Source organism: Chryseobacterium capnotolerans, assembly GCF_021278965.1.
GTDB lineage: Bacteria > Bacteroidota > Bacteroidia > Flavobacteriales > Weeksellaceae > Chryseobacterium > Chryseobacterium capnotolerans.
In genome coordinates this window covers 4,095,676-4,326,361 of record NZ_CP065589.1, presented here as the reverse complement: position 1 = coordinate 4,326,361, position 230,686 = coordinate 4,095,676, and the positions used below count along the sequence as shown (strand labels likewise).

The 230,686-nt window shown below is 36.0% G+C and carries 197 protein-coding genes, 8 tRNA genes, 10 rRNA genes, 8 pseudogenes and 1 riboswitch (2 of these 224 running past the window's edge); of the genes and pseudogenes, 159 read left to right on the top strand and 64 right to left on the bottom strand.

The annotated features are described in order from the left end of the window. The 13 genes and pseudogenes from rplF to rplQ form a co-directional block, all read left to right on the top strand. A protein-coding gene (rplF, locus tag H5J24_RS20800; protein ID WP_068940273.1) for a 50S ribosomal protein L6 crosses the window boundary here: on the top strand, positions 1-367 show its 3' portion. 179 nt of this gene lie to the left of the window's left edge; 367 of the gene's 546 nt are visible here — the last part of the coding sequence; the start codon falls outside the window, past its left edge; it ends in the stop codon at positions 365-367. A gap of 15 nt (positions 368-382) precedes the next feature. Further along, positions 383-736, top strand: a complete 354-nt coding sequence (rplR, locus tag H5J24_RS20795) for a 50S ribosomal protein L18 (protein WP_034694689.1) — start codon at positions 383-385, stop codon at positions 734-736. Between the two features lie 19 nt (positions 737-755). After that, the gene (gene rpsE / locus H5J24_RS20790) at positions 756-1,277 is read left to right on the top strand and encodes a 30S ribosomal protein S5 (RefSeq protein ID WP_042721505.1); all 522 of its coding nucleotides are present in this window, start codon (positions 756-758) and stop codon (positions 1,275-1,277) included. A gap of 11 nt (positions 1,278-1,288) precedes the next feature. After that, positions 1,289-1,465, top strand: coding sequence for a 50S ribosomal protein L30 (gene rpmD, locus H5J24_RS20785; RefSeq protein ID WP_027371710.1), 177 nt, complete (start codon positions 1,289-1,291; stop codon positions 1,463-1,465). 21 nt (positions 1,466-1,486) lie between these two features. Continuing rightward, a complete protein-coding gene (rplO, locus tag H5J24_RS20780) occupies positions 1,487-1,936 on the top strand; it encodes a 50S ribosomal protein L15 (RefSeq protein ID WP_047096813.1) in 450 nt (149 codons plus the stop codon). A gap of 9 nt (positions 1,937-1,945) precedes the next feature. After that, entirely contained in the window at positions 1,946-3,325 is a 1,380-nt protein-coding gene (gene secY / locus H5J24_RS20775; protein WP_045491124.1) for a preprotein translocase subunit SecY, read from the top strand. Positions 3,326-3,328: 3 nt separating this feature from the next. Next, a complete protein-coding gene (infA, locus tag H5J24_RS20770; RefSeq protein WP_034684855.1) occupies positions 3,329-3,544 on the top strand; it encodes a translation initiation factor IF-1 in 216 nt (71 codons plus the stop codon). A 63-nt stretch (positions 3,545-3,607) separates the two neighbouring features. Then, a pseudogene (rpmJ, locus tag H5J24_RS20765) lies at positions 3,608-3,723 on the top strand (50S ribosomal protein L36). 7 nt (positions 3,724-3,730) lie between these two features. Then, the gene (gene rpsM, locus H5J24_RS20760) at positions 3,731-4,108 is read left to right on the top strand and encodes a 30S ribosomal protein S13 (protein WP_068940272.1); all 378 of its coding nucleotides are present in this window, start codon (positions 3,731-3,733) and stop codon (positions 4,106-4,108) included. 12 nt (positions 4,109-4,120) lie between these two features. Further along, on the top strand, positions 4,121-4,510 hold the full coding sequence (gene rpsK / locus H5J24_RS20755) for a 30S ribosomal protein S11 (protein WP_034694697.1): 390 nt from the start codon (positions 4,121-4,123) through the stop codon (positions 4,508-4,510). Positions 4,511-4,529: 19 nt separating this feature from the next. Beyond that, positions 4,530-5,138, top strand: coding sequence for a 30S ribosomal protein S4 (gene rpsD, locus H5J24_RS20750; protein ID WP_068940270.1), 609 nt, complete (start codon positions 4,530-4,532; stop codon positions 5,136-5,138). Positions 5,139-5,171: 33 nt separating this feature from the next. Next, positions 5,172-6,167 carry a DNA-directed RNA polymerase subunit alpha gene (locus tag H5J24_RS20745; RefSeq protein WP_065400328.1) on the top strand — a complete coding sequence of 332 codons (996 nt, stop codon included), beginning with the start codon at positions 5,172-5,174 and terminating at the stop codon, positions 6,165-6,167. A 6-nt stretch (positions 6,168-6,173) separates the two neighbouring features. Continuing rightward, entirely contained in the window at positions 6,174-6,695 is a 522-nt protein-coding gene (gene rplQ, locus H5J24_RS20740) for a 50S ribosomal protein L17 (RefSeq protein ID WP_068940268.1), read from the top strand. Positions 6,696-6,808: 113 nt separating this feature from the next. On the opposite strand, the gene H5J24_RS20735 is transcribed toward rplQ, so the two are convergent. Beyond that, positions 6,809-7,243 carry a hypothetical protein gene (locus tag H5J24_RS20735; RefSeq protein ID WP_068940266.1) on the bottom strand — a complete coding sequence of 145 codons (435 nt, stop codon included), beginning with the start codon at positions 7,241-7,243 and terminating at the stop codon, positions 6,809-6,811. Positions 7,244-7,585: 342 nt separating this feature from the next. Between H5J24_RS20735 and H5J24_RS20730 the strand changes: the two genes are divergently transcribed. The 4 genes from H5J24_RS20730 to H5J24_RS20715 all read left to right on the top strand — a co-directional run bounded on the left by H5J24_RS20730 (position 7,586) and on the right by H5J24_RS20715 (position 8,954). Further along, entirely contained in the window at positions 7,586-7,870 is a 285-nt protein-coding gene (locus tag H5J24_RS20730) for a response regulator (RefSeq protein ID WP_232815829.1), read from the top strand. Further along, on the top strand, positions 7,825-8,217 hold the full coding sequence (locus tag H5J24_RS20725) for a response regulator transcription factor (protein WP_232815828.1): 393 nt from the start codon (positions 7,825-7,827) through the stop codon (positions 8,215-8,217). Before H5J24_RS20730 ends, H5J24_RS20725 begins: the two co-directional genes overlap by 46 nt. A 6-nt stretch (positions 8,218-8,223) precedes the next feature. Next, positions 8,224-8,367 carry a hypothetical protein gene (locus H5J24_RS20720; RefSeq protein WP_232815827.1) on the top strand — a complete coding sequence of 48 codons (144 nt, stop codon included), beginning with the start codon at positions 8,224-8,226 and terminating at the stop codon, positions 8,365-8,367. Positions 8,368-8,642: 275 nt separating this feature from the next. Next, positions 8,643-8,954 (top strand): hypothetical protein, encoded by a 312-nt coding sequence (locus tag H5J24_RS20715; RefSeq protein ID WP_232815826.1) that lies wholly within the window; start codon positions 8,643-8,645, stop codon positions 8,952-8,954. A gap of 22 nt (positions 8,955-8,976) precedes the next feature. On the opposite strand, the gene H5J24_RS20710 is transcribed toward H5J24_RS20715, so the two are convergent. After that, positions 8,977-9,144 carry a hypothetical protein gene (locus H5J24_RS20710; protein ID WP_167386954.1) on the bottom strand — a complete coding sequence of 56 codons (168 nt, stop codon included), beginning with the start codon at positions 9,142-9,144 and terminating at the stop codon, positions 8,977-8,979. A gap of 543 nt (positions 9,145-9,687) precedes the next feature. On the opposite strand from H5J24_RS20710, the gene H5J24_RS20705 reads away from it, so the two are divergent. The 6 genes from H5J24_RS20705 to H5J24_RS20680 all read left to right on the top strand — a co-directional run bounded on the left by H5J24_RS20705 (position 9,688) and on the right by H5J24_RS20680 (position 16,194). Then, a complete protein-coding gene (locus tag H5J24_RS20705; protein ID WP_232815825.1) occupies positions 9,688-10,383 on the top strand; it encodes a sensor histidine kinase in 696 nt (231 codons plus the stop codon). A 127-nt stretch (positions 10,384-10,510) separates the two neighbouring features. Beyond that, a complete protein-coding gene (locus tag H5J24_RS20700; RefSeq protein ID WP_068940259.1) occupies positions 10,511-10,933 on the top strand; it encodes a hypothetical protein in 423 nt (140 codons plus the stop codon). Positions 10,934-10,935: 2 nt separating this feature from the next. Further along, a complete protein-coding gene (locus H5J24_RS20695) occupies positions 10,936-12,246 on the top strand; it encodes a hypothetical protein (protein ID WP_068940257.1) in 1,311 nt (436 codons plus the stop codon). 18 nt (positions 12,247-12,264) lie between these two features. Next, positions 12,265-13,302, top strand: coding sequence for a YEATS-associated helix-containing protein (locus H5J24_RS20690; protein ID WP_167386953.1), 1,038 nt, complete (start codon positions 12,265-12,267; stop codon positions 13,300-13,302). Between the two features lie 228 nt (positions 13,303-13,530). Beyond that, a complete protein-coding gene (gene eno / locus H5J24_RS20685; protein ID WP_047096803.1) occupies positions 13,531-14,823 on the top strand; it encodes a phosphopyruvate hydratase in 1,293 nt (430 codons plus the stop codon). A gap of 84 nt (positions 14,824-14,907) precedes the next feature. Next, the gene (locus H5J24_RS20680) at positions 14,908-16,194 is read left to right on the top strand and encodes a citrate synthase (RefSeq protein ID WP_034694713.1); all 1,287 of its coding nucleotides are present in this window, start codon (positions 14,908-14,910) and stop codon (positions 16,192-16,194) included. A 269-nt stretch (positions 16,195-16,463) separates the two neighbouring features. On the opposite strand, the gene H5J24_RS20675 is transcribed toward H5J24_RS20680, so the two are convergent. Together H5J24_RS20675 and H5J24_RS20670 are read right to left on the bottom strand one after the other, a co-directional pair. Further along, positions 16,464-16,826 (bottom strand): transposase, encoded by a 363-nt coding sequence (locus H5J24_RS20675; RefSeq protein ID WP_232815824.1) that lies wholly within the window; start codon positions 16,824-16,826, stop codon positions 16,464-16,466. Beyond that, entirely contained in the window at positions 16,817-17,683 is an 867-nt protein-coding gene (locus H5J24_RS20670; RefSeq protein ID WP_232815823.1) for a transposase, read from the bottom strand. Before H5J24_RS20670 ends, H5J24_RS20675 begins: the two co-directional genes overlap by 10 nt. 299 nt (positions 17,684-17,982) lie before the next feature. Here H5J24_RS20670 and H5J24_RS20665 point away from each other — a divergent pair, with 299 nt between their 5' ends. Continuing rightward, a complete protein-coding gene (locus tag H5J24_RS20665) occupies positions 17,983-19,047 on the top strand; it encodes a helix-turn-helix domain-containing protein (protein WP_068940253.1) in 1,065 nt (354 codons plus the stop codon). 80 nt (positions 19,048-19,127) lie between these two features. Continuing rightward, complete coding sequence (locus tag H5J24_RS20660) at positions 19,128-21,302, top strand: TonB-dependent receptor domain-containing protein (RefSeq protein WP_068940249.1); 2,175 nt, start codon at positions 19,128-19,130, stop codon at positions 21,300-21,302. 38 nt (positions 21,303-21,340) lie between these two features. On the opposite strand, the gene H5J24_RS20655 is transcribed toward H5J24_RS20660, so the two are convergent. Together H5J24_RS20655 and H5J24_RS20650 are read right to left on the bottom strand one after the other, a co-directional pair. Continuing rightward, entirely contained in the window at positions 21,341-21,502 is a 162-nt protein-coding gene (locus H5J24_RS20655) for a hypothetical protein (RefSeq protein ID WP_167386952.1), read from the bottom strand. Between the two features lie 46 nt (positions 21,503-21,548). Further along, positions 21,549-21,713, bottom strand: a complete 165-nt coding sequence (locus H5J24_RS20650) for a hypothetical protein (protein ID WP_167386951.1) — start codon at positions 21,711-21,713, stop codon at positions 21,549-21,551. Between the two features lie 748 nt (positions 21,714-22,461). Here H5J24_RS20650 and H5J24_RS20645 point away from each other — a divergent pair. From H5J24_RS20645 to H5J24_RS20590, 13 genes are all read left to right on the top strand, one after another. Continuing rightward, positions 22,462-23,376, top strand: a complete 915-nt coding sequence (locus H5J24_RS20645; protein ID WP_068940248.1) for a dimethylarginine dimethylaminohydrolase family protein — start codon at positions 22,462-22,464, stop codon at positions 23,374-23,376. A gap of 80 nt (positions 23,377-23,456) precedes the next feature. Then, positions 23,457-23,861, top strand: coding sequence for a four helix bundle protein (locus tag H5J24_RS20640; protein ID WP_068940247.1), 405 nt, complete (start codon positions 23,457-23,459; stop codon positions 23,859-23,861). 58 nt (positions 23,862-23,919) lie between these two features. Further along, positions 23,920-24,843 carry a citrulline utilization hydrolase CtlX gene (ctlX, locus tag H5J24_RS20635; protein ID WP_068940245.1) on the top strand — a complete coding sequence of 308 codons (924 nt, stop codon included), beginning with the start codon at positions 23,920-23,922 and terminating at the stop codon, positions 24,841-24,843. A 20-nt stretch (positions 24,844-24,863) separates the two neighbouring features. After that, the gene (locus H5J24_RS20630) at positions 24,864-25,223 is read left to right on the top strand and encodes an S-adenosylmethionine decarboxylase family protein (protein WP_068940243.1); all 360 of its coding nucleotides are present in this window, start codon (positions 24,864-24,866) and stop codon (positions 25,221-25,223) included. A 2-nt stretch (positions 25,224-25,225) separates the two neighbouring features. Next, positions 25,226-25,384 (top strand): hypothetical protein, encoded by a 159-nt coding sequence (locus tag H5J24_RS20625; RefSeq protein WP_232815822.1) that lies wholly within the window; start codon positions 25,226-25,228, stop codon positions 25,382-25,384. Then, the gene (locus H5J24_RS20620; protein WP_232815821.1) at positions 25,366-26,688 is read left to right on the top strand and encodes a DUF4178 domain-containing protein; all 1,323 of its coding nucleotides are present in this window, start codon (positions 25,366-25,368) and stop codon (positions 26,686-26,688) included. The genes H5J24_RS20625 and H5J24_RS20620 overlap by 19 nt, the downstream gene beginning before the upstream one ends. A gap of 3 nt (positions 26,689-26,691) precedes the next feature. After that, the gene (locus H5J24_RS20615; RefSeq protein ID WP_228407572.1) at positions 26,692-26,883 is read left to right on the top strand and encodes a hypothetical protein; all 192 of its coding nucleotides are present in this window, start codon (positions 26,692-26,694) and stop codon (positions 26,881-26,883) included. 12 nt (positions 26,884-26,895) lie between these two features. Continuing rightward, the gene (locus tag H5J24_RS20610) at positions 26,896-27,111 is read left to right on the top strand and encodes a DUF350 domain-containing protein (protein WP_068940239.1); all 216 of its coding nucleotides are present in this window, start codon (positions 26,896-26,898) and stop codon (positions 27,109-27,111) included. Next, the gene (locus H5J24_RS20605; RefSeq protein ID WP_068940237.1) at positions 27,104-28,618 is read left to right on the top strand and encodes a polyamine aminopropyltransferase; all 1,515 of its coding nucleotides are present in this window, start codon (positions 27,104-27,106) and stop codon (positions 28,616-28,618) included. Before H5J24_RS20610 ends, H5J24_RS20605 begins: the two co-directional genes overlap by 8 nt. After that, a complete protein-coding gene (locus H5J24_RS20600) occupies positions 28,593-30,182 on the top strand; it encodes an NAD(P)/FAD-dependent oxidoreductase (RefSeq protein ID WP_082810999.1) in 1,590 nt (529 codons plus the stop codon). The genes H5J24_RS20605 and H5J24_RS20600 overlap by 26 nt, the downstream gene beginning before the upstream one ends. 9 nt (positions 30,183-30,191) lie before the next feature. Beyond that, positions 30,192-31,217, top strand: a complete 1,026-nt coding sequence (locus H5J24_RS20595) for a hypothetical protein (RefSeq protein WP_068940235.1) — start codon at positions 30,192-30,194, stop codon at positions 31,215-31,217. Positions 31,218-31,245: 28 nt separating this feature from the next. Further along, the gene (locus tag H5J24_RS26265) at positions 31,246-31,491 is read left to right on the top strand and encodes a hypothetical protein (RefSeq protein ID WP_429831808.1); all 246 of its coding nucleotides are present in this window, start codon (positions 31,246-31,248) and stop codon (positions 31,489-31,491) included. After that, on the top strand, positions 31,470-32,999 hold the full coding sequence (locus tag H5J24_RS20590; RefSeq protein ID WP_429831806.1) for a discoidin domain-containing protein: 1,530 nt from the start codon (positions 31,470-31,472) through the stop codon (positions 32,997-32,999). Before H5J24_RS26265 ends, H5J24_RS20590 begins: the two co-directional genes overlap by 22 nt. Before the next feature lie 49 nt (positions 33,000-33,048). Here H5J24_RS20590 and H5J24_RS20585 read toward each other — a convergent pair whose 3' ends face one another. The 6 genes from H5J24_RS20585 to recJ all read right to left on the bottom strand — a co-directional run bounded on the left by H5J24_RS20585 (position 33,049) and on the right by recJ (position 41,570). After that, complete coding sequence (locus tag H5J24_RS20585; protein ID WP_068940228.1) at positions 33,049-33,903, bottom strand: alpha/beta hydrolase; 855 nt, start codon at positions 33,901-33,903, stop codon at positions 33,049-33,051. 81 nt (positions 33,904-33,984) lie between these two features. After that, positions 33,985-36,243 (bottom strand): TonB-dependent receptor domain-containing protein, encoded by a 2,259-nt coding sequence (locus H5J24_RS20580; protein ID WP_232815820.1) that lies wholly within the window; start codon positions 36,241-36,243, stop codon positions 33,985-33,987. A 44-nt stretch (positions 36,244-36,287) separates the two neighbouring features. Beyond that, positions 36,288-38,564 carry an outer membrane beta-barrel family protein gene (locus H5J24_RS20575; RefSeq protein ID WP_068940223.1) on the bottom strand — a complete coding sequence of 759 codons (2,277 nt, stop codon included), beginning with the start codon at positions 38,562-38,564 and terminating at the stop codon, positions 36,288-36,290. Between the two features lie 243 nt (positions 38,565-38,807). Continuing rightward, the gene (locus tag H5J24_RS20570; protein WP_068940221.1) at positions 38,808-39,146 is read right to left on the bottom strand and encodes a DUF3817 domain-containing protein; all 339 of its coding nucleotides are present in this window, start codon (positions 39,144-39,146) and stop codon (positions 38,808-38,810) included. 86 nt (positions 39,147-39,232) lie between these two features. Continuing rightward, positions 39,233-39,817, bottom strand: a complete 585-nt coding sequence (gene nadD, locus H5J24_RS20565) for a nicotinate (nicotinamide) nucleotide adenylyltransferase (protein WP_068940220.1) — start codon at positions 39,815-39,817, stop codon at positions 39,233-39,235. Between the two features lie 40 nt (positions 39,818-39,857). Beyond that, positions 39,858-41,570, bottom strand: coding sequence for a single-stranded-DNA-specific exonuclease RecJ (recJ, locus tag H5J24_RS20560; protein ID WP_068940218.1), 1,713 nt, complete (start codon positions 41,568-41,570; stop codon positions 39,858-39,860). A gap of 109 nt (positions 41,571-41,679) precedes the next feature. Here recJ and H5J24_RS20555 point away from each other — a divergent pair, with 109 nt between their 5' ends. Next, positions 41,680-42,489 carry a M48 family metallopeptidase gene (locus H5J24_RS20555; RefSeq protein WP_068940887.1) on the top strand — a complete coding sequence of 270 codons (810 nt, stop codon included), beginning with the start codon at positions 41,680-41,682 and terminating at the stop codon, positions 42,487-42,489. 77 nt (positions 42,490-42,566) lie between these two features. On the opposite strand, the gene H5J24_RS20550 is transcribed toward H5J24_RS20555, so the two are convergent. Then, the gene (locus tag H5J24_RS20550) at positions 42,567-44,189 is read right to left on the bottom strand and encodes an ABC-F family ATP-binding cassette domain-containing protein (protein ID WP_065395941.1); all 1,623 of its coding nucleotides are present in this window, start codon (positions 44,187-44,189) and stop codon (positions 42,567-42,569) included. A 121-nt stretch (positions 44,190-44,310) separates the two neighbouring features. Here H5J24_RS20550 and smpB point away from each other — a divergent pair, with 121 nt between their 5' ends. The 6 genes from smpB to H5J24_RS25730 all read left to right on the top strand — a co-directional run bounded on the left by smpB (position 44,311) and on the right by H5J24_RS25730 (position 49,116). Continuing rightward, complete coding sequence (gene smpB / locus H5J24_RS20545) at positions 44,311-44,769, top strand: SsrA-binding protein SmpB (RefSeq protein WP_068940217.1); 459 nt, start codon at positions 44,311-44,313, stop codon at positions 44,767-44,769. Positions 44,770-44,846: 77 nt separating this feature from the next. Continuing rightward, positions 44,847-46,349 carry an OmpA family protein gene (locus H5J24_RS20540; RefSeq protein WP_068940216.1) on the top strand — a complete coding sequence of 501 codons (1,503 nt, stop codon included), beginning with the start codon at positions 44,847-44,849 and terminating at the stop codon, positions 46,347-46,349. A gap of 95 nt (positions 46,350-46,444) precedes the next feature. Beyond that, positions 46,445-47,185, top strand: coding sequence for a YebC/PmpR family DNA-binding transcriptional regulator (locus tag H5J24_RS20535; RefSeq protein WP_068940215.1), 741 nt, complete (start codon positions 46,445-46,447; stop codon positions 47,183-47,185). A gap of 136 nt (positions 47,186-47,321) precedes the next feature. Beyond that, positions 47,322-48,146 (top strand): UDP-2,3-diacylglucosamine diphosphatase, encoded by an 825-nt coding sequence (locus tag H5J24_RS20530; RefSeq protein WP_068940214.1) that lies wholly within the window; start codon positions 47,322-47,324, stop codon positions 48,144-48,146. Further along, positions 48,146-48,739, top strand: a complete 594-nt coding sequence (locus tag H5J24_RS25735; protein ID WP_283250736.1) for a glycosyltransferase family protein — start codon at positions 48,146-48,148, stop codon at positions 48,737-48,739. The genes H5J24_RS20530 and H5J24_RS25735 overlap by 1 nt, the downstream gene beginning before the upstream one ends. Then, a complete protein-coding gene (locus H5J24_RS25730) occupies positions 48,691-49,116 on the top strand; it encodes a glycosyltransferase family protein (RefSeq protein ID WP_283250735.1) in 426 nt (141 codons plus the stop codon). The genes H5J24_RS25735 and H5J24_RS25730 overlap by 49 nt, the downstream gene beginning before the upstream one ends. Here H5J24_RS25730 and H5J24_RS20520 read toward each other — a convergent pair. Both H5J24_RS20520 and H5J24_RS20515 read right to left on the bottom strand, forming a co-directional pair. After that, the gene (locus tag H5J24_RS20520; protein ID WP_068940209.1) at positions 49,105-49,395 is read right to left on the bottom strand and encodes a GNAT family N-acetyltransferase; all 291 of its coding nucleotides are present in this window, start codon (positions 49,393-49,395) and stop codon (positions 49,105-49,107) included. The genes H5J24_RS25730 and H5J24_RS20520 overlap by 12 nt on opposite strands. A gap of 122 nt (positions 49,396-49,517) precedes the next feature. Beyond that, positions 49,518-50,267, bottom strand: a complete 750-nt coding sequence (locus H5J24_RS20515) for an RDD family protein (RefSeq protein ID WP_068940207.1) — start codon at positions 50,265-50,267, stop codon at positions 49,518-49,520. 27 nt (positions 50,268-50,294) lie between these two features. On the opposite strand from H5J24_RS20515, the pseudogene H5J24_RS20510 reads away from it, so the two are divergent. The 8 genes and pseudogenes from H5J24_RS20510 to H5J24_RS20475 all read left to right on the top strand — a co-directional run bounded on the left by H5J24_RS20510 (position 50,295) and on the right by H5J24_RS20475 (position 57,139). Beyond that, positions 50,295-51,277, top strand: a pseudogene (locus H5J24_RS20510) (stage II sporulation protein M). Further along, positions 51,261-52,133, top strand: a complete 873-nt coding sequence (locus H5J24_RS20505) for a DUF4013 domain-containing protein (protein WP_232815819.1) — start codon at positions 51,261-51,263, stop codon at positions 52,131-52,133. The pseudogene H5J24_RS20510 and the gene H5J24_RS20505 overlap by 17 nt, the downstream one beginning before the upstream one ends. Before the next feature lie 81 nt (positions 52,134-52,214). Beyond that, positions 52,215-52,376, top strand: coding sequence for a hypothetical protein (locus H5J24_RS20500; protein ID WP_232815818.1), 162 nt, complete (start codon positions 52,215-52,217; stop codon positions 52,374-52,376). Positions 52,377-52,479: 103 nt separating this feature from the next. Further along, complete coding sequence (locus tag H5J24_RS20495) at positions 52,480-52,995, top strand: DUF4129 domain-containing protein (RefSeq protein WP_232815817.1); 516 nt, start codon at positions 52,480-52,482, stop codon at positions 52,993-52,995. 11 nt (positions 52,996-53,006) lie between these two features. Beyond that, positions 53,007-54,164, top strand: a complete 1,158-nt coding sequence (locus H5J24_RS20490; protein WP_068940200.1) for a hypothetical protein — start codon at positions 53,007-53,009, stop codon at positions 54,162-54,164. 65 nt (positions 54,165-54,229) lie between these two features. Next, positions 54,230-55,261 (top strand): AAA family ATPase, encoded by a 1,032-nt coding sequence (locus H5J24_RS20485; protein ID WP_068940198.1) that lies wholly within the window; start codon positions 54,230-54,232, stop codon positions 55,259-55,261. 55 nt (positions 55,262-55,316) lie between these two features. Continuing rightward, positions 55,317-56,639, top strand: a complete 1,323-nt coding sequence (locus H5J24_RS20480) for a DUF58 domain-containing protein (protein WP_068940196.1) — start codon at positions 55,317-55,319, stop codon at positions 56,637-56,639. A gap of 80 nt (positions 56,640-56,719) precedes the next feature. Then, positions 56,720-57,139 carry an OsmC family protein gene (locus H5J24_RS20475; protein ID WP_068940194.1) on the top strand — a complete coding sequence of 140 codons (420 nt, stop codon included), beginning with the start codon at positions 56,720-56,722 and terminating at the stop codon, positions 57,137-57,139. A gap of 215 nt (positions 57,140-57,354) precedes the next feature. Here the strand turns inward: H5J24_RS20475 and H5J24_RS20470 are convergent. Next, positions 57,355-59,969, bottom strand: a pseudogene (locus H5J24_RS20470) (MGH1-like glycoside hydrolase domain-containing protein). 188 nt (positions 59,970-60,157) lie between these two features. Further along, a riboswitch (SAM riboswitch) is annotated at positions 60,158-60,265 on the top strand. 62 nt (positions 60,266-60,327) lie between these two features. Here H5J24_RS20470 and H5J24_RS20465 point away from each other — a divergent pair. The 8 genes from H5J24_RS20465 (at position 60,328) to H5J24_RS20430 (ending at position 71,406) form a co-directional block, all read left to right on the top strand. Further along, positions 60,328-61,266, top strand: a complete 939-nt coding sequence (locus H5J24_RS20465) for an alpha/beta fold hydrolase (RefSeq protein WP_068940885.1) — start codon at positions 60,328-60,330, stop codon at positions 61,264-61,266. Between the two features lie 4 nt (positions 61,267-61,270). After that, the gene (locus H5J24_RS20460; protein WP_068940190.1) at positions 61,271-62,809 is read left to right on the top strand and encodes an ACT domain-containing protein; all 1,539 of its coding nucleotides are present in this window, start codon (positions 61,271-61,273) and stop codon (positions 62,807-62,809) included. A gap of 194 nt (positions 62,810-63,003) precedes the next feature. Further along, positions 63,004-64,164, top strand: a complete 1,161-nt coding sequence (locus H5J24_RS20455) for an O-succinylhomoserine sulfhydrylase (RefSeq protein WP_068940188.1) — start codon at positions 63,004-63,006, stop codon at positions 64,162-64,164. Positions 64,165-64,235: 71 nt separating this feature from the next. Further along, positions 64,236-65,246 (top strand): homocysteine S-methyltransferase family protein, encoded by a 1,011-nt coding sequence (locus H5J24_RS20450; protein ID WP_068940187.1) that lies wholly within the window; start codon positions 64,236-64,238, stop codon positions 65,244-65,246. Between the two features lie 83 nt (positions 65,247-65,329). Continuing rightward, positions 65,330-66,421, top strand: a complete 1,092-nt coding sequence (locus tag H5J24_RS20445) for a fatty acid desaturase family protein (protein WP_068940185.1) — start codon at positions 65,330-65,332, stop codon at positions 66,419-66,421. A gap of 1 nt (position 66,422) precedes the next feature. Beyond that, positions 66,423-69,083, top strand: coding sequence for a methionine synthase (gene metH / locus H5J24_RS20440; protein WP_068940183.1), 2,661 nt, complete (start codon positions 66,423-66,425; stop codon positions 69,081-69,083). Between the two features lie 7 nt (positions 69,084-69,090). Further along, positions 69,091-70,050 (top strand): methylenetetrahydrofolate reductase [NAD(P)H], encoded by a 960-nt coding sequence (gene metF / locus H5J24_RS20435; protein WP_068940181.1) that lies wholly within the window; start codon positions 69,091-69,093, stop codon positions 70,048-70,050. A 183-nt stretch (positions 70,051-70,233) separates the two neighbouring features. After that, entirely contained in the window at positions 70,234-71,406 is a 1,173-nt protein-coding gene (locus H5J24_RS20430) for a hypothetical protein (protein WP_068940178.1), read from the top strand. A 120-nt stretch (positions 71,407-71,526) separates the two neighbouring features. On the opposite strand, the gene H5J24_RS20425 is transcribed toward H5J24_RS20430, so the two are convergent. Then, entirely contained in the window at positions 71,527-72,678 is a 1,152-nt protein-coding gene (locus tag H5J24_RS20425) for a hypothetical protein (protein WP_068940176.1), read from the bottom strand. A gap of 100 nt (positions 72,679-72,778) precedes the next feature. Between H5J24_RS20425 and folE the strand changes: the two genes are divergently transcribed. From folE to H5J24_RS20300, 25 genes are all read left to right on the top strand, one after another. Then, positions 72,779-73,444, top strand: coding sequence for a GTP cyclohydrolase I FolE (folE, locus tag H5J24_RS20420; RefSeq protein ID WP_045490962.1), 666 nt, complete (start codon positions 72,779-72,781; stop codon positions 73,442-73,444). A 101-nt stretch (positions 73,445-73,545) separates the two neighbouring features. Continuing rightward, positions 73,546-73,878 (top strand): DinB family protein, encoded by a 333-nt coding sequence (locus H5J24_RS20415; RefSeq protein WP_232815816.1) that lies wholly within the window; start codon positions 73,546-73,548, stop codon positions 73,876-73,878. 123 nt (positions 73,879-74,001) lie between these two features. Next, a complete protein-coding gene (gene cysS / locus H5J24_RS20410; protein WP_068940171.1) occupies positions 74,002-75,468 on the top strand; it encodes a cysteine--tRNA ligase in 1,467 nt (488 codons plus the stop codon). A gap of 1,353 nt (positions 75,469-76,821) precedes the next feature. Further along, positions 76,822-78,338, top strand: a 16S ribosomal RNA gene (locus tag H5J24_RS20405). A 208-nt stretch (positions 78,339-78,546) separates the two neighbouring features. Beyond that, positions 78,547-78,620: transfer RNA gene (locus H5J24_RS20400), tRNA-Ile, on the top strand. 87 nt (positions 78,621-78,707) lie between these two features. Beyond that, positions 78,708-78,781 (top strand) — tRNA-Ala (locus H5J24_RS20395). A 158-nt stretch (positions 78,782-78,939) separates the two neighbouring features. Then, positions 78,940-81,695, top strand: a 23S ribosomal RNA gene (locus H5J24_RS20390). A gap of 179 nt (positions 81,696-81,874) precedes the next feature. Continuing rightward, positions 81,875-81,982, top strand: a 5S ribosomal RNA gene (rrf, locus tag H5J24_RS20385). A gap of 1,336 nt (positions 81,983-83,318) precedes the next feature. Beyond that, positions 83,319-84,835: ribosomal RNA gene (locus H5J24_RS20380) — 16S ribosomal RNA — on the top strand. Positions 84,836-85,043: 208 nt separating this feature from the next. Then, a tRNA-Ile gene (locus H5J24_RS20375) sits at positions 85,044-85,117 on the top strand. Between the two features lie 87 nt (positions 85,118-85,204). Next, positions 85,205-85,278: transfer RNA gene (locus H5J24_RS20370), tRNA-Ala, on the top strand. Positions 85,279-85,436: 158 nt separating this feature from the next. Continuing rightward, positions 85,437-88,193 (top strand): 23S ribosomal RNA (locus H5J24_RS20365). Between the two features lie 179 nt (positions 88,194-88,372). After that, positions 88,373-88,480 (top strand): 5S ribosomal RNA (rrf, locus tag H5J24_RS20360). 1,338 nt (positions 88,481-89,818) lie between these two features. Beyond that, positions 89,819-91,335: ribosomal RNA gene (locus H5J24_RS20355) — 16S ribosomal RNA — on the top strand. A gap of 208 nt (positions 91,336-91,543) precedes the next feature. Next, positions 91,544-91,617: transfer RNA gene (locus tag H5J24_RS20350), tRNA-Ile, on the top strand. Positions 91,618-91,704: 87 nt separating this feature from the next. Further along, a tRNA-Ala gene (locus H5J24_RS20345) sits at positions 91,705-91,778 on the top strand. Positions 91,779-91,936: 158 nt separating this feature from the next. Continuing rightward, positions 91,937-94,693 (top strand): 23S ribosomal RNA (locus tag H5J24_RS20340). A gap of 179 nt (positions 94,694-94,872) precedes the next feature. Beyond that, positions 94,873-94,980: ribosomal RNA gene (gene rrf, locus H5J24_RS20335) — 5S ribosomal RNA — on the top strand. Together the 16S, 23S and 5S rRNA genes with 6 tRNA genes alongside form the textbook arrangement of a ribosomal RNA operon. A 587-nt stretch (positions 94,981-95,567) precedes the next feature. Further along, positions 95,568-96,734, top strand: coding sequence for a T9SS type A sorting domain-containing protein (locus H5J24_RS20330; protein WP_068938783.1), 1,167 nt, complete (start codon positions 95,568-95,570; stop codon positions 96,732-96,734). Positions 96,735-96,873: 139 nt separating this feature from the next. Continuing rightward, positions 96,874-97,917, top strand: coding sequence for a 4-alpha-glucanotransferase (locus H5J24_RS20325; RefSeq protein WP_232815815.1), 1,044 nt, complete (start codon positions 96,874-96,876; stop codon positions 97,915-97,917). After that, positions 97,880-98,674, top strand: a complete 795-nt coding sequence (locus tag H5J24_RS20320) for a 4-alpha-glucanotransferase (protein WP_232815814.1) — start codon at positions 97,880-97,882, stop codon at positions 98,672-98,674. The genes H5J24_RS20325 and H5J24_RS20320 overlap by 38 nt, the downstream gene beginning before the upstream one ends. After that, a complete protein-coding gene (locus tag H5J24_RS20315; protein WP_232815813.1) occupies positions 98,610-99,527 on the top strand; it encodes a 4-alpha-glucanotransferase in 918 nt (305 codons plus the stop codon). Before H5J24_RS20320 ends, H5J24_RS20315 begins: the two co-directional genes overlap by 65 nt. A gap of 139 nt (positions 99,528-99,666) precedes the next feature. Next, the gene (locus tag H5J24_RS20310; protein WP_068938786.1) at positions 99,667-100,752 is read left to right on the top strand and encodes a dermokine domain-containing protein; all 1,086 of its coding nucleotides are present in this window, start codon (positions 99,667-99,669) and stop codon (positions 100,750-100,752) included. A 179-nt stretch (positions 100,753-100,931) separates the two neighbouring features. After that, positions 100,932-101,378 (top strand): DUF4890 domain-containing protein, encoded by a 447-nt coding sequence (locus H5J24_RS20305; protein ID WP_068938788.1) that lies wholly within the window; start codon positions 100,932-100,934, stop codon positions 101,376-101,378. Positions 101,379-101,505: 127 nt separating this feature from the next. Next, entirely contained in the window at positions 101,506-102,015 is a 510-nt protein-coding gene (locus H5J24_RS20300) for a ferritin (protein WP_068938790.1), read from the top strand. Positions 102,016-103,007: 992 nt separating this feature from the next. Here H5J24_RS20300 and H5J24_RS26260 read toward each other — a convergent pair. Continuing rightward, a pseudogene (locus tag H5J24_RS26260) lies at positions 103,008-106,147 on the bottom strand (UvrD-helicase domain-containing protein). A gap of 183 nt (positions 106,148-106,330) precedes the next feature. Between H5J24_RS26260 and H5J24_RS20290 the strand changes: the two are divergent. The 4 genes from H5J24_RS20290 (at position 106,331) to H5J24_RS20275 (ending at position 109,600) form a co-directional block, all read left to right on the top strand. Beyond that, positions 106,331-107,077, top strand: a complete 747-nt coding sequence (locus H5J24_RS20290) for a carboxypeptidase-like regulatory domain-containing protein (protein WP_068938795.1) — start codon at positions 106,331-106,333, stop codon at positions 107,075-107,077. 3 nt (positions 107,078-107,080) lie between these two features. Next, positions 107,081-107,890 carry a peptidase associated/transthyretin-like domain-containing protein gene (locus H5J24_RS20285; RefSeq protein ID WP_068938796.1) on the top strand — a complete coding sequence of 270 codons (810 nt, stop codon included), beginning with the start codon at positions 107,081-107,083 and terminating at the stop codon, positions 107,888-107,890. A gap of 111 nt (positions 107,891-108,001) precedes the next feature. After that, positions 108,002-108,733, top strand: a complete 732-nt coding sequence (locus H5J24_RS20280) for a carboxypeptidase-like regulatory domain-containing protein (protein ID WP_228407542.1) — start codon at positions 108,002-108,004, stop codon at positions 108,731-108,733. 132 nt (positions 108,734-108,865) lie between these two features. Continuing rightward, complete coding sequence (locus H5J24_RS20275; protein WP_068938797.1) at positions 108,866-109,600, top strand: SIMPL domain-containing protein; 735 nt, start codon at positions 108,866-108,868, stop codon at positions 109,598-109,600. Positions 109,601-109,729: 129 nt separating this feature from the next. On the opposite strand, the gene H5J24_RS20270 is transcribed toward H5J24_RS20275, so the two are convergent. Genes H5J24_RS20270 through H5J24_RS20250 form a run of 5 tightly spaced genes read right to left on the bottom strand, consistent with a single transcriptional unit; the run spans position 109,730 to position 114,632 of the window. Next, positions 109,730-110,242, bottom strand: coding sequence for a GNAT family N-acetyltransferase (locus H5J24_RS20270; protein WP_068938798.1), 513 nt, complete (start codon positions 110,240-110,242; stop codon positions 109,730-109,732). 2 nt (positions 110,243-110,244) lie between these two features. Beyond that, the gene (locus H5J24_RS20265; RefSeq protein ID WP_047494723.1) at positions 110,245-110,466 is read right to left on the bottom strand and encodes a PspC family transcriptional regulator; all 222 of its coding nucleotides are present in this window, start codon (positions 110,464-110,466) and stop codon (positions 110,245-110,247) included. Position 110,467: 1 nt separating this feature from the next. After that, the gene (locus H5J24_RS20260) at positions 110,468-111,727 is read right to left on the bottom strand and encodes a DUF2851 family protein (RefSeq protein WP_068938800.1); all 1,260 of its coding nucleotides are present in this window, start codon (positions 111,725-111,727) and stop codon (positions 110,468-110,470) included. A 27-nt stretch (positions 111,728-111,754) separates the two neighbouring features. Then, on the bottom strand, positions 111,755-112,903 hold the full coding sequence (bshA, locus tag H5J24_RS20255) for an N-acetyl-alpha-D-glucosaminyl L-malate synthase BshA (protein WP_068938803.1): 1,149 nt from the start codon (positions 112,901-112,903) through the stop codon (positions 111,755-111,757). A 25-nt stretch (positions 112,904-112,928) separates the two neighbouring features. Further along, the gene (locus tag H5J24_RS20250; RefSeq protein WP_068938805.1) at positions 112,929-114,632 is read right to left on the bottom strand and encodes a glycoside hydrolase family 3 protein; all 1,704 of its coding nucleotides are present in this window, start codon (positions 114,630-114,632) and stop codon (positions 112,929-112,931) included. A gap of 116 nt (positions 114,633-114,748) precedes the next feature. Here H5J24_RS20250 and H5J24_RS20245 point away from each other — a divergent pair, with 116 nt between their 5' ends. Then, positions 114,749-115,300, top strand: coding sequence for a hypothetical protein (locus tag H5J24_RS20245; protein WP_068938808.1), 552 nt, complete (start codon positions 114,749-114,751; stop codon positions 115,298-115,300). Between the two features lie 293 nt (positions 115,301-115,593). Here the strand turns inward: H5J24_RS20245 and ribA are convergent, their stop codons facing one another. The 8 genes and pseudogenes from ribA to H5J24_RS20205 all read right to left on the bottom strand — a co-directional run bounded on the left by ribA (position 115,594) and on the right by H5J24_RS20205 (position 122,670). Then, positions 115,594-116,190 carry a GTP cyclohydrolase II gene (gene ribA / locus H5J24_RS20240; protein WP_068938810.1) on the bottom strand — a complete coding sequence of 199 codons (597 nt, stop codon included), beginning with the start codon at positions 116,188-116,190 and terminating at the stop codon, positions 115,594-115,596. Between the two features lie 17 nt (positions 116,191-116,207). Next, the gene (locus tag H5J24_RS20235) at positions 116,208-116,666 is read right to left on the bottom strand and encodes a hypothetical protein (RefSeq protein WP_068938813.1); all 459 of its coding nucleotides are present in this window, start codon (positions 116,664-116,666) and stop codon (positions 116,208-116,210) included. Continuing rightward, positions 116,663-117,277: a DUF4254 domain-containing protein gene (locus H5J24_RS20230; protein ID WP_068938815.1), complete on the bottom strand. Its 615-nt coding sequence runs from the start codon at positions 117,275-117,277 to the stop codon at positions 116,663-116,665. The genes H5J24_RS20235 and H5J24_RS20230 overlap by 4 nt, the downstream gene beginning before the upstream one ends. A 15-nt stretch (positions 117,278-117,292) precedes the next feature. Beyond that, on the bottom strand, positions 117,293-117,502 hold the full coding sequence (locus tag H5J24_RS20225; RefSeq protein ID WP_068938817.1) for a twin-arginine translocase TatA/TatE family subunit: 210 nt from the start codon (positions 117,500-117,502) through the stop codon (positions 117,293-117,295). Between the two features lie 31 nt (positions 117,503-117,533). Further along, positions 117,534-119,095: pseudogene (locus H5J24_RS20220) on the bottom strand (murein hydrolase activator EnvC family protein). Further along, on the bottom strand, positions 119,092-119,937 hold the full coding sequence (lolB1, locus tag H5J24_RS20215) for a lipoprotein insertase outer membrane protein LolB1 (RefSeq protein WP_068938821.1): 846 nt from the start codon (positions 119,935-119,937) through the stop codon (positions 119,092-119,094). The pseudogene H5J24_RS20220 and the gene lolB1 overlap by 4 nt, the downstream one beginning before the upstream one ends. A 112-nt stretch (positions 119,938-120,049) precedes the next feature. Further along, positions 120,050-121,066: a sugar phosphate nucleotidyltransferase gene (locus H5J24_RS20210; RefSeq protein WP_068938822.1), complete on the bottom strand. Its 1,017-nt coding sequence runs from the start codon at positions 121,064-121,066 to the stop codon at positions 120,050-120,052. Between the two features lie 149 nt (positions 121,067-121,215). Continuing rightward, on the bottom strand, positions 121,216-122,670 hold the full coding sequence (locus H5J24_RS20205; protein WP_068938824.1) for a lipopolysaccharide biosynthesis protein: 1,455 nt from the start codon (positions 122,668-122,670) through the stop codon (positions 121,216-121,218). 209 nt (positions 122,671-122,879) lie between these two features. Here H5J24_RS20205 and H5J24_RS20200 point away from each other — a divergent pair, with 209 nt between their 5' ends. Then, complete coding sequence (locus H5J24_RS20200; protein ID WP_068938826.1) at positions 122,880-124,217, top strand: dihydroorotase; 1,338 nt, start codon at positions 122,880-122,882, stop codon at positions 124,215-124,217. Between the two features lie 220 nt (positions 124,218-124,437). Here the strand turns inward: H5J24_RS20200 and H5J24_RS20195 are convergent, their stop codons facing one another. From H5J24_RS20195 to H5J24_RS20185, 3 genes are all read right to left on the bottom strand, one after another. Continuing rightward, complete coding sequence (locus H5J24_RS20195; RefSeq protein ID WP_082810948.1) at positions 124,438-126,735, bottom strand: GH92 family glycosyl hydrolase; 2,298 nt, start codon at positions 126,733-126,735, stop codon at positions 124,438-124,440. A 76-nt stretch (positions 126,736-126,811) separates the two neighbouring features. Then, positions 126,812-127,495 (bottom strand): response regulator transcription factor, encoded by a 684-nt coding sequence (locus H5J24_RS20190; RefSeq protein ID WP_068938828.1) that lies wholly within the window; start codon positions 127,493-127,495, stop codon positions 126,812-126,814. A 12-nt stretch (positions 127,496-127,507) separates the two neighbouring features. Further along, on the bottom strand, positions 127,508-128,761 hold the full coding sequence (locus H5J24_RS20185; RefSeq protein WP_068938829.1) for a sensor histidine kinase: 1,254 nt from the start codon (positions 128,759-128,761) through the stop codon (positions 127,508-127,510). Positions 128,762-128,919: 158 nt separating this feature from the next. Between H5J24_RS20185 and H5J24_RS20180 the strand changes: the two genes are divergently transcribed. The 4 genes from H5J24_RS20180 (at position 128,920) to H5J24_RS20165 (ending at position 133,338) form a co-directional block, all read left to right on the top strand. Continuing rightward, the gene (locus tag H5J24_RS20180) at positions 128,920-129,330 is read left to right on the top strand and encodes a DUF1573 domain-containing protein (protein ID WP_062672251.1); all 411 of its coding nucleotides are present in this window, start codon (positions 128,920-128,922) and stop codon (positions 129,328-129,330) included. 175 nt (positions 129,331-129,505) lie between these two features. After that, on the top strand, positions 129,506-130,387 hold the full coding sequence (locus tag H5J24_RS20175) for an SDR family oxidoreductase (protein WP_068938831.1): 882 nt from the start codon (positions 129,506-129,508) through the stop codon (positions 130,385-130,387). Between the two features lie 87 nt (positions 130,388-130,474). Continuing rightward, positions 130,475-132,409 carry a M1 family metallopeptidase gene (locus tag H5J24_RS20170; RefSeq protein ID WP_068938833.1) on the top strand — a complete coding sequence of 645 codons (1,935 nt, stop codon included), beginning with the start codon at positions 130,475-130,477 and terminating at the stop codon, positions 132,407-132,409. 101 nt (positions 132,410-132,510) lie between these two features. Next, entirely contained in the window at positions 132,511-133,338 is an 828-nt protein-coding gene (locus H5J24_RS20165) for an endonuclease/exonuclease/phosphatase family protein (protein WP_068938834.1), read from the top strand. Positions 133,339-133,341: 3 nt separating this feature from the next. On the opposite strand, the gene H5J24_RS20160 is transcribed toward H5J24_RS20165, so the two are convergent. Further along, positions 133,342-134,028, bottom strand: a complete 687-nt coding sequence (locus H5J24_RS20160; protein WP_068938837.1) for a response regulator transcription factor — start codon at positions 134,026-134,028, stop codon at positions 133,342-133,344. Further along, complete coding sequence (locus H5J24_RS20155) at positions 134,018-135,262, bottom strand: sensor histidine kinase (RefSeq protein ID WP_167386940.1); 1,245 nt, start codon at positions 135,260-135,262, stop codon at positions 134,018-134,020. Before H5J24_RS20155 ends, H5J24_RS20160 begins: the two co-directional genes overlap by 11 nt. 277 nt (positions 135,263-135,539) lie before the next feature. Here H5J24_RS20155 and H5J24_RS20150 point away from each other — a divergent pair, with 277 nt between their 5' ends. Together H5J24_RS20150 and H5J24_RS20145 are read left to right on the top strand one after the other, a co-directional pair. Continuing rightward, on the top strand, positions 135,540-137,909 hold the full coding sequence (locus tag H5J24_RS20150) for an outer membrane beta-barrel family protein (RefSeq protein ID WP_068938839.1): 2,370 nt from the start codon (positions 135,540-135,542) through the stop codon (positions 137,907-137,909). 236 nt (positions 137,910-138,145) lie between these two features. Further along, positions 138,146-140,011, top strand: a complete 1,866-nt coding sequence (locus H5J24_RS20145; RefSeq protein WP_068938841.1) for a M1 family metallopeptidase — start codon at positions 138,146-138,148, stop codon at positions 140,009-140,011. 35 nt (positions 140,012-140,046) lie between these two features. On the opposite strand, the gene H5J24_RS20140 is transcribed toward H5J24_RS20145, so the two are convergent. The 11 genes and pseudogenes from H5J24_RS20140 to clpB all read right to left on the bottom strand — a co-directional run bounded on the left by H5J24_RS20140 (position 140,047) and on the right by clpB (position 149,950). Continuing rightward, positions 140,047-141,126 carry a phosphatase PAP2 family protein gene (locus H5J24_RS20140; protein WP_232815812.1) on the bottom strand — a complete coding sequence of 360 codons (1,080 nt, stop codon included), beginning with the start codon at positions 141,124-141,126 and terminating at the stop codon, positions 140,047-140,049. A gap of 146 nt (positions 141,127-141,272) precedes the next feature. After that, a complete protein-coding gene (locus H5J24_RS20135) occupies positions 141,273-141,431 on the bottom strand; it encodes a hypothetical protein (protein WP_232815811.1) in 159 nt (52 codons plus the stop codon). Positions 141,432-141,539: 108 nt separating this feature from the next. After that, positions 141,540-142,559: a zinc metalloprotease gene (locus tag H5J24_RS20130; RefSeq protein ID WP_068938844.1), complete on the bottom strand. Its 1,020-nt coding sequence runs from the start codon at positions 142,557-142,559 to the stop codon at positions 141,540-141,542. Between the two features lie 400 nt (positions 142,560-142,959). Beyond that, on the bottom strand, positions 142,960-143,739 hold the full coding sequence (locus H5J24_RS20125; RefSeq protein ID WP_232815810.1) for a zinc metalloprotease: 780 nt from the start codon (positions 143,737-143,739) through the stop codon (positions 142,960-142,962). Then, on the bottom strand, positions 143,708-143,983 hold the full coding sequence (locus tag H5J24_RS20120) for a hypothetical protein (RefSeq protein ID WP_232815809.1): 276 nt from the start codon (positions 143,981-143,983) through the stop codon (positions 143,708-143,710). The genes H5J24_RS20125 and H5J24_RS20120 overlap by 32 nt, the downstream gene beginning before the upstream one ends. Positions 143,984-144,227: 244 nt before the next feature. After that, positions 144,228-144,869 (bottom strand): response regulator transcription factor, encoded by a 642-nt coding sequence (locus H5J24_RS20115; protein ID WP_068938848.1) that lies wholly within the window; start codon positions 144,867-144,869, stop codon positions 144,228-144,230. Beyond that, positions 144,866-145,651 (bottom strand): sensor histidine kinase, encoded by a 786-nt coding sequence (locus H5J24_RS20110; RefSeq protein ID WP_068938850.1) that lies wholly within the window; start codon positions 145,649-145,651, stop codon positions 144,866-144,868. The genes H5J24_RS20115 and H5J24_RS20110 overlap by 4 nt, the downstream gene beginning before the upstream one ends. Then, positions 145,633-146,277, bottom strand: coding sequence for a hypothetical protein (locus H5J24_RS20105; protein ID WP_068938852.1), 645 nt, complete (start codon positions 146,275-146,277; stop codon positions 145,633-145,635). The genes H5J24_RS20110 and H5J24_RS20105 overlap by 19 nt, the downstream gene beginning before the upstream one ends. A 28-nt stretch (positions 146,278-146,305) precedes the next feature. Beyond that, positions 146,306-146,833 carry a hypothetical protein gene (locus tag H5J24_RS20100; protein WP_068938854.1) on the bottom strand — a complete coding sequence of 176 codons (528 nt, stop codon included), beginning with the start codon at positions 146,831-146,833 and terminating at the stop codon, positions 146,306-146,308. A gap of 196 nt (positions 146,834-147,029) precedes the next feature. Then, entirely contained in the window at positions 147,030-147,182 is a 153-nt protein-coding gene (locus H5J24_RS20095) for a hypothetical protein (protein WP_167386941.1), read from the bottom strand. 174 nt (positions 147,183-147,356) lie between these two features. Next, positions 147,357-149,950, bottom strand: a pseudogene (clpB, locus tag H5J24_RS20090) (ATP-dependent chaperone ClpB). Between the two features lie 361 nt (positions 149,951-150,311). On the opposite strand from clpB, the gene H5J24_RS20085 reads away from it, so the two are divergent. The 21 genes from H5J24_RS20085 to H5J24_RS19985 all read left to right on the top strand — a co-directional run bounded on the left by H5J24_RS20085 (position 150,312) and on the right by H5J24_RS19985 (position 168,541). After that, complete coding sequence (locus H5J24_RS20085; protein ID WP_068938860.1) at positions 150,312-150,890, top strand: TetR/AcrR family transcriptional regulator; 579 nt, start codon at positions 150,312-150,314, stop codon at positions 150,888-150,890. Positions 150,891-151,164: 274 nt separating this feature from the next. Further along, positions 151,165-152,481: a phenylacetate--CoA ligase family protein gene (locus H5J24_RS20080; protein WP_068938862.1), complete on the top strand. Its 1,317-nt coding sequence runs from the start codon at positions 151,165-151,167 to the stop codon at positions 152,479-152,481. After that, complete coding sequence (locus tag H5J24_RS20075; protein WP_068938864.1) at positions 152,481-153,566, top strand: 2Fe-2S iron-sulfur cluster-binding protein; 1,086 nt, start codon at positions 152,481-152,483, stop codon at positions 153,564-153,566. Before H5J24_RS20080 ends, H5J24_RS20075 begins: the two co-directional genes overlap by 1 nt. Positions 153,567-153,679: 113 nt before the next feature. Continuing rightward, complete coding sequence (gene paaA, locus H5J24_RS20070) at positions 153,680-154,618, top strand: 1,2-phenylacetyl-CoA epoxidase subunit PaaA (RefSeq protein WP_045501831.1); 939 nt, start codon at positions 153,680-153,682, stop codon at positions 154,616-154,618. A 123-nt stretch (positions 154,619-154,741) separates the two neighbouring features. Continuing rightward, on the top strand, positions 154,742-155,023 hold the full coding sequence (gene paaB, locus H5J24_RS20065; RefSeq protein WP_002981782.1) for a 1,2-phenylacetyl-CoA epoxidase subunit PaaB: 282 nt from the start codon (positions 154,742-154,744) through the stop codon (positions 155,021-155,023). 104 nt (positions 155,024-155,127) lie between these two features. Beyond that, complete coding sequence (gene paaC, locus H5J24_RS20060) at positions 155,128-155,877, top strand: 1,2-phenylacetyl-CoA epoxidase subunit PaaC (protein WP_068938866.1); 750 nt, start codon at positions 155,128-155,130, stop codon at positions 155,875-155,877. Between the two features lie 31 nt (positions 155,878-155,908). Next, positions 155,909-156,694 carry an alpha/beta hydrolase gene (locus tag H5J24_RS20055; RefSeq protein WP_232815808.1) on the top strand — a complete coding sequence of 262 codons (786 nt, stop codon included), beginning with the start codon at positions 155,909-155,911 and terminating at the stop codon, positions 156,692-156,694. Positions 156,695-156,697: 3 nt separating this feature from the next. Continuing rightward, entirely contained in the window at positions 156,698-157,162 is a 465-nt protein-coding gene (paaD, locus tag H5J24_RS20050) for a 1,2-phenylacetyl-CoA epoxidase subunit PaaD (RefSeq protein WP_068938869.1), read from the top strand. 155 nt (positions 157,163-157,317) lie between these two features. Continuing rightward, positions 157,318-158,118 (top strand): enoyl-CoA hydratase/isomerase family protein, encoded by an 801-nt coding sequence (locus H5J24_RS20045; protein ID WP_068938871.1) that lies wholly within the window; start codon positions 157,318-157,320, stop codon positions 158,116-158,118. A gap of 36 nt (positions 158,119-158,154) precedes the next feature. Further along, positions 158,155-158,508, top strand: coding sequence for a four helix bundle protein (locus H5J24_RS20040; RefSeq protein ID WP_068938874.1), 354 nt, complete (start codon positions 158,155-158,157; stop codon positions 158,506-158,508). 40 nt (positions 158,509-158,548) lie between these two features. Next, positions 158,549-159,682 carry a 3-hydroxyacyl-CoA dehydrogenase NAD-binding domain-containing protein gene (locus H5J24_RS20035; protein WP_068938876.1) on the top strand — a complete coding sequence of 378 codons (1,134 nt, stop codon included), beginning with the start codon at positions 158,549-158,551 and terminating at the stop codon, positions 159,680-159,682. A gap of 89 nt (positions 159,683-159,771) precedes the next feature. Continuing rightward, positions 159,772-160,089, top strand: coding sequence for a hypothetical protein (locus H5J24_RS20030; RefSeq protein WP_068938878.1), 318 nt, complete (start codon positions 159,772-159,774; stop codon positions 160,087-160,089). Positions 160,090-160,091: 2 nt separating this feature from the next. Next, positions 160,092-160,505 (top strand): PaaI family thioesterase, encoded by a 414-nt coding sequence (locus H5J24_RS20025; RefSeq protein ID WP_068938880.1) that lies wholly within the window; start codon positions 160,092-160,094, stop codon positions 160,503-160,505. A gap of 109 nt (positions 160,506-160,614) precedes the next feature. Beyond that, a complete protein-coding gene (pcaF, locus tag H5J24_RS20020; RefSeq protein ID WP_068938881.1) occupies positions 160,615-161,820 on the top strand; it encodes a 3-oxoadipyl-CoA thiolase in 1,206 nt (401 codons plus the stop codon). Between the two features lie 98 nt (positions 161,821-161,918). After that, on the top strand, positions 161,919-162,512 hold the full coding sequence (locus H5J24_RS20015) for an acyltransferase (protein ID WP_068938883.1): 594 nt from the start codon (positions 161,919-161,921) through the stop codon (positions 162,510-162,512). Positions 162,513-162,595: 83 nt separating this feature from the next. Then, positions 162,596-163,165, top strand: coding sequence for a transposase (locus tag H5J24_RS20010; protein ID WP_068938886.1), 570 nt, complete (start codon positions 162,596-162,598; stop codon positions 163,163-163,165). A gap of 37 nt (positions 163,166-163,202) precedes the next feature. After that, complete coding sequence (locus H5J24_RS20005; RefSeq protein WP_068938888.1) at positions 163,203-164,030, top strand: alpha/beta hydrolase; 828 nt, start codon at positions 163,203-163,205, stop codon at positions 164,028-164,030. 26 nt (positions 164,031-164,056) lie between these two features. Further along, a complete protein-coding gene (paaZ, locus tag H5J24_RS20000) occupies positions 164,057-166,552 on the top strand; it encodes a phenylacetic acid degradation bifunctional protein PaaZ (RefSeq protein ID WP_068938890.1) in 2,496 nt (831 codons plus the stop codon). A gap of 180 nt (positions 166,553-166,732) precedes the next feature. Next, the gene (locus H5J24_RS19995) at positions 166,733-166,894 is read left to right on the top strand and encodes a bacteriocin-like protein (protein WP_167386942.1); all 162 of its coding nucleotides are present in this window, start codon (positions 166,733-166,735) and stop codon (positions 166,892-166,894) included. Positions 166,895-167,050: 156 nt separating this feature from the next. Then, on the top strand, positions 167,051-167,830 hold the full coding sequence (locus H5J24_RS19990) for a DUF4241 domain-containing protein (RefSeq protein ID WP_068938892.1): 780 nt from the start codon (positions 167,051-167,053) through the stop codon (positions 167,828-167,830). A 9-nt stretch (positions 167,831-167,839) separates the two neighbouring features. Continuing rightward, the gene (locus H5J24_RS19985; protein ID WP_068938894.1) at positions 167,840-168,541 is read left to right on the top strand and encodes an SMUG2 DNA glycosylase family protein; all 702 of its coding nucleotides are present in this window, start codon (positions 167,840-167,842) and stop codon (positions 168,539-168,541) included. A gap of 71 nt (positions 168,542-168,612) precedes the next feature. Here H5J24_RS19985 and H5J24_RS19980 read toward each other — a convergent pair whose 3' ends face one another. Beyond that, positions 168,613-169,440, bottom strand: a complete 828-nt coding sequence (locus H5J24_RS19980) for a T9SS type A sorting domain-containing protein (protein ID WP_068938896.1) — start codon at positions 169,438-169,440, stop codon at positions 168,613-168,615. 34 nt (positions 169,441-169,474) lie between these two features. Further along, positions 169,475-170,023, bottom strand: coding sequence for a phage tail protein (locus H5J24_RS19975; protein WP_068938898.1), 549 nt, complete (start codon positions 170,021-170,023; stop codon positions 169,475-169,477). 347 nt (positions 170,024-170,370) lie between these two features. Between H5J24_RS19975 and H5J24_RS19970 the strand changes: the two genes are divergently transcribed. From H5J24_RS19970 to H5J24_RS19910, 13 genes are all read left to right on the top strand, one after another. Further along, a complete protein-coding gene (locus H5J24_RS19970) occupies positions 170,371-171,135 on the top strand; it encodes an enoyl-CoA hydratase/isomerase family protein (protein ID WP_068938900.1) in 765 nt (254 codons plus the stop codon). Positions 171,136-171,393: 258 nt separating this feature from the next. Further along, positions 171,394-172,011, top strand: a complete 618-nt coding sequence (locus tag H5J24_RS19965; RefSeq protein WP_068938902.1) for a hypothetical protein — start codon at positions 171,394-171,396, stop codon at positions 172,009-172,011. Between the two features lie 2 nt (positions 172,012-172,013). Further along, positions 172,014-172,535 (top strand): hypothetical protein, encoded by a 522-nt coding sequence (locus H5J24_RS19960; protein WP_232815807.1) that lies wholly within the window; start codon positions 172,014-172,016, stop codon positions 172,533-172,535. A 98-nt stretch (positions 172,536-172,633) separates the two neighbouring features. Beyond that, on the top strand, positions 172,634-172,924 hold the full coding sequence (locus tag H5J24_RS19955; RefSeq protein WP_045492574.1) for a winged helix-turn-helix domain-containing protein: 291 nt from the start codon (positions 172,634-172,636) through the stop codon (positions 172,922-172,924). Between the two features lie 60 nt (positions 172,925-172,984). Then, positions 172,985-173,824 carry a metallophosphoesterase gene (locus H5J24_RS19950; RefSeq protein WP_068938906.1) on the top strand — a complete coding sequence of 280 codons (840 nt, stop codon included), beginning with the start codon at positions 172,985-172,987 and terminating at the stop codon, positions 173,822-173,824. A 12-nt stretch (positions 173,825-173,836) separates the two neighbouring features. Continuing rightward, positions 173,837-174,133, top strand: coding sequence for a hypothetical protein (locus tag H5J24_RS19945; RefSeq protein ID WP_068938908.1), 297 nt, complete (start codon positions 173,837-173,839; stop codon positions 174,131-174,133). Positions 174,134-174,142: 9 nt separating this feature from the next. Next, positions 174,143-174,442: a hypothetical protein gene (locus tag H5J24_RS19940; RefSeq protein WP_228407544.1), complete on the top strand. Its 300-nt coding sequence runs from the start codon at positions 174,143-174,145 to the stop codon at positions 174,440-174,442. 12 nt (positions 174,443-174,454) lie between these two features. After that, entirely contained in the window at positions 174,455-174,940 is a 486-nt protein-coding gene (locus tag H5J24_RS19935; protein WP_068938912.1) for a Coq4 family protein, read from the top strand. Between the two features lie 11 nt (positions 174,941-174,951). Next, positions 174,952-175,245: a hypothetical protein gene (locus H5J24_RS19930; RefSeq protein WP_068938914.1), complete on the top strand. Its 294-nt coding sequence runs from the start codon at positions 174,952-174,954 to the stop codon at positions 175,243-175,245. A gap of 24 nt (positions 175,246-175,269) precedes the next feature. Further along, positions 175,270-176,640, top strand: a complete 1,371-nt coding sequence (locus H5J24_RS19925) for a DUF4153 domain-containing protein (protein WP_068938916.1) — start codon at positions 175,270-175,272, stop codon at positions 176,638-176,640. 12 nt (positions 176,641-176,652) lie between these two features. Further along, positions 176,653-177,339 (top strand): DUF1361 domain-containing protein, encoded by a 687-nt coding sequence (locus H5J24_RS19920; RefSeq protein WP_068938918.1) that lies wholly within the window; start codon positions 176,653-176,655, stop codon positions 177,337-177,339. Between the two features lie 376 nt (positions 177,340-177,715). After that, the gene (locus tag H5J24_RS19915; protein WP_232815806.1) at positions 177,716-178,051 is read left to right on the top strand and encodes a hypothetical protein; all 336 of its coding nucleotides are present in this window, start codon (positions 177,716-177,718) and stop codon (positions 178,049-178,051) included. Between the two features lie 59 nt (positions 178,052-178,110). Further along, positions 178,111-178,623: a hypothetical protein gene (locus H5J24_RS19910; protein ID WP_068938922.1), complete on the top strand. Its 513-nt coding sequence runs from the start codon at positions 178,111-178,113 to the stop codon at positions 178,621-178,623. A 203-nt stretch (positions 178,624-178,826) separates the two neighbouring features. Here the strand turns inward: H5J24_RS19910 and H5J24_RS19905 are convergent, their stop codons facing one another. The 4 genes from H5J24_RS19905 to H5J24_RS19890 all read right to left on the bottom strand — a co-directional run bounded on the left by H5J24_RS19905 (position 178,827) and on the right by H5J24_RS19890 (position 182,254). Next, on the bottom strand, positions 178,827-180,482 hold the full coding sequence (locus tag H5J24_RS19905) for a S8/S53 family peptidase (RefSeq protein ID WP_068938924.1): 1,656 nt from the start codon (positions 180,480-180,482) through the stop codon (positions 178,827-178,829). Between the two features lie 252 nt (positions 180,483-180,734). Then, positions 180,735-181,331, bottom strand: coding sequence for a hypothetical protein (locus H5J24_RS19900; RefSeq protein WP_068938926.1), 597 nt, complete (start codon positions 181,329-181,331; stop codon positions 180,735-180,737). A gap of 6 nt (positions 181,332-181,337) precedes the next feature. Continuing rightward, positions 181,338-181,787, bottom strand: coding sequence for a D-aminoacyl-tRNA deacylase (dtd, locus tag H5J24_RS19895; protein WP_068938928.1), 450 nt, complete (start codon positions 181,785-181,787; stop codon positions 181,338-181,340). A gap of 8 nt (positions 181,788-181,795) precedes the next feature. Next, the gene (locus tag H5J24_RS19890; protein WP_068938930.1) at positions 181,796-182,254 is read right to left on the bottom strand and encodes a hypothetical protein; all 459 of its coding nucleotides are present in this window, start codon (positions 182,252-182,254) and stop codon (positions 181,796-181,798) included. Between the two features lie 110 nt (positions 182,255-182,364). Here H5J24_RS19890 and greA point away from each other — a divergent pair, with 110 nt between their 5' ends. The 7 genes and pseudogenes from greA (at position 182,365) to H5J24_RS19855 (ending at position 188,609) form a co-directional block, all read left to right on the top strand. Then, complete coding sequence (gene greA / locus H5J24_RS19885; protein ID WP_068938932.1) at positions 182,365-182,835, top strand: transcription elongation factor GreA; 471 nt, start codon at positions 182,365-182,367, stop codon at positions 182,833-182,835. A gap of 57 nt (positions 182,836-182,892) precedes the next feature. Next, positions 182,893-183,281, top strand: a pseudogene (locus H5J24_RS19880) (HIT family protein). A gap of 66 nt (positions 183,282-183,347) precedes the next feature. After that, entirely contained in the window at positions 183,348-184,535 is a 1,188-nt protein-coding gene (gene clpX, locus H5J24_RS19875) for an ATP-dependent Clp protease ATP-binding subunit ClpX (RefSeq protein ID WP_068938934.1), read from the top strand. 74 nt (positions 184,536-184,609) lie between these two features. Continuing rightward, positions 184,610-186,574 carry a T9SS type A sorting domain-containing protein gene (locus tag H5J24_RS19870; protein ID WP_082810949.1) on the top strand — a complete coding sequence of 655 codons (1,965 nt, stop codon included), beginning with the start codon at positions 184,610-184,612 and terminating at the stop codon, positions 186,572-186,574. Positions 186,575-186,884: 310 nt separating this feature from the next. Then, a complete protein-coding gene (locus H5J24_RS19865; protein ID WP_068938939.1) occupies positions 186,885-188,177 on the top strand; it encodes a TlpA family protein disulfide reductase in 1,293 nt (430 codons plus the stop codon). A gap of 44 nt (positions 188,178-188,221) precedes the next feature. Next, positions 188,222-188,295 (top strand) — tRNA-Met (locus H5J24_RS19860). Between the two features lie 240 nt (positions 188,296-188,535). Further along, positions 188,536-188,609: transfer RNA gene (locus H5J24_RS19855), tRNA-Met, on the top strand. A gap of 185 nt (positions 188,610-188,794) precedes the next feature. Here H5J24_RS19855 and H5J24_RS19850 read toward each other — a convergent pair. From H5J24_RS19850 to H5J24_RS19825, 7 genes are all read right to left on the bottom strand, one after another. Beyond that, positions 188,795-190,093 (bottom strand): HlyD family secretion protein, encoded by a 1,299-nt coding sequence (locus tag H5J24_RS19850; RefSeq protein WP_068938989.1) that lies wholly within the window; start codon positions 190,091-190,093, stop codon positions 188,795-188,797. 45 nt (positions 190,094-190,138) lie between these two features. Then, the gene (locus tag H5J24_RS26255) at positions 190,139-190,333 is read right to left on the bottom strand and encodes a bacteriocin-like protein (protein ID WP_407918883.1); all 195 of its coding nucleotides are present in this window, start codon (positions 190,331-190,333) and stop codon (positions 190,139-190,141) included. Positions 190,334-190,404: 71 nt separating this feature from the next. Then, the gene (locus tag H5J24_RS19845; RefSeq protein ID WP_068938940.1) at positions 190,405-192,597 is read right to left on the bottom strand and encodes a peptidase domain-containing ABC transporter; all 2,193 of its coding nucleotides are present in this window, start codon (positions 192,595-192,597) and stop codon (positions 190,405-190,407) included. 82 nt (positions 192,598-192,679) lie between these two features. Continuing rightward, positions 192,680-192,844 carry a bacteriocin-like protein gene (locus H5J24_RS19840; protein ID WP_167386943.1) on the bottom strand — a complete coding sequence of 55 codons (165 nt, stop codon included), beginning with the start codon at positions 192,842-192,844 and terminating at the stop codon, positions 192,680-192,682. 94 nt (positions 192,845-192,938) lie between these two features. Continuing rightward, positions 192,939-193,403: a thioredoxin domain-containing protein gene (locus H5J24_RS19835; protein WP_232815805.1), complete on the bottom strand. Its 465-nt coding sequence runs from the start codon at positions 193,401-193,403 to the stop codon at positions 192,939-192,941. Positions 193,404-193,444: 41 nt separating this feature from the next. Next, entirely contained in the window at positions 193,445-194,446 is a 1,002-nt protein-coding gene (locus H5J24_RS19830; RefSeq protein ID WP_232815804.1) for a vitamin K epoxide reductase family protein, read from the bottom strand. An 861-nt stretch (positions 194,447-195,307) separates the two neighbouring features. Continuing rightward, positions 195,308-197,062, bottom strand: coding sequence for a helix-turn-helix domain-containing protein (locus H5J24_RS19825; RefSeq protein WP_068938944.1), 1,755 nt, complete (start codon positions 197,060-197,062; stop codon positions 195,308-195,310). Positions 197,063-197,323: 261 nt separating this feature from the next. On the opposite strand from H5J24_RS19825, the gene H5J24_RS25725 reads away from it, so the two are divergent. The 7 genes from H5J24_RS25725 to H5J24_RS19795 all read left to right on the top strand — a co-directional run bounded on the left by H5J24_RS25725 (position 197,324) and on the right by H5J24_RS19795 (position 204,960). Continuing rightward, on the top strand, positions 197,324-197,446 hold the full coding sequence (locus H5J24_RS25725; protein WP_262495828.1) for a hypothetical protein: 123 nt from the start codon (positions 197,324-197,326) through the stop codon (positions 197,444-197,446). Continuing rightward, complete coding sequence (locus H5J24_RS25720) at positions 197,443-197,814, top strand: hypothetical protein (RefSeq protein ID WP_283250734.1); 372 nt, start codon at positions 197,443-197,445, stop codon at positions 197,812-197,814. The genes H5J24_RS25725 and H5J24_RS25720 overlap by 4 nt, the downstream gene beginning before the upstream one ends. Before the next feature lie 113 nt (positions 197,815-197,927). Beyond that, entirely contained in the window at positions 197,928-199,607 is a 1,680-nt protein-coding gene (locus H5J24_RS25715) for a prolyl oligopeptidase family serine peptidase (RefSeq protein ID WP_346729927.1), read from the top strand. A gap of 116 nt (positions 199,608-199,723) precedes the next feature. Beyond that, the gene (locus H5J24_RS19810) at positions 199,724-201,262 is read left to right on the top strand and encodes a prolyl oligopeptidase family protein (protein ID WP_232815803.1); all 1,539 of its coding nucleotides are present in this window, start codon (positions 199,724-199,726) and stop codon (positions 201,260-201,262) included. After that, the gene (locus H5J24_RS19805; protein WP_346730005.1) at positions 201,187-201,906 is read left to right on the top strand and encodes a prolyl oligopeptidase family serine peptidase; all 720 of its coding nucleotides are present in this window, start codon (positions 201,187-201,189) and stop codon (positions 201,904-201,906) included. Before H5J24_RS19810 ends, H5J24_RS19805 begins: the two co-directional genes overlap by 76 nt. Then, positions 201,907-204,114, top strand: coding sequence for a lantibiotic dehydratase family protein (locus H5J24_RS19800; protein WP_068938951.1), 2,208 nt, complete (start codon positions 201,907-201,909; stop codon positions 204,112-204,114). It abuts the gene before it with no gap. Positions 204,115-204,120: 6 nt separating this feature from the next. After that, positions 204,121-204,960 (top strand): thiopeptide-type bacteriocin biosynthesis protein, encoded by an 840-nt coding sequence (locus tag H5J24_RS19795; RefSeq protein WP_228407545.1) that lies wholly within the window; start codon positions 204,121-204,123, stop codon positions 204,958-204,960. 503 nt (positions 204,961-205,463) lie between these two features. On the opposite strand, the gene H5J24_RS19790 is transcribed toward H5J24_RS19795, so the two are convergent. The 4 genes and pseudogenes from H5J24_RS19790 to H5J24_RS19775 all read right to left on the bottom strand — a co-directional run bounded on the left by H5J24_RS19790 (position 205,464) and on the right by H5J24_RS19775 (position 209,516). Further along, positions 205,464-206,525: a DUF3810 domain-containing protein gene (locus H5J24_RS19790; RefSeq protein WP_068938956.1), complete on the bottom strand. Its 1,062-nt coding sequence runs from the start codon at positions 206,523-206,525 to the stop codon at positions 205,464-205,466. Next, a pseudogene (locus tag H5J24_RS19785) lies at positions 206,515-208,285 on the bottom strand (MFS transporter). The gene H5J24_RS19790 and the pseudogene H5J24_RS19785 overlap by 11 nt, the downstream one beginning before the upstream one ends. A 40-nt stretch (positions 208,286-208,325) precedes the next feature. Then, positions 208,326-209,054 (bottom strand): lysophospholipid acyltransferase family protein, encoded by a 729-nt coding sequence (locus H5J24_RS19780; protein WP_082810950.1) that lies wholly within the window; start codon positions 209,052-209,054, stop codon positions 208,326-208,328. 3 nt (positions 209,055-209,057) lie between these two features. Further along, positions 209,058-209,516 carry a GtrA family protein gene (locus H5J24_RS19775; RefSeq protein ID WP_068938960.1) on the bottom strand — a complete coding sequence of 153 codons (459 nt, stop codon included), beginning with the start codon at positions 209,514-209,516 and terminating at the stop codon, positions 209,058-209,060. Between the two features lie 364 nt (positions 209,517-209,880). Between H5J24_RS19775 and H5J24_RS19770 the strand changes: the two genes are divergently transcribed. The 13 genes from H5J24_RS19770 to H5J24_RS19710 form a co-directional block, all read left to right on the top strand. Further along, positions 209,881-210,144, top strand: coding sequence for a hypothetical protein (locus H5J24_RS19770; RefSeq protein ID WP_047098616.1), 264 nt, complete (start codon positions 209,881-209,883; stop codon positions 210,142-210,144). An 84-nt stretch (positions 210,145-210,228) separates the two neighbouring features. Further along, positions 210,229-211,080, top strand: a complete 852-nt coding sequence (locus tag H5J24_RS19765; protein ID WP_068938962.1) for a BadF/BadG/BcrA/BcrD ATPase family protein — start codon at positions 210,229-210,231, stop codon at positions 211,078-211,080. Positions 211,081-211,095: 15 nt separating this feature from the next. Then, positions 211,096-213,381 carry an NADP-dependent malic enzyme gene (locus tag H5J24_RS19760; protein WP_068938964.1) on the top strand — a complete coding sequence of 762 codons (2,286 nt, stop codon included), beginning with the start codon at positions 211,096-211,098 and terminating at the stop codon, positions 213,379-213,381. A gap of 184 nt (positions 213,382-213,565) precedes the next feature. Then, a complete protein-coding gene (locus H5J24_RS19755) occupies positions 213,566-214,369 on the top strand; it encodes a GLPGLI family protein (protein ID WP_068938967.1) in 804 nt (267 codons plus the stop codon). 82 nt (positions 214,370-214,451) lie between these two features. Further along, positions 214,452-215,036, top strand: a complete 585-nt coding sequence (gene ruvA, locus H5J24_RS19750) for a Holliday junction branch migration protein RuvA (protein ID WP_068938969.1) — start codon at positions 214,452-214,454, stop codon at positions 215,034-215,036. Positions 215,037-215,042: 6 nt separating this feature from the next. After that, complete coding sequence (sov, locus tag H5J24_RS19745; RefSeq protein ID WP_068938971.1) at positions 215,043-222,140, top strand: T9SS outer membrane translocon Sov/SprA; 7,098 nt, start codon at positions 215,043-215,045, stop codon at positions 222,138-222,140. Between the two features lie 116 nt (positions 222,141-222,256). Next, positions 222,257-223,081, top strand: coding sequence for a hypothetical protein (locus H5J24_RS19740; RefSeq protein WP_068938973.1), 825 nt, complete (start codon positions 222,257-222,259; stop codon positions 223,079-223,081). Between the two features lie 40 nt (positions 223,082-223,121). Then, positions 223,122-223,415, top strand: a complete 294-nt coding sequence (locus H5J24_RS19735) for a hypothetical protein (RefSeq protein WP_232815802.1) — start codon at positions 223,122-223,124, stop codon at positions 223,413-223,415. A gap of 65 nt (positions 223,416-223,480) precedes the next feature. After that, positions 223,481-224,098 carry a hypothetical protein gene (locus H5J24_RS19730; protein WP_232815801.1) on the top strand — a complete coding sequence of 206 codons (618 nt, stop codon included), beginning with the start codon at positions 223,481-223,483 and terminating at the stop codon, positions 224,096-224,098. Positions 224,099-224,105: 7 nt separating this feature from the next. Then, entirely contained in the window at positions 224,106-227,741 is a 3,636-nt protein-coding gene (locus tag H5J24_RS19725) for a trypsin-like serine peptidase (protein ID WP_232815800.1), read from the top strand. Between the two features lie 128 nt (positions 227,742-227,869). After that, positions 227,870-228,247, top strand: a complete 378-nt coding sequence (gene gcvH, locus H5J24_RS19720) for a glycine cleavage system protein GcvH (protein ID WP_068938980.1) — start codon at positions 227,870-227,872, stop codon at positions 228,245-228,247. Between the two features lie 55 nt (positions 228,248-228,302). Next, positions 228,303-228,599, top strand: a complete 297-nt coding sequence (locus tag H5J24_RS19715) for a VanZ family protein (RefSeq protein WP_346729926.1) — start codon at positions 228,303-228,305, stop codon at positions 228,597-228,599. A gap of 1,314 nt (positions 228,600-229,913) precedes the next feature. Further along, positions 229,914-230,686, top strand: a 16S ribosomal RNA gene (locus H5J24_RS19710) (it continues 744 nt past the right edge of the window).

Here is a 230,686-nt window from a genome sequence, read left to right as displayed (position 1 = left end):
ACACAAAGCGCTTCACGGTTTATACAGAGCGTTAATCAACAACATGATTGTTGGTGTTTCAAATGGTTTCGAAAAGAAACTAGAACTAGTAGGGGTAGGATATAGAGCTTCACACGCAGGTCAAAAACTTGAGTTAGCTTTAGGATTCTCTCACGGTATTGTACTAGAACTTCCAAGCGAAGTAAAAGTTGATACATTGACTGAAAAAGGTAAAAACCCAATTATTACTTTAACGTCTCACGATAACCAACTTCTAGGAATGGTTGCTGCAAAGATCAGATCTTTCAGAAAGCCTGAGCCATACAAAGGAAAAGGTGTAAGATTCGTAGGAGAAATTGTTAGACGTAAAGCTGGTAAATCTGCTTAATAAATTATAAGTATTATGGCATTAAGTAAATTAGAAAAAAGAATAAGAATCAAAAGAAGAGTAAGAGGGAAAATCTCTGGATCTTCTGAATTGCCAAGATTATCTGTATACAAAAGTAATAAGGAAATTTACGCTCAGTTAATCGACGATAAAAATGGTAAAACTTTAGCATCAGCTTCTTCAAGAGAGAAAGGTGTAGACGCTAAAGGTACTAAGACTGAAGTTTCTGCTGCTGTTGGTAAAGCTATCGCTGCTAAAGCTATCGCTGCAGGAATCGAAAGTATTGTATTTGACAGAAACGGTTTCGTATACCACGGTAGAGTAAAAGCTCTAGCTGATGGTGCGAGAGAAGGTGGACTTAAATTCTAATCATTAAATTTCGGAAAATATGTTAGGACTAGATAATATAGAAAGAGTAAAACCGGGAGGATTAGAATTAAAAGATCGTCTCGTAGCTGTTAACAGAGTAACAAAAGTAACTAAAGGAGGTAGAGCTTTCGGATTTTCTGCTATTGTTGTAGTAGGTAATGAAGAAGGTGTTATCGGTTTTGGTTTAGGAAAATCTAAAGAGGTTGCTTCTGCAATTGCTAAAGCAGTTGAAGACGCTAAGAAAAACCTTGTTAAAGTTCCAGTAATGAACCACACTATTCCTCACCAAACTACTGCTAGATACGGTGGTGCAGATATCTTCTTAAGACCTGCTTCTCACGGTACAGGACTTATTGCAGGTGGTGCGGTAAGAGCGGTATTGGAATCAGCTGGTATTCACGATATCCTTTCAAAATCTAAAGGATCTTCTAACCCTCACAACGTGGTGAAAGCTACTTTCAAAGCGTTATTAGACATCAGAAGACCTGAAGAGATTGCTAGAATGAGAGGAGTTTCTCTAAGTAAAGTGTTTAACGGTTAATAAATAAAACAATGGCAACAATTAAAGTAAAGCAAGTAAGAAGCGCTATTGGTAGAACAAAAACCCAAAAGAGAACGCTTGAAGCATTAGGATTAAAAAAACTTCACCAAGTTGTAGAGCACGAAGCTACTCCTTCTATCTTAGGAATGATCGCTGCTGTAGGCCACTTACTAGAAGTTCAAAAATAATTTTATAAAAGAGAAATTAAAATGAATTTAAATAATATACAACCTGCTGCAGGATCTACTTTCAACTCAAAAAGAATTGGTAGAGGTCAAGGTAGTGGAAAAGGAGGTACTTCAACAAAAGGACACAAAGGTCAGAAAGCTAGAGCTGGTTATTCTCAGAAAATCGGTTTCGAAGGTGGACAGATGCCTTTACAAAGAAGATTACCTAAATTCGGATTCAAAAACGTAAACAGAAAAGAGTTTAGAGGTGTGAACCTTGATACTATCCAGACTTTAATCGAGAACAAATCCATCACTGGAGAGATCACGAAAGAAGTTTTAGTAGCAAATGGTATCGTTTCTAAAAACGAATTAGTGAAAATTATGGGTAGAGGAGAATTGAAATCTGCGGTTTCAATCTCTGCTGATAAATTCACGAAATCTGCTGAAGAGCTTATTGCTAAGGCAGGTGGAAAAGCAATTACCTTATAATACTTACTAATGAAAGAATTTATACAAACACTTAAAAATATTTGGAGTCTTAAAGAATTAAGAGATAAAATTCTCTTCACTTTAGGGATTATCCTTGTGTATAGATTCGCATCTTATATCTCACTTCCGGCAATTAACCTTGCAGAGGTGGGAGATCTCTTAGAGCATTATAAAAATCAAGGCGGTAACAAGCAAGGAGCAGGTCTCCTTGGCTTGCTTTCGTCGTTTACGGGGGGAGCTTTCAGCCACGCTTCCGTAATGGCGTTGGGAATCATGCCTTATATTTCTGCTTCTATTATTGTTCAGTTGATGGGGATGGCTATTCCTTATCTTCAGAAGCTTCAGAAAGATGGAGAGTCAGGTAGAAATACATTGAACCAAATTACAAGATGGTTAACGATCGGGGTTTGTCTGGTACAGGCACCTTCTTACTTAACTTCTATTACTCAATTATTCTTACCATATGCTCAATTCCAATCTGCATATTTTGTAGAACCAAATTCAATCATGTTCTGGTTGCCAAGTATTGTAATCTTGGTAGGTGGTTCAGTGTTTGCAATGTGGTTAGGTGAAAAGATTACCGATAAGGGAATCGGAAATGGTATCTCTATCCTTATTATGGTGGGGATCCTTTCAAGATTGCCTGAGGCATTCGTACAGGAGATGGCCGTGCAGAACGGAAAAGGAGGAATGGGATCTATCATGATCCTTATCGAAGTATTATTCTGGATGTTGGTAGTTCTTTTAGCAGTGATTTTATCAGTTGCTGTTAGAAAAATTCCTATTCAGTATGTAAGCAGAGCTCAAGCAAGAGGAGGTGTAAACAAGAATCTTATGCAGGGCGCAAGACAATGGATTCCATTGAAAGTAAATGCTGCTGGTGTAATGCCAATTATCTTTGCTCAGGCATTGATGTTCGTACCAGGATTATTAACAAAATTCGATGAGTCCAACACTTTTCTTGCAGGTTTCAAGAATGTTTTTAGCTGGCAGTACAATGTATTGTTTGCGCTATTAATTATTATCTTCTCGTTTTTCTATACTGCAATTACAATTCCGGTAAACCAAATGGCTGATGATCTAAAGAGAAATGGAGGTTTAGTACCGAAAGTAAGACCCGGAAAAGAGACAGCAGATTACTTAGATGATATTTTATCAAAAATTACCTTGCCAGGTGCGATTTTTTTATCTATCTTTGCAGTTCTTCCAGCAATTGTGCATGGAAGCTTTGTTCAGACAGATGCGTTTGCCCTATTTTTCGGGGGAACGTCACTATTAATTATGGTAGGTGTAATTTTAGATACAGTTCAACAGATTAATACATATCTGCTGAATCATCATTATGATGGCTTAATGCAGTCTAAACTGTCTAGAACGACTGGATATTAATTTATGGCAAAACAAAAACATATTGAACAAGACGGCGTTATAACGGAAGCACTTTCGAACGCTCAGTTCCGCGTAGAACTTGAAAATGGGCATATTCTTATTGCTCATATTTCTGGTAAAATGCGAATGCACTATATTAAACTTTTACCTGGTGATAAGGTGAAACTAGAAATGTCTCCCTATGATTTAACGAAAGGGAGAATCACATTTAGATATTAAAAACATTTAGCCAAATGGAATTCTCATTCCATTTGGCATTTGTAAAAAATAAATACTATCAAAATGAAAGTAAGAGCATCAATTAAAAAAGAAGCGCTGATTGCAAAATCGTACGCAGAAAAGGTGTACTGTTCGTAATCAACAAGAAGAACCCAAAATTTAAACAAAGACAAGGTTAATTAAATTATGGCGAGAATTGCAGGTATTGATTTACCAAAAAACAAAAGAGGAGTTATCGGTTTAACTTACATCTACGGAGTTGGAAGAAGTACTTCTTCTGAAATCCTTAAAGCTGCCGGTATCAGCGAAGACAAAAAAGTCAACGAATGGAATGACGATGAATTGGCTGCCATCAGAACTTATATCTTAGACAACGTAAAAGTTGAAGGAGAATTAAGATCTGAAGTGCAATTGAACATCAAGAGATTGATGGACATAGGATGCCAACGAGGAATACGTCACAGACTTGGATTACCTTTAAGAGGCCAGAGAACGAAAAACAACTCTAGAACCCGAAAAGGAAAGAGAAAAACTGTTGCTAACAAGAAAAAAGCTAGTAAATAATCGTTAGGAATTATGGCAAAACAAACTAAAGTAGTTAAGAAAAGAAAAGTAAAAGTTGAAGCTATTGGTGAAGCACATATTCAAGCTTCTTTCAATAACATCATCATTTCTTTAACAAATAAAAACGGAGAGGTTATCTCTTGGGCTTCTGCCGGTAAAATGGGTTTCAGAGGTTCTAAAAAGAATACTCCATTTGCTGCTCAGATGGCAGCTGAAAATTGCTCTGCTGTAGCTCACGAAGCTGGTTTAAGAAGAGTAAAGGTGTTTGTGAAAGGTCCAGGTGCAGGTAGAGAATCTGCTATCAGATCTATCCACAATTCAGGAATTGAAGTTTCAGAAATCGTTGACGTGACGCCTATGCCACACAACGGATGTAGACCACCAAAAAGAAGAAGAGTTTAATTTTTAGAATTTACCCATTATGGCAAGATATATTGGACCTAAAACTAAGATTGCTAGAAAGTTTGGTGCTGCAATCTACGGAGATGATAAGAACTTCGAAAAAAGAAAAAACCAACCGCCAGGACAACACGGTCCTAACAAAAGAAGAGGTGCTAAGAAATCAGAATACGCAGTTCAGTTAGCTGAAAAACAAAAAGCTAAATATACTTACGGTATCTTAGAAAGACAGTTTGCTAACTTATTTGAAAAAGCACACAGAAGCAAAGGAGTAACAGGTGAAGTTCTATTACAACTTTGTGAATCAAGATTGGATAACGTTGTTTTCAGATTAGGTTTTGCTAAAACTAGATCTGGAGCAAGACAATTAGTTTCTCACAGACACATCACTGTGAACGGAGAAATTCTTAATATTCCTTCTTACTTGGTAAAAGCTGGTGATGTAATCGCTGTAAGAGAAAAGTCTAAGTCTCTTGAAGTTGTTACCAATGCATTGGCTTCTAAGTCAAACTATGAGTGGTTACAATTCAACGATGAGAAGAAAGAAGGTACCTTCATTTCTGCTCCTGAAAGAATCCAAATTCCGGAGGACATTAAGGAGAACCTTATCGTCGAACTTTACTCTAAATAATTTTTTAATCAAATTTTTGCTCAACCCAATAATATGGCAATTTTACAATTCATAAAACCCGATAAAGTAATTTTACTTAACTCTGATGAATTTAAAGGTCAATTTGAATTCAGACCTTTAGAACCAGGTTTCGGGCTTACAATCGGTAATGCTTTGAGAAGAGTGTTGCTTTCTTCTCTGGAAGGATATGCTATTTCATCTATCAAAATAGAAGGTGTAGAGCACGAATTTTCAACTATTCCAGGAGTAATCGAAGACGTTACCGAAATTATTCTTAACCTAAAGCAGGTTAGATTAAAAGCTGCAGCAGAAGGCCAGGCTAACGAGCAGGTTGTTGCTAAAGTTTCAGGTCAAACGATTATTACTGCTGGTGATTTAGGAAAATCGATCAACGGATTCGAGGTTTTAAACCCGGATTTAGTGATTTGTAACCTAAATACTGATGTAACTTTCGAAATTACTTTCAATATTGAAAAAGGAAGAGGATATGTTCCTTCTGAACAAAATAAGTCAAACAATGCACCTGTAGGTACTATTGCAATTGACTCTATTTTCACGCCGATCAAGAAAGTACAGTATAGCATTGAAAATTATCGTGTAGAGCAAAAAACAGACTACGAAAAACTTGTATTAGATATAGAAACTGATGGGTCTATCAGCCCTCAGAATGCTTTAACAGAAGCTTCTAAGATATTAATTTATCATTTCATGCTATTCTCTGATGAGAGAATCACGCTTGAAACTGAAGCTGTAAAAGCATCTATCCAATATGACGAAGAGACGCTTCATACAAGACAACTACTTAAGTCTAAATTAGCAGATATGGATCTTTCTGTAAGAGCCCTTAACTGTCTGAAAGCAGCTGAAGTAGAAACTCTTGGAGAACTTGTTTCTTACAGTAAGTCTGATTTGATGAAATTCAGAAATTTTGGTAAAAAATCTTTGACAGAACTAGAAGAATTAGTGCATTCAAAAGGTCTTAACTTCGGTTTCGACGTTGCAAAATATAAGTTAGACGCTGATAAATAATTAATAATGAGACACGGTAAAAAATTCAATCACTTAGGAAGAACAGCTTCTCACAGAAGCGCTTTACTTTCTAATATGGCTTGTTCTCTAATTGAGCATAAAAGAATCAACACTACTGTAGCTAAAGCTAAAGCTTTAAGAGTATATGTTGAGCCTCTATTAACAAAAGCAAAAGAAGATACTACACATAACAGAAGAGTAGTATTCTCTTACCTTCAAAATAAATTTGCGGTTGCTGAATTATTCAGAACTGTAGCTCCTAAAATCGCTGAAAGAAACGGTGGTTATACAAGAATCATTAAGACAGGTTTCAGACCAGGTGATGCTGCTGATATGGCTCTTATCGAATTGGTAGATTTCAACGAGCTTTACAACCCGAATGCTGAGGAGAAAAAAGCTACAAGAAGAAGCAGAAGATCAACTGCTGCACCTAAAAAAGCTGAAGCTGTAGTAGCTGATGCTCCTGCAGTAGAAGAGAAAGTAGAAGAAGCTAAAGCTGACACTACTGAAGAAAAAACTGAAGAATAATATTCATTCAGATATAAATGAAAGCCATCCGGATACGGGTGGCTTTTTTTATTACTTAAAAGTGGAGATTAGGTGAAATGAAAAACCCTCATTCAAGATGAGGGTTTTATGTTTTAGATTTTAGTTCTTTTGAGCGGAATGATATTATTTCCTTGTTCCAGGTGAAGGCTGTCACCTTTTACTTTTGCAGTCATATCATCTTTTTTATAGACAGTTTCATCTCCTTTGGTCTCTGCCTTAGTAAGAACAAATGTTTTTTTATTGCTGGTAATGGTTAGAGTATTTTCTTTCGGATCGTTTTTGAATACTACTTTTACCAATGTTCCATCCATTGCTTTATAGACGAAATCTGTTTTTTCAGTTTTCTGCCCATTAACGTCAACCGTTGATGAACTCTGGCTTACAGAATCAATCTTTCCGTTGTGATCAGTAACTACTGTTTCTGTGCTGTCTGTTTTAATGACACTTTTGTTTCCGCTTTCACTTTTTTTGCAGCTGATTACCGTTAATGTAAGGACAGCACCAAGTGCTAAAAGACTTTTTTTCATGATTATATTATTTGATATTCAATATGATTTTTTACTTTTTAATTTTACAAAAATCATGCCTTGCAATATGATGAATTTTTGTTGCTTTTTACAAAATTAAAGCCCATTTCTCATTTAATAATACAGAAATTATTTCCGGTTATTAGTAAAGGAATCATTACCAATGTACTGCCTGCTTAGATTTGTTAAAATTTATTAAAAAAATAAGGTTTTGAAGTAGAAAAATAATTAATTTTAATAGGACTAAAAAACTAACTTCTAAATTCAAACTTTTAATATTACACAAAGGTGTAATTGATTCTCATTTGTTTTCTGTTGAAATTTGTTTCAAATAAAAAAGACATGAGCATTTCCATCGCCATAGTAGAAGACGAAAAGAACTACAACAATGCGTTGAAGAAGGTGATCAATTATCAGCAGGATATGAAAGTTGTTGCCCAGTTCTTTGATGGTAATGATGCCTTAAAAAACCTTCCAGATATTTCTCCCAATGTTGTCATGATGGATATTCAGCTCCAGAATATGCTTGGCATTGAAATCATTGAAAAACTCAAAAAGATATGCCCGAAACCCAGTTCATCATGTGTACCAGTTTTGAAGATGATGAGAAGATCTTTAATTCTTTAAAAGCCGGTGCAATGGGATATCTTGTGAAAGGAGAAAGCATGGATAAAATACTTTCTTCTATCAGGGATGTGTATAACGGTGGTGCTCCTATGAGTTTTTCTATTGCCCGAAAAGTCTTGCAGCATTTTGAAAAAAAACTTCCTGAGATTAAAGGTTTCGATGAACTTACAGACCGGGAAAAGGAAATTCTTGAGCTTCTTTCACAGGGACTTCTATACAAAGAAATTGCTGATAAAAGCTGCATCAGTATGGATACTGTGAAAAAACATGTCGGAAATATTTATCGAAAACTCCACGTCAATAATAAAGTGGAGGCTATTAATAAATTTAACCATTTTAAAAACTAAGAAATCATGGGAAAACAAGCATCCGCAACAACTTTGGCTTGCGAAGAAACTAAAAAGAGGCTAATTGCAAAAATTGAAAGTATGGATTGTAATGATCTGTTAATTTTTGAAAAAGAAAAAAAATTTTTATCAATGAAGTTTTCATCTTAGATCCTTTAGGTGATCATCCAATATCACCTGAGAGTAAAAATGGACAGGTTACTGCCGCCGGAGAAATATTCAGTCTTTTTCCTGAAAAGTTTATCATTAAAAAAATCGGGAGTATCATTGACCAATATCGTAAGAGTATAAAATATTTATATGTTTATTTTCTCTTTGAAAATGGGGATGTTAATATCGCTTTTCTTTTTAAGAATGATTTTTATACAGGAAACTTATTTAGTATTTCCGAGGGAGAAGCTTTATATGTTCTCAGAAATAATGAATTGACCTTACAATCAGAAGCTGAATATCCTAAAATTAGAAATGCCGTTATAGATTTTGAATCCTTCTTTCAACAAGAATATGGGACGAGTAAACTCACCAAATACATCATTTATACTATGGACTTAATCAATAGAAACTTTAATAGCTTTGAAGATATAACGGAAATTTTGGTTGGTGCTCTACCATATGGTAAAAATATTAATAGACCCAATTTGATACTCAAAATTCAGGAAAAATGTGTTGATATAGTTGTGTTTGATCCTTCAGAAAATGGATATTACTTTTTTAATATGGGACATCTTTATCCATAAGCATGGAAACCTTAGCAATTATTTACCAGATAGAAATAATAGTACTATTTTTATACAGCTTATTTTTGGGTGGCATCTCTAAGAATGCCATCCAAAAATCTATTTTTATATACCTGTTGGTGACCAATACCATTGAATTAGTATCTTTAATGGGAAGTTCATATCTGGACTTATCAACTAATGGGGTCATTTATAATTGTTATTCCCTGTTTTGTCTTTGTTTTTTCTACTTTTTTTATCGCGGGTCTTTTGTCCAAAAAAGTAAATATATCTTTCTGGGAGCCTTTTGTCTGGCACTGGGATATATCATCATATTTACAAATCTTTTGGAACTTAAATATGACTATAAAATAGGAATTGTACTTTCTTTATTTTATATATGTACAGCTTTGTTCTGGATGGGTAATAGAATTGTAAATGTTGACAACAGAAAAATAACAGAACATCCTAAGTTTTGGATATCAGTAGGGCTGATAGTATGGAGCTCTTTTTTATCCTGAGATCAATTCCTATGTATCTTTTTGAAACCATTGATGAAGAATTTCAAAAAATGCTTCGTGCCCTGTTTTATATCGTAAATATTGTATTTTACATTTTATTTTTTGTAGCGCTTTTGAAATCAAAAAAAACATTTGATGAAAATGAAAAATCTACCCTATGAAGTTAAACTAACTTATACCATCTTTTTTGTATTCTGATCTTAATCATTCTGTTCGTTATTTTTGTAGTAATAGTGTATAATCGTAAACAGCTTCTATATTTAAAAGAGCAACAACTCAAAGAAGCGGAATACCAGAACCAGCTTCTCCAGAAAGAACTAGAACAACAAAAGTCTATTGAGAAGGAAAGAGAGCGGATCTCCCATGATATGCACGATGATCTTGGTGCAGGGATTTCTGCATTAAAACTTCAGGCTGAGTTTTTAAAATATAAAATTGAAGACAGTGGACTTCAGAATGACATAGATGAATTGCTGAAAACCTCTGAAGAAATGAATATCTCTATGCGGGAAATGCTTTGGAGCTTAAATTCAGGAAATGATACACTAGGAAGCTTTGTTGATTATGCGATATTATATACTGGAAATTTTTTAAAGAAAACAAAAGTAAAACTTCATTCAGAATGTGAAGATATTATTTCTGATACTCCTATTTCTACAGAGCTGAGACGTAATCTGTTTTTATGCTTAAAAGAAGCAGTTAATAACGTGTATAAACATAGCCAGGCAGATAATTTAAAACTTTCATTTTCTCAAAATCAGAATGATTTTTTTATGAAAATTCAGGATAATGGAATCGGTATTCCGGATGGACAATCCGAAGGAAACGGACTCCGGAATATGAAACGAAGGATGAATGAAGCAGAAGGAGCGTGTAAGATCCTATACAAAAGCTCAGGAACTTGCCTGACTTTTGAAGTAAGACTTTAATGATTATCTAAATTTTATGAGCAGCACCATTAGAAATGGTGCTGCCTTTTATAATCACCCTTTTGTGTAATTGACAAGTGTTTCTTTTAGTGGGACCTTTGAAGTATAAACTTTAAAAATTACAGCCATGAATAGAATTAAAAATATTTCAGCAAAGTTAGGAACCAAAAACTTTGTGAATATACGCTTAAACACATTTAAAGCAAGTGATATCCCAGGAAATGTTTTGGATACAAAATATGTCTGTGCGGATAATAATAATGATGTAACGGTTTCTGTTACCGTTATGGGTAATGTTATATCTGGTGATACATTTGCTGAGATCAATGGTACTACAATAAATTTAGATCAAACCAATGTTATTGGTAATAACCCAAGTATTAAAGGGAGAAAACTTATAATTACAAAATCGGTTAGCGGAAGTGCAGATGAACCTTGCGTAGTAACAGTCTATATAAAGGGAGGATATAAAAATATTCCTTTTCATTTAACTACTAAAATTGGTAGTTCGGGAACGTTAGATTTTTTAGGAACAATAGAATTTATATAACCATGTACTCAAATAGAACATCTTTTTTGATATTGTGTTGTGTTCATTTTTTTATTTTTTCATACTCACAAAATTCATTAGAAAATAAAAAAGAAGATCCAGCACTTAGTGTTGATACTGATATTTTAAAAGCACCAGCATCACCAGCATCGAACCTTATAAGTATTGCTAATAGTGATATTAATAAGCCAACAGACTTGTCTAGTTTAATGATTAATGTTATGAACCTGCCGTTAAATTTTGCTAATGAGGGTGGATATGCTATAGACATTGCCCCCTATTGGCTATTTCCAAGCAAAAAAAGAGATAAATCAGTTAATCAAATGTTGAATGATAATATAAAATATACACTTCCACAAACACTGGTATTTTCATTCGCTGTAAGAAATACTGATTCAAAAGAAGAAAAGATACCAGCAAATTCCTTTTTTACCGCAGTAGGATTTAAATTCTCGATAAACAGGGGAAAACCAGATAGTACTACAATAGCTAAATTTGATGCCATTAAAAAGCTATTAAATGACCGTAAGAAACCATTAGATGAGATCAGACGTGAAGTTGAGAATAGTGAAGAATACAAAAAGTTATCTAATCAACGAAATCAGGTATTTTCAGAAATAGCTAAGGATAAATATCCTAATAAAAAAGAGCCTGAACTTACAGCTGAAGAAAAGTATAGCATCTTAAATGCTCCAATGTATCTGTTGGCAGAAAACCAATTAACCATTTGGAAGACTCAAAAGATAAACATTTTGGTTTATGAAAATAATGAAACTCTTAAAGCTAATGCAGAAAAAATAAAAAATGTAGCTTTTAAGATCAATAGGATTGGTTTCCTATGGGATTTTGCAGGAGGTACAAGCATTCAGTTTAAAGACAAACAATTTAATAACTCAAGAATATACAATGCAGGTTTGTGGACTGTTCTAGGATATGCATCCCAAAAATTGGGAACTCCGCTTCTTCTTTTGCGCTATATGTATAACCCTAAAAGTGATTGGATGACGGTTGAAGATTTCAAACCCCAAGGCAATTTCTCAACATTTGATGCAGGGATAAAATATGAATTCTCTCCAAAAGACTCAAAGTTCACAGCAAGCTTGGAAGGGCTATATAGAAGTTTTATCTCAGGATCAGATTTAAAGCCTACCTGGAAATGTGTTTTGAATTTAGATTATGCTCTATTTCCTAACCAACACCTCACATTGTCATTAGGGAAAGACTTTGATAACAGCTTTATGAAAAGTGGCAATGTTATAGCGGGATTATCCTTTTTGAGTGGAATTGGATCAAGGAGGACTGTTCGAAAGTAAATATAAAAACTAATAACCATGTATTTAATAGATATTTTAAAGATCATGTTCGTTACGGGCATTTTAGGAGGGATTGTTAATTATTATTCCGATACCAATAAAGTAACCGAAACCCAAGTGAAAAAAAGGCCTGTTCTGGAATGTTTATTATTGGGTATTGCTGCAACCCTTATTGTTCCTTTATTTTTAAAAATTGCAGATAGTAAACTCATTGAAAACATTCAGATTCCTGCTGAAAATTTAATTAAAAAAAATAAAGCGGAAATTCACTTGTATAATGTATATAATAAAATAGATAGCACCGGAAAGACAATAAAAGTAGATACTATAAAAAATAGCAGTCCAATTGCTAACCAAAAGGGATCTGTAAAGCAGAATGAGAAACTGTATACAGAAACTGCAGCAAGAGATTATCTTTTATGGATTGCCTATTGTATGCTGGCAGCAGCAGCAGGAATGAGATTTATAGACCTGCTAATTAATAAATTTTTGACACAGGAATATATCAACAAAGTAGAAGAAGCCAAAAATGTTGCAGTGCATGAGAAAGAAAATCTGGAAGGTGAAATCGCAAAAAAAGATGAAAAGAAAATTCAACACATTATAGCGAATGAGAGATTAGAGTTTGAAACCGTATCAGAAGGGTCTAAAACCGATGGAAAGATAATGTCAGACATCATTCTACCAAAGCTTCCTCCTATAACTAATCCCGATGATCCTCAAAAAGGGAGATTTGGTGGGAGAAATCATATGAATGGGCGTACTCTTTCTGTTAGCTATCGGGACTCCAATATCCCAGGGTTTCTTGACTTGATTATTCGGGTTACTGCGGACCATCAGGAAAATAAACTGAAAGGATATCTATATCTTTTTCTGCATGATTCATTTCCTAAATCTTTAATTAAAATTGAAGCTGAAGGGAAAACAGAAGTTTCTTATGATGTAGTTTCGTATGGAGCCTTTACAATAGGGGCAATTGTAGATAACGGAACTACCTATCTGGAATGTGATATCACAGAATTAAAACATTTTCCGGACGATTTTAGAAACAGATAGTTTATTTAAAAGGTAAAACACAAATAGCTCTCCAGTATGATAAGATCTGGGGAGTTTTTTAGTGTAAATCGTACTCATTCATTTTCTGATGTAAGGCAAAGAATTTTCCCCGGTTATCATAATATAAATTAACTAAAATTTAACTCCGAATTATTTCAAAAAGATTCCCCGAAGTACCCCCAAAAGTTAAATTTTGATTAAATTTGTCTAAACTAAAAAAAATAAAAAATGAGTGCAATTTCTTACATAGAAGCAAGACAAATTTTAGATTCCAGAGGTAATCCTACCATTGAAGTGGATGTATTTACAGAAAACGGTGCTATGGGTCGTGCAGCTGTTCCTTCAGGAGCATCTACAGGAGAACATGAGGCTGTAGAATTACGTGACGGAGGTTCAGAATACCAGGGAAAGGGAGTTTTGAAAGCTGTTGAAAATGTAAAAGAAGTAATTGCAGAGAATTTAGTTGGTCAGCCGGTTTTTGAACAAAACTATATCGATCAGATTATGCGTGACCTTGACGGAACGCCTAACAAAGGAAATCTTGGTGCTAATGCAATTCTAGGAGTTTCTTTAGCTGTAGCAAGAGCTGCTGCTGCTGAGCTTGGAATGCCTTTATACAAATATGTAGGTGGGGTAAACGCAAATACACTTCCTGTTCCAATGATGAATGTAATTAACGGTGGATCTCACTCTGATGCACCTATCGCATTCCAGGAATTTATGATTATGCCAGTAAAAGCTGATTCTTTCTCTCACGCATTGAGAAAAGGAACAGAAATTTTCCACAACCTGAAATCTATCCTTAAAGGAAGAGGTCTTTCTACAGCAGTAGGAGACGAAGGAGGTTTTGCTCCAACGTTCAACGGAACTGAAGATGCTTTGGATACTTTACTTCAGGCAATCGAAAAAGCAGGTTATAAGCCTGGTGACGACATTATGTTGGCATTAGACTGTGCTGCTTCAGAATTCTATAAAGACGGAACTTACGATTACAGAAAATTCGAAGGAGATAAAGGAGCTCATAGATCAAGAGAAGAACAGGTTTCTTACCTTGCAGAATTAGCAGCTAAATATCCAATCATCTCTATCGAAGACGGTATGCAGGAAGATGACTGGGAAGGATGGAAAATGTTAACTGATAAAATCGGTGACAGAGTACAGTTAGTAGGAGATGATTTATTTGTAACCAACGTTGACAGATTATCAAGAGGAGTAAAAGAAGGAATTGCAAACTCAATCCTTGTAAAAGTAAACCAGATTGGTTCTCTTTCTGAAACAATGGCAGCAGTACAGATGGCTCAGAACAACAAATTCACATCAGTAATGTCTCACAGATCAGGAGAAACTGAAGATTCTACCATTGCTGATTTAGCAGTTGCCATGAACTGTGGTCAAATCAAAACAGGTTCAGCTTCAAGATCAGACAGAATGGCAAAATACAACCAATTGTTGAGAATTGAAGAAGCTCTTGGTGAAACTGCAATTTTCCCAGGATTAGAAGCATTCAAAATAAAAAGATAATTGAATTTATAAATAACGGCAAGCGATAATTTTTGTTTGCCGTATTTTATGGAAAGTGGTATATTTAAAAAAAATAAATAAATAATGTCAGACAACAAAGTAATATTGAATTACGACGGTAATTCATATGAATATCCAATCGTGGATAGTACTATCGGAGACAGAGGGATTGATATTTCGAAATTAAGAGACCAGACAGGTTTGATCACTCTGGATTTAGGTTACAAAAATACTGGAGCTACTATTAGCGACATCACTTACTTAGACGGAGATAAAGGAGAATTATTCTACAGAGGTTATCCAATCGAGCAAATTGCTGAGAAATCTAACTTCACAGAAGTAATGTATCTTTTATTACATGGAGAATTACCTACTCAGGATCAATTTACTTCTTTCGACAACAACATTAAAAAATATAACTTCATCGCAGATGAGATGAAAAAGATCATCGATGTTTTTCCTCGTTCTGCTCACCCTATGGGAGTTCTTTCTTCTATGACTTCTGCTTTAACAGCGTTCAACCCGAAGGCAGTTAACGTAAACTCTAAAGAAGAAATGGATCACGCTGCTGAGCTTATGATCGCTAAGTTCTCTCACCTTTGTGCTTGGACGTACAGAAAAACTCAAGGTTTACCATTAAATCACGGTGATAACAACCTAAACTATGTAGAGAACTTCTACAAAATGGCATTCAGATTACCAAACGCAGATTTCGAAATCGATCCGGTAGTAGTAAATGCATTAGATAAATTATTAATCCTTCACGCTGACCACGAGCAAAACTGTTCTACTTCTACAGTAAGAATGGTAGGTTCTGCTCACACAGGTCTTTTCGCTTCTATCTCTGCTGGAGTATCAGCTCTTTGGGGACCACTTCACGGTGGTGCTAACCAGGCTGTAATCGAAATGCTTGAGCTTATCGAAAAAGATGGTGGTGACGTATCTAAATATGTTGCTAAAGCTAAAGATAAAGGAGATAGCTTCCGTCTAATGGGATTCGGACACAGAGTTTACAAAAACTTCGACCCAAGAGCAAAAATCATCAAGAAAGCTGCTGACGATATCCTTAAAGCATTAGGTATCCAGGATAAAGCTCTTGATATTGCAATGCAGTTAGAAAGAGTAGCACTTGAGGATGAGTACTTCGTAGAAAGAAAACTATATCCAAACGTAGATTTCTATTCAGGAATCATCTACAGAGCGTTAGGAATTCCTACAGAAATGTTTACAGTAATGTTTGCATTAGGAAGACTACCAGGATGGATCTCTCAATGGAAAGAAATGAGATTGAAAGGAGACCCAATCGGAAGACCAAGACAGGTTTACCAAGGTGCTCAGGAAAGAAACTATATCGATATCGCAAGCAGATAATATTTGCTTATACCATATCAAAATCCCAAGGCTTGCTTTGGGATTTTTTGTTTTTTGTGATGAGGAGCTATTTCCCGCTATCCACTTTTACTCCTCGCGCCTATGCTTCTCCAGCCACTCTGCGGGGTAACCGTTTCTATCGGGGCTAGGGATATCGGGTATTATAATTACCCGAACAACGTTATCCACAATATTTCCACAACGCTTATTATTCAATAGAAACGGGCATTAGCCTAGTGGTGGTCGGAAGAATATCCGACCATTTTATTTTAAGTTTTAAAAACTTTATCAGGATTTCCCCCTGCCCCTATTATTAATATAGATATGGCAAGGTTCCTTATCTCCATAGCAAATCTTCTTTTGGCTGTTTTATATCCTATATTATTTGCTTTTTTATAGATGAGAATGAGCATAGCTGTAATAAGAGTCATGTAAATCATTACTTCTATACCATTTTTATTGAGTGAAAGAAGATGACTAGCATGAAGTTCCTGTTTTAGAAATCTAAAAAACACTTCAATGTCCCATCTTTTCCGATAATAATCCGCAATATCTTTTGCAGAGATTTGAAAGTCATTGGTTAGAAACCAAAATTCTTTTTCAGGTTGCTGTTTGCTGCTTACTACAACCAATCTGAAATGTGTTTCAATTTGCTCCTCCTTATTATAAGTTTTCCCTTTTGAGTTGGGACAGGTTTTGACGAATATAACTTTACTAAACTATCTTTTATGAGTACAATTTCTCCTAAGTCGATATTCTGATCTTTTTCAATAAAAGACTTTATTTCTTCATGTTTTCTATTTTCTTTAGATCTTATAACAAAAAACACCCCTTTATCATCAAATTCTTTCATTCTTTGGGCAGAACCCAATCCTTTATCTATAATATAAATATTGGCATGTTCTTTTTCTCTTTTCACATGTTGCAATACAGCTTCAGAAAGAGCATTATCTTCTGCACAGTATTTAGGAGTATTGTAAATTTCAACTCCGCAAGGAAGCAGCCCATCAAATAAGACACTATACTTAATAAATTTCTTACCTCCGTTTTGAGCAATGCCTTCCTTTAATTTTCCAGCTGCTTCACCAATAACAGTGCTATCTGTTCTGATTAGATCATATTTTTCTCTTTCTGCCGGGTTATAGGAATCACAGAACATATTATAGATACAATCGTAGATTTCTTTAAAGTATCTTGAATCGATTTTTGAAAGCCTCTCAGAAATAGAACTGCGTCTTACAGTTTCAGTTTCATCAAGATTGAATAAAGCCTTAAATACAGGATCTTTAAATGTGTCTTCCAGTGTTCGCTGGCTTAATTTTTCATTGCTGGTAATGGCAAATAACAGAAGATAAAACATCTTTCTGCCTTGAAGTACTTTAGAATAATGATCTACTTTGGTATTGGCTGAAAGATGAGATAAGAGGGCTTCAGGAATAAAGCTTAACAACTGGGAAACTGAAATTTTGTGCTCGCTAAAAATGGACATATTAATAAGTATACTTATCAAAGATAAAACTTAAGTAACCCAAAATGAAAATCGGAAGAAAAAATCTTCCGACCATCACTAGGCTTTAGCCCGTTTAGAAATAAAAGAAATCCATTGGCTTTAGCCAAAACCTAAAAAAACATTCCAGCTGTCTGAAATTCAATTCAATAATTTATTAAATTTACTCTTGTAAAAAGATAAGTTTCGGCTAAAGCCAAATGAATGATATTTATCGATTAAACGGACTTTAGTCCGTTTCTATTGATAGAACAATTGATATTAGAAAAAATAAATAAGCCATGACCTTCGGAGAACAGATGCTATTTTTCTTCAGTACAGTAGGAGCCTTTAATGGGTTGTTGCTAGGTATTTATTTGCTGTTTTTTAAAAAACTGAAATATCTGCCCAACTTTTTCCTCGGACTTCTTCTACTTATGCTAAGTACAAGAGTAGGGATCTCGGTATGTATTTACTTTTATCCGGAATTGCCAAGGATCATTCCACATTTGGGATTGTCTGCATTGTTTTTTGCAGGTCCCGCTTTATATTATTACATTAAATCTTCATTTCAGCAGGAAAATTTTGATTTTAAAAATTGCCGTAAATTATTTGGAATCCTTACATTGATATTAGGGGGTGTTGGCCTATTGTACCTATTCTTTCCGTTGACCTGGGATCATTATTTTGGAACCTTTATTTATGCTATCTGGTCTATATTTGTATTTCTTACCATATACCAGTTTTATTTATATACAAAACATCGTATCAGGAGTCCTAACAAATTTGTTCTTCCGGTTCTCATCAGTAATGTAATTATCTTTTTAACCTATCAATTGGTTTCTACAGGTTGGTTACCGATCTATTGTGCAGGAGGAAGTTTGGTTTTTTCATTCGTTCTGTATGCTAACTTTTTAATTGTATTCAATAAAAAAGATCAGCAGGTCCCGGTAAAAGGTCCGAACAACAGATATTCCAATAAAAAGATTTCCGAAGAGCGAGCAGATAATTTTGTTTCCAGATTAGAAAAACTGATGAATGCGGAAGAGCTTTATAAAAATCCGAATCTTAAATTAAGTGATCTAGCTTCCAGCATGAATATTTCAACCCATCAGCTTTCTCAGCTGCTGAATGATAACTTAGGTAAAAGTTTTTCCACATATATCAATGAATACAGAATTGGTGAAGCCTGTGGAAAAATAGAAAATGGCACTTATTTAAAAATTGAAGAGATCGGTTATGAGGTAGGATTTAACTCAAAATCAACTTTCTTTTCAACATTCAAGAAAATAAAGAATACAACACCCCTTTTATATAAGCAGTCGCAAACCGTTACTGATACTGGGTTTCAAAGTTCAAATTTATAATTTCGTACTGCGGAATTTTAATTTCAAAACCTCATTTTTGCAACAAGACAATACTTTTGATCTCATAAAATTAAAAAATTATGATGATCAAATTATGGGTATTTCTGTTACTGCTATGTATGTCAGTTTTTGGAAAAGCACAGGAAGCCACAAGAAAGAATGGATCTGATTCTTTAACTCAACAAAAATCTCCAACGACAAATATTTCGGAAGTTGTTATCCAATCTGCTCCACGAAATGTTAAATTGAATGACGGAAATTTGACGATGGCTGTTTCCGGAAATAAGGATTTTAAAACTTCTACCCATTTGCTTGATGTTTTAAGAAAAACACCTGGAGTGACTATCGATCAGGAAGACGGAATCTTTATTGGAGGAAGAGTGACTCCTGCCATATTTATTGATGGCAAACCCATTGTAATGAGTAATCAGGAATTACAGGCTTATTTACGGTCTTTATCACCGGAAATGGTAGAATCTCTCGAAGTAAATACCAATCCGTCTTCAAAATATGATGCAGAGTTTAAAGGAATTATCGACATTAAGCTGAAAAAGAATACCAATCTGGGCTGGAAAGGAAGTTATAACGGAAATCTGTATGTATATAAATTCAATTCCCGGGAGAATACTGTGAACCTTACGTATAACACAGAAAAAGTAGCATACAGTTTACAGGCAGGATATAACGATGGAATTTCAGTTTACCGATACAATGCCTTACAACGGCTGGCGAATACCAATGTAATGAGGACCAGAACCTATCAGGAAGATCAGATCAATGTATACAACATTCAGACAGGATTCGATTTCAGATTGAATGATAAAAACAGACTAAGATTGAACCTAAGGGGGAGTTCCAGGGAGATTGACCGGATGCGCTCAGGCTCATTATATACTACTAATGAAAATGAAACACAAGTTGTTTTTAATACGGAAAATGAAAATCCAATGCACTATTCCCAGGACAATTACGGGATTACCACTGACTATTCTTTTCAAAATAAAGGATTTAAAATTAATTTTTTAGGCAACTTTCTTTCTGTGAAAAACAAACAGCAAGACAATTTTATTAATAGAGATAAGCCTTCCTCCGAATTATTGTCCTATTGGAAATCTGATCTTGTTAATAAGATTGATATTTATACAGGACAGATTGATGCCTCTCAAAAAATAGGAGATGCAGAAGTAGAGGCAGGGCTTAAATATAGCCAGTCCAATACCAATAATAATATCAGGTATGATACGCTATCTGTGAATAACCAGTTTGTATTCGATCCCGATAGAAGTAATCTGTTTTCCTACAAAGAGAAAATATTGGCAGGTTATCTGTCGTATAAACAAAAATTTGGAAAACTTCAGATCAATGCAGGGCTAAGACTTGAAAATACAAATAGTGTTTCTGATGCGGTTACTTTAGATTCTATTGTTTCAAGAAATTATCTGGAGTGGTTACCATCTTTCAGTGCAAGCTATGCATTCAATAAATCTAATGAGTTTTCGCTTTCTTATAGCAGAAAAATAACAAGGCCTGTTTTTTCACAGCTTAATCCATTTCGCTATTACTTCAGTCCTTTGAATTACTCGATAGGAAACCCTTATCTGCAGCCTTCTTTTACAAGCCAGATCAAAGCAACCTATCGATACAAAAATTGGATCACAAGTTTTACGATAGGAAAAGAAAAAGATGTTATGGCCCGCTATCCTATATATAATCCGAAAACCAATGTATTGGAATATCTGGGAAGCAATCTTCCGTACCGTAAATTTGCAGTTCTGGAAACAAGTTTTCCTGTGAAAATTACAAAATGGTGGAATATGACAAGCCAGATTGCAGGATATTACAATTATGAGTTCAGACCTTATCTTGATCAGGTTTTTGCACTGGATATTTATAACTATGAAATCAGGCTAAACCAGGTATTTACTTTACCCAAAGGATATACGGCTAATCTGTTTGCTAATTATGAATCCAGAACCGGAAACAGTCTTTATATTATTAAACCACGTTACAGTGTAGACCTATCTCTTCAAAAATCGTGGCTGGATAATAAACTTAGCACAAAGATTGGGTATAATAATATTTTTGATTCTTATGACTTGAGTTTAGAGTTCAGACATAAACAAATTATGGACAATCGCTTTAGACATTGGTGGGATAACAGCCGGTTCTATTTTTCACTGAGCTATAGTTTTGGTAGCTCAAAATATCAGGCAAAAGAATCTCAGAGAACAGAGGAAGAAAACAGGACAAGATAAAAGAAAACCTGCTTAGGAAAGCAGGTTTATTATTTTTATTAAGGGCAAACGCAGTTACCACATGTCCAGATTCTGCAGCTTCCGTCGTCATTCCACTCACAGCAGTATTTTGGTCTTGTAATAATTCCTCCGATTACTGATTTTTGCTGCTCTCTTCCTAGTTTTTGTGCGTTTTTAAGCACCGGGTTTTTCTTGTTCATGATTTTGTTGTTTTTGATGTTAATAGATAGTTAAGTTCTGATTTTTTTATGGACATTGACATCTATCACAAGTATAGAGCGTGCATTTTCCTGACGGATCCCATTCACAGCATCTTTTGCCTGTTGAGATTCCTATTCCACCTACTACTAATTTTTGTTGCTCTCTTCCTAATTTTTGTGCATTTTTTAGCACAGGATTTTTCTTGTTCATGATTTTGATTTTTTGATGTTGATAGTTAAGTTTTAAACAATATAATTTCATGGAAATTATATCACTAATATAGGAATTTATTTTATTCTAAAAAGAATTTTTTATCATTATGTGTATGAAATATAATAAGTTGTGCTAAAATCCATAAAGACATATGAATGTTTTTAAGTGAAATATGAAGATTCCATCATGGTTCTGTAGTATAAAATGAAAATTTTTAAACTGAATGTAATTCGTGACCGTATAATAAAAAAGCCATTTCAAAATTTATGAAACGGCTTTCTTACTACTTTATGGGCAGCCACATTTATTACATACCCAAAGGAAGCATGACCCGCTTACATCGTCCCACTCACAGCATTTTCTAGGTCCTGTAAATTCACCTCCAATAATAGTTTTTTGTTGGTCTCTTTCTAATTTTCGTGCATTTTTCAGCACAGGATTTTTCTTGTTCATGACTTTGATTTTTGATGTTAATAATAAAGTTTTCAGCCTATATAATTCCGCGAAAATTATATCACTAATGTAGGATGTTAAATTGTAAAAAAAATCTATTTTTCCGTTCTTATGTAGATGAAATGTAGTAGGTTGTAGACGTTTTTGTATGCTTTATACTACGGTTTGTTGGATAGGGGGAGAATTTCGCTAAAAGGAGGTGTTTAAGAAGGTCAAATTTCAGACATAAAATAATCCAAAAATTTTCTAGATAGAGACCTTTACTTATATTTGTAGTATTGCATAAATCTTTATGAGACTAAACATTAAAAACGAAACGGGTAGGCTGAGATCAGTAGTTCTGGGCCAGCCTAATTCATTGGGAGCCGTTCCCACGCTAGAGGAAAGTTATGACGCTAAGTCATATTACTCAATCGAACACAACATTTATCCTAAAGAAGAGGATATTATTAATGAAATGAACGCTTTTGAAGCGGTATTAAAAAAGTATGACGTTGAAGTCCTGCGCCCAAGCATCATTGAAGATTACAATCAAGTCTTTTCAAGAGACGTTGCTTTTGTGATTGATGATAAAATGATTATTTCCAACGTAATTGCAGACAGAGCAGATGAGCAGGAAGCATACAAAAGCGTATTTGAAAAAGTAGCCTGGAGAAAAATTATTAATCTTCCGGAAACAGCACATATTGAAGGAGGGGATGTAATCGTATGGAATGACTTCATATTCATTGGGACCTGCTTCAGCGAAGATTACAGAAACTATAAAACGGCAAGAACCAACGAGTATGCCATTGAAATTTTAAAAGAATACTTTCCTAAGAAAAGAATCATTGATCTTGAACTGAAGAAAAATGATAAAGTACCTTTTGAAGGAATTTTACACCTGGACTGTACTTTCAATCCTGTAGGTGAAGACAAATGTATCATCTACAAAAACGGATTTGTAGACGAGAGCGACTATCGTCTTATCATCGATATTTTTGGAGAGGAAAACTGTTTCCACATCAATGATGAAGAAATGTTTGAAATGTTCCCGAATATTTTCTCTATTTCTCCTGATGTTGTAGTTTCAGACAAAGCATTTACCAGAATGAACAACCACCTAAGAGATGTGTGGGGAATGACAGTAGAAGAAATTCCTTACAGAGAAATCTCTAAAATGGGAGGTCTGCTGAGATGCTCTACCATGCCACTTGTAAGAGACTAGTTGAGTATTAGAGTTATAGGGTAGGAGAGTTTTAGAGTGAGAAAGTCTTAGTGCAATTTTTTAATCTTAAATAAGTAATTATGCCAACGATTAAATTCCATCAGGATCTAAAAGTATATCAAAAGTCTTTTGAGACGGCTCAACAGATCTACGAATTATCGAAAGCTTTTCCAAAAGAAAAACTCTATTCTCTTACTGATCAAATACGAAGATCATCAAGATCTGTAACAGCTAATGTAAGTGAAGCTTGGGGAAAAAGAAGATATGAAAAATCTTTTATCGCTAAACTTACAGACTCTGAAGGCGAGGCTAGGGAAACCCAAACATGGAGCCAGTTTGCCTATGCCTGCAACTATATCAATGAAGAGCAATTTAACAATTTGCAGCATCAGTATAATCAAATAATAGGGATGTTAATTAATATGATTAACCAGTCAGAAAAATGGTGCTCATTTTCTTCTTTTGATACAGAACAGAAGGATTGATCAACCAGGCTGACAACTCTCCAACTCTCATACACTAACACCCTCAAACTTAAAAAACATGCAAACAACAGATACGGTATTAATGATAGAGCCGATTGCATTCGGCTACAACGCAGAAACTGCGAAAAACAATTACTTTCAGGTAGAACAAACAGGTTCCGATATTCAGTCAAAAGCTTTGGCGGAGTTCAATACCTTTGTTGGGAAGCTGAGAGAAAAAGGAATCAATGTCATTACTATAAAAGATACATTAGATCCTCATACCCCGGATTCCATTTTTCCTAATAACTGGGTAAGTTTCCATAAAGACGGAAAAGTGGTTTTATATCCGATGTTCGCTTCCAACAGAAGAGTAGAAAGAAGAGATGATATTCTTGAAAGCATCAAAGATCAAGGTTTCGAAATTACTGAAATCGACGATTGGTCTTTTCCGGAAACACAAGGTCATTTTCTGGAAGGAACAGGAAGTATGATCTTCGATCACGATAATAAGATTGCATATGGTTCTGTTTCTTTGAGGTTAGATGAAAACTTATTCAGAGAATTCTGTGAAAAATATGGTTTTACACCAGTGGTTTTCCATTCTTATCAGACTGTAGGTACGGAAAGACTCCCAATTTATCACACCAATGTTATGATGTGTGTAGCAGATAAATTTGTAGTAATCTGCCTTGATTGTATTGATGATGGGCTGGAAAGAGAAAAGGTAATTGAAGCCATCAAGAATTCAGGAAAAGAAATTGTTGAAATTTCAGAAGAGCAAATGCAGCAGTTTGCAGGAAATATGCTTCAGGTTCAGAATAAACAAGGTGAAAAATTCCTTGTAATGAGCCAAACGGCTTACCAGTCTTTAAATCAGGAGCAGGTAGCAGCTATTGAAAAATACTGTGAAATTATTTATTCCGATTTAAATACCATTGAAGTAAATGGAGGCGGAAGTGCAAGATGTATGCTTGCAGAAGTTTTTCTTCCAAAAAAATAATATATTTACGAAAAAATTAATTGAACCCATTATCAAATAAAGGTTTACATATTCTTCTGACTTTGGAAACAGAGTCAGAAGATTTGTTATTAGACAGCAAGGGTTTTCTTGCTTTTACAGAACGTATTCTGGAAACCAAAGACGTAGAGATTGTAGGAATTACCAATCATATTTTTGAAAATCAAAGCTTTACTTCGGCAGTATGTCTTAAAGAGTCACATCTCTGTATTCATACGTGGCCGGAATTTAAGCAGCTTACCTTTGATGTTTTCCTTTGTAATTATACTCAGGACAATACAGAAAAAGTAGAACAGATTGCAGATGAGGTTGTTCAATATTTTAAAGCTAATACCATTCAAAAACACAAAATTTACAGATAAAAATGGATCACATTTGTCCCATTTGCCAAACCCATAATAACGAGCTGGCAATAGATTTTGCCATTGAAGAATTTATCTGCAGCCACTGCGATAGCCTTGTTAAAGTAGGAGAGTCTACAAAAAGAGGATTGTTAAAAAACCTGTGGAAAACGTTGTTGTAGCAGTAGGTCAGAAAGGTTTACTCTATGGTACAGAGTACTGGGTGATTAATATTGTTATTAAAAAATATGGCTCGGATACCTTTTGGCGAGAATATACTCTGAAAGACCGTACCGGAAACAATGTATATCTGAGTGAAAGTGACGGACATTGGGTATTTCTTCGTCAGGTTGATTTTGCCTTTAAAGAATTCCAATATTATGTTGAAGCAGATGGTAAGAAATACAGATGGTATGAAACCACACCTTGTAACGTTCATGCTGCCGCCGGGTTTTTTGAAGAGAAATTACAATCTGGGTTAGCTCACTATAAAGAATATGTAAATGGTACTGAAATGATTTCTCGTGAAGAATATGGAAAATCAGTACAGTTTTTCAAAGGTAATCATATTTCAAGAGGTGAAATCAAAAAAGCATTCGGTATAACAGATATGCCTTACCGCTCTGGAACAGGGATTGTTCAGCCGTTTTTCTTTAATGTTAAACAATGTACCAATATTATGGCCATTACAGCCTTATTGATATGTATTCTGCAGTTATATGTGGTGACTTCAAGGAGTAATCAGACGGTCTTTGAACAGAGCATCAATTTTGCAGATGTTGCGGATAAGGAAGTGGTGAGTAAAAGCTTTACCCTTTCAGGTGGATCTGCACCGTTAAAAGTACGTGCATTTTCTGCTGTGAATAACTCCTGGGCAAATGTAGGGCTTAGTCTTGTGAATGAAAAAACCAACGAAGTAGTGTATGCTTCTAAAGATATTGAGCAATATTCCGGATATGAAGGGGGAGAAAGCTGGAGTGAAGGAAGCCAGACGGAAGATTTTAATTTGTGTGGTATTCCCGGAGGAACTTACCATTTCCTGATTTCAGCTGAGAAAGAAGGCGGTGCAAAAGATCCGTTTAAATCTGGCTATAGACCACAGAATGCAGACTTTTCAATTCTTAAAAATAATGAAGGAGGTTTTTCTCTCAAAAATGATAAAGACCAAACAGTAAGTACCTATAATGATATAGAAATTTTGAAGAATGAGATCATCCTGAGAACTGGTCTTCAGAATACGATACAAGAAACAGGAAAATTAGATTCTATACTTCTCAATATGCCTCAGGAGTATAGCTATCCCAGAGGTTATGAGAATAACCCAGCCGTAAATATTACAGCAACCTGGCTGCCGGTTTCCTTCTGGAACTTCGGAATTGTTCTGGTTTGTCTCATCATATTTGCTGTAGTAACCCATTGGATGAAACGCGTTTTCGAATCAGGAAAATGGAACAATAGCTCCAATTCACCTTACGCTAATAACTAAATTATGGAAAGTATAATCAATTATATCAAAAGCAACTGGCTGTTATTAGCTATCGGGGTATTTTTTATGGGGTGGTTCGCTTATCTTACGTTTACAGGAAACCAATTCTGTGACTGTGTGAAAACAGAAAAATATCGCGACGGAACTACAAAGAGCCACTCCAGAACTGGATTTTACAGATACTATCATAAATAAAAATTAAAAACTATGGACAATATCAATTTATTACCAATATTAAATTCGGTTCTTTACTCATTCTTAGGAATCGCTATTCTGCTTATTTGCTATTTTATTATTGAAAAGCTTACCCCGGAAAAAACATGGCATGAGATTGCTCAAAATAAAAATATAGCGCTGGCTATTGTTTTCGGGGCTTTTATCATCGGAATTTCAATGATTATAAGCGCAGCAATTCATGGATAAGAAGAGGATTCCTCTTGAGCTGCTTTTATTGTTTTCTGTATTTGTCATTGCGACATGTGGATTGATTTATGAATTGGTGGCGGGAGCATTGGCGAGTTATCTTTTAGGAGACTCTGTAAAGCAGTTTTCTTTTATCATTGGAGTTTACCTCTTCTCTATGGGAGTAGGTTCCTATCTGGCTAAATTCATTAAGGGAAATCTTATCGACAAGTTTGTAGAAATTGAAATTCTGGTAGGAATTGTTGGTGGGGTAAGTTCTGTGGTGCTATTTGTTTTATTCAATACACTGGCACATTTTGAAAGTGTACTTTACCTTTTTGTTTTCTTTACAGGATGTTTGGTAGGAGTGGAAATTCCGATTCTGATGAATATTCTGAAAGATAAAGTTCAGTTTAAAGATTTGGTTTCAAATGTTTTTGCCTTTGATTATATTGGAGCTTTATTAGCATCTATTCTTTTCCCTTTGGTTTTAATTCCGCAGTTGGGAATTGTAAAAACACCTTTATTCTTTGGGCTGATCAATATCTCAATTGCCATATTCTTATGTTTTTATCTTAAAAAGGAACTATCAAAACCTTTCTCATTAAAAATAAAATCAATAGCAGCATTTATTTTATTGGTTGGGCTTTTCATCTTTTCAGATAAAATTTTGTCTTATTCTGAGGAGAAGCTTTATGGAGAAAACGTTGTGTATACAAAGAGTTCTCCCTATCAGAGAATTGTTTTAACTAGAAATAACCGGGAATTCAGACTGTATTTGAATAATAACCTGCAGTTTTCCTCAACAGATGAGTACCGCTATCACGAAGCATTGGTTCATCCGGCAATGTCGATGGCTAAAAATATTGATCATGTACTGATTTTAGGTGGGGGTGATGGTTTTGCTGTACGTGAAGTCCTGAAATATAATGAAGTAAAAAATATTGAGCTAGTTGATTTGGATGGAGAAATGACAGATTTCTTCAAAACCAATGAAACCATGAAAAGGTTGAATCAAAGTTCATTGTCCAATCCAAAGGTAGAGGTCATTAACAAAGACGCTTATATCTGGGTAAAGGAAAACAAAAAGAAATTTGATGTCATCATCATAGACTTTCCGGATCCGTCCAATTACAGCTTAGGAAAGCTATATTCTCTACAGTTTTATAAAGAACTTGAAAGATTGACTACTCCTGATACCAAAATTGTAGTACAGACAACCTCTCCTTATTTTGCCCCAAAATCTTTTTGGTGCATAGAGAAAACCATTAATCAGATTTTTCCTTTTACTTCTGCATATCATACCTACGTTCCATCATTTGGAGAATGGGGATTTTCAATGGCTTCATTTGAGCCCATTAACAATAAAGTGTACAGAAGAATTCCAGGTCTGAAATATTATGATTATGAATTTTCGAAAATATCATATTTCAGTAAAGATATGAAGGTGAATGAGGTAGAAGTTAACCGTCTGGATAACCAGATATTAGTTCGTTATTTCGATGAAGAGTGGGGAAAAGTTCAGTAGGAAAGAGTTTCTGAAAACAGTAATGCTTGGTGGGCTGATGCTTCCTTTTCTGCAATACTGTGGAAGGAAAGTAAAATCATTGTTGTTGAAGATTACAGGAACCAATCATGTTTTGGGGCATAAATTATGGGCAAAGGATTTTCCACAATTTTCCGAAGTTATCCACACTCAATATCTTGTGGTGGGCGGAGGAATCTCTGGGCTCTCGGCCTGTAGGCTTTTCAGCCAGCATAACGAAGATGATTACCTTTTGTTGGAAATGGAAGATCATTTGGGTGGAAATTCTTCCAATGGTCAGAACAAGTTTTCAAAATTCCCGCTGGGAGCACACTATCTGCCTTTACCCAATAAAGAAAATACAGAGATCATAGAATTTCTTACAGAATGTGGTATCTGCCAAGGGCTAGATGAAAATGGAGATCCCATTTTAGATGAGTATCAGATGACCTTTCCACAGCAGGAAAGACTGTTTTATAAAAATGCATGGCAGAATGATATTGTTCCTCAAAAAGGAATATCAGCAGAAGTTCAGAAAGAGTTTGACCGTTTTTTCAAAATGATGGATGACTTTCGTCAAAAGAAAGATATTCAGGGAAACTATTGGTTTGCTATTCCGGTTCATGATTCAAGCAGAGAAGATGAGGTTCTTAATCTTGAGAAAATTGTATTCAATGATTGGCTTCACCAGAACAACTTCAAGTCTGAAGAACTTCTTTGGGTATTAGATTATTCCTGCAGAGACGATTATGGTTTAGGAATTGACTACGTTTCCGCATGGGCCGGGATTCATTATTTTGCAGGAAGAAAAAACAACTGGAGTAAAAAATATAAAGATCAGGTATTCACATGGCCTGAAGGGAATGCAAGGTTAACTCATTATTTTTCAAAGTATACAAAAGGAAAATCATTAACTAAGAATTTAGTTTTTGATGTTAAGGTTACTGACAAGGTTCAAGTTTTAAGTTTTGACAATGCTCATAAGAAGACCAGAAAAATCATTGCTGATAAAGTTTTGTTTGCTACCCCACAGTTTGTCAATGAAAGAATTTTTAACAACAGAAAAGCATCATCATTTCATTATGTTCCCTGGCTTTTAACCACAATTACTTTGAAGAATGAATTTGGAGGAGATGAAGAATTGGCATGGGATAATGTGATTTATGGATCCTCCGGATTAGGTTATATTTTTGACCAGCATCAGAATATTAATCAGATCATGGGTGAGAAAGTGATTACTTACTATAAAAGTTTTTCTACCAACGATTGTAAAAAGGCAAGGAAGAAGTTGTATTCCATGAAAGAAGCTGAACTTAAAAATTTAGTTTTAGAAGATCTGAAGAAAGCTCATCCTCTGATTGAAGATTTTATCCTTGAAATGCAATTCCATAAATTAGGACATGCAATGATTGCTCCTGTTCCGGAACAGATTTTTGGAGATGCTGCAAAAATGGCCAAACAGCCTATTGAGGGAAAAGTATTCTTTGCGCATTCTGATCTCTCAGGAATTTCTATTTTTGAAGAAGCTTTCTATCAGGGAATAAGGACGGCCCAACAAATGATATAAAATTGTTTTATGAAACAACCCTGGATACATAATGCAAAAACAGACTGGTGGTTTATTTTATCCCCACCTTTCCTGGTATTGTTAATAATTTTTCTTTTTCAGAAACAGATTCAGGGACTTGAAAATTATTATTCCTTTTATACATGGCTTTTCCTGATTGTTTTTGTAGATGTAGCCCATGTATATTCCACATTGTTCAAGACCTATTTTGTAAAGGCTGAGGTGCAGAGAAGAAAGCTGCTGTATTTTGGCGTACCCATCATAAGCTGGTGCTTAGGAGTAGCTTTATTTCAGTTGGGGAGCCTTACCTTTTGGTCTGTGCTGGCACTCATTGCTGTTTTTCATTTTATCCGTCAGCAGTATGGGTTTATGAGAATCTATGCCCGTTTTGAACCGAATAACTGGAGTAAAAAAATAGATGAGGTTGCCGTGTATGCTGCTACCATTTTTCCAATGCTGTACTGGTTTCAGACCCCACGCGCTTTTGCTTGGTTTGTGGATCATGAATTTGACTGGCTTAAAAACTTACCTAACTATATTGGAGGGTTTACAGTTCTCTATACTCTGATTGTAACAGTTTGGATCATCAAAACAATCGTTGAAACTATAAAAACTAGAACCATCAATATTCCTAAAGTAGCACTTATCGCTGGAACTTTCCTTTCCTGGTATTTTGGAATCATATATTTTAACAATGATCTTCTTTTTACTTTTCTGAATGTGGTATCTCATGGTATTCCTTATATCGCTCTGATCTATATCCGTGAAATCAAACAGAAAGATCAACGGCAACTCAACTGGATGCAGGTTTTTAAACCGCTTTCAGGAATCTTTTTATTTGTAGCTATCATTGTAGGGTTAGCTCTATTAGAAGAATTTTTATGGGAAACCTTGGTATGGAATGAACACTTTTCAATGAATCTGGCTGTTTCAGAAAGCCTGCTTCAGTTTTTGATTCCTTTATTGGTTGTTCCACAGCTTACTCATTACCTCTTAGATGGATTTATCTGGAGAAGACCGAAAAAAGTTAGCTAACTTTGTCCGGAATGTTTAAAATCTAAAAATGAGACAATACTTTTTATCTTTAGCAATTCTCCTCGGAATATGGGTGGGCGGGCAGCAGAAAACGTTTTGCAATCCAATCAATATAGATTACGGATATACCCCTTTTGAAGTTTTTTCAAAACAAGGAAAACATCGTGCTACAGCAGATCCTGTAATTGTCAATTTTAAGAATAAGCTTTTTCTTTTTCTACCAATCAGGAAGGATATTGGTACAGTGATGATATGTTGGACTGGAAGTTTGTAAAAAGAAAATTTCTAAGAGACAATAAATACATTCACGACCTTAACGCTCCGGCTGTCTGGGCTATGAAAGATACACTCTATGTTTATGGTTCAACCTGGGAACAGGATTTTCCAATTTGGAAAAGCACAAATCCAACCAAAGACGACTGGAAAATTGCTGTGGATACTTTAAAGGTAGGAGCTTGGGACCCTGCATTTCATTATGATGAAGATAAGAATAAACTCTATTTATATTGGGGATCCAGTAATGAATGGCCCTTGCTGGGAACAGAAGTGAAAGTAAAAAATCTTCAGTCCGAAGGTTTTGTAAAACCCATTATTAAACTCAAGCCTGAAGACCACGGTTGGGAACGTTTCGGGGAATACAATGATAATGTTTTTCTGCAGCCTTTTGTAGAAGGAGCCTGGATGACCAAACATAATGGTAAATATTATATGCAGTATGGTGCTCCGGCAACAGAATTCAGTGGATATTCCGACGGAGTTTATGTAAGTAAGAGCCCTTTGGAAGGTTTCGAATACCAGCAGCATAATCCGTTCTCTTATAAACCGGGAGGTTTTGCAAGAGGAGCGGGACATGGGGCTACTTTTGAAGACAATTATAAAAACTGGTGGCACGTTTCCACGATCTTTATTTCTACTAAAAATAATTTTGAAAGAAGACTTGGTATCTGGCCTGCTGGTTTTGATAAAGATGATGTGATGTATTGTAATACAGCGTATGGTGATTATCCTACTTATCTTCCACAGTATGCACAGGGGAAAGACTTTTCAAAAGGTCTTTTTGCCGGATGGATGTTATTGAATTATAATAAACCGGTTCAGGTTTCATCAACTTTAGGAAGTTATCAGCCCAATTATGCTGTAGATGAAGATATCAAGACCTATTGGAGTGCTAAAACAGGAAAGTCCGGGGAATGGTTCCAGACTGATCTTGGTGAAGTTTCCACCATCAATGCCATTCAGATTAATTATGCCGATCAGGATGCTGAGTTCATGGGAAAAACCTTAGGGAAAATGCACCAATATAAAATCTATGGTTCCAACGATGGAAAGAAATGGAATGTGATTGTGGATAAAAGTAAGAATACAAAAGATGTTCCTCACGATTATATTGAACTTGAGCAGCCTGCAAAAGCCCGTTTCCTGAAAATGGAAAATCTGAAAATGCCTACGGGAAAATTTGCATTAAGTGGTTTCAGAGTGTTTGGAAAAGGAGCCGGAAAACAGCCTGCCAAAGTAGAAGGTTTTGTCCCTTTAAGAGCAGATCCTAAAAAATATGGGGAAAGAAGAAGTATCTGGATGAAATGGCAGCAGAATCCTGAAGCAGATGGCTATGTAATCTACTGGGGGAAATCTCCTGATAAAATGTACGGTAGCATCATGGTTTACGGGAAGAATGAATATTTCTTTACAGGTGCAGACAGAACAGACGCATACTACTTTCAGATTGAAGCGTTCAACTCCAATGGCGTTTCAGAAAGAACAACTGTCACAAAATCTGAGTAAATCAAATAAAAAAATAAAAGTATAGCACGTTTTGAGCCATCAGAACGTGTTATTTTTTGTCTGCCTTTTTAAGAAAAGCTTCAATTTTATCAATAAGAAAAGTATTGTTGGGCTGCTTATCCCAATCCAAATGACCGCTATTAAACTCATAAGACTCATGAACAACATTATTTTTATTCAGAACAGAATCCAGGATTTTGTTTTGACTTAAAGGAACCACACGGTCTGTTTTTCCATAGTAAGAAAGAGTAGGGGAAGAGGTTGTATTTATCCAGTGAATAGGACTGGCAAAATTAACTGCTGAGGTTGTTACTGGCAGTATTTTAGGATCAACCAGGTACTTTTCTACAAAAGAATATTCTTCATAGCTCCTGAAGCCTTTATCTGAAAGGTCAGCAGGGCCTACCATATTGATCACTGCTTTTACATTTTTATCAGTATCAAAATGATAAGCATAAAGCATAGATAAATGTCCGCCTGCACTGTTTCCCAGCAGAATAAACTTAGATTTATGGTTGAATTTCTTTTTTAGAATCGTAAGAACACTTTTAATATCGTCTATTTGATTGGGAATAGCATATTGATGTGAAGAAGCAAGCCTGTAATTCATATTGGCAAAGACATGATCCGGAAACTTTTTCATCAAAGAAAGAGTGAAAAGAGAGAGCTGGGATTTGTCTCCACCACGCCAGCCTCCACCATGAATAATAATAAAAACTTCTTTTTCATCAGATGCTCCTTGGTTTGGCATATAAAGATCCATAACCTGTTCCGGATGATTCCCATAATGAACGTTTTTCTCCTTTTTGAAGCTGATATTGTCACCAAGGATAATTTTGTTCTCTTTACAGGCTGTCCATAAAAAGGAAATCAAACAAATGATAAATATGAAGTATTTTTTCATAGAATTAAAGATAAAAAACCTGCTGAATAACCAACAGGTTTCTGTACAAAATAATTTGATTGAATATGATGAAAGATAGTTTTATCTGGTTCTGCTTTTGATAGAATCGGATGCCCCTTCAATATCTCTTACCTTTTTCAGTTTTTTGTTTCCGAAATTGTATGTAAGGCTCACTGTTAAATTTCTTTTATACTGATTCTGGTGGATATAGTTGTAGTTTCCGTTGCTTTGGTAATCATCAATTACTACAATATTGGTTCTTAAAACATCATTTACATTCAGTGCAAATGTCCAGTCGTTCCAGTTTTTCTTGATGCTGAGATCTAAACTTGATAACCCTCGTAACATCCCTAATTCTATCTGCTGTTTATCTATGTAGAAGAAATTTACCCCAAGAAACCACGTTTTCGCTTTATCAAGACGAATGGTATTGTTGGTCTGAATCAAAAGACTGGTAGAATTGATATCATTGACATAAGTTACATAGTTTCCAAACTCATCTTTGAATCGGTCTCCTGTAGTAGGGTCCATATCCAAGCTTCCGTTGTTTCTGTTATGTTGAACACCAATGCTGAAGTTGGTTGTCCAGTACTGTTTAAAGAATGATTTTTGAATTCCCACCATTGCAGACATTTCCTGCTTATCTCCAAAATTGGTTCTTATATATCTTAAAGCTAGATTTTTACCAGTATCCCCATTAGGTTTTTCTGGATAGCCCTGTAGAGGAACCTGAGTGATAGCATCTTTAATATAAGAATGATTTAAAACGACAAAATATGAATTCTTATACATATACATCAGCTCTTGATTATAAGTCGAAGAAGCCTTTACAAATGGGTTGTTTTGTGTATAATTATCATCAGTCAGTTTATTCACAACCGGATTGATTTCCCAGAAACTTGGTCTTCTCATTCTGCTTGAAAATGAATAGGAAATATTGTTCTTCTCATTAATGGCATAGTTTAGGCTCAGGTAAGGTAGAAAATTATTGTAATTTCTTTCAATTCTTTTAAGAGCTTCTGCTCCTTCAGGGGGATTATCCGAAGTTCCTAAGCTGTTGGTGATTTCATATCTTGTTCCAATTTTTCCAGAGAATTTATCCGAAAATTTCTTTTCAGCAGTTAAATAGAAACCATAGATGTTTTCATCATAAATAAAATGGTTGGGTGCTAATTTTGCTGGTTTCTCAGGATCAATAAAATAAGTGTCGCTTTTCGTATCGTTGTCCGTTTTTGTTTTATTATAGTTTCCTCCAATGGAAATGGTGAGATCATTTTTAAATTTTTGAATGTAATCCACCATTCCGGAGAAATTGTTGATAACCTGTGGCAGATCCTGAAGCATTTGTATAGATTTATCTCCTATGTTTCTGCTAATGTCAGACTTATAAGTGATATTATCTGTAAACTGGAATCTTTTATAATTCAGGTAAGCTGCATTTAAATTTAATTTACTCCCTAAAGAATCTGTTTTTAATTCATAATTTAAGTTAAGTGAATTATTATAAGTTCTTGCGTCCTCTTTATTTTTAGACCATGTATAGCTGGGGCCATTTTTGTTAATAATAGTATTAAACAGGCTTACTGTTGAATTATAGCTCTTATTGGCCCACGTATTCCAGGATAATGCTAAGTTGCTTTTATCATTTAATTGATAATCGATGTTCAGATAGCCACCAATGTTCTTATTTGGATCATCGATATCACCGGTTGATTCATTAGATGCACTATCACTGCTGTTTCTCAGAGTGTAGGTTTGAGCTTCTATATTTTCTCCGCCACTGAGGCTGGCACTTATTCCCAGTTTATCTTTTCTGTAATTAGCAGAGAAGCTTGCCTGGCTGGCATTGTATTTCCCTTGGGTATTAGAGAATCTCATATTTCCGTTAAGACCATCACTCATTTTTTTCTTTAAAACAATGTTGATAATCCCATCGGAAGATTCCACCTGATATTCACTTCCGGGAACTGTAATTACCTCAATTTTCTGAATGTTTTCTGCTGGAGTATTTTTCAGGAACTGAGCCAGCGATTCGGCATCCATATTGGATTTTCTTCCATTGATATAGATAAGGACATTGTTTTTTCCTGCAATCTTTAATGTTTTATCATCGGTAGAAGACAACAGTGGAGTCTGTTTCAGAATATCGAAAGTTGTATTTCCTTTCGCTATAGGAGAAGATGCAACATCATATACCAGGCGGTCACTTTGTTTTTTGAAAACCTGTTTGGTGATGGTAACACCTTCTATATTTTTAGTCTTTGTCGAGTCAGATTTCTTTTCCTGAGCAAAAGCACAAGCCCCGAATATGACAGCTATTGACAAAAGTATACGTTTCATGTTTGTTTTTTTAAAGAGTGGTTAGAGAGATAAGTTTTTATAGATTAGGTTCTTGATTTCACCGCATCATTCGCTGATTTCATTTCCCTTGCTTTTTTCAGTTTCTGATTTCCGAAATTGTAGGTTACGCCAATGCTTATTAACCGTGGATAATTGAAGTTGGTGATATTATTATACTTTCCATTAGGCTGTACACCATTTACTCTATAGAAACTCTGGTTAAATAAATCGTTACCTTCCGCAACAATAGTCCAGTCACCAATAATTTTTTTCACACTGACATCAAAACTTTGTCTTACCCCAATTGTTCCACCTTCCATAGCTACTTTGCTTCCAAAAAAGTAATTAACACCCAGAAACCAATCCTTTTTAGAAGAAAGACGAATAATATTGTTGATGGTTGCAGACATATTATAGTTTTTAACATCTACAATGTAAGGCTCCAGTTCTTCACTTTCATAGGGTCCAAGTTGGGAAGTTGGATCCTGCCATACTCCGCCGGTATAAGTAATATATCCTAGATTCACGGAATAGTTGGTGGTCCAGATATCTTTAAACCAGGACTTGTTCATTCCAAGCGTCAAACTGATTTCTCTGTTCTTACCATAATTGGTTCTGATGTATCTCAGGAATCTTATTTTATCCATAAGCATATTACCTGCTTCATCATATACGTAATTACCATTTTCATCCTTTTGCGGAGTGGTTAAAATTCCCTGTAAAGGAAGCAGATCAGAAGCTGCCGCATCATCTACCATTGTATAACTCAGATTAGCATAGAATGCATTTTTATACATATAGTTCAGCTCCTGATTATAAAATTTAGCAGCCAATACAAACGGATTATTTTGAGTGTAGTTGGTTGGAGTAAAATAGGTTCTGGAGGGATTCAGTTCCCAGAATCTCGGTCTTCTGATTCTACTGGAGAAAGTATAACTTAGATTATGATCAGAATTGATGGCGTAGTTTAAATTCAGATAAGGAAGCAGATTATTATAATTTCTCTCAAACCCTGTTTTTCCAAGAATATCTCCGGTACTTTTGGTCATTTCGTAGCGGGCTCCTATTTTCCCGGATAATTTTTCGGTAAGTTTTCTTTCGTAGTTTAAATAAATACCTAAAATATTTTCTTTATAGATGAAATGATTCGTCTGTTTTGGATCCATTACAAACTCGTCATCCATTAATTTATCTTGTCTGGTATCATTATCCGTATTGGTATAATTATAACTCACGCCCATTAACCAGGTTGCCCCTTTAGCTGTTTTTTTCAAATAATCTATATTGGCAGCATAATTATTGATGATTTGAGGCACTGACTGTTGTAGAGCAGAGTATCTCTTTTTATAGGCTTCACTGGAAGGGTCAAGATTAAATGGAATACTTTCATTGAAACTTACTTTGTCCCTGTTAAACCACAAGTAAGAAACATTAGTAGTAAGTTTACTGCCTATAGAATCTGTCTTAATCTCATAATTTAAATTGAAAGAATGGTTTCTGGTTTGGGCATCTTCATGATTAACCGTTCTGTCCATTAATACTCCGTTTTGCCAGTTCGTCATATCCAGTATAGAATTGAAACTCTTATTATATCTCATATTGTAAGAAAGCCCCAGATTTTGTTTCTTACTGATTTCATAATCAATATTAAACCCGCCGCCAAAGTTTTTATTAGGATCATCATTAGAACCATAAGATTCATTTCTGAAGGTAGGGTCTCCATTGGAAAGGGTATAATTTTGTCTTTCCGTCCAGCTTCCCATTCTGAAATTAGAATTTCCTGACCATTTTCCCTGTCTGAAGTTAAAAGAAGCTCCTGCATTAGGGTTGTTGTAGTAAGCCTGCTCATTTTGCATTTTCAACGTCCCATTGTAGCCATTGCTTTTGTTCTTTTTCATTACAATATTGATCACCCCTTCCTTAGATTCAACCTGAAACTCACTTCCGGGAACCGTAATCACTTCAATTTTCTGGATATCTTCAGAGGGAGTAGACTTTAGCATTTCAATCAATGCCTCAGCATCCATATTGCTTTTTTTATTGTTGATGTAAATAACAGCATCAGATTTACCAAGAATTTTAAGCGTTTTGCCGTCAATACTCGAAATCATAGGAGTTTGTTTTAAAAGGTTAAAAGTATTAGTACCTTTTGCAATAGGAGAAGCTGCCACATCATAAACAAGACGGTCTCCCTGTTTTTTGAAAACCTGTTTCTTGATATTGACGGACTCAATAGCATTTACTTTCAAACTATCTTTTTTCTGTTGGGCGGCAACCAGTCCGCTGAAGAATAGAGCTGCAATGAGAATTTGAGTTTTCATGATTATTATATTTTTAGTTTAATAGCTTGTATGGTTTGTTATTTTACATTACAAAGATATATAATAAATTTAGTATCATGCAATACAAAGTACTTAAAAATATTTATAATTAAATATAAAACATTGATTTACAGTTGGTAAAAATTTAAATTAAAATATTGATTGCTTGACCTTTCTGTATAATAAGACAACTGTAACAATAATTTTGTTACAACAAAACATGAAATTTTATGAAAAAATAATTTATTCTCTGTCGAATTTCGCCAGTTTTTTATCTACCCATATTGTAGCAAAAGGAAAAAAAGCAGATAATAGGGCGAATACAAAATCTTCATCATCCCAGTTGTAAATTTTTCTGGCAGGAAGACAGAGTAAAAGATAAAGGGTAAAAAATAATCCGTGTAAACTGCCAATTACACTAATGAAAATAATAGAATATAGATTTTCATCATATCGAATCCAGATCATAGCTACACCATATAATAGAACACATGAAATAGCCTCTGCAAGACAAATCTGTTTAAACCATTTAATAAGTTTTTCCTGAGAATATTTTGAGAAAAATTTTTCGATGAAGTCCATTTTTATAAGCATATTTTGAAAGCTAAAAAGTAAGAGACTTTCTCGAACTTCTCATTTTTGCCCTCTAATTTTCTGGTTTTGCAAAATTACTTATAAAAGTTACTTCCATCCAAATATTCAAAAACTTCAGGTGGCAGCATTGGCCTTACATTCTTATCATCTTTGATCATATTACGAATTTCTGTAGCAGAAAGTTCGATCACTGGAGCTTTGATCAGAGAGATGTTTTCATGCTGAAGATATTCAGAATCTTTCTTTTCCCCTTCAAATACCCTTGGGTAAACAATAATATGATGATTTTTAATCAAAGCATCAGAATTTTTCCACTTGTGAAGGCTGTCCAGATTATCTTCTCCCATAATCAGGCTGAAAGAATAGTCCGGATGTTTTTCATGCAGGTAAGTAAGCGTATCAATGGTATAACTCGGTTTCGGAAGCGAAAACTCCACATTGGAAGCACGCATATTCGGATAATTTTTCACTGCCAGCTGTACCATATCCAATCGGTTGTGATCCTTCAACAAAGACTTTTTGTCTTTGAACGGGTTCTGTGGGCTTACTACAAACCACAGCTCATCCATATCCGAATTTTCCAGAATATAATTAGCCAAAATAAGATGTCCGATATGAATCGGATTAAAAGATCCGAAGAAGAGACCGATTTTTTTCATATTTGTTAGACAGGCAGGATAGTATTACAAAAGAATCTATCTAATCCCTGAACTTTACGTCTTTAATATTAAGATAATGAGTAACATTGCCTTTCCAGTGATTTTCTTCCAAAGTAAAAGCAAGATCAAAATTTTTATTTTTAAAATCTTCTACAAACTGTCCGAGCTTAAAGCCTACACATTCAATATTTCTTCCTGTAGATTCCTGCTTGATATAGAATTTCAGGTGATTATTATCTTTACCCATTGTTTTTACATAACCAGAAAGCTTTTGGTTAGATAAAGTAAAGATGGGTTTCATATTATGAGGTCCAAAAGGAGCTAGTTTTCTATGGAAATTGATAAATTCCCTGTTAATTTCGTCAACGGTAATTTCAGTGTCAATTGAGATAGAAGGCTCTTTTTGATGATCCTGAATTTTTTCAGAAACAATTTGTTCAAATTTTACTTTAAATGCTTCAAACTTATCCTTCTCCATTGAAAGTCCGGCAGCAGCATGATGCCCTCCGAATTTAAGGAAATATTCAGAGCATAAATCAAGAGCTTCGTGAACATCAAAATCTGAAACAGATCGTGCAGAAGCTACCATTTCCCCATTATTTCCATCTGTAAACACCAGCGTCGGTTTATAATAGGTTTCAATAAGTCTGGATGCCACAATTCCAATGACTCCTTTGTTCCATTCAGGATGGTAAACAATGGTGGTATGTTTTGTTTCCTGCTGAGACTCTATAATCTGATTCAGAGCAGAAAGGGTAGAGTTCATGTCCAGTTCACGCCTTTCATCGTTGAGGTTCATGATATCGCTCACAATCTGGTTGGCATGTTTCAGATTTTCAGAAACCATAAGTTCTACCGCTGCTTTTCCATGGGAAATTCTTCCGGCAGCATTTATTTTAGGAGCAATTTCAAAAACAATATTTGAAATTTCAAAATGAGACAGTTTATCTTCCGGGATTAATAATCTTAACCCAAGGTTTCTTGTTTTTCTAAGGGTTTTCAATCCCATTTTAGCAAGAACTCTGTTTTCTCCGGTCATTGAAACAATATCAGCGGCAATGGAAATAGCCAGGAGATCTGTGAGTTCAAATAGCTCGGCATCCGGAAGTTTATAAATTGTATTAAGTCCCTGGCAAAGCTTAAAACCAACACCACAGCCGGAAAGTTCCTTGAACGGGTAACGGCAGTCACTTCTTTTAGGATCAAGAACTGCAGCAGCATTAGGAATTTCTTCACCAGGAAGGTGGTGGTCACAAATGATAAAATCTATTTCCAGACTGGAAGCATAATTAATCATATCGAGAGCCTTAATTCCGCAGTCTAAAGCAATGATTAATGAAAAACCATTCTCTTTGGCAAAATCAATTCCTTCTGTAGAAATTCCGTATCCTTCAGAATTCCTGTCCGGAATATAATAATCCAGATATTTTTTCTCAACAATTTTGCTGAGGTAAAGGTACATTAAGGCAACTGCGGTAGTTCCATCCACATCATAGTCACCATATACTAATATCTTTTCACCATTTTCAATTGCAGTGGCAATACGCTCTACAGCTTTTTGCATATCTGCCATTAAAAACGGATTGTGTATATCGTTAAGGTTTGGTTTGAAAAATTCTCTCGCCTTCTGATAATTGTCAATTCCTCTTAGAACGAGAAGTTTAGATTCAAAAGTACCAAAACCAAGTGACGAACTTAGTCCGTCCACAATTTCCTCATCGGGTTCGGGCTTGTAAATCCATTTTTGACTCATGCTCACAAAAATAAGGAAAAAAAATAGCATTTTGATGGGATAGGGATCTAAGTTTTGACTTAATAATTGTTAAAAATTGATTACCTTCGTGCTCCAAATTTAAATGACTATGAAAAAAATTATCGTATGCCTTACTTTTTTAGGCGCAATCAATTCAATGAATGCACAATTTAATCTCGGAAAAGCTGCCGGGGTTGTTTCAAAAGGGGCAAAAGCTTTAACGTTCACGAACGAAGATGCTATTAAATTGTCCAAGGAATCTGTAGATTGGATGGACAAAAACAATCCAGTAGCAGGACCAAAAGATCCTTATACAGTACGATTGAATAAACTGTTTGGAAAACACAAATCACAAGACGGTCTGAACCTTAATTATAAAGTATATAAAGTAAAAGATATCAATGCATTTGCTTGTGCAGATGGAAGTGTACGTGTATTTTCCTCTTTGATGGATCTTATGACAGATAACGAATTATTGGCTGTAATTGGCCACGAAATCGGTCACGTTAAAAATGAAGATACAAAAGATGCCATGAAATCTGCCTACTTAAAAGCGGCAGCATTAGATGCAGCATCATCAGCATCCGGTGCAGTAGCTACTCTTAATGATAGCCAGATCGGAAAAATGGCAAACGAATTTTTGGATGCGACTCACAGTAAAAAGCAGGAATCTGAAGCAGATACCTATTCTTATGACTTTATGAAAGCTAATAAATATGATGTAGTAGGGGCTTATACCGCTTTCAAGAAATTAGCTTTATTATCGGGAGGAAGTACACAATCCGGTTTTGAAAAAATGTTTAACTCTCACCCGGACAGTGAAAAAAGAGCTCAGGCTATTAAAAAGAAAGCAGAAAAAGACGGATTATGGAAAGATCCGGGAACGGTTGCTCTTCCAACAACGAAACTTACAAAATAATTATTTTATTTATTGTTTAAACGAAAATACCTCAAAGCCTTGCTTTGAGGTATTTTTATATTCATTTGATGATCAGATTAAGAATACATTTTTTCTCTTAATTCTTTTACTTTTTTATCAGCAAGATATTCATCATAAGTCATTTCTCTGTCAATAATTCCGTTAGGAGTCAGTTCAATGATTCTGTTACAGACAGTTGACAACATTTCGTGGTCATGAGATGCCAATAAAAGATTTCCTTTGAAGTTAGACAATGAGTTGTTCAATGTTGTGATACTTTCAAGGTCTAAGTGGTTGGTAGGTTCATCTAATAAAAGAACATTAGCTTTCTGAAGCATCATTCTACTGAACATACATCTCATTTTTTCACCTCCTGAAAGTACTTTACAAGATTTCAAAGCTTCATCACCAGAGAAAAGCATTCTTCCTAGGAATCCTCTTACGAATTCTTCGTGACGCTCTTCATCATTCTTAGTGAATTGTCTCAACCAATCAACCAAGCTTAAATCCTCCTGGAAGAAATTAGTATTATCTAAAGGCATGTGAGACTGGTTTGTCGTAACTCCCCAAGCTACAGTTCCTTTGTCCGCTTCAACATTTCCTGCTAAAATTTCGAAGAATTCTGTAATTGCTAAAGAGTTTTTAGAAAGTACCGCTACTTTATCTCCCTTTTTAAGATTTAAATCAATATTAGAGAATAATAATTCGCCGTCTTTTGTTTTTTCAAGACCTTTTACATCAAGAATCTGATCTCCCGCTTCTCTTTCCATTTCAAAAATGATTGCTGGATATCTTCTTGAAGAAGGCTTAATATCATCAATATTTAATTTGTCGATCATTTTCTTTCTTGCAGTAGCTTGTTTAGCTTTAGCAACGTTAGAACTGAATCGAGCAATGAAGTCCTGAAGTTCTTTTTTCTTTTCTTCAGCTTTCTTGTTAGCCTGAGCTCTTTGTCTTGTTGCTAGCTGAGATGCTTGGTACCAGAAAGAGTAGTTACCTGTGTAAAGGTTAAGTTTAGAGTAATCTAAGTCACCAATGTGAGTACATACTGTATCCAAGAAGTGACGGTCGTGAGATACTACAATTACTGTATTTTCGTAGTCAGCAAGGAAATCCTCTAACCAAGAAATTGTATCAATGTCAAGGTCGTTGGTAGGCTCATCCAGAATAAGTACATCAGGGTTTCCGAAAAGTGCCTGAGCCAAAAGAACTTTTACTTTGTCTTTGTTCTCAAGTTCACTCATCATCTGCCAGTGCATATCATCACTGATTCCTACGTTAGATAACATGGTTTGTGCATCAGATTCTGCAGTCCATCCACCCATTTCATCATAGATTACACCTAATTCACCTGCTTTAATTCCATCTTCATCGGAGAAATCTTCTTTTGCGTATAACGCATCCATTTCCTCCTTTATCTCAAATAATTTTTTATTACCTCTTAATACAGCTTCAAGAACAGTAAACTGATCATAAGCAAAGTGATCCTGCTCTAAAACTGACATTCTTTTCCCTGGTTCCAGAGATACGTGACCTGTTGTAGGATCTTGCTTTCCTGTTAATATTTTAAGGAATGTAGACTTTCCCGCCCCGTTTGCTCCGATAATCCCGTAGCAGTTTCCTTTGGTAAACATAATATTTACCTCGTCAAAAAGAACTCTTTTCCCGAATTGTAAAGATAAGTTAGATACTGTTAACATATAGTTTTGTAAATTTGGCGCAAAAATACGAAAAGAATTTGGGTATTTTGTAATAATATAATAGTCAAGTTTTTAAATGTATGGTATTTTTTATATATTTCATTAACGAAATTTTAAAATAATGAAGATTGAGAAAACAGTTAATATATTAAATAAAAGGGCCCGATTTGAATATGAAATTCTTGAAGAATACGAAGCCGGGATGGTTTTAACGGGTACAGAAATAAAATCTTTACGCTCTTCCAAAGCATCTATCACAGAATCGTTCTGTCAGTTTATTGATGGGGAATTATACATCATCAACATGATGATTGATGAGTATAAATTGGGAACTTTTTACAATCATAAAACAAAAAGGGAACGGAAATTGCTCTTGCACAAAAAAGAATTGCAAAAACTTGAGAAAAAGTTAAAAGATGCAGGGAACACGATTATAGCTTTGAAATTATATATCACTGATCGAGGTAAAGCAAAAGTGCTGATAGCGCTGGGTAGAGGGAAAAAGCTTTTCGATAAAAGAGAGGCCATTAAAGATAGAGAAAATAAGCGGAACCTGGACAGAATATTAAAGAAAAGTTAAAAATCATTTGAAAAACTTTGTATATAAAGAAAAATTATATTTATTTTGCATTATCAATTATTTAATCATTTAATTCTATGAAAAATCTAAAATTAGGAATTTCAGCATTGGCGCTTACTGTTGCCTCTACTGTCTTTGCCCAGACTACCAACAATCCGTGGTTGATCGGAGTTGGTGCTCATGCGGAAAACCACAAGGCAGCACAGACAAGTTTCAGTAATACGTTCTCTGCTAATAATCTAACGAAGAGAATGTTCAATTTGAACAACTTCTCTATTACACCTCCATTATCTAAGTTAACAGTTGCTAGAAACGTTGGTAAAGGTTTAGTTATTGACTGGCAGACTTCTGTTGGGAATGTTGAAAACAAAAGATTCAACATGGGGAAAGAATTTTTCCTAATGACAGGTCTTGGTTTCCAGGCTCACGGTGCTGGTCTTTTATGGAACGAAGAGTCTTGGTTTGACCCTTACTTAAGAGTAGGTGCTAACTATTTAAGACATGATTACACTTCTCTTTCTTTCCCAAGAAATGACTACAAAGGTGAATCTGTTCCAAATGGTAAGGATGGTAACGAAAACGGTAAAGCTAACCACTTTACAGTAGCTACAGGTGCTGGTGCTAACTTCTGGGTAACTAAAAACTTCGGTCTTGGTATCCAAGGAGATTATGTATCAACTCCAGGTGATAAATCTACTGTTGCTAACTTCTGGCAAGCTTCTGCTTCTATCTTATTCAGATTCGGAAACAGAGACAGAGATAAGGATGGTATCCTAGACAAAGATGATCTTTGTCCAGATACTCCAGGTTTACCAGAATTCCAAGGATGTCCTGATACTGACGGTGACGGAGTTCCAGATAAAGACGATCAATGTCCAGATGTAGCTGGTCCAGTTGAAAACAACGGTTGTCCTTGGCCAGATACAGACGGTGACGGTGTTATCGACAAAGATGATGCTTGTCCTACTGTTGCAGGTCCTGCTGAAAACAAAGGTTGTCCTTGGCCAGATACAGACGGTGACGGTATCTTAGATAAAGATGATGCTTGTCCTACTGTTCCAGGTCTTCCAGAATACAACGGATGTCCTAAGCCTAAGACTGTAACTGCTAAAGATGTTGAAACTAAATTAGGAAGCGTATTCTTCGATTTCAATAAAGCTACAATTAAAGCTGAATCTAAACCAGCTCTAGATCAGGCTGCTGAAATTATTAAGAAGGATGGTGGTCACTATCTATTAGAAGGTAGAACTGATGCTAAAGGTGCTGCTGCTTACAACTTGAAATTATCTAGACAAAGAGCTGCTTCTGTAGTTGCTGCTTTAGATACAAGAGGTGTAGATGCTAACGCTCTTAAATCAATAGGTGTAGGTTCTGCTAAAGCTACAATTCCAGCTAAAGCTACTGACGCTGAAAGACAAGTAGACAGAAAAGTTGTTGTAACTGCTATTGAAGATGATGCTCAATGGAATGCTCTTAAGAAAAGAGATTACGATGATCCAACTCCAGTAAAAGTGAAAAAAGCTACTAAAAAAGGAGGCAAAAAAGCTCCTGCGAAAAAAGTAGTTAAAAAGAAAAAATAATTAATTTTTCTAAATAATGAATACCTCCAATTTTTTGGAGGTATTTTTTTTTTGTAGACTTTTAAGTATTTTTGTTGAAAATTTAAAATTTAAAAATGGGAAGAGCATTTGAATATAGAAAAGCTTCTAAAATGGCCAGATGGGATAAGATGGCCAAAACTTTCTCTAAAATAGGTAAAGATATTGCATTGGCAGTAAAAGCAGGAGGAACAGATCCTGAAGCTAATCCGGCATTGAGAAGATGTATCCAAAATGCTAAAGGGGCAAACATGCCAAAGGATAACGTAGAAAGAGCTATTAAAAAAGCAAGCGGTGCAGATGCTGAAAACTATGAAGAAGTTACTTATGAGGGGTACGGACAGGGAGGTGTTGCTTTCTTTGTAGAATGTACTACAAACAATACAACCAGAACAGTAGCAAACGTAAGGGCTATTTTCAACAAGTTTGACGGCAACCTGGGTAAAAATGGTGAGCTTGCATTTATCTTCGATAGAAAAGGTATTTTTACAATCGATTTAGCTCAGGTTAAAATGGAGTGGGATGATTTCGAAATGGAAATGATTGATGGTGGAGCAGAAGATGTAGAAAAGGATGAAGAAGAAGTAATGATTACTACGGCTTTTGAAGACTTCGGATCTTTATCTCACAAATTAGACGAACTTGGAATTGAGGCGAAGAGTGCAGAACTACAAAGAATTCCAAACAATACCAAGGAGGTGAATCTAGAGCAGTTCAAAGCGAATATGAAAATGCTTGAGCGTTTCGAAGATGACGATGATGTACAGAACGTTTATCACAATATGGAAATTACTGAAGAGTTGATGGACTCTTTATAAAAAATAATATAGCATTCATATACAGTTAACTTTCAATTAGTTTCTTTGTAAAAAACTATGAAACGTCTTAATATGTTTTGATATCAAAAATAATAGGCGTTCCGTGCGGCAAATATAAAAGCTGAAAAATATACGGATGAAAAGAAATGTTGAGTTAGTTGTCATATCGGATGTTCATTTGGGAACTTATGGATGTAAGGCTAAGGAATTGCTGAGATACCTCAATTCTATTCAGCCTAAAACTTTGGTTTTGAATGGTGATATCATTGATATCTGGCAATTCAAAAAGTCTTACTTCCCTAAACCTCATTTAAAGGTAATCCGAAAAATCCTTTCATTTGCTACCAAGAATACGGACGTTTATTATATTACAGGCAATCATGATGAGATGTTCCGTAAGTTTACCGATTTTGAATTGGGAAAACTTAAAGTCTGTAATAAAATCTGCCTGACTATTGATCAGAAGAAAACCTGGATTTTTCATGGTGATGTTTTCGATGCATCCGTCCAGCATTCCAAATGGATCGCCAAACTTGGCGGAAAAGGATACGACCTTTTAATTATTATCAATAATGTAGTAAATTGGTTTTTAGAGAAAATGGGTAAAGAAAAATATTCATTTTCAAAAAAAATTAAAAATAATGTGAAGAAAGCGGTAAAGTACATTGGCGACTTTGAACTCACTGCTTCCGAACTGGCCATTGATAATCAATATGACTATGTGGTTTGCGGGCATATTCATCAGCCGCAGATTCGGGAGGTTGTTAACAAAAAAGGATCCTGCACTTATCTGAACTCAGGAGATTGGATTGAAAATCTATCCGCTTTAGAATATCATGATAAGGAATGGAAGATCTTTTATTATGATGACCATAAACATTTACTAAAAGATGATGAAGCGGAGGAAATACAGGAGATGGATAATTCTGAGCTTTTAAAAATTGTAACTAATTTTACTTAATGAAAATTTTGTATGCATTTCAGGGTACCGGAAACGGTCATGTGGCTAGGGCACAGGAGATTATTCCGATACTCAAAAAGTATGCTTCGGTGGATACCCTCATTAGTGGACATCAATCGCAATTAAAGGCTGATTTCCCCATCGATTTTCAATATAGGGGTATTTCTCTTCTGTATAACAAAACAGGCGGTTTATCCTACCGAAAAACGTTTACTGATAATAAATTCATTGATGCTGCAAAAACAATAAGAAACTTGGAACTTTCGCAATATGATCTTATCATCAATGATTATGAACCTTTGACAGGCTGGGCGTCGAAATTGAAGAAACTGCCAATGATTGAACTCAGCCATCAGGCATCCATGAGCTTTCCTGAAACACCTAAGCCCAAAAAGAAAGATTTTTTAGGGGAGATGATTTTAAAATATTATGTTCCCAGTGAAAGAAAGATCGGGTTCCATTTTGAAAATTATCATCCACAGATCAAAAAACCGGTCATTCGAAAAAGATCAGAAATCTTAATCCTTACAAAAAAGGATATTATTTGGTTTATCTTCCAAGCTTTGCAGATGAAAATATTATTAAGGTTCTAAGAAAAATTCCGGTAGAGTGGAAAGTATTTTCTAAATATAGTAAAGTACAGGTAAAAGTGAAAAATGTTGAAGTATTCCCTATTGATGAAATTCAATATCTGAAATATTTTGAAGGGTGTGAAGGAATTCTATGCAATGCCGGTTTCGAAACGCCTGCTGAAGCTCTTTTCATGGATAAAAAGCTCTTTGTGATCCCCATTCATAACCAGTATGAGCAGGAGTGCAATGCCTGTGCTCTGGATACAATGGGAATTCCTAACTCTAAGGTTTTAAATCTGCAGGAAATTATGGAGTGGGTGGCTTCAGACCATCATTTGGTTGTAGATTATCCGGATAATATTGAAGAAATTCTGGTGAAGGATGTCTTAGCTCTTTAAGAAAATATCATCCACATCATTCATTCTCATCATAACGGCTCTGGCATAAGAACAGTGAGGGTAAACATTCCAGTTGTTTTCTCTTGCGAATTTGATGGCTTCTTCTACTAAATATTTCCCCATTCCCCTTCCTTCAAATTCAGGATGAACCAAAACAAAAGAAATAATCAGTTTTTGATCTTCCGGGAAAATGGTATACGTTAATCTTCCAACTTCTTTTATTTCATTATTCAGAGTAAGAACTCCGCCGTTGCCGGATCTGTTGTTTTCAAATTTCATGATAAAAGGCTTAATAGCTAATAAAGATACGAAAAATTTTGAGGACGGCTAAAATGAATTCATTTCAATGGTTTTATTATTCACTATTCACTTGCGAAGCAAAATTGACTATTGACAGCGTATTAATTATCCTTCCCAGTATAATAATTATAGTCTTTGATAATAACATTAATAAACTGCTTTTCCGTCATTTTTGTAGGATCTATTTCCAGTTTCAGGATGCTTTTGATCTTGTCGGAAAGTTTACTGATAATCTGACGGTCACCAGCTTTCACAGCTTTAGTATAATTATCTTTGATGATTCTCATATCATTGTCACTTAATGCAATTACCTGAGGAAATGAAGGTACATAATCCTCATTGATATTTTCAAGGATAGTATGAGAAATATTGATATTGTTTTTTAGAGAAATCACTGCCGTTCCGGAAGCAATATCTCCCAAACGCTGATTGTTTTTGGAAACAATCATTGAAATTAAACCTACCACTCCGGCAAAGGAAACATCAATCATTCTGAATACCCAACGGATCATATAATCTCCAAAACTAGCCTGATATCCATCAATCTTTACTACCCTGATTTTCATGAGCTTTTTCCCTGGAGTCTGTCCTTCCATTAAACTTTCCAAAACAAGGGGGTAAATATAGGTAGGGAACGTAAGAATGATGTAAACGGCCATTACAGACCAATTATCCAGACCATTCAGTAAATATCCCAAATCCAGTATATTGAAAAACAAATAAAGAACAATGACAATGTAAGCAACCCTTATCAGAAGATCAATGATAAATGCAAGCATTCTTTCTCCAACACTTGCCGTATTGAAGTTAATATTTACATTTTGTGAGGTATTTATCGCGATCTGAGACATATTTTTTATTATTTTAGCCTTACAATTATGAGAGAAGTTTATTTTATTAAACAAAATAAAGAAAAATGGTTGGGAATAGAACAGGTTATTGATGGGAAAATAAAAAAAATCCTGATGACCTGTCTTCGTTGTATATTAATCTGATCAATGATCTTTCTTTTGCACAGACTTACTATCCTAAAAGCAATACTACTGTTTATCTGAATCACTTATCTTCCCAGATCTTTCAAAAGATTTATAAAACGAAAAGAGTAGAGGAGAACAGGCTCTTGTATTTCTTTAAAACAGAAGTGCCGCTGCTGGTGTATCAGTATCGGAGATATCTGTTGTATGCTTTCCTGTTTTTTGTTCTTTTTACTTCGATAGGAGTGCTTTCTGCCATGTATGATAAAGATTTTGTGAATATTATTCTTGGAGAAAGCTATGTAAACGAAACCATCGAAAATATCAAAAAGAATAATGCAGTAGGTGTTTACCAGAGCGGAACAACGTGGGGGACCACCATTGGGATTATTTTCAACAATATCCAGGTTGGGGCTAAATTATACATCTACGGAATCGCCGGCGGAGTGGGAACTTTATTTGCTTTGCTCTCCAATAGTGTCATGTTAGGCTCTTTTCAATATTTCTTCTATGATTATGGAGCGTTGAAAGATAGTGCCAGAGGAATCTGGCTTCATGGAGTATTTGAAATTTTCGCTATGGTGGTGGAAGCAATGTGCGGATTGATTTTAGGAGCATCTATTCTGTTCCCGAGAACCTTTTCTAGATTTAATTCTTTTAAAAAAGGATTTAAAGATTCTTTTAAAATATTTTTAAGTACAGTTCCTTTCACAATCTGTGCAGGAATTATTGAAGGGTATGTTACAAGACATGCTTTAAAAATGCCTATATTCCTGAATCTGATTATTATTCTGGGATCACTGGCCATTATAGGATTCTATTATTTTGTATATCCTTCAATAGTCAATAAAAAAACTAATAAACACATCCATGATACAATTTTATAAAAAAAGAGATTTTGGAACTTTCATTAGTGATAGTTTCAACTTTTTCAAATTATACGGGAAAAATTATTTTAAAAACTATATCCTGATTAACGGTTTGCTGTTGATTTTAATGGTAACTGTTTTTATTTTCGGATATAAAGAGCTTTTTTCTCAGATTTTTGGCTCCAACCTAAATGGAGATTCCTATTACTTTGAACGTTATTTTTCAGAGAATGCCGGGATGCTGATTGGAGTAGGAATTCTTACCTTTCTGCTTTTTATGATTTTGGCGGTTATCAATTATTTGTATCCTGTCTTTTATCTGAAAAGAATTGCGGGTGGAGCAAACAATATAAAGACCGATGAAATTTTAGGTGATTTCAAAAAAAATGCAGGTAGGATTGCTAAACTTTGCCTGGGAATAACATTTATTGTAGCACCTTTGTCTTTATTTGTAATAGGATTTTCTTACCTTCTGATATTTGTGCTTATTGGGATCTTTCTTGTTATGATAGTATATCCTACATTGTTTAATGTGATTACATTTCTGATGTATGATTATTTTAATTCCGGCAGAGGCTTCATGGAAAGCTTAAGTTATTCTATCCGTTCCCAGTTTTCCTACCCTAATGGAAGCGAAAAGTCTCCTTATTGGAAATATTGGGGTGGAGCATTTGTAATGTTTATCATTACAACCATTGTCAGCTCTGTCTTCACCTATATTCCGATGATTTTTTTCTATGGCTCCGTACTTACAACTTCTCCGGATGGAAATTTTGAGCAAAACCCTTTTACAGGAGCTTTTGGAATTGCTTTTTTGTATTCTATGGAATTTCAATGCTGCTTTCATTCTTCCTTTCCAACCTTTTGTATGTGAATGCCGGATTGATGTATTATGACAGCAGGACAGATCTTCATCAGAAAATAGAACTTGAAGAAATAGATACGATTGGGATCAATGAATAAGGCTCTTTTTTTCATATTATTTGTATTCTCCTTAAGCTTTATGAAAGCTCAGGATGAAGATTATATGGAAGATTCGCTGTATACAACAGGCCATTATCACAATATGCTGCCGGCGGATTCTGTATTGAAGAAGAATCCGGTTTCAGAAAAATGAACTCTATTCCAAAGAATTTAAGAAAGATATTCCGTCGAGATATAAAGGAAATGAGTATGATTATTCGGTATCAAAGCCCAGAGAATCCTTTTGGCAAAAGTTGTTGAGAAAAGTAGACCGTATTTTACGAAGTATTTTTGGAGAAACGGTTTTTGCAAAATCTTCAGAACTAACAGGAACGCTTATTCGTCTTTTTGCGATTATTCTGGTTGGTTTTCTTCTTTATTTTATCATCAAATATATTCTTGGGAAAGATGGGAACTTTATATTCGGTAAAAAGAATAAAAAGCTCGCTCTGAATGTAGAGGAACTGCATGAAAATATCCATGAAATCAATTTTCCTGAAAGTATTGCGAAATTTGAACTTACAGGAGATTACCGCTCAGCTGTCCGTTATCAGTTCTTGTTCATTCTTAAAAAATTAAGTGATAAAAAACTAATTAACTGGAATCCTGAAAAAACCAATAAAGATTATGTAGCAGAAGTAAAAGCTACCCACCTTAAAAGTGAATTCTCTGATCTTTCCTACATTTTCGATTATGTATGGTATGGAGAGTTCAAAATTGATGAACAGAGTTATCAGAAATTTAAAAATCAATACCAGGCATTTAAACCATAACCCGATTAACCATGAATAAGACTTTCAGAATATATGCTGTGATCTTCATCGTTGTGATGGTTATTTTGGCGTTGCTTGAAGTGAATAAAAAAGAGACTACAGATTGGCGCAAAAACTTTGATATTAATGAGAAGTCTCCATTTGGTCTTTTTGTTTTTAATAATGAAGCTAAAGATCTTTTTAAAACACATCTAAAGAAAATCGATCGTGCTCCTTACGAATATTATAGCCAGCAACAAAAAGAAGCTCATAATATTGTCATCATTGAAACGGATATGGATTCCGAGTCCTGGAAGAAAATCATGGATCAGGTATCTAAAGGTTCTGATGCTATGCTGATCATGCATCGTATACCTAAGGAAATTGCGGATAGTATTGGGTTTCATAGTTCAGAAATTTCTTTTGAAGAGGAAAATGTGCTGAAGCTTACCGATAAGAAATATCAGAATGATTTTATTCAACTGGATAAATTTCCTTCCGGAAGAGGTTTTTCATTTATCAAACCGGGAGTAGAAGTTCTAGGGAAAACAGTAGAAAAGAAAAACACAGATCAGGCTAACTTTATTAAAGTGAAATTTGGAAAAGGAAAATTTTTCATACATAATGAGCCGCTTTTTCTTACCAATTATTATCTATTGAAGCCCGGAAATGTAAAATATGTACAGGATGTATTTTCTTATCTTCAGGATAGAGAAACCATTTGGTTTGTGGAAAATAATACCAAAACTTCACGTTTCTTCATGAGGTTTGTATTAGGAAACCCGGCATTGAAATATGCATGGTGGGTATTCCTGGGTGGACTCATTCTTTTTATTTTATTTAATGCCAGAAGAAAACAGAGAATTGTACCCGTTATAGAACCATTGAGAAATACATCATTGGATTTTGTAAAAAGTATTGGAAATCTTTATCTTCAGGAAGGTGATTTTCATGATATGATGGCTAAAAAAGCTCAATATTTTCTGAATAAAGTAAGGATAGATCTTCTGATTGATACTCAAAACTTAGATGAAGAATTTGCCAAGAAGCTACAATTGAAAACAGGAAAGCCTACAGAAATGATTAATGAAGCCATTAACCTTATCAAAAGAGCACAGGATCCATATGCCAGTGTGATGAAAGAAGACCTGACGAGAATCAATAAATTATTAGACGAGATATTAAAATAAGAGTCCCGAAGGGATGATTTAGCCAAAGATAGAACGAAGTCCTATCAAACCCAAAATAAAAAATTATGGAAAATCCAGATAACCCAAACATAGAAAATCAATCTTCTATAAACCTTAATAAAAACGAAGATCAGTTCCAGTCGAGAATTGATATGATTGAGCTTCGTGCAAGTCTTGATAAAGTAAAAGCCGAAATAGGAAAAGTTATTGTAGGACAGGAGAACATGATAGAACATCTTCTTGCAGCATTACTTTCAAACGGTCATGTTCTGATTGAAGGTGTTCCCGGAGTTGCAAAAACAATTACTGCAAAGCTATTAGCAAAAACCATTGATGTAGGTTTCAGCAGAATTCAGTTTACACCGGATTTGATGCCTTCAGATATCCTGGGTACTTCAGTTTTTAGTGTAAAAAACTCTGAATTTGAGTTTAAAAAAGGACCTATTTTCTCCAACTTTATATTAATTGATGAGATCAACAGATCGCCTGCGAAAACCCAGGCCGCATTATTTGAAGTGATGGAGGAAAGACAGATCACAATGGATGGGACTCGCTATATTATGGAGGAACCTTTCCTGGTGGTCGCAACCCAAAACCCGATAGAGCATGAAGGAACATATAGGCTTCCTGAAGCACAGCTAGATCGTTTTTTATTCAAAATCAATGTAGGGTATCCTAATCTTGAAGAGGAGATTACGATCATTAAAAATCAGCATGAAAGCAAAAAAGAAGATAAAACAGAAGGTGTAAATCGTGTGATCACAGCAGAACAGCTGAAAGGATATCAGCATTTGGTAAAGGAAATCATCGTAGAATCCCAGTTGATGGAATATATCGCGAAAATTATTATCAATACCAGAGAAAACCAATTTCTGTATCTGGGAGCATCACCAAGAGCTTCATTGGCACTTCTTACCGCTTCCAAAGCGTTTGCTGCATTGAGAGGAAGAGATTTTGTAACTCCGGAAGATATCAAAGAGGCAAGTTATGCCGTATTAAGACACAGAGTGATCGTTTCTCCGGAAAGAGAAATGGAGGGGCTTACCGCAGATGAAATTATCCGTCAAATTTTAGAAGGAATAGAAATTCCTAGATAGGTGATAGGTAAAGATTTCTTCTAAAACCTATAATCTACAACTTGCCATCTAAACAATGAAAAACTTATACATCAATACCCGTTTCTTCTTTACACTCATTGGAGTGGGGATTCTGTATGTGCTGGCATTTTTCTTTCCGGTGCTGATGTGGGTAGGCCACATTGCACTATTACTCTGCTTTCTTGCAGTGATGGTTGACTATTTGTTGATTTTTAATCAAAAAAATGCAGTACAGGCACAAAGAATATTACCGGAAAAATTGTCCAATGGCGATGAAAATTTTGTAAAGATTGATATTAAAAATAATTATAGCTTTAAAATCACCACCAAGATCATTGACGAAATCCCGTTTCAGTTTCAAAAGAGAGACTTTTTGATTAAAAAGACGATTAACTCTGGTGCCAATACATTCTTCCAATATAGTTTAGAACCTAAGGAAAGAGGAGAATATCATTTTGGAAGCCTGAATATTTATGCTTCCTCACCATTAGGCTTTGTTTCGAAAAGATTTAATTTCCAGAAAGATGCAATGCTACCGTCTTATCCGTCTTTTATCCATCTCAGAAAATATGAGTTGATGGCTTTGCAGAGTGAGTTTCTGCTGGGCGGAATCAAAAAGGTAAGAAAGCTGGGACATACTATGGAATTTGAGCAAATCAAAGAGTATGTTCCGGGAGATGATATCAGAACGATTAACTGGAAAGCGACTTCTAAAGCCAATCGCCTGATGGTAAATCAATTTCAGGATGAAAAATCACAGCGTATTTTTATGCTGATTGATAAAGGAAGAACGATGAAGATGCCTTTTAAAGGATTAAGTCTTTTAGATTATTCCATCAATGCAACCATGGCTCTGTCTCATATTATTCTAAGAAAAGGAGATAGAGCAGGAATGATGACTTTCTCGAAAAAAGCTGAAAATAAAATAGCCGCCGAAAATAAATCCGGGCAGCTTAAGAAAATATCAGAAGCCCTTTATAATATTAAAACAGATTTCTTTGAAAGTGATTTCAATAGATTATACCAGGATGTAAAATACTCTATCAATCAGAGAAGCCTGATTCTTTTATTTACCAATTTCGAAACGTTGGACGGATTAAACCGTCAGCTAAAATATCTTCGTGGAATTGCCAAGAACCACTTGCTGGTCGTAGTCTTCTTCAAAAACTCCGAATTGCAAACTCTCATTAACAAGAACCCTGAAAGTATGCAGGAAATCTATGATGAGATCGTTGCTGAAAAATTTGAATTTGAAAAGAAACTGATTATTCAGGAACTCCGAAAGTATGGTATTTACACGGTATATACTCTTCCTGAGAATTTGAATATTGACGTTATCAATAAATATTTGGAGATAAAAGCCAGAGGAATTTTATAATTTTGTAATAAGCAATAAGCAATAAGCAATAAGCAATAAGCAATAAGCAATAAGCAATAAGCAATAAGCAATAAGCAATAATGAAAATAATACTTAATAGAATCAACGACGATTTTTTATTTGAATGTACCAACGGTCAGGGAAACTCGATCCTTTTAGATAATACCTCTCAACCGGGAGCTAAAGGAGTTTCTCCAATGGAAAGTGTACTGATGGCAGTAGCAGGATGCAGCGGAATAGATGTAGTTTCTATTTTAAAGAAACAACGTCAGGAAATCAAAAGTTTCCAGGCAGAAGTAGAGGGCGAGAGAGTTCAGGTGGATGATGCTAAACCTTTCAAATCTATTATGGTGAAGTTTCTTTTAGAAGGAGAAATTGATCCAAAGAAAGCTTTAAAGGCTGCAGAATTATCTTTTGAAAAATACTGTTCCGTATCAAAAACATTAGAACCTAATGTAGAAATAGGGTACGAAGTATTTGTAAACGGAGAAAAGATTTAAAACTATAGTGAGGCTTTCAAGCCTCATTTTTTATTTGGCCACGAATGAATGCATCAATAAAATAGTTTATAAACATTATACATTCTAAGAACTATGTATGTGGTTTAAAAATTCTTACCACAAAGGGAACATAGACTTTAGGCAAAAAATATATATACAAAAAGAAAACCGGATGAAAAATCCGGTTTTTTTTATTACTCATTACCTATTACTCATTAGAAGGTAAGCCTTGGTTTTATCAGTTTTGCTACAGTAGCCGTCCATCCAGTCTGATGAGAAGCACCTACACCACGTCCATTATCTCCATGGAAATATTCAAAGAAGGTGATATAGTCTCTGAAATGCTCATCATAATTGAACTTTGGATTTCCACCATTAAAGGCTCGCTGCCCATGCTCATCTTTTAAGAAGATAGAACAAAGCCTTTTACTGATATTCTGTGCCACTTCATCCAGGTTTTTCTTTTCACCGCTTCCTGTTGGGAATTCTACTTTCAGGCTATTCCCGTAATAATAATGAAAGCGTTGTAAACTTTCTACAATCAGGAAATTAATCGGGAACCAGATAGGGCCACGCCAGTTACTGTTACCGCCAAACATTCTGCTGTCACTTTCTGCAGGAGTATAGTACACTACATTTTCATGGCCGTGAACAGAGAATACAAATGGATTTTCCTCATATACTTTAGACATGGCCCGGATTCCGTAAGAGCTTAAGAACTCCTTTTCATCAAGCATTCTCGATAATACTTTTGTCAGCCTGTTCTTGCGAAGGATACTCATCAGGTGTTTTCTTCCCTGGCCTTCTTCATCCCAGTGAGAAACAAGTTTGGTGAGCTCAGGTTTATTTTTTAAAATCCATTCCATTCTGGTTTTGAAGTTCGGCATCTTTTCCAGCAGGCGGTGATCTACAATTTCTACAGCAAATAGAGGGATTAATCCAACAATACTTCTTAAGCGTAAAGAAACACTGTTTCCATTTCCAAGCTGAAGAACATCATAGAAAAATCCATCTTCTTCATTCCATAAACCTTTCGTTCCTTCACCCAGATTTTCCATGGCTTCTGCGATATAAAGATAATGTTCAAAGAATTTAATGGCCATATCTTCATACACCTGGTAGTATTGGGCCAATTCCATGGCAATGCGCATCATATTCAGAGCATACATTGCCATCCAGCTTGTTCCGTCAGCCTGTTCCAGGTGTTGTCCATCCTCTAACACCATATTTCGGTCAAAGGCTCCAATGTTATCCAACCCAAGGAAACCGCCCCCGAAAATATTTTTTCCGTTTTTATCCTTTCGGTTCACCCACCAGGTAAAATTCAGAAGAAGTTTCTGGAAGACTTTTTCAAGGAATAATAAATCGGGTTTTCCATTATTTTTTTCATCAATCTTAAATACCCTGAAGCAGGACCAAGCGTGTACTGGCGGATTTACATCACTCATATTCCATTCATAGGCTGGCAGCTGTCCGTTAGGGTGCATATACCATTCTTTGGTAAGAAGTAAAAGCTGTCCCTTGGCAAATTCAGCATCAATGATAGACAGAGGAACACAGTGAAAAGCCAGATCCCAGGTTGCGTACCAAGGATACTCCCATTTATCAGGCATGGAAATAATATCCTTATTGTGAAGATGATTCCACTCGGTATTTCTTACATAGTTGTTAAAATTTCTCGGAGCCTCGAAATTCGGGTCCCCCTTCAGCCATTTGCCAATATTGTAATGATAAAACTGCTTATTCCACAGAAGTCCTGCAAAAGCCTGTCTTTGAACATTCCTTTCGTCCTCATTGGTCGTATCATTTTGAACTTCATTATAAAACTCTTCTGCTTCAGCCTGTCTTGTGGTAAAAATCTCATCAAAATTTTCAAAAGGTTCAGCAGTGGCTTCAGGACAAAGTCTGAATTCAAAGGTTTCACATTGTCCGGCACCAATGACTTCATCAATTAAAAAAGAAGCTTTTGTTCCTCTTTTTCAGGATTTACCGTATTGCTGCGATGAATAATAAAATCATTGATCCCGTCTTTAAAATAAGTGTTTTCTGCCTGTGGAGCTCCATACAGCTTTGGGGTATTGGTTTCATTTTCACAGAATACCCTTTGTGTATTGTCTTTTCTTGAATAAAATTTCTTAATGGAAATACTGTCGTGCTCAATATTAATACTTCCGTCATAAGAAGCATGCATGTCAGCTTTATAGGTATTGTATCCCCATTTCCAGTTATTTCTGAACCAGACAGTAGGAGCTACTACTATGGGTGCATCTTGTTGACTTCGGTTACAAACTGTTATTCTGACCAGAATATCATTGTGATCAGCTTTACAGTATTCAATGAAAATATCAAAATAAGCATCGTTATCAAAAATTCCGGTATCAAAAATCTCATATTCCGGTTCCTGTTTGCTGCGTTTTCCGTTTACTGCAACAAGCTCGTCATAAGGAAATTCATTGATTGGATATTTATAAACCATCTTCATATAACTATGAGTGGGTGTATTATCCAGGTAATAGAAAATTTCCTTGATATCTTCACCGTGGTTTCCTTGAGGATTACTTAAACCAAAGAAACGCTCCTTAACGATCTTATCTCTTTTATTCCAGAATGAAAGAGCAAAACAGAACAGCTGTTTTACATCAGAAATTCCTGCAATACCTTCTTCCCCCCAACGGTAGGCATAACTTTCTGCGTTATTATGATTGGTGTGGTTCCATGCATTTCCGTCCGGGCTATAATCTTCTCTTACATTTCCCCATTGCCGGTTGCTTACATAAGGTCCCCAGTTTTTCCATTTGGTATCTTGTAATCTTTCTTTTTCGGCGATCATATATCATCATTTTTCCATACGAAGGTAGTTTTTTTGAAAAATAATTCCAATTGTTTTTGTCTGAAGAATAATTAATATACTCTTGAGATACTAGTATTTAAGGGCTTTTTTAAATATTAAATTAATTTTTTTTTGATTTTAAAAGAAAAGAACTACCTTTGCACCATTCGTTCATTCAAATATTGAAAATGTTATCAAGAAAGGTTGAGGGATTAGACCCTATGAAACCTTAGCAACCCTTTGCGCAAGCAAAGAAGGTGCTACGTTCTACCAAAATCATTTTGGACAGATAACTTACTGAAGTTCTTTTCAGCCATTTCCTGTGGCATTTTCAATTGTATTAAAATATATAATAGAATTGAAAACAGAACTAAACTATATTAATCTTTCGTATCAAACCCATTCCCAAAAGGAATACAATATCTCGTTAAGCTATGAGCTTTTCGGGAAAGATCTGTTTACAGCCCCTATCATTTTAATCAACCATGCTCTTACCGGAAATTCAAATGTATCCGGTGAAAAAGGCTGGTGGAAGCAGCTGGTAGGAGAAAATCAGATCGTTGATACCCATAAATATACAGTTCTGTGTTTTAATATTCCTGGAAATGGATACGATCATTTTTTAATTGAAGATTATGAAGACTTTACCCCTTCAGATATAGCCAATGTCTTTCTGAAAGGGCTGGAAGCTTTACATATTACAAATCTATATGCCATTATTGGTGGCTCTCTGGGGGGAGGGATTGCATGGGAAATGTTAGCAAAACAACCTAAGCTGGCAGAAATTTTTATTCCCATCGCCTGTGATTACAGAACTCATGATTGGCTTCATGCACAATGCCTGGTTCAGAAATTTTTATTAAATGATAAAGAAGAGCCATTACAAAAAGCAAGAATCCATGCGATGTTGTGCTATAGAACTCCGGAATCACTTAATGACAGATTTCAAAATCAATACAATAAGGAGAAACAACGCTTAGAATCAGAAGACTGGCTGGTTTATCATGGTAACGCATTAAACGAAAGGTTTAGTTTACAAGCGTATAAGCTGATGAATCATTTGCTGATGAATATCAACACTGATAAAACAGCTCTGGAGACCATAGAAGCACGAATGCACATGATCTCCGTAGATACAGATTTATTTTTCCCGGCTTCTGAAATCCGAATGTGTTTTGAGAATCTGAAAAAGAAAAAGGAGAATATCTCTTATCACGAGATCCAATCTATACACGGGCATGATGCCTTCCTAATGGAATATCAACAATTAAATAATATCATAAAAAACATTTTATAGAGTCATGAAAAATGCTAACGAAATAAAATTTTTAAAGAACAGATCAATTGTCAAATTTGAAGGAGAAGATTTCTTAGGGGAAATCGGAATTGACGGACGAATTTTTAAAGCGCTTACTTTAGCGCGTATCAGTGTGGGAGTAATCTCTCAGCAAGCCATTGAAAACGGAATTTCTATTCTGGTTCACGAAAATGATGCTGAAAAAGCAGTAGCTTGTCTTATTGATGAATTTGAAGCAGAAAGAAAATCAGGAAAAGTATCTCAAATATATAGTATCAACAATGTTTCTGTGATTGGTTTTGTAGCAGAAGACTCCAATAAGGTTTTTGCAGAACTAGCGAGAAACAATGTTTTCCCATTGCTTTTAAATCAAGTTGCTGGTGAAAATAGAGTAAACATCGTAGTCACTTCTTCACAGGATGAAAAAACAAGAAACATTATAGAATCTGAGATCTTCAAAAAGCCGAAGACCGTTCATCTGGCAATTATTGGTCATGGAAATGTAGGAAAAACATTAATTGAACAGGTCCTTGAATCTTCAGAAGAGATCAAAAGACGTAAAAAAGTAGATCTGAAAGTTGTTGCAGTAGCGAATTCAAAGAAAATAGCATTCAATAAAAAAGGATTCGATCGTAATTGGTCTGATGAGGTTTTAACAGCAGAACATCCTTCAGACGTTGAGGAACTGATTAATTTTTCCAACGAAAATCAATTAGAGAATCTGATTGTAGTAGATAACACCGCAAGTAAGGATTTTGTTAAGAATTATCATGCATTAGCGGAAAATGGATTTGACCTTGTTTCTTCCAACAAAATTTTCAACACTCTTCCTATCGAAGAATATAGAAAACTAAGATATACGTTGAACAAAAATAATAGACGCTATTTGTATGAAACCAATGTTGGAGCTGGTCTCCCACTAATTGATACCATCAAATTATTACATCTTTCAGGGGAAAATATAACAAGAATTAAAGGTGTTTTCTCCGGAACATTAAGTTATGTTTTCAATAATTTCTCTTTGAGAGATGATAAATTCTCCACAATAGTGAATGAAGCCTTAGAGAAAGGATATACAGAACCGGATCCAAGAGAAGACTTGTCTGGAAATGATGTGGCGAGAAAATTACTGATTCTGGCAAGAGAACTGGACTTAATCAATGAATTCGAAGATATCAACATTCAAAATCTCGTTCCGGAAAGCTTACTTGATGTTTCAAAATCAGAATTCCTTTCAAGATTAGAGGAGCTGGATGAAGAATACCAGAAGATTAAAGAAAGCCAGGAGCCTGGTCACGTATTACGTTATGTAGGAGATCTTCATGGAAATCTACAGGAAGAAAAAGGGCAGCTTGATGTAAAACTGGTTTCTGTACCGGGAAGTTCAGCCTTAGGACAGCTAAAAGGTTCAGATTCCATCTTTGAAATCTATACAGAAAGTTACGGTGAAAACCCAATTGTGATTATGGGAGCCGGAGCTGGAGCACAGGTAACGGCAAGAGGAGTATTCGGTGATATTTTAAGACTAAGTGAAACAAAATAATCGTACAAAATAAATCAACAATGTATCAAATGATATCAATCCCGAAGGGATGATTTAGCCAAGGATAGAATAAAATTCTATCAAACATAATCACATCGCATTTATAAAAATGTACCCATTTTAAAACAAATACACCGTGATTAAACATTGGAACAAGCATCATAAAGATACATTGTAATATCAATTAAAACTATATGGAAAATTTCGAAACATCAGCAATAAGAACCCAGACGGAGAGATCTCAGTTTGATGAGCATTCCACACCATTATATCTTACTTCCAGCTTTATTTTTCAGGATGCTGAAGATATGAGAGCAAGCTTTGCTGAAGAAAAACCCAAAAACCTGTACAGTCGTTTCTCTAATCCGAACGTATCTGAGTTTACCGAAAAGATCGCAAAAATGGAAGGTGCAGAAGCAGGATATGCCTTTGCAACAGGAATGGCAGCTATTTATTCAACATTTGCGGCTTTGTTAAGTGCCGGAGATCATATTGTAAGCTGTCAGTCGGTTTTTGGATCTACTCACACTTTATTCACAAAGTATTTCCCGAAATGGAATATTGAAACTACCTATTTCAAAGCAGAAGATGCAGAAAATGTAGAACAATATATAAAACCCAATACTAAGATCCTATATCTTGAAACGCCAACCAATCCGGCTATTGAAATCCTGGATCTGGAGTTTTTCGGACAAATTGCTAAGAAGCATAACCTAATCTTTATTGTAGATAATTGTTTTGCAACACCTTATCTTCAACAACCTATCAAATATGGTGCAGATGTTGTTGTACATTCTGCAACGAAGTTGATTGACGGGCAAGGAAGAGTATTAGGAGGAATTGCAGTAGGAAAAGAAGACCTGATCAGAGAAATTTATCTTTTCGCAAGAAATACAGGACCAGCATTGTCTCCTTTTAACGCATGGGTATTATCAAAAAGCCTTGAAACATTAGCAATCAGAGTTGAAAAACACTGCGAAAATGCATTGAAAGTAGCCGAGTTTTTAGAAAGCCACCCTAATGTGGAATTGGTAAAATATCCATTCCTGAAATCCCATCCAAACTATGAAGTAGCTAAAAAACAGATGAAGTTGGGTGGAAATATTGTTGCTTTTGAAATAAAAGGCGGAATAGGAGGCGGAAGAAACTTCCTGGATAAGATACAAATGTGTTCACTTTCTGCTAACTTAGGTGATACAAGAACGATCGTTACTCACCCGGCATCTACAACGCACTCCAAACTGTCAGACGAAGAAAGAAACGAAGTAGGAATTACAGCAGGATTAGTTCGTTGTTCAGTAGGTCTGGAAAACGTAGACGATATTATCGCAGACTTAAAGCAGGCTTTAGACTAATGACAAGAGCCCCAACGGGGCGATTTAACCCCAAGATAGAACGAAGTCCTATCAAATTAGCAATACACACTATGACAAATATAGAATCACTAAACAAAGCCCTCAAAGAACGCATTCTCGTCCTGGACGGAGCGATGGGAACCATGCTTCAGCGCTACAAGTTTGAAGAAGAAGACTATCGTGGCGAGCGTTTCAAAGACTGGGAGCATCCGGTAAAAGGAAATAATGACCTGCTTTCTTTGACACAGCCTCAAGCCATTGAAGAAGTTCACAAGAAATACCTGGAAGCAGGAGCGGATATTATTGAAACCAATACGTTCTCAGGAACTACCATTGCGATGGCAGATTATCATATGGAAGAGCTGGTATACGACCTGAACTATGAGTCTGCAAAAATTGCCAGAAAAGCCTGTGATGAATACACTGCTAAGACTCCGGATAAACCAAGATTCGTTGCAGGATCAATTGGTCCAACCAACAGAACGGCAAGCTTAAGCCCTGATGTGAATGACCCAGGCTACAGAGCTATTACTTTTGAGGAATTAAGAGTAGCTTATAAACAACAATGCGAGGCTTTATTAGACGGAGGTTCAGATATCCTTTTGGTAGAAACCATCTTTGATACTCTTAATGCTAAAGCAGCTTTGTTTGCGATTGATGAACTTCAGGAAGAAAGAGGAATTAAAATCCCAATCATGGTTTCAGGAACCATTACGGATGCTTCAGGAAGAACTTTGAGCGGACAGACTGCTGAAGCCTTTTTGATTTCTGTTTCTCATCTGAATTTGTTAAGTGTTGGCTTTAACTGCGCTTTAGGAGCAGATCAGTTGACACCTTACCTGGAAACATTGGCTCATAATTCAGAATTCTATGTTTCAGCTTACCCGAATGCAGGATTACCGAATGCCTTCGGAAAATATGATGAAACGCCGGAAGATATGGCCAGACAGATCAAAGAATATGCAGAAAAAGGATTGATTAATATTATTGGCGGATGCTGTGGTACTACACCCGAGCATATCAAAGCGATTGCGGAGCTGGTAGAAAAATATGAGCCAAGAAAATTGAAGGAATTTGTGTGATTAGATAGATTTTTTTAATTAAAATCAAGAATGAAGGCTGGGTTATAAATATTATCTTTAAATAAACCACAAAATTTAATATAATGGAAAAGCCGAGTTACTTAAAAGATTCAGATGATGCCAAGCTATTTAATGAACTGAGAAAGAAAGTGAACCAACGGGTAGAAGCGATTCCTGAAAACAGGGATATCTATATTCAGATCAAAGCAATTCTTCTGCCACTGGTTTATGTAGGTTTATATTTCACAGCGCTTCTTAATGTCGAAAAGCATTGGATGTATATACTCAGTTTTGTTTTAATGGGAATTTCTTTGGTTTTAATTTATTTAAATCTGATCCATGAAGCAGCACACAATAATATCTTTAAAAGTAAAAAGCTGAATGGAGTGGTGTTGCACATTTTTGATTTCATAGGAGCGAATTCCTATATCTGGAAGAAAAGGCATATCGCAAGTCATCATGCCTATCCGAATGTGGAGGGCTGGGATACCGATATTGAACAGAGTGGTTTATTGTTAATAGTGCCTTGGATTAAGGCAAAAGGAGTACAGAAGTATCAGCATAGGTTTTTCTTTTTAGTATATCCGTTGTATTTGTTCAATTGGATGTTCATAAGAGATTTTAGAGACTTCTTCGACAAGGAAAGAGTGATTTTGAAAACCCAGGGAAGAATACCGGTTGTAGAAAAAGTGAAAATGGTGAGCTATAAGCTGTTTTACTTTTTTTATCAGATTGTAGTTCCTATCGTGTTCTTTAAAGTATCAATTGGTTTAGCTTTAGGAGCTTGGTTTTTACAGGTGATTGCAGCAAGCATTTTTGCACTGTTTGTTTTATTGCCTTTGCATCCGCTTCCAGACAATGCCTTTCCAAGATTAAATAAAGATAATGGTCTTCCATTCAGTTGGCTTCATCACCAGTTTGAGGTGACCAATGATTTAAAAGAAAATAACTGGTTGGTAAGAAATGTATTAGGGAACTTTAATTTCCATGTGGCTCATCACCTTTTCCCCAATTACAGTTATATGTATTACAATGAGATCACAGAAGAGATAGAAGAATTTGCTAAAGAACATGGCTTGGCATACAAAAGGTTTCCTTTGTTTACCGCTTTAAGCAAGCACAGGGATTTATTGAGGCAGAATGCAAATAATGCCTACTATATTTTAGAAGAATAAAATGAAATATTTAAGATTATCAGGCCTTGAGCCTCTTATCATAACACCGGAAAGTAATTTCATCAATGTGGGTGAAAGAACCAATGTTGCCGGTTCCAAAAAGTTTTTGAGACTCATCAAAGAGGAAAAATTCTCTGAAGCATTAGACATTGCCCGCCATCAGGTAGAAGGAGGAGCACAAATTCTTGATGTCAACTTTGATGACGGTTTGATCGATGGAAAAGCATCGATGATTAAATTTCTGAACTTAATTGCCTCAGAACCGGATATTGCAAGAATTCCAATCATGGTAGACTCTTCCAAATGGGAAATTCTGGAAGCCGGTCTTCAAGTAGCTCAGGGAAAATGCGTGGTAAACTCTATCAGCTTAAAAGAAGGCGAAGAAGAATTTATCAAACACGCCAAAGCTATCAAAAGATATGGAGCTGCGGTTATTGTAATGGCATTTGATGAGGTAGGGCAGGCAGACAATCTTGAAAGAAGAATAGAAATTTCAAAACGATCTTATGATATCCTGGTGAACCAGATCGGATTCCCGGCAGAAGATATCATTTTTGACTTAAATATCTTCCCGGTAGCTACCGGAATGGATGAGCACAGAAAAAATGCCATCGATTTTATCGAAGCTACACGCTGGGTAAGACAAAATCTTCCTTATGCATCTGTGAGTGGGGGAGTGAGTAATGTATCCTTCTCATTCCGTGGAAATGATACGGTAAGAGAAGCTATGCATTCCGTATTTCTTTATCACGCCATTCAGGCTGGAATGAATATCGGTATTGTAAATCCTGCCATGCTGGAAGTTTATGATGAGATTAATAAAGAATTGCTGGAACTTGTAGAAGACGTAATCCTTGACCGAAGAGAAGACGCTACAGAAAGGCTTCTTGATTATTCCGAAAAACATAAATCAGTTAAAAAAGAAAAAACTGAAGACCTTGAGTGGAGAAACAATCCATTACAGGAAAGAATTACCTATGCTCTTGTAAAAGGAATTGACCGTTTTATTGAAGAAGATGTAGAAGAAGCCAGACAACTGGCAGAAAGACCGCTCCACGTCATAGAAATTAACCTAATGACAGGAATGGGAGTAGTAGGAGACTTATTTGGAAGCGGAAAAATGTTCCTGCCACAGGTAGTCAAGTCGGCAAGGGTAATGAAAAAAGCAGTAGCCTATTTACAGCCTTTTATTGAAGCCGAAAAAGACGGGTCAAGACCAGCTAATGGAAAAATTCTAATGGCAACTGTAAAAGGAGATGTTCATGATATCGGAAAGAACATTGTAAGTGTAGTTTTAGGGTGTAACAACTATGAAATTGTTGACCTGGGGGTGATGGTTCCAGCTGAGAAGATTATTCAGACTGCTATTGCTGAAAAAGTAGATGTCATCGGATTAAGCGGGTTAATTACACCCAGCTTGGATGAAATGGTATACATCGCATCGGAATTAGAAAGACAAAATCTAGATTTTCCATTATTAATTGGTGGGGCAACGACTTCAAAGGCACACACCGCCGTGAAAATCGATTTAAAATATAAAAATGCGGTCGTTCACGTTAATGACGCTTCAAGAGCCGTAAATGTGGTAAGCTCATTATTGGGAGACCGAAATAAAGAATATGTTTCTGACCTGAAGAACGACTATTCTGATTTCAGAGAAAAGTTCCTGAACAGACAAGTGGATAAAGACTATGTTTCCATTGAAGAAGCAAGAGAAAATCGCTTTAAAGTAGATTGGGAAAACGAAAATATTTTCACCCCAAATAGCTTAGGAATCACTGTAATCGAAAATCAGGATCTGAGAGAACTATTACCATTCATCGACTGGTCTCCATTCTTCAGAAGTTGGGATCTTCATGGAAAATATCCGAATATTTTAGAAGATGAGGTGGTAGGAGTACAGGCTAAAGAACTTTTCAAAGATGCACAGGTTATTTTAAAGAGAATTCTGGATGAAAAATTATTAACAGCTAAAGCAATCTTTGGAATTTTTAAAGCGAACTCCAATGAATCAGACGATATTCTGATTTTTGATGAAAATAATAATGAACAGGCTAAGTTTTTAACCTTAAGACAGCAGGCTCAAAGGTCAAAAGGAAAAGATTATCTAGCATTAAGCGACTTCATTGCTCCACAAAGTTCAGGAAAAACTGATTATATGGGAGCTTTCTGTGTAACTACAGGTTTCGGTACGGATGAGCTAGCAGAAGAATATGAAAAAGCCAATGATGATTACAATGCGATCATGGTAAAAGCATTGGCAGACCGTTTTGCAGAAGCTTATGCAGAATTTTTACATAAAAAAGTAAGAACGGAATATTGGGGCTATGCTGTTCAGGAAGAATTAAGCAATGAAGAACTGATTGCAGAAAAATACAAAGGAATCCGTCCAGCTCCAGGATATCCAGCTTGTCCTGACCACTTGGAAAAGAAAACCATCTGGGATCTTTTAAAAGTAGAAGAAAATACAGGGGTTTTCCTTACAGAAAGCTTGGCCATGTTCCCGACAGCATCCGTTTCAGGATATTATTTCGGAAGCCCGCATGCCAAGTATTTTGGATTAGGAAAAATTACAGAAGACCAGCTTAAGGATTATGCTGACAGAAGAAGCTGTAGCATCCAGGAAGCGAAAAAATGGTTGTCACCAAATTTAGCAGATTAAAATTGATATGAAGATAACAGAACACATTAAAAACGCAAATGGGAAAACCTTATTCTCCTTAGAAGTGGTTCCACCACAAAAGGGAATTGGTATTGAAGATCTCTATACGAATATTGATCCGTTGATGGAATTCAAACCTCCATTCATTGATGTTACCACTTCAAGAGAAGAATATATTTATTTAGATAAAGGAAATGGATTGATGGAGCGCCGTATCACAAGAATGCGTCCCGGAACCCTAGGAATTTGTGCAGCGATTCAGCATAAATATAACGTAGATACCGTTCCACACTTATTATGTGGTGGCTTTACCAAGGAAGAAACAGAATATCTTTTAGTAGACTGTATGTATCTTGGGATTGATAATGTGATGGCATTAAGAGGAGATGCCATGAAAGGACATCAGTATTTCGAACCTACTCAAGGCGGTCATGCCAGTGCCATGGATCTTGTGAACCAAATTAATAATCTGGGAAGAGGAAAATACCTTCACAACGAAGAACAGGTTTGTGATGAACTGAATAAATTCTGCATCGGAGTAGCAGGCTATCCTGAGAAACATATGGAAGCACCTTCTATGAATTATGACCTGAAATGGCTGAAACAAAAAGTAGATGCAGGAGCAGATTATATCGTTACTCAAATGTTCTTTGACAATAAGAAATACATTGAGTTTGTACAAAAGGCAAGAGAAATGGGAATTACAGTACCTATCATTCCAGGAATAAAACCGATTGCTACCAAAAAACATCTGAAAATTTTGCCACAGGTCTTCAAAATAGACCTTCCGGAAGAATTGATCAATGAAGTGGAGAACGCAAAAAATAATGATGCAGTTAAGCAGATCGGAATAGAATGGGCGATTACTCAATGCAAAGAATTACTTGATTTTGGAGTTCCTGTTTTACATTTCTATTCCATGGGTAAGAGTGATAATATTAAAAAAATAGCAGGAGAACTATTTTAAAAAAATTCTGAAAATTATACTAATGTTTGAATATTTAAAGGAATAGGAATCAAAATAATTAATGAATATTGTTGTTTTTTTATTTAACTGGCTGATGTTTAAGTAAATAGATAAGATGTAAGATGATTTAAAATATTATTTTTTATCGTATTTTCGTCACAAACATAAAAAAACAACAATATTATGAAAAAAATTTTCCTTTTATTTTGTATCCCATCATTGGCTTGTACCGCATTTGGACAGGTTGGGATAGGAATAACTACCCCTCAGGCCACATTAGACATTATCGCCAGAAACAGTACAGGGACTTCGTCTGGTGTAGATGGTCTTTTAATTCCAAGACTAGACCGTGCAAGAGCACAAAACATGACCGGAATTTCAACTTCTACTTTGGTTTATATCAACAATATAGCCACCGGTATGCAAGTCGGAAAAACAGTAAATGTGGATGAAGAAGGCTATTATTACTATAATGGAACAATATGGGTAAAGCTGCATAATCCAGCAAATAATTCATTTGTTTCAACTAATATTTATAGTGCAAACGGAAACCTTTCAGGAAATAGAATTGTCACACAAAATGCAAATACTTTGTCATTTACAGGAACAGCTGTAAATGCCTTTTCAGTGGATGGAACTACCTTTTCAGTAGACGCATCCAATAAAAGAGTGGGTATAGGAACCATTAGCCCACAGAGAACATTTCATGTCAATACAAACTCGGCACCGGTAAGATTAGAAAGTCTGGCAACTTTACCTGTGGGTACAGCTTCAACCGGCTTGGTGATTGATAATAATGGTGATGTTTTCAGGAACAATACAATCTCCGCAGAAGGGCAGATTTTAAGAATGGGACTCAATGCAAATACATATAATATAAATACAGAAGCTCCATTAAGATTCAACTCACATGATACCTCGGCTGAGATGGGCAATGCGCCTAATTCAGCTCCCAATTTCATTAATACAATTGTGGGGCTTAATATAAATGCAGGTGTTACTGTTGGAGCAGGGCAGGGAGCACCATCCAGGACCACAGATCAGATTTTGCTTCAACCTGGAATTTATAAGGTGCAGGTTAGGCTTATAGGGACTTTTGGCTCTGTAAGCTCTTCAAATAGTGTCTTTCTAAAAAGTATTGTTAATAATAGTGAATATTCATTTACAAATTTTACAGTGAATCCCAACCAAATAACAACTTTCTTTTTTGATGATTACATTAATATAACAGGAACAGCACAGCCTCTTGACTTTACGATCTCTCCGTCAGTAAATAATTTTACAACAGTAGCGAGTGCCAGTCCTGGGACAGGAAATTCTTACCGTAGCCTGATCCTGATACAAAGATTAAGATAATAATGAAATAATAAGCCCCCGGTTAATAAACATAACCGGGGCTTTAATTTTTAGTACTTTCTTTAGAAGGCAGACCTTTTTAAGCTTCTCTTTATTGTATGTTTGAGAACATTAAATTTTTTATAATATTTGATGCCTTTCAAACTCCCTATTCCGATCAAATAAATATCTATAGGTCGCCAGCTTCCTTGTCACAGTAGTATCAAGTGTTTCCGCAATCTTAATCATTTTCGGGTTAAAATCACCAATCCACTGAAGTTCAGTAATTGTAAAATCCGTATGCTTTCTCAAATGCTGGGTGCCTTCCCAGATCATATAGCCGTCAATTCCTTTTCTTTGCCATTCAGGAACTACACCAAAAACAAGCCCAACCATTTTTTCATTCTTCTTAAATCGTTTTAAAAACAAAAATTTAAGTTTTTCCCAAACTCTAAATTTTCCGTTGAGGTATTTAAACCATTGGTTGAGGTCCGGAAGATTGATCCACATGGCAATAGGTTGATCATTCTCATATACAAACCATGAGATATGTTCATTCATAATAGGCTTCATGGTATTGAACATTTTCAGAACCTTGCCTTCTTCTAATTGTTTTCCCTCTCCATGAGCTGCCCATGCTTTATTATAGACCTCCGTGAAGTCTTTAGCAAATTTAGGCAGGTTATTCTTTTTCATAGGTTGTGCAGAGATGGCCGGATTTCTCCTGTTTTTCTCATGAGCAATAGTGAAAACACGTGAAACTTCTGCAAATATGGGTCTGGTAAAGCAAAGCTGTTCAAAGTAAATCTGAAATCCATAATTTTCAAAAAGATCTTTATAGTAAGGGAAATTATAGTTCATTCCATACAAAGGTTCTATAAAACCTTCAATCAAAAGTCCCCAGAACTTATCCCGCTCTCCGAAATTGATTGGACCATCCATTGCTTCCATCCCTCTTTCCTGAAGCCAGTTTTTACAATGGTCAAAAATGAAATTAGCCGTTTCCTGATCGTTAATACAGTCAAAAAAACCAATTCCTCCAGTTGGCTGTTTTTGTTCATAACAGTTATTGACAAAAACAGCTACCTTTCCAACCGTCTTATTATCTTTTTTAAATAAAAATCTTTTACATTCTCCATTCCTGAAGAACTTATTCTTTTCAGGATCAAAAATCTCCTCAATATGTTGATCTAATGGACGGATATAATTCTTGTCGTGTTGGTAAAGCTGTGCGGGAAATTTCAGAAATTCCCTTTTGTGATGTTGGTTTTGTACTTCTTCGACAATAATCATATAGTTTTTAATCAGAGCAGGTTATAAAAGATAATGATTTTCACTCCATTTGAAATAGATGAAACAATATTATCCGTATTTTTGCTGCAAAATAATAAAAATGGTTGATTTTACTGATAACGACGATGATATTTTCACTGGAAAAGAACATACGCCTATAAGGGAAGATGCTTTTGATAAATCGCCACAGGAAAAAATAGAAAAAATTACTGAGCTTTTTGGAGAGATTATGGAAACTTTAGGTCTTGATATGACTGATGACTCCCTGAAAGATTCTCCAAAACGTGTTGCTAAAATGTATGTGAACGAAATTTTCGGTGGACTTCTTCCGGAAAACAAACCAGGCATCTCTACATTCTCCAATAAATATAAATACCGCCAAATGTTGGTGGAAAAAGATATCACAGTATATTCTTTTTGTGAACACCACTTTTTACCCATTATAGGAAGAGCACACGTTGCTTATATTTCCAATGGAGAAGTCATTGGTCTTTCAAAGATTAACAGAATTGTGGATTACTATGCAAAAAGACCACAGGTTCAGGAAAGACTGACCATGCAGATCGTAGAAGCTCTGAAAGAAGCTCTGGGAACTAAAAATGTAGCATGTATCATTGATGCTAAACACCTTTGTGTAAACTGTAGAGGAATTAAAGATACTGCAAGTTCTACCATCACGGCAGAGCTAAGCGGAATCTTCAGAACCAATCCTATTACAAGACAGGAATTCTTACATTATGTAGGAAGCCATGCAAAACTAGATTAATCAATGAACTACCAGATCCTTAAAAATATTATAGATACAGAGCTTCAGAGGTTCCAGGCAATTTCTGAAGAAGAGTGGAATTACAAAGCAACACCGGAAAAATGGTCAAAAAAGAAATTATTGGCCACCTTTGTGACAGTGCTTTTACAAATATCCGTAGATTTGTAGTCACTCAATATAAAGAGAACGAGAATATCGTATACGATCAGAACGCTTGGGTAAAGGCTCAGAACTATCAGAATGTTTCAACAACAGAGTTAATCAACCTTTGGAAAGCTTTAAACTATCAGGTAGTTCACATCGTAGAAAATATTCCTGATGAAGCATTACAGAGAACTTGTGATACCACCAAAACAGAACCTCAGATTTTCAGTCTGGAGTTTATCATTAAGGATTATGTAGACCATTTGCAGCATCATTTAGAATCGATTTAATTATGATAAAATTTAAAAAAGTTTCACATAAAATTTTTATCACGACAATTATTTGTTGTGACAGATTTTTATTTTAACTAATTTTTGAATCTTAAAACTATTGAATCTTTTAATAAAAAATAAATGCAACTAAAAATATACAACTCGCTTACAGCGGAAAAAGAAATATTCAAACCCATCTTAGAAGGAAATGTAGGAATGTATGTATGCGGACCTACAGTGTACAGCAATGTGCATTTAGGGAACGTAAGAACTTTCCTTTCTTTTGATTTTATTTACCGTACCCTAATGCATTTAGGCTACAAAGTAAGATATGTAAGAAACATTACTGATGCCGGACACCTTACTGATGACGGAGATGTAAATAACGATAGATTTGTTAAGCAAACCAGACTAGAAAAGCTGGAACCAATGGAAATTGTACAAAAGTACACTGTTGATTTCCATAAAGTGTTAGAAATGTTCAATCTGCTTCCTCCGAATATCGAACCTACAGCAACAGGTCACATTGTAGAACAGATTGAGCTTACTCAAAAATTAATTGACACAGGCTTTGCTTACGAAAGCAATGGTTCAGTATACTTCGATGTATTGGAATACAATAAAAGAGGGCTGAACTACGGTGAACTATCAAAACGTAATATAGAAGAGCTTTTTGCAAATACCCGTGATCTTGACGGACAAGGGGAGAAAAAGAATCCACAGGATTTTGCCCTTTGGAAAAAAGCATCTCCAGCGCATATCATGAGGTGGAACTCTCCTTGGGGAGAAGGTTTCCCAGGATGGCACCTTGAATGTACTGCTATGAGTACTAAATATTTAGGTGAAACTTTTGACATCCATGGCGGAGGAATGGACTTGAAATTCCCGCACCATGAATGTGAAATCGCTCAAGGAAAAGCTTGCAATGGTATCGCACCGGTACATTACTGGATGCATGCCAATATGTTGACGATGAATTCTCAGCGTATGAGTAAATCTACAGGAAATTATATCCTGCCGATGCAATTGGTAACAGGAGACAATGATTTCTTTGAAAAATCTTTCCACCCATCAATTGTTCGTTTCTGCTTCCTGCAGGCACATTACAGAAGTGTTTTAGATATTTCTAACGATGCAATGATCGCCAGCGAAAAAGGATTTATCAGATTGATGGAAGCTGTGAAAGTATTGAATTCTATTACTCCTGACGACACAAAACAATCTGCTTTCAGCCTTACAGAATGGAAAAACAAATGTTATGAAGCATTAACAGATGATTTCAACTCTCCAATTCTGATCGCTCATTTGTTTGAAGCCGTAAAATACATTTTCGCTTTAAATGACGGCAAAGAAACAATCTCAACAGCAGATCTTGAAGATTTAAAGTCAACATTGAATGCCTTTATCTTTGACGTGCTAGGATTGCAGACTATAGAGGAAAACAATAATGAAAAATTGGATCAGACTTTAAAAGTTTTAATCGAATTGAGAAACCAGGCAAGGAAATCCAGAAACTTCGAACTTTCAGACCAGATCAGAGACAAACTGCTTGCTGAAGGCATAGAATTAAAAGACGGAAGAGACGGAACATCCTACGTTCTGAACTAAAAATATAAACTTCGGTTTTATAATTATTCCGTAAGAGCCCTATTATAAAGGATTCTTACGGAATTTTTTTTTCAACTTTGAATGCTTCCTTACCTAAATAAAGATTTTATAGTTTTTCCTTTATAAATTTTCTATTCTTCACCTTTCACTCTTTCATATTACTTATTCTCTCGAACTCTAGCACGCTCATACCTTCAAACTTCTTTAGGAGCTTGATCCCGCTATCCACTCATACTCCTCACACTGAGCTGGCCACCCTCAAACCCTCTCACTCTCCAACTCTTGTTGCGGGGTAACCGTTCCTATCGGGGCTAGGGTAGGGGACGGATTTATAAATGATAGGTAATAGGTAATAAGTAATAGGTTGGCATCAATTAATAGGATTACCTATTATCTATATCGGGCATCTTTCATCATTGCCATCCTTTGTGGATGAGGTGTCAAAAATTCAAAGAATTTTTGACGGGGTGGTAATCCGTTGATTTCTTCTCTATGAAAATCTGTGTCATTTGTGGGGAAAAATAATAAACACAAACTTTTAACCTTTATTTCTTTCCTGTAAAATCATATTTAATACCATAGATACTCTCCGTTTTTCTTATCGGCGTAAGGTAGTGGGTAATAATTCTGAGCTTATGCGAAAGAAGCCCGCTCAAATAATATAAAAACGCTTCCCCTGGCTGTTGCCAAACTTGCAATCCCCAATTTTGTATTTCGTAATATATAATAGTAGTATATAATATGTAAAAATACCTGTCATATCACCTCTATAATGGGATTTCATATCTTTCAAAAAACAACTCAACGATTGTGGATAAGTATAAATAATTATTAAAATTCAGAATACCAATACATTATATGTAATACTTATCCACAATTGCAATATTGGTGTAAACTTTATGTTAAATAAAGTTGCGGGGTATGGATGAAGTTTCTATCTTTGCCCCACTGAAAACGAGAGTATCAGTAAGCGCAGAAGAGCCTTTAGATAGGCAGGAACATTAAGATCTACTAAGATATCAAACGAAAAAAACTTTTAATTTTTATCAAATAAAAGTTGTGAGTTAAAAAAGAGTTTGTATCTTTGCAGTCCCAATTAAGGGAGCGCAGGAGTAGAGGGATTGAGGGTTATGATAGAGGTTAAGGTTACTTAAAAAACTTTAAAATTTTCTTTCAAAACATTTGGTCATTACAAAATAAAGTTTTACTTTTGCACTCGCAAATACGGAGCGACACTGACAGAGAGATTGCTTCGTTACAAAGCGGAAGATATAAAGATCATTGACATACAATATAACAACCAAGTAAGGAAAAACTAAAGCGTTAAAAACTTTGAGTGAGTCAGACAAACATACAATGGAGAGTTTGATCCTGGCTCAGGATGAACGCTAGCGGGAGGCCTAACACATGCAAGCCGAGCGGTAGGGTTTCTTCGGAGACCTGAGAGCGGCGCACGGGTGCGGAACACGTGTGCAACCTGCCTTTATCTGGGGGATAGCCTTTCGAAAGGGAGATTAATACCCCATAATATATTTATCGGCATCGATGAATATTGAAAACTCCGGTGGATAGAGATGGGCACGCGCAAGATTAGATAGTTGGTGAGGTAACGGCTCACCAAGTCTGCGATCTTTAGGGGGCCTGAGAGGGTGATCCCCCACACTGGTACTGAGACACGGACCAGACTCCTACGGGAGGCAGCAGTGAGGAATATTGGACAATGGGTGAGAGCCTGATCCAGCCATCCCGCGTGAAGGACGACGGCCCTATGGGTTGTAAACTTCTTTTGTATAGGGATAAACCTACTCTCGTGAGAGTAGCTGAAGGTACTATACGAATAAGCACCGGCTAACTCCGTGCCAGCAGCCGCGGTAATACGGAGGGTGCAAGCGTTATCCGGATTTATTGGGTTTAAAGGGTCCGTAGGCGGATCTGTAAGTCAGTGGTGAAATCTCACAGCTTAACTGTGAAACTGCCATTGATACTGCAGGTCTTGAGTGTTGTTGAAGTAGCTGGAATAAGTAGTGTAGCGGTGAAATGCATAGATATTACTTAGAACACCAATTGCGAAGGCAGGTTACTAAGCAACAACTGACGCTGATGGACGAAAGCGTGGGGAGCGAACAGGATTAGATACCCTGGTAGTCCACGCCGTAAACGATGCTAACTCGTTTTTGGATTTTCGGATTCAGAGACTAAGCGAAAGTGATAAGTTAGCCACCTGGGGAGTACGAACGCAAGTTTGAAACTCAAAGGAATTGACGGGGGCCCGCACAAGCGGTGGATTATGTGGTTTAATTCGATGATACGCGAGGAACCTTACCAAGGCTTAAATGGGAAATGACAGGTTTAGAAATAGACTTTTCTTCGGACATTTTTCAAGGTGCTGCATGGTTGTCGTCAGCTCGTGCCGTGAGGTGTTAGGTTAAGTCCTGCAACGAGCGCAACCCCTGTCACTAGTTGCCATCATTAAGTTGGGGACTCTAGTGAGACTGCCTACGCAAGTAGAGAGGAAGGTGGGGATGACGTCAAATCATCACGGCCCTTACGCCTTGGGCCACACACGTAATACAATGGCCGGTACAGAGGGCAGCTACACAGCGATGTGATGCAAATCTCGAAAGCCGGTCTCAGTTCGGATTGGAGTCTGCAACTCGACTCTATGAAGCTGGAATCGCTAGTAATCGCGCATCAGCCATGGCGCGGTGAATACGTTCCCGGGCCTTGTACACACCGCCCGTCAAGCCATGGAAGTCTGGGGTACCTGAAGTCGGTGACCGTAACAGGAGCTGCCTAGGGTAAAACAGGTAACTAGGGCTAAGTCGTAACAAGGTAGCCGTACCGGAAGGTGCGGCTGGAACATCTCATTTTAGAGCGTCGTAAGACGATAAAAAAAATAGTATCGCAAGATACAGAACTTACTTAAAGTTCCAGCTTTAGTTTTTTGTTTGGTTGATTTATATTAAAAATACAAAACCCACTAGAAATTAGTAAAGGGATTGAGAGAGACGAGGATGTAAGATAAGAGGGTCAGTTAAATCTGATATCTATTATCTGAAATCTGATAGTCTAAGAGACAGTCTCGTAGCTCAGCTGGTTAGAGCGCTACACTGATAATGTAGAGGTCGGCAGTTCGAGCCTGCCCGAGACTACTAATTAAAAGACGGGAAGATATGAGATAATAGACATCAGACATTTAGGTCTGAGATCTAGAATCTGACATCTGAAGTCTACTAGAGGGGGAATTAGCTCAGCTGGCTAGAGCGCCTGCCTTGCACGCAGGAGGTCAAGGGTTCGACTCCCTTATTCTCCACAGTTTTGGAAGACTGATTTAAAAGTTACGAATGGAGCCAAAAACAACATTTGTTCATCAGTTGGAAAAGAAGACATTAAGATCATTGACATTAACGGTAAAGACATCACAAAGAGAAAACCGAGCGCATAAAGCGCTTGAGTAACCTAAAAAATAGGAAAGAAATCGTTAAGGGCGTATGGCGGATGCCTAGGCTTTCAGAGGCGACGAAGGACGTGGTAAGCTGCGAAAAGCTGCGGGGATTGGCACACACGAATTGATCCGCAGATGTCCGAATGGGGCAACCCGGCTGGTTGAAGACCAGTCACCTCGTAAGAGGAGCAAACCCGGAGAACTGAAACATCTAAGTACCCGGAGGAAAAGAAATCGAAGAGATTCCGTAAGTAGTGGCGAGCGAAAGCGGATTAGCCCAAAAGCTAATATATGTTTAATAGAATGTTCTGGAAAGAACAGCCATAGAGGGTGATAGCCCCGTATATGAAAGGCATATTTGAGTGATAAATGAGTAGGGCGGGACACGTGAAATCCTGTCTGAATATGGGGGGACCATCCTCCAAGGCTAAATACTCCTGAAAGACCGATAGTGAACAAGTACTGTGAAGGAAAGGTGAAAAGCACTTCGAATAGAAGGGTGAAATAGAACCTGAAACCGTACGCCTACAAGCGGTCGGAGCAGCATTAAGCTGTGACGGCGTGCCTTTTGCATAATGAGCCTACGAGTTAATTTTACTAGCGAGGTTAAGGTATTAAGTACCGGAGCCGGAGCGAAAGCGAGTCTGAATAGGGCGTATAGTTAGTAGGATTAGACGCGAAACCTTGTGATCTACCCATGGGCAGGTTGAAGCTCTGGTAACACAGAGTGGAGGACCGAACCGGTTGACGTTGAAAAGTCTTCGGATGACCTGTGGGTAGGGGTGAAAGGCCAATCAAACTGGGAGATAGCTCGTACTCTCCGAAATGCATTTAGGTGCAGCGTCGTATATAAGTTTATTAGAGGTAGAGCTACTGATTGGATGCGGGGGTTTCATCGCCTACCAATTCCTGACAAACTCCGAATGCTAATAAATGTTCTACGGCAGTGAGGGCATGGGTGCTAAGGTCCATGTCCGAGAGGGAAAGAACCCAGACCAACAGCTAAGGTCCCAAAATATATGTTAAGTTGAAGCAACGCGGTTGGACTGCATTGACAGCTAGGATGTTGGCTTGGAAGCAGCCATTCATTTAAAGAGTGCGTAACAGCTCACTAGTCGAGCGGTCCGGCATGGATAATAATCGGGCATAAACATATTACCGAAGCTATGGATTTGTATTTAAGATACATCTGGTAGGAGAGCATTCTATTTGCGCCGAAGCAGTACTGTGAGGTATTGTGGAGCGGATAGAAAAGAAAATGTAGGCATAAGTAACGATAAAGCAGGCGAGAAACCTGCTCACCGAAAGACCAAGGCTTCCTCAGCCATGCTAATCAGCTGAGGGTTAGTCGGGACCTAACGCGAACCCGAAAGGGGTAGTGGATGGACAATGGGTTAATATTCCCATACTTGCTCACGAATAAAGGGGACGGTTGGATGTAGCTGCTGGAGACTGACGGAATAGTCAAGGCCTAGCCTTCGGGCGAAGCTGCTGCAGTGTAATCTGATCCAAGAAAAGCCGAAGTGAAGCAACCCGTACCAAAACCGACACAGGTGGTCGAGGAGAGAATCCTAAGGTGCTCGAGTGAGTCGTGGCTAAGGAACTAGGCAAAATAGTCTCGTAACTTCGGAAGAAGAGACGCCATCAGCAATGGTGGCCGCAGTGAAGAGGCCCAGGCGACTGTTTATCAAAAACACAGGACTCTGCTAAATCGAAAGATGCTGTATAGGGTCTGACACCTGCCCGGTGCTGGAAGGTTAAGGAAGGTGCTTAGGTTTAAACCGAAGGCATTAACTGAAGCCCCAGTAAACGGCGGCCGTAACTATAACGGTCCTAAGGTAGCGAAATTCCTTGTCGGGTAAGTTCCGACCTGCACGAATGGTGTAACGATCTGGGCACTGTCTCAGCCACGAGCTCGGTGAAATTGTAGTATCGGTGAAGATGCCGATTACCCGCAATGGGACGAAAAGACCCTGTGAACCTTTACTATAACTTCGTATTGACTTTGAGTAAGTAATGTGTAGGATAGGTGGGAGGCTTTGAAGCAGGCACGCTAGTGTTTGTGGAGCCGACGTTGAAATACCACCCTTTACTTACTTGGAGCCTAACTTCTTTTAGAAGGACATTGCGTGGTGGGTAGTTTGACTGGGGTGGTCGCCTCCAAAAGAGTAACGGAGGCTTTCAAAGGTACCCTCAGCACGCTTGGTAACCGTGCGTAGAGTGTAATGGCATAAGGGTGCTTGACTGTGAGACCAACAAGTCGATCAGGTGCGAAAGCAGGACATAGTGATCCGGTGGTTCCGTATGGAAGGGCCATCGCTCATAGGATAAAAGGTACTCCGGGGATAACAGGCTAGTCTCCCCAAGAGCTCACATCGACGGGGAGGTTCGGCACCTCGATGTCGGCTCGTCACATCCTGGGGCTGGAGAAGGTCCCAAGGGTTGGGCTGTTCGCCCATTAAAGTGGCACGCGAGCTGGGTTCAGAACGTCGTGAGACAGTTCGGTCTCTATCTATTGCGGGCGTTAGATGTTTGAGAGGGCTTGATTCTAGTACGAGAGGACCGAATTGAACAAACCTCTGGTGTATCAGTTGTACCGCCAGGTGCACCGCTGAGTAGCTACGTTTGGAAGAGATAAGCACTGAAAGCATATAAGTGCGAAACTCGCCTCAAGATGAGACATCTTTTAAGGGTCGTTGTAGATGACGACGTTGATAGGCTATAGGTGTAAAGACAGTAATGTCATAGCCAAGTAGTACTAATTACCCGTAGATTTATAGCCTATTGGTTGCTGTAATCTAGAATAATATCATATTAAATAGACAAGTACTTTATGCGCAGTAAAGGTTTTGTCTTTGTGAAAGTTTTTATCGCTTAAAAACGCAATTGGCAAAAAGCAATTAGCGATTGGCATACAAGCCAATAGCAATAAGCAATAAGCCAGCTGCTATATACAACCTTTAGGGTGGTTTTAGCGGTGGGGCTCACCTGTTCCCATTCCGAACACAGAAGTTAAGCCCACCAGCGCCGATGGTACTGCTAACGCGGGAGAGTAGGCCGCCGCCAGTTTTTATTTTATTTTTAAAAGTCTCATACAGCAATGTGTGAGACTTTTTTTGCTTTATACTTTTTATCCCCAAGGGAAGCAAAGAGAAAATATCAGTAATCAGAAATGAGTAATCGGTAATGATACTTGTATTCCCGTGTTGCTGCTATTCCTACCACCGGTTTCTTATCCGGTTCTTTGTTCTTTGTTCTTTGTTCTTTATTCTTTATTCTTTATTCTTTATTCTTTATTCTATAACAGATACACTCCTGGTATCACTTATGATTCATCTCTCATAAAATGAAAAGCAATTGCCAAACACTTAACTCCAAATAGAACACAGCCCTCTGTGAAAATCTGTGAAATCTGCGGGAAAAATAAAAAACTCAGTTCACTTTACATGAGTATTTATACTGTGTCGGGTTTAGGCTTAAGCCATTGCATCAAGTCTTCATGATAAAGAGGGTTAAAGCCTAGTTGTTAGTCAGATATTCCTCCGACCACTACTAGGCTAAAGCCCACTCAAATAAAATAGGTCGCTTCCATTGGCTTTAGCCAAAAACCTATTTATCTCAATTATGTCTATAATAATATCTTCTATCACCTATTCTTATCTATCTATCTATCTATCTATATTTATACATTATTATCTTCAACCCATATAATCTCCAAAATATTATTTAAAAATCCCAGGTTTCTGGTTCCAGTTATCATTTGTATTGATAACCTGTCATTCGAATTTTTTAGAAAAAATAGCAGCTCTATATATTAGTTCAACCTTTGTTACTGTATTCCAGGTTGTCTATGCTAATTGTGGATAAGTGTAAAATGGTACGTAAAGATAAGTAAATCAATACATTATATGTAATACTTATCCACAATTGCAATATTGGTGTAAACTTTATGTTAAATAAAGTTGCGGGGTATGGATGAAGTTTCTATCTTTGCCCCACTGAAAACGAGAGTATCAGTAAGCGCAGAAGAGCCTTTAGATAGGCAGGAACATTAAGATCTACTAAGATAGCAAACGAAAAAAAAACTTTTAATTTTTATCAAATAAAAGTTGTGAGTTAAAAAAGAGTTTGTATCTTTGCAGTCCCAATTAAGGGAGCGCAGGAGTAGAGAGATTGAGGGTTATGATAGAGGTTAAGGTTACTTAAAAAACTTTAAAATTTTCTTTCAAAACATTTGGTCATTACAAAATAAAGTTTTACTTTTGCACTCGCAAATACGGAGCGACACTGACAGAGAGATTGCTTCGTTACAAAGCGGAAGATATAAAGATCATTGACATACAATATAACAACCAAGTAAGGAAAAACTAAAGCGTTAAAAACTTTGAGTGAGTCAGACAAACATACAATGGAGAGTTTGATCCTGGCTCAGGATGAACGCTAGCGGGAGGCCTAACACATGCAAGCCGAGCGGTAGGGTTTCTTCGGAGACCTGAGAGCGGCGCACGGGTGCGGAACACGTGTGCAACCTGCCTTTATCTGGGGGATAGCCTTTCGAAAGGGAGATTAATACCCCATAATATATTTATCGGCATCGATGAATATTGAAAACTCCGGTGGATAGAGATGGGCACGCGCAAGATTAGATAGTTGGTGAGGTAACGGCTCACCAAGTCTGCGATCTTTAGGGGGCCTGAGAGGGTGATCCCCCACACTGGTACTGAGACACGGACCAGACTCCTACGGGAGGCAGCAGTGAGGAATATTGGACAATGGGTGAGAGCCTGATCCAGCCATCCCGCGTGAAGGACGACGGCCCTATGGGTTGTAAACTTCTTTTGTATAGGGATAAACCTACTCTCGTGAGAGTAGCTGAAGGTACTATACGAATAAGCACCGGCTAACTCCGTGCCAGCAGCCGCGGTAATACGGAGGGTGCAAGCGTTATCCGGATTTATTGGGTTTAAAGGGTCCGTAGGCGGATCTGTAAGTCAGTGGTGAAATCTCACAGCTTAACTGTGAAACTGCCATTGATACTGCAGGTCTTGAGTGTTGTTGAAGTAGCTGGAATAAGTAGTGTAGCGGTGAAATGCATAGATATTACTTAGAACACCAATTGCGAAGGCAGGTTACTAAGCAACAACTGACGCTGATGGACGAAAGCGTGGGGAGCGAACAGGATTAGATACCCTGGTAGTCCACGCCGTAAACGATGCTAACTCGTTTTTGGATTTTCGGATTCAGAGACTAAGCGAAAGTGATAAGTTAGCCACCTGGGGAGTACGAACGCAAGTTTGAAACTCAAAGGAATTGACGGGGGCCCGCACAAGCGGTGGATTATGTGGTTTAATTCGATGATACGCGAGGAACCTTACCAAGGCTTAAATGGGAAATGACAGGTTTAGAAATAGACTTTTCTTCGGACATTTTTCAAGGTGCTGCATGGTTGTCGTCAGCTCGTGCCGTGAGGTGTTAGGTTAAGTCCTGCAACGAGCGCAACCCCTGTCACTAGTTGCCATCATTAAGTTGGGGACTCTAGTGAGACTGCCTACGCAAGTAGAGAGGAAGGTGGGGATGACGTCAAATCATCACGGCCCTTACGCCTTGGGCCACACACGTAATACAATGGCCGGTACAGAGGGCAGCTACACAGCGATGTGATGCAAATCTCGAAAGCCGGTCTCAGTTCGGATTGGAGTCTGCAACTCGACTCTATGAAGCTGGAATCGCTAGTAATCGCGCATCAGCCATGGCGCGGTGAATACGTTCCCGGGCCTTGTACACACCGCCCGTCAAGCCATGGAAGTCTGGGGTACCTGAAGTCGGTGACCGTAACAGGAGCTGCCTAGGGTAAAACAGGTAACTAGGGCTAAGTCGTAACAAGGTAGCCGTACCGGAAGGTGCGGCTGGAACATCTCATTTTAGAGCGTCGTAAGACGATAAAAAAAATAGTATCGCAAGATACAGAACTTACTTAAAGTTCCAGCTTTAGTTTTTTGTTTGGTTGATTTATATTAAAAATACAAAACCCACTAGAAATTAGTAAAGGGATTGAGAGAGACGAGGATGTAAGATAAGAGGGTCAGTTAAATCTGATATCTATTATCTGAAATCTGATAGTCTAAGAGACAGTCTCGTAGCTCAGCTGGTTAGAGCGCTACACTGATAATGTAGAGGTCGGCAGTTCGAGCCTGCCCGAGACTACTAATTAAAAGACGGGAAGATATGAGATAATAGACATCAGACATTTAGGTCTGAGATCTAGAATCTGACATCTGAAGTCTACTAGAGGGGGAATTAGCTCAGCTGGCTAGAGCGCCTGCCTTGCACGCAGGAGGTCAAGGGTTCGACTCCCTTATTCTCCACAGTTTTGGAAGACTGATTTAAAAGTTACGAATGGAGCCAAAAACAACATTTGTTCATCAGTTGGAAAAGAAGACATTAAGATCATTGACATTAACGGTAAAGACATCACAAAGAGAAAACCGAGCGCATAAAGCGCTTGAGTAACCTAAAAAATAGGAAAGAAATCGTTAAGGGCGTATGGCGGATGCCTAGGCTTTCAGAGGCGACGAAGGACGTGGTAAGCTGCGAAAAGCTGCGGGGATTGGCACACACGAATTGATCCGCAGATGTCCGAATGGGGCAACCCGGCTGGTTGAAGACCAGTCACCTCGTAAGAGGAGCAAACCCGGAGAACTGAAACATCTAAGTACCCGGAGGAAAAGAAATCGAAGAGATTCCGTAAGTAGTGGCGAGCGAAAGCGGATTAGCCCAAAAGCTAATATATGTTTAATAGAATGTTCTGGAAAGAACAGCCATAGAGGGTGATAGCCCCGTATATGAAAGGCATATTTGAGTGATAAATGAGTAGGGCGGGACACGTGAAATCCTGTCTGAATATGGGGGGACCATCCTCCAAGGCTAAATACTCCTGAAAGACCGATAGTGAACAAGTACTGTGAAGGAAAGGTGAAAAGCACTTCGAATAGAAGGGTGAAATAGAACCTGAAACCGTACGCCTACAAGCGGTCGGAGCAGCATTAAGCTGTGACGGCGTGCCTTTTGCATAATGAGCCTACGAGTTAATTTTACTAGCGAGGTTAAGGTATTAAGTACCGGAGCCGGAGCGAAAGCGAGTCTGAATAGGGCGTATAGTTAGTAGGATTAGACGCGAAACCTTGTGATCTACCCATGGGCAGGTTGAAGCTCTGGTAACACAGAGTGGAGGACCGAACCGGTTGACGTTGAAAAGTCTTCGGATGACCTGTGGGTAGGGGTGAAAGGCCAATCAAACTGGGAGATAGCTCGTACTCTCCGAAATGCATTTAGGTGCAGCGTCGTATATAAGTTTATTAGAGGTAGAGCTACTGATTGGATGCGGGGGTTTCATCGCCTACCAATTCCTGACAAACTCCGAATGCTAATAAATGTTCTACGGCAGTGAGGGCATGGGTGCTAAGGTCCATGTCCGAGAGGGAAAGAACCCAGACCAACAGCTAAGGTCCCAAAATATATGTTAAGTTGAAGCAACGCGGTTGGACTGCATTGACAGCTAGGATGTTGGCTTGGAAGCAGCCATTCATTTAAAGAGTGCGTAACAGCTCACTAGTCGAGCGGTCCGGCATGGATAATAATCGGGCATAAACATATTACCGAAGCTATGGATTTGTATTTAAGATACATCTGGTAGGAGAGCATTCTATTTGCGCCGAAGCAGTACTGTGAGGTATTGTGGAGCGGATAGAAAAGAAAATGTAGGCATAAGTAACGATAAAGCAGGCGAGAAACCTGCTCACCGAAAGACCAAGGCTTCCTCAGCCATGCTAATCAGCTGAGGGTTAGTCGGGACCTAACGCGAACCCGAAAGGGGTAGTGGATGGACAATGGGTTAATATTCCCATACTTGCTCACGAATAAAGGGGACGGTTGGATGTAGCTGCTGGAGACTGACGGAATAGTCAAGGCCTAGCCTTCGGGCGAAGCTGCTGCAGTGTAATCTGATCCAAGAAAAGCCGAAGTGAAGCAACCCGTACCAAAACCGACACAGGTGGTCGAGGAGAGAATCCTAAGGTGCTCGAGTGAGTCGTGGCTAAGGAACTAGGCAAAATAGTCTCGTAACTTCGGAAGAAGAGACGCCATCAGCAATGGTGGCCGCAGTGAAGAGGCCCAGGCGACTGTTTATCAAAAACACAGGACTCTGCTAAATCGAAAGATGCTGTATAGGGTCTGACACCTGCCCGGTGCTGGAAGGTTAAGGAAGGTGCTTAGGTTTAAACCGAAGGCATTAACTGAAGCCCCAGTAAACGGCGGCCGTAACTATAACGGTCCTAAGGTAGCGAAATTCCTTGTCGGGTAAGTTCCGACCTGCACGAATGGTGTAACGATCTGGGCACTGTCTCAGCCACGAGCTCGGTGAAATTGTAGTATCGGTGAAGATGCCGATTACCCGCAATGGGACGAAAAGACCCTGTGAACCTTTACTATAACTTCGTATTGACTTTGAGTAAGTAATGTGTAGGATAGGTGGGAGGCTTTGAAGCAGGCACGCTAGTGTTTGTGGAGCCGACGTTGAAATACCACCCTTTACTTACTTGGAGCCTAACTTCTTTTAGAAGGACATTGCGTGGTGGGTAGTTTGACTGGGGTGGTCGCCTCCAAAAGAGTAACGGAGGCTTTCAAAGGTACCCTCAGCACGCTTGGTAACCGTGCGTAGAGTGTAATGGCATAAGGGTGCTTGACTGTGAGACCAACAAGTCGATCAGGTGCGAAAGCAGGACATAGTGATCCGGTGGTTCCGTATGGAAGGGCCATCGCTCATAGGATAAAAGGTACTCCGGGGATAACAGGCTAGTCTCCCCCAAGAGCTCACATCGACGGGGAGGTTCGGCACCTCGATGTCGGCTCGTCACATCCTGGGGCTGGAGAAGGTCCCAAGGGTTGGGCTGTTCGCCCATTAAAGTGGCACGCGAGCTGGGTTCAGAACGTCGTGAGACAGTTCGGTCTCTATCTATTGCGGGCGTTAGATGTTTGAGAGGGCTTGATTCTAGTACGAGAGGACCGAATTGAACAAACCTCTGGTGTATCAGTTGTACCGCCAGGTGCACCGCTGAGTAGCTACGTTTGGAAGAGATAAGCACTGAAAGCATATAAGTGCGAAACTCGCCTCAAGATGAGACATCTTTTAAGGGTCGTTGTAGATGACGACGTTGATAGGCTATAGGTGTAAAGACAGTAATGTCATAGCCAAGTAGTACTAATTACCCGTAGATTTATAGCCTATTGGTTGCTGTAATCTAGAATAATATCATATTAAATAGACAAGTACTTTATGCGCAGTAAAGGTTTTGTCTTTGTGAAAGTTTTTATCGCTTAAAAACGCAATTGGCAAAAAGCAATTAGCGATTGGCATACAAGCCAATAGCAATAAGCAATAAGCCAGCTGCTATATACAACCTTTAGGGTGGTTTTAGCGGTGGGGCTCACCTGTTCCCATTCCGAACACAGAAGTTAAGCCCACCAGCGCCGATGGTACTGCTAACGCGGGAGAGTAGGCCGCCGCCAGTTTTTATTTTATTTTTAAAAGTCTCATACAGCAATGTGTGAGACTTTTTTTTGCTTTATACTTTTTATCCCCAAGGGAAGCAAAGAGAAAATATCAGTAATCAGAAATGAGTAATCGGTAATGATACTTGTATTCCCGTGTTGCTGCTATTCCTACCACCGGTTTCTTATCCGGTTCTTTGTTCTTTGTTCTTTGTTCTTTATTCTTTATTCTTTATTCTTTATTCTTTATTCTATAACAGATACACTCCTGGTATCACTTATGATTCATCTCTCATAAAATGAAAAGCAATTGCCAAACACTTAACTCCAAATAGAACACAGCCCTCTGTGAAAATCTGTGAAATCTGCGGGAAAAATAAAAAACTCAGTTCACTTTACATGAGTATTTATACTGTGTCGGGTTTAGGCTTAAGCCATTGCATCAAGTCTTCATGATAAAGAGGGTTAAAGCCTAGTTGTTAGTCAGATATTCCTCCGACCACTACTAGGCTAAAGCCCACTCAAATAAAATAGGTCGCTTCCATTGGCTTTAGCCAAAAACCTATTTATCTCAATTATGTCTATAATAATATCTTCTATCACCTATTCTTATCTATCTATCTATCTATCTATATTTATACATTATTATCTTCAACCCATATAATCTCCAAAATATTATTTAAAAATCCCAGGTTTCTGGTTCCAGTTATCATTTGTATTGATAACCTGTCATTCGAATTTTTTAGAAAAAATAGCAGCTCTATATATTAGTTCAACCTTTGTTACTGTATTCCAGGTTGTCTATGCTAATTGTGGATAAGTGTAAAATGGTACGTAAAGATAAGTAAATCAATACATTATATGTAATACTTATCCACAATTGCAATATTGGTGTAAACTTTATGTTAAATAAAGTTGCGGGGTATGGATGAAGTTTCTATCTTTGCCCCACTGAAAACGAGAGTATCAGTAAGCGCAGAAGAGCCTTTAGATAGGCAGGAACATTAAGATCTACTAAGATAGCAAACGAAAAAAAAAACTTTTAATTTTTATCAAATAAAAGTTGTGAGTTAAAAAAGAGTTTGTATCTTTGCAGTCCCAATTAAGGGAGCGCAGGAGTAGAGAGATTGAGGGTTATGATAGAGGTTAAGGTTACTTAAAAAACTTTAAAATTTTCTTTCAAAACATTTGGTCATTACAAAATAAAGTTTTACTTTTGCACTCGCAAATACGGAGCGACACTGACAGAGAGATTGCTTCGTTACAAAGCGGAAGATATAAAGATCATTGACATACAATATAACAACCAAGTAAGGAAAAACTAAAGCGTTAAAAACTTTGAGTGAGTCAGACAAACATACAATGGAGAGTTTGATCCTGGCTCAGGATGAACGCTAGCGGGAGGCCTAACACATGCAAGCCGAGCGGTAGGGTTTCTTCGGAGACCTGAGAGCGGCGCACGGGTGCGGAACACGTGTGCAACCTGCCTTTATCTGGGGGATAGCCTTTCGAAAGGGAGATTAATACCCCATAATATATTTATCGGCATCGATGAATATTGAAAACTCCGGTGGATAGAGATGGGCACGCGCAAGATTAGATAGTTGGTGAGGTAACGGCTCACCAAGTCTGCGATCTTTAGGGGGCCTGAGAGGGTGATCCCCCACACTGGTACTGAGACACGGACCAGACTCCTACGGGAGGCAGCAGTGAGGAATATTGGACAATGGGTGAGAGCCTGATCCAGCCATCCCGCGTGAAGGACGACGGCCCTATGGGTTGTAAACTTCTTTTGTATAGGGATAAACCTACTCTCGTGAGAGTAGCTGAAGGTACTATACGAATAAGCACCGGCTAACTCCGTGCCAGCAGCCGCGGTAATACGGAGGGTGCAAGCGTTATCCGGATTTATTGGGTTTAAAGGGTCCGTAGGCGGATCTGTAAGTCAGTGGTGAAATCTCACAGCTTAACTGTGAAACTGCCATTGATACTGCAGGTCTTGAGTGTTGTTGAAGTAGCTGGAATAAGTAGTGTAGCGGTGAAATGCATAGATATTACTTAGAACACCAATTGCGAAGGCAGGTTACTAAGCAACAACTGACGCTGATGGACGAAAGCGTGGGGAGCGAACAGGATTAGATACCCTGGTAGTCCACGCCGTAAACGATGCTAACTCGTTTTTGGATTTTCGGATTCAGAGACTAAGCGAAAGTGATAAGTTAGCCACCTGGGGAGTACGAACGCAAGTTTGAAACTCAAAGGAATTGACGGGGGCCCGCACAAGCGGTGGATTATGTGGTTTAATTCGATGATACGCGAGGAACCTTACCAAGGCTTAAATGGGAAATGACAGGTTTAGAAATAGACTTTTCTTCGGACATTTTTCAAGGTGCTGCATGGTTGTCGTCAGCTCGTGCCGTGAGGTGTTAGGTTAAGTCCTGCAACGAGCGCAACCCCTGTCACTAGTTGCCATCATTAAGTTGGGGACTCTAGTGAGACTGCCTACGCAAGTAGAGAGGAAGGTGGGGATGACGTCAAATCATCACGGCCCTTACGCCTTGGGCCACACACGTAATACAATGGCCGGTACAGAGGGCAGCTACACAGCGATGTGATGCAAATCTCGAAAGCCGGTCTCAGTTCGGATTGGAGTCTGCAACTCGACTCTATGAAGCTGGAATCGCTAGTAATCGCGCATCAGCCATGGCGCGGTGAATACGTTCCCGGGCCTTGTACACACCGCCCGTCAAGCCATGGAAGTCTGGGGTACCTGAAGTCGGTGACCGTAACAGGAGCTGCCTAGGGTAAAACAGGTAACTAGGGCTAAGTCGTAACAAGGTAGCCGTACCGGAAGGTGCGGCTGGAACATCTCATTTTAGAGCGTCGTAAGACGATAAAAAAAATAGTATCGCAAGATACAGAACTTACTTAAAGTTCCAGCTTTAGTTTTTTGTTTGGTTGATTTATATTAAAAATACAAAACCCACTAGAAATTAGTAAAGGGATTGAGAGAGACGAGGATGTAAGATAAGAGGGTCAGTTAAATCTGATATCTATTATCTGAAATCTGATAGTCTAAGAGACAGTCTCGTAGCTCAGCTGGTTAGAGCGCTACACTGATAATGTAGAGGTCGGCAGTTCGAGCCTGCCCGAGACTACTAATTAAAAGACGGGAAGATATGAGATAATAGACATCAGACATTTAGGTCTGAGATCTAGAATCTGACATCTGAAGTCTACTAGAGGGGGAATTAGCTCAGCTGGCTAGAGCGCCTGCCTTGCACGCAGGAGGTCAAGGGTTCGACTCCCTTATTCTCCACAGTTTTGGAAGACTGATTTAAAAGTTACGAATGGAGCCAAAAACAACATTTGTTCATCAGTTGGAAAAGAAGACATTAAGATCATTGACATTAACGGTAAAGACATCACAAAGAGAAAACCGAGCGCATAAAGCGCTTGAGTAACCTAAAAAATAGGAAAGAAATCGTTAAGGGCGTATGGCGGATGCCTAGGCTTTCAGAGGCGACGAAGGACGTGGTAAGCTGCGAAAAGCTGCGGGGATTGGCACACACGAATTGATCCGCAGATGTCCGAATGGGGCAACCCGGCTGGTTGAAGACCAGTCACCTCGTAAGAGGAGCAAACCCGGAGAACTGAAACATCTAAGTACCCGGAGGAAAAGAAATCGAAGAGATTCCGTAAGTAGTGGCGAGCGAAAGCGGATTAGCCCAAAAGCTAATATATGTTTAATAGAATGTTCTGGAAAGAACAGCCATAGAGGGTGATAGCCCCGTATATGAAAGGCATATTTGAGTGATAAATGAGTAGGGCGGGACACGTGAAATCCTGTCTGAATATGGGGGGACCATCCTCCAAGGCTAAATACTCCTGAAAGACCGATAGTGAACAAGTACTGTGAAGGAAAGGTGAAAAGCACTTCGAATAGAAGGGTGAAATAGAACCTGAAACCGTACGCCTACAAGCGGTCGGAGCAGCATTAAGCTGTGACGGCGTGCCTTTTGCATAATGAGCCTACGAGTTAATTTTACTAGCGAGGTTAAGGTATTAAGTACCGGAGCCGGAGCGAAAGCGAGTCTGAATAGGGCGTATAGTTAGTAGGATTAGACGCGAAACCTTGTGATCTACCCATGGGCAGGTTGAAGCTCTGGTAACACAGAGTGGAGGACCGAACCGGTTGACGTTGAAAAGTCTTCGGATGACCTGTGGGTAGGGGTGAAAGGCCAATCAAACTGGGAGATAGCTCGTACTCTCCGAAATGCATTTAGGTGCAGCGTCGTATATAAGTTTATTAGAGGTAGAGCTACTGATTGGATGCGGGGGTTTCATCGCCTACCAATTCCTGACAAACTCCGAATGCTAATAAATGTTCTACGGCAGTGAGGGCATGGGTGCTAAGGTCCATGTCCGAGAGGGAAAGAACCCAGACCAACAGCTAAGGTCCCAAAATATATGTTAAGTTGAAGCAACGCGGTTGGACTGCATTGACAGCTAGGATGTTGGCTTGGAAGCAGCCATTCATTTAAAGAGTGCGTAACAGCTCACTAGTCGAGCGGTCCGGCATGGATAATAATCGGGCATAAACATATTACCGAAGCTATGGATTTGTATTTAAGATACATCTGGTAGGAGAGCATTCTATTTGCGCCGAAGCAGTACTGTGAGGTATTGTGGAGCGGATAGAAAAGAAAATGTAGGCATAAGTAACGATAAAGCAGGCGAGAAACCTGCTCACCGAAAGACCAAGGCTTCCTCAGCCATGCTAATCAGCTGAGGGTTAGTCGGGACCTAACGCGAACCCGAAAGGGGTAGTGGATGGACAATGGGTTAATATTCCCATACTTGCTCACGAATAAAGGGGACGGTTGGATGTAGCTGCTGGAGACTGACGGAATAGTCAAGGCCTAGCCTTCGGGCGAAGCTGCTGCAGTGTAATCTGATCCAAGAAAAGCCGAAGTGAAGCAACCCGTACCAAAACCGACACAGGTGGTCGAGGAGAGAATCCTAAGGTGCTCGAGTGAGTCGTGGCTAAGGAACTAGGCAAAATAGTCTCGTAACTTCGGAAGAAGAGACGCCATCAGCAATGGTGGCCGCAGTGAAGAGGCCCAGGCGACTGTTTATCAAAAACACAGGACTCTGCTAAATCGAAAGATGCTGTATAGGGTCTGACACCTGCCCGGTGCTGGAAGGTTAAGGAAGGTGCTTAGGTTTAAACCGAAGGCATTAACTGAAGCCCCAGTAAACGGCGGCCGTAACTATAACGGTCCTAAGGTAGCGAAATTCCTTGTCGGGTAAGTTCCGACCTGCACGAATGGTGTAACGATCTGGGCACTGTCTCAGCCACGAGCTCGGTGAAATTGTAGTATCGGTGAAGATGCCGATTACCCGCAATGGGACGAAAAGACCCTGTGAACCTTTACTATAACTTCGTATTGACTTTGAGTAAGTAATGTGTAGGATAGGTGGGAGGCTTTGAAGCAGGCACGCTAGTGTTTGTGGAGCCGACGTTGAAATACCACCCTTTACTTACTTGGAGCCTAACTTCTTTTAGAAGGACATTGCGTGGTGGGTAGTTTGACTGGGGTGGTCGCCTCCAAAAGAGTAACGGAGGCTTTCAAAGGTACCCTCAGCACGCTTGGTAACCGTGCGTAGAGTGTAATGGCATAAGGGTGCTTGACTGTGAGACCAACAAGTCGATCAGGTGCGAAAGCAGGACATAGTGATCCGGTGGTTCCGTATGGAAGGGCCATCGCTCATAGGATAAAAGGTACTCCGGGGATAACAGGCTAGTCTCCCCCAAGAGCTCACATCGACGGGGAGGTTCGGCACCTCGATGTCGGCTCGTCACATCCTGGGGCTGGAGAAGGTCCCAAGGGTTGGGCTGTTCGCCCATTAAAGTGGCACGCGAGCTGGGTTCAGAACGTCGTGAGACAGTTCGGTCTCTATCTATTGCGGGCGTTAGATGTTTGAGAGGGCTTGATTCTAGTACGAGAGGACCGAATTGAACAAACCTCTGGTGTATCAGTTGTACCGCCAGGTGCACCGCTGAGTAGCTACGTTTGGAAGAGATAAGCACTGAAAGCATATAAGTGCGAAACTCGCCTCAAGATGAGACATCTTTTAAGGGTCGTTGTAGATGACGACGTTGATAGGCTATAGGTGTAAAGACAGTAATGTCATAGCCAAGTAGTACTAATTACCCGTAGATTTATAGCCTATTGGTTGCTGTAATCTAGAATAATATCATATTAAATAGACAAGTACTTTATGCGCAGTAAAGGTTTTGTCTTTGTGAAAGTTTTTATCGCTTAAAAACGCAATTGGCAAAAAGCAATTAGCGATTGGCATACAAGCCAATAGCAATAAGCAATAAGCCAGCTGCTATATACAACCTTTAGGGTGGTTTTAGCGGTGGGGCTCACCTGTTCCCATTCCGAACACAGAAGTTAAGCCCACCAGCGCCGATGGTACTGCTAACGCGGGAGAGTAGGCCGCCGCCAGTTTTTATTTTATTTTTAAAAGTCTCATACAGCAATGTGTGAGACTTTTTTTGCTTTATACTTTTTATCCCCAAGGGAAGCAAAGAGAAAATATCAGTAATCAGAAATGAGTAATCGGTAATGATACTTGTATTCCCGTGTTGCTGCTATTCCTACCACCGGTTTCTTATCCGGTTCTTTGTTCTTTGTTCTTTGTTCTTTATTCTTTATTCTTTATTCTTTATTCTATAACAGATACACTCCTGGTATCACTACATCAAACCAATATTTATCATTTACACCTCCTTTCTAGCCCTGATAGCAACGGTTACCCCGCAACAAGAGTTGGAGAGTGGCAGGGTTTGAGGGTGGCCGGCTCAGTGTGAGGAGTATGAGTGGATAGCAGGATTAAGCTCCTGAATGTATTCAAGTATTGGTGTATTTTATTAGTTTCTCGTTATATACTATTTGTTTATTTAATTGGTGATATTTTATTATTTGGGTTAATTTATTATCAACTTTATCTAAATCATTTCTTTTTTTTTTTTTAATGAGTAAATTATGTAACTTAGTCATATTAAAATGATTACAAATCAAAAAATATACATTCTATGAAAAAACATTTATTCCCTCTATTTTTATTGTTGCTATGTGTGAATGCGCATGCTCAACAGGATTTTTTTGCTATTGCAGGAAAAGATACCCCAGGTATTAATTTCAGTGATCTTCGTGCAATGGATGCAATGAATGGTACTTCCGGTGAGAAGGTTTTTACTGCTGAATCCCCTTCAAAGGTTATTTCGCAGACAAGAAGAGGTGTAGTGACAGAGGATAAAAATTCTTATAATAATTCCCAGGCTGTAACGATGGCAGCATTGGCCTATGATTCATCAAATAATAATCTGGTGTACATGCCTATGTTTTCGTCTAATATTTATGTTTTAAACTCTCAGACTAAGGAAATTACTTTAGTGGAAAATTCTATTGTAAAAGTAACATCATGTGATATTAACTCTCATATTACAAGAATGACTACAGGCTATGATGGAAATATCTATGCCGTTAATAATTCGGGAACACAGCTTTTACAGATCAGTAAAAAAGGTGGACAATACATAGTCAGTGATTTGGGAATCATAAAGGATGATGCTTCAAATGGTAAAAATTCATTTACAGCAATGGAAACGGGATTTGGTGGAGATATGGTTGCGGATGCAGATAATAATTTCTATATTTTTGCTGCTTCAGGGAATGTTTTCAAAGTATTCCCTAAAGAATTAAAGGCCAAGTTTGTGGGTAAAATTGCTGGAATTCCGGATAACTATTCTGTAAATGGTTCTGCTGTAAACGCTCAGGGAAAGATAGTGATAGCAAGTGCTAAAGGAGCATCTTTATACGAAGTGGATCTTGGTACTTTGCAGGCTAAGCAGCTTCCAGGAGAGCAGAATCTGCATATCTATGATTTAGCAAGTAAGTATTTTATTAATGACAGGGCTTCTTTAAATAATGGATTAGCTAACCTGGATATTTATCCAACCAGAGTTGATGAACAGTTTGTAAATGTTCATGTGAATAATAAGAATGTAAAAGGAAATATTAAGATGAATGTCTTTGATATGTCCGGTAAAAATGTAATGAGCCAAAGTTTGTCCGTTAAAGACGGTACACTGGATCAGAAAGTTTACTTTAAAGGATTGATTAATGGTGCTTATATTGTAAGCATAGCTGATGAATCAGGAAAAGTAATATTGAATAAGAAAATTCTGATTACTGAATAATTGGCTAAAAAGTGATCTATAAAATTTGATTTATCATAAAAGCCTTTTCAATCTTATTGAGAAGGTTTTTTAATGATTATTTGATATTCAACAAGTTTTATTTTTCGATATTAAAATGTACTTTTATAAAAAAATATAGATGAAGCTATACTTTAATGTAGGATATATTGTAAAAGCCGGAGAGAATCTGCAGTTGGTGATTCGGGAAGAAGGTGCAGCGGCTCATATCCATACGATGTTTTGTGCAGAGAATGGTTTATGGAAATGTGAAGTGGATTATTTTTCCAGATCTGTTTCTTATCAATACAGAGTTGTTAATGAAAAAGGAAACGTTTTAAGAGACGAGTTTGTTCAGCATCATCTTAATTTTCCGCACAACTATAAAGAGTTTATTATTTTTGATGAATGGAATAACAAAAACTTTCCTGAGAATTATTTAAATAATAAAATTCTTTACAATAAATTACATGACTTCACACCAGAGAAATCTATAATTCTAAAGAAACATACTCATCTATTCAGACTTGAGGCTCCTATTTATAATCCGGATTGGAGAATTGTATTGTTTGGAAATACTGTATCTTTAGGAAACTGGGATTATAATAGAGTAGTTCCTATGTATCAGACTGATTTCGGTCTGTGGGAAGTGTCTGTTGAAATTCCTGAAAATGAATTCATCCAGTTTAAATATTGTATTTATGATACAAAACAGAATAAAGTAATAGATGTAGAAACCGGAGAAAACAGATTTACGGTTACTAATCCTTTGCCGGATGTATTGCAAATTGTTTCCAATCATTATTTCAAATTTAAAGGGTATCAGATGTACCACGATGCCGGGGTTGCCGTTCCTGTATTTTCTTTAAGAAGTGAAGAAGGTTTTGGAGTGGGAGAATTCTCAGACTTAAAAAAACTGGCAGACTGGACAAAGGAAACGAATCTTGGCATTATCCAGATTCTTCCTATTAATGATACTACAGCAAATTATACATGGACGGATTCTTATCCCTACGCAGCAGTGTCTGTTTATGCTTTACATCCCCAATATATTTCATTAGAAAAGCTTGATTTTTCTTTACCGAAAGAATTAGTTAAAGAATATGAGTCTGATAAAGAAGCTCTCAATACTCTTGATCTTATCGATTATGAAAAAAATGATCGAAGGGAAATGGAAGTACCTTAAAGCTGTTTTCTCTGCAGAAAAAGATAAAATTTATAAGGACAGAAACTTTAAAAAATTCATTAAGGATAATGAGTACTGGCTGGTTCCTTATTCTGCTTTCTGTGTTTTAAGGGATAAATATAAAACGCCTAATTTCAATGAGTGGAAAACTCATAAAAAATATATCGCAGGAAAGATTGCTCAGTTTTTTACAACGAAAAATAAAGACTATGATCTTTCAATGCTTCATGCATGGGTACAATACCAGCTTCACGTACAGCTGAAAGATGCTGTAGATTATACCCACAGTCTTGGAGTTTCTCTGAAAGGAGATCTTCCTATTGGGATCTACAGATACTCTGTGGAAGCATGGACTGAGCCCGAACTATTCGGAATGGATTTCCAGGCTGGCGCACCGCCGGATCAGTTTACAGAGCTGGGACAAAACTGGGAATTTCCAACCTATAACTGGGAAGCTATGAAGGCTGATGATTACAGATGGTGGAAAAATAGATTCAAAGCATTAGAGCAATACTTTGATGCCATGAGAATCGATCACATTTTAGGTTTCTTTAGAATATGGAGAATGCCGATCTCAGCTGTACAAGGTATTTTAGGATATTTTTATCCTGCTGTTCCTATTGTTTCGGATGAATTTAAAGCCTGGCAGATTCCGTTTGAATTTGACAGGTACTGTAAGCCATTTATCAACAATGAAATTTTATGGGAAATACTTTGCAGGAGACAGTGGAAAGGCTCTTGTATTTATGGATCGTAAAGAAGATGGAACTTATTCCTTTAAAGAAGAATTTGATACCCAGAGAAAACTGGTAGATTTCTTTAAGAAAAAACCACATGGCCCGCTTGAGGAAAAGCTGATTTCCCTTTGTGCGAATGTTTTGTTTTTACCGGAAGAGAGAAAAGGGGAAACAGTATATCATCCAAGGTTCAATGTTTATAATACAGAATCTTATCAATATCTTTCTGAATCTGAACAGAAGAGTATTTATGATTTGTACCACGATTATTTCTTCAGAAGGCAGGATCATCTTTGGTATGAAAAAGCGATGGAGAAACTTCCAATGATCCTGAATGCTACGAAAATGCTTATTTGTGGAGAAGATTTGGGTATGGTTCCTGCCTGCGTTCCGGTTGTTATGGATGAATTGGCTATTATTGCTCTGAAAGTTCAGCGTATGCCTGCGGAGAATATTTCATTCTATGATCCAAGATATGCCAATTATATGAATGTGGTTACTGCTTCTTCTCACGACAGCTCTACCCTGAGACAATGGTGGAAAGAAGATTCGGGTTTGACCCAAAGATATTTTAACCAACAATTGGTTCAATACGGGAAAGCACCACAAGATCTAACTCCGGATTTGGCGGAGATTATTATGAAGCAGCATTTATATAATGAATCAATGCTGGCGATTTTCCCGATTCAGGAATTCCTCGCTACAGATGCTGCACTTACCAACCCGAAAATGGATAATGAAAGGATTAATAATCCTGCTGTTTTTCCACATTATTGGCGATATAGAATGCATATCAAGCTGGAAGACCTTAAGAACCAGAAAATTTTCAATGAAAAAATAGCTCACTGGATAAAAGACAGTGGAAGGATGTAAATTTAACATCTGATTTTCAGTAAGTTAATAGTATTTTAAAAGAAGTTTGATCTATGGATTTAACTTCTTTTTTTTATTTGTATCAAAAAGATAGAATTAAGATATTCTGCTATATATTAACCAATTAACGACTATAAAGATGAAAAAAATATTTTTGGGATTAGCTTTTGGGTTAGGCGTTTTGACGTCTGCTCAGCAGTATCCGAATAATGGTTGGGGAGATGATGGTTATTATCAGAATGGCAATGGCTATTATAGCGACGAGGATGACAGAAATTACTTTCCTGATGATTATTATTATAACTATCCTCAGGACTATTATCCAGGGGATTATTACCAGAGCTATTATAATGATTACAGAAACAGTATTGTCAATATAGATTGGAATGGGTTCTTTGTTCAAAACAGATTAACTCGTTGGCAGGTAGATCAGATTATGAGACTGAATAATTTGTACGCCAGCTTTGCTGCCTGGGATAATTTTTACAGATATAACCCAGACAGATGGTATTATGACAGATTCTATGCCTTGGAAAGAATTATGGGACCGAGAGTTTTTGTAGTTTTTCAAAATAATTATTACAGAGGGGCAAGTCCTATTGTATACTTCCAAAATTATAGAAGAACGTATTATGTTCCAAGATATGCTGTAATGCCAAGATATAGAAACGTAAACATCAATATTTACAGAGTAGACCGTTCAAGGTTCAGAAGAATTGATAATCCTACGTTTGATGTGATCAGGGGAAGTAGCAGACCAGATAATGGTTTTAGAAACTCAGGTGGATCAAATGGTGGTTTCAGAAATGATAATTCCGGAGGTTTTAGAGGCAACTCTGACAACAATGGCTTTAGAGGAAATTCCGGTAATGGAGGTTTCAGAAACAATAGTTCTGAAGGTTCAAAAGGAAACTCAGACAATGGCGGTTTCAGAGGTAGCTCCGGCAACAGTGGTTTCAGAGGGAATTCTGGTAACGGAGGGTTCAGAAACAACAGTTCGGAAGGTTCTAGAGGGAACTCAGAAAATGGCGGTTTTAGAAATAGTAACGGCGGATTCAGAGGGAATAATGAAGTGAGAAGAGAAGCGGCTCCTGCACCATCAAGGGAAAATAATGGAGGCTTCAGAGGAAATAGTGGTGGTTTCAGACAGCAAAAATCTGAAAATTCTTCACCAGGCCGTGGTAATAATAGTGGAGGCTTTAGAGGAAGCTTGGTAAGGAATTAATTTTCATATATTATATTTAAGTGGTGTGAAGGACAGGTTTTTATAATCTGTCCTTTTTTTTATGTATTTATTGATTTGTTTTAGTTAAAATTTAACATTATTTATGAATATGTTAATTTAACTTATTGTTTAATGATGAATCAAAAAGGTATAACAACAATTAATTAAATTTTAAAAAGATGAAAAAATTAGTTTTAGCAATAGCATTTATCGGAATGGGAAGTTTTGCAATGGCACAACAGACAACTCCACAGGACAGAGAAGCAAGAAGAGCAGAAATGCAGCAGAAAATGCAGCAAAAAGAACAGGAGCACCTTGCACAGATGCAAAAAGATCTTAACCTTACGACTACACAGGTATCTCAGGTAAAAGCATTACATGAAAAAAGAAAAGCTGAAATGAAAGCTGAGTTTGAAAAAAATAAAGATGTGAGACAGGCCAAAATGGAAGAGATGAAGGCTAAAAGAGCACAAATGGACGCTGATATGAAGAAAATTCTTACTCCTGAACAATATGATAAATGGCAGGTTGACAGAAAAGCTAAAATGGAGCAGAAAAGAATGGCAATGAAGGATAGGAGAATGATGAAAAAGCCTATGAATACTGCAGCTCCTGAAGTAAAATAACGGTTTGTAATTTTAATTTTTTAATGTGTAAAGGATGGGATTTTTTCCATCCTTTTAGTATTAATTTTCCGTAAAACTTTTGATTTCGGGCTTTTATTCCCTATTTTTGAATATAAATTTAATACTTATGGTTAGCGAAAAAATTGCAAAATTAATTAACGAACAAATTGCCCACGAACAATACGCCGCTCAATATTATCTTTCAATGTCTGCATGGTTTTCAGGAAAAGATCTGGATGGAATTGCAAACTACTTCAGAGTACAAAGCAAAGAAGAATTAATGCATGCAGATAAAATGTTTGATTATCTGAATGATGTAGGTGGAGAAATCATCATTGGAGAAATTCCAAAACCTCCACACGAGTTCGAAAATGCAACGGATATTTTTGAAAAAGCATTAGCACATGAGAAAATAGTAACTAAAAGTATTTTCAATATTGTAAAGAATGCCAACGAAGAGGGAGATTTTGCGACAACATCGTTCCTACAGTGGTTTATCAACGAACAAGTAGAGGAGGAAGCAAGCGCTTCTCAGTATGTAACAAAAATCAAAATGGTATGCGATAATCCATCTGCATTGTACCTTTTTGATCAGGAATTGTCACAGAGAGTATTTACTCCCGATCCAACTGCATAAAAACCACGAAAGTTTTTAACAATATAAAACCGCTATTTCTTGTGATAGCGGTTTTTTATTTTTTACCGAATTAAAGAGAATGAACAGTTACCTTTATTGAATGACTACTATGGATGGTGTATAAGGAAAATAATGAGACGATTGCCAATAAGTATAATATAAATAAAAAAAATAATCTTCTACCACTTCCTTTTTGATGCCGTATGAAATAAGTTTGTACTAAAAATGGCAGCGGATATATCAGAATGATTACAGTAAAACAAACAAAAAGCAAGGTCATTAACAAAGAAAATATACTTTGAAAATTTATGATTTCAAGACTTCTGTTAAAATAAATATGAGCTGGTTTATCCCAATAATAGAGTAATGATAAAATACTGAAGATATTGAAACCCATCCATTGAATTTTGAGTAAAACCATCCAGTTCTTAATGATATAATTTTTTACCATAGCCTTTATGTGGTCTTAATTGGAGAAGAACTACTTATTCAGTCTTTGCCTTTGTATTCTAACAGCTGCAATAAAAACTACAGCCCCTATAATGATGCTCAAAAAAGCAGATTTAAAAAGATTTTCTGTAGGCATATACCTAAAACCTTCCTTGGTTACAGGAGGATCAATATACTCGAGGATATTAAATATGAATGTTCCGGATAAGGCCATCATAAAGGCACTTATAAGAAATGAAATAAAATAAATTTTCATGGTTATATCATTAGTACTTGTGTTCGTTTTTAAGGGTAAAAATGATTTTACATTTTTCAGCAGTTTTTATGAGAGGAAAGATACAACTTAATCTATTGTTTGGCTACTCCAATGAGCATTATATTTTGGTTAAGAAACATGATCTCATCATTCTGAACAATATATATTATGTTTTTGATTCAAATGTAGGATCGTATAGCCATTGTGGAGGGAATAAATTACAATCCTTTTATCGTCAGGAATAGGCTGTATTATGAATAAAAAAATATGACGAAACAGAAGGAATCTACAGGTAAATGATCTGAGTTTTCAGCACTTTTTTACCCAATCTTTCCAGAATATTTTTATACCCTTCTACCTGTTCCTCATCCTTTCCTTTTTCTTCACCGGTTTTAAAATCAACGATGATATAGCCATCTTCACCTTTAAGAATACGGTCAGGTCTTGAGATATGGCTTTCACCATTTTCAGAGATCATAATATCCTTTTCATTGATCACTTCCCATTTTTCATCAAAGAATTCAGCATGTGTTTTGACAATTTCCTGTAAGGTGATCTGTATTTCATTTTTCTCTTCCAAAGTAATCTGACCTTCCAACGCATAGCCTTCCAGAACTTTGTTAATATCTTTTTCAGTATTGATTTTAGATAAAAGCTCATGTACGAAAAGCCCGATCCTTACTTTCTCGTTCCGAACCTGATAGTTTTTGGATGGAGTGGCAATTTTGATCGAAGTACTTTTTTCATTTACATTTTTCAGATTCTGGATATTTTGGGTCTTAAAAGATGATGTCTTCGTCTTTGAATGTTTTTTCAACATTTCAGGTTTCACTTCATACAGGTCAAATGAATCCAGATTTTCAGTATTTTTGGTCTGAATAAATTCTAACAGCTCCAGGTTATTTGAGGTTTTATTAGCCTTCTGCAGATAGAAAAACAATTGTTCAACGGGTCTTGTTGTCGCTACATACTGTAAACACAATCTGTCAATCAGATTTTTGTAAGAATTCTTTTTATTGAATTTTTGAATTTCCTCATCATAGACTTCAAGATTCTTATTGAATTGATTAATATTGACCGATTTTAGAGCATCACTTTCATTGGTCTCAAACCAGTTGGTAAATTCACTATCCCGGTTTTTGTTCATCATAGGAATAAAAACGATAGGGAACTCCAGCCCTTTAGATTTGTGAATCGTCATGATCTGAATGGCATCAATATTTTCTGAAGCCTGAATGGTGTAAGAAGAAGCTTCTTCATCCCAGTATTTTAAAAACTCCTTAGTACTTGCTCCTGCATTTTGTGTAAAATTGAAAAGCATTTCCAAAAAGTTCAGAAGGAAGTCTGTTTCCTTATTTTCCACTGAAAATTCATTGATATAATACTCTATAAAATTATAAAGATTAAATCTCGGGAAATGATCCTGTCTTAATTGCAATGAGTACTTCTGTTGGATAAACTGAAGTATTTCCTCATGACCTTCAATATTCAGGATTTCCTTCATTTCAAGTGTGAAATCCGCCATCTGAATTTTTCCTAATGTATTCAGGTAATACATCATCATAATCAGGCAAGGCTTATTCTTCGGATTGATTTCCCATCTTAAAAACTCAATAACAGCTTTCAATGTATTGGAAAGCTCCAAGGTAAGCCCTTTATCAGAGATCGTTTTAATATTAGTTTCTTCGCCTTGGTAATTGACCTTTAAATTTCCCAGCTTTTGAGAATAACTGAAAATATCAAAATTTCCGCGGCAAAGAATGGTAATATCAGAAAACTTAAAGCCATTGTCTAGAGACTCCTGAATATCTTTCCGCATGCTTTCTGAGGTGTCATCATAAAACTCTTCGTTGGTAAGGTTTTCGATTAGATTTACTTTTACCCGTCCGTCAATCTTCGATTTTGGAGTTTGTTCGGCGTCCGTCCCGAATATATTTTTATGCTCCTCTTCCAGTTCCAGAGAATGGTACTGATAGAGCTCATTATTGAACTGTACAATATTTCTTGCACTTCTCCAGTTGTCTTTAAGAACAAGAAGATCGGCTTCTTTAGGAGAAAACTCTTTTTGTTGATGATATCCAGCATCAGCTTACTTTCCCCGCCACGGAACCTGTAGATACTCTGTTTAGGATCTCCTACTAAAGTAAAAGACGTATATTCTGTGGAAACACTATGATCTCTTAGCGGCACAAAGTTTTGCCACTGTAATTCTGAAGTATCCTGAAACTCATCAAAGAAGTAATGCTGAAACTGCGCTCCTACTTTTTCATAAATAAAGGCTGATGGCTCATTTTTAAGATTTTCATTGATAAGAATATTAAACTTTGAAAGAAGAACAAGGTCATTTTCTTCCTCAATCTTTTTAAGTTCATCCTGTATATCCTTATTGACCTTTAAAGGAAGCAGAGCGGATAAAACTTTCTCCTTCTTTTGGGTCTCAATGTACAGGATAATTAGTTTCATTCTGTTTTCAATAAGCTGATCCAGAATTTCAAAAATTTCAGATTCCTTATGTTTAGATTTTGAAGAAGCTCCCTTTCTGTAATTATTGATGACAGATTCTTCCTGTGTTGTAGGAAAAGGAAAACCAGGTCTTTTCTGTTGGTAAAAATCAATAACTTTGGTAAAGAAGCCACCGATTCCATTTTTTCCCTGAGCAAAATCTTCAATCTCAATATTCCGGGATTTGAATAATTCAATAGAGCTGGCTGCAAGTTCTGCGGCCTGTTTTTTATTCAGAACAATCTCTTTACGAAGTCCGTTTTTGATATTTTCATAATTGGTATCATCAAAGCTCTGGTTGCTTTTCAAATGCTCATAGTGAATATCTTTTACAAACTCTTTGGCAGAATCATAAAGGCTTTTATTAAGATTGATTCTTTCATTGTTTTCAAGGCTGTAATCCACGTAATCCATGAAAGAATTAGAGATGTTTTCATTCTCGCCAATCTGATCCAGCATTTTATCCACCGCTTCAATCAGAAAAGGTTCTGCTTCAATTTCCAGATTGAAATTTTTTGCCAGTCCCAATTCATAAGAAAAGCTTCTTACCAATCTTGAATTAAAACGGTCAATTGTTCCGATATTTAAAGTAGAGTAATTATGAAGAATATGATCCAGCAGTCTTTTTGAACGATGATGCAGCTCATCAATCGTAATTTTTAATCCCTGTTCTTCAAAAGCTTTCTGAATATTTTTAAGATCAGGATTCTCAGCGTAATTACCAGCTGAAAAATTTCCAAGCCAGGACAAAATTCTTTCTTTCATCTCATTAGCTGCCTTGTTCGTAAAGGTCAGAGCCAGAATATTCCTGATCGATTGCTGTTGATTAGGATATCTGAGACAGATCATCAGAAGCCGTTGAACCAGAGCATAAGTTTTCCCGGATCCGGCTGAAGCATTGATGACTGTATAAGAATTTTGCATTATTAAAAGAGAATTGAGACTGCAAGTTAGCTAAAATTTAAAAGAAAATTTAACAATTCGATCCGGCTATTTAACAGTTTGGGGGGCAAAAGGCTGCTAGAAATACTAAAAGGCGTTAATGGTGGTTAAACCTTATGTTCTAATTTAAAAATAATTTTAGCTTTGCTTTATAAAAAATAACCTGTGAAATCCAAACTACTCTTTTTTTTATTCCTTATCGTATTCATTCATTCCAATGCTCAAAGCTATATCTTCGGAAAGATAATTTCTGAGAGTGGTGCAGAGATACAAGATGTCACTGTAGTTAATGTCCGGACTGATGAAATGGTGTTCTCAAACGGGGATGGACATTTCATGATTTCCGGAAGAGTAGGAGATGAATTACGATTTATAAAAGCTGGGTATGACAGAGTAGTGAAAAATGTATCTCAGGAAAATATACAGTCTCCTATGAATATCAGTCTTATTCGTTCAACCATTCAGATTCCTGAAGTGGAAGTTAAGCAGGGACTTACCGGAAATTTAAAAATAGACTCAAGAAGCTATAATAAACCTAAAAAGGTCCAAAAGCTGGAGACTGAGATTAAACAGTATATTGCACAAAAATCGGATCCGAGGATCCTTGCCGCCAAACCTGGAGAATTTGTACAACCGAAAGGAGAAGGGTTTTCTATAGGGAAAGTTAAAGATAAATGGGATGATATTGATTTGATGAATTATATCCGGACAAGTCTTGGGGATGATTATTTTATCAATCTTAAAATAGAGAAACCATTAATAGATCATTTTATTTCCTATGTTTTAGCAGGTGGTTTTGAAAGGAAAAAAATCCTGAAATATGGATTTTGTAGTGATGCAGACCTTTATAGGTTTCAACGTTTTGTCCTGACAAGGATATCTTCTTATCGAGCTCCACAGACTCAAAAATAAGGTATGGAGAACCTATTTAAAACCAGTCTGTATATTATCCTGTCTCTTATATCAGGGATATTGTTATCACAGCAAAAAATAACAGGACGTGTTACTGACAATAGTAATGCTAATATTAATCCGGTACTCATCATTAATGTTTCGAAAAATATATCTGTACTCACTGATTCTTCGGGGAAATTTGTGATAGATGCTAATGAAAATGATGAAATAAGATCTGTAAAAGAAGGATTTTATCGTGCCAGTAAGAAGGTCTCAAAAGAAGACTTCAATACTCCTGTACTGATGATTCTTCAAAAAGCCGAAATTCAGATTCCGGAAGTTAAAATTGCTTTTAAACCTACGGGAAATCTGGAAAAGGATAGCAAACGTCTTAGCGAGTCTCAAAAACTAAGGTCTTTAAAATCAGATATGTCAAAATATATGAAAAGTCCTTTAACTGAGCCTTTACCTGATAAAACCATTTCCAAAACCTTTACTGGTCACGATTTTAATGCAGGACAAGTGGATGTTTTGGGTGTCATCGGTAAAGCGATTAATCTGTTTACTAATGCCAGCAAGCCTAAAATTACAAAAGCAAATTATATTGAATTCCAGGATTTCATGATACAGCTTAAAAATGAAGTAAATTTAGACTTCCTGAGAAAATATGGAATGGAAGATGAACAGATTGATACATTTTTACTGTATGCAGAAGAAACAAGATACCTATCAAAAAAATTCAGGAAAGATTTTAATAAAGATGTACTAAGATTTGAACTAGAAGTGGCTTTTGCTGAATATCGTAAATTAAACAAGCTTGATGCCAGATAAAATTTGGTATTTTTAAACATTAAAGAACAATTGAATTGCAATATCAAAAATATTATAAATGCTTATTGGAGAAAAAGCTTTTTTTTCCTTGTTATACTGTGCAGTAATCTTTTGCTTTCCCAGCAGACAGTAAGCGGGAGAATTATTGATGACAGCGGAGAAAGTTTAAGTGCTGTAATCATTGTTAATATGTCTACGGATAAAAAAGTATATTCCAATTCACAGGGGATGTTTTCCATTGAGGCTAATCCTAACGATGAACTGAGATTTGTAAAAGAAGATTTCAGTAGAGTTTCAAGAAAAGTTCTTATGGATGGTATTAATGCTCAATTGCTGGTAACACTTTTTCAGATTCCCAAAGATGTAGGAGAAGTGAAAATCGTAAAAAAGCTATCCGGTGATCTCAATCAGGATTCCAGGATCGTAGCCAAAGTGGATAAGGGCGAACAGGTACAACAAGCAGTAGGTCTTCCACAACCCGTTGGAAAGATGCGGGAAAAACCGGCAGAAGTGAAAAGTGTTCTTTTACCTATATTATTAGGAAACCTGAATGTGCAGGGAGTATATGATCTCGTCAGTGGAAAAGCCAGAAAGCAAAAAAGACAATACCGATATGATGACCTTCAGGAGCATATTGTCTGGGTAAGGGATAGGATAGATGATGATTATTTTGTCAAAGCCGGAATACCTGCTGATAAGATTTCTGAGTTTATAGAATTTTCATTTGGAGCTAAACCCCAGGTTCGTACGTATGTGAAAGCCCGAAATTTATCAGGGGTTATGCTGAGAATGGAAGAAGTCATTCCTCTTTTTATTGAACGGCTAAATAATAGTCATAAATAAGGTTCTATTTTTTGACTTTTTAATATCCATTTAATTTTCATCCAGTGTTTTCATTTGTGTTAAGAAAATCTTAAAATATTGGAATGGAAATTGCTGCAATAAACTCATAATCAAATCAAATTCACATATTTTATGAATAAAAATATTATTGCAGTTGCAGTAGGCGCTTTAGGATTTGTTCTTGGCCTTGGTTTTTTGGGCAATGCAATCAAAAACAGAAATAAATCTGAAAATACCATTTCCGTAACAGGGTTAGGCTCCAAACAGTTTACTTCTGATCTCATTACTTGGTCAGGAAGCTTTTCTAAAAATAATTCTGACCTGAAATCAGCTTATGATGAATTGGCTATGGATAGAAAAGTGATCAATGATTATCTGATATCAAAAGGAATAAAACAGAATGAGATTGTATTTTCATCTGTAGACATTCAAAAGCAATTCAGAAGTTATAATGACTCTAATGGGAATTATGTACAAGGAGAATTTTCAGGATACAATCTTTCCCAAAATGTATCTATTGAAAGCAAAGAAGTAGGCAAAATTGAAAACCTTTCCAGAAACATTACTGAAATTATCAATCGTGGAATTGAGTTCACTTCTTCTTCACCTTCCTATTTTTACACCAAATTGGCAACTGTAAAGCAGGAAATGATTGCAAGCGCAACAAAAGATGCTAAAGAAAGAGCTGAAAAAATTGCAGAAAATTCAGGAAGCAGCTTAGGGAATCTTAAAAAAGCTACGATGGGAGTCATCCAGATTACAGCCCCGAATTCAAACGAAGATTATTCCTATGGCGGAACATTCAACACTTCTTCCAAGGAGAAAGAAGCCAGTATTACCATAAAGTTGGAGTACGAAGTGAATTAGGTAATTGTTTGATGCTTTATACTTAAAATAAAGCACAAACACCTGTGAAAATCTGTGATGAAATCCCTTATCTCATTAAGCTTTCAATTTCAATAAAAATAAACGCCGGAAATACTCCGGCGTTTTATATTAAGGATAAACAATATCGCAAATTTCAGTTTTAAGCTCCTCCACATTTTCAGGAGAATAATTAGCCAGCAGCCATAGGTTTAAAGATTGTTTCCCTTCTCCATAACTTGGCTGTACATAAGTAGTGTCAATCTGCTCGAAATTATTTCTCTGATAGAAAGAATAGCGTCTTTTAGCATCTTCATTCAGATCTTCAGGTTCAATTTCAAGGATAATTCTTGCATAATTTTCCAATAAATGCTGCATAATATGAGAGCCTAGCTTTTTACTTCTGAAAGCCTCAAACACCTCAAAATGTTCTACAAAAACAAACGAACTCAGTTCCCATAAGATGAGGTATCCTATAGCTTCAGACTCATGTACTATAGACATGAAACGTACTTTTGGATTTGAAAATAAATCCAGAAACTGTTGATGATCTCTTTGCTCGTCTATAGGAAAAGTGCTGATATAAGAAGAATAGATTTCCTGAATTCTATGATCTTCAGCAGAAGTAATTGGTAAAAATTCCATAATTATAAATCAAAGACACTGGGTCTTCTGGTGATAAAAATATCTTTAATCCACAAAGTAAATGCCAAACCCAGATAAATCAGAAAGAAAAAACCGGCAGTAGCAAAAGTAGAGTAGATGAAGAAAACTCTTAATTTGGATACTGGAATTCCGAGCTTAGCCCCTGTTCTTGTCAGTACACCAAACCATTCTCTTTCCATTTTATGACGGATATTACTCAGCATTTCAAGATTCTTTTAAAAGTTTAAATCCAATACTGCAAGTTAAGCAATTTTTTTCTTCACATGAATTTTTATAGTGATAAATAAGGCTCTGGCTTTCCAGGGCATTGTTGACAGACACTCCAAGGTTTTTCCAGTTTTGGATAACCGAGTTTTTTTCCGCATGAATATTTTGGTAGAACTCTAGGATTTTATCTGCAATTTCTTCACTGTGATATTTATGGTAAGTATACTGTAAGGGAAGAATAGTATTTAGAATGATGAGATCAATAAAATCCTTACTCAGGGTTTTAGGTTGTACTTTTGATATAGTTCCAAAATTAAAATGACAGTCCCAGTACTCAGAAGCTTTTACAGTTTTGAATAGATTATACAATTCTTCAGTGTTTTCGGCATCCATAACTTTTGAAAATAAATTTTGATGCTTATAAAGATCTGTAAGCTGCGACAAACGAATTGTAGGGAAATTAGGAGGTCGTAATCTTAAAAATTTAGGATGAAACAGGAGATCCGGCAGTTTAAACTTCGCTTTCAGAAAATCAAATTCCCGCTTCCATATTTTCATCTGGCCGTCTTCGGGAGTAATGAGCCATCCTGAAATTCCAAACAATAATGCTTCCAATTGCAATGGATTTTGGCGAATCTTATTGACAATACTATAATCAATACTTTCCGCAATCTGTCTGAAAATATGAGCGTTTACTTTTAATCCAAAAGAATAAGCAAGGCTGTGGAATAAAACTGCTTCAAAATTATTTTTATGGAAAGCTAGACTTTGCTCTAGTTCAATAGATTTTTCTTCCAGTTTTTTCAGAATATTTCCTTCGTGAAAATGGACAGGAATTTTATCTTTGTTAAAAATGTTTTCACAGGCAATAAACTGATTACCATTCACTAACCTTTCGTATTTCCATACTATATTTTCGTCAATATAATGCTTCAGTTCAAGAGTAGGAACCTTCTGATCAGTAAGTTTGCTAATTTCAGTATCATGTTGAAAAACCACATGAAGAATAATGTTCTGGTAATTGGGATCCTGAGAATGATTATGAAAAATCCAGTCCGAGGAACGTACATGTAGTTCTATATTTCCGGCGAGAACCACACCGTTGATTTTAATTTTAGAATCCAAAAAATCCGGTCCGGCATCTTTGTTCCATTTCCCGAATTGTAGAATTTCAACAGAATTTCCTTCAATATCCTTGAAGTCAAAATATTTGAAAACTTTATAGTTCCAAAGATATTGAAGTAATTTTTCCGTCATAGTGTGACGATAAATATAATAGAAATATTATACTTTCGTCAACTCCTTTTTAAAATTTTCTATCGTTGTTCTATACATTTTCTCATAGATAGGAAGAATGTTTTTCAAATCGAATTTTATAGCCTGTTCTTTAGCATTTTCTTTCATTTTGGTTAAAAGTTCTTCATTGCTCAACAGTTTGATTGTATAGTTGCTCATTGCTTCTACATTTCCGATTTCTGCTAAATATCCCGTTTCTCCCTGAATATTTACCTCTGGAATCCCTCCTGCATTTGAACTGATAACCGGAGTATAAGCTGCCATTGCTTCCAAGGCTGCCAAACCAAAGCTTTCCTGCTCTGATGGGAGTAAAAATACATCAGAAAGTTGTAAGATTTTATAAAGATCATTCACTTTTCCTAAAAGACGGATTTTTGAAATAAGATCCGGGTTTTCTTCAAGGAATTGGTTGACTTTTTCCATATCCGGACCCTCACCTATGATAATAAGTTTGGATTTTACCTTTTTCTCAACATTTTTAAAGATCTGTAATACCTCATCCACACGTTTTACAGGACGGAGGTTCGATACGTGGATCAATATTTTTTCATCAGGATTCGCAAATTGGGTTCTCTGACATTCTGTACAATCATCAAATTCAGAATTATCAATAAAGTTGGTAATCACCTGGATTTCTTTTTTGATATTGAAAAATTGAAGAGTATCTTTTTTCAGGCTTTCAGAAACCGAAGTAATAGCATCTGATTTGTTGATGGAAAATTCTACTGCATGTTTATAACTTGGATGTTGCCCTACAAGAGTAATATCTGTACCGTGCAATGTTGTTACCAGGGGAATATCATTATTGTCTTCCTGAAGCATCTGCTTAGCTGTAAATGCCGCATATGCGTAAGGAATGGCATAATGAGCGTGCAGCAGATCCAGTTTATAGAGATTGACAACCCTGTAGATCATAGAGCTTAACGCAATATCATAAGGTTGGTATTGGAACAGCGGATACGTCTGAACATTTACCCTGTGAAAGAAAATATTTGGATTGGTAATGTCTAATCTTGCAGGAAGCGCAGAGCTGATGAAGTGTACTTCATATCCTTTATTGGCAAGAGACATTCCCAGTTCTGTTGCTACAATTCCGCTTCCACCATAGGTAGGATAGCAAAGTATGCCTATTTTCATTAGATTATTGTTGTTTTGATGTTGTTTATTTAGTATTTGTTGGAGAAACAGGATTAAGGTCTATACCCATTCCCGGCTTCAGCTGATCGTTGACCAATACAGGAAGTCTGCCCCAGATTTTTGTTTTTCCGTTTAAAGCATCTGCCGTTGCATTCATTGAATCATCATTATTTTCATAAGATACCAGAACTGTTGAAACTTTAGATAAATCAATGTCTTTTAATGCATAGGCGCTTCCGAATACATTGAGAATTACATTCTGATTTTTAGTAAGGTCAGCAAGTACTTTCTTAGATTCCGAAGATATTTTATAGGGCTTATAAGCTGTTGAATTATCTTTATGGAACCCTATAATTACTGTAGATCCGGCTGGAATCGTATTGATGTCACCTGCCTTCTTGATAATGATGTTTGATCCCATTCTATTCGCAAACGTCTGGTAAGGAGCTTCCTCTAAAGGAACATAATATGTCTGTTTTCCAGATAAAGGAAGCAATTTTTTTTCATCCTTTAATAACGTTAGTGCATTGGAATAAAGATTTTGAACCAAAGTTTTATGAGAATCATTATTCAGATCAGCATTGATATTTTCCGGATTTTTTGGAATGTATTGAGTAAGTCCCAGGAAATATTTTGTTAATAAAATTTTCTTGACACTTTCCTCTACTCTGGATTGAGGGATTTCCTTGCTGTCAATAGCTTTCTGAATCAGTTTTTTCCCTTCAGAAACTCCCTGAGAGAAAAGCATAATGTCATTTCCAGCCTTAAATGCCATTGCATCCAGTTCTCCAGGTTTATATTTGTTGGCTACAGCACCCATATTTAGTGCATCTGTAATAATTAACCCTTTATAACCAAGTTTATCTTTTAATAAACCAGTGATGATATTCTTAGAAACAGACGCCGGGATACCTTTTCCGGATTCTAAACTTGGAACATATAAATGTGCGACCATAACGCCACCAATCCCTTTATCCATTAAAGCTTTAAATGGAGCAAGCTCTGTTGAGTTTAGCCTTTCCATATTATGGGAAACCACTGGTAGATCAAGGTGTGAATCCGTACTGGTATCACCGTGGCCGGGGAAATGTTTAATAGCTGCTAATATATTGTTGTCCTGAAGCCCGTTAGAATAGGATAGGGCTGAATTAATAACATTATCCACTTCAGAACCGAAGCTTCTGTTCCCGATAATAGGATTGTTTGGGTTCGTATTTACATCCACTACCGGAGCAAAATCCCAATTAATTCCCATTCTGTGACAGTCTTCAGCAATTTTTGCTGACATCTGATACACTAAATTCTTATCCTGAATAGCTCCCAGTGTCATAGCCCATGGGAATTTATGTGCTGTTGCAATTCTCTGAAATAAACCCCATTCAGCATCCATACCAATCATCAAAGGAATTTTGGATTTTTGCTGGAATTCATTCACCAGGTTAATTTCTCTTGCTGCATCATCCTGCATAAGGATTAAACCTCCAATTTTATCATTAGCAACAATATTTCTTACCTGATTGATATAGTCTTCTCCTTTATTGGTATAAAGAGCAACAATAAAAAGCTGTCCCAGTTTTTCATCTTGTGAAAGATTTTTATATGTTTTTTCAACCCATTGATGAGCCTTTTTCATGTCTTCTTTTGAAGTGTTTTGTGGCTGATACTGGGCATTAACCTTGGGACTAATCAATGCTGTAATAAAGAGTGAAGTATATAATAATTTCTTCATGACTTTTTGAATAAGAACAAAAATACAATTAAAAAAATTGACAAAAACAAAGATTTTGAAATTTTTGGTATATGATTTGAATACGCAATATAAATAATAACTAAACATTTATAGAAATGAAAAAAATTCTTCCAATTATATTATTAGCCGGTGTCGGATTTCTAGCATATAGCTGTGATAATAGTAATGATGATCCGGTTGTGGTAAATCCGGGAAAGGATAATGATACCTTTCCAATTATGATGGATGCTCCTGGATCATTTACAGCAGCAAACAACTATGCATTAACCGCAGATATTAGTATCGAAACTACTGATGTTGTGTTAGTATATAGAAGAGCGGGAAATGCATGGCAGCAAATTCCCAAAACAGTATATGTAGATCCGGCAACTTCTGTTTCACCAAGAAAATTTGATTATAATTTTGTTTTCAGTAATAAAGAAGTTCAGGTAAGAATTGATGATCAGAATTTTAACCTTGCAAGTATGTCTTCGGCTGAAGCAAATAATTACCTGAATAACCAAACTTTCAGAATTGTATTAGTGCCTGCTGATCCTGCGAAAAAGTCTGCAAAAACAAGCAACAGTGTTGATTTAAGTGATTATAATGCGGTAGTTAAGTATTATAACCTTGATGAGTCTAAGATCAAGACCATTAGCGCACACTAATTAAGAAATATCTTTTCAGTTTTTTATAATTAAAAAAAGCTTCGGGAGTTATCTTCCGGGGCTTTTGATTTTTAATAAAGGATGAATGAGAAGAGAATAGCAATGAGGTATAGTGTAATAAGAGTCAGATAAATCTATTTATAGATGATTTACTACGTAATAGATGGGCAAAAACCTATTTTTTAATAACTTCTAGTAGCTTTTATCAAAAGCTGATATTGATGGGGTATTAACATAAGGTATTAAAGCATAATAAAAAAGCTCCAGAATGGATTCTGAAGCTTTTATTTTATCTAGTTATCATTGTCATCAAGAAGATGTCCAAAGAAATCTTTTTTCGTCTGTAAATAGCCTTTACTAATTTCGTTGGCTGGTATCTGTAATGGAATCCTTGAATTGAGATGAACATTACTGTCTACCACGTATTTTACCTTTTCAGGATTATTGGTCAACAAATTAACATCTTTTACATTCAACAGGTTCAGAATGTCAATGGCCACCCCAAAGTTTCTGTCATCTGCAGGAAGTCCAAGTTCAAGATTAGCCTGTACTGTATCAAGTCCTTTTTCCTGTAATGAATAAGCCTTTAGTTTATTGATGATCCCAATATTACGACCTTCCTGACGAAGGTAAATAATGATACCGCCATTTTCGTGGATATATTTCATGGCTGCATCCAATTGCTGGCCGCATTCACATTTTTTTGAATGGAAAACTTCTCCGGTAATACATTCTGAATGGAAACGGACATTTACGGGTTTTGAAAAATCTGTATTGTCTGCGATGATAGCCATGTGAGGCATCCAGTCGTTTTCATTTTCGGAAAAAGCGATCATTCGGAAATTGCCGTGTTCTGTAGGAACATTGGCCTCCGCCTGAATTTTAATCATTGATAGTTCAATTAGTTTTAACTTCCTGGTAAAGCATCTTCAATCATAGAAATATTGGTTTTTAAACGAACCAAGTATCTGTTGAGAACTTCATCATCATCTTTGTCAAGGCCTTGTCTTTGCTTTTGAATTTTTTTGTATGATTTTTCGAAGCTTTTCAGTGCTCTACTTTTACCTGATGAATTATTGGCATCAATAGCATATAAATAATTCTGAAGGCTGTATTTCAAACTGGTAACTTCATCATTTAATCCGTTGTTTTTAAACTTAGGAAAAGTGGAGATAATATTTGAAATTTCAGAAGCATTTACGTTTTCCTTGATATTGATATTAAAACTCTTTTTAGAGCCTCTATCAGAATCAGAACCTTTTGTATCGCTATAAAAGTTATTTGACAACGGAGAAAGGTTAAGCTTTTCCGTTGCACAGGAAGATGTTAATATTAGTAATACTCCAAAAAAAACTAGTCTTTTCATTTTTGTTGCCCTTTTTGATAAAGGATTGGGTTAAGACTTTCATCATTATACATTTTCATTTGTTTGTATATTTTCATCTTAACATTACCGTTTTCAATATCAGCAAGCAACTGGTCTATAGAAGTTGATAGATCTTCCTTCTGAGTAAGCAGAACATCCAGTTTAGCCTGGCAATTATTTCTGTGCTCTACAGAAGCGGATTCTCTATTGGCTTCTAATGACATATGATAAACCTTTAAGGCAAGAATTGATAATCTGTCTACTGCCCAAGCGGGAGTTTCAGTATTTATCTTTGCTTCAGGTTTAGGAGTTATATTTTCAAACTTATTAAAGAACCAGCTATCAATATATTCTACCAGATCAGTTCTTTTCTGATTGGAAGCGTCTATTGTTCTCTTCAGTTGAAGTGCTTCAGCCGGGTCAATATTTTCATCTCTAATAATATCTTCCAGATGCCATTGAACGGTATCAATCCAGTTCTTTGCATACAAAATCCGTTCCAAACTGTCTTTTTCGAACGGGTTATTAATTAGAGTGTTAACGTCATCAGACACGTGATAGTCTTCAATAGATTGATTGAAGACTTTCCATGCAGTCTCAGTAAATTTCATTAATTCTAAGGAATTTTAGTTGCTTGAAGAAGATTTGTTTTCAGAAGACTTATTCTCAGAACCTGGTTTGTCTTCTTCTTTTACTGCATCTTTAAATTCTTTGATTCCTGAACCCACTCCTCTCATGAGTTCCGGAATTTTCTTCCCTCCAAAAAGCAATACTAATAGTATCGCTACGATAAGGATGTGTTGCCAAGATAAGGCAAGTATTGTTAGTGTATTCATCTCTTAAAATTTTTGTAAAGTTACACTTTTTTTAATATGAAATCCAACCTAGTGGATCAACTGGAGTACTTCCGTTCCATACTTGGAAATCAAGGGTATAAGCACCGTCGAAATCCTGTGCTACAGTTCCTACCGGAGTTCCTGCAGAAACCTGCTGTCCTTTGGAAACACTTACATTTCCTAAGTTGGAATAAATCGTAAAGTAGCTTCCATGCTTAATGATAACGGTTTTTGTTCCGTCATTATTAGCCAATACAGAAGATACTGATCCCGGATATACTGATTTTGCACGAGTACCTGATGGTACGGATAGTTTAATACCGTTATTCTCTTCAGTAATATTTTTGAAAACAGGATGTGGCTGTCTTCCGAAACGGTGAGTAATTTGCCCGGCTCTGTCTGCAGGATATCCTAATTTTCCTCTGCTTTCTGCGAAACTGCTTCCGGCTGTTGTTGTAACTCCATAGCTTGTCATTGCCTTAGATTCCGCCGCCTTTTTATCGTCTTCTTTTCTCTTGGCTAATGCTGCCTCTGCAGCTCTGGCTGCTGCTAATTTATCTGCGGCTGCTTTTGCATTAGCGGCTGCTTCATCAGATGCTTTTTTAGCGGCTACTTTTCTGGCTTCATCTCTTGCACTGGCTTCTGCTCTTGCAGCTTCTTCATTGCGTTTCTTTTCTTCTTCAGCTCTTTTAGCTGCTAATTCTGCTGCTCTTTTAGCTTCTGCTTCTGCTATTCTCCTTTCTCTTTCCAACGCTTCTGCTCTTGCTTTAGCTTCCGCTTCAATTCTTGCTTTCTCTCTTTCAGCAGCAAGTTTTGCTAGACGTATTTTTCTGCTTCCGCTTTTCTTCTGGCTTCTTCTTCTGCTTTTGCAATTCTGATCTCTTCTGCAATAATTGCTCTGATCTGTCCTTCAAGCGCCTTGGATTGAACTTGTTTTTGTTTCAATTCAGCAGTAAGCTTTGATTCGTTCTTTTTAAATTCAGCTACCAATTGCTCTTTCTGAGCTCTTTCCGTATTGATTGTCGCTAAATCCTTCTGTTGGTTTATCAAAAGGTTTTCTTTCTCTTTTACGGAGTTTTGTCTTTGTGTAATGGTTTTTTTGATCAGATTGGCTGCGTCAGTAATTTCTGCTGCTTTTTTATCCTGGTAATCAGAGTATTGTTTCAAGTACTGTACTCTTCGGATAGCTTCACCCATATTTTTAGCCGAAAGGATGAAGGTTACTTTGTTCTGTACCCCTTTGTTTTTATAAGCATTTACCAAGACTTCGGCATAGTTCTTTCTCAGAACTGCCAATTCCTTATTCTGGCGGTTGATCTCAAGCTGCTTCAGATAGATGTCATCTTCAATAAACCTCTTTTCTTTTTGAGTATTATTATAGACTTTTTCTCTTAAGACTAACTTTTGATTAACGCTGGTAAGATAGGCTATGGAAAGTTTAGATTCGCTTCTTGTTTTAGCTAAATCTGTATTTATTTGTGCAATTTGTTTTTTAAGTTCGGCATTCTGCTTCTGCAGCTGTTCTTTCTTCTGCTGTCCCTGGTGCAGTCCAAACATAAGAACACCTATTAAAAAGCTAAATTTTTTAATCATTTAATCTCAATTTTCTTATAACTGGATGGTACAGAATAAGGTGTTTCCATCCTCGAAAAGTCAAATTTCGTGTTTTCCAGTAAAATTTGACTAGATTTTGAGCCTTTTATAATTATTTTAACATTTTGCGGAAGTCGGATTCCGTTGTATTCATTCCAGTCACTGTAAGATATTTCTAATTCATCCGGAGATAAAACATCTTTTAAATTGACACTCAGTAAATCATAATTGGTGTCATATTGCAGGGCAATTTTGTATTCTCTGTTTTTTTCATCGGTTACAATTTTCTGATTGACATTAGAAACCATTTTGTAACCCCGTGCATTTTGTGTCAAAGTAAATTGAGAATCGCTGATTTTAACAAAGGTTCTTCCTAATAGAATTTTTTCCAGTGCTTTATAATCAATGAAATTAACATTCAGTAGGTTGTTAAGATAATCGAAATCAGAATCAATATAGGTTTTACTTGTTTTATCCTGTCCTTTTATTCCATCCGGAGTGGCAATCCCTCTTGCTACATTTAGAAAAAGGGCTCTCAGATTCATCCAAACCTTTTTGTCATTTTCAATATAAATAGTGGCATCTAAGGTTGGTATGAAACTCCCTGTTTCTACCCTAACTTTACTGTCTATCTTAATTTGTTCGAATTTTGGAGGGAGTAATACATGTTCGTAAAAGGTAAGTTTATCTCTTACCGGCTGGTTTACATCTTTTGGATTTTTGTTATCTTCTGCTGTTTTGATACTATCTCTGGTATTGCCTGTATCATTTTTTACGGCATTACGGGTTTTACAGGATGATAAAGTAAGAAGTATTAAAAGAAGTGGGATCCAATTTTTCATGTATTTATCTTTTTCAATTAAAAAAATACGGTGCAATATTAACGCCAAACCACACAAAATCTTTTGTGTGGTCTGACTTTATCTTATATAAATTAAAGAATTTTGATCTTAATTATTTAGATAGGAAATCTAAAACTGAATAATCTCCTAAGGAAATTTCTCTAGCCACTCCTACATATTGAGCAGAATTACCAATCATCGAATTGGAAAGGTTTCCATGGTTGATTTTTGTGTTTTCCTGAATCAAAGAGTTTTCAATGTTAGAATTTACAATGACTGTATTGTTTCCTAATGATACTCCAGGTCCTACTTTAGAATTAGATACCTTTACATTTTCTCCAATAAAGCACGGTGGAATGATCAATGAGTTTTCAATGACAGCAGAAGCCGGATAGTGGCTCATTTCTTCTTTTTCATATTCAAGAATCTTGCTGTTGGTTTCTACGGTAGCATTTTTGTTACCACAATCCATCCAGTCATTTACTTTCCCCAGTGTAAACTTAGCGCCTTTCGATCTTAAGTTTTCCAATGCAGTAGTTAATTGATATTCTCCACCATTTTTAATATCATTATCCATGATATAGTTGATCTCTTCCATCAGTTTTTCAGCACTGTTGAAGTAATAAATACCAATAATAGCAAGATCTGATACAAATGTTTTAGGCTTTTCAACAAAGTCTGTAATGAAACCATAATTATCCAGCTTTACAACTCCGAATGCAGAAGGGTCTTCTACACTCTTTACCCAGATTACTCCATCAGAGTTTTTATCCAACTGGAAATCTGCACGGAAAAGAGTATCAGCGAAAGCAATAACTACATCTCCTGTCATTGACTGCTCTGCACATTTGATAGCATGAGCAGTTCCAAGAGGATCGTTTTGATAATATATACTTCCTTTTGCTCCTAGTTTTTCGGCAATCTGAATAAGAGATCTTTCGATCTCAGGACCAAAGTCTCCAATGATAAAAGCTACCTCTTCGATTTTTTCACCTGCAACTTTAGCAATATCTTCCACCAACCTCTGTACGATAGGCTTTCCTGCAATAGGTATAAGTGGTTTTGGTACTGTCAGTGTATGTGGACGTAATCTGGAACCACGTCCAGCCATTGGAACAATAATTTTCATAGATGATATAACAATGTTTTTTTGTTTAAATGTAGTGTATTTTTGACTAAGTATAATAATTAAAATGCTTTTGAATAGTAATAGTTATCAGGCTTAGTGGTTTGTTTAATTTATTAAAGCTTAATAGTCATCAAAAGAGATACCAATTTTTAAGCTTTTTTAAGTATTTTAGATATTATTGCTTTTTCTTTAAAGGCTACAAGGCACAGGAATATGATAAGGAATAAATTTCCTACCAGGTAGTTGGTCCTGAATTCATAAAAAGACAGTAGTGAAAAAGTAATGGTAAAGGCAAGATACATTACTATTTTTCCTGTATTATAATGAATAGGATATTGCTTTTGCCCCCATATGTAGGAAATAACCATCATAGAGGTGAAGGTAATCAAAGCGGCTATAGCACTTGCCCAATATCCATATTGAGGAATGAACAGGAAGTTGATAAGAATAGTAATACATGCTCCGATAATTGAAATGTATAAGCCAACTCTTGTCTGGTCTGAAAGCTTATACCATATGGAAAGATTAAGATAAATCCCAAGGAACAGGGCTCCAAGCATTACAAAAGGAATAATTTTAATCCCTTCATAATAAAGAGGATTCCCAAGGTATTTTTCTGAGATCCATTGAAGGTTTACCATAAGACCCATATAAATCACACAGCTGCAAATGACAAAAACATCCATTAATACGGCATAGGTTTTATGAGAGTCTTTATTTTTGAAACTTGAGAAAAAATAAGGTTCAATACCCAATTGATAGGCCTGTCTGAAAACAGTAATAAAGGTAGCAATCTTATATACAGCACCATATACACCAATCTGGTGGCGGGCTTCTTCTTCAGGAAGCAAATATTTCAAAAACTGTCTGTCTAAAGTTTGGTTTACAATACCTGCCAGCCCGGCAATCATCACCGGCCATGAATAATTCATGATTTTCTTCCATAAGTTGAAATCAAATTTAGAAAAGCTGAAGCTGAAGAACTCTTTTCCCACAATTAAAAGAGTGATGATACTTTGTATAAGATTGGCAACAAAAACATACCCAATACCAAAATCAGGATTGTATTTAAAACCTAATATACCTTCAGGGTGCTTTGGAAGCCATTTTATGAAAAATAAAACCAATAAAAAATAGACGGATGAACCGGCTACTTTTGAGAGCATATACTTAAAAGGTTTACCCTGAAGTCTAAGAATTGCAGAGGGAATAGTGGCAAAAGCATCCAACGAAAGGATGAACAAAAAGATGACTAAAAAGTTTACCTGATCAGGAGTTTCAAAGGCTTGTGCCAGCTGATAGCGGAAAACATATCCTAAAATAAGATAAATAAGACCTATACTGATAATACTTACCGAACAGGTTGAAATCAATGTTTTCTTATCAATATTTTCTTCCTGTGCAAAACGGAAGAAAGAGGTTTCCATACCGTGGGTAAGCAGTACTGTAATTACTCCGGCAATAGAATACCAGTCTACAAAGGGAGATGAGGCTGCAGGTCCAAAAAATGATGTAACAATTGGAGCAATAATAAAAGGGAAAATTCGTACTAATACGGAACTTAACCCATATACTGCCGTCTGTCCAAATAATTTCTTATACAATTCGAAAAATTTTATGCAAATGTAAATATTTAGAAATTGATTTATTACGAGTGATATAAAAATTCATTCATAAACCTTAATTTTGCTTTTTAGAGATGTTAAAAGCAATATTTTATCAATGAATGATTGTATGTATTCATGAGCTCTAATTGATAAGTCTGCCTTTTATTAATCTTTATTTTTTAATCTAAATTTCTAAAAAAAGTAAAATGAAGACCTTAATCAAAAATGTAAACATCGTTAACGAAGGTAAAATCTTTGAAAGCGATATCTTAATAGAAAATGACCTAATTTCTAAAATTGCTTCTGGTATTTCTGAAGAAGCAGATCAGATAATTGATGGCACGGGAAAATATCTTCTTCCGGGTGTTATTGACGATCAGGTACATTTCCGTGATCCGGGCCTTACCCACAAAGGAGATATTGAGACTGAATCAAAAGCAGCCATTGCTGGTGGAACAACCAGTTTTATCGATCAGCCTAATACCGTTCCCAATGCTGTTACCCAGGAATTATTAGCTGACAAATACGAAATAGCTTCCCAGAAAGCTTATGCAAACTATGGCTTTATGATGGGAGGAACCAATGATAATCTTGAGGAAGTTCTGAAAACAAACCCGAGAAATGTTCCTGGAATTAAATTGTTCCTTGGCTCATCTACGGGAAATATGCTGGTAGATAATCCGGAGACTTTGGAAAACATCTTTAGCAATACAAAAATGCTGATCGCTGTTCATTGTGAAGACGAAGCTACCATCAGAGCCAATACTCAAAAGTACTTAGATGAATATGGAGAAGATATTCCGGTGAAATTCCATCATTTAATCCGAAGTGAGGAAGCTTGTTATAAATCGTCTTCAAAAGCTATTGAATTGGCTAAGAAAACAGGAGCAAGACTTCACGTTTTTCATCTTTCAACAGCTAAGGAAATGGAATTATTCAGAAATGATATTCCACTAAAAGATAAAAAGATTACTGCTGAGGTATGTGTTCATCATCTTACCTTTACGAATGAGGACTACGAAACAAAAGGTGGTCTTATCAAGTGGAATCCTGCGGTAAAAACTCAAAAAGATAAAGACGCCCTTTGGGAAGCCTTGCTGGATGACAGAATTGATGTGATTGCAACAGATCATGCACCTCATACTGCCGAGGAAAAGAATAATGTATATACAAAATGTCCTTCGGGAGCACCATTAGTTCAACATTCACTGGTTGTGATGCTGGAGAATTATAAAAACGGCAAAATCTCTTTAGAAAAGATTGTTGAAAAAATGAGCCACAATCCGGCAATTCTTTTCAGAGTAGAAAAGAGAGGGTTTGTAAAAGAAGGATATAAAGCAGATCTTGTTTTGGTAGACTTAAATGCTGATTGGACGGTGTCCAAAGATAATTTATTATACAAATGCGGCTGGAGCCCGCTGGAAGGTATGAACTTCCATTCTAAAGTGACACATACTTTTGTCAATGGGCATCTTGTGTATGATAATGGAAAGATTGCAGAGGAGAAATTTGGAGAGAGATTGCTTTTTGAAGTGAAAGAGTAATTTAAGATAAAAATTCAATAGAAGTGGGCCATTATCCTGAGCGTAGGCGAAGGAAGCCCGCTTTTTTTATTTCAAATATTCCATTGGCTTTAGCCAAAACTTATTAATAATGTGATTGTAAATAATAGTTTTACGTTTCGCAGATCACACAGATTTTAAGACATAATCATCTGCTAAATCCGCACGATCTGCGAGATATTATTTAAGATTCTAAGATGACTTATTTTTTAGCTTTATTTCCCATATAAAATGTAAGCTTCCCGCCATTCATAATCTCGGAATGTTTTAAGGTGAAGTTTTTAATTTCTTTACCATTTAAAAGAACTTTCTGTACATATACATTTTCAGGACTTTGATTAAGGGCTTCAATTTCAAATGTTTTTCCATTTTCTAAATGTAATATCGCATTATTAACCGCCGGACTTCCTATTGAATAGTTTTCTGAACCTGGAGCTACAGGATAAAAACCTAATGAACTTAATATATACCACGCACTCATTTGCCCTGTATCATCATTTCCACCTAATCCGTCAGGAGTTGCTTTGTACTGCATTTCAAGGATATGACGGATCTGTGATTGGGTTTTCCAGGGTTGTCCCGCCCAGTTATAAAGATAAGCAACATGGTGTGCCGGTTCATTTCCATGAACATATCCGCCAATGATTCCTTCCCGGGTAATATCTTCCGTATCTGCAAAGAATTCATCAGGGAGATGCATGGTAAACAATTCATCCAGTTTTGAAGCAAATTTCTTTTTTCCACCCATCATTGTTATCAATTCTTCTGGGTTTTGTGGCACAAAGAAGCTGTAATTCCAGGAGTTTCCTTCAATGAACCCCTGCCCGTGGGTACTTAATACATCAAAGTCCTTTTTAAAGCTTCCATCTGCCAGACGTGGACGCATAAAGCTGATGGTTTTATCAAAATTATTCTTCCAGTTCTCCGAACGCTTAATAAATTGATTATAGATTTCAGTTTCCCCTAAATGTTTAGCTAATTGAGCAATCGCCCAGTCGTCATAAGCATATTCCAAGGTGTTGGAAACCGAAGTCCCATTTTTCTCAGCCGGAATGTACCCTAGGTCAATATATTGTCCAATACCTTCATAATCTCTTTTGTTGGCGGTTTCTACACATGCCTTCAGGGCTTCTTTAGCATCACCATCATAATTTCCTTTGATAATAGCATCGGCAATTACACTTACGCTGTGATATCCACTCATGCACCAGTTATCATTGGCATAATGTGACCAGATGGGCAGCATTTTCATAGAAAACTGATTGTAATGAGCCATCATGGACCTTACCATATCATTATTCCTTTTAGCCTGGATGATATTAAAGAAAGGATGAAGAGCCCGATACGTATCCCATAATGAGAATGTGGTATAGTTGGTGAAATTTCCTGCTTTGTGAACATTCTGGTCCAGTCCTTTGTATTCTCCATTTACATCCATATAAACAGTTGGATTGATGAATGTGTGATACATTGCAGTATAGAAATTGGTCTTTTGGGATTCGGAACCCTCAATAACAATTTTATTTAATTCTTTGTCCCAATCTCTTTGAGCATTTGCCTTAACCTGATCAAACGTTAAATTTCCGGTTTCTTTTTCAAGATTTTCGAGAGCATTAGCCTGGCTTACAGGGGAAATTGCAAGTTTGATCTCTATAGACTCGTTCTCATTCGTATCAAAATCGAAATACATTTTTAAATTCTTTCCAGCGATCTCCGGAAAGTTTTTTGTTTGATCAAACTTTCTCCAAAATCCTCTATACACCTGCTTCTCATCATAGTTTTTCTGACCATAAGACTTAAATGGTTTTGAAAACTTCATTGCAAAATAAACAGTTCTGGTTCTTGCCCAGCCGTTAGTTTGTCTGTATCCTGTAATGGTATTGCCATCTTCTACCCGGGCATAGGTCCAGACATTTTTCCCGTCATAATTATAAATACCGGCCATTAAGTCCAAAATGATATGGGATTGGTCTGATTTAGGAAAAGTATAGCGGTGGACTCCCACTCTTGGAGTAGCTGTCAATTCTGCAAGAATATTATAATCGGTAAGTTTAACCTGGTAATATCCTGCGGCAGCCTTCTCGTTTTGATGTGAAAATCTACTTCTATACCCATTTTCAGGATGGGCAGCTGTTCCTGGGTTCAGCTGAAGCTTTCCTACAGTAGGCATGATCAGAAAATCTCCAAGGTCTGAATGTCCCGTTCCGCTGAAATGAGTAGAGCTAAAGCCTGTGATGGTTTTGTCTTCGTAACGATAGCCTGCACAATATTTATACACTTCACCGTTGTATTTTCCGTTAAGCTCATAAGAAATACTGTCTGTTTCCGGGCTTAATTGTATGGCTCCAAAGGGAACGGTAGCTCCGGGATATGTATGTCCCATTTTTTCTGTTCCGATAAGTGGATTGACATATTGGTATAATCTTTCAAATTTTTGGGCTTTAAAATGGATGCCTAAAAACAATAGAAACAGAAAAACAGTGGGTTTGTGATTTTTCATTAATAACAAATTTTCAAAGGTTAAAATTAATTAAAATCATCATTTGCTGGTTTGCTTTATAAAATTCGTTCAATATTTATTTTTTTTCAGAAAAGCGGAAACCTATTCCGTGCAGATTCTCAATTAAAATATCCTGTTCTTCAGCCAGTACTTTTCGCAATCGGGAAATAAATACATCAAGACTTCTTCCCATGAAATAATCATCATCTCCCCAGATGGCTTTCAGGATATCCTGCCTTTTCAAAACTGTATTTTTGTGATCGAGGAAATAATGAAGAAGTTCAGACTCTCTTTGAGTAAGAGTGACAGTATCGATAGTATTTTGTAAAGTATAATTTTTAGGATCAAAATAATACTTTCCAACTTTGTATTTAGAGGGACTGGTATTTGTTTTCTTTGTACGCTTCAGGAAAACTTCAATTTTCAGCATCAGTTCCTCAATACTGAATGGTTTTACCAGATAATCATCAGCTCCTATTTTTAACCCTTTAATTCTGTCTTCTTTCAATGCTTTGGCGGAAATAAAAATAATCGGAATATCAGAGTTTTTACTGCGAATCTGTTGTGCTACCTCAAATCCGTTCATGCCAGGCATCATAATATCCAGCAGACAAATATCATAATCCGTACTGTTAAATGCTTCCAATGCAGATTCACCATCCGAATAGCAGTTGATATCATAATAACTTTCCAGGCTGTCTTCAACCAGGAATGCTATTGTTTTGTCATCTTCCGCATATAAAATTTTAGATTTTTCCATACTTACACATGATTAAATTGAAAACGGAAAATAGAGGGTAGTGGTAATTCCTTTGTCTTCATTATTCTCTACTGAAATTTTCCATTGATGTTGCTGTACGACTTTCTTTACATAAAATAGTCCCAGCCCAAAACCATTCACTTCTTCACTTCTTTTGGTAGGCACCCTATAAAATTTTTCAAAAATATGAGGAATATTTTTAGCAGGGATACCCAATCCGTTGTCTTTAAATTTTAAATATAAACCTTTTGAGTCCTTATAGGCTGAAATTGTAATAACTGGTTTGGTTTCACAGTACTTGATAGAGTTATCTAAAATATTATAAATGATATTGGTAAAGTGAAACTCATCAGCCATTATTGAAGCACTGCTTTCAATATCTATTTCGATGCTGACGTCTGTATTTTTGTACTGTATGGTGTCTGCAATTTCCTGAATAAAGGGAAGTAGTAGAATTTTTTGAGGCTTTAATGACAAGCCTGAAGCATCATTCTTTGCAATATTCAGTATTTTTTCAATATGATTATTAAGCTTATGGCTTTGGTTAATGATAATGGATGTATAGGTCTGCAGTTTAGAGTTTTCCAGTACCAGATCCTGCTTATTGAGCGCTTCGGAAGCTAAAAGTATGGAAGATAAAGGTGTTTTAAACTCATGTGTCATATTATTGATGAAATCTCTTTGCAGTTCTGAGAATTTCTTTTGTTGAATAATGGTATAGATAGAATAAACATACACTAAAAGAATAATAATAAGGGCAAAAGTGAGCAGATACCAGAATCTTAATGAGCTGATCAGATAAGTTGTTTTATCAGGAAATCGGATTGAGAAGTAATAGATCAGATTTTTGTGCTTGGGAAAATTAATGACCTTGTTACTTGGGCTTTCCTGATGGGAAGTCATAAACTTTCCGTACACCATTTTGTCACTATGGCAGTTGTATAGAGCATATACATAATCTGTATTGATCTGAAAGCGGGTGAATTCTGTTTTCAGATAATATTCAAGAACTATGGGATGGAATTCATTATTAATATTGACTACATAATAGTCATTAGCGATATTCTGTACCGGGTTTTCAATATAAGAAGTTTTGCCTCCGGATAATTTCTCTGCAACTTCCATTAAGGCAATATTTACCTTTTGGTTAAACTTTTTATCCTCAAGATTATAAGCCTGGCGGGTCCACATCAGCTGAGCTATTAAAATTCCGATAATAGCGACGAACCCCAGCGTTATGATGATATTAAGTTTTTTTATTTTCATTTCCCGAAACAATATTATCCAAAAATATCTATTTATCTTTTATCATTAACAACTTGTTAACAAATGTTTGACAACAGTTAACAAGTTATAATGATAGTCTGTTTTACATTTGTTACATCGAAAAAGATAACCTTTTCTAAATATTAAAATTTATACTCATGAAAAAACTAAAAATTACTGCTCTTTTGGCTGTTTTAGCATTCTCCCCTTTTTATGCTAACGTGCTTACTGCTGATGCTCCATCAATTGTAAAAATGGTTGCAGATGCTATTAAATGGAAATCAGAATCTATAGATGTAGGAAATATTCCTCAGGGAAAGCCAAAATTGATCAGGTTTGAATTTACCAATACAAGTTCAAAACCAATCATTATACAAAATGTAGCACCTTCATGTGGATGTACTACAGCTGATTATACAAAAACTCCTATCCAGCCAGGAAAAAAAGGTTTTGTAGAAGCTAGTTATAATGCGGCAGCAGTAGGTCCATTTATGAAAACTGTAAATGTTACTACAAGTGACAGCAAAACTCCTAAAACACTTTCATTCAAAGGAGTAGTTGCTTCTTAATAGATCGTTTTAAAAAAATAAAAATAGCCTGGTAATCATTATCAGGCTATTTTCTTTTAGAGTATTTGATTTATTTTTTTAAATAGTATAAGGAATAATTATTTGTAGCATTATTTATCAATCTATTTTAAAGGATTGCATTTCAATATTTATTATTTTTAAGAAAAAATATTTTATGAGTCTATATACACAACCAATGTTGCGCGAAGGTGCACTGAAAGATAAAGTAGCAATAGTGACAGGAGGCGGAAGCGGCCTTGGAAAAGCAATGACTAAATATTTTCTTGAACTGGGAGCTAATGTGGTGATCACCTCCAGAAATCTGGAGAAACTACAGACTACAGCAAAAGAACTGGAAGATGAGACAGGAGGGAAAGTTCTTTGTGTAGCTTGTGATGTGAGAAACTGGGATGAGGTGGAAGCCATGAAAGAAGCAACGCTGAAAGAATTTGGTAAAATTGATATTCTATTAAATAATGCTGCTGGAAATTTTATTTCTCCAACAGAAAAACTTACTCATTCTGCTTTTGATTCTATTTTAGATATTGTTTTAAAAGGAACAAAAAATTGTACACTTTCTGTAGGAAAACATTGGATAGATTCTAAAACTCCGGGAACTGTATTGAATATTGTAACAACTTATGCATGGACGGGTTCTGCTTATGTGGTACCTTCTGCCTGCGCAAAAGCAGGTGTTTTGGCAATGACAAGATCTCTGGCTGTAGAATGGGCAAAATACGGAATCCGTTTCAATGCGATTGCTCCAGGACCTTTCCCTACAAAAGGAGCTTGGGATAGACTTCTTCCGGGAGATCTGCAGGAAAAATTCGATATGAAGAAAAAAGTTCCATTGAGAAGGGTAGGAGAACACCAGGAACTGGCTAACCTTGCAGCATACCTTGTTTCGGATTATTCTGCTTATATGAACGGAGAAGTAGTAACTATTGATGGTGGTGAATGGCTTCAGGGAGCAGGAGAGTTCAATATGCTTGAAGCAATTCCAGGTGAAATGTGGGATGCTTTAGAAGCGATGATTAAGGCAAAAAAATCAAACTAAATTAATTTATTTAAAAAAATAGCCCGGATTTGTAACAATTCCGGGCATTTTTTTTACCTATGCATTACATTAGTATAATTTTTTCAAATGAATTTAAAATTTCCAACCCTCGTTTCGGCTATTACAGTTTTCTTTTTCTCGGGATCTGTATCAGCACAGGAAACTCCAAAGTATGATTATGTAGAAGCATTTAAACCATTCTTCTATCCTCAGACAGGTACGGAAACCCGCTCTGCAAGCGGACAACCGGGACATGCCTATTGGCAGAACTCAGCAGATTATCATTTGAATGTCAGCTTGAATGAAAGTAAAAAAGAGATTACAGGAACTGCTGAGATTAAATACACGAACAATAGCCCTGATCAACTTAGCTTTCTTTGGCTGCAGCTTGATCAGAACTTATTTGCGAAAGATTCCCGCGGGAATGCCGTAGTTCCATTGTCAGGAAGCAGAAATGGAGCGCATGGAGAAACTTTTGATGGCGGATATACCATTAAATCTGTAAAAATTGATGGTAAAGCAGTAAAATATACCATTACAGATACAAGAATGCAGATTGATCTGCCTGGTGAACTTAAAGCCAGAGGCGGAGTTGCAAAAATTTCTATCGAATATTCCTTTGTCTCACCGGAATACGGATCAGACAGAATGGGAGTACAGGATACTAAAAATGGGAAAATCTTTACCATGGCACAATGGTATCCGAGAATGTGCGTGTATGATGATGTAATGGGTTGGAATACGCTTCCTTACGTAGGTGCTTCCGAATTTTATCTGGAATATGGAGATATTACGGCTAATATTACAGTACCAGCCAATCATTACGTTGTTGCATCAGGGGAGCTTCTGAATGAGAATGAAGTATACAGTAAAGAAGAAACAAATAGATGGAATCAGGCTAGAAACAGTGATAAAACAGTCATGATACGCCCAGAATCTGAAATCGGAAAAAATAAATCTTCAGGAACAAAAACTTGGAAATTCAAGATTACCCAAGCCCGCGATTTTGCTTGGGCATCATCTTCAGGATTTATTTTGGATGCGGCAAGAATCAATCTTCCGAATGGTAAAAAATCATTGGCTATTTCTGCTTATCCTGTAGAAAGTGCGGGGGAGAAAGCATGGGGAAGATCTACCGAATATACGAAAGCTGCTATAGAACATTATTCCAATAAATGGTATGGTTATACGTATCCTGCAGCAACCAATGTGGCAGGGAATGAAGGTGGAATGGAATATCCGGGAATTGTTTTCTGTCATATGGATTCGAAAGGAGAAGAGCTTTGGGGAGTTACAGATCATGAGTTTGGGCATAATTGGTTTCCTATGATCGTAGGATCTAATGAAAGGGTATTTGCCTGGATGGATGAAGGATTTAATACATTTATCAACGGAATTTCAACAGAAGCTTTCAATAAAGGAGAATATTACAGAAAAAAGAACCTGGGACAATCGGGAATCTACTTTATGAATGATAATCTGGAGCCTATTATGGTGGGACCGGATAATATGAAAGAAAGAAGTATTGCTGCTTTGGCGTATTATAAGCCAGGAGCCGGATTATCTATTTTAAGAGAATCAATTTTAGGGCCTGAAAAATTTGATAAAGCTTTCAGAACTTATATTGACCGATGGGCATTCAAGCATCCTACTCCGTGGGATTTCTTTCATACAATGGAGAATGTTTCAGGAGAAGAACTAACCTGGTTTTGGAGAGGATGGTTTTTCAATAAATGGAAAATCGATCAAGGGGTAAAAAGCGCGAAATATATTGATGGAGACTTTAAAAAAGGAGTTCAGGTAACTATTGAAAATATTGGACAATTGCCTGTACCTACTACAATTCAGCTGAGGTTTAAAGATGGAACAGCAAATACAGTGAAAATTCCTATCGAAGTTTGGAAACGAAATACAGAATGGACCTTCAAAGTAGATTCTAATAAAGAAATTAAAGAAGTTAAGTTAGATCCAGATTCCCAAATTCCTGATGCTGATTTGAATAATAACAGCTTTGCATTGTAATATTCATCAATTAAAAAAATAATTTAACATTATTATCATATAAATTGGACTTCTCTATCACAGAGAAGTCTTATTTTTGTCTCAACTTGATAAAATAGAGTATGAATTTTAGATTTTCAATGGCATTCCTGATGTTATTTGCATTGGGATTTTCTCAGGATCTTACGGTGATGAGTTTTAATATCAGACTGAATGTTGCTTCAGACAAAGAAAATGCATGGCCTGAGAGAAAACAGGATGTTGCAGACCTGTTAACGTATTACCATCCTGACTATTTCGGTGTTCAGGAAGCTCTTCCGGAGCAGATGAAGGATATTAAAAATGGATTGAAGAATTATGACTATATCGGAGTTGGGAGAGATGACGGTAAGGAAAAAGGAGAGTTTTCTGCTCTTTTTTATGATACCCAAAGGCTGGAAGTAGTAAAGTCAGGGACGTTCTGGTTATCCGAAACGCCTGAGAAACCTTCAAAAGGCTGGGATGCAGCTTTGAACAGAATCTGTTCCTATGCTGTTTTCAAAGATAAAAAATCGAAAAAAGAATTCCTTGCGATGAATCTTCACTTCGACCATATTGGAAATGTTGCCCGTGTAAAGTCCTCAGAACTGATTTTGAAGAAAATCAAAGAACTGAATCCAAAGAATCTCCCGGTAACCGTAAGCGGAGATTTTAATCTTACAGATGATACGGAACCTGTTAAAATCCTTTCTCAAAATATGAAGGATACTTTTTATCATTCAGAAACGAAGCATTACGGACCAATAGGAACTTTTACGGCTTTTAATGTGAATGAAGTGCCTAAAGAAAGAATAGACTATATTTTTACCAATGGCTTTACAATAAGATCTCACCGTCATATCAATGACAGAAGAGAGAATTTACTTTACCCATCAGATCATTTTCCGGTTATCGTAAAACTTTCCTTCTGAGAATTAGTGGGCTGGAAAATCAATCTCAAATCCAATTCCTCTGAGGGATTGGATTTTTACTTTCGGGTCATTACTGAAATATTTACGAAGTCTGCTGATAAATACATCAAGACTTCTTCCTGTAAAATAATCGTTGGTTTCCCACAGGTTATCAAGAATATTATTTCTTGTGATCGTAGTATGGTTATGCTTCAAAAGATAGAGAAGCAGTTCCTGTTCACGAACCGTCATTCGTACATTGCCGTTAGGATGAGATAAGAGAAGTTTTTGGGTATCCAGCAAGTAGTCTCCAATTTTCACTTGAGATCCTATAGTCGGTGGTGATGTTCTTTTCAGAATATTCTTTATTCTTAATACCAGTTCTTCAGGATCACAGGGTTTAGCAATATAATCATCAGCACCTATTTTTAATCCGGTTAGGCGGTCAATTTTCTGATTCTTTGCAGTTAAAAATAAAAGGGGAAAGTTATTTTTCTCCTTTAAGATCATTTTTGCAAGGGAGAAACCGTCAATATTGGGCATCATCACATCCAGAATTCCCATCTGAAAAGGAAAATCAGTGGTAATAATCGGTATGATATCCTGGGGGTTTTGGAACCAGCTGATCTCAAAATCTTCCAGTTCAAGATATTGTTTAAGAATCATTCCGAAATCAGAGTCATCTTCTGCCAGCAGGATTTTAGTTTTCATAAGGGATGGTTATTTTAAAAGTACTTCCAACACCCGGTTGGCTGGATACGTCAACTTTACCGTGATAAGAGGTAATGATTTCTTTTACAAAATACAGCCCCAGCCCCAGTCCTTTGCTGTTATGAATATTATTGGCCTGTATCCTGTAGAATTTTTCAAAAATATTTTTCAGTTCTTTACGCTCCATACCCTGGCCGTTATCAGAAACCTCAATTTTCAGATGCTGAGCAGCACTGTTGGTATTGATGGTCACAGCTGTTGCTCCATACTTTATACTATTTTCACACAGATTCTTTACAGTTGTTTCCATGAGATTTTTATCAAAGGGAAGCTGGCTGGTGACTTTATTATCTAATTTAAAATCTATTTGTGGATAAGTAAAAGACAGGTCCTGAATGAAAAATGACCAATCTTCGGGCTCAATAGCAATCATATCTTCCGGTGCTTCATCTTTATGGAGCTGAATCATCAAACTTTCAAGCCTTGAAATTTGTCGGTCAATCAAGGGAAGAGTCTCAGGATTCCAACCTTTTTTTAATGTTTTAGATGCTATTTTTAAGGTTGCAATTGGAGTCTTAAACTCATGCGAAATGTTATCCACAACAGTGTGGAGAACTTCTACCTGTTTTTGCTGTTTGATGAGGTTTTTGATCGTGAAAATATATAATAGAAGAACACCTGAAAGAAGGGCGACACAGCAGATAATTAATAGCGCAAGTTCTTTGAAAACAACATTTTTTATATTTCTGATTTCAAAATCAGTTTGGGTTTTAACCAGAAAGGTATTGCTTCTTTTAACGTTTCCTTTGTCTGAATCATTTCTTTTGGTTGTGGAAGTTTCCCAGCTTCCGTTGCTGGCTATGTGAGGTTTCTTAATCTTATCTTTTGTTTCAAAAATAACAATAGGCTCAGTGATCACTTTAGCACTGTCCGGAAGGTGAACAATAGACAGATAACGGATTCTTGCAGAAATGTCATAACCATCTTTCTCGGCTCGGCTCTCAATATAGCGGATAAGTCTCTCCTTGGCTATTTTTCTGTTTTCTAAGAAATACCTTAAAAAATCTTTTTTACTGATCTCTTTATTATGATATTTGATTATAATTTCCTGAAGGGCATCATCCTTTGACTCTTTGATCTCATGAATATCTTCCAGATTATCAGAGTAGTTGGAAAGCCCGTCATTTACAGATCTGTAGATGTCTCTTTCTTTGACCTGATAGGTTTTATACATAAAGTAAACCTGTATTCCGAGTAAAAGTAGGAATAAGGCAGCAAAAACCGGAATGAGAATTTTACTCTTAGATATCATTAAAACAAAGATAAAGCTTTAGCATTCTATTGAAATGGTATTTTTATTATTAACCTTTCATTAACCTTATGTTTTAAGCAGAAAGCGAAAAGACGTTAACCCATCATTAACCTTTCATTAACCGAAATTCTCCTTACCAATTTGGAATTTTGTCCTGTAAAAACAAGCTTAGTCTGTTTTATATTCTTAAAAATATATCATGAACAAAACTCTTCTTTTTCTGTGTCTTCCCATAATGATGCTGGCTCAAAAACAAAAAATTGCAGGAACGGTGATGAATACCGAAAATGAAAAACTCCCAGCAGTGCACGTAGTTCTTTATAATTCCAAAAATGAATTAATCAAAGAGCTGAAAACAGATAGTAATGGTGGTTTTATTCTGGAAGGAATCAGTGAACAAAATGTAAAGTTGATGGTGAAAAATGATGGGTATTCTTTATTTGAAAAGAATCTGGACCTGGAAACCCCTGAACCTTTACACATTATTTTAAAAAGAGAGTCTAAAGAGATAGAGGGTGTTGTGATGACCCAGCGAAAACCATCAGTGAAAAGAAAAGTGGACCGCCTGGAGTTTAATGTAGAAAACAGCAATATATCATCACTTAATGCATGGGAGATTTTAAAGAATACCCCAAATGTTACTGTCAATAATAGTGTGCTGACTGTAAAAGGAAGCACAGGAATTCTGGTCACGATCAATGATAAAAAAATAATGCTGACTGGTGATGAACTGAAAAACCTTTTGGAAAACACACAAGGGGATGAAGTGAAATCTATAGAAGTGATTACTAATCCGCCTGCGAAATATGAAGCCTCAGGAAGTGCAGTACTGAACATTGTGATGAAAAAAAACAACATTGAGGGCTATCGTGGAATTTTGTCTTCAAAATATGTTCAGACCCAATATGCAAAAGCAGTTTTTGGACTGTCGCAATATTATAAGAAGGATAAGTTATCCATCATGGCAAGTTACTATAAAGGAATGGGAACTTATTTGCGCGAAGGATCTGACTATGTCTATTATCCCGAAAGCCAAACCCGGTGGATCAGCACGATGAATAGGAAGGATAAAAACACTAACCAGAATACCCTGAATCTTAATGTAGAATATGAGTTGGACAGTTTGACCAGCTTAAGCCTCAACTATTCAGGGTATTTTTCTCCAAAATCCTATGGAATCTATGATGTGCCTACATTGATCTACAACAATCAGGATGTGATAGAATCTCGTTACAGAACATTGAATGATCATGAATCAAGTTCCAATAATAATTCAATTAGTTTTCAGATAGACCGAAAGCTGAATAAAAAAAGCAGTCTTTCCTGGATCAATTATTTTACGGGAAATAATACTGATAAATACCAAAATGTCACCACTCATCTGAACTTTGCAGGGCAGGCCCCAAGAGAAGACCATTTTCTGACCCAGAATAAAGCTGATGTTCAGCTATATTCTACACAATTGGATTATCAATGGAAGGGAGAAAAGCTGGAGTGGGAATCCGGTACAAAATATAGTTTTGTAAAAACGAACAGTAAACTTGATTTCTCTGATAATGAAAATGGATTGATGGAATTCAGACCTGAAAAAAGCAGTGATTTTGATTATAAAGAATATAATTTTGCATTATACTCTTCACTATCTTATAACATTGGGAAATGGAACTTTAAAGGAGGACTTCGTGCAGAAATGACAGACCTTGAGGGGATTGTTTCAGAGCCCTATAACCGAAATAAAAATAATTATTGGAATTTTTTTCCAACCTTTTATGCTCAGTATACCACAGAGAATAAACATGAATTTGGGTTTTCTTATGGAAAAAGAATCAGCAGGCCCTCTTATTCATGGTTGAATCCTGCAAAATCTTATTACAACCTGTTTTCCTATTTTCAGGGAGATCCTCAATTGAAAGCCACCATTATTCATAATCTAAATCTTACCTATTCCTGGAAGAATTGGAATCTGGATTTTTATTACCGCAAAGAGCTGTATCCATCTATGGAAATTTCATATCAGGTTCCGGAAACGAACAATGTTGTATATCATTTTACAAATATTGAAAAAGGTCAGGCATTTGGGCTGAGTTTATATAAAAATTTTCAAATAAAGCCTTGGTGGAGCGCTGTTTTATCTGAAAACCTGGAACACAACGAAAACTATTTCAAGGGAGTCGATGGAATAGTACATCAGAATAAAGTCTGGAATTGGGTCTCTAATATTTCTACCAGCTTTACTCTGGATAAAAACAGGGATTGGAAAATGGAAATAGGACATCGGTATTTCTCTCCGGGAATACAGGGACCTTTCAGAATTTCCAGCAGTTGGTCCGCATACTTTGTGATGAACAGAAAATTTTTCAATAAAAAGTTGGAAGCGTCATTGGTTGTAAGTGATATTTTTAAAACTACACGAGAGAAAGTTTCTACCAGGTATGCTAATCAGGATAATTATTTCCTGGATTATTCAGATACTCAGGGGTTCACCTTGTCACTGAAATATAACTTTGGAAATCAATCTGTGAAGAATGCTAAAACCATCAAAAAAACCTCTGAACAGGATAGACTTTAATAGATTTTTAAGTAGTTAATGTTCAGTGTTATAACTGTTATACGATTAAATTGCTAAAAAAAGAGAAAGCAGTTGTTGTTTAGAGTTTCATAACTTCCATCCTCCAGCTTCCATCTCCCAGCTTTAAAAATATTTTAAATAGAAAACTAATTATCATAAAACATTATTATAAAAGAAATTCTCACTTGATGTTACATTTTCGCTATTTTTGATACTTATCTAAAAAAGAGATCATTATGAAGAGAATTTTTTCCGGAATGCTGGTGGTTGTTTCATTGCTGCAACTCTCCGCTCAGGAATTGTATATGCCGAGAAATATTAAAAGAGCTTATGAACGAGGAACCCGTGATATTTCTGGTGCACCTGGCAAAAACTACTGGCAGAATAAAGGGATTTACAATGTTGATGTAAAAGTGGATGCCAATACAAAGACTGTTTCTGGGAAAGAAACTATTGTCTATACCAATAATAGTCCCGATAATCTTAATGAATTAGCGATAAGATTTGTAAATAACTTACATAAACCTCAATCTCCAAGATCAGGATCAGTTTCTAAAGATTTTTTGTCCACTGGGTTGAAGATCAAATCATTTATGGTAAATGGAGAAAAATATGATATCGATAGTGAAGATTGGGGAACCGTTGAAAAAGTAAAATTAAAATCAGTTTTAAAATCGAAGTCCAAAGCTGAGGTTAAGATTGAATGGGAATATCCGCTTTCTGTGCAAAGTGGAAGAGAAGGACAGATTGATCCTGAAACATTTTATGTAGCTTATTCTTTCCCTAGAATTTCCGTATATGATGATTATAACGGATGGGATATGCTTCCACATTCTGACAGACAAGAGTTTTATAATGACTTTAATGATTATAGCTTTGCCATTACAGCACCCAAGAATTATGTAGTTTGGGCAACCGGAGATTTTCTGAATCCTGAATCCGTTCTTCAGCCGGAGTATTTAAAAAGATACAAGGCTTCATTAAAAAGTGATAAGTTAATGCATATTGCTACAGAACAGGAAATGAAGTCAGGAAAAGTTACCCAGCAAAATAAATGGAATGTCTGGAAATTTAAAGCCAATCATATTACAGATTTTTGTTTTGCGATGAGTAACCATTATGTATGGGATGCAGCGAGTGTTCAGCTTAAAACCAAAAGAGCAAGTATTCAGGCGGGGTATAAAGCAGGAGCAAAAGATTTTGAACATTATGTAGACTGGATGCGTTATAATCTGGACTGGTTTTCCAAAAACTGGCCTGGGGTAGAATATCCTTATAATGTGATGACTGCCATCCAGGGATATGCAGATATGGAATATCCGATGATGATTAATGATAGCAGTATTCCTGATAATCTTCAGGATGCCAGACTTACCGCTGATCATGAAATTGCACATACCTATTTCCCTTTCTATATGGGTATCAACGAAACGAGATATGCTTTTATGGACGAAGGATGGGCGACTACTTTAGAATATCTGATTGGGATTGATGAGAATGGGGAAGAAAAAGCGAAAGACTTTTATAAAAATTTCCGTGTAAAAAAATGGATCAATGATCCTTCGGCAGAACAAGATCAGCCGATTATTACAATGAGTACGCAGGTAAGCGGTTCAGGATACGGAAATAATTCATATGTAAAATCATCATTGTCTTACCTTGCATTAAAGGATTATCTGGGAGATGAATTGTTCAAAAAAGCATTACATCACTATATGGACAACTGGAATGGAAAACATCCGGTTCCATGGGATTATTTCAATTCTATGAATACAGGTTCCGGGAAGAATCTGAACTGGTTTTTCCAGAATTGGTTTTATACCAATAATTATATTGATCTAAAAGTTGCAGGAGCTTCTCAAATGAATGATTTGCTTACTGTAAATGTAGCCAATGTAGGAGGGTTTGCTATTCCGTTTGATGCCGTGCTGTCCTATGAAGACGGAACTACTGAAAAACTGCATTTTTCACCTTCTGTCTGGGAAAAAGATCAAAAATTAACAGATCTGGTAATTCCTATTAAGAAGAAAGTAAAATCCGTACAATTGGATGGAGATCTTTTCATGGATTATACACCTGGAGATAACAGTAAAACTTTATAAAATGAAAGCCTTCAAAATCTGAAGGCTTTTTTATTTTAAAAATAGGCAGTTAATCTTAGACCTAGGGTAACATAATTTATTTTTTCTTTCGCAATCAGATTATTCAGTTCCTGATCCAGTTCAGCACTTTCCTTGATCTCATCACTGAAATGATAACGGATTGTAGAGTTGATCTGGTTATAATCCGTATAGAAAGTAAGACCTAATCCAGGGTTGAATTTATAGGTTATAGAAGCGCCTGTGTTCCAGCGGAAAGCTGGTTTAGGTTTGTATCGGGCTATCTGAAGTTCATGGTTGGGAGCATCTATTTCGTTTCCTTTTACAAATACTTTTCCACTGGCTGTAGCAGAATATCCTCCGGTTAGTTTTAGCATAAGCTGCCATTTGTCTGAGAATTCATGAGAAAAATAGGGGCCAATCCCTGCGGCCAGAAAGCCCATCGATTGTGTTTTAATTTCATGATCTCCAAAATCCTGGCCATCATCAAAGGTTATTCTTTGAGATTTAATTGGGAAGCTGCTGAAAGTAATATCTGCTCCCACACCCCATTTTTTTGAAAAGAAGTAAGCGCCTTCCAGTCCGCCTTCAAAACCGGTTTGCTTTTTGTCATCCAATTCCGATTCTTTCAGGAAGTTGGTAGTCCCTAAAGCGGTACCCATTTTTAAGGAAAGGAAAGAAGGATAATCATTCCCTTGTATTCTGGATAAAAGGCTTAAATTATCTCCTTTGTTCTTATATATTTTATCAATAAAGAAATAGCCGAGTTCTGTAGATATAATTCCAATGCCGGCACCGGCAAGGATATCCGGAACCCAGTGTCTGTTATTTAAATTTCGCCCAAGGCCTGTAATGGTGGCAGAGCCATATCCTGCAATACTGTAGGCTGGGTTTACCATTCCATATTCCTTATGGAGAAAGCTTGCGTTGGTGAAAGCCATGGCAGCATGTCCTGATGGAAAAGAATTATTTTTAGATCCATCTGGGCGTTCAACTTTTGCAGTGTATTTAATGGAGTTGACTAAAATAGCCATTATGGCTAAACTGGCTCCATAAGACAGAGTAGCTCTTCCAATATTGTTTCTTCCTTTTACACCGCCTAGCTTCAAACCATACACAGCTACGGCAGGTGCATATTGAAGGTAATCATCATATTTGACTTTGAAATTAGGAAGATATCGGTTTCTTACCTCGCGGATATTTTCTTTTTCTCCCCATGTAGCCGCCGCTGCAGTAAAAAGAATGGCAGGAGCTACAGACTTTTTTACCCATTCCTTCTTGAAAAAGGAGTGGGTTCTTTTAGTGGAGTGTTTGTATTAATCAAAGCAAGATCTTGCTGAAGATTACGAGGCTGAATGGTATCTTGTGCTTTATAACTGCAAAAATGTAATAAAATCCCTAATGTTAGGACTGATTTTTTCATCACCGTGTCTTTATTTTTAAAATCTCGTAAAAATATAAAAAAAATCTATCCCAAAAATTGAGATAGACTATTTTAATAAATTTATAATATTTCGACTTACCTTATTAATTATCTTAATCCAGCTCTTGGTCCGGAAGCGGATACTACAGCCTGCATTCTTGTTTTTTGATTAGCAGAGAACATGTACATAGACTTATCATCTACATAATCCATATAATTCATAAACATCTGAGAACGGCTTACCCCGCCACAAACTCTGTTCAAAGGATATGTTGGATTTCCGTAATTAGGACCTGGAGAAGTTGGCGTATCATTAGAATAATCTGTTTGGCAGCCTGCATCAGATGATCCCCAAAGGTGTGGAAGGTTTAGGTAGTGACCTACTTCATGTGTTACTGTTCTTCCCAGGTTGAACGGAGCCGAAGCGCCTGTTTTTCCAATATACTGATAACCTATTACAAGACCATCGTACCATTGTCCTGCATGTTCCGGGTAATAAGCATAGCCTAAAGTTCCAGGCTGATTATTTTCGTCTAGAATTGAATTAACAACCCATATATTCAAATTTTTATTTACATCAGTGGCATCAATTCCACCTGTGCTTGCTTTCTTCATTTGCTCAAGGTCAGATCTCCAGCCTGTTTTTGAATTCTGTTTACGGTTAGTAGCCACTAATTTGAAACGAATTTTTACATCACCTGCTGCTGAAGGCTGAAATGCGGAAGGAATCTTGGTGATGTCAGAGTTGGTAGCACCATAATCTGCGTTCAAAACAGCAATTTGTTCAGCGATTCTTGCATCAGAAACATTCTGGGCGGAAGTACTATAGATCACGTTAAAAACAACTGGGATTTCAACGGTTCCATCTGCAAGTACCTTTCCAAACTTAATATTTTCTGCAAATTTTTCAGTACCGAATTCAATATCGGCTATTTTTTGTTTGAGTGCAGGGTTTTTCAGAAGCATTGCTTCTCTTATTTCTTCAGACGGGCATTTTCTCTGGGTTGCCGTGGAAGCAGTAGGGGAAGCTTCTGAATTCATTGAAGATTCATTTTGATTGGTCATGCTGTCATTATTACAAGCAGACATAAAGCTCAGAATTAGAGCTCCCAAAAAGAGTTTTTTCATATCGTTATAATATAATGTGGTTGAGGGTGTGAAATTATAGCATTTGAAATTAATATGCAAATTATTTCTTTAATTATTTAATGAATATTTATATTAATGGTTAATTATTTAAATATATGGTAATATAATTTGATAAGTTTTAAATTTTAATCAATTTTGGTTTATTGTTTTATATTTCACATTTAAGTGTATTTCAAAATGAAAATAATATTATATTTCTTTATTATTTATAGAATATTTTTCACCCTAAATCCGTCAATAACATTCTTAAATATAAATCTGATAACTTTGTTTTTAACGTGTTTTGAATGTTTATAATGCTTGTCTCTACAATTTTGATTTTAACGCAAAAAAAAATCTATCCCAAATTGAGATAGATTTTAAATATTTTAAACGAATTTTAGTTAACTCTTAATCCTGCTCTAAGTCCGGTAGCAGAAACTACAGATTGCATTTTTGTTTTTTGTCCGGCAGAAAACATATATAATGATTTGTCATCAGAGTAATCCATATAATTCATAAACATTACAGATCTTTTAACCCCATAGCAGGTATTGTAAAGTGGATAAGTTGGATTTCCAGTATTAGCAGTTGTTTGTGTTGGAGTGTCTGCAATTAGGTCATCACCACATGTGGTATCTCCCCAGATATGTCTAAGGCCTAAATAGTGTCCTACTTCATGAGTGGCAGTTCTTCCTAAATTGAAATTGGCAGAGGTTCCTGTTTTACCAAAGAACGGAGCGGCAATAACTACACCATCTTTCCATGTTCCTGCATCTTCAGGCCAGGAAGAATATCCAAGAATATCTCCTCTGGTATCTGGCATTCTGCCTACCACCCAAATATTGAAATTATTCGCAGTATTAGTTGCGTCAATTCCTCCTTTAGATGCAAGTTTCATATTATTTTTATCTCTATCTGTTTTGGTCCATGATGATTTGGTTGTGGATTTTCTGATCGTATTTACCAATTTGAATCTTACTTTTACATCACCAGCTTTTACCCCTTGAAATTCTGTAGGTATCTTGGAAACATCGGTATTGGTTCCCCCATAGTCTGCATTCAATACATCAATTTGTTCTGTGATCCTTGCAGCTGAAACATTTTCTGTTGCATTACTGTATAATACATTTACCACTACTGGGATTTCAACCGTTCCATCTGCAAGAACTTTTCCCATTGCTGCTTTTTTTTGCGAAGTTTTCAGCATTAGCTTCAAGATCAGCTACCTTTTGCCTTAAGGCTGGATCATTCTTCAGTGCTTCATTTCTCATTTCTTCTGAAGGGCAGTTTCTCTCTGTTGCAGTGAAGGCAGTAGAAGAAGCTTCAGAATTTATTTGTGTTTCATTTTGATTGGTCATGCTGTCATTGTTACATGCAGACATTAAACTAAGAGCAAGCGCTCCAAATAATAATTTTTTCATATCGTTTTTCTATTTTGAGGATGTGAAATTATATTATTTGAAATTAATATGCAAATAATTTTGACATTTATTTATATTATAATCAATCGAATGGTTGTTTTATTGATTATAATATTGTTTATTTGTCATTTTGTTGAATTTTAGTCAATTTATGTTTTTGCTTTATTTATTTCATTCTTAAGTGGATTATTCTATATAAATGATGATGTTGTTTTGAGTTTTATAGAATTTTTTTTACTTAAAATTAATTCGCAAAACCATTTTTAATAGCAAAAACAGCCAGGCCTACACGGGTCTTCAAATCTAGCTTTTCACATAACTGGTCACGATAACTTTCTACTGTTCTGGGGCTGCAACACATTCTGTCTGCAATTTCTTTATAACTAAGTTCCGTAACCGTATATTTTAGAAATTCTTTTTCGCGTTCAGATATTTTTATAGCATTTTCAATGTCATTCCCTTTATTGAGATTAGAGAATATAATCTTTGAGGCCCATTCAGGGTAAAAGAAGCCATCAGAGTTTAATCTTATCAATGCGGTTTCCAGATCTTTTGGATGGGTATTTTTTAAAAGATAACCTTTTGCTCCGTTTTTAATCATTTTAATGACGCTATTGTCGTCACCCTGCATGCTGAGTGCCATCACTTTGATGTCGGGATGATTTTTGGTCACCCAGGCTGCGGTTTCAAAGCCGTCCATAATCGGCATGCTGACATCCATAAGAATAATATCCGGAATTGTATTTCCTTCTTCGAATTTTTGGATCAGATCTTTTCCGCTTTCACAAACATAGATCACTTCAAATTCACTGAAGTTGCCAATAATTCCTTCAAGGGCTTTAGCAATAAGTATATGATCGTCAACAATTACAATTGTTTTTTTCATGGCTGTTTCTTTAAGATAATATTAAGTTGGGTTCCTGCATTCTTTTCACTCTCCAGACGGAAGTCTGCACCAATGATTTCAGCTCTGTTTTTCATATTAGTGAGACCAATTCCATTAGATTGAGTCCGGGTTGTATCAAATCCGACTCCATCATCACGAATGGTAAGTTCCCAAAGTATGTTTTCAGAAGTATTTAAGCTGATGAAAATATTTTTGCAGTGAGAGTGTTTTATGCTGTTCTGGATAAATTCCTGAGTGATTCTTAGCAATAGATTTTTATGAACAAAACCAAGATCCAGGTAGTCAAAATTATGTTCAAAACTGATCAGGCATTTCTTCAGAGAATTGGTATTGTCAACTTCTTCCTGAATTAAAGTTACGATTTCTTTTTGACTGATATTATCATCAGTCAATGTTTTTGAGAGACTGCGCAGATCCTGTAATGACTGATTGATGATTTGTGAAACCTGGTCAATTCTCTCATTGGCTTCAGGAACTTTGTTCTCGTAAAGCATTTGCTGAACATATAGACTCACCAATGTCAGCTTTTGCCCGATATTGTCATGGAGCTCTCTTCCAATCTGCTGCATGGTAGCCTGCTGGATCTCGAGCTGAGTAGAGAGAAGTTCTCTTTGATGAATTTCATTTTTCATCTCTATTTCATTAAGATATTCTCTTTTGCGCTGTCTGTAATTCCTGATATAGATAGCCACAGCAACGGCAAACATTACAAAGAATGTATTGAAAAGGATGATCGTGATTATTAATTCTGCTTTCCCCATATGAATGAACTTGCAAATAAAAGATACATGATAGTTCCCGAAACCTGAAAATAAGCAAAATATAGATCCCATAGATCTCTATATTCCCAAAGAAGAGACATGAAGGTCATAAACGGGAGTGTTCCTATATAAAAAAGAGTATTACCCAAATTAATATAAAACATCCTGTTGGTACTGAATTTTAGGATTTCTGTCGAATTAACCTGCTTATAATATTCCATAACCACCAGTACCATCAAAAATATACATCCTAAAGTGTAATTGGGAGCATACACAACTTTTCTTTCTACAAAGAGTGAAAGCTGCGGAATAAAAGCTGCAAAATATAGCAAAGAAAAGATGTAGAATAGTTTGGGCTTCTTCAGGGATTTTATCGCATATAACCAATAAAAGAAAATAAACTGCAATGGCATTACAAAATAGTTGTAAAAAATAATCCTATCGATACGAAGTTCCTCCTCTGCCCATTTCACAGACGATTCACATAGGAATATAGCAATAAGATACAAAGCGAAAAGTTTCCAATGCAGTTTTTTTTCACGGTTAAAATAAATAATGGATACTAAAGCAGCGATAGCCTCTCCGGTATACATAAATTGTGCGAAAAACCTCTGGAATTCAGTCATAGTTTATAATAAGTTCTTTTAATTAATTCTAAAGCATTCCTATGGAGCTTGCTGGGGGAGATAAAGTGCCTTGATTTTCACCGATCCCTTTAGGAGGTGGTGAGCCTTTTGCAGAGAGTGAAAGATTAGCTATTTTTCCATTTTTAGGTTGTAATGAATGAAAATCGAAGTGTGAAATTTCGCCTTCTTCAGTTTCTTTTTTCAAAGTAGGCACCATTACAAGGGTGTGTCTTTCAGAGTATTCTTGAGGAACAGGATGGCTTTCCATAATGTCCCAGTTTTCGATTTTCGGATAAGCGGCATAATAAAATCTGATGCCCAAATCTTCCTGGGTACATTCAGGATTTATTTTCAGGGCTTCATGTTCTAACTTCTTAATGAAGTTTTTCAACTTGGTAAGATCAAACCATATAGAGTTGGCATCAGTTATTCCCATGGTTTCATTAATGGCAATCATTTGGTTTTGACGATAGTTGTCAATGAGAACTTTGATAAGATCATTTGACATTGCTCCTGAGCTTAGAGGCTCTTGTTCATTAGTAGTTTCTGTTTTCATAACTTAGTTTTATAATAGAGCATCCGTGTTTCCGCAAATTTCGTAAAAAAATATGGGAGTAAATAGGATAGGGAATAGGGAATTACACTGTTATTTTTACCGTGTTTTTACGGATTGCGTATTTAAGGAAAAAAGAATAAAAGTAAAACTAAAGTGTTTCTCATAAAAAAAACGGAGAATTACTCTCCGTTTTGCTTTAAATACAAGGGTATTTTCTTGGATCTCTGCAAATCATTCCTGATGTACAGCATAAGCCGGTAGGGCAGTTCCAGTTTTCATCACATTCAATGATAGGAAGAAGTAACCCGCCTTCAATTTTCTTTAATTCTTGTCTTTTTAATTTTTTCATACTGATTTTGTTTAAGTTATTCATTTATTGGAATATAAATTTAATTATATTTCACGTTATTAAGATATAAATTAATGAAAAATTCAATTATTTAAATAAAAAATGAGTGCCGCAGATTTCTCTACAGCACTCATCTACAAAAATTAATGTATATGAAAAAAACTACTTTATTTTTTATTGTTCAGTAGGTCTGAATACCAGTCCTGTTTCTGTAAAATAATCCAGGGTAATTCTGTCACCGTCATTTACATTTCCTGCAAGGATTTCTTTAGACAGCTTATTTAATACATCCTGTTGGATTACTCTTTTAAAGGTCTTGCTCCAAATGCAGGATCATATCCTTTTTCCATCAGGTAATCTACTGCGTCTTGAGTGAAGGTCATGATGATATTACGTTTTGCGAGCATATCATTAAATCCTCTCAACTGATACTGAACGATTTTTCCGATTTCTTTTTTTCTTAAAGGCTGGAACAATACAACCTCGTCAATTCTGTTCAGGAATTCAGGACGTAACGTTTGTTTTAAAAGATCGAAAACTTCATCTTTGGTTTTATCCACAATCTCATCCTGATTTTCCTCAGTTAAGTTTTCAAAATTCTCCTGAATCAGATGCGAACCTAAATTCGAAGTCATAATGATAATTGAATTTTTGAAATTCACTACACGACCTTTATTATCTGTTAAACGGCCATCATCCAAAACTTGAAGTAAGGTGTTGAAAACATCGGGATGTGCTTTTTCAATCTCATCCAGAAGCACTACAGAATAAGGTCTTCTTCTTACGGCTTCAGTTAATTGTCCACCTTCGTCATATCCAACATATCCCGGAGGAGCTCCTACCAATCTGGAAACACTGTGACGCTCCTGATATTCACTCATATCAATTCTGGTCATGTTATTTTCATCATCAAATAAGAACTCAGCTAAAGCTTTTGCAAGCTCAGTTTTACCGACACCAGTTGTTCCTAAGAATAAGAAAGATCCGATTGGTTTTTTATCATCGCTCAATCCGGCTCTGTTTCTTCTTATTGCATCTGCTACAGCCTCAATTGCCTCGTTTTGTCCTACCACTCTGTGGTGAAGTTCAGCTTCAAGATTTAATAATTTATCTCTTTCAGACTGTAACAGTTTAGTTACAGGAATACCTGTCCATTTTGCAATGACTTCAGAAATATTTTCAGACGTTACTTCCTCTTTGATCAATTCATTCTGATTATTCTGCATTTCCAATTCCACTTTGGCCAGTTCGTCTTCTTTTTCACGAAGTTTTCCATACTGGATTTCCGCTACTTTTGCATAATCTCCGGCTCTCGATGCTCTTTCTGCTTCTAACTTCAGAGATTCAATATCTTTTTTGATCTGGGTAAGATCTTCACTTTTCTGTTTTTCTTTCAGCCATTTTGCATTGATCTCATTTCTCTGTTCAGAAATTTTGGAAATGTCTTCTTTTAAATGATCAATTTTAGTTTGGTTGCCTTCTCTTGAGATAGCGGCTAATTCAATCTCCAGCTGCATAAGCTTTCTGTCTAGAACATCCAGTTCTTCCGGTTTGGAATTAATTTCCATTCTCAATTTTGCAGAAGCCTCGTCAATAAGGTCAATCGCTTTGTCCGGTAAAAATCGGTCTGAAATATATCTTTGAGACATTTCCACTGCAGCAATAATTGCTTCATCTTTGATTCTTACTTTATGATGAGCCTCATATTTATCTTTAATTCCACGAAGGATGGAGATGGCAGATTCAGTATCCGGTTCCTCCACCATTACTTTTTGGAAACGTCTTTCTAAGGCCTTATCTTTTTCGAAATACTTTTGATATTCATTTAAAGTGGTTGCTCCAATCGCTCTTAACTCACCTCTTGCAAGAGCTGGCTTTAAAATATTGGCAGCATCCATCGCTCCTTCACCACCTCCGGCACCTACTAAAGTATGGATCTCATCAATAAAAAGAATGATCTGTCCATCGGATTTTATCACTTCATTGACTACGGATTTCAGACGCTCTTCAAACTCACCTTTATATTTTGCTCCGGCGATCAATGCTCCCATATCCAATGAATATAATGTTTTATCCATCAGGTTTTCAGGAACATCACCACTGATGATTCTGTGCGCAATCCCTTCTGCAATAGCTGTTTTACCTACACCGGGTTCTCCGATAAGAATAGGATTGTTTTTGGTTCTTCTGGAAAGGATCTGCAATACTCTTCTGATCTCTTCATCACGTCCGATTACCGGATCCAGCTTTCCTTCAGCAGCTAATTCATTGAAGTTTTTAGCATATTTATTCAAAGATTGATAAGTCTCTTCTGAACTTGCAGAAGTAGCCTTACTTCCTTTTCTTAATTCTTTAATGGCTCCTTCCAGTAATTTCTTAGTTACACCCATGTCTTTCAACATTTGAGAAACTTCAGAGCTGGTTTCTATTAGGGATAGCCATAAATGTTCAATCGTTACATATTCATCACCCATTTTTTTAGCGATGTTGGGGGCATCCAGCAATACTTTGTTTGCTGATTGTGAAAGATAGATATTTCCTCCCTGTACTTTAGGAAGCTTTTCTAAGTTTTCACGATTTCGCTCTCTTACTAAAGCAGCATCTGCTTCAGACTTCTTTAATAGAAAAGGTGATATATTTTCATCAACCTGAAAGATTCCTTCTAGGAGATGTTGAGGTTCGATACTTTGATTGCCAAATTCCATAGCAACTTGTTGTGCTGCCTGGATGGCTTCTTGTGATTTTACAGTATATTGGTTTAAGTTCATATTATCTATATTTTTGGTAATGATTCGTTCAAAGTTTAGTTTTAAAAACATCAAGAAACTAAATTTTCAAGCTCAGTTTCTTAATGCCAATCAATTATTTAATCATGTAATCGATGACTGTATCGCAAAAACTGTTCAATTATTAAATTTACAAAAAAAATGGACAAAATTTCCGGATTATATATTTTTAACGATAATTTAACTTGACAAAATTTCCGATTCATTAAAATTTTCTCTGAAATTGATGAACAAATAGTCAGGTCGGAGAAAAAAAGCTCCCCAACTCAATTTTGAAATCAATGAATTTAGTAGATTACAAGATTCAATTTATTTCAGAATAACTACTTTTGCATTTTTACAGATGGAACTTAAAGAAAAACAAAGGAAAATATTAGACGTAGCTGTAGAGCTTTTCAAGGAGAAGGGCTATATGGGAAGCTCAGTAAGAGACCTCGCTACGAAGCTTAATATCAAGGCTGCATCATTATATGCCCATATCCGTTCGAAAGAAGAAATTCTGGAGTGGGTTTGTTTTGGCATTGCCCAGGAGTTTTTCGATGAGCTTCAGGAAGTAAAAAACACAGATATTGCTCCAAGGGAAAAACTGAATCTGTTTTTGGATAAACATTTGTCGGTGGTTCTTAAAAATCGAGATGTAACTCATATTTATTCTATTGAATGGAGACATCTGGAAGAAAGGCTTCCTGAATTCATAGAGCTAAGGAAAAATTATCAGCAAGAAGTGGAACAGCTGATTTCTGAAATCTATCAAGCGGAAAACTGGGAATTGAAATCCCCATCATTTACTACAAGATTCATTCTGCATACTTTAAATAATTCCTATTTCTGGTTTAAAAGAAGTAGTGATTCAACTGATGAGATCACTGAGGAAATAAGGGACAAGATTCTTTATGGTCTGCTCGGAAACCAAAGCAATTAATATATACTTTGTCATTGACTACGTCGAATCTTTGATTTCTAACGAAAGAAGAATCTCTATAATTATTTTGAATTTAGCTAATACTTTAGTTTAGATTCGACGCTTCACTTCTGAACTTTGTTTGCATACCTTCAGTCTGTGCTCTGAATGACAAATTATCCGAATCTCAAGTTTCAGTTATTTAGAACCATTCAAAATATGACGAAAATCATAAAAATTTTGTCAGCTTCCAAAATCTTTTTAAATTTACACCTAACAAATGTTAGTTAGTTTTATGGATTTTTCAGTTGAATATCTGGAGCTGGGTCAGTTGAGACAGCTTCAATCCGATCGCTTAGTAAATCTCATGGGTTATCTGAACGAGAAGTCGGAATTTTATAGAAGAAAGTTTGATGAATTGCAGATATCTCCACAGGATATAAGGACCATTGCAGATATCACGAAACTTCCAATTACTTACAAACAGGACTTAAGAGACAACTATCCATTTGGTTTATTTACAGTTCCTAAAAATGAACTTCAGAGAATTCACTGTTCAAGTGGAACAACGGGTAAGCCAACAGTGGTGGGATATACCAAAGAAGATGTAGATCTTTTCAGTGAAGTGGTAGCAAGATCTTTAAGTGCAGCAGGAGCAAGACCAGGAATGCAGCTACATAATGCTTATGGTTATGGGATTTTTACAGGCGGGTTAGGACTTCACTATGGAGCAGAAATGTTGGGAATGAGTGTTCTTCCTATTTCGGGAGGAATGACAGCCAGACAGGTAGATCTTATTGTAGATTTTAAGCCGGAAGTAATCTGTTGTTCCCCATCTTATGCTTTAACCATTGCTGATGAATTTGCTAAAAGAGGAATTTCTGCGGATGAAATCAGTCTAAAGTACGCCGTATTAGGATCTGAGCCGTGGACAGAAATTATCAGAGGCCATATTGAAGAAAGATTAGGCGTTCATGCCACCAATATTTATGGTTTGAGCGAAATTATCGGTCCAGGAGTTTCTATGGAAGATTTTGAGGAAAAAGGAGGTTCTTACATTTGGGAAGACCATTTTTATCCTGAAATTTTAGATCCGATTACAAAAGAACCGGTTCCTTTCGGAGAAGAAGGTGTATTGGTGATTACCACGTTAACGAAAAAAGCAATGCCGCTTCTGCGTTACTGGACGAATGATATCACAAGTCTTTATTATGACGAAAATGCCAAAAGAACCATGGTAAAAATGAAACCCATTGTTGGAAGAGCAGATGATATGCTGATTGTAAGAGGGGTAAATGTGTATCCAAGTCAGATTGAAGATGCTTTTTCCCATGTAAAAGGAGTGGTTCCCAATTATTATTTAACTCCAATTGAGAAAGAACATATGTGTGTGGCTTTAGATATTGATATTGAAATTGATGATGAACTGGTCAATGCACAAAAAATAGAAGCAAATACCGATGATTATTTTAATTTTGTTGGAAGCTTCGGAAAAAATATTGAAAACGAAATCAAAAAGAGAGTAGGCATCACTACAAAAGTGAAAGTTCATGCTCAGGACAGTTTGCCGAAGTGCGAAGGTGGAAAAATTAATAGAATACTTAAAAAATAATGAATTCATTTTATAAACTTAAAACTGTAAGGGTTCAGAAGGATACTTCAGACGCGGTAAATGTTGCCGTGGAGATTCCGGAAGAGCTGAAAGACAAGTTCAGGTTCAAACAAGGACAATACCTTAATTTCCGAATGATGATCAACGGAAATGAGGAGAGACGTTCTTACTCTATCTGCAATGCTCCAAGCGAAAAAAGCAATACACTGGAAGTTTTGGTGAAATTGCTGGAAGGCGGAAAGGTATCCGGATATTTCAATGAGCATCTTCATATGGATGAAATGCTGGAAGTAATGCCCCCAATGGGTGGCTTCAATACTTCTTACCACCCAACTAACGTGAAAACATATGTTGGTTTGGCTGCAGGAAGTGGAATTACCCCGGTTTTATCCAATATTAAAGAAAGCCTTTATCAGGAACCTAACAGTAATGCTTATTTATTCTACAGCAACAGAAGCATGAATCATGTTCTGAGAAAAGCTGAAATCGATAAGTTGGTAGAACAGTTTAACGGAAGGTTTAAAGTGATTTATCTGGTAAGCCGTGAAAAGCATGAAGATCCTGTTTTTGAAGGAAGAATTTCAGCAGAAAAATTAGATCAGCTGTTTGAAAGATATACTGAAATTGATGTAAAAGAAGCCACTTATTTTATTTGTGGTCCTTCAGAAATGATTAAAGGGATTGCAGATTATTTAAAGAAAGATAAAAAAGTACCGGCTATTCAGGTTTTATTTGAATACTTCACTGCTCCTGACGAAGAAAATACGGAGGAGATGAGTGATGAATTCAAAGCGATTGCCAATATTGAAAGTATGGTAACGGTAATTATTGATGATGATGAATATTCATTTCACCTTAATTCCAAAAAAGAGAGTATCTTAGATAAAGCATTAAAAGACAATCTTCCTGTGCCGTTTGCATGTAAAGGGGGAGTGTGTTGTACGTGTAAAGCGGAAGTTTTAGAAGGAGAGGTTTTCATGGAGAAAAACTATGCGCTTACCGAAGACGAAGTAGCCAGAGGTTACGTTCTTACCTGTCAATGTCACCCGACAACGAATGTGGTGATGCTTAATTATGATGTTTAATTCAATTTGAAAATGTACTAATTTGGAAATTTGAAAATGGGTAATCGTTTATTCTCATTTTCTCTAAATAATTTTCAAATTAACTAATTTTCAAATTCTCAAATTAAAAGATTATGGACTTAGAAAAATTTGTTCAATACGTTCACGAAGAAAATAAAGTAGAACCAAAAGATGTAATGCCGGATGATTACAGAAAATTATTGGTTCGTCAGATTTCACAACACGCCCATTCTGAAATTGTAGGAATGCTGCCGGAAGCCAACTGGATTTCCAGAGCACCTTCATTGAGAAGAAAAATGGCGCTTCTGGCTAAGGTTCAGGATGAGGCAGGACATGGTTTATACCTTTATTCTGCAACAGAAACTTTAGGAGACGGAAGTATCAGAGCAGACAGAGATGCTACTTATGATGATATGCTGGAAGGAAAAGCAAAGTATTCAAGCATCTTTAATTATCCAACATTAAGCTGGGCTGATATAGGGGCTATCGGCTGGTTGGTTGATGGTGCAGCTATTATGAACCAGGTAATGCTGATGGGGAACTCTTACGGACCTTATTCAAGAGCGATGGTGAAAATCTGTAAAGAGGAGTCTTTCCACCAAAGACAAGGATATGAGATCCTAATGGCGCTTTGTCGCGGTACCAAACAGCAGAAAGAAATGGCTCAGGCTTCGTTAAACCGTTTCTGGTGGCCAGCCTTAATGATGTTCGGTCCAAATGATGACAGTTCACCAAACTCTAAGATCTCTATGAACTACAGAGTAAAAAGAGAAAGTAATGATAGTCTTCGTCAAAGATTTATTGATGTTACTGTTTCTCAGGCTGAATTCTTAGGATTAACCATTCCGGATAAAGACCTGAAGTGGAATGAGGAAAGACAGCATTACGATTTCGGAGAACTTCCTTGGGGTGAATTCATGGAAATTTTAAAAGGAAACGGTCCTTGCAATAAAAAGCGTATTGAGACTAAGAGAAAGGCTCAGAGAGAAAATTCATGGGTAAAAGAAGCAGCAATTGCTTTTGCAGAGAAACAACAAAAAGAAGTAATATAATTTGAAAATGTGCTAATTTGAAAATTTGAAAATGACTTTAACCACGTTATTTATACTCAAATTTTCAATGAACACGATTCATCAATTTTCAAATTAACCAATTTTCAAATTTTCAAATTAATTATGGCAAATTTAGATATGTGGGAAGTGTTTATTCAGACTAAACCGGGATTATCTCACAAACACGTTGGAATAGTACAGGCGCCAACTGCAGAAATGGCTTTACAGAACGCAAGAGACGTTTATACAAGAAGAAAAGAGGGAACTTCTGTTTGGGTAGTTCCAAGTAAATATATTGTGACTTCGGAAGGAGTGGATAAAGAAGCATTCTTTGATCCGGCAGATGATAAACTATACCGTCACCCAACGTTCTACGAAATTCCAAACGACGTAAAAAATATGTAATAAAATAGACTTGGAGATAATAGACGAATAGATAAAAGACCTTAAGGCTTACTTGTCTATCATCTATCCGTCTATTATCTATTAGTCTTCAAATCTATTAAACAATGAACCCATTATATAATTATTTATTAAAACTAGCAGATGACAGTTTCATTATGGGACAGCGTCTGTCTGCATGGTGCGGTGAAGGCCCTTATTTAGAGGAAGATATTGCATTAACGAATATTGCGTTGGATGAACTTGGCCAGGCTAATAACTTTTATGTGTATGCTTCAAGGGTTATTGACAATGGTAAAAGTGAAGATGATATCGCTTTCTTAAGATATGAACATGAATATATAAACGCGCATTGGACAGAACTTCCTAACGAAGATTATGCTCAGACGATTCTTAAGGTTTATGTTTTCTCAGTGTATCAGAAACTGATGTATGAAGCATTATCCAATTCAGCGAATGAAGAATTGTCAGCAATTGCCCAAAAATCATTAAAAGAAGTAAGATATCACTATACTCATGCTGCATCTTGGATGAAAATCTTTGCTCAGGGAACGGAAGAAAGTCGTACGCGTCTAGAAAATGCTATTGAAAATATCTGGGAATACACCAAAGGATTGTTTGCCAAATCAGAAGGTGAAGATGATCTTGTTGCCTTGAATATCGTTCCTAATGTTGATGAACTGTATAAAGAGTTTGTTGCCATTACAGAAAAAGATTTCCAAAGCTTCGGATTAGAGTACCCAACGAATCCGTTCATGCAGCCAAAATCAAGAACAGGATATCATACAGAATACTTTGGATTTATCCTTTGTGAGCTTCAGTATATGCAGAGAGCATATCCTGGGTGTACTTGGTAGGAAGTGATGAAAAAGATGATTCTGGGAATACTTGCTTTTTTTTCTTATTGCATATGTACTGCTATGTATAGGAGTCTATTTCTACCAGGAGAAAATTATTTTTTATCCTGAAAAGTTACCTGAAAATTATAAGTTTAGTTTTGATGGTAGCTTTGAAGAAATAACAATCCGGACAAAGGATGAAAAGCATTTGAGTTCGGTTTTATTTAAAACTCAGAACCCAAAAGGGGTTATCTTTTATCTTCATGGAAACGGAGGGTCAATTAGAGGCTGGGGGGAAGTGACTCAATTGTATAGCAGTATGAATTATGATACATTTATATTGGATTACAGAGGCTACGGAAAAAGCGAAGATAAGATCAAAAATAAAGATCAGCTTTCTTCAGATATTGAGACTGCTTATCAGGAACTTTTAAAAAGGTATCCGGAAAACAAAGTTATTATTTTAGGATATTCTGTAGGAACGGGATTGGCGGCTAAATTAGCATCTGCGCATCATGCAAAGCTGTTGATTTTACAAGCTCCTTATTACAGTATGAAAGATGAAATGAATCAGAAATTTTCATTTCTTCCTAAGTTTCTTCTGAAATATAATTTTGAAACCAACGAATATTTAAAAACCGTGCCATCACCCGTTGTTATTTTTCATGGTGATAAAGATGAGGTTATTCATTATAACGCTTCTTTAAAGCTTAAGAATCATTTTAAAAAAGGGGATCGTCTGATTGTATTAAAAGGTCAGACTCATAACGGAATAACAGATAATTTGGACTATCAGAATTCAATGAAATTAATTCTTGATTCTGATGAAAAATAGAATATGAATCAGCTTTTAGATTTATTAAAAACAATTCCCGATCCGGAAATTCCGGTGATTGATATTGTGGAATTAGGAATTGTAAGAGATGCACAGGCTACAGGTGAAAATACTTGTGAAGTGACAATTACACCAACCTATTCTGCATGTCCTGCAATGTTTACCATCGAAGAAGATATCATCAAAATGATGAAAGAAAACGGATGGGAAGCTAAAGTAGTCACCAAAATGTTTCCGATATGGACAACAGATTGGCTGACTGATGAAGCGAGAGAAAAACTTCGTGCTTTCGGAATTACGCCTCCTGAAAAAGGAGCAGACGAACATCATATCGGGAAACCGAAGAAATGTCCGCGTTGTGGTTCTGAGCACACCAAACAGATCAGCAGATTTGGTTCTACTCTGTGTAAGGCATCATACCAATGTTTAGACTGTCTGGAACCTTTTGACTATTTTAAATGCCACTAAAATGAGTAGAACAATAAATCAAAATATCAGTTTACCATCACATTTATGGACTATGCAAAACATAACGATGTTATGGCTAGATTATTAAATTGTTAGACGATTACATTGATTTATATTGTTAAATTAGTGCATTGTTAAAAATAAAATACAAAACTATGTATACACAACTCGATATTGAATCGCATTTTGACGGAAAGCTTAAAATCGCCTACCTGAATCAGCCTGAAACAATGAACGCACTTACAAAACCTTCTTTAGGGGATCTGAAAGATTTCATTAAAGAATGCAGTGAAGATGAAAATGTAAGATGCGTTGCCATTTCCGGAAGAGGAAGAGCTTTTTGTTCAGGTCAAAATCTTGAAGAAGCTTTTGCGGTAGGTAAAGAGCACCATGATCAGGATATCATCAGAAAAATTGTGGTAGATTACTATAATCCATTGGTAATGGAAGTAACGCGTTGCAAAAAACCGGTTATTGCCTTAGTAAATGGCCCCGCAGTAGGAGCTGGTGCTATGTTGGCGCTAATCTGTGACTTCGTATTGGCTAATAACAAAGCTTATTTCGCTCAGGCATTTTCAAATATCGGTTTGATTCCTGATACAGGAGGAACTTACTTCTTACCGAAGCTTTTAGGTAGACAATTGGCTAATTATTTAGCGTTCACAGGTAAAAAATTATCTGCTGAAGAATCTAAAGCTCACGGTCTTGTCGCTGAGGTGTTCACAGAAGAAGAATTCGGGCCAAAATCAATGGAAATCCTTGAGAGAATGGCGAATATGCCAACAGCAGCAATTAAGCTAACGAAAAAAGCCTTTGCAAACTCATACACCAACACTTTAAAAGAGCAGTTGGAGCTTGAAGGTGATCTGCAACAGGAAGCCGCAGAAACAGAAGACTTCATAGAAGGTGTAAATGCCTTTTTACAGAAAAGAAAACCTAATTATAAAGGAAAATAAATCAATTTGAAAATGGGTTAATTTGAGAATTTGAAAATGAGAGACGATAGAGAAAATGTTATTGTAAAGAAAACTTTTGGATTTGCATTAGATATTATTGAATTTTCTGAGGTCCTGCATAAAGCAAACAGATTTCCGCTTGCTAATCAAATTTTTAAATCCGGAACTTCAATTGGTGCAAACGTAAGAGAAGCTCAAAATGCTGAGAGTAAGGCTGATTTTATTCATAAAATTAAAATTGCTGCCAAAGAAGCAGATGAAACTGAGTACTGGCTTTTATTGTGTTTAAAGTCTCCATATTTGAATTCGCCTGAAGAAAAATTACTTTTAGATCTAAGAGAAATAATATTAATTCTCTCTAAAATTATTTCAACATCAAAATTTAAATAATTTTCAAATTAACTCATTCTCAAATTTTCAAATTAAAACTATGAACATTGGAATTATTGGGGCAGGAACCATGGGCGTTGGAATAGCTCAGGTAGCTGCAACAGCAGGATGCAAGGTCGTTTTATTCGATGCTAATGCTCCACAAATAGATAAAGCACTTACAGGTTTAGAGAAAACCCTTCAGAAATTAGCTGAAAAAGGAAAAATTTCTCAGGAAAAAGCCACAGAGATCAGAAACAATATCGTAAAAGGTGAAGTATTACAGGATTTAAAAGATTCTCATTTGGTCATCGAAGCGATCATTGAAAACAAAGACATCAAAACCAAAGTTTTTACAGAATTGGAGACATATGTTTCTGAAGACTGTATCATCGGTTCCAATACATCATCTATTTCTATCACCTCCCTTGGTGCAGAATTAAAGAAACCGGAGCGTTTCATCGGAATTCACTTCTTCAATCCAGCTCCGTTGATGCCTTTAGTGGAAGTAATTCCCTCTTTATTAACAGAAAAAACTTTAGCTGAAAAAATATACAACCTCATGAAAGAATGGGGTAAAATACCTGTTATTGCTAAGGATATTCCAGGATTTATTGTCAACAGAATTGCCCGTCCATATTATGGTGAAGCATTAAGAATTGTTGAAGAGAATATTGCCACGCCGGAACAGGTAGATGAAGCAATGAAAACAATAGGAAACTTCAAAATGGGACCTTTTGAATTAATGGACCTTATTGGAGTAGATGTAAATTTTGCCGTAACAACAACGGTTTACAAAGATTATTTCTATGATCCGAAATATAAACCTTCTCTACTTCAGCAGAGAATGTCTGAGGCTAAACTTCATGGAAGAAAAACAGGGAAAGGTTTTTACGATTATAGCGAAGGAGCAGAAAAGCCTGTTGCTGAGAAAGATGATGCTTTGTATCAGCAGATTTTTTTAAGAATCATTTCAATGTTAATCAACGAAGCTGTAGAAGCTAAAAGATTAGGTGTTGCTAATGACGAAGATATTGAGCTGGCTATGCAAAAAGGAGTAAACTATCCAAAAGGATTATTAGGCTGGGGACAGGAAATCGGATATTCAAAAATTTCTGAAACCTTACAGAACCTTTACAATGAATATCAGGAAGAAAGGTACAGACAAAGTCCTTTGCTTCGTAAAATGAATTAGATAATTTGAAAATGTGCCAATTTGAAAATTGATTATAACAGGTTTTCATTTTCAAATTTTCAAATTTATTTAATTTTCAAATTAATAGTATGAATATAGAAGAATTCAGAGCAGAACTGGAAACAAGGCTTCTCATTGAGAAACAGTATTTAACAGAGGAAGCTTCTTCCATAGACAGTCAGGAAAAACTTGAGTTGTTGGGGAAGTTTAATGAAAAATACAGAACGCTGATTCAAAGACTAGCCAATGAAAGTGGAATTGATTTAACCGCAATGTATGAAACAGAAGACAGCTCTGACAATTTCGATACCCTCCTTTCATACGAGCAGGTAATTTTAGGTAAAACGATGAGTATTTACGACAGATTATCAGATGAATTGTATGAAGAAATAATAAACGAAGAGTAGAAATGAATCCAAGACAAGTAGCAGATTATATGTTCAATCAGGATTATTTTTCCCAATGGATGAATATCAAAATGATTGAAGTAAAAGAAAATTACTGTTTAATAGAAATGCCCATCAAGAAAGATATGATTAATGGGCTTAGAACGGTGCATGGTGGAGTTACTTTCGCCTTTGCAGATTCAGCACTGGCTTTTTCATCAAATAATACCGGAGATGCAGCCGTTGCTCTAAACTGTATTATCAATTTTACCAAGGCAGGGAAAGAAGGTGACGTTTTCAGAGCAGAAAGTGTTTTGGTAAATGATACCAGAAAAACAGCCGTTTATGATATTAATATCACCAATCAAAACGATGAACTGATTGCAAAATTTGTAGGAACAGTATATAAAATCGGAAAGAAAGTAACAGAATTATAAAGAATTTGAAAATTTGAATATGCGGTAATTTGAAAATTATCGAGCACCTTTAATTTTACTTATCTAAAATTTTCAAATTTTCAAATTGACTCATTTTCAAATTAAAATTATGAACAACGTATACATCATAGACTATGTCAGAACTCCCATTTCAAAACTACAGGGAGGATTATCAGAAGTAAGAGCCGATGATTTGGCAGCTATTGTTATCAAAGAAGTAGTAGCAAGAAATCCGGAGGTTCCTGTGGAGGAAATTGAAGATGTGATTTTCGGATGTGCTAATCAGGCTGGGGAAGATAACAGAAACGTAGCCAGAATGGGGCTTTTGTTGGCTGGACTTCCATATAAAATTGGAGGTGAGACGGTAAATAGACTGTGCGCTTCAGGAATGTCGGCGGTAGCTAATGCTTTTCGTTCCATTGCAGCTGGTGAAGGTGAAATTTATATTGCAGGTGGAGTAGAGCATATGACGCGCTCTCCTTATGTAATGTCCAAACCAAGTGCAGCTTTCGGAAGAGACAGCCAGATGTATGATACCACTTTTGGATGGAGATTTATCAATCCCAAAATGAAAGAAATGTATGGTGTTGACGGTATGGGTGACACTGCAGAAAATCTTGCAGACATGCACCAGATCAACAGGGAAGATCAGGACAAATTTGCCCTTTGGTCTCAGCAAAAAGCAACCAAAGCTCAGGAAAGTGGAAGATTAGCAGAAGAAATTGTAAAAGTTGAGATTCCACAGAGAAAAGGTGATCCCATCGTTTTTGAAAAAGACGAGTTTATTAAACCAACTTCTTCCATGGAAGGATTAGGAAAACTTCGTCCGGCTTTCAGAAAAGAAGGAACAGTAACTGCCGGAAATGCTTCAGGAATGAATGATGGAGCAGCAGCATTAATTTTAGCAAGCGAAGAAGCTGTAAAAAAATATGGATTAAAACCAAAAGCTAAAATTTTAGGATCTTCCGTAGCAGGTGTAGAACCAAGAATTATGGGAATCGGGCCTGTAGAAGCTACTCAAAAATTATTAAAAAGATTAAACCTATCTCTTGAAGACATGGACATCATCGAATTAAACGAAGCTTTTGCAGCACAAGCTTTAGCTGTAACAAGAAGCTTAGGTTTACAGGATGATGATGCCAGAATTAACCCAAACGGTGGTGCTATTGCCATCGGTCACCCACTAGGTGTTTCCGGAGCAAGAATCATCGGCTCTGCAGCCATGGAACTTCAGAAACAGGATAAGAAATATGCATTGTGTACCCTTTGTATCGGTGTTGGACAAGGCTATGCAATGATCATTGAAAAAGTATAAATCAATTTGAAAATGAAACAATTTGAGAATTTGAAAATGTTTAGCGGCATTATTCATTTTCAAATTAACTCATTCTCAAATTCTCAAATTAAAAAAATATGAACATCTACTCATATCACGGAATCCGTCCCATTATCAAACCATCTGCCTATATCCATCCACAGGCAGTGATTATCGGGAATGTGGAAATTGGTGAAGAAGTCTATATTGGTCCCAATGCCGTAATACGCGGCGACTGGGGGAAAATTATCATTAAAGATGGAGCCAATGTTCAGGAGAACTGTACGCTTCATGTTTTCCCGAATATAGAAACCATTTTGGAAGAATCTGCTCATATTGGGCATGGAGCTATTATTCATTCAGGACATATCGGAAAAAACTGTTTGATCGGAATGAATTCTGTGGTGATGGATAAAGCTTATATCGGTGATGAAAGTATTGTCGGTGCTTTAGCTTTCGTTCCTGCTAATTTCAGATGTGAACCTAGAAAACTGATTGTAGGAAGCCCTGCAAAAGTTATCCGCGATGTTTCTGATGAAATGATCCATTGGAAAACAGAAGGAACAAAATTGTATCAGGAATTGGCAAGAGAAGGAAAAGAAGCCATTCTGCCTTGTGAACCATTTACTGAATATGTTCAGCAGACACCAACGAAAATTGTGGATTACAGTATCTGGGATGATATAAAATAAATAACCTAAACCTTATAGGTTTTTAAAACCTATAAGGTTTGCACTCCCCCCTCTCAAAAAAATAAGCACAAAATGAAAAATAAATGGTTAGTAATACAGAAAGTTTTGAGTGCGGATATGTCTATCACATATATTCCCACGCTAATGGAAAAGATTTGATTTTTCGTGAAGATGAAAATTATCAGTACTTTTTAAATAAATTATTGAAGCATATTACCCCTGTTGCGGATGTTTATGCTTACTGTTTATTACCTAATCATTTCAATTTACTGCTAAGATTTAAAGAAGTTAATGAAAATGACCATAAGTATTTGATGAAGCCTTTTAGTAATTTATTGAATGCCTATGCTAAAGCTTATAACAAAAGGTACAATAGAAAAGGTGCTCTTTTTCTTGACTTTTTGAAACGTAAAAAAGTTAATGATGAAAAATATTTATTAAAGGTGTTGCATTATATTCATAACAATCCGGTAAATCATGGCTTAGTAAATGATATTAACAAATGGAAATATACATCATATAATTCCTATACTAATTTATCTAAACCTAGTAAGGTAGAGCGGATGCAATTGATGGAATATTTTGATACAACAGAAGATTTTATTAAATATCATGTATCTAATGTAGAATATGACTTTATGGATTTAGAATAAAAAAATCTAAAACTAAATTAGAAGACAAAAATTAAATATGATTAAGAAAATTGCTCTTGTATGCAGTATGATGTTTGCGGTAAACTCTATAGTATCAGCACAGACTGTTACTACAAAACCGCTTACGATAGGAGAGGTGAAGACGATTAAGTCTAAAACTCTGAATGAAGAAAGAACGCTCAATATCTATCTTCCTCAAAATTTTGATAAAGCAAAAGCGTATCCCATCATCTATCTTTTGGATGGAAGTATGAATGAAGACTTTATCCATGTTACAGGGTTGGTACAGTTCTTTAATCAGATGTATTCCATGCCGGAAACCATTGTGGTAGGAATTGCGAATATAGATAGAAAGAGAGATTTTACATTTCATACAGATTTAAAGGATTTACAGAAAGACTATCCTACAACGGGACATTCAGATAAGTTTATTACTTTTTTTGAAAAGGAATTAAAACCTTATGTTGAAAGTCAGTTTAAGACAACAGAAAAATACCTGTTCGGACAATCTCTCGGAGGGCTTTTAGCAACAGAAATCTTATTGAAGAAACCTGAAATGTTCAATAACTATTTCATCATCAGTCCAAGCTTATGGTGGGATGATGAAAGTCTTTTGAAGCAGGCATCTCAATTACTTTCAAAATCCGGAGATACTAAAAAGTTCGTTTATGTTTCTGTAGGAAAAGGAGAGCATCCTGTGATGATAAAAGACGCAGAAGATTTATTTGATGTTTTGAAAAAAGCAGGAAAGAAAAACTGGACGGTAGACTATAAAATGATGGAAACAGACAATCATGCAACCATTCTTCACAGAAGTTTATACGAAGGATTGGTAAAATTGTTTCCATACCAGGAACCGAAATAGATCATAAGTAAAAAGTAAAAGAATATATGGAAAAACTAAAAAATTATATCTACGGACAATGGATAGAAGGAACCGGAGCCGGAGTTCCTCTATACAACGCTGTAACAGGAGAACAGGTAGCAATTTCTGATACGGAGGGGCTTAATTTCGAACAAGCTCTTGACTACGGTAGAACGGTAGGATATAAAAACCTTTCTTCAATGACATTCTACGACCGTGGAGAAATGTTGAAAAAAGTAGCCCTTTACCTGTTAGAAAGAAAGAAAAAATATTACGAATTATCATATAAAACAGGAGCAACACACGTTGATTCATGGGTAGATATTGAAGGAGGTTTTGGTACTTTCTTTACCTATTCAGGATTAGCAAAAAGAATGCTTCCTAATACTCCGTTTTGGGTAGATGGTGATACTCAGAAGATTTCTGCCAACGGAACTCATTTGGGAACTCACATTCTAACACCTAGTGAAGGAGTTTCTGTACAGATCAACGCTTACAACTTCCCGGTTTGGGGAATGTTAGAAAAGTTATCCACATCATTGTTAGCAGGAGTACCATCTATTGTGAAACCATCTCCTTTCGGATCTTATCTTACAAATGTAGTATTCCAGGATATGATTGAAAGTGGAGTGTTACCAGAAGGAGCTGTGCAATTAGTTTGTGGAGAACCTGGAAATATTCTGGATTATGTTCAGGATGGCGACTCTGTATTGTTCACGGGCTCCGCTACTACAGGAAGAAAGCTGAAATCCCTTCCATCTGTTGCGGGAAATGCCGTTCGTTTCAATATGGAAGCAGACTCATTGAACTGCTCTATTCTTGGATTAGAAGCAAAACCGGGAACTCCGGAATTTGATTTATTCATCAAAGAAGTTCGTAATGAAATGACCACAAAAGCAGGTCAGAAATGTACAGCGATCAGAAGAATTATTGTTCCTGAACATTTAATTGGTGATGTTCAGAATGCTTTATCCAAGGCTTTAGATCAAACAAAAATAGGAAATCCATTAAGCAGAGAGACCAGAATGGGATCTTTGGTGGGAAGACAGCAGTACGATGAAGTTTTAAGAAAAGTAAATATCTTAAAATCAGAAACAGAACTTGTATATGACGGAAAACATGAGTTGGTAGATGCCAGCTATGAAAACGGAGCCTTTATGAGTCCCAAGTTATTCCTTAATGACAAGCCTTTCGAGAAAAACATATCTCATGACGTAGAAGCTTTCGGGCCGGTATCTACATTAATGCCATATAAAGATGCTGAAGAAGCAGCTGCTTTGGCTAAAAGAGGAAAAGGAAGTTTGGTAGGATCTATTGTTTCTCACGATGAAAACTTTATCGCAGAAACCTCATGGAAAATGGCTTCTCAGCACGGTAGAATCTTTGTGTTAAACAGAGATAATGCTAAAGAAAGTACAGGCCACGGCTCACCTCTTCCAACATTAATGCATGGAGGTCCTGGTAGAGCAGGAGGTGGAGAAGAAATGGGCGGATTAAGCGGTCTTCATTTTTTCCTGCAAAAAACAGCTATTCAGGGATCTCCGGATGTATTGAAAGCCATTACTAAAATTTACCAGCAAGGGGCAGAGAAGAAATTCTCAGACAAGCATCCTTTCCAGAAATATTTTGAAGAAGTTGAAGTGGGTGATTCTCTTGAAACAGCAGGAAGAACTGTTACGGATGCAGATATCGTCAACTTCTCAAACGTTTCATGGGATCATTTCTATGCCCATACTGATGCTACAAGCTTAACAGGAACTATTTTCGATAAAACAGTTGCTCACGGTTACTTTATTCTTTCAGCAGCTGCAGGATTATTTGTTTCTGGTAAAAAAGGACCTGTTATTGCCAATTATGGACTAGAAGAATGTAGCTTCTTTAAACCTGTATATGCTGGTGATACCATCACAGTTTATTTAACAGCAAAAGAAAAGATTAACAGAGGAGTAAAAGGAAGAAATATTCCATCTGGTGTTGTGAAATGGCTAGTTGAGGTTATTAATCAAAGAGATGAGGTTGTTTGTGTAGCAACTATTTTAACATTAGTGGCAAAACAATCTCCTTTCATAGATCTTACGGTGAAGAATGTTCAGAAGATTCTAGGTGGATTAACAGAAAGTACTCCTTCACTTTGGGGGAAAATGTCTCCACAGCAAATGATTGAGCATTTAGATCAGGCTGTATTGGTAAGCTTAGGAGAACCTGAAGCAGACAAATGCTTTACTCCTGAAGAACATCTTGAAAAATGGCAGGATTCCCTTTACAATCATAGAGGAATGCCAAAGGATTTTACTGCTCCTTTCTTACCACAAGATGGTTCCCTTCCTGAACTTACTCACAAAAATCTGGAAGCAGCCAAGCAGTCATTCATTGATAATCTGAAAAGATTTGTAGTGTATTACAAAGAAAATCCACAAGCAGAACATCTGAACTTCGTATTCGGAAAACTGAACAAAGAAATGTGGGAGCTGATGCATAAGAAGCATTTTACGCATCACTTCGAACAGTTTGGATTGATTTAATTCAAAATAAAAATACAAAAAAGCAGCATTTTAGAAATAATTTGCTGCTTTTTTATAGGAGTTTAAGGAACCTTGAGTCGTATCAGTTTATTATAGATGGTTTCATTAAAAATGATTAACTTTAGTAGGCGAAATCCGAAAAGCATATAGAGTAGGAGAGAATATCAAAAACTAATTGCTATGGAAAACTTAAAAAAACTTTCAAGAAGTGAATTGAGATCTCTTAAAGGAGCAGGGCCAATATGGAATTGTACTCCTCATTCTTGTCCTCGGGGAACATGTTGTATTCCCGGAAGATGGCCAGACCGATTAGGAGCCTGTGTGATATGTGCAGATTCCTAGTTTAATTAATTTTAAAATTAAATAACATAACAAACAGCAAGTCATCATCATGGCTTGCTGCTTTATTTTATAATCTTTTGTTAAAATCAGAGCCTTGTTTGATGAGGTCGTATTTATTCATTATTTTCAGGTTTAAAATCAATTCAAAAAATAATCATGAACGAAAGTTGGATGAAAAAATGGGAAGAGGTCAAAGACAAATTGATATCTCCTGTAGATATTGAAACCTATTTTACCTTAGATGAAATTATGGATCAAAAGATGGAGACGATGGAAATTGGTAATGTTTCCCTACCATCCGGAAAAGTAATCGTAAGAGATCCTTTGGTATATCTGAATCAGAAAGAGCAGCCTTTTTTTGTTGAGGTTCCCAAAGGAAACTTTCCTGTAACCATTGCTGTAGTAAAACTGGAGGATTGGGGAGATCGATATGCTGCGGCAAAAGTAGAGTTCACTAAGGAAGAGCCGGTGATTTACAGAGAGGCATTAATTGGCATTGAAAATATTGAAGATGCCAATGAAGACGCATTTTTTGGATTTAATGTGGATGCAGGTTTAGCATGCATTACCGACCCTGAAGTAGTTCCTCATGTGGATAAGTTTATTGAAGAATTGGATGTAGAGAATATTTATGACGATTATTTTGCTGAACTGTTTGCAAAAAGTTATCAAGAAAATCCTAAAAATCAAAGAGATCTGGGAGATTGGATTAATTGGACGGTTCCTGGTACAGAATACCAGATTCCAATCTTTGCAAGCGGAGTAGGAGATGGAGTATATCCTGTTTATTTTGCTTATGATGAGCAAGATGAATTATGTGGAGTATACATTCATTTTATTGATATTGAGTTAGAACTATCAGAATATGATGAAGATGAGGAGGATGAAGATGATGAAACTCCGGATTCACCAGATAATTTTGTTTTTCTGAGATAAAACTTACCCATGAATAAAACTTTTGCAGATCAGGTTATTGAATTCAATGAAAACCTGGCCTATTCCGGAAGTCTTCCCGATGGCTTTGAAGTTTTGAATCCGTATCTGGATAATCCGGAGACGATGGAGGTCATGCAAAAGTTTTATCATAAATATTATAATGATTCCCATAAAAGGAAGTTTATGATAGGGATCAATCCCAGCCGGCATGGAGCAGGAATAACAGGAGTTCCGTTTACGGATACCAAACGATTGGAAAGTGTATGCGGAATACAAATGGAATCTGCCTATACTCATGAAGTATCTTCCGTATTTATGTATGATATGATCGCTGATTATGGCGGAGCAGATTTGTTTTATAAAGATATTTATATCAATTCTCCATTTCCGTTGGCGATTGTCAGAAAAACCAAGAATGGCTGGCTCAATGCTAATTATTATGATGATAAAGAACTTTTCCAGGATGTAAAAGATTTTATGATTGATTCTCTGAAAAAACATATCAGCCTGAATCTGGATACTTCAGAAGTATTTGTTCTCGGTAAGAAAAATGCCGAATTTATTTCAAAACTTAATAAAGAAGCTCAGCTCTTTGATAGCATCACTGTTCTGGAGCATCCACGATATATTCAGCAATACAAGTCTAAAGAGAAACAGTTGTATATCGACAAATATATTTTAGCATTAAAAGATAAAAAACAATCCCCTTAATATAATCAAGGGGTGTTGTTGATGAATTAGAATCTTTATGGGAACAAGATCGGATATGAAACTTCTGTATATTAGTTTTTAATAACTTTAGTAGATTCAGCAGCTGTTTTGATAAAATAAACTCCTTTAGGAAGCTCTGAAATACTAATTTCATTCTGTCCTTTCTGAAGCTGAACAGTTTTCAGTATTTTGCCATCAATACTATAGACTTGTGCATCTGAGTTGTAGTCTGCTTTAATAGAAAGCGGTCCGTTGGTTGGATTAGGATAAAGAGTCAAGTTTTTTTGAGTGCTTTTAGTTTCTGAGGTTCCTAATACAATATTACTGTCTTTTACCCACCTAAAACCATCCAGTCCAATGTAATAATAGTTACCTCCAAGAGTAAGCTGAAGTTGGTCAATTACAATGTTGGAGTAGTTTTGTCCATTGAGATTAGTAAGGTCAATAAGGGTATATCCATTCGTCAAACCAAGGCTGGTTGAGAAATTATTGGTTTTTATAGTAGAGAATTTCGTTACTCCACTAAGCTTTCCTGTTATGGTAAGAGAGCCTGTTGCAACAGGATTTGAAAGATCATTAGCGACATACACCCAAAATCTATTTACTTTGAAAAGGTTTGAGGTTGTTTTTATACTGAATGATGGGTTGGGAGTGGCTAGACTTACAAAGTCTGTATTATCAATATATCTGTTGTCAACTGCTGTACCATTCCATCCAGTACCCGGATAAACTCCTATATCGAAAGTAGAAGTATGTGAAATGATATTAAAGACAACTCCGTTGTCAGTAAAACTGCTGCTTCCATTAGATTCAGTTTCAAAAGTCTCTGTACTGGTCTGCCCAAATGAAAAAATTGAAATGAGCAGACTACAGATTGCAAAAATAGTAGTGCTTTTCATGATTTTTGTTTTAAATATTAGGTTATTATATGTATTAATCCCGTGGAGGATAAATGCCTTCAACACAAATGATATAATTTAATCCCAGATAAGGAGGCATATTATTGACCGGAAGATTCTGCCCCGTAAAAGAAATAGATTTTGTATTGATTGCAGTGTTGGGATCTGTATCTATAAAACTGGGTACTGCCTGGAAATTTCTTCCATTTGGAATTCCGGTGATGGCAAGAGAAGATGCCGCTGTAGGGGTAGCTGTATTTGCATTTTGATTCACTATTTTAAGCTGAAATCCAGCTCCAATACTTGGAAGATTCGACTGTAAAAGAGTATTTTGTGTGGTCCCTGCCGTTACACCCAAAGGATAATATTCGTTGGCGTTTACATTTCCAGCCCCAAGAGCCATACGGCCTTTCAGGTTGGGTAATGCAAAAGTGGTAATACCATCTCCACCGTATGTAGTTCCTAATATTGAGAATAGTGCTGAATTTCTTGAAATGCTTATTAAGCTTCCATCACAGAACATCCATCCTCTTGGTGCAAAATTTCCTGCAAATAATTTAACGATTCCAATGTACTCTTCCATGGTATATATTTTTTTAGCCTTTAATTTCTTACTCTATTGATGGCTTTTCAGATTCCGCCGTTAAGTGATTTATTTTCTTATCCAAAGGAACAACTAATAAAAAGGCAGTACTAGAGTAGAAAATACCAAATTAAAGACTCCGTATTTCTACGTAAAGAGATATTCTTCCATCATTAAGGTGGGAATTATGTATTTAAAATAAAACAATCCGTAAATATTTGCTCAATAATAACTTCCAACCTCCCTTTTCCAGCTTCCAGCCTGAAAAATAGCATGAATTTCTCCTCTTTAAGTTTCTCCAAAAGCACTGTATTTAGTATTTTTGTAAGAATCCAATAAAAATTAAAATGAACGAATTCGTTGTATCAGAAATCAAAAATAATATTGCCGAAATTACTTTCGGAACCCCAAAAAGTAATGCTCTTCCAGGAGCTATTTTAGAAAAACTGGCTCAAACTATCCTTGATGAAGGCGCTAAAGATGAGGTTAAAGCAATCTTGGTAAAAAGCGAAGGAGAGAAAGCATTCTGCGCAGGAGCAAGCTTTGATGAACTTCTTGCGATAGAAGAACTGGAAGCTTCTACAAAATTTTTCGGAGGTTTTGCTAAAGTACTGAACGCAATGAGAAATTGCGGAAAGATTGTGGTGGTAAGAGTTCAGGGAAAAACAACCGGCGGCGGAGTAGGAATTGCCTGTGGTGCTGATTACTGTTTTGCAACAAAAGATTCTGCATTGGCACTTACAGAAATCAATTTAGGAATCGGACCTTTCGTCATCGGACCTTACGTAGAAAGAAAGATCGGAAAATCACAATTCTCAGCAATGGCTATTGATGCTGATTTCAGATCTGCTGAATGGGCAGAACAGCATAATGTATATCATTCCGTTTCAGATAACATCCAGGAAATGGATGAAAAGCTTGAGAAGTTCTTACAAACCCTAGCTTCCAGAAGCAGTGATGCTCTGGCATTGATTAAGAAGGTTTCATGGGAAGGTACAGACCATTTCAATGAACTGATGCCAGCGAGAATTCATATGAGTGCCAGCCTTATTTTAGAAGATTCTGCAAAAAAGAATATTGAAGCCATTAAAGAAAGACTGAGAGCAAAATAGTTTTTTGTTCTTCAAAATATTCAGCCGCTGATCACTTCAGCGGCTTTTTTGATCCTTATTCTCAAAATGGACAAGAGAAAGAATCTCCTTGCTGTACTTAAAATATGTTACCATTACTTTTGTTCCGGTTTCATATAGATCAGATAATCTTAAAGTTAAAAATTATAAGACTAGGCTGATAAAAAAAATCATTATAAATAAAAAAAATATTTTGATGAGTAAAAAAAAATTATAACTTTGTAATTCAAAGTTCTTTTTATGGATTCGAAAAATTATCACGAAGATTTATCCCATATCCGTTCCATGATGGAGCGGTCTTCCAGATTTATTTCTTTAAGCGGTCTCTCCGGAGTGGTAGCTGGTGTAGTGGCGCTTTTAGGTGCTGGGTATGCCTATTTTGCTATGGAGAGTAAAAAAATGGAATACATCAATGGAGGGAGATTGAGCTTCACCCATGCATTGGTGCAAGAGCTAATCATTACCGGATTGGTAGTTCTGGTTGTTGCTGTTTTCAGTGGATACATTTTTACAGCCAATAAAAGTAAAAAGAAAGGATTAAAGATCTGGGATGCCACTACCAAGCGACTTTTAGTTACCTTTGCAGTCCCGTTAGCGGCCGGAGGGATCTTTTGTACAGCCCTTATATACCATCATTTAATAGTATGGGTAGCGCCTACGACATTGATATTCTATGGGTTGGGCCTGGTAAGTGCTGAGAGATACACTTTACCGGATATAAAATACCTGGGATATTGTGAGGTGATCCTTGGATTATTTTCCTTGTTTTTTCTGGGATGGGGATTATTTTTCTGGGCTGTAGGTTTTGGTATTTTACATATAGTTTATGGTCTTATCATGCATAAGAAATATAAATAGGAATGTCTAAAATCTCTAAATATATTTTTATTGGCCTAGTCGGAATTTTAGGACTTATTGTTATAATTGGAATTACTTTTATAGTAATGATAACCATAGCTTTTGGAACTTTTGATAAAGATTATTCTGTTACAGAGCTTGAAGAAGAATATATTGAGAATAAAGCTGAAATAGATGATTTGATTCAATACTATTATAAAATCAAACCTTCTGATAAAATGGTTGATATAGAGTTTAAAAATGATAAAGTTTTGGAGAGGATAACAATTACTTCTCTCAATGATAATCAACTAACCTACCAAAATTGGGATATAAATGTTTCTGATGTAACAAAATCAAAATTAAAGTTTGAGTTGAACTGGTCAGAAGATGAGATTAAAACGTTAAAAGAAAAGCTGGACAAAGCAAATTGTATTTCCATTAAAGATGGAGAACCTGTTAAATTAGGTTTTAAGAGAAGTGGTTTAGGAATGTATTCTTTTAATGTTTTTCAAAAAAAGTTATACAGACAGAAATGGTTTTAATGATGGTTGCCAGTACATATTAATAAATAATAATCTGGCTCTTGAATATGGAGGCGGAGCTATAGGGATGCAATGTTTTCCCAAAAAATAAATTAAAAATGATCAAAATTAGTCAACTCAATAAAGAATTTGAAAGTCGTGTAAGACTGGGCATTATGTCTGTTCTTATGGTAAACGACTGGGTTGATTTCTCTGAAATGAAAGGATTGCTGGAAATTACAGATGGAAATCTTGCCAGCCACAGTAATGCTCTTGAAAAAGTGGGCTATATTGAAGTGAAAAAAGAATTTGTAGGGAAGAAACCTAAAACTTCTTATCGCGTTACACAAAGTGGGAGACAGGCTTTTACAGATCATCTGGATGCCCTGGAAAAACTATTGGGACGATAGTCCTATATTTTTTGAATTTTTACTTTGTGTTTCAAAGTTCTTTGTTTTAAAATAACAATAATGAATAGAAAAACATTTTTAAAAAAGATACTACAGGTTTCAGTGTTGGGAACTGTCCCAGGATTGTATTCATGGCAGGTAGAACCATTTTGGGTTGAATTTGTCCAAAGAAAACTTCTTGTGAAAAACTTACCTAAAGCATTGGATGGAAAAATACTGATGCAGATTTCGGATTTGCATGTAGGAGCAAGATTTGACTGGAATTTTTTAATTGACTCTTTTCAAAAGGCCAAAGAATATCAACCAGATTTTGTAGTGTACACAGGAGATTTTGTAAATCGTGGAACTCCCCAGGAACAGGCAGATTTAAGAAAAGTAATGGAAAACTGTGTGCTGGGTACTTCAGCAACTTTTGGAATCTTAGGAAACCATGATTACGGGGAGAATTGGAATGATTCAGAATGTTCGGAGGAAGTGTGTGATACGTTAAGTAATTCAGGAATTACAATGCTCAGAAATGCTCAGGCTGAAAGCCGTGGATTAAATTTTATAGGCTTTGAAGACCTATGGTCGCCCCATTTTCAACCTTTAGAAGCGATGACAAACTATGATCCATCTAAAGCCAATATTGTGCTTTGTCATAATCCTGATGCTTGTGATCTGGATATATGGAATGGCTACCAGGGCTGGATTTTAAGTGGGCATACCCATGGCGGGCAATGCAGGATTCCCGGAATTATCACCCCCATACTTCCGGTGAAAAACAAAAAATATGTATCCGGAGAGATTGATCTGAAAGATGGAAGAATGTTGTATATCAATCGTGCCCTCGGACATTCTTTCCAAGTAAGATTTATGGTTCGCCCCGAAATTACTGTTTTTACATTAACTCAAGCTTAAATAATTAATTAAATGGAAGACAAAGAAATCATCAATCTCGGAAAATCTATATTCGGAGTCTTTTTTGTGTTGGGAAGTATCTTTCTTTTAGGAGCGATAATAACCAAGGAAGGAGGTTTTGCTGGAGCAGGTTATATGCTGGTTTATTTCGGAGTGCCGGTAAATATATTGTGTGTTTTATCTTTTTTGATTTACGGTATAATATATCGGTCAAAATTTTTAGCCTGCTTAAAGGCAGTTGGTATACTCTTAATCAATATTCCCATTGCAACTCTGTATGGGGCAATAGGGAACTGTTTATTTAATTAAATTATTCTAATGATGTCAGAAAGAAATATTTTAAACTTAGGAAAAGCCATATTCGGACTGTTCTTCCTCGCAGGGAATATTTGTTTTTTGGGATATATCCTTACAAAAGAATTCAAATTCGCAGACTTTGGTTTTTTGCTACTCATTTATGGATCCATATTCAATCTTCTGGTTTTAGCAGGTCTCATGCTCTATGGAATGATCAACAAGCTCAAACGTAAAACCTGTTTTCAATCTGCAGGATATCTTTTGTGGAATATTCCCATTGCCGCTCTTTATACCATCATAGGGTGGAATCTAATCTTTTAAATACATAACACTATGAAAAAAATACGCGTTCAGTTTCTGCTTTTTGTGTACGATAAAACTCAAAAACTCTACAGAAAATACTTTAAAAAGAAAAAGAGACAATGGCAGTTCAATGAAAGACAGTTGCTGGAGTTTCAGGAAGATTCGTTAGGAAGGAAATTAGGGGAATTCTATCATAAACATGGGTTTTCAATGATTCCCAAAATGGAAAATCATGATGTTCATCATCTGATTACTGATTGTGGAACCAACTTCGAAGATGAAATTGCGATGCAATATCTTTTACTTGGAAACGGAAAGCTCAATGCTCATCTTTTAGCAGCTGTTGTACTGGGAACCTTTATCCTGCCTGAATATTTGAAGATATATATGAAAGCCTATCGAAAAGGGCAAACGATGAGAGCCTTCCACGAATGGGATTTCGAAGGTCTGCTTTGGCAGAATTTTGAACACCTGAAAGATTTTATCCAACAGAAAGATACAGTTGTTTTACATTAAACGCACGTGACATGGAAAATATAAAGTTTAGCCCTGCCGGAAAATATACTTTTCTTATTTCTTTCGGTCTTGGTACATTTTTGTTTTTATTATTTTTTATCACCAAAAATGAGGACTTGCTGGTTTGTGGGTTGATCTATGTAATTTTTGCAATACCTGTGAACATGACAGTACTTTTATATGAGTTGCTTCATTTCCTGATGGATATTTCTGAAAGAAAAGGTTCGGGAAACTCTGTTCTCCTTTTGCTGGCAAATATTCCAATCGCAGCAATATATCTTCTTATTATTTTCAATTTTTCATAATCTAATTTTTAAATATTTATTATCATGAAAACACATCACTATATATTTCTAACAACAGCCCTTTTTGTAGTCCTGTTCTATGATCAGGACATGGGGCTGAATTTTGGAATCCTTGGAATTTTATATGCAATTCTGAATTTCTTTAAAACTCCTCAAAAAAAGAAAACCAGAGTATTTTATTTGCTTACAGGGACAAGTATACTTTCGGGGATTGCATTTGCTTGGTATGGAGATTTTCCGTCATTCCTGGCAGTAGCAAGTTCACTGCTTTTATTAGCTTATAAATCGAGAAACAGGAAAATGAAAATCCTTTTTTTAATTCCTGTTTTTATCACCAATGGCTGTACTTCAATATGCAGGGTATTTATGCTGGATAAATGGCTGCCTCAAAGAAATGTTCCCGGAATGTGGCAGAAGATCGTGGCCTTTGTGCTCATTCCACTCATTCTTATCTCTGTTTTCTTTGGGATTTATGCCGCTGGGAGTGATCATTTTGCCGCACTTTTCACAGATTATGAACTGGATATCAATCTTTGGCAGATCTTCTGTCTTACTGTTTTAGGATTCTTTATTGCTTTTAATTTCTGGAATTTTGCTGTTGAAAAACTGATTTACAAGAATCATCATTATTTAGATAACGACTTTCAGAAAAGCGCTCAGGAGCCTAAGGCAACTTATTCTTTTCTTGATCTGAATGCGGAAAGGGCGAGTGGAGTAGTATCTTTCTTTTGTCTGAATATTTTGTTGATATTCTTCATCATCACCTATAATTATGAACAGTTTTATGAAGTTTCAAAAACACCGGTTCAGCTTTCAGAAGAAACTCATGAGCGTGTCAATGCAGTGATTATGTCTATTGTGATGGCTATTCTGGTGATCATGTTCTACTTTAAATCAGGTTTCAATTTTGATTCCAAAGCAAAGCTGCTGAAAATTTTAGCTAAAGTATGGATTGTGTTGAATGCTGTTCTAATTCTCTCTGCCGCAGCCAAAAACTACGAATATATTGTTAATTATGCCTTTACATATAAGAGACTGGGCGTTTTTGCATTCCTTCTTTTAGCTCTGGTGGGACTTGGTTTAACTTTTATGAAAATTCAAAAACAAAAAAGAAACGCTTTCCTTTTCAATACCATGGCGTGGTACCTTTATGGGACGATTCTGATTTGCAGCTATATCAACTGGGGAGGGTTCATCACTTCTCAGAATATGAAACGTAACGATTTTGCGGTTAATTACCATTTTGGTTCAGTTAATTTTAGTGAAAAGAGTCTTATGAAATATGCGGAAGAAAAGAATGATCAAAAGCTTAAAAGAGATCTTCAGAACAAAATTAAAGTAGAAAAGTCGAAACCTTTCCTTTCAAAGATCATCTATTATCAAACCATCAACTAATAAGAAAATAGGATGAAAAAGTTAATGGAATCTCCACGGTTTAAAATAAATGTATTATTGGTATTCATGACCTTATTCTGCTTCAGCCTTTCCCTTTTCAGATATTACATCAGTGAAACAAAGGTGTTTTTCTTCCTCAATTGGAACCTATTTCTGGCATGGATCCCTTTGTTTCTGAGTACTTTTATCTTGGCATTCAATATTAAAAGTAAAATATCCATTGCTGCAATTATTATAGTCTGGATTTTATTTTTTCCCAACTCACCCTATATCCTGACTGATCTTTTTCATTTAAAAGCAAGAAACACTATACCGATCTGGTATGATCTGATTGTGATACTTTCCTATGCGTGGACAGGCCTTATCTGTGGCTTTTTAAGCCTTAATGATATTGAAAAACTTCTGTCCGGTTATAGTAAACAAAGAATGATTAATGGCATTGTAGTCCTCTTTCTTTTTATGAGCAGCTTTGGAGTTTATCTGGGAAGATTTCTGAGATGGAACAGTTGGGACGTTTTGAATAATCCTTTCGGCCTATTCAATGATATTGTAGTGCGTTTTATCTCTCCGCTTGAATATACAAAAACCTGGGGCGTCACCCTTTTGATGGGGATCATGCTCAATTTTATGTATTTCACTTTTAAGTTGATTAGGAGTAATAATGAAAATATTCTTCGATCTGAAAAAACCACCATTTAAAAGAGTTGGAACAATTTTAGCATTTAAAAAAACCGATTAACCAGGATTGACTAGAAAATGGAATGCAATGGGATATTTCAAAAAAATATTACTTCGGATGTATGGTAAATTGTAATAACTTCCATCTCCCTGCCTCCAGCTTCCTCTCTTTTCTTCCTTAAAATTAATTATTATGAAAAAAAAGCTTATTGTTAATTCCATTGATTATAATTTCATGTAAAAAAGATCCTGCTGTGACAGATGTATCTCAAAAGGATTCAGCCATTGTAACAGAAATGCCGGACTCAGTTTATAAAGCAGATTCTTCAGCATTGAGAAAAAAGATTCAATTATTAACAATGCTCCTGCTACCAAGGATGTTTTACGTAAAGGAGTGATGAGAAGTGAAAAAGAAGGGCAGATTGTAAGAACAGCAGATGCATCTCAGCTTCCTTTTACATTGGGAGAAGAATTCAAAAATGATGATCAGGAAATGATTTTAAAACTGACCAACTTTGAACAGTCTACTATTAAAGCAAAAATTTCAACAAAAGAAAAATATTTCAATATCAGATTCAATCAAATAAAACTTCCCAATGGAAATTATGATGGGCCATTCGGAAGAGAGCTGACTTATGAAATTCCTGAGAAAGGTGAAGTATGGCTGATCATTGGGAAAAGTAATATGGCCTCCGGAAATACCAAAGGTCATTTTACCGTAAGCATTGAGTAAGGAAAATCAATTTGGTACAGTTTCTGCAAATTAATACCTGAAGTTTAAATTTAAAAATTATGAAAAATATAGTTCTAACAGCAATGGCCGTCTCAGCTGTACTTGTAAGTTGCGGAACCGTACAGTCGCTGGTTCAGAATACATTTCCCTATACAACGAATGTTTTAGTTTCTACGGGGGTTCCTGCGGATAAAGAAGTTTCCTCAACAGCAACTGCTGCCAATGTACAAACCTGGTTTGGGGGAAATAATAACGCACAGATTAAAGATGTAAGAATTTCAGATGCGAAAATTTCTGTAGCATCTCCTTCAGGCGGAAATCTAAGTGCATTTAAAACGATTAAGATATATGTTTCATCCAGTGGAACAGGGGAGAGGCTGATTGCGTCCCGTTCTAACATATCTACCAATTCATCCAGCATGAGTTTAGATTTGAATGATACAGGATTCCTGGATAGCATTGTAAAAAGCTCAGGACTTACTGTAAGAACAGTGTATGAGCTGAAGAACCAGACTTCTTCGGATATGAATATTAAAGTAGCCCTTAATTTCAGCAGCGTTCCTGCGAAATAATTGTTATAAAAGTTAAGACAAAAAAACTCCTTTCAGCAATGAAAGAAGTTTTTTTGTTTTGAATTGAAGGATGGAAGTGATCAAAGTTATAAAGAATAGCAATAGTATTTTTTGATTTTACAAAAACTACTTTATCTTACTTATAGTCACAGAACAACTAAAAGTAACTTCCCACTTCATTCTTCCATCTTCCCGCCTCTTCACTATAATTTAGTAAACTTCTCTACCACCCGTCTCGTTCCTTCATTGATATTAATGATATACTGACCAGTAGGAAGATTTGAAATATTAATTCTTTCACCGGAAGCAACCATACTTTTTATCACTGATCTTCCATACATATTGATAATTTCAATGTCCAGTTTTTTATCTTCGCTAGCTTGAATAGCGATATAGCCGCTGGATGGATTAGGATAAATTTTCACTTCCAAAGCAGGTAAGGCTTTGGCGGAAGCTGTAGATTTACCTTCCAGTTGTAAAATGGCATTTCTTACATTTGGAAGTGGACCAATTTTTTTATTCACATCAGTTCCTCCCTGTGGAATTCCTGTAGAAACCAAAAGATTTCTCATAGCAGCCGGACTTAAATTCTGTCCTGTAGTCTGACGGTAAAAAGCCTGAATCAGTACCGCTGCAGAAGCTACTGTAGGCGTTGCAGAACTGGTTCCGCTGAAATAATTGTAAGTTCTGTTATTATCATTGTCATACTTTGCATACGATCCATATCCTGCAGCCAGAACGCTGCTTCCCCACCCTTGTACATCCACTCTGCTTCCATAAGTACTGAAGCTTTGTTTTGAATGAGTAGTATTAGGAGTTCCGGCTCCTACAATGATGGCGCCGCTGTTTCCTCTGGATCTGTACATTGCATAGAAAGGTTCATCAAGGTCCTGATTCCCATTTCCTGCTGCCGCAATGATGATGATCCCTGAATCTGTCGCTGCTTTTGTAAGATCCCATATCACACTGTCATATTCAGCAGGACAATATTGGCCGTCTTTTCCACCAGTCTGCATTTCATATAAAATGATATCTCCGGCTTGTGAGGCATTAATGGATCTGCTTACCGCTGAAGCTCTGTTATATCCAACAGTGGTCCATTCCATATAGCCTTTTATTTCTGAAGCATTGTAAACAGCTCCAGTAAGGCCGATATTATCTTTTATAGACCCTAAAATACTTACAACAGCTGTTCCGTGATCCCGGTAATTATTGTTCGCTAATCCTGAATTAGGAGAATATCCAGGTTCTAGCTGAATGGAGTTCTGATTCGCTAGCATTTCGTGAGTTTTGTAGAAACCATATTCCACATCGCGGATACGGATGTTTTGTCCGGTAATTCCTCTTGACCATGCGTATTTTGCATTGATTCCCGGATTGTCATTCAGATACATTTGAAGATTTTCGAGATCAGGTGTTGCTACAAACATGTTGACAAGAGGTGGTTCAACAGGAGTACTGCTCATCACAGATACATATTCTATTTCAGGAAATTTTTCAAGAGCTTGAGTAAGTCTTTGAAAAGTATCAGCATTTTGAACAGGAACATCCGCTTTGAATATCCTTTTCAGTTTTTGAACAGACTCTCCGGAATTTCCGTTCAATCTGCTGCTAGCGATCATTTCATTGATCTTTTCATTGCTAAAACCTAGATCATAAGTAAATGATATTCTATTTTCCTTCACAAATCTTTCCAGTTCAGGATTTTTACTAAGTGCATCTTTTTCTGAAGAGATACCTTTTGCAAAACATACATAGATCAGATCGTTTTGCGGAACACTGCGATCTGATGGAGATTGTGCAAATGAAAGGAAAAAACAGAATACAAAGAGAATAAGGAATTTGATTTTTGTTTTCATATTATTTTTGTTAAATGGTTGTGAATAAATTTGGATAATATCAAAAATAATAATAAAATGAAAACAAATCACGTTTTTGTGAATTTATTTTTCAACAACTTGTTTATGTCTTTATCTAAAGGGAATTCATGAAATCTGCATAATTTACGAGCGGTTTTTATCGTATAATTTTCCGCCATTTTTATAAAGAAATACCTTTCAGTTTTGCTGAAAGGTATTTCTTTATTTGAATACAATGAGGAGTTAATCCGGTTAATCTTCAAATTGATCTTGCTGAATTTTATGATAAAAAACCTGCTTTTTATCCATAATTTTATATTCAATTCCAAGGCTGTCTTTGTTGGATTTTACAAGTTTTGCCTCCTGAATAGGTTCTTGTTTTTTCTCACTTGGAATATCAACCCAGGGAAGCTGTAAAACTTTTTCTAAAACTTCAACGTAAGGTGTTTTGCAGACTCTTTTTTCAAGAATACCTTCCTGTTTGTAAATAGCGATTTGCGGTTTAGACAATGCTCCGGGACGATGCCTCTCTATTCGATAATTGTCTTCTAATTGAATTCTCTGGTAGCTGTCAATGGTTGAAAAATAACTGACAAGGGCAAAGAAAGGAATCATCATTGGGAGAATACTCAAAATAATTCCGGCAATCAAAAGACCAAAATAAGCCTTAATTGCTTTTTCCTTCCAAAGCCTGATGATGATGAAAACAGTCATTGCCAGCCAGAGCCAGCTGATAATTTTGTCTGTATAATATCCGCTATAACTGTATTGATTAAAATTTAAAACAACTTCACTCAGGAAAATCAATGTCAATACAAGATAAGCGATAACCATATTCTTTTTGCTCATTTGTAATCAGTTTTTTGTAATGGAATCCATAACAATGGTGACAGGCCCGTCATTGATCAATGAAACTTTCATATCCGCTCCGAAAATACCGCTTTCTGTTTTCAATCCGGATTTTGCTATTTCTTCTTTAAAATAATCAAATAACGGAACAGCTTTATCTGGTTTGGCTGCTTTGATGAAAGAAGGGCGGTTTCCTTTTTTGTAATCAGCAATCAGTGTAAACTGACTGATGCAAAGAATTTCTCCGGAAATGTCCTTTACAGAAAGATTCAATTTATCATCTTCATCTCCAAAGATTCTTAAGTTGAGTATTTTTTGTACCAGCCAATCTGCATCTGCTTTTTCATCATTCTCATCAATGCCTACCAGCAGCATGAGTCCTTTCCCTATTTCACCTACGATCTTTCCGTCTACTTTTACGCTGGCTTCAGAGGCTCTTTGTATAACGATCTTCATTGTTTATTCTAATAGTAAATATTTAAAGTTTTGCTTGCAGGGTCATAATTATAAGCTGTATATGTCTTAGGAGGAAGAGAGGTTTTGGCTCCATCTAGCGGCTGCCCAGTTCTTAGGATCCATTTGGTTCCATCTTTTGGACATAGAATAGCAATATTATCTTTTACCTCAAGAGTAGTGCCATTATCAGGGCATAAGTGAGGAGCATTCCGATCATAAATCTTGAAGGTATTTCCAACACGAACAATAATTAATCCCCTGGTGCCTGATTGCTGTTCATTGACGTAGATCCAGCCATCATCATAATTTAAAGCGTTATATGCAGGAAGGTTCAAATTCAAAGTAACATTGATTGGGTTGTTTGGAAAGCAGCTCACTGTATCTTCCCTGCTTCCACATGATTTTATAGATAAATTACTGAAAATCAATAAAATGAAAATAGATAATATCGAAAAAGTTTTTTTCATTTCAATTTAAATTTTTATATATTTGTAAAAATTAAACGATTATAACACGTAAAACATTGTCCGGCAAATGTCGGATTATTTTTTTATACTAAAACTAAATTTTGAAAATTATGGCAAGCTATGTAACAAAGGAGGGCCTTGAGAAAATGAAAGCTGAGCTGGAACAGTTGGAAACTGTGGAAAGACCAAAAATTACTCAGCAGATCGCAGAAGCTAGAGACAAAGGAGATTTGTCTGAAAATGCAGAATATGATGCGGCTAAAGAGGCTCAGGGGATGCTTGAAATGAGAATTTCTAAGCTGAAAGATGTTATCTCAACTTCTAAAATTATAGACGAAAGCCAATTAGATACTTCAAAAGTTTCTATCTTAACTACAGTGAAACTTAAGAATAATGCAACGAAGCAGGAGCAGGTATTTACATTGGTGCCGGATAACGAAAGCGACCTTAAATCTGGAAAGATTTCTGTAAACACTCCGATTGCTAAAGGATTACTTGGTAAGGTTAAAGGTGAAACAGCTGAAATTACTTTACCAAACGGAAACAAGCTTTCTTTTGAAGTATTGGACATTTCTCTATAGTCTGATCACTCTTTTCATTTCTAAACTTCTAGTATTTAATCTCTAACTTTTATAAAAATGAGCACTATATTCACAAAAATCATCAATGGCGAAATTCCCTCTTATAAAATTGCTGAGGACGAAAATTTTATTGCATTCCTCGACGCAATGCCCTTGGTGAAAGGACATACTTTAGTAGTTCCAAAAAAGAAGTGGATTTGATTTTTGATCTTGAAAGTGAAGAATATAAAAACCTTTGGGGATTTGCCCAAGAGGTGGCCAAGAAGATCAAAACTGCAATTCCATGTGTAAGAGTAGGAGTAGCGGTGGTAGGACTTGAAGTTCCCCATGCTCACATTCATCTTATTCCTTTAAACAAGATGGAAGACATGAACTTCAGAAATGAAAGACTAAAATTAACGAACGAAGAATATACAGAGATTCAAAACTCAATTATTAATTCTTAAAAAACAGAAAATCGTAAAAAAGTAATTTTTTACGATTTTCTTTAACATATACATTATTATTATAATATGAATCCAAACCAATGTTCTTTCTGCGGAAGAAAAAGAAATGAAGTACAGATGCTGATTTCTGGGCAGAACGGTTTTATTTGTGAAAATTGTATAGAGCAGGCGCACGTTATTGTGAAAGACAGTGCTTCGAAATCAGGGCATTCACCTGCAGATAATATGGAAGATCTTAAAAAGCCAAAAGAGATCAAAGTATTTCTCGATCAGTACGTAATCGGACAAGATCAGGCTAAAAAACAGCTTTCCATTGCGGTGTACAACCATTATAAAAGATTACTTCACGCTCAGGACGAGAATAGAGAAGTAGAACTTGAAAAATCCAATATCATCATGATAGGGGAGACCGGAACAGGAAAAACTTTGCTGGCTAAAACAATTGCCAGAGAACTGAATGTTCCTTTCTGTATTGTAGATGCTACTATTTTAACGGAAGCAGGATATGTAGGGGAAGATGTTGAAAGTATTCTTTCAAGATTATTAATGGTGGCAGATTACGATGTGGAAAAAGCAGAAAAAGGAATTGTCTTCATTGATGAAATTGATAAAATTGCAAGAAAATCAGACAATCCAAGTATCACAAGAGATGTATCCGGAGAAGGAGTACAGCAGGGATTACTGAAACTGTTGGAGGGGAGTATTGTAAACGTACCGCCTCAAGGAGGAAGAAAACATCCTGACCAAAAATATATTCAGGTGAATACTCAGAATATCCTGTTCATTGCCGGAGGAGCTTTTGACGGGATCAAAGAAATCATCGAAAGAAGAATGAATAAACAGGCTATTGGTTTCAGTTCCGAAAAAATCAATAAAACTGATGAAGATGAATATGTATTAACAAATATTAATGCAATTGATTTACGTTCTTTCGGATTAATTCCCGAACTTTTAGGAAGATTTCCAATCATCACTTACCTCGATAAACTCACGAAAGAGACCTTGGTAAGAATTATGAAAGAACCTAAAAATTCAATTGTGAATCAATTTGTGGAACTTTTCAAAATGGATGGCACGGATTTGGTTATTACAGACGGTGCAATCGAAAAAATTGTAGAGGAAACCCTTGAAAAAGGATTAGGAGCGAGAGGTCTGAGAGGAACTACAGAAAAAGTCTTGGAAGACTATATGTTTTCAATCGGAGAGGAGAAAAAGATTGTGTTAACGGAAGATAATATTTTGATTAATAGATAAAAAGTTTTTTTTTTAAAGAAAAAAATAATACCTTTGCGGGTGAAGATTGTATTAACACACAAATAATTTATACAATGAGAAAAAGTTTATTTGCTATAGGTCTTTTAGCAATCAGTTATTCTGTTCAGGCGCAGATATTATGTCATGTAGACACTGGTGCTAATATGTATGTGAGCGAAGGCACCCTAGTTTTTAGTGGTGGAGGTGTACAGACAAAAGATACTGGTGTTCTGGATGTACACGGAAATGTAATGGTTGTAGGTGCAGCCGGAGATGCTTTTAAAACGATTACTGCTACTGGTTCAGATAAAACTGACGGTGGAAATATCATTTTAAGATTAAATACTCCTGCCAGCTACGCAACTTCTACATATGGACAGTTGTACATCGATGGATTATCCCAATCCAATGTTTCTGGTGTTGTGAACAAAGAATATAGAACCGGTAAGCACGGTACTGGAGATTTTTATCAACAGATTGCTTTACCTTTCTATGACAAATTATTAGGCAGCCTTTCTTCGGAGCTTAATAAGAACTTTAGTTCTACCAGATGGTCTAAGAATGAAATCTTAAAGTGGAACAACAACACTGTTGTGAGCGAAACCCAAGCTCCTTGGAGTACTGCTACTCAGCCTTTCGGATATTATATGTTAGGGTCAAATAATGACAACCTTGACCTTAGTAATCCGCCAGGTGCTGGTGGGGTTTATAACCTTGCGGGTAAAGCATTTACCAATCAGCCTCTTGTTAATTTAGTTAATGCAGGTAATGGTTTAGACTTTGGACCGAATGGTACTAATACGAATGCTTATACAGAACAGTATCAGTCTTATTTATTTGATCAATATGAATCTACTGCCAGTTCTTGGGCAGGAACATATGGAAAGAATATCTATGAATTTGGTAACCCTTTCTTCACAAATCTTGATTTGTCAAAAATTGGATATGTAGAAGCAGGTACAGTTACAGATGGAAATAACATTACCAATATCTGGGGTGTTCAATATTCACCAGGTACCGTTCAATATGTCAATGGGGTAGGAAGTTCATTTACTAATCCTCTGATTATGACATTTGATCCTGCTACTCGTATGCCAATAGGAGATATCAATAATCTTGTGGTGAAGCCTATGGGAACCTTCATTATAAAATTAAGAGATAATACTCCTCAAACACTAAACTTCAACACGCTGAGAAGATTTAGTAATACTGCAAGAGTAGAAGGGACAGACTATAACGTTGCTGCCAGTAAAGTAGCTAGTAATGGTACAGGAACTGTGAAGCAATTAGGAGTAATTGGTTTGGATGCTAATGGTAATGAGTTAGGAAGAACTTATTTTGTTGTATCTCCACATGCTACCACGGGACATCAAAATTCTATAACCAAGACAGTACAGGCTGCTTCTGATAATAACAGTTTTGTTACTTATGAAGAAAAAATGACTGGAGGAATTGATCCTAATTATGTTCCCAACTATTCATTATATATTAATGAGGCTAATGAAAAAGATTTCCTAGGAAAAGAAATTGTATTAAATAGCTTTGATTATAATGAGCCTAATCATACACAACAAATTGTTTCTTACAAATTTGAAGTAAGAGAAAATACTTCAATGATTCCTAATGGAAGTCATCAATTATCATCCGGAACAGGTTTTTATTATAAATCAGCCAATGGTAATGTAGAAGAAGTAAAACAAGGTGCCATTATTCCTGTAACGTCTAAAACTTATGGACTATATTACGGAGCACCTGACAGAGGTTCATTAGCCACTAAAGAAGATAATACCTTATCACTTTCCAGAACAGTGGTTGTATATAACCCTGCGGTTAGCAACTATATTGTTAGATTTGATAAAAATTGGAAAAAAGCAGATATTGAAGTTTATGATATGAGTGGTAAACTTATCATCTCTAAGAAAGCAGTGGATGCATCTAAAGACTTTGTGATTGAACTTGATGGTTCAGTGAAGAGTACTTATGTTGTGAAAGTGGTTTCTGATAAAGGAGTAGTAGTTAACACCAAAATCTTAAAATAAATAATATGAAAACTATAAATAAACTAGTATCCGCTCTTTTGCTTTTTGTGGTATCATTTGCTTACGCAGAAGAAAACAATGGTATTCCTCCAGCGCCAGCTCCGGATGCGGTAGCGAAGGCAGGTAGTGGGGGGAGGTGGCTCAGGTGCACCTACATCACCCATTGATATGTATGTATATTTACTTGTAGTAGTAGCTATTGTATTCATTGCCTTCTACACAAAGAAATATAAGACTATAAAAGCATAAAATTTTATTAAAATAATATTAAACTCTCTGATTAATCAGAGAGTTTTTTTATTTTTACTCTATGAAAAAGATTTATACATTATCTGCGGTTTTAGCTGCATTTGCACTGCAGGCTCAGTTTACAGTTACTGTTCAGACACCAGCAGATTTTAAAGAGCAAGATGCCATTCTATATACATTAAACGGGTCAAAGGATATTGTTGTAACCAAAGAACAAAGTAAGAATAATACCTGGACGTTTAAATATCCAAATAACTACATGGGGATGATGAAGATTTACTTTCCCACAACCAATAACACTATAAGCTTTATTTCTGAAAATAAGAATGTAAATATCAAGCTGGATATTCAGAATAATAAAGTAAAGGATGTTGCTTATCTGGATGAAGCCAATGAGTTAATGAGCAAGCAGCAGGAAGGTTCCCAAAAGAAAGAACTTATTCTTCCTGCGTTATCTCAGATTAAAGAGTACTATAAGGATAATACTGACTTTGGAAAAGCTCTTAAAGCAGAGATTGGCAGGCTTTCCGGTATATCCTCTTCTATTGATCCTGCTAAACATCCATTTATAGCTTATTATAATACCAATTACAGCAAGTTCCTGGGAAATCCAGTAGATGGAGCTAAAAAAGCGGATCAGGATGAAATTATCAACTTCCTGGATAAGTCCAATGACATGCTTGAAAGTTCATCATTGCTGAGACCTTTATTGGTAGCTTATTTAAACTCTGGAGGCAATGTCAATGTGGGCGCTTCTGTAGATAAGCTTTTAGACCGCTTAAAGGTAGAAACTCCAAGAGGGCAGACTGTATTATCTGAGCTTATAGATATTTTTGATGTGTATCAGATGGATGATTTTAAAACCAAATATCTTGGTTTAGCAAAGAATCTTAAATGTACCATTAATGATAGATTGGCTTCTACGTTGAAATCCAATGCTAATATAGAAATGGGAGCTGTATTCCCTAATTATAAGTTCCAATCGGCAACGAATACTACAGTGAAATCACTTCATGATGTGAAGGCTGATAAAAAGGTCATTATATTTTGGTCATCTACATGTTCACACTGTGAAAGTGAACTACCTAAGCTATTGGAGAAATACAACGACTTGAAAGCAAAAAATATTCAGATTATTGCCCTGTCTTTAGATGTTGATAAAGATGCGTATTCTAAAAAGATCGCTGCATTTCCATGGATCAATGATTCAGAATTGAGGGGATGGAACAGTAGTTATGTAGATACGTATAATGTTCATGCCACTCCAACATATTTTATTTTAGATGCTAATAATAAGATAATCAATAAACCAGATCATGTTGGAAATGTTTTAGAATATTTTATGATAAAATAATTTTGGAGGTAAAGAATATTTTTCTATATTTGCACCACCAAAACGGCGAGGTAGCTCAGTTGGTTAGAGCGCAGGATTCATAACCCTGAGGTCACGGGTTCAATTCCCGTCTTCGCTACAAAAACAGCAATCATTTATTAATGATTGCTGTTTTCATTTTTGTACAATGCTCTTCATTTTTCAAAATTATTTTCTCTTATAATTGTTCACTTGCTTTGGAAAATGTGATCAAAAGGCTTCAGATTTATTTTAATGGGCAGCATATTTATTCTTTATGCTTCTTTAAAAAGATATTTAAACTTTATTCTCGTTATGGGATACGGATGAAAATATTTTTCTATATTTGCACCACCAAAACGGCGAGGTAGCTCAGTTGGTTAGAGCGCAGGATTCATAACCCTGAGGTCACGGGTTCAATTCCCGTCTTCGCTACAAAAACAGCAATCATTAATAAATGATTGCTGTTTTCTTTTTATACAATAGTCTTCATTTTTCAAAAATTCTTTTGCTAACCATTACGGATGATCCTTAAAATACAGAGTAAATTTTTGTGGAAATAAAAAAGCCGTTTCCATGATTTAAGAAACGGCATATTTTATTTGCTGTAAAGTTTTTTACTAAGCCTGGTAGCCTAATAGTTTTCTGATCTGATAGAAGAATCTCTCAATAAGTCTTAGATCTTCCGTGACAATTTCAGCACTTCCTCTAAGCTCTTTATCAAATTTCAGATTTTTATTATAGCTTGTTTTTAATCCCTTTGGTAAAATCACATCTACATAGTAATTCCCTTTATCATCAGGAATAAGTGATATATTCTGAACTTTTCCTTCCACGATTCCATATTCCTGGAAACGGTAGTTATCCAGTTTGATTAATACTTTTTCCCCAGGATGTATTTTTCCGGAGTTAGCGGTAGGAACAGACATTCTGCCTACTAATTTTTCTTTATTCTTAGGAAGAATAGATACAATAGCTTCTCCGGCTTTTACAAACTGATTTTCGCCAAAAAACTGCTGAAAGCTGGCAACTCCATCTGTAGATGAAATAACAAGGTAATTCTGCTCCCAAAGTTTTAATGCTTTTCTTAACTGCTCAAAAAGCTGTAAGGTTTGTGAAGAATAATTGATTTTGTCTTTTTCCGTATTGATGACAGTTCCGCTTTTAGTTTTATTGAGGTTGGAAACTCCCTCTTCAGCCTGCGAAATAGAAATATTGATATTTTCAAGATTCTGCTGAGCCTGAAGATATTTGATTTTTTCATTCTCAAGTTCCATCGCAGAGATAACTCCCTGATTGAATAGCTCCTGAGATCGTTGGAAGTTCTTTTTGGTAAGGTCATATTTGGCTGATTCCAGATTTTTTTGCTGTTTTAAAGTGATAATTCTTGCTCTGGATTCAGAAAGACTGAGATTGGTAGCCAGGTTTTCAGGAGCATAGGGTTGTAATCTTGTAAAAAGCTCCTCATCTTGAAAAGCTTTTGCAAAACTGTTATATTCTCCCTGCAGTTCTCCTAATTTAAACCTTGAAGTCTGGGCAACAGGAAAAGAGCTGAGCTGATTAGGGGACATAGAGTCTACCAGTTTTTTTAATGCAATAACATCTTTATAATTGGCAGCAGACAACATCACCATCAGTACGTCATTCTTCTTTACTTCCTGGTGATCTTTAATAAATATCTTCTCAATCTTGGAGTTGATTCTTGCTTCTAACTTTTCCGGTGGATTTTGAGAAGTTACTATAATAGGAGCCGGTACAAATTCCGGATATTTTATGATGTAACTCATTACAAAAATGAGCAGGATGATTACGAATATAAGTGTATTTCCCCAGCGGATCATCCAATTGGGCGGCTGGGTAAGAATATCCTGTACACTTTCTGAGCGGAGTTCAATATTATCTAAAACGTCTTCTTTCATTGTTTTCTGAGGTAAAATTTCCCCCAATATCAGGGGGAAGATAGTTTAAATACGTGGGCAAGTCCCGTCATACCAAGATGGTGGTGAAGTATCTGCATCTGGTGGACATGCAATATGGTGCATATGACATGGCATCCAGCTGCCCAGGCACCATGATCCACAGCAATTGTCATCTGGAATTATTACACCTCCACTGACGAAAACTAAATCTTTTCTTGAAAGTTTTTTTAGATTTTTCATAATTAATAGATGTTTTATAATTTCCTACTCTATAAGCTTTTCGGATTCCGCTATATATTGATTCTCTATGGTTAATTTCCTAATTCAAGCTGATTTCTCACCAATCGGTAATACTCACCGCGCAAGTCTACCAATTCAGCATGACTGCCTTCTTCTACTACTTTTCCTCTGTCCAATACAATAATCTTATCAGCATGTTTTACGGTAGAAAGTCTGTGGGCGATGACGACTGCTGTTTTGCCTTTAAAGAATTGTTCAAGATTTTCCATAATGACCTTCTCATTATTGGCATCTAGTGCGGAGGTAGCTTCATCAAACAAAATATATTCAGGAGATTTATAGACAGCTCTTGCGATGAAAAGTCTTTGCTTTTGTCCGCCACTGACTCCAACACCTTCGTTTCCGATCTTTGTATTGTAACTTAATGGAAGACCTTCCACAAATTCTTTGATATTGGCTATTTCTACAGCACGTCTTAGTTTCTTTTTGTCGATGTGATCTTCACCAACAGCAATGTTATTGGCAATGGTATCATTGAATACATAGCCTTCCTGCATTACTACTCCGCAATGATCTCTCCAGAATCGTGGTGAAATGTTTTTCAATGCTGTATTTCCGATTTTGATATCTCCCTGATCGGGTTCATAAAACTTCATCAGGAGCTTCAATAAGGTAGTTTTTCCACTTCCGCTGGCTCCCACAATGGCTGTCGTTTTTTGATAAGGAATCGTAAGACTCAGATTTTCAAAAACCGGAACATCTGATCCGATGTATCTGAACGACATATCCGTAACTTCTATATCCCTTTGTGGAATTTCCATAGCATATTGCTCGTCCTTATTTTCTTCATCTTCTTTATCATGAATTTCACCCAATCTTTCAAGTGAAATTTTGGCATCCTGAGTTTGTTTAATAAAGTCAATAAGCTGAAGAAGAGGGCTGTTTAGCTGTCCAATGATATATTGTACAGAAAGCATCATCCCTAAAGTTAAGTTTCCGCTTAATACTAATTTTGCAGACAGAAAGCTTACCAAAATATCTTTCATCTGATTAATGAAGTTTCCTCCTACAGATTGCCATTGCTCCAAAGACAATGATTTTATTCTGATTTTAAATAATTTTACCTGGAGAAATTCCCAGTCCCATCTTTTCTGCTTTTCAGCATTATGCATTTTAATTTCCTGCATTCCGTTGATAAGCTCAATAACTTTACTCTGTTCCTGAGAAACCTGGGAAAATCTTTTGTAATCCAACTCTTTTCGCTTTTTCAGGAAAAAACTAATCCATCCGATATAAGCAACTGCCCCTACAAGATAAACAATGAAAAGCCTGTAATCATATAATAGAAGGACAATACTGAAGATAATCAGATTGACCAAGGAAAACAGAGTATTTAATGAAGAACTTGTTAGAAGCTGTTCTATTCTATGGTGGTCGTTAATTCTTTGCATGATATCTCCGGTCATTCTGGTATCAAAGAAACTGATAGGAAGCTTCATTAGTTTGATAAAGAAATCGGAAATAATCGAAATATTGATTCTGGCAGAGAGATGGAGAAGAATCCAGCTTCGAATGGTCTCAATACCCATTCTGCCAAAGAATAACATAATCTGAGCAAGCAGGACCAGGTAGATGAAGTTAATATCCTGATTCTGTATCCCAACATCTACAATACTCTGAGTAAGAAAAGGGAATACCAGGGATAGTAAACTTCCTGCAAGAAGTCCTACTGCAAGTTGAAGAACAAGCGATTTGTATTTAAAAAGATATTTGGAAAGAAAAGAAAAACTTGCTTTACTTTCCTCATTATCAAATTCGGTTTGAAAAAATGCTGGTGTTGTTTCCAGGATAAGGGCAATTCCTTCCTCAGTGTTTTCATTAGCATTTTCTCCGATCCAGGCTTTGATGAATTCCTCCTGATTGTAGGTAATCAACCCGTAGCTGGGATCAGAAATATATATCTTATTATTTTTATCGACCTTATAAACAACTACGAAGTGGTTTTTATTCCAGTGTACAACACACGGAAGCGGAACTTCCTCTACAAGGGTTTTGAAATCGACCTGAACTCCCAATGACCGGAATCCCAGATTCTCAGCAGCATCACTTAAACCAAGAAGGCTGCTTCCTTCACGAGTAGTTTCAGAAAGGGCCCGGATTTGTTGCAGGGATATACTTTTGCCGTAATATTTACTTACAATTCTAAGACATGTGGGTCCACAGTCTTTAGTGTCTGGTTGTTTATAAAAAGGAAATTTCTTCAAAACTAATAATCATTATAAAATGCCGTCATATTCTGACGACATTTTTACTTTATTCAATATTATAATTCAATGAAATGGTAGGCTAGTAGTAGCACCATTTGTTACATGCATTTATTGCTCCCTCTTTAGGCGGGTTGATTTTGGATTCGCAATAACTTGCTTCAGACTGAATTCTTGCACATTCCTCAGTAATACCGCCTTTCAGGATTCTTAGGCCTTCTCTTGAAAGTTTTTTTAGGTTTTTCATAATAAATAGTTTTTGGTTTACCTACTCTTTTATAGCTTTTCGGATACCGCTTTTATTTTTCCTAAGATAGTGAATTTTGAATCACCTGCTATGATTAAATTTCTTCGTCTTCTATTAATTCATCCACAAAGAATACGATGTCTTCTCTGTCATATTTTTCAGGGAATTGATATCCATTAATCACAAGGATAGGAGTGAAGTTAAGGCCTGCATTGCTGTTTTCTACAGTCATTTGAATCAATGGATTCAGGTTTTCTGAGGTAACAGTTCCTCCGGAAAGAATATTGACTTTGCTTTCATCTCTCGTTTCAAACCACTCTTCTACAGCGTGCAGGAATTCTTTTTCCGTTTTATTGTTATAAATATAGGCTAGATCTGAGATCAATGCATTATACTTTTCATTAGATCTTTCTGGAGTATAATTGAATCTCATTTGTAAAGAAACATCATCAGGATATTTTTTTAAAAGACTTTCTGCCAGTTTGTGACCATCTTTACAGAAACCACAATAAGGATTGGAAATTATGGAAATACGAAGTCTTGCATCCTTTTTTCCCACCGAAAATGTCTCAGTATCCTGAAACTCTATTTTATCTTTTTCTAATAACTGGCTTTTGAAAAGTTCATAATTTCTTTTGAATCGAAGGTTTTTAGCATTGGATTTTTGAAGTTCTTCTTTTGTTCAAGCAAGGTATTAGAATACATTACTGCTGAAAATATAAGTGCCCATAAAATTACCGTTAGTAAAAGTGCCCCAATTCCAAAAGAAAGGTTTTGGAAAAAGAAAGCGCTGATGACTAACTGCCCAACCAGGATGGAGATAATTAACAGACAAACTCTACAAAATGTTTTTTCAACAAATGCCTGAATGTATAAAGAATAACCAATAGCCAGCACAGATACGAAAGTGAAGCCTTTTACGATATAAGCTGTAGCTGGTAAAAATAAGCCTAATACAGCAAGCCCGGTAAAGTAAATCAGTGAAAAGTCAGAAAACTTTAATCCTAAAATACTGGTTTTATCTTGTTTGATAATCCTATCACAGGAGTTAGCTGTTTGGGTAGCAGGAGCTGCTCCACAAATACTTCCTATAACCGTGGACGTATTTCCAAATTTTTGGTTGAATATCTCCAGAGAAATATAAACACCTGCTAATGAAAGAAGATTAAAGATGGCTTCAAACAATCCCTGGAATACAAATGAATAGATAAGAATTACTGCAAAAATGGCATATAATACAGGTTTGAAATTAAAAGCTGTTTTATTTTCAGCATTTTCAGTCTTTTCAAAGAGGAGAACAAAGTCAGTAGAGTTCTTATATAGTTCTTCCTTATCTAATGTTTTTGCTTTTTCGGAATAGACAGCATAATTGCTTCCTGATTTCTTTACCAATGAAAATGCATTATCAACAATAGCGATGAATTCTTCCGGAAGTTCATCCCAATATTCCTTATCAAGCTGGTAGGCATCATTTTTTACTCCCAAAAAGTTTAATGTATCACTGAAAGCTAATGCTGACGGATAATTGGGATGAGAATTAAACTGGAAAATAAATTCCTGTTTATCAAGTTTTAAGTAGTTAATTAGTTTATCAAAAATCATATTAATATTTTCATCTAAAATACACAGATGTTTTAAATTAACAAAAATATTTTTCTTTTATTAGTGAGATAAAATGTGCTATTGGTAGGTATAGTTTGAATTTCAATATTTTATTTTACAGGATTTAGCTCGAAAAAGTATTTTTATCTGGTACGTATAGTATAAGCCTGAAATGAAGATATCAAATAGAAGTCGTTATTAATTCCATTTTCCCACAGATGTTATGTAAAAGTTTTCATGGTTAATGTTTACATTCATTTTAGCACATCTGTGGGATTAGAATAATTAACTCTTGTTAATTTTATTTTAAATGGTATTAGTTTAGTTGGCCATATGTCCCTAGTTTGGGAAGGTAGCTTTTATATTTTGTGTTTTTACCTGGAGCAAACTTATGTCAGTACAAATTATTAAAAAAGCTTTTGGATTTTAAATTTATAAATCTATACATATAGAGCTATAAAGGAAATAAACAAAAGTGTTTGATTTTTAATATTTTATTGCTTTTTAATTTGATATTATATATACGTAGAATTGTGAAAAATATCAAATAAAAGCTTTTTATTGATTCCATTTTCCCACAGATGCTATGTAAAAGTTTTCATGGTTAATGTTTACATTCCTATTTAGCACATCTGTGGGATTAGGATCACTAACTCTTGTTAATTCTATTTTAGATGGTATTAGTTTAGTTGGCCATATATCCCTGGCTTGGGAAGGTATTGGTCAACTTTTATAGTTTGTGTTTTTACCTGGAGCAAACATACACCAGTACAAATTATTAAAAAAGTTTTTGAATTTTAAATTTATAAATCTATGCTTATAGATCTATAAAAATATGTATTTCAATATGTTGTATTTTAGTTAGTTATGGGTTTTTTGAGAATTTTTTAGACTATCGATCTCTTTAATGTATGTAGAGAGTGTAGTGCCTGTTTTTTTCTTAAAAGCTAAAGAAAATGCCTGCTCATTATTATATCCCAGCTCCTCAGCAATAACAGACAATTTGTAGGAACGGAATTTTTTATCATTTACCAATCTGTTTAAAGCAAAATCAATACGCAGGTCATTAAGGTAACTTGCGAAGTTTTTTCCTTTATGAGTATTGATTATTTCTGATAAATAGGCAGTATTGGTTTTTATGTTTTTTGCTAAGTTGGCTAATGTAATTCCCTTTTTTAAGAAGAGTTCTTTGGATTCAAATATTCTCAATTCCTGTAATATAAACTGAGTAACTTCTTCAGATATGCTTTTTGAATTTTTATCATCTTGTCCAATAGGCTCAGGAATAAGTATATCATTTACTTCGATATCATCAACTTCATGTTTTTCACCTGTCTTTTTCTCCTCAATATTTTTCTTTTCAACCAAACTGATTAAATCTTGTGCAATTTTTCTCTGTTCTTTTTCTCTTTTCTTAGATTTATAGTATAAATATATAATGAATAGAAGTATCAATAGAAGTGCGCCCATAGAAATATAAAGCACTGTTTTTCTAAATTTTAATTCCTCGATGATATTTTCTTTTTCCTGTAGGAGATTTGGAGTATCATACTTTTTAGGCAATTCTGTAGATAAATATTGAACCTGTTCATCGAGTTTTTTATCAACGGCTAGAAAGCGGTCAATATAATAAAGTTGCTTTTGCTGATTATTTTTTCCTTTATAATAATCTATAAGGTATATATAGACTTCACGAAGTTCAGGAAACGTAATATTGAATTTTTGTACATTGGAATCTAGTTTAATGTAAGTCTCTGTAACCTTTTCCTCATTTTTTATTCCCTGGTAAGCCTTTCCTAAATTATAAAGGGCAGAATTAGCATTGATGTTTTCATTATTATTGGTAAAATAAGTATAAGCATTTGAAAGTTTGGTAATTGCTGTATTGTAAGCTTTTGACTTAAGGTCGTAAGTTCCAGCTAAATAAGAATATAGATTAGGGTCATATTTATTTTTACCTGATAGAATAGCCTTTTGTCCTTCTTTAATTAACAAATTAGCAGAGTCTAATTTGTTAATCTCAAGATAGCAGCTTATAAGGGCTATGCGCATTTGAGTGTGTTGATAATCATCTGTGATACTATCTCCATGGTATAGATAATATCTGAATATTTTAGCTGCCTCTTTATTCTTACCTATGTAACTATTGATATAAGCAATGTTCATATTGGCATAGGCTGTTTGCTTTTCGTCGTGCTGCTCTTTTGCGTATTTAAGCCCTAAAATATAATTATCCAATGCCGCTTTTAAATTATCATGCTTATAATATAGATTTCCTTTGCTCAAATAGGTTCTGGCAGGATATAAATTTCCTTTTATATTTTTTGTGATGATCGTTAAACTATCAAGATATTTGATGGCTGTTGGAAAATCTTCATAAAAATGTATTAGGACATAGCCTTCTGCTATTTCGAGAGTGTTTTTTTCTTTTTTAGCCTTTTGTAGATAATATCTGGCTATTTGTTTGGCCTCAGAATTTTTATTTTGGTCATAATAATCATAGAACTTATTCTTTAGTTCCGGATAAGTAAATTCATATAAATTACTAAATTTGTTTTTTTGAGCACTTGCCAAACTATTGGTTAATAATAATATAATTAGGACTATATATTTCATTATTTTTGTAAATACAAAACAAATTTACATTTTTATTTACTAATGTCTCTTATCATTGAAAAATCAATATATTTGAATGTAAGATACTGATATTTAGTTACTTTGTTTTGTTTTTTATAATTTTGATTTATAAATCTATAGTACATTTTAAGTGTAAAATTGAAAAATATTCTTTTTATTTGTATTTAAAATCTTATGTATAATTTTATGAAGAAAATAATCAAACAAGAAAAAAAATTATCGTTGAAAAAAATACAAATAATGAAAATTAACGATATGAAAACAATTAATGGTGGTAACGGAGGCAATCAGATGGTGAATTTTAACACTGGAGAAGAACCGCCAACACAAATTCCTCCAAATACAATCATTGTGAGACCATGAAGCAATTAATATTTATCATTATTTGTGTTTTTAATATTTCCTTGAACGCTCAAAAAAATAATCCAGCTCCATCTGTTCCTATAACGGATGAATATTTTGGAATCCGGATAGTAGATGAATATAGGAATTTAGAGGATTTAGAAGATCCTCAAACAATGAATTGGATGAAATCTCAAACAGAGTATACCAATTCTATTCTTAATAAAATTCCTAAAAGAGATTATTATTTGGAAAAAAGGTTAGAGCTTGATAAGAAGCAAGGATACTCTGTATCTGATTTAAAAATTACAAATAATGATAAATATTTCTACTTAAAGAAAACAGGAGATGAGAAAGTTGCTAAACTTTATTATCGGGGGGCTTTTTAGGAAAAGAAGAACTTCTTTATAATCCTGCCAATTTCAAAAGTTCTGACACAAACCATGAATTTGTTATTAATTATATTAGTCCAAGCTTAGCTGGAGACAAAGTGGCCATTGCGATGGCTGAAAAAGGAAAAGAATTGGCTGAAGTTATTATAATGGATGTAAAGGATAAGTATATCCATCCTGAAATTATTACCAGTACGACTCCTGCAGGTATAGGAGGAATAAAGTGGCTGGATGATAATTCTGGATTTTTTTATACATACTTTCCTGTTAATGATTCCAAATCCCCTGATTTTTATAGAAATACGAAAGCTATTTTATATAAAATTGGAGCCAATCCTAAAGAATTGAGAGAAGTTTTTTCAGCTAGTAATAATCCTGAATTAAAAATAGATGAAAAAAAATCTCCTATTATCTTAGATTCTAATGATAAGTATTATGTTGGAATGTTGGTTGATAATAATTATTACAGGCAAACATTTATAATTTCCAAAAAAGATTTATTACAAGGTAAAAAAACATGGAAACCTCTTTATAATAAAGAAGATAAAGTGAGATCTTTACAACTTATTGATAATGAGTTGTTTTTTTTGTCTCAATATAATTCTCAAAATTATACCCTCTGTAAAACCAATCTTGAAAAACCAAATTTTAGAACTCCTGAAATTTTAATTCCTGAAAAGAAGGATGAAGTTATAGGCCAATATCGGCTTACTAAAGATGGTATTTATTACACAACAACCAAGAATGGAGTAGAAGCCAAGCTATATCTATATAAAGATGGTAAAGATATTTCAATTAAGTTACCCTATCCATCAGGAAATATAAATTTACAAGCAAAGGGAAAAGATGATTCAGATATCTGGATAAATTGCTCCGGATGGGCAAACCAGGAACAGCGTTTTAGATATGATCTAAAAACAAATTCTTTTGTTGCTGAAAATATAGCTCCTATTATGGAATATGTTGAATTTAAGGATATTGAAGTAAAAGAAGTAATTGTAAAGGCAAGAGATGGGGAAGAAATACCATTGTCCCTTATATATAATAAAAATATACAACGTAATGGTAATAATCCAGTATTGATTGATTCCTATGGTTCTTTTGGAGCTTCCTACAGTCCATATTTTTCCCGTATTTATCTATTATGGGTAAATCAAGGAGGTGTTATGGCTATTGCTCATGTAAGAGGTGGTGGGGAAAAAGGAGAGAAATGGCGTTTAGGGGGTTATAAAGAAACAAAACCTAACACATGGGGGGATTTAATAGACTGTACAGAATATTTAATAAAAGAAAAATATACCTCAAAAAATAAAGTGGGGATTTGGGGAGCAAGTGCAGGTGGAATTACAGTTGGAAGAGCTATAACAGAAAGACCAGATTTATTTAAAGCAGCAATTTTAGAATTGCCAATAACCAATACATTAAGGGATGTGCTTAGTATTGCAAGTAATGTGGATGAATATGGAACCTTAAAAGATCCTAAAGAATTTAAAGGTCTATTAGAAATGGATGCTTATCATCATATTAGTAAAGGAGTACAATATCCTGCAACATTTATAACTGGAGGAATAAATGATCCAAGAGTACTTGCCTGGGAACCTGTGAAATTTGCGGCTAAATTAATGGCAAATAATACATCAAAAAATCCTGTTTTACTTAAGATAGATTATGAAGGTGGGCATGGAGTTAATACAACTGCTCTTCATGCGCACTCAAACCTTTCAGATATTTTTGCTTTCGCCTTTTGGCAACTAGGACATCCTGATTATCAGCAAAAGCCAATGAAGTGAAATAATGAGGTTATTAAAAAATGAAAGGATAAAATAAAATTAGCTATTAGTGATGATCATCAAATCAGTATAATACTTGTTTAAATGATTATCAATTTCTATGAGATGGTAAAAGAATGAAAAAATTAATTATTATTGTTGTTTTTAGTGCTTTCTATATTTCTACTATAAATGCTCAAAAGACTAACCTGGCATCTTCTTTCTCCACTATTGATAATTACTTTGGCACGAAGATAATTGATGAGTATAGAAACTTAGAAGATTTAGATGACTCCAACACTCTTAATTGGATGAAATCCCAGACTGCTTATACAAATTCTATTCTTGATCTGATTCCTAAAAAGAATTATTATTTAGAGAAAATACTAGAAATTGATAAAAGGCAAGGATACTCTGTATCTAATTTAAAAATATCAGGTAATAATAAATATTTTTATTTAAAGAAAAGTGGAGATGAAAAAGTAGATAAACTGTATTATCGGGATGGATTTTCTGGGAAGGAAAAATTACTTTATGATCCTGCTTTTTACAAGAGCTCAGAACTTAATCATTCCTTTGTTATCAATTATATAAGTCCAAGTTGGGATGGTAGTAAAATTGCTATTTCTATGTCTGAAAAAGGTAATGAAATAGGGGATGTAATTATCATGGATGTTAAAACAAAATATATTCATCCCGAAACTATTACTAATTCGGCTCCCGCTACTTTTGATGGGATAAGATGGACAGATGATAATAATGGCTTTTTCTATGTAGCTTTCTCTGTAACTGACCCTAAATCTAAGAATTTTTACAGAAATATGAGTACCGTCCTATACCAAATAGGTACAGATCCAGGTAAAACTCGTGACGTTTTTTCTGCCAAAAATAACCCTGAACTCAATATAACTGCAGATCAATTTCCTATGATTTTGAACTTTGATTTGGATCAGGAATATTACCTTGGAATGATAGTAGATTATCAAACCTATAGAAAGACCTATATTATTAAGAAAAAAGATTTGCTGCAGGGTAAGAATAACTGGACACCTCTATCTGACCCAAGTGATAAGGCAAAAAACTTAGATGTACGAAAAGACCATGTGTTTTTTCAATCAAGTTATAACTCTCCTTTTGTTAAGCTTTGCAAAACCAATATTAAAAATCCCGATTTCAAAAACCCCGAGGTTTTAGTACCTGAAAAGAAAGATGAAATCCTTAAAAGTTATCAGGTAACTAAAGATGGTATTTATTATACAACTACGAAAAACGGCGTAGAATCTAAACTGTATTTATATAAAGATGGGAAAGATACTTCGATCCAGCTTCCTTATCCATCCGGAAATATTGTACTAGAGAACAAAGATGAAAAATCTTCTGATTTATGGGTAACGTGTTCAGGCTGGGCAAATGAGGAACAACGTTTTAGTTATAACCTAAAAACAAATACTTTCAAACCGGAAAATCTAATTCCTGTTGCTGAATATCCTGAATTTAACAATATTGTAGTTAAAGAAATTACTATAAAAGCAAGAGATGGTGAAGAAGTTCCAGTTTCCTTAATTTATAACAAAGACATCATAAAAAATGGAGAAAATCCATTATTAATAGACTCTTATGGATCCTATGGAATATCAAGTACTCCTTTTTTGCTAAAACATACTTATTATGGGTAAATCAAGGCGGAATGGTTGCTATTGCCCATGTAAGAGGCGGAGGTGAAAAAGGAGATCAGTGGAGGTTAGCGGGTTTTAAAGCAACAAAACCTAATACATGGAGGGATTTAATTGACTGTACGGAATATCTGATCAAAGAGAAATATACTTCCAGTGATAAAGTTGCTATCTGGGGTGCAAGTGCAGGAGGTATAACCGTAGGTAGAGCTATGACCGAAAGACCAGATCTTTTTAAAGCAGTTATTGCAGAAGTAGGAGCAATGAATATGCTTAGGGATGAAGCTGCAGTTAATAGTCAGCCAAAAGAATTTGGTTCTGTAAAAGATCCTGAAGAATTTAAAGGGTTGTTAGAAATGGATGCTTATCAGCATATTAAGAAAGGAACAAAATACCCTGCTACCTTTATAACAGGAGGCTTGAATGATCAGAGAGTAACACCATGGATGCCTGTGAAGTTTGCGGCTAAATTAATAGCAGATAATGCCTCTGATAATCCGATTTTATTGAAAATAGACTTTGAAGGCGGGCATTCAGGTAATGTACCAATAGCTCAGAGATATGCTAATATAGGAGATATTTTTACGTTTGCATTGTGGCAATTAGGGCATCCTGACTATCAACCTAAAGAAGAAAAAAGAAAATAAATGCCTCGCTTTCCCTATCAATTTTTTGAAGAATATATTGTACGTACTCCTTTATTTTCATGTAAAAGATTTTTTGAAACGGTAAATAAACATGAAATTTCAGATGAGGAATTAAAAATTAGATTAGCTGATGACTCTGTTTTTCTGGAAGCTCTGTACCTTGCCTCACCTGATTTATATGAAGAAATTCTCAAATGGCTTCATGCGGAAAAGCAATTTTCTCAAAAGGAACACCAAAAATTAAAACATACTTTATTAAAATATTATAGCCGGATGAGTACTCGTTGTACTCCATTCGGCTTATTTTCTGGAGTGGGTTTAGGAAAGTTTAATATAGACTCTAAACCAGTAGATTCATTTGAAGATCCATTGTTTACAGATTATCTAGTTCGGGATACGAAATTGGATATGTATTTTCTTGTATCATTGGCTCAACATTTTATAAAAAAGCCAGAAATAAGAACTAAGCTTTTGTTTCAGCCTAATAATACTATTTATAAAGTAGGAACAAAAATCCGTTATATAGAATATCAATATTCAGGAGGGAAAAGAGATTATGTTATTTCGTCAGCCTCACTTTCTGAAGAATTGCAAGCGGTATTAAAATTTTCAAAATTTGGAAAAACTATACAGGAGCTTACAGATATTCTTATAACAGAAGATATCACCCAGGAGGAAGCATTAGAATTTATAGAAGAACTGATCGATAATCAAGTTCTCACCAGTGAGATTGAGCCTAATGTTTCAGGAAGGGACTTTTTAGGTATTCTTATTTCTGTTTTACAAAGGTTTCAGGTAGGTGAGACCAATATTTTGATTTCTATACAAAATAAGCTTCATGAATTAGATCAAAATATTGGCAATCCGATTTCAAACTATGCTGAGATTGAAAAACTTATTGCATCTTTTGGCATTGAATATGAGCAGAGATATTTATTTCAAACCGATTTATATTCTAAAGATAAATTGATTTTATCATCCAATTGGAAAAAAGAACTTAAAACAGCCTTTAGCTTTTTAAATAAAATAACTTTAACCCCAAAAGATATCCGTTTAGAGAAATTCAAAAAAGCTTTTACCGAACGATTTGAAGGGAAGGAAATTCCATTACAGTATATTCTTGATTCTGAAATTGGCCTTGGTTATAAACAAGATATCTCTTTAAAAGGCATTCATCCTTATTTGGACGACTTGGAGTTTTCAAAATCTGAAAGAAATAAAAACCTAAATATTGAACTTAATCCGGTTCAAAAAGTTCTTAATGAGAAACTACAGGATACCTTATTAGAGAATCAATATAAGATAGAATTATTAGATTCTGATTTTGAAGGCGTAAACGAAAAATGGGACGATCTGCCTGATACAATTTCTTTTTTGACAGAAATTATTTCAGAAGGAAATACAGAAAAATTATTCTTAAATGGCAGTACCACAAGTAGTGCAGCCAATTTATTAGGGCGATTTTGTTCTGAAAAATCTGAGATACATAAACTCACAAGAACTATTGCACAGAAAGAACAAACTCTGAATCCTGACTGTATTTTAGCAGAAGTGATTCATTTGCCAGAAGCAAGGATAGGAAATGTGATTAGAAGGCCTACTATAAGACATTACGAAATCCCTTACATGGCAAAATCTGTTTTGGCGGAAGAAAATCAAATAGCTGTAGATGACCTTTATATATCATTGAAAAATAATAGAATTGTTTTACGGTCTAAAAGACTTAATCAAGAAATAAGACCTTATTTGACAAATGCTCACAACTACTTTTATAATACTTTACCAATGTATCACTTTCTTTCTGATCTTTATTCTCATGAAATAAGAAATAGTTTACGTTTTGATTGGGGTGGGTTGAAGGATATTTACAGGTTTCTCCCAAGAGTAGAATATAAAAATATCATCCTTTCAAAAGCTTGCTGGAAGATCTTTGATAAAGACGTTACTTTTTTGGAGCAGTTAATGATAGATAAAGATGAGTTTTTATCTGAATTGAAAAATTGGAGAATTAAAAGAAAAATTCCTGCATGGATACAATGGGTACAAGCAGATAATACTTTACCGCTGAATCTTGAAAATTATGATATGGCTGTAATTTTTATTCAGACCGTTAAAAAGAAAAAAACAATCATGGTAGAAGAATTTTTGTTTAATGAGAATAAAGATTTTAAACATGAATTTGTTTTTCCTATGTATCAATTAAAATAAATTTTGATGAAAAGAATGTTAGTTCCGGGCAGCGAGTGGTTGTATATCAAGATTTATACAGGAGTAAAAACAGCTGATATTATTTTAGAGGAGGCTGTAATACCTTTATTACAGGAACTTCGAGAGAAAAACTTAATAAAAAAATGGTTTTTTATCCGCTATAATGATCCACGGATTCATCTTCGGCTTCGTTTTGAACTTTCGGATCCTAACCATTTTACTAAGGTTCTTTCATTAGTAAATGTTTATCTGGAGGAATACAGGGATTCCGGTGAAATAACAGAGTTTATAATAGATGTTTATCAGCGGGAAATTGAGCGGTATGGAGAAGCTACGATGGAAAAAGCTGAGTTTTTATTTTGGAAGAGCAGTGAGAGTCTACTGTATGAGTATCTTCACTTTGATGATGAAGAAAAAATTATGGTATCTATTTATTATATTGATAAGATATTAGAATGCCTTGGATTGTCTATTCAGGAAAAATTAAATTGGATAAAAGAATTTGATATTGCTTTTAAACAAGAATTCAACGCAGATAAAAAGCTAAACAGTGCACTTGATAAAAAATACAGGATGTTTATTCAAAATTATTCTGAGTTTATAGATTCTGCTGAGTACGAATCTTTTCGACAGTATATTATTACAAATATCCGTGACACTAAAGAAATACTGAAAGATATTGAAAAATATTATTCAGCTCCTTTACAAGGTTTTTTCCGAAGTATATTTCATATGCATATCAATAGAATGTTTGTTTCAAATCAACGCGTGTTTGAAATGATCATCTATGATTATTTGTTCAGGTACTATAAAACTCTTGTTTTTAAAAGCAGCAGAACGGGATGATATAGTTAGTATTTATTGCATATAATATGGAGGGGATGAGATATCTGAATCATTATGTCTAACTAAATAGGTATAATAATCCCTATAAAAAATGCTTTGAAAAATTGATCAAATTGTAAAGATAAAGTGGTAGAGATATTTTAAATATGACGAGAATAACTCTAATTTTTAGCTCAGTAAAAATACGGAATAAATGGAATATTTAAAATTTAAACAAATGTTTTAATTTGTATGATTTTCTTAAATTAACTATAATTTGTTTATTATTTTAATAGCGCATTCGAGGCTTGACTGTAATTGGTATTAATCAGTATCGAACTCAAAAAAACTTAAAAAATCATAAAGTTTTCTTAAAGTTTTAAAAAAGGATAGAAATGTTTTTGTATTTATAAAATATGTCGTACTTTTACATCGCCTTGAATGAGGGAACAAGTCAAGGTAATAAATTTTTTTCATCATTTGTGTTTTTAGAATCGTATCGCCTGATACGATTCTTTTTATGTCTATTTTTCATAGTTGAGAAGGAGGTCTATAAAGTAAGAATAGGTCACTGAACCTTCCTGTTGATTACTCTTCAGGAACAGGTTGTTAGTGAATCCAAAGAAGTCATCAAGCCAGCCTTGATGCTTGAATATGAAACTTTTTTCATAAGCGCGGTCTCTTTTCATTCCTGGAGAGTAGTTTTGGATCACTGATTTTACAAACTCAGGATCTTCTTCAACAATAAACCGTAAAAGGCTTTTTAAAGTAAAATATTCAGTGCTGTATTTTAAGTCCTGATTGTTGGAATGAATCCCCATCAGATATCCTATAAAATTAGCTTCCTGTTCTCTGGCAAAGCCAAGCTGGTGAGAGCTTTCATGGGCTGTTGTAAAGGGTATGAAAGTGTGTGGTAATTCAGCGTTATACTGCGCTTCTGCGGTAAATGGATTGTAATATCCCAATATGCCGGTAAAATTCATTACTTTTCTAAATAAACTGGGTTTAATAGCAAGAATCTGAGTCGCCTTTTTATCCGAGATATAGTGTGGCAGCTGAGTCTGCTGGAACATGATCTCCTGTTGTACAGCCTTTAGGTTAGTAACCATGAAAATGCCATTCTGATCCTCGTGTACCCGTGCACGGGTGATCTTACATTTTTCCAGATACTGTAACGCTAGTGTTTTAGCTTTGTTGATTTCAGGAGTATCCTGACTAGAAAGCTTTTTAATGATCGGAGTCTGGAAATACAGCATTCCCCAGAATATCTGGTAGATAAAGTAAAAGATATTTCCAATGATAAGAATTCTTAATAGGGAAGAGCTTCTGCTATTCTTCTTCAATAAGCTAATAAGGCTATATAAAAGAAGAACTCCCAATAGGATATAGATGATATCTCCCACTGAAAAAGAAAGCCAGCTAAAGGCCGTTTGATGAAGTTTTTTCTGGAATTCGAAGAACTTATCAAAAAAAGCAATCATCAATGAAGATTTCGAGAAACCATAAAACAAAAGAAATTGGGCAAGTAATACACCTGCCCAAAACCTTTTCTTCTTATATATGTGTAGTCTATTTTTAGTGTGCACCTTCAGATTCTAAAACATCAACGTTAATTCCTTGTCTAAATAAAGATTTTTTAGCCAGATAAGCAAATAAAGTAATGTACACGAAGCACAGAACAGGAATTACATACGAACTGTGGATTCCAATAATATCAGAAAGCTTACCCTGAAGTGGTGGAATAATACCTCCTCCGAGGATCATCATCACAAGGAATGCCGATCCTTGAGCAGTATATTTTCCTAAACCGGTAATGGCCAGTGTGAAAATAGATGGCCACATGATACTGCAGGCAAGACCTCCGGAAAGGAATGCATAGATGGCAACATTTCCTGTTGTCAATAATCCTGTAATCATAGCAGCAGTTCCGAACAATCCGAAAATAATCAATGTTACAGCAGGTTTATTTTTACTGATTAGGAATAATATAACCTGGATAGCTACACAGATTGCGTAAAAGTAGAGGTGAGACATATCTTTTTGAGCAATCGTATTGATTCCGATAATCACAGAAAAAGCAATAAATGGAACAACTATAGTAGCAATGGTTTGTTGTTGCTTATTCAGGTTAAAAACAGCGATAGCGCCTGTCCATCTTCCAATCATTAAACTTCCCCAATACATAGAAATATAAGGTGCTAGATCGGAAGACTGATGTCCTCCGAATTCAGGCATGCTTAAAAGTTCTCCCAGATTACTTCCTATGGCAACTTCCACTCCTACATAAGCAAGAATGGCAATCATTCCCAATACAAGCTGTGGGTATTTCATAGCACCCCAGCCCTCAGCATTTTTCTTAGCGCTGGAGTTGGCAAATACAAGAGAAATGATAACAACAAGCAATGCTCCTCCTAGGTACATCATTCTTTTCTTTTCTAATGGATGCTTAATGGTTTCCAGTTCGGCCTTTTTATCTGTAATATGCTGTTTAATCTCTGTGATTTTCACAGCATCAGTTTCTTTTTCAAGAGTTTTATCTAATACGGTAATTTCATTGCCTAAAGTTTCAATACTTTTAGCTTCATCAGAATTGTAGCTGCTGAATACCGGAATAAAGAAAAGAATAACAAGAACTGTCATTGCAATCAATGTTTTTCTTGCTTTACCTGCTTTTTCCATAGGTTCAGTAGAAATCCCGTCAGGAAGTTTCTTTGAAAAGTAAAAGATTCCTGCAGCAATCAGAAAAAGAGCTCCTACTGCTGTATAAAGTAAGATCACCTTATCAAGTGCCAAATGTTTGATCTGATCGTCATCTACTGTTGCCGTAGTACCGAAGAGTGCCAAACCAACAATAATGGGCCCGATAGAGGTTCCAAAAGAATTGATTCCACCCGCAAGGTTCTGTCTGCTGGCTCCGGTTTTAGGATCTCCCAGCAATACGGCAAAAGGATTCGCAGCAGTCTGCTGAATTGAGAAACCTAATGCTACCACAAAAAGTCCGATGAGCATACCATAATATACATTGCTTTTAACCGCAATTATCATGATAGCAGCACCAAGGGCAGAGAGGAGTAGTCCGTAGACAATACTCTTTTTATAGCCCCATTTTCCGATAATGTCAATTCCTTTTATAGTGCTGAATATAAAAAGCAATAATGCTCCCAGGAAATAAGCAGTATAAAAAGCAAAATCTATTAACTGGGACTGAAATTGGTCGAGAGAAAAATAGTTTTTACAAAAAGGGATGAAAATACTATTGCCGGCAGCAATAAACCCCCAGAAAAAAAAATACAAGTACAAGTGTGTACAGTGCCGGGTAATTAGTCGGCTGGTTGGTTTTTGACATATTTTATTGAAAATTTCGCAAACAAATATAACTAATTCTTTTAAATAGAATGCTCTATCAAGGTTTTTTTAATTACTTGATAAGCCTCTGCTTTTAAGTCTTTTGGAGAGTCAGTAGGTTCTATGATTCCATTGAAATAAACTTTTACTCTTCCAGGGTAGCCTTTAGAGTTATCAAAAGGAAACATTTTCTTAAGCCCGATAAAGGTATAAACAGCGATAGGAGAATTATGTTTTGAGGATAGCATAAACGCCCCATCTTTAAAGTCATCCAGAATAATGGAAGTGTCATCCGGTACACCACCTTCCGGGAAAATAGCAATACTGTTTCCCTCCTCCATTTTTTCAGCACATCTGCGATAAACATCTGCACGGCTTTTGGCACTCGCTCTGTCTACCATTACACAAATCCTTTGATAAATGGTTCCGAAAATAGGAATCTTAACAAGCTCTTTCTTCCCAACAAAACAAATGGGATGGTGTGGAAAAAGAATACAGGTTAACATGATATCCATAATCGAAGTGTGATTCGAGATGAAAACATATTCTTTGTTTCTGTCTTTGTCTTGCTCAGAGAGTTTAATGAGATCATATCGGAAACCCATACCGTAAAACATGCCGAAACACCATAAACGCACAAATTTATAAGCGTATTTATAATGCTTTTTACTAAAAGATAAGATATAAACGGGGATCCCAAGAGTGATTGTTAGAACAAATGCCAATAACAAAAGCCAGAATCTCCAGAGATAATTTAAAATTTTTGCCACAGTTTAACCGTTAAAAATTACTTTCTTTTTTACCGAATAATTAAGAATGGAAACCAGCAGGATTGCTGCAATCTTACTGATCATTTCAGGACTCAAGGTATAAAAAATTAAATTGATATTATCCTTAAATATAAAACTGTAGAATATCTGAAAGAAACCAAGACTGAATAAAGTGGAGATAAAGGAAACCACCATAAAATAAGCGAACTCTTTTTTCTTGGAATGCTTTCCTCTTTCAAAAACAAACCATATGCTCAGGAAGTAGTTGCTGATAATCCCGCAGCTGGTAGAGAGAATGTTGCTTAAAGGATAATGTACACCATGAAAGTTTATTTCTTTTGCAAAGAAATGAGGCAGGTAAGTACTGAATATTTTGAAGCTGCCAATCTCAACAATGGCGCTTAATCCTCCGGCAATAATGAAGAACAAAACCTGCTTCTGGCGTATGAGTATTTCTTTCATTTAATTAATATAAAAACTGAAAATATATCTTATATTGTATTGGGTACTAGAATGTTTTATAAGTAAAACGATCAATGGCCCCTGTGATCCTATGTATTCATAATGGTTTTCATTTATTTTAAATCAGGATACTTAACAATATGAATATGCAAATTTATAACTATATGTTAAACACTGAAAAAAGTTGTTAAAATATTTTTTTAAATAAAAATTATTTCTAATTTTAATAAGCGGAATGAAGTTACCTTAACCTGATAATAAATTCATTTTCAAATCCTTGTGATAATGGTTTTTCCTATCTTGTAATGCCCAGCTGAAAGCATACTACTCTAAATTTTTATGACCAATTGTTAATAATATTTGTATGAAAAGTCAAAACAAATACAGAAAATTCCAGCTTCAACAGAAAAATATTGAAGCACTGGAAAAAGAAAACTCCCGCTTCAAACGAGTGTATTCTGAATATGAAAATATGTCTAATGAGCTTTGGAATCTTGAAAACTCGAATGATGAACCTGTTCCTGATGATTTTATCAATGCTATGGTGCTGCAGGCATCTTATCTGGAAGATGAAATTGAAGACTGGCTTCTACAATTCAATGAAAAAAAGACTAAGATTAAACATTAATGATTTTAGACAGCTTCCAGATTGTTTTAAATGCTAATTGAAGATAAATTCATAATTTAGCATCCTTAAATTAAAATCTAAAATATGGTTGCTATTGTAGATAGTGGTTCTACTAAATCGGATTGGGTAATACTCGATGACTTCAAAAAGGTTTTTCTGAAAACCGAAACCATCGGTTTCAATCCGAATTTTATCAACAGAGAACTTATCGCACCTGAAATACAGAAGAACAGCAACCTGATATCGGTAAAAAATTCAATCACCAAAGTCTTTTTTTATGGCTCAGGATGTGGAGTGGAAAAAAACCGCCAAACTATAGAGACTGAACTTAGAAAAGTGTTTGACAAAGCTGAAGTCATTGTAAAAGAAGACCTGATGGCCGCTGCTTATGCTGCCTATAAAGGAAAACCTGCGATTGTGTGCATCTTAGGCACAGGATCAAATTCATGTTATTTTGATGGTAAAGATGTGAAGATTGAACTGCCATCTCTTGGGTTCCTAATGGGAGACGAGGGAAGCGGAAGTGCAATCGGAAAACAATTGGTACGCAGATATTTCATGAAAAAATTACCTGCAGATCTTCACGCCGAATTTGAGACAGATTATAAACTTACCATAGAAGATGCATTGAAACATATGTATCACGCTCCAAGACCAAATGCTTATTTGGCTGATTTCAATAAATTTGTTGTCGAAAGAAAGGATCACCCTTACTTTGTAAACATGGTTTTCGAAGAAATGAAAAGCTTCTTCGAATATCAGGTAATACCTTATCAGGAGGCCAATGATGCTGAAATCAACTTTATTGGCTCCATTGCTTATTATTATGAAAATATTTTACGCTCTGTAGCCGAAGAACTTAATTTAAATGTGGGACATGTAGTACAGAAACCAATTGAAAGCTTAGTAGATTACCACATTAAATATATACTCTAACAAAAAATAAAACGTATGTCAAGTAACAACAATCGCGACGAAAAGAATTTTAGTCAGGCCGCGTTAGATTATCATAAAGCAGAACCCAAAGGGAAAATCGAAGTTATACCATCCAAGCCACACTCTTCCCAAAGAGATTTATCATTGGCTTATTCTCCCGGAGTAGCGGTTCCTTGTATGGAAATACACGACAAGCCGGAAACAGTATATGATTATACGGGAAAAGGAAACCTTGTAGCGGTAATTTCGAATGGTACAGCTGTACTTGGATTAGGTGATATTGGTGCCGAAGCATCAAAACCGGTAATGGAAGGGAAAGGACTTTTGTTCAAAATTTTTGCTGATATCAACGTTTTTGATATTGAAATTGATGAAAAAGATCCGGATAAATTCATTGAAATCGTAAAAGGAATTGCGCCTACATTCGGAGGAATCAATCTGGAAGATATCAAAGCTCCTGAAGCTTTTTATATAGAACAAAGACTGAAAGAGGAATTGAATATTCCTTTGATGCACGATGACCAGCATGGAACAGCAATTATTTCTGCAGCTGCATTAATCAATTCATTGCAGATTGCTAATAAAGATATTGATAAAGTAAAAATGGTAGTGAATGGAGCCGGAGCAGCTGCCATTGCTTGTACCAAACTTTATATTTCATTAGGGCTTAAAAAAGAAAATGTCCTGATGTGTGACAGTAAAGGAGTTATCAATCACAAAAGAGAAAATCTTACTCCTGAAAAATTAGATTTCATTGCTCAAACAGATATTGAAACATTAGAAGATGCTGTAAAAGGATCTGATGTTTTCGTTGGATTATCCAAAGGAAATGTGATGACTCCTGAAATGTTGTTAAGCATGAACGAAAATCCTATCGTATTTGCTTTGGCTAACCCAGATCCGGAAATTGCTTACGATCTAGCTCTTTCAACCCGTAAAGATGTGATCATGGCAACAGGAAGAAGCGATTTTCCTAACCAGGTAAACAACGTATTAGGATTCCCTTATATTTTCCGTGGTGCATTAGACGTTCAGGCTACAGGTATTAACGAAGAAATGAAGCTTGCAGCAGTGCATGCTATTGCTGATTTGGCAAAAGAAGCTGTGCCTGAAGCGGTAATTCTGGCTTATAATGTTCAGAACCTGCAGTTCGGAAGAGAGTATTTTATTCCAAAGCCATTTGACAACCGATTGATTACAAAAGTATCAAGTGCTGTTGCTAAAGCTGCTATGGAAAGTGGAGTAGCAAGAAAATCGATTACTGATTTTGAAGAGTATGAGCACCAGCTATTAGACAGGATGGGTAGAGATGAAAGATTGGTAAGAATGATGCAGAGCCGTGCAAAATCCAATCCGAAGAGAATTACCCTTGGAAATGCTGAAGAATATAATGTATTAAAGGCTGCTCAGATTCTTTACGAAGAAGGTATTGCTTACCCAAGTCTTTTAGGAGATAAAAAATACATCAAGGAACAAATGGAACGTTACGGGATCAACCTGGATATTCCAATCATTGATCCAAGTGATGATGATCAGAAAGAAAACAGAAAGAAATATAGAGAAACCCTTTGGAAGCTTCGTCAGAGAAAAGGGATGAACGAGTACAAAGCTAAGAGATATGTTCGTCAGAGAGATTACTTCGGTCCTTTAATGCTGAAGCATGGAGATACAGATGGTCTTATCGTAGGATTCTCTAAAAACTATACTTCTGTATTGCGCCCTATTTTAGAAGTAATTGAAAAAGATAAAGGCGTAGATAAAGTAGCGGCTATGATGATGATTCTGTCTGAAAAGAAACCTATTTTCTTCGCAGATACGTCTATCAACCAGAACCCTACCTCTGAAGATCTTGTGAATATTGCTAAAATGGCTGAATTTACAGTAAAATCATTTGCTATTGAGCCTAGAATTGCAATGCTTGGATTTGAAAACTTTGCAGCTATTTCAGATACTTCCAAAAAAGTAGCAAAAGCAGTAAGTATTCTTCATGAGAAATATCCTAAGATGATTGTTGATGGTGAAATTCAGCCGGATTTTGCAATGAACGCAGATCATTTAAGCGATTATCCTTTCTCAAAATTAGGAACAACTCCAGCAAACACATTCATCTTCCCGAATCTTGAAAGTGCAAATCTTTCTTATAAAATTCTAAGAGGAATGAAAGTAGCACAGGTAATTGGACCAATCCTGATGGGATTAAAGCAGCCGGTACACGTTCTTCAGATGCGTTCAAGCGTAGATGAGATCGTAAACCTTGCTACTATTGCTGTTCTTGACGCGCAAAGAAGAGAGAAAAAGTAATTTATTTACTATACAAATACAAAAAGCATCTTGTAAAAGATGCTTTTTGTATTTGTATACCCGTTCATTCTTATAGTAGCGATACTACTAATAATAATGTTTTTATTACCTTTGAGGTCAATATATGGTGATATACTCTTACTTAAAATTGGTGAGATAAAAAACAAAACTAATAATCTGATATATGCAATTGAAAACGGTTATCGCAATTCTACTTTTCTCATTCGTTCAAAATCTCTATTCCCAGAATATGAGAATAGACTATAATCTTATTTATAAACAAGACTCATTAAGTTCTGAAACGATATCCAAAAAAATGGTGCTCCTCGTTCAGGATGGAGAATCCAGATTTTGCACGGAGAAACAATATCAGGTAGATTCTCTGAGAAGTATTGGCTTTTATGGTTTTGCAGTGGGAGACTATGCATTCGATGCAGTAAGAGATAAGCAGAATAAAATCTCAAAGTATTACTATATGTCAGCCGATGTATATAAACTGACAGAACCTATACCGTTGGATTGGAAAATAGAGAAAGAGGTCGCTAAAAAATATGGTTATAACTGCCAGAAAGCAACATTAAGCTATAAAGGAAGAATTTGGGAAGCCTGGTTTACACAGGATATTCCCTTGCAGGAAGGTCCCTATATTTTCAAAGGATTACCAGGCCTGATTGTGGAGATGGAAGATAAACGTCATTCCTATAAATTCTCCTTTTCAGGGTTGAAAAAAGGCTTTCATAAAATGAGCTTTGAGAGTTTGGGCTTTAAGCTAATAAACGTTTCAAAGAATAATCTTAAAAAGGTAATGCTGGACTATTATAATGATCCGTTTCGTGAGATGACCTCTGGAAATGTAAAAGCAAAATTTAAGGATGAAAAGGGAAATGAGATAGAACCCAATTTTAGGGAAATGACAAAAAATGTACAAACTTCCCTGAAAAAAAACAATAATCCGATAGAATTATCAGAAGCGATTAAATATCCATAACCGTTAAAAACAATTTATTTTTACCTTTATTGCGGTATTTGAAGCTTAAATTTTTATATTTGGGGAGTTTCAAAAATTAATAATGATATTTTCTTTACAAGGTACTGTTCAAGAACTTACACCTACCTATACAGTAATCAATGTACAAGGCGTTGGATACTATGTGGGGATCAGCTTAATGACCTCACAAACACTTACTTTAAATCAACAAACTGTTTTATTTATTCAGCAGATCATCCGTGAAGATGCGCATCTTTTGTTCGGCTTTAACACTCGTTCGGAAAAAGAAATGTTCAATTTGTTAATAAGCGTTAATGGAGTAGGAGCTGTTTCTGCACTTATTCTGTTATCTACATTAAGCCTTGATGAGATTGCTTCCGGAATACTTTCAGGGAACAGTGCCCTGATTCAGAAAGCCAAAGGGATCGGAGCTAAAACAGCAGAAAGGATTATAGTAGATCTTAAAGATAAAGTACAGAAATTCAGTGGTCCAGCGGAGAATATTTCGTCGATGGTGAATAATAAAATCAAGGAAGAAGCGTTATCTGCATTAGAAGTTTTAGGAATTCCTAAGCGAACAAGTGAGAAGATGGCGGATAGAATCTTAAAACAAAATCCTGACCTCTCGGTTGAAGAACTGGTAAAACAAATTTTAAAAAACATTTAACATTTGGTGGCGAATAATAAGCATTTTAAAATATTTTTGTTCCTATCGTTCCTATTTATATCTGTAAGTGCTCTCGCACAGCAGACTAAAGACACAACGATTATACGAAAACAATACGAGATAGCAGACCCCACGAGGTATGAGGCCTATTTCGATATAAAGACTGGGATGTACTATGTATATCCCAAAATTGGAAATACCATTACCGGTCCTCCCACTGCTATGTCTCCTGAAGAGTATAAAGAATATGTACTCGCCATACAGACCAGGGCGTACTATAAGGAGAAATCGGAAAAATATAATCTCCTCTTTAGAAGAGACAAAAGTGATGCCAGAAAGAAGGGACTTATTCCTTCAGTAATGATCAACAACAAATTATTTGAAACCCTGTTTGGGGGAAATAAAATTGAGATCATCCCTTCCGGATATGCATCCATTGATTTTGCAGGACTTTACCAGAAAATAGATAACCCGCTGATCCTTCCACAGAACAGGACCAGCTTTACTTTTGATATAGACCAGAGAATTCAGCTTGGATTATTAGGGAAAGTAGGGGAAAATCTTCAGTTGAAAGCCAATTATGATACCCAAAGTGGCTTTGCCTTTGAAAACAGGATGAACCTCGTGTGGCAGGCAAAAGGAAGCTGGAAAGATCTTCAGCAGAAAGGGCTTGGAAATGTGGATAAACCTAATGAAGGCGGTGAAGATAAAATCATTAAAAGAGTTGAATTCGGTAACGTCAATATGCCGCTTTCCACAAGTTTGATCCGTGGTTCACAATCATTGTTCGGGGTGAAAACAGAATTCCAGTTAGGAAAAACCTTTGGAACGGTTGTTCTTTCCCAACAGCAGGGTGAAGCCAGAAATATTGTAGTACAAGGAGGTGGAGTAATGAATAACTTTAAAGTCAATGCCACTGACTATGAAGAGAACCAGCACTACTTTTTAGGGCATTACTTTTTAAATAAATATGATAATGCTTTAACTAACTATCCACAGATCAATTCAACGATTAATATCACCAGATTAGAGGTCTGGGTATTGGATCAGGGAAACAGTAACTTAGCTTATCAGAAAGGGATTATCGGGATCAGAGACCTTGGAGAAGATGGAATAGGAGGAGCAATGCCGGATAACTCAGTGAATAATTTATATAATGATATTTCGGCAAAAGCTGGAACAAGAGAAGCTGGTAAAGATTATAATGGAGTTTACCAGGGACAGGTATTTGGAAGCTCACAGCCTTATGTAAACGGTGAGCACTTTATCTTTAATAGCAAAGCAAGAAAACTGAATGCTAATGAATTTACATTCCAGCCACAATTAGGATATATTTCATTAAACCAAAAGCTTAATGATCAGCAGCTTCTTGCAGTATCCTATTCATATACGGTAAGTGGAAGCAGTAAAGTATATAAAGTAGGGGAGTTTTCAGAAGAAAGCCCGGTGTTGATTACTAAAGTATTAAAAGTAAACAACAGCGTAGATGTATCCTCTCCGATGTGGAAACTGATGATGAAGAACGTTTATTCTTTAGATGCAGGGCAGGTCTCTCCGGATGGGTTTATCCTTAACGTATACTACAGAGACCAGAAAACAGGAGGTAAAGTAAACTACCTTCCAGATACCTCTGTTAAAGATCTGAACTTATTGAAATTACTAAACTGGGATCGTCTGAATATGAATGGTGATATCCAGAATAATAAAGATGGAACTAGGGGAGATGGTATTTTCGATTTTGTGCCTGGAGTTACCATCAGACCGGAAACCGGTAGGATTATCTTTACCAAAGTGCAGCCTTTCGGTGACTATATGCAGCAGGTATTAGGTACTAATGATCCTCAATATGTTTTCCATGACCTGTATGACCAAATAAAACCTACCGCTGGGCAAACTCCGGTTCCTCAGCGTTATACCATGGAAGGCCGTTACAAAGGTGTTCAGGGACAAGGTATTTCCCTTGGAGCGGTAAATGTACCTCAGGGATCTGTAAAAGTTTCGGCGAATGGTGTACAGCTTTCTGAAGGGGTAGACTATACCGTAGACTATATGCTAGGTACGGTTACGATCATCAATGAGAATGTAAAACAATCTGGACAGGCAATCAACATTTCATTAGAAAACCAACTTACATTCAATACTCAAAGAAAAAGATTCTTAGGATTGAATTTAGAAAGAAGATTCAATGAGCACTTTATTTTAGGAGGAACGGTTATTAATTACTCAGAATCTCCACTTACCCAAAAAGTAAACTTTGGGCAGGAAGCTGTTAACAATACAATGGCGGGGATTAATATGATGTATAATAATCAGGCTCCTTACCTGACAAGGTTTACAGATAAGCTTCCATTGATAAAGACTGAAGCACCTTCCAATATCAACTTTAAGATGGAGGCAGCATACCTTCTTCCTGGATTGAATAAGGCAACCAACAGTCAGTCTTACATTGATGACTTTGAACAGACAACTTCTAAAATTTCTTTAAAAGAACCTGCAGCTTGGAGCTTAGCATCAAGACCAGAAAAAAATACTGAACCTCCTTTCAATATCCCGCCAGCAAGTGATGATATCACAAGTGGATATGGAAGAGGATTATTGTCATGGTATAATATTGACCCGAGATTCTGGGGTGTTGGAGGTAAAGCTCCTGGAGGTATTACACCACAGTCGGTATCTAATCATGCATCCAGAAGAGTGTTGCTCTCTGAAATTTATAACAACAGAGATTTTGTAGCAGGAGATCAAACCTATACCAATACTTTAGATATCTCTTTTTACCCTAAAGAAAGAGGACCTTATAACACCAATTCAGGAACAGAACCGGCAGTGAGCAGATGGGGAGGAATTATGAGACCAATCAGTGTTCCTAACTTCGTAAGCTCAAACATTGAATATGTTGAATTCTGGATGATGGACCCTTATGCTGATGGTAATAAGCTTGGAGATAACCCAAAACTATTATTACACTTAGGTAACGTATCTGAAGACATTCTTAAAGATGGAAAAATGTTGTACGAAAATGGGCTTCCTGCACCAGGAGTAGCATCTAATACAACAACTTCCAATTGGGGAGTACAGCCAAAGCAACCTCCAATTCTATATGCATTCTCCACGGAAGGAGAAGGACGAAAAGCGCAGGATGTGGGATATGACGGATTAAGTTCAGATCAGGAAGCAATGAGATTTGGGAATACCTTTGTAAACCCTGTAACAAATATTGTTGACCCTGCAGTGGATGACTTTGTATTCTATCTATCAGATAGATTTACGGGAAGTCAGGCTGCTTCATTGGTTGAGCGTTACAAATATTTCAGAAATCCGGATGGAAACTCAGAAGCCAATTCATTGAACGTAGCTTCCCAGACTCCGGATGCTGAAGATATTAACAGAGATTATAACCTGGATCAGATTGAAAGCTATAATGAATATCCAATAAAGTTAGATCAGGCCAGTCTTTCACTAGGAAGTAATAATATTGTTGATATTAAAACCGTAAAAGGAGTTTTCCAGAACGGACAGTCTTCTGATGTGAAATGGTATTTGTTCAGAATCCCGGTTGCTAGTTTTGATAAAACTCAAGGAGCTCATAGTGAAACGGTACTTAATAATGTAAGATTTGCAAGATTAATGCTTACAGGTTTTGAAAATACATCTACTCTTCGATTTGGAACAATGGATTTGGTAAGATCAGATTGGAGAAAATATCCTAAGAATCTTGCTCCGTATTCAAATGTTGCAATAGACCCGGATCTAAGTGAAGGATCAACAGTAGATACTGACATTACAAAACTTGAAGTTGGTAGTGTAAATATAGAAGAGAATGCTCTTAACCAGCCTCCTTATGTATTGCCTCCTGGAATTGACAGACAGGTATTAAGCGGAAATGCTGGAGCACAAAGACAGAATGAGGCCTCTTTATATATGAATGCTAAAGAACTGAAACCAGGTAAAGCACAAGGGGTATTCAAAAATACTAGTTTAGATATGAGAAGATATAAAAAGCTAAAGCTTTTTGTGCATGCTCATGATCCACTAGGAAGAATTATTGGTATGGATAAACCAACTAAATTCTTTATTCGTTTCGGAAACGATGCTACGGATAACTATTATGAATATGAAGCATCTTTGAAGCTTACTTCAACGTCTGCAACAGCTCCCATGGAAATCTGGCCTATGGAAAACGAAGTGAATCTTGATATTCAGAACTTTGTTGATGCGAAGATCAGAAGAGATAAAATGTATGCTGATAAAATTACGCAAAGATTCCGTGATCCCGCATTTGAAGAAGGAGAGTATTTAAAAAGAATCTATATCAAAGGACGTCCAAGCTTAGGTAATGTAACAACCATTATGATTGGTATTAAGAATGGAATACCTAGAGATGAAACAGGAGTATCTATAGACAGGATTTTATGGATCAACGAGATTCGTCTTTCCGAAATTGAAAATGATGGTGGATACGCAGGAAACGCGAGCTTAAACTTCAACTTAGGTGATTTTGCAACCGTTAATACCAACGCTTCATATACTTCAGTAGGATTTGGAAATATCGATTCTAAACCGGCAGAAAGAAATCAGTCTACTCAATCGGCATTCAGTATCAATACTGCGATCAATGTAGATAAACTTTTACCGGAAAAAACAGGAGTAAAGATTCCATTGAATTATTCTTACTCACAAACAATTGAAGATCCGAAGTACAATCCTTTGGATACCGATGTTGAGTTTAGCAAAGCTCCTAACAGAGAACAGCTAAAGAAAGTAGCAAGAACCTATACTCAACAAAGAAGTATTGGAGTTGTTAATATGCGTAAAGAAAGAGTGAATCAGAATAGCAAGCCTAAGTTTTATGATATTGAAAACGTATCCGTAACGGCGGTATATAATGACGATTATTTCAGAGATATTTATACAAAGAAAAATTACAGACAGTATCTGAGAGGATATATTGATTACAATTATACCTTCAAACCATGGGTGATTAAACCATTCAATAAAATGATTAGTGATACTGCCAAGTCTACTAAATATCTGAGATGGGTAAAAGAATTCAATATCAATCCTATTCCAACAAGACTATCTTTCAGAACAGAGATTGACAGGAACTACAACGAACTTGAATTTAGAAACATTGAAGCTATTTTAGGTGGGAATACCGCTGGAGATATGAATGCGATCAGAAATAGAAACTTCTACTTCGGATGGCAATATGGTTTAGGATTCAACTTTACAAAATCATTAAAGCTTGAAATCAACTCTGCAACAAGAACGCTTAACGATAACCTCGATGTAAATACGATGGATAATAAAGCGATTTTCGGAAATGTATTCAGAGCGGGTAGACCAGTATTGTATAACCACAGAGCACAGTTGAACTATAAACTGCCATTCCAGTATTTGCCTTATCTCGACTTTATCGATGCGGAAGTAGGATATGGATTTACGTATAACTGGAATGCAAGATCTACAGCCTTACTTTCAAGCCCTGAAGGAAGCTTAGGTTCTATAGGACAGAATACCAATGTTATCCAGGCCACTGCAACAGCTGATATTCCTAAATTCTTCGGACAGTTTAATTATTTTAAAAATATTAATGCCAAACTTCAGAAGCGTAAGCAGGAAATGGATTCCCTGAACAATGTGTATACAAAACAATGGGAAAAGAACAGATACAGATATAAGAAGTATAAATTCAAGAATAAGCTTACGGTACTTCAAAGTGCTGCATTCTTCCTGACTTCATTCAAGCAGTTGGATGTAAGTTATACAGAGAATAATGGTACGGTGCTTCCTGGATTATTATCAGCTCCAAACTGGTATGGTTATGGTCAGACATTGGGAGGTCCTACTATTGGATTCCTGCTAGGTTCTCAGGCTGATATCAGAAGAACCGTTATGGAAAATGGCTGGGTAAGTGACTCCAGATTCATGACCGACCCTTATATACGGATGTCCACAAGAGAATTAAGGGCAAACTTACAGGTGATGCCTATGAATGATTTCAGAATTGATCTGAACGTGTTGCATAACTTCAATAGTAATTTCTCACATTCTGGTTTTAATTATGTGGATGGAGATGGAGTTCCTGATCCAGGCTTTACATTTGCAACAGATATGATTACCTATTCGAATTCAACAGTGCTTCTCAATTCTTCATTTAAAGATGGTGCCGCTGTATATCAGGCAATCAGAGATAATGCCATGAAACTATCACAACAGTTAGGAGGACCTAATGCTGAAATAGGAAATGATGGATTTGCAAAACATTATAGTATTGCTAATGCTTATGTATTGATCCCTGCATTCAGAGCAGCTCTTGAAGGGAAGTCTGTTTCACCAATAGGAAATCCTAAAAAAGCAGGAATGCCATTGCCAAACTGGAGAATTACCTATTCAGGATTGAAAAACATTCCGATCATTAGCGGACAATTCACGAAGTTTGACATTTTACACGGATATACATCAACATACACAGCAACTGGAATTCAGAGTAATATTGATTACCATGGCAATCCGGGAGGAAATTATCAGACGGTAGATGATGCAGGGAATATTAAACTGAATGATGGAGATAAGATTAACCCTTATACATTCGCTCAGGTTGGTTATGTAGAATCCTTCTCACCACTTCTTGGAATTGATGTTACGATGAGAAACAATATGCAGTTCGGATTACAGTATAACAAAAACCGAATGATGGTATTAGGATTGGTAAACCATACCCTTACCGAGGATTCCAATACGGAATATGTTGTAAGATTAGGATACATTGTCCGCAACTTCAGATTAGGTACTGCCAACATCAGAGGAAGGGGAACCAAAGGAAAAGGAAGTGATCTTAATATCAGAGGTGATATTTCTCTAAGAGATAGTAAAACGTCTATTATGAATATCCTGTTGAACGATTCACAGATTACAGGAGGACAGAGACTTCTTAATATCAAGCTTTCAGCTGACTATAATGTCTCCGAAAACCTAAACCTGAGAGTCTTCTACGAACAAATGACCTCAAAGTATAAGATCTCAACAGCCTTCCCGCTGTCTACGATCAGAGCAGGTATTTCTGCTACATTTACATTTGGAGAATCCGGTGGTGGATTCTAGAGATAGTATGAAATTAGTAAAGCCCCATTCTGAAAAGAAAGGGGCTTTAATTTTATATATTAACCCACAGCGTGTAGAATTAAGTAGTATCTTCGCGAAAAAATTTTGAATAGAATATGAAAAAACAATTATTCGTTTTTGTAATGATGTCATCGCTTCTATCAGCACAACAAGAATTTAATAATGATGTGATCATTAAAAATTATTCCCCTACTCTTATTTTAGAGAGAAATACAAATACAGGAGGATTTACTCAAGGAATACAATCTCGAATGCTGGATGGTACTAACAATTGGTTTTTTGGAAATTTAGGAACTCAATATTGGTTAGTTTCAAGAGGTAATCATGAAAATGCGATGTTAACTGTAAGCGAAAATGGAAATGTGGGTATAGGTACAATGAATCCTCAAGCTAAATTTGATGTTGCAGGAGGAATCAATATTGCTGGGGGATCCCCTATCCAGTTAGTTGGAAATGTTTCAGCGCATGGTCTGAAATATAAAAGGAATAACAGCGATAATTCTTTATTAGATGGTCCTTTTCTTTACGGCTGGACAGGGGGAGGTCTAGGGATTAAGAAAGACAATAACGAATTCAATGTTTTGAGTTGGAAAGAAAATGGTAATGTAGCTATCCAGGGTAAGCTTGAAGCAAAGGAAGTTAAAGTGACATTAACACCAACGGCCGATTTCGTGTTTGATGAAAATTATGATCTACCAAAGTTGGAAACAATTGAAAAGCATATCAAAGAAAAGAAACATCTTCCAGAAATTGCTTCTGCAAAAGAAATGGAAAAAGAAGGAGTGAATGTAGGTGAATTTCAGATTAAATTACTACAGAAAATAGAAGAACTGACATTGTATACGATTGAACTAAATAAGCAGCTGAAAAAGCAAGCAGAAGAAATTAAAGCTTTAAAACAAACAAATAATAACCATTAAAAATAATATTTATACAACTTTAAATATTATCAGCTTAAACATGAAAAAAATTTTACTACTATCCACAATATTGGCTGCTACGCTGATGTTTGGACAGACACTTACAGAAAAACAAATGATGAATGCCAGAGCAACTGGATATGCAATAATTGCTGCAAAAAACCCAGGCTTGGAGTTTGGGGTTCTGGTGATTCCATGGGATGGAGTAAATTCTTTGGAATATAATGCTACTAACCAAATCAATTATGCTTGGCATCCTCAAGTAGTGGTTAAAGGGAACTCTTTTGATCAACCTTTTGATGGGTCAGATTTTACACGGTATAGTTCTTTTTAACGAGTCAGGCTCAGTTTGATCAGTTCAAATCTACGGGAACACAATGGTGGATTATCTGTAGCGCTATGCCAGCATTCAGTTCCCGAATTAATGTAAATCAGAATAATCAGAACGTTGGGATAGGAACAGATAATCCCTTATATAATTTAGATGTGAAGGGCACATTCAGAGTAGGGGATGTGGGAAAATTTATATTTAATGGAGCTGCAGACTTGCGGTTTGAGTATCCATTAAGAGGTTCTGGGGGAAGAGCAATGGTTCATGATGACGGAAATGTTTTAGCATTCAATTATGGGAATGATTTTACGGGAGGAACAAGATTGGGATCTTCTTTATTGGTAAAAGGAGATAATGCCTCTCTCCAAGGAAAATTTGAAGCAAAAGAAATTAAAGTTACGCTTACTCCTACAGCAGATTTTGTATTTGATGAAAACTATAACCTCCCAAATTTAGAGACAATTGAAAAACATATCAAAGAAAAGAAACATCTTCCAGAAATAGCTTCTGCAAAAGAGATGGAAAAAGAAGGAGTGAATGTAGGTGAGTTCCAGATCAAATTGTTACAGAAAATTGAAGAACTAACATTGTATTCCATTGAGCAGAATAAACAACTTAAAATACTTAAGGAGAACAATGATAAGCTGATGAAAGAAATCTTTAAATTAAAATTTAATAAGAAATGATTTTACCATGGAAAAGCTAAAATATACTTTTTTATTATCCATACTTTTAATAAGCCTTTTTAAAAGTCAGATTGGAGATAACGGATATCCTTTTCTATACGATAAATTAGTTTCCGAAGGGCGTATTACAATTAGAGAGGAATATAGAAACTCTTTAGGAAATGCTATTCCCTTATTGCAACTAAAACAAAATATTAGAACATTTGAAACAGATGGGGTTAATAACCAGCAAATCATCAATGAAGTTGCTGAATTAAAAGATAAAGATTATGTAAATCAAAATATCTACGGTAAAGCTGTTTACAGAGAAATTAATATAGCGGATGATAATAATAGGATTGAGTATGATGGAAGATATTATTATTTATGTAAGGTTAAATCTTCAGATGCCAAAGCACTGCAGATTTATTTTAAAAAATATCTTTTACCAAAAGATAGTAAGCTCTTTTTGTATGCAGAAAATGGTTTTATCTTAGGGGAGTTTAATGATAAAAATAATCCGGATCCTAAGAATAAAGGATTAGAATTTGGAACACAGCCCATACCTGGAAATATATTTTATATAGAACTTTCTTATCCTATCAATAGTCCTGATAAACCCCTATTAGTTACTGAAAAAATTATTCATTCTTTTAATGATTTTTATAGTGGAGCGTACGGTTCGGCAGGAAATTGTCATAATAATATTGCATGTGACTTTACATATAATAATAAAGCAAGAAATATGAAATCTGTAGGTCTAATGCTATACCCTATATATCAATGGGGAACCAATACGCACAAATATTCAGCAAGTTGTTCAGGGAACTTAATGAATAATACTGCTCAAAATGGAGAACCCTATTTTTTGACAGCTGCGCATTGTATAGGGTATGAAGCTGCCAATAATAATATCAATTGGAGTACAGAATTAATCACTTTATTTAACTATGAAGCATTAAGCTGTACAAGTAACGGAGCAGATGCTCCGGCAGTATTATCTAATAATTCTGTTTTTGGTTGTACCCTATTGACACAAAGTCCTGCAACTTCTTTAGATTATGCTCTGATAAAATTGAATACAACTGCAACTGACTTGGCCAAATATAACATTTGTTATGCAGGCTGGGATAATAATCCTAACGCATATTCTGTAAATCCTACAAATTCATATTCAGTACATCATCCCAAAGGTGATGTGAAAAAAATATCTTTAGTTCAGGAAGTATATCCAGTAACGGGTAATAACTCAACATTATTTAATGGGTATAGTATTCCCTTTCTCCCAGCCACAGATGGAACATTTTTACAGAACTCCTGGAGAAATGGTATTGTAGAAAAAGGTTCTTCAGGATCCCCTTTGTTTAACAGTTTTGATAAGCTAATAGGGTCTATGTCAACAGGTCCTGATCCGGATGTTTTTAATTGTAATCATCCACATATTTATAATGCTACAGGTGGTAGATTTTATACATATTATTCAAGGTTTTCAAATAATTATTATACCATGTCTCCATGGTTGAATCCAAACGGAACAAATGTACAATCTATAGGACCATATTGTCCATCTGGTATTCAAATTGGTGCGCCCATTATTGTTAATCCAGGAGGTGGAGGTGGAACTCAACCAATAATATGGGAAGATGAACCAATTGATATCAACGGAGAACGGGTTCATCCTGCCAATACATGGGGAAAAAAAATCTATTTGAAAGAAAATAGTAGTGGGACTAATACACAGCAAGAAGTGGATGCAAATTTTTATTATTATAGGTCGGTTATGTCTCCTAATAAAAATACATTTGCTATGAGTGAAAATATATATAATATTCGCTATACTAATATAAATTACTATTTACCTAAACTTCAGCTTTGGGGAATATATAAAATAGTTGATTGTAATAAGCTTAAGTATATAAAACCTGCTAAAATAGTAATGAAGAATTCAGGAACAATTGGTGAATTTGATAATTATATAATAAATGTTGTAGGAGTTACCGAGGATAGAGTTCATATTATTATTGAAGAAAGAAGATGGGGTGGAAGTAATGTAGCCAATAATTTTTATAATACATATGAACTCCAATCTTATAAAATTATAAACAACGAACTGGTGTTTGAAAATTATAAAACACTTTTTTATCAACAGCAGAATATGACGACTGAGCGCTATTATGAATTTGATAATGATCATTTAATGCTGGTTGTGAATCAAAACTCAGTCAGAAAAATGTATTCCTGTTTTTATAGCGGGCAAAACACTGGCTGGCAAATAGACACAAATCCAATAGGAAATTTACCTTCTAATGGGTATACAAAAATTGTTGGAGATAAAGTGTTTATGGTAGTGCCGGGACAAAATAAAATGAATATTTATAGTGTCTCTTTGAACTCTGCTGCTCTTACATTACAGGCATCATTGTCAAATCCTTTTATGTCAAACCCTGGTGCAAATGGTATTCAGGATCCTATATTTATATTCAAAAAATCAGATAATGTATATAATGTAGTTTATAAAAACACTAATGGGGCTAGCTTTTTTGAACTTATACAAGTAAATTTATTAAGTAATTCTGCTACCTCTTCTCACATTACGATGCCTGATGATTTTAAATATGTATATGGTTCCGGGTCTAATTTTATTATAAAAGATAATGAGATAATTAAATTAACCAATGTAGGCTGGAAACCTAATGCGAGTAGTGAATATGGAAATCACTTCTATCAGAATTTTATAAAAGATGGTAGTGGAAATTGGAAAAAAGATAAAAACTTTCCGCTTAAATGGAAGGATGTTGGAGCATTCGACAGCCGATATGTAATTAGTGCTGATGATTATTATGGAAATACTTTAAGACTCAGGAAGTTTAGCATAAGAGAGATAGATTATTTAGCGCATCCATATATAAGAAATAATGATAATGTATTTTATCCAGCAGCCTATCATCGCCCAAAAAAACTGGATAACTATTATTTTAGTGCGGGTATTGTTGTGAATGGAAGAGAAGAGTTTAAAAATTTAACATATAGTGGTTTAAATATGTTTTTATATAGATCACCCAACTTCGGGTATGATTTTAACGCTACAACATATGATACGAAAACAGTCATTTTAGATAATAAAACACAGAAGCTGACAGGGTATAAAAGTGTGACTATATCCGGAAAATATTCTGTTGTTATGAAACCTGGATTTAGTGTTGCTGCTACAGATGGAGTCGAATTCACTGCAAAAGCACAAGCCCCATTGCCAGTAGATATTCCTGCGTGTTCTCTTACCTTTGATGATATGCTCAACCCCAAATTAACAGAAACTCCTAATGAAACCATATATCTTAAACAGGCTGGGGTGAATTTAGTAAATGAGCCATATTATGGTGAAATTGTACTTAACGCTACTCTTTCAAGTCAGGAAGTTGTTATCGATAAGAGCATTAAATTATATCCAAACCCTACCAAAGACATATTAAATATTGATTTTAATGGGAAAAAGTTCAGAACATTGGATGTATATGCATTAGATGGGAAAAAGATCATAACAAAGGATTTATCATCCTTGGATACTATTCAGGTTAACTTATCTCAATATCCTTCCGGGATTTATATGGTAACTCTCATAGATGTAAACGGAAAGAACTATCCAAATAAGATTATTAAAAAATAATTGATTAATCTAAATCGCTGCTTTTGCAGCGATTTTTTTATTTACATCCAAAATTTATTGAAGATCCCTATTAAGGCTTTGAACCTTTTAGAATTTTGAATACATTTGTAGAAAATAAAAATTAAAAAATGAACACACCATCAGAATTAAAGTACACGAAAGATCACGAATGGATCAAGATCGAGGGTAATGTAGCTACAATTGGTATTACAGACTTTGCTCAGGGAGAACTTGGAGACATCGTTTATGTAGATGTAGATACTGTAGATGATGATCTTAATGGCGGGGACGTTTTCGGAAGTGTAGAAGCAGTAAAAACTGTTTCAGACTTATTCTTACCTATTGCAGGGAAGGTTATCGAATTCAACTCAGATTTGGAAGATCAGCCGGAACTGTTGAATACAGATCCTTATGGAGACGGATGGATCATCAAGTTAGAACTTGCTGACGGTGCAGATCAGTCTGAATTGCTTTCTGCAGAAGATTACCAGGCGATCATTGGATAAAATTTCAAAAATATTTAGTAAGATATTGCCCATTTATTGGGCATTTCTTACTTATATGCTTCTCAAACCAGGAGAAGAGAACCACGAATACTGGTTCATGTTCAGCGGTATTGATAAAGTGTTGCACGTAAGTATATTTGCCGCTTTAGGATTTTCTTTCATTGCCGCATTTCCAAAAAACAAATTTTCTTATTTTTTTCAGATCATCCTTATATATGCCTTCCTTACAGAAATTCTGCAAGAAGAAATGGGATTGGGGAGATCTATGGAAACATTGGATATTGTTGCAGACACAGTAGGTTGCCTCATTGGCTATTGGGCCTATAAGCTTTTGATCAAACGATTTTTCTAATCCTATTTTAGAAGTCCACTTTATCCGGATGAGGTTTCTATATTGATTCTATACATCCTTATTCTTCTCAGTCCTTACACTCTCGAACTCTAGCACGCTTCATACCTTCAAACTTCTTCAGGAGCTTGATCCCGCTATCCACTTATACTCCTCACACTGAGCTGGCCACCCTCAAACCCTCCCACTCTCCAACTCTTGTTGTGGGGTAACCGTTCCTATCGGGGCTAGGGTAGGGGACGGATTTATAAATAATAGGTAATAGGTAATAAGTAATAGGTAATAGGTAATAGGTAATAGGTAATAGGTAATAGGTAATAGGTAATAGGTTGGCATCAATTAATATGATCACGATTATCCATATGGGTCGGCTTCCATCATTCCCATCCTTTGGAGGGGTGTCAAAAATTCAAAGAATTTTTGACGGGGTGGTCATCCTGTCATTTCTTCTCTATGAAAATCTGTGTCATCTGTGGGGAAAATAATAAACACAAACTTTTAACCTTTATTTTTTTCCTGTAAAATCATATTTAATACCATAGATACTCTCCGTTTTTCTTACCGGCGTAAGGTAGTGGGTAATAATTCTGGGCTTATGCGAAAGAAGCCCGCTCAAATAATATAAAAACGCTTCCCCTGGCTGTTGCCAAACTTGCAATCCCCAATTTTGTATTTCGTAATATATAATAGTAGTATATAATATGTAAAAATACCTGTTATATCACCTCTATAATGGGATTTCATATCTTTCAAAAAAAACAACTCAATGATTGTGGATAAGTGTAAAATGGTACGTAAAGATAAATCAATCAATATATTATGTGTAATACTTATCCACAATTGCAATATTGGTGTAAACTTTATGTTAAATAAAGTTGCGGGGTATGGATGAAGTTTCTATCTTTGCCCCACTGAAAACGAGAGTATCAGTAAGCGCAGAAGAGCTTTTAAATAAGCATAAACATTATAATCTACTAAGGGATCAAACGAAAAAAAACTTTTAATTTTTATCAAATAAAAGTTGTGAGTTAAAAAAGAGTTTGTATCTTTGCAGTCCCAATTAAGGGAGCGCAGGAGTAGAGAGATTGAGGGTTATGATAGAGGTTAAGGTTACTTAAAAAACTTTAAAATTTTCTTTCAAAACATTTGGTCATTACAAAATAAAGTTTTACTTTTGCACTCGCAAATACGGAGCGACACTGACAGAGAGGTTGCTTCGTTACAAAGCGAAAGATATAAAGATCATTGACATACAATATAACAACCAAGTAAGGAAAAACTAAAGCGTTAAAAACTTTGAGTGAGTCAGACAAACATACAATGGAGAGTTTGATCCTGGCTCAGGATGAACGCTAGCGGGAGGCCTAACACATGCAAGCCGAGCGGTAGGGTTTCTTCGGAGACCTGAGAGCGGCGCACGGGTGCGGAACACGTGTGCAACCTGCCTTTATCTGGGGGATAGCCTTTCGAAAGGGAGATTAATACCCCATAATATATTTATCGGCATCGATGGATATTGAAAACTCCGGTGGATAGAGATGGGCACGCGCAAGATTAGATAGTTGGTGAGGTAACGGCTCACCAAGTCTGCGATCTTTAGGGGGCCTGAGAGGGTGATCCCCCACACTGGTACTGAGACACGGACCAGACTCCTACGGGAGGCAGCAGTGAGGAATATTGGACAATGGGTGAGAGCCTGATCCAGCCATCCCGCGTGAAGGACGACGGCCCTATGGGTTGTAAACTTCTTTTGTATAGGGATAAACCTACTCTCGTGAGAGTAGCTGAAGGTACTATACGAATAAGCACCGGCTAACTCCGTGCCAGCAGCCGCGGTAATACGGAGGGTGCAAGCGTTATCCGGATTTATTGGGTTTAAAGGGTCCGTAGGCGGATCTGTAAGTCAGTGGTGAAATCTCACAGCTTAACTGTGAAACTGCCATTGATACTGCAGGTCTTGAGTGTTGTTGAAGTAGCTGGAATAAGTAGTGTAGCGGTGAAATGCATAGATATTACTTAGAACACCAATTGCGAAGGCAGGTTACTAAGCAACAACTGACGCTGATGGACGAAAGCGTGGGGAGCGAACA

Excerpts from the sequence above, each read along its gene's own strand:
- rplR (WP_034694689.1), top strand. The coding sequence starts at position 383 with ATGGCATTAAGTAAATTAGAAAAAAGAATAAGAATCAAAAGAAGAGTA.
- rpsE (WP_042721505.1), top strand. The coding sequence starts at position 756 with ATGTTAGGACTAGATAATATAGAAAGAGTAAAACCGGGAGGATTAGAA.
- rpmD (WP_027371710.1), top strand. The coding sequence starts at position 1,289 with ATGGCAACAATTAAAGTAAAGCAAGTAAGAAGCGCTATTGGTAGAACA.
- rplO (WP_047096813.1), top strand. The coding sequence starts at position 1,487 with ATGAATTTAAATAATATACAACCTGCTGCAGGATCTACTTTCAACTCA.
- secY (WP_045491124.1), top strand. The coding sequence starts at position 1,946 with ATGAAAGAATTTATACAAACACTTAAAAATATTTGGAGTCTTAAAGAA.
- infA (WP_034684855.1), top strand. The coding sequence starts at position 3,329 with ATGGCAAAACAAAAACATATTGAACAAGACGGCGTTATAACGGAAGCA.
- rpsM (WP_068940272.1), top strand. The coding sequence starts at position 3,731 with ATGGCGAGAATTGCAGGTATTGATTTACCAAAAAACAAAAGAGGAGTT.
- rpsK (WP_034694697.1), top strand. The coding sequence starts at position 4,121 with ATGGCAAAACAAACTAAAGTAGTTAAGAAAAGAAAAGTAAAAGTTGAA.
- rpsD (WP_068940270.1), top strand. The coding sequence starts at position 4,530 with ATGGCAAGATATATTGGACCTAAAACTAAGATTGCTAGAAAGTTTGGT.
- H5J24_RS20745 (WP_065400328.1), top strand. The coding sequence starts at position 5,172 with ATGGCAATTTTACAATTCATAAAACCCGATAAAGTAATTTTACTTAAC.
- rplQ (WP_068940268.1), top strand. The coding sequence starts at position 6,174 with ATGAGACACGGTAAAAAATTCAATCACTTAGGAAGAACAGCTTCTCAC.
- H5J24_RS20735 (WP_068940266.1), bottom strand. The coding sequence starts at position 7,243 with ATGAAAAAAAGTCTTTTAGCACTTGGTGCTGTCCTTACATTAACGGTA.
- H5J24_RS20730 (WP_232815829.1), top strand. The coding sequence starts at position 7,586 with ATGAGCATTTCCATCGCCATAGTAGAAGACGAAAAGAACTACAACAAT.
- H5J24_RS20725 (WP_232815828.1), top strand. The coding sequence starts at position 7,825 with ATGTGTACCAGTTTTGAAGATGATGAGAAGATCTTTAATTCTTTAAAA.
- H5J24_RS20720 (WP_232815827.1), top strand. The coding sequence starts at position 8,224 with ATGGGAAAACAAGCATCCGCAACAACTTTGGCTTGCGAAGAAACTAAA.
- H5J24_RS20710 (WP_167386954.1), bottom strand. The coding sequence starts at position 9,144 with ATGACCCCATTAGTTGATAAGTCCAGATATGAACTTCCCATTAAAGAT.
- H5J24_RS20700 (WP_068940259.1), top strand. The coding sequence starts at position 10,511 with ATGAATAGAATTAAAAATATTTCAGCAAAGTTAGGAACCAAAAACTTT.
- H5J24_RS20695 (WP_068940257.1), top strand. The coding sequence starts at position 10,936 with ATGTACTCAAATAGAACATCTTTTTTGATATTGTGTTGTGTTCATTTT.
- H5J24_RS20690 (WP_167386953.1), top strand. The coding sequence starts at position 12,265 with ATGTATTTAATAGATATTTTAAAGATCATGTTCGTTACGGGCATTTTA.
- eno (WP_047096803.1), top strand. The coding sequence starts at position 13,531 with ATGAGTGCAATTTCTTACATAGAAGCAAGACAAATTTTAGATTCCAGA.
- H5J24_RS20680 (WP_034694713.1), top strand. The coding sequence starts at position 14,908 with ATGTCAGACAACAAAGTAATATTGAATTACGACGGTAATTCATATGAA.
- H5J24_RS20670 (WP_232815823.1), bottom strand. The coding sequence starts at position 17,683 with ATGTCCATTTTTAGCGAGCACAAAATTTCAGTTTCCCAGTTGTTAAGC.
- H5J24_RS20665 (WP_068940253.1), top strand. The coding sequence starts at position 17,983 with ATGACCTTCGGAGAACAGATGCTATTTTTCTTCAGTACAGTAGGAGCC.
- H5J24_RS20660 (WP_068940249.1), top strand. The coding sequence starts at position 19,128 with ATGATGATCAAATTATGGGTATTTCTGTTACTGCTATGTATGTCAGTT.
- H5J24_RS20655 (WP_167386952.1), bottom strand. The coding sequence starts at position 21,502 with ATGAACAAGAAAAACCCGGTGCTTAAAAACGCACAAAAACTAGGAAGA.
- H5J24_RS20650 (WP_167386951.1), bottom strand. The coding sequence starts at position 21,713 with ATGAACAAGAAAAATCCTGTGCTAAAAAATGCACAAAAATTAGGAAGA.
- H5J24_RS20645 (WP_068940248.1), top strand. The coding sequence starts at position 22,462 with ATGAGACTAAACATTAAAAACGAAACGGGTAGGCTGAGATCAGTAGTT.
- H5J24_RS20640 (WP_068940247.1), top strand. The coding sequence starts at position 23,457 with ATGCCAACGATTAAATTCCATCAGGATCTAAAAGTATATCAAAAGTCT.
- ctlX (WP_068940245.1), top strand. The coding sequence starts at position 23,920 with ATGCAAACAACAGATACGGTATTAATGATAGAGCCGATTGCATTCGGC.
- H5J24_RS20625 (WP_232815822.1), top strand. The coding sequence starts at position 25,226 with ATGGATCACATTTGTCCCATTTGCCAAACCCATAATAACGAGCTGGCA.
- H5J24_RS20615 (WP_228407572.1), top strand. The coding sequence starts at position 26,692 with ATGGAAAGTATAATCAATTATATCAAAAGCAACTGGCTGTTATTAGCT.
- H5J24_RS20610 (WP_068940239.1), top strand. The coding sequence starts at position 26,896 with ATGGACAATATCAATTTATTACCAATATTAAATTCGGTTCTTTACTCA.
- H5J24_RS20605 (WP_068940237.1), top strand. The coding sequence starts at position 27,104 with ATGGATAAGAAGAGGATTCCTCTTGAGCTGCTTTTATTGTTTTCTGTA.
- H5J24_RS20600 (WP_082810999.1), top strand. The coding sequence starts at position 28,593 with ATGAAGAGTGGGGAAAAGTTCAGTAGGAAAGAGTTTCTGAAAACAGTA.
- H5J24_RS20595 (WP_068940235.1), top strand. The coding sequence starts at position 30,192 with ATGAAACAACCCTGGATACATAATGCAAAAACAGACTGGTGGTTTATT.
- H5J24_RS26265 (WP_429831808.1), top strand. The coding sequence starts at position 31,246 with ATGAGACAATACTTTTTATCTTTAGCAATTCTCCTCGGAATATGGGTG.
- H5J24_RS20590 (WP_429831806.1), top strand. The coding sequence starts at position 31,470 with ATGTTGGACTGGAAGTTTGTAAAAAGAAAATTTCTAAGAGACAATAAA.
- H5J24_RS20585 (WP_068940228.1), bottom strand. The coding sequence starts at position 33,903 with ATGAAAAAATACTTCATATTTATCATTTGTTTGATTTCCTTTTTATGG.
- H5J24_RS20580 (WP_232815820.1), bottom strand. The coding sequence starts at position 36,243 with ATGAAACGTATACTTTTGTCAATAGCTGTCATATTCGGGGCTTGTGCT.
- H5J24_RS20575 (WP_068940223.1), bottom strand. The coding sequence starts at position 38,564 with ATGAAAACTCAAATTCTCATTGCAGCTCTATTCTTCAGCGGACTGGTT.
- H5J24_RS20570 (WP_068940221.1), bottom strand. The coding sequence starts at position 39,146 with ATGGACTTCATCGAAAAATTTTTCTCAAAATATTCTCAGGAAAAACTT.
- nadD (WP_068940220.1), bottom strand. The coding sequence starts at position 39,817 with ATGAAAAAAATCGGTCTCTTCTTCGGATCTTTTAATCCGATTCATATC.
- recJ (WP_068940218.1), bottom strand. The coding sequence starts at position 41,570 with ATGAGTCAAAAATGGATTTACAAGCCCGAACCCGATGAGGAAATTGTG.
- H5J24_RS20555 (WP_068940887.1), top strand. The coding sequence starts at position 41,680 with ATGAAAAAAATTATCGTATGCCTTACTTTTTTAGGCGCAATCAATTCA.
- H5J24_RS20550 (WP_065395941.1), bottom strand. The coding sequence starts at position 44,189 with ATGTTAACAGTATCTAACTTATCTTTACAATTCGGGAAAAGAGTTCTT.
- smpB (WP_068940217.1), top strand. The coding sequence starts at position 44,311 with ATGAAGATTGAGAAAACAGTTAATATATTAAATAAAAGGGCCCGATTT.
- H5J24_RS20540 (WP_068940216.1), top strand. The coding sequence starts at position 44,847 with ATGAAAAATCTAAAATTAGGAATTTCAGCATTGGCGCTTACTGTTGCC.
- H5J24_RS20535 (WP_068940215.1), top strand. The coding sequence starts at position 46,445 with ATGGGAAGAGCATTTGAATATAGAAAAGCTTCTAAAATGGCCAGATGG.
- H5J24_RS20530 (WP_068940214.1), top strand. The coding sequence starts at position 47,322 with ATGAAAAGAAATGTTGAGTTAGTTGTCATATCGGATGTTCATTTGGGA.
- H5J24_RS25735 (WP_283250736.1), top strand. The coding sequence starts at position 48,146 with ATGAAAATTTTGTATGCATTTCAGGGTACCGGAAACGGTCATGTGGCT.
- H5J24_RS20520 (WP_068940209.1), bottom strand. The coding sequence starts at position 49,395 with ATGAAATTTGAAAACAACAGATCCGGCAACGGCGGAGTTCTTACTCTG.
- H5J24_RS20515 (WP_068940207.1), bottom strand. The coding sequence starts at position 50,267 with ATGTCTCAGATCGCGATAAATACCTCACAAAATGTAAATATTAACTTC.
- H5J24_RS20505 (WP_232815819.1), top strand. The coding sequence starts at position 51,261 with ATGATACAATTTTATAAAAAAAGAGATTTTGGAACTTTCATTAGTGAT.
- H5J24_RS20500 (WP_232815818.1), top strand. The coding sequence starts at position 52,215 with ATGAATAAGGCTCTTTTTTTCATATTATTTGTATTCTCCTTAAGCTTT.
- H5J24_RS20490 (WP_068940200.1), top strand. The coding sequence starts at position 53,007 with ATGAATAAGACTTTCAGAATATATGCTGTGATCTTCATCGTTGTGATG.
- H5J24_RS20485 (WP_068940198.1), top strand. The coding sequence starts at position 54,230 with ATGGAAAATCCAGATAACCCAAACATAGAAAATCAATCTTCTATAAAC.
- H5J24_RS20480 (WP_068940196.1), top strand. The coding sequence starts at position 55,317 with ATGAAAAACTTATACATCAATACCCGTTTCTTCTTTACACTCATTGGA.
- H5J24_RS20475 (WP_068940194.1), top strand. The coding sequence starts at position 56,720 with ATGAAAATAATACTTAATAGAATCAACGACGATTTTTTATTTGAATGT.
- H5J24_RS20460 (WP_068940190.1), top strand. The coding sequence starts at position 61,271 with ATGAAAAATGCTAACGAAATAAAATTTTTAAAGAACAGATCAATTGTC.
- H5J24_RS20455 (WP_068940188.1), top strand. The coding sequence starts at position 63,004 with ATGGAAAATTTCGAAACATCAGCAATAAGAACCCAGACGGAGAGATCT.
- H5J24_RS20450 (WP_068940187.1), top strand. The coding sequence starts at position 64,236 with ATGACAAATATAGAATCACTAAACAAAGCCCTCAAAGAACGCATTCTC.
- H5J24_RS20445 (WP_068940185.1), top strand. The coding sequence starts at position 65,330 with ATGGAAAAGCCGAGTTACTTAAAAGATTCAGATGATGCCAAGCTATTT.
- metH (WP_068940183.1), top strand. The coding sequence starts at position 66,423 with ATGAAATATTTAAGATTATCAGGCCTTGAGCCTCTTATCATAACACCG.
- metF (WP_068940181.1), top strand. The coding sequence starts at position 69,091 with ATGAAGATAACAGAACACATTAAAAACGCAAATGGGAAAACCTTATTC.
- H5J24_RS20430 (WP_068940178.1), top strand. The coding sequence starts at position 70,234 with ATGAAAAAAATTTTCCTTTTATTTTGTATCCCATCATTGGCTTGTACC.
- H5J24_RS20425 (WP_068940176.1), bottom strand. The coding sequence starts at position 72,678 with ATGATTATTGTCGAAGAAGTACAAAACCAACATCACAAAAGGGAATTT.
- folE (WP_045490962.1), top strand. The coding sequence starts at position 72,779 with ATGGTTGATTTTACTGATAACGACGATGATATTTTCACTGGAAAAGAA.
- H5J24_RS20415 (WP_232815816.1), top strand. The coding sequence starts at position 73,546 with ATGGTCAAAAAAGAAATTATTGGCCACCTTTGTGACAGTGCTTTTACA.
- cysS (WP_068940171.1), top strand. The coding sequence starts at position 74,002 with ATGCAACTAAAAATATACAACTCGCTTACAGCGGAAAAAGAAATATTC.
- H5J24_RS20330 (WP_068938783.1), top strand. The coding sequence starts at position 95,568 with ATGAAAAAACATTTATTCCCTCTATTTTTATTGTTGCTATGTGTGAAT.
- H5J24_RS20325 (WP_232815815.1), top strand. The coding sequence starts at position 96,874 with ATGAAGCTATACTTTAATGTAGGATATATTGTAAAAGCCGGAGAGAAT.
- H5J24_RS20320 (WP_232815814.1), top strand. The coding sequence starts at position 97,880 with ATGAAAAAAATGATCGAAGGGAAATGGAAGTACCTTAAAGCTGTTTTC.
- H5J24_RS20315 (WP_232815813.1), top strand. The coding sequence starts at position 98,610 with ATGAAATTTTATGGGAAATACTTTGCAGGAGACAGTGGAAAGGCTCTT.
- H5J24_RS20310 (WP_068938786.1), top strand. The coding sequence starts at position 99,667 with ATGAAAAAAATATTTTTGGGATTAGCTTTTGGGTTAGGCGTTTTGACG.
- H5J24_RS20305 (WP_068938788.1), top strand. The coding sequence starts at position 100,932 with ATGAAAAAATTAGTTTTAGCAATAGCATTTATCGGAATGGGAAGTTTT.
- H5J24_RS20300 (WP_068938790.1), top strand. The coding sequence starts at position 101,506 with ATGGTTAGCGAAAAAATTGCAAAATTAATTAACGAACAAATTGCCCAC.
- H5J24_RS20285 (WP_068938796.1), top strand. The coding sequence starts at position 107,081 with ATGGAGAACCTATTTAAAACCAGTCTGTATATTATCCTGTCTCTTATA.
- H5J24_RS20275 (WP_068938797.1), top strand. The coding sequence starts at position 108,866 with ATGAATAAAAATATTATTGCAGTTGCAGTAGGCGCTTTAGGATTTGTT.
- H5J24_RS20270 (WP_068938798.1), bottom strand. The coding sequence starts at position 110,242 with ATGGAATTTTTACCAATTACTTCTGCTGAAGATCATAGAATTCAGGAA.
- H5J24_RS20265 (WP_047494723.1), bottom strand. The coding sequence starts at position 110,466 with ATGCTGAGTAATATCCGTCATAAAATGGAAAGAGAATGGTTTGGTGTA.
- H5J24_RS20260 (WP_068938800.1), bottom strand. The coding sequence starts at position 111,727 with ATGACGGAAAAATTACTTCAATATCTTTGGAACTATAAAGTTTTCAAA.
- bshA (WP_068938803.1), bottom strand. The coding sequence starts at position 112,903 with ATGAAAATAGGCATACTTTGCTATCCTACCTATGGTGGAAGCGGAATT.
- H5J24_RS20250 (WP_068938805.1), bottom strand. The coding sequence starts at position 114,632 with ATGAAGAAATTATTATATACTTCACTCTTTATTACAGCATTGATTAGT.
- H5J24_RS20245 (WP_068938808.1), top strand. The coding sequence starts at position 114,749 with ATGAAAAAAATTCTTCCAATTATATTATTAGCCGGTGTCGGATTTCTA.
- ribA (WP_068938810.1), bottom strand. The coding sequence starts at position 116,190 with ATGATTAAAATTCAGGCGGAGGCCAATGTTCCTACAGAACACGGCAAT.
- H5J24_RS20235 (WP_068938813.1), bottom strand. The coding sequence starts at position 116,666 with ATGAAAAGACTAGTTTTTTTTGGAGTATTACTAATATTAACATCTTCC.
- H5J24_RS20230 (WP_068938815.1), bottom strand. The coding sequence starts at position 117,277 with ATGAAATTTACTGAGACTGCATGGAAAGTCTTCAATCAATCTATTGAA.
- H5J24_RS20225 (WP_068938817.1), bottom strand. The coding sequence starts at position 117,502 with ATGAATACACTAACAATACTTGCCTTATCTTGGCAACACATCCTTATC.
- lolB1 (WP_068938821.1), bottom strand. The coding sequence starts at position 119,937 with ATGAAAAATTGGATCCCACTTCTTTTAATACTTCTTACTTTATCATCC.
- H5J24_RS20210 (WP_068938822.1), bottom strand. The coding sequence starts at position 121,066 with ATGAAAATTATTGTTCCAATGGCTGGACGTGGTTCCAGATTACGTCCA.
- H5J24_RS20200 (WP_068938826.1), top strand. The coding sequence starts at position 122,880 with ATGAAGACCTTAATCAAAAATGTAAACATCGTTAACGAAGGTAAAATC.
- H5J24_RS20195 (WP_082810948.1), bottom strand. The coding sequence starts at position 126,735 with ATGAAAAATCACAAACCCACTGTTTTTCTGTTTCTATTGTTTTTAGGC.
- H5J24_RS20190 (WP_068938828.1), bottom strand. The coding sequence starts at position 127,495 with ATGGAAAAATCTAAAATTTTATATGCGGAAGATGACAAAACAATAGCA.
- H5J24_RS20185 (WP_068938829.1), bottom strand. The coding sequence starts at position 128,761 with ATGAAAATAAAAAAACTTAATATCATCATAACGCTGGGGTTCGTCGCT.
- H5J24_RS20180 (WP_062672251.1), top strand. The coding sequence starts at position 128,920 with ATGAAAAAACTAAAAATTACTGCTCTTTTGGCTGTTTTAGCATTCTCC.
- H5J24_RS20175 (WP_068938831.1), top strand. The coding sequence starts at position 129,506 with ATGAGTCTATATACACAACCAATGTTGCGCGAAGGTGCACTGAAAGAT.
- H5J24_RS20170 (WP_068938833.1), top strand. The coding sequence starts at position 130,475 with ATGAATTTAAAATTTCCAACCCTCGTTTCGGCTATTACAGTTTTCTTT.
- H5J24_RS20165 (WP_068938834.1), top strand. The coding sequence starts at position 132,511 with ATGAATTTTAGATTTTCAATGGCATTCCTGATGTTATTTGCATTGGGA.
- H5J24_RS20160 (WP_068938837.1), bottom strand. The coding sequence starts at position 134,028 with ATGAAAACTAAAATCCTGCTGGCAGAAGATGACTCTGATTTCGGAATG.
- H5J24_RS20155 (WP_167386940.1), bottom strand. The coding sequence starts at position 135,262 with ATGTATAAAACCTATCAGGTCAAAGAAAGAGACATCTACAGATCTGTA.
- H5J24_RS20150 (WP_068938839.1), top strand. The coding sequence starts at position 135,540 with ATGAACAAAACTCTTCTTTTTCTGTGTCTTCCCATAATGATGCTGGCT.
- H5J24_RS20145 (WP_068938841.1), top strand. The coding sequence starts at position 138,146 with ATGAAGAGAATTTTTTCCGGAATGCTGGTGGTTGTTTCATTGCTGCAA.
- H5J24_RS20135 (WP_232815811.1), bottom strand. The coding sequence starts at position 141,431 with ATGAAAAAATCAGTCCTAACATTAGGGATTTTATTACATTTTTGCAGT.
- H5J24_RS20130 (WP_068938844.1), bottom strand. The coding sequence starts at position 142,559 with ATGAAAAAACTCTTTTTGGGAGCTCTAATTCTGAGCTTTATGTCTGCT.
- H5J24_RS20125 (WP_232815810.1), bottom strand. The coding sequence starts at position 143,739 with ATGGGAAAAGTTCTTGCAGATGGAACGGTTGAAATCCCAGTAGTGGTA.
- H5J24_RS20120 (WP_232815809.1), bottom strand. The coding sequence starts at position 143,983 with ATGAAAAAATTATTATTTGGAGCGCTTGCTCTTAGTTTAATGTCTGCA.
- H5J24_RS20115 (WP_068938848.1), bottom strand. The coding sequence starts at position 144,869 with ATGAAAAAAACAATTGTAATTGTTGACGATCATATACTTATTGCTAAA.
- H5J24_RS20110 (WP_068938850.1), bottom strand. The coding sequence starts at position 145,651 with ATGGGGAAAGCAGAATTAATAATCACGATCATCCTTTTCAATACATTC.
- H5J24_RS20105 (WP_068938852.1), bottom strand. The coding sequence starts at position 146,277 with ATGACTGAATTCCAGAGGTTTTTCGCACAATTTATGTATACCGGAGAG.
- H5J24_RS20100 (WP_068938854.1), bottom strand. The coding sequence starts at position 146,833 with ATGAAAACAGAAACTACTAATGAACAAGAGCCTCTAAGCTCAGGAGCA.
- H5J24_RS20095 (WP_167386941.1), bottom strand. The coding sequence starts at position 147,182 with ATGAAAAAATTAAAAAGACAAGAATTAAAGAAAATTGAAGGCGGGTTA.
- H5J24_RS20085 (WP_068938860.1), top strand. The coding sequence starts at position 150,312 with ATGGAACTTAAAGAAAAACAAAGGAAAATATTAGACGTAGCTGTAGAG.
- H5J24_RS20080 (WP_068938862.1), top strand. The coding sequence starts at position 151,165 with ATGGATTTTTCAGTTGAATATCTGGAGCTGGGTCAGTTGAGACAGCTT.
- H5J24_RS20075 (WP_068938864.1), top strand. The coding sequence starts at position 152,481 with ATGAATTCATTTTATAAACTTAAAACTGTAAGGGTTCAGAAGGATACT.
- paaA (WP_045501831.1), top strand. The coding sequence starts at position 153,680 with ATGGACTTAGAAAAATTTGTTCAATACGTTCACGAAGAAAATAAAGTA.
- paaB (WP_002981782.1), top strand. The coding sequence starts at position 154,742 with ATGGCAAATTTAGATATGTGGGAAGTGTTTATTCAGACTAAACCGGGA.
- paaC (WP_068938866.1), top strand. The coding sequence starts at position 155,128 with ATGAACCCATTATATAATTATTTATTAAAACTAGCAGATGACAGTTTC.
- paaD (WP_068938869.1), top strand. The coding sequence starts at position 156,698 with ATGAATCAGCTTTTAGATTTATTAAAAACAATTCCCGATCCGGAAATT.
- H5J24_RS20045 (WP_068938871.1), top strand. The coding sequence starts at position 157,318 with ATGTATACACAACTCGATATTGAATCGCATTTTGACGGAAAGCTTAAA.
- H5J24_RS20040 (WP_068938874.1), top strand. The coding sequence starts at position 158,155 with ATGAGAGACGATAGAGAAAATGTTATTGTAAAGAAAACTTTTGGATTT.
- H5J24_RS20035 (WP_068938876.1), top strand. The coding sequence starts at position 158,549 with ATGAACATTGGAATTATTGGGGCAGGAACCATGGGCGTTGGAATAGCT.
- H5J24_RS20030 (WP_068938878.1), top strand. The coding sequence starts at position 159,772 with ATGAATATAGAAGAATTCAGAGCAGAACTGGAAACAAGGCTTCTCATT.
- H5J24_RS20025 (WP_068938880.1), top strand. The coding sequence starts at position 160,092 with ATGAATCCAAGACAAGTAGCAGATTATATGTTCAATCAGGATTATTTT.
- pcaF (WP_068938881.1), top strand. The coding sequence starts at position 160,615 with ATGAACAACGTATACATCATAGACTATGTCAGAACTCCCATTTCAAAA.
- H5J24_RS20015 (WP_068938883.1), top strand. The coding sequence starts at position 161,919 with ATGAACATCTACTCATATCACGGAATCCGTCCCATTATCAAACCATCT.
- H5J24_RS20010 (WP_068938886.1), top strand. The coding sequence starts at position 162,596 with ATGGTTAGTAATACAGAAAGTTTTGAGTGCGGATATGTCTATCACATA.
- H5J24_RS20005 (WP_068938888.1), top strand. The coding sequence starts at position 163,203 with ATGATTAAGAAAATTGCTCTTGTATGCAGTATGATGTTTGCGGTAAAC.
- paaZ (WP_068938890.1), top strand. The coding sequence starts at position 164,057 with ATGGAAAAACTAAAAAATTATATCTACGGACAATGGATAGAAGGAACC.
- H5J24_RS19995 (WP_167386942.1), top strand. The coding sequence starts at position 166,733 with ATGGAAAACTTAAAAAAACTTTCAAGAAGTGAATTGAGATCTCTTAAA.
- H5J24_RS19990 (WP_068938892.1), top strand. The coding sequence starts at position 167,051 with ATGAACGAAAGTTGGATGAAAAAATGGGAAGAGGTCAAAGACAAATTG.
- H5J24_RS19985 (WP_068938894.1), top strand. The coding sequence starts at position 167,840 with ATGAATAAAACTTTTGCAGATCAGGTTATTGAATTCAATGAAAACCTG.
- H5J24_RS19980 (WP_068938896.1), bottom strand. The coding sequence starts at position 169,440 with ATGAAAAGCACTACTATTTTTGCAATCTGTAGTCTGCTCATTTCAATT.
- H5J24_RS19975 (WP_068938898.1), bottom strand. The coding sequence starts at position 170,023 with ATGGAAGAGTACATTGGAATCGTTAAATTATTTGCAGGAAATTTTGCA.
- H5J24_RS19970 (WP_068938900.1), top strand. The coding sequence starts at position 170,371 with ATGAACGAATTCGTTGTATCAGAAATCAAAAATAATATTGCCGAAATT.
- H5J24_RS19965 (WP_068938902.1), top strand. The coding sequence starts at position 171,394 with ATGGATTCGAAAAATTATCACGAAGATTTATCCCATATCCGTTCCATG.
- H5J24_RS19960 (WP_232815807.1), top strand. The coding sequence starts at position 172,014 with ATGTCTAAAATCTCTAAATATATTTTTATTGGCCTAGTCGGAATTTTA.
- H5J24_RS19955 (WP_045492574.1), top strand. The coding sequence starts at position 172,634 with ATGATCAAAATTAGTCAACTCAATAAAGAATTTGAAAGTCGTGTAAGA.
- H5J24_RS19950 (WP_068938906.1), top strand. The coding sequence starts at position 172,985 with ATGAATAGAAAAACATTTTTAAAAAAGATACTACAGGTTTCAGTGTTG.
- H5J24_RS19945 (WP_068938908.1), top strand. The coding sequence starts at position 173,837 with ATGGAAGACAAAGAAATCATCAATCTCGGAAAATCTATATTCGGAGTC.
- H5J24_RS19940 (WP_228407544.1), top strand. The coding sequence starts at position 174,143 with ATGATGTCAGAAAGAAATATTTTAAACTTAGGAAAAGCCATATTCGGA.
- H5J24_RS19935 (WP_068938912.1), top strand. The coding sequence starts at position 174,455 with ATGAAAAAAATACGCGTTCAGTTTCTGCTTTTTGTGTACGATAAAACT.
- H5J24_RS19930 (WP_068938914.1), top strand. The coding sequence starts at position 174,952 with ATGGAAAATATAAAGTTTAGCCCTGCCGGAAAATATACTTTTCTTATT.
- H5J24_RS19925 (WP_068938916.1), top strand. The coding sequence starts at position 175,270 with ATGAAAACACATCACTATATATTTCTAACAACAGCCCTTTTTGTAGTC.
- H5J24_RS19920 (WP_068938918.1), top strand. The coding sequence starts at position 176,653 with ATGAAAAAGTTAATGGAATCTCCACGGTTTAAAATAAATGTATTATTG.
- H5J24_RS19915 (WP_232815806.1), top strand. The coding sequence starts at position 177,716 with ATGAGAAGTGAAAAAGAAGGGCAGATTGTAAGAACAGCAGATGCATCT.
- H5J24_RS19910 (WP_068938922.1), top strand. The coding sequence starts at position 178,111 with ATGAAAAATATAGTTCTAACAGCAATGGCCGTCTCAGCTGTACTTGTA.
- H5J24_RS19905 (WP_068938924.1), bottom strand. The coding sequence starts at position 180,482 with ATGAAAACAAAAATCAAATTCCTTATTCTCTTTGTATTCTGTTTTTTC.
- H5J24_RS19900 (WP_068938926.1), bottom strand. The coding sequence starts at position 181,331 with ATGAGCAAAAAGAATATGGTTATCGCTTATCTTGTATTGACATTGATT.
- dtd (WP_068938928.1), bottom strand. The coding sequence starts at position 181,787 with ATGAAGATCGTTATACAAAGAGCCTCTGAAGCCAGCGTAAAAGTAGAC.
- H5J24_RS19890 (WP_068938930.1), bottom strand. The coding sequence starts at position 182,254 with ATGAAAAAAACTTTTTCGATATTATCTATTTTCATTTTATTGATTTTC.
- greA (WP_068938932.1), top strand. The coding sequence starts at position 182,365 with ATGGCAAGCTATGTAACAAAGGAGGGCCTTGAGAAAATGAAAGCTGAG.
- clpX (WP_068938934.1), top strand. The coding sequence starts at position 183,348 with ATGAATCCAAACCAATGTTCTTTCTGCGGAAGAAAAAGAAATGAAGTA.
- H5J24_RS19870 (WP_082810949.1), top strand. The coding sequence starts at position 184,610 with ATGAGAAAAAGTTTATTTGCTATAGGTCTTTTAGCAATCAGTTATTCT.
- H5J24_RS19865 (WP_068938939.1), top strand. The coding sequence starts at position 186,885 with ATGAAAAAGATTTATACATTATCTGCGGTTTTAGCTGCATTTGCACTG.
- H5J24_RS19850 (WP_068938989.1), bottom strand. The coding sequence starts at position 190,093 with ATGAAAGAAGACGTTTTAGATAATATTGAACTCCGCTCAGAAAGTGTA.
- H5J24_RS26255 (WP_407918883.1), bottom strand. The coding sequence starts at position 190,333 with ATGAAAAATCTAAAAAAACTTTCAAGAAAAGATTTAGTTTTCGTCAGT.
- H5J24_RS19840 (WP_167386943.1), bottom strand. The coding sequence starts at position 192,844 with ATGAAAAACCTAAAAAAACTTTCAAGAGAAGGCCTAAGAATCCTGAAA.
- H5J24_RS19830 (WP_232815804.1), bottom strand. The coding sequence starts at position 194,446 with ATGATTTTTGATAAACTAATTAACTACTTAAAACTTGATAAACAGGAA.
- H5J24_RS19825 (WP_068938944.1), bottom strand. The coding sequence starts at position 197,062 with ATGAAATATATAGTCCTAATTATATTATTATTAACCAATAGTTTGGCA.
- H5J24_RS25725 (WP_262495828.1), top strand. The coding sequence starts at position 197,324 with ATGAAAATTAACGATATGAAAACAATTAATGGTGGTAACGGAGGCAAT.
- H5J24_RS25720 (WP_283250734.1), top strand. The coding sequence starts at position 197,443 with ATGAAGCAATTAATATTTATCATTATTTGTGTTTTTAATATTTCCTTG.
- H5J24_RS25715 (WP_346729927.1), top strand. The coding sequence starts at position 197,928 with ATGGCTGAAAAAGGAAAAGAATTGGCTGAAGTTATTATAATGGATGTA.
- H5J24_RS19810 (WP_232815803.1), top strand. The coding sequence starts at position 199,724 with ATGAAAAAATTAATTATTATTGTTGTTTTTAGTGCTTTCTATATTTCT.
- H5J24_RS19800 (WP_068938951.1), top strand. The coding sequence starts at position 201,907 with ATGCCTCGCTTTCCCTATCAATTTTTTGAAGAATATATTGTACGTACT.
- H5J24_RS19795 (WP_228407545.1), top strand. The coding sequence starts at position 204,121 with ATGAAAAGAATGTTAGTTCCGGGCAGCGAGTGGTTGTATATCAAGATT.
- H5J24_RS19775 (WP_068938960.1), bottom strand. The coding sequence starts at position 209,516 with ATGAAAGAAATACTCATACGCCAGAAGCAGGTTTTGTTCTTCATTATT.
- H5J24_RS19770 (WP_047098616.1), top strand. The coding sequence starts at position 209,881 with ATGAAAAGTCAAAACAAATACAGAAAATTCCAGCTTCAACAGAAAAAT.
- H5J24_RS19765 (WP_068938962.1), top strand. The coding sequence starts at position 210,229 with ATGGTTGCTATTGTAGATAGTGGTTCTACTAAATCGGATTGGGTAATA.
- H5J24_RS19760 (WP_068938964.1), top strand. The coding sequence starts at position 211,096 with ATGTCAAGTAACAACAATCGCGACGAAAAGAATTTTAGTCAGGCCGCG.
- H5J24_RS19755 (WP_068938967.1), top strand. The coding sequence starts at position 213,566 with ATGCAATTGAAAACGGTTATCGCAATTCTACTTTTCTCATTCGTTCAA.
- ruvA (WP_068938969.1), top strand. The coding sequence starts at position 214,452 with ATGATATTTTCTTTACAAGGTACTGTTCAAGAACTTACACCTACCTAT.
- H5J24_RS19740 (WP_068938973.1), top strand. The coding sequence starts at position 222,257 with ATGAAAAAACAATTATTCGTTTTTGTAATGATGTCATCGCTTCTATCA.
- H5J24_RS19735 (WP_232815802.1), top strand. The coding sequence starts at position 223,122 with ATGAAAAAAATTTTACTACTATCCACAATATTGGCTGCTACGCTGATG.
- H5J24_RS19730 (WP_232815801.1), top strand. The coding sequence starts at position 223,481 with ATGCCAGCATTCAGTTCCCGAATTAATGTAAATCAGAATAATCAGAAC.
- H5J24_RS19725 (WP_232815800.1), top strand. The coding sequence starts at position 224,106 with ATGGAAAAGCTAAAATATACTTTTTTATTATCCATACTTTTAATAAGC.
- gcvH (WP_068938980.1), top strand. The coding sequence starts at position 227,870 with ATGAACACACCATCAGAATTAAAGTACACGAAAGATCACGAATGGATC.
- H5J24_RS19715 (WP_346729926.1), top strand. The coding sequence starts at position 228,303 with ATGCTTCTCAAACCAGGAGAAGAGAACCACGAATACTGGTTCATGTTC.